Origin of the sequence: Ectobacillus funiculus (assembly GCF_004138295.1) — a bacterium.
Lineage (GTDB): Bacteria > Bacillota > Bacilli > Bacillales > Bacillaceae_G > Ectobacillus > Ectobacillus funiculus.
The window spans coordinates 115,344-346,029 of record NZ_SCFM01000006.1; the positions used below are offsets into that span (position 1 = coordinate 115,344).

Sequence of the window (230,686 nt, forward strand, 5' to 3'; positions counted from 1 at the left end):
TCCGCTTGATAATGCTCGTTCACTAGACGCAATACATGCTTTAAGTTCGGTTCCCGCTTGTATTTTATCATGCATTGATAGCGATATCTATCTTTTATCCTCGGGATCGATGACGCTGCAGGTCCTAAAATAATGGTCTCCGGAGCGCAATGCTGCCGTAAAAAGGAGACAATTTTTTCGGTTACCTGGACGGCTTTTAATAGTTCCGGATGAGAAACCGTCACAAGCGTCAAGTAGTAATACGGCGGATATTGGCCGTTTTTGCGCATATACATTTCCCGTTCAAAAAATACGTCATACTCCTGCTGCTTCGCAAGCTCCACACTATAATGCTCCGGCGTGTACGTTTGAATGACAACCTCGCCCGGCAAATGATGGCGTCCAGCGCGGCCGCTTACTTGCGTGAGCAGCTGGTACGTTTTTTCACTTGCCCGAAAATCCGGTAAGTGCAGCATCGTATCCGCCGTCAATACCCCTACAAGCGTTACGTGCGGAAAATCAAGCCCCTTGGCAATCATTTGCGTTCCAAGTAAAATATCTGCCTTTCCTTCTCCAAATGCGCCCAGCAGCTTTTCGTGCGCACCTTTTCGGCTCGTTGTATCTACATCCATCCGAATGACACGCGCCTCGGGAAAAAGCCGCGTCAGCTCCTCCTCGACCTTTTGCGTTCCCGTTCCGAAAAAACGGATATAGGTGCTGCTGCATGCTGGACATTCATTTGGCATCGGCTCTTCATAATTACAATAATGGCATTTCAGCCTTTGGTTCATCCGGTGGTAGGTTAAGGAAATATCACAATGCGGGCATTGCAGTACATATCCGCAATCGCGGCACATAACAAATGTAGAATGGCCGCGTCGGTTGAGAAATAGTACCGTCTGCTCCCCTCGCTCGAGACGCTGCAAAATTTTCTCATGAAGCAAACGGGAAAACATAGAACGGTTTCCCTCGCGCAATTCTTCGCGCATGTCAATAATATCAACAGCAGGCAACGCCCTCTCGTTCATTCGCTTTTTCATCGTGAGCAGCTGATACACGCCCTTTTTCGCACGCGCAAAGGATTCGAGCGTCGGCGTTGCACTGCCGAGCACAATTGGACAATTGTGGTATCGTCCGCGCCACACGGCAACCTCCCGCGCGTGATAACGCGGGTTATCCTCTTGCTTATAGCTTGATTCATGCTCCTCATCAATAATAATAATCCCAAGGTTTTCAAACGGTGCGAACACAGCGGAGCGCGCGCCCACAACAACACGCACTTCTTTTCGAAGAATCTTTCTCCATTCATCATACTTCTCCCCGACAGAGAGCGCACTGTGAAGCACAGCAACCTGAGAACCGAACCGTCCCTTAAAACGGTGTACCATTTGCGGTGTTAACGAGATTTCGGGTACGAGTACAATCGCTTCCTTTCCCTGCTTTAACACCTCTTCAATCGATTGTAAATACACCTCTGTTTTCCCGCTTCCCGTCACCCCATACATCAAAAAGACATCATGACGGTTTTGCTGCACGCTTGATAAAATAGGCGTAATCACCTGCTGCTGCTCCTCTGTAAGCGGTAGCGGCTTTGTCCGCGCAAAGCTTTCGTCGTCGTACGGGTTACGGTAGATTTCTACATATGTCTCATGCAGCAGTCCCTTTTTCACAAGCGCCTTCACAGGACCGTCTGTAATGCCTAGCTCATCCTTTAGTTCCTTCAACGGAACCGATCGATAGTTTTCAAGAAAATAATATAAAACATCCTGCTGCTTCCCATTTCGTAACGAAGCAGCTTCCTTTTCAAGCTCCTCCTCAGGAGGAATCGGGCGAATCACTTTTTGTTTTTTCTTTTGAACGCGGTCCTTGATTTTATATACAAGTTCAATGGTACCAGCGGCAATGCTTTCCCGCACATTTTTGTATAGATTCGGCTGTTTCTCTAGCTCCTCCCAATCTAACGTTTCCTTCCCTCGAAATAGCAGCTGCACCTCTTCTGGTACATTCCCTTTTAGGAGGAGCTGTTTCTTATAAGAGGCTTTAATCGCTGTAGGCAGCATCGCCTGAAAAGCGGAAATAGTAAAGCAAAGTGTTTCGTCCGTCAGCCAAAAACCTAGACTGAGCAGCTCTTCGTTTAGTACAGGTGTTACATCCAGCAGGTCTGCCAACTCTTTTATTTTTTGTACATCAACATCAACTGTATCCTTGACCGCGATCACAAAGCCTTGCAGCTTGCGCGGACCAAAGGGAACCGCCACACGCATACCTGGGACAACAAGATCCTCCCAGCGCTCCGGAATCAAATAATCGAACGGGCGATCCGTCTGGCGCGCCGGTACGTCTACGATAACACTTGCGATCCTCATAGAGTACCCTCAAATAACAACTGCACTTCCTCTAAAATACGATGTGCCACTTCTGCTTTTGATAGAAGCGGCAGGGGAATTACATCACCGCTCTGTTTATACATCGTGACAATATTTGTATCCGTGCCAAAGCCTGCTCCTTCTGCTTTGACATCGTTCGCAACAATCATATCCAAATTTTTCGTCTCTAGCTTTTGCTGAGCGTAATACGCTACATCCACTGTTTCAGCGGCAAAACCGATGAGCAATTGCTGCTCCTTTTTCTCACCGAGCGTTTTTAAAATATCTGTGGTCCGCTCCAGCTCAAGAACAAGCTCGCCGGCTCGCTTCTTCATTTTCTCGCTATGTACAGTTTTTGGACGATAATCCGCAACGGCGGCTGTTTTAATTACAACGTCCATATCCGGATATCGCGAGAGTACAGCTTCAAGCATGTCCTGTGCTGATTCAACCCGCACGACCTTCGCGCCGGATGGGACCTGTAAATCCGTCGGTCCTGTTACAAGCGTCACATCCGCCCCCATCTTAATGGCCTCCTGGACAATTGCATAGCCCATTTTTCCAGAAGAAAAGTTACTTAAATAACGCACTGGGTCAATCCTTTCCCGCGTAGGTCCAGCTGTAACAAGGATTTTCTTTCCTGCGAGCAGCTGCTTTTCCTGCCAAAATTCCTTCAGCAATGCTATAATCGTTTCCGGCTCCTCCAAACGTCCCTTTGCTACATAACCGCAAGCTAAAAAGCCTTCGCCCGGCTCAATGAAATGATACCCAAAGCGTTGCAGCGTCAGCATATTTTGCTGCACTGCCGCGTGCTCATACATATGCACATTCATCGCAGGCGCGATCCACACAGGTGCTGTCGCTGCTAAAAGGGTTGTTGTGATCATATCATCCGCAATACCATTCGCCAGCTTACCAATTGTATTGGCAGTTGCCGGTGCTACTAAAATCACATCTGCCCAATCCGCTAAATCAATATGAGAAATCACAGAAGGGTCCTTTTCTGCAAACGTGTCTGTATACACCTCATGGCGGGATAACGCCTGAAACGTGAGCGGTGTTACAAATTTACATGCGGATGCACTCATGATGACCTTGACAATCGCACCCTCCTGCACTAGCTTGCTTGTTAAAGCCGCAGCTTTAAAGACGGCAATGCCTCCCGTTACGCATAGCAAAACATGTTTTCCCTTCATTGTGCCCTTGTCCTCTCTATGTAAAGTACGTTATCTTTATCGTAAAAAAAGAACAACCTACTTGTAAATAGGTTGTCGGCGTTTCATCATGGAGCTTGTCCGTATTATTTTTGGAAATTATCTTCCGTCGGTTTATAGTCAAGCATTCTGCCGTGAATTTCCTCAAGCGCTTTTCCAACATACTTATGAGATACCGGACGGCTCACGCGGCACTCTCCTTGCTGCTCTTGCATTTCTCTTGCACGCTTCGCAGCTACTGTCACAAGTGTGTATTTCGAATCAATTTTCGTAAGTAAAGAGTCAATGGATGGGTATAACATATTATTCAACCTCCGTCATTTGTTTATAATATTTCGCAACTCGTTCGCGGCGGCAATGCTCGCTCACTACAATCGCTTTAATGCGGTCACATGCAAGCTGCACCTCATCGTTCTCCACGACATAATCATAGGCGTCCATCATTTCAATTTCTTCCTTCGCTACCGTTAAACGATTATGAATCACATCTTCTGTTTCTGTTCCGCGACCTACAATGCGGCTTTTTAGTTCCGATAAGCTCGGAGGTGCCAAAAAGATAAATACGCCTTCTGGAAAAGCCTTTTTTACTTGGAGCGCACCTTGTACTTCAATTTCCAAAAAGACGTCCTTTCCTTGTTGCAGCGTTTGTTCTACATATGCGATCGGAGTGCCGTAATAGTTGCCGACAAACTCCGCCCACTCTAGCAATTCATTGTTTGCAATCATTCGTTCAAACTCTTCACGCATTTTAAAGAAATAATCAACACCGTTCACTTCTCCTTCGCGCGGGTTACGCGTTGTTGCTGAAACGGAATATTGAAACTGAATGTCTTCTTGGTTGAATAATGCTTTTCGCACCGTGCCTTTTCCGACGCCTGATGGTCCGGAAAGCACAATAAGCAGTCCTCGTTCACTTCTCATCTATATGTAAACCTGCCCTTCATCACTTAAGTCTTCCTTATGGCTCAACCGCTGCGCAATCGTCTCCGGCTGGACCAAACTGAGCACGCTATGCCCTTCATCCATCATCACGTTCATGTTCCGATCGTATATTGCGTACAGTAATAGATTTTGCTCACTTGCTTTCTGCACGAGACGCTTAATAGGAGCAGATTCCAAGCTTTCAATGCACAGATACAGGATTCTCGTACTCGATATTCAAATCTTGGGTCTTAATAAGTCTAACCGAATTTCCTATGCAATATAACAGCGTGCAAGCTATGATAGCTATTCAATATTTTGTACTTGTTCGCGAATTTTTTCAACATGATTTTTCATATCAACAACATATTTTGAAATAGTCAAGTCGTTTGCCTTCGATCCAATTGTGTTCATTTCCCGATGCATCTCTTGCACAATAAACTCAAGCTTTCGGCCAATAGGCTCCTGATCCATGAGCGTTTCATGAAATTGCTCAAGATGACTTTTCAAGCGAACAAGCTCTTCGTGTATATCACATCGGTCTGCATACAGCACAATCTCCGTGAGCAAACGCTGTTCATCTAAATCATGATTATACACTTCTTTCAGCTTTGCTTCTAGACGTTCGCGGTACTTTTGAACTACAGTCGGGGCATGCGGAATAATCGCATTCACGCATCCTTCAATATCACTGAGCCGCTGCTGCACGTCGTTATGTAACCGTTCCCCTTCAGTATCTCTCATCCTCCCAAGCATAGTGACAGCAGCTTCAACTGCTTCCTGCAAGCTTTCTTCAAACTCATCATTTAAACTCTCCGTTTCTTCGATAGACGCGACCTCAGGCATCATGAAAAGCTGCTGCACCGTGATAGCCTCGGGCATCTGAAACCTATGCTTTGTTTCCTCCATCGCCTTCTTATATTGCTCAAGCAAATCCCAATCAACATGAAGCCTTCTTGCGGACAGCTCTTCCCCTTCAAACGTCACAGACACTTCAAGACGTCCGCGGCGAATACGCTCTCCGATCTTTTTACGAATCATATCCTCAAATCTCATCATTCCTTTTGGAAGACGAATGCTCATCTCTAAAAAACGGTGGTTGACAGACTTCATCTCTACTGTAACATGAGTAGCATGTCCTGCCTTCGCACGCCCAAATCCAGTCATACTTGAAACCATCTTATCACATCCAAGTCATGATAGTCTGACTTCTACCTCGCGGCAAGCTCACGCGGGTTCAATTGAGTATCTCATATGGTTGCTAATCGTACACGCAGGAGGCGTGGTTTGACACAAAACACTCGAACGCTTTGGAGTTAGGAACTCGCCACAGAGGAGATACTCGACGTACAAGCGGTCCTCTGACCACATTTACATACGTCTTTTCTCTTTGCAGAGAAGGAAGCAAAGTCACACTCCCTTAGTTTTGTTAAAACAATTTAAAATCTATGATTAAACTTACCTGTTTTCTCGTTAATTGTTGCTTCTTTCGCTTTCTTCTGAAGAGCTTTGATGTCCATTTGTTCAATGATGAATTCATCACCTGGCGAACGCAAACGATTTACCTCTTCATTATGAGCATATTTACGGCTTTCCGATGCAATTCCTGAAGTCGGTCTTGCACTTTTACATATCGTTTGGAAATCTTCTATAACAGAATAGAAAAAGGTGAAAAGGGTAATAGAGAATTTTCTCTATTACCCTTCGAGATTATATCATATTTTTTTCCCTTTGCCTATTTTAAATTCACTTGTCCTTCATACATTACTCGCTTTTTCTTCTTTTTCTTATTCCCTGTTAATAGGGAACCCACAAGCATAAAGGTTGGAATAGATGATAATCCGATGATAAGCAGCCAATCGCGCGACTTAATCGGCAGTGTATCAAAAATCGGCTGGAGCGGCGGATAGTAAATGACAACAAGCATCAGCAGCACGGAAATGATTACAGCTCCAACTAAATATACATTGCCAAATGGATTGCGATGAAACACGGAATGCTCACTTCGGCAATCGAACACGTGAATAAGCTGTGCAAGTACGAGTGTTGCAAACGCAACCGTTTGTGCATACTTCAGCTCGTTCGGATTCTGATTATATGTGATAATAAACGCGAGCAACGTCACAAAGCCGATTAAAAACCCTCGGCTGATAATCTTCCAGCCAAGTCCTCTTGCAAATACCCCCTCTTTCGGATGACGAGGCTTTCGTCTCATCACGTCATCCTCAGGAGAATCGAGTCCAAGCGCCATTGCCGGCAATCCATCCGTAACTAGGTTAACCCAAAGAATTTGAATCGGTACAAGCGGCAACGGCAAGGCCAGAACCATCGCAAACAGCATCACAAGAATTTCGCCGACATTGGATGCGAGCAAGTACCGAATAAACTTCCGGATATTTTCGTAAATATTCCGTCCCTCTTGAATAGCGGATTTAATTGTCGCGAAATTGTCATCAAGCAAAATAAGCGACGAGGCTTCCTTTGCTACATCCGTACCGGTGATTCCCATAGCTACCCCAATATCTGAAGCCTTAATGGCCGGTGCATCATTCACTCCGTCTCCTGTCATTGCGACAATGTGACCTCTATTTTGAAGTGCTCTGACAATTTTTAATTTATGTTCCGGTGATACGCGAGCAAATACGTATGTGCTTTCCACAATATTCTCTAAATCTTCGACCGTCATATTCGCTAGCTCAGAACCCTCTACAGCCCTGCCCCCATCCGGCAAAATATCAAGCTGCTTCGCGATTGCCATCGCAGTTACTTTATGATCGCCTGTAATCATAATTGTTCTAATACCGGCCTCACGGCATTCTTGCACCGCCTGCTTTACCTCAGGACGCGGCGGATCTATCATCCCCTGCAAGCCAATAAGCATCAAGTTGCTCTCAGCATCCTGCTCGTTTTGTACTGTCTCTCCATCTTTGAGCTGTCTATATGCAATGGCAATCGTCCGCAGCGCTTGACTTCCTAACGCATGAATGGCTTGCTGCGTTTCATTTTTATATAGCGCCACCATCGGCTGCTGCTTATTGCTCCAAAGAATCGTGTGACTCACCTGCAATAAGACATCAGGTGCCCCCTTTGTCACAACAAACTGTTTTCCGTTCCTATCCCTTACAACTACACTCATCATTTTACGGGCGGAATCAAATGGAAACTCCTTCACAATTTGAAACTGTTCTTGCAGCCCTTCCCTTGTAATTCCCGCCTTCATAGCTGCAGCAACAAGCGCTCCTTCTGTCGGATCACCGTCTAAAACATAATCTTTTTTCCTCTTCATAATAGACGCATTGTTACATAATGTTCCAAAGGTTAAGAGCTGGTATAAGGAACGCGTATCCGTTACATTCACCGGCTCATTATTTCTTGTAAACGTACCAGACGGGTGATAGCCTTGCCCGCTGACGTTCCACATTTGACCTCCTGACCAAAGGTGCGTAACCATCATTTTATTTTGCGTCATTGTACCTGTTTTGTCTGAACAAATCACCGAGGCGCAGCCAAGTGTTTCTACAGCAGGCAGCTTACGTACAATAGAACGCTTTTTAATCATCCGCTGCACACCAAGAGAAAGCGCGACTGTCACAATAGCAGGCAATCCCTCAGGAATCGCGGCAACCGCCAGCGAAACACCGGCTAAAAACATATGATAGACGTTATTCCCTTGATATACACCGACCAACACAACTAGCGCTGTCAGAGCCAGGGCAATCACAATTAAAATTTTCCCAAGCTGCTCCAGCCTTCTTTGTAACGGGGTCTCGGCTTCCTCAGCGTTTTGCAGCATATTCGCGATTTGTCCCATCGCCGTCTTCATACCAGTGCCAATCACAACCCCTACGCCTGAACCGCGCGTAACCATCGTTCCCATAAAGGCCATATTAGATTGATCGCCAATGCCGACATTCACACCTTGAATCGCTTCAATTCTCTTTTGTACTGGAACGGATTCTCCTGTCAGGGCCGATTCCTCTATGTACAAACTGCTGGTTTCTACAAGACGAACGTCCGCCCCAATTCGGTCGCCGCTTGCAAATTTAATCACATCACCAATAACGAGACCCTTGGAAGGAATCTTCATCCACTTTCCGTTACGCAATACCGTCACTTGCGGGGCAGCCAGCTCCTTTAATGCCTCAAGTGACTTCTCTGCTTTTCGTTCCTGAAAAAAGCCGAGTACGCCATTAATAATGACAATCGCAACAATCGCAACGGCGTCGACCATTTCCCCAAGCAAAGCAGAAACAACCGTCGCTCCTATTAAAACGAGTACCATAAAGTCTTTAAATTGTGCCAAAAAAACGGCAAGCGCGGACGGACGTTTTGCTTCTTGCAGTTCATTGGGACCGAATTGTTTTAAGCGAGAGTTTACCTCCGGCTCCGTTAATCCGGCTTTCACATTCGTACTTGCTTTTTTTTCTACATCATGGGCACGCAGCTCATACCAATTCATTCTCTCACCTCAACTCTCTGATTGCGAGACATGCTCTACTGAAATGGTATTCAGCCTCGTCCTAAAAAATGCTATAATTGAACGACGATTGCATCAAGAAAGGAGTGTTACCGATGTCCTTTGATGGATTATTTACACGCGCAATCACAAAAGAAGTGCAGGAAAGCCTATCATCCGGTCGGATTTCAAAAATATATCAGCCTTCGAAATATGAAATTTTGTTACATATTCGTGCAAGAGGGAAAAATCATAAATTGCTTCTATCTGCGCACCCAACGTATGCACGCATGCATATAACAGCGCAAAGCTATGATTCCCCCGCTCTCCCGCCGATGTTTTGCATGCTGCTGCGCAAGCATCTCGAAGGAGGTATTATCGAAAGTATTGAGCAGCAAGAACTTGAGCGTATCGTTCATATTACTGTGAGAAGCCGCAACGAAATTGGGGATGAATCGCAAAAAACATTAATCGTAGAAATTATGGGCCGGCACAGCAATATCATTTTGATCGATACAGCAACAAATCTCATTTTGGACAGCGTCAAACATCTGTCCCCTGCTGTGAACCGGCACCGCACCGTTTTTCCAGGCTATGAATATGTTGCGCCGCCCGCTCAGCATAAAGTTAACCCATTCACGATAGAGACGAAAGAACAGTTTTTGCTGCAGCTTGACTTTATGAGCGGCAAAATGGATAAACAGCTTGTGGACCGCTTCGCAGGTCTGTCGCCGTTATTTGCCAAAGAAATTATCACCCGTGCAGGTCTTGTGAATGAGCAAACGCTGCCGCCTGTCTTTTTTGATTTGCTGCACACACTGAAAGAGCATCGCTACGAGCCTGAGATGATTACAGGGGACAATAAAGAATATTTTTATATGCTGCCCCTATCCCATGTAACAGGCGAAAGCAAACGCTTCGCTACCTTAAGCGAGCTGCTTGACCGCTTCTTTTTTGGTAAAGCAGAGCGCGATCGCGTGAAACAGCAGGGACATGATTTAGAGAAGTTCATCAGCAATGAGCTGGAAAAAAACAAGAAAAAGCTGGGCAAGCTACAGCAGACGCTGCAGGATGCTGAAAAAGCAGGGGAATACCAGCTGCATGGCGAATTGCTAACAGCCAATATGTACGCGCTCCAAAAAGGAATGACGGAAATCGAAGTGATGAACTATTATGACGAAAATGGAACGATGGTTACCATTGCTCTCGATCCTCTTAAAACGCCGTCAGAAAACGCACAAAGCTACTTCTCCAAATATCAAAAGGCCCGAAATTCTGTTTCAATCATTGAAGAGCAAATCATGAAGACAGAAGAAGAGATCGTCTATTTCGATGCGCTGCTGCAGCAGATGGAATCGGCTTCGCAGCGAGATATTGAGGAAATTCGCGAGGAACTTGCGGAAGAGGGATACATCCGCAGCCGCACAAAGCAAAAAAAGCAAAAGCCGTCTAAACCTGTTCTTGATACATATGTATCAAGCGACGGGATCGAAATTTTTGTCGGCAAAAATAATAAGCAAAATGATTATTTAACGAATAAGCTGGCGCGCCGCGATGAAATCTGGCTGCATACCAAGGACATTCCGGGCTCCCACGTATTAATCCGCGACGTCGAGCCAAGCGAGCAAACCTTACACGAGGCTGCGATATTGGCCGCATACTTTAGCAAGGCGAAAAGCTCCAGCTCCGTTCCGGTTGATTTCACAAAAATCCGGCATGTCAAAAAACCAAGCGGTGCAAAGCTTGGCTTTGTAACATATGACAACCAACAGACACTCTATGTAACACCAGATGAAGATGTCGTGCTAAAACTTAAGAAATAGCAAAAAGGCGAACGAGCACCGTTCGCCTTTTTTATCATTTCTTATATCCATAAAACCATTGCTCCGGTTGTAAACAATAGGGCACACACATAAGCTAATGCTTGAAACCTCTTAGCCTCTTTATATTTCTTCTGTCCAAACAATCTTGTCCTTCGCATCGTACAGCCCATCCAAAGAACAAACTGACTGAGTACAACGGCATACATAAATTTCTCCATTGCTAATAAGACAATTACTGCAATCGAAAAAACCAAACCTACAATTTTCCACGGTTTTACATTTCTAGTCATTCTATCTTCACTCCCTTGTTATGTACATTCCCTCTCTCCCCAATAATAATTATACTACAAACACGCCTATTCCTATTGTAATTGTTGCATATACACGGCAACAATTGCATGACTATGACAATTGTTTCATTCTATTCATTAGTTTCTCTGTATAAGTTAGGTGTATCAGTCGTTTTTTACAGGAGGGAACGGATTGAATATTCATTTACCAGAGATCAAAATTCAATGCACGGATAAAAATATTGAACGTGTGATGAACTATATTCATCAATTTTGGAAACATCTCATTAAACAAAGTCCGCCTTATACAAAAGATGAACTGTTGTATTTGCCCTATCCTTACGCTGTCCCTGGAGGTATATTTCAGCAATTGTTTTATTGGGACAGCTATTTTATGATATTAGGATTAAAAATCTCCAAATTAGATCAATTAGCAAGATGGATTGTTGAAAATTTTTTATATGAACTGAGAAGCTTTGGCCTTATACCCAATAGTTCTGAACTGGCTCATTTAAGTCGCTCACAGCCGCCCTTTCTCACTTCTATGATTCACGAGGTTTGGAATGGGGATACACAATGGCTTAGGCAAGCCTATGATTGGGCAAAAATAGAATACTATAAAGTTTGGATGAATTCTAAAACCCGTTATAACGAGCAAATCGGACTTAATAAATACTACGATCATTTAGAATCCATGCTGAAAATAAAGGGAGAAGCTTACCTCCACTTTAACGAAGTTTATCTTCCTCCTCATTTCTGGCAAGAGCGAGTGGAAGCTGAATCTGGATGGGATTACACAGGCCGGTTTCATAGAGAATGCGGAAACTTCATCCCCGTAGACCTAAACTCTTTACTATATAAATATGAAATAGATTTATCACAGTTTGCCCAGATATTGAAACTTGATGATGAAACGAGCAATTGGAGAGATAGAGCCCACAGGCGAAAGAAATTAATGGATAAATATTTATGGAATAACGATTTAGGATTGTATCTAGATTACAATTTTACAACGAACCAACAATATCCATACTATTCTCTTGCAACTTTTTATCCATTGTGGGCTGGCGTCGCTTCTTCTCAACAAGCGGCGAGAATCAAACAACACATTCCCATATTTCTTTATCCTGGGGGAATGGTTACTTCGACAGTCAAATCTGGTTTTCAATGGGATTATCCAAATGGATGGGCACCTTTACAATGGATTGTGATTCAGGGATTGAAAAATTACGGGTTTGAAAGAGAAGCCATGGAGATTGCTAAACGTTGGATTTATTTATGCACGCAAGTATTTTTAACACACGGCAAACTGTATGAAAAATACAACGTTGTTCAGCTTAACATTGATACGGTAGGGAGATATCCATCTCAAGAAGGCTTTGGCTGGACGAATGCAATTTATGAAAAAATCGCAGTTGATATTTTAGGATGTACAATCCAATGAATCAGCTTTTGTATGGCATCAAGGTATACTAAGGAAAACTCGCTGATTGGCGAAGATAGAGACGTAGCTACACTTATACTTTACCCCTAGAATTTCCGGCTACGCCGAATTCGCCTCTAGCTGGAATTTTATACTTCCTAAGGTGTAAAAAGGAGCTCACCCCTAAAAAGGGCCAGCTCCTTAAATAATTCTTATATCGTCCAAACAATTGATGAAATCCTCTGTTATAAGAGAAAATCAACCGTTTCCTAATTGCTGAAATACTTCTTAACCAGCGCCTTAATCTCCTTCGAATCTACAACAAACTCATCATTGTTAGCTTGGAGCAGATCATCGTACCTCGTTGTGTACTCGCCAGGCAATTGATGATAGGCTAGTTGCCCAGGCTTGAAGCTCTTTAACGCAAGTCCAAGGCTTAGCACATCTGTTTGCGTCATATTTGTAGAAGTGATAACATCAGGTAATGCTTTAACAAATTTCGGCAATTTCACAATATTTTGCGGCTCCAACATGGCATCAGCCACACTTAGAAGAACCTTTTCCTGAAGCTGCTGCCGGCCAAATTCCCCCTCCGCAATCGCGTGGCGCTCCCTGGCAACCTCAACAGCCATCGTTCCATCTAAATGCTGTTTTCCAGCCGCAACGACTTTACCATGGTTCTGGGGAATCCATGAATGCGTAATTTCCACATCATAAGGAAGTTTAATGTCAATCCCGCCCAATGAGTCGATAATATCCCTCAATCCCCAGTAAGTTGTTTCCGCATAGTAATGTATAGGTACTCCTGTCAAGTCGCTAACAGCTTGAGCAGCTGCCTTCACCCCATCATCTAGGGAATTGTTTTCAGCTTGGACAATGTATTGAACACTTGTCAGCTTCGTGTAGCCATCGTAGTCCTTTACATACACACGCGTATCACGCGGAATACTGATTGCATTATATTGCTTTTTATCTAAATTCATGTGAAGAAGTATCATAGAATCAGAATGTCCGGCTGGATCCTCCGGTCGTTGGTCTGTTCCCATAATGAGCACATTAAATACACCGCTCTTTGGCTTTGTCTCACTTGCTTCGGCAGGCTGCGTTACCACCGAAACGTTTTTAAAATAGTTCTCTGGCGAAAACTTTTGGTACGCATATATCCCTCCCCCACCGCCTATGAGGAGCAGCGTAAGTAAAACATATAAAAAGGTCTTTCGCTTTTTTCTTTTGTTTTGCCTATTATCTTCCATGCATCTCTTCATTCCTATCCCTATTTATCGATTTGAAAAACATCGTGCAACAACGTTTCCATTTAGTGTGAAACCAAATGCGGAGAAAGTCATACTATTCTCCAAGCAACCTCTGCAAATGGTACAAATACGGAGACCCTTGTTCTTCTTTGTCTACTAGTCTCCTGAAACCTACCCCTTTTGTTACATATTTTATTCTATCATTTTGATTTGAAAGAGGGAATGAAAAAATGAAAAAATCTATATCTCTTTATATTCCGAAAGTATTTTTCTGGATATTTCATATCTGGAAGAAACATCAGGCTTGGATGCTTATGCATGGGCCATTTCACCTAAAGTCAAATATTCCGCATGCATAAGATCACTTGCTTCACTTGGTGTTCCTATAACATAGAGCCATCTTGTGTTTATTGTACTCCCTCTCGAGAAACCGATAGCTTTTCTCTTATATCAAACTGACTGCCTTCTGTAAAGACTGATAATCCTCTTGCTTTTATTAAATCTCCCTTCTCCAAACACTGCTGATGAACAGGAGACAATCATTGTATGAATTAGACAAGTAACAACTCCTATGTTAACATTAAGTTGTTGATTGTGGAATATAAACTATATCACTAAGGAGGTATATGATGATAAAATTCCAAAATATAGAAAAGAAATATCATAGCAAAACAGTGATTCGTAACTTTTCGTTAGAGATTGAAGAAGGGCAACTTGTTGTTTTTATTGGTCCGAGCGGCTGCGGCAAAACAACATTGCTAAAAATGATTAATAAGCTGAGTGAACCGACATCAGGAAAGATTTTTGTAAATGGAACAGACATTTCAGCTCTCAATACAATTGAACTTAGACGAAACATTGGTTATGTCATCCAAAACACAGGGCTTTTCCCGCATATGTCCATTAAAGAGAATTTAGAACTTATCCCTAAACTAAAGGGAGAGGCGCCAGAGGCAATTGAAAAAAAGACAGCGGAGTTGCTTCAAATGGTCGGACTGAATCCTCAGGAATATATGTACCGTTTTCCAAAAGAGCTAAGCGGAGGACAACAGCAGCGAATTGGGGTAGCACGGGCATTTTCTACGGACTCAGACATCATTTTAATGGATGAGCCATTCAGTGCTTTAGACCCAGTAACGAGAAGTTCCCTGCAAGAGGAACTCTTTCAAATGCAAAAAGAATTAAATAAGACTATTATTTTTGTCACACATGATATGGATGAAGCTATTAAAATAGCAGATAAAATTTGCTTATTGAAAGACGGAGACATCCTCCAGTTTGACACACCAGAGAATATTTTGAAGAATCCGTCTAATGAATTTGTCGAAAACTTTATTGGAAAACGGAGAGTATGGAATAACCCAGAACTGTTAAAGGCTGAGGATATTATGATTTCCAATCCAGTAAAGATTACACCGAACCGAAATGTGCTGCAGGCAATTGAAATTATGAAGGCTAACAAAGTAGATAGTTTGCTAGTAACAGACCGAACGAATTTGCTTTTAGGACTGGTAACGCTAAAAGGCATTCAACTGCAAAATCGAAATGCTCTAGTAGGAGAAATTATGGAGCGCAATGTACTGACAGTTTCCATGGATGCAAATTTGATTTCTGTATTAAAAACAATGAATGATCACAAAATTGGCTATGTTCCCGTTGTCAATCAAGCGAATCAATTGTCTGGCCTCATTACAAGAAGCAGCATTCTCTCCGAGCTAAGCAGCCAATTAATTGATTTGGAGGTGGCTTTTTAATGAATGGATTATGGAGCTTTTTTACTAATAAGCATGATCAGATTCTCAGTTTGCTTGGACAGCACCTCTATCTAAGCATTGTTTCGGTATTAGTTGCCATTGCAATTGGGGTTCCGCTTGGAATTTTAATTTCAAAACATAAAAATCTTTCAAAGCCGATTATTGGGGCTGCAAACATTATTCAAGCTGTCCCCAGCTTAGCATTGCTCGGCCTATTAATCCCTTTTATCGGAATTGGAAGTACACCAGCCATTGTCATGGTTGTTCTCTATTCTCTTTTGCCAATTGTGAAAAACACTTACACAGGACTCACAAATATTGATGCAGATATCCTTGAAGCAGCAAGGGGGATTGGCCTCACAAAGAGCCAAACAATGAAAAAAGTACAATTACCTCTAGCATTTCCAATGATTATGGCCGGTATTCGCATTTCCGCCGTAACAGCGGTTGGCCTGATGACAATTGCGGCGTTTATTGGAGCTGGCGGACTTGGCTACCTTGTCTTCTCGGGTGTACAAACCGTGGATAACAACATGATTTTAGCAGGTGCTCTTCCTGCCTGTATTCTTGCTTTGCTGATTGATTATATCGTAGGGAAACTCGAATCTTCCCTCTCCTATAAAAGCAAACAGCAAGCTGCGGCTTCCAAATCTTCGAAATCACCATTGAAGAAGGGGATTTTGCTCTCTGCGACAGCTATTTTAGTCGTTGGCGTCGGCGCAACTGCTATCTATTCAAAAGCAGATGCAAAAGACACCATCACCATTGGCTCAAAAAATTTCAGTGAGCAGATTATTTTAGGAAACATGGTCGCAGATTTAATTGAAGATAAAACGGATATTCATGTGGAAAGAAAAATGAACCTCGGTGGAACACAGGTTGCGTTTAATGCCTTAAATACCGGTGATATTGATTTATATGTGGAGTATACAGGAACAGGCTTGGTAAATATTTTGAAGAAACCGGCTATTAATAATCCTGATGAAGTATACAAAACCGTTCAGCAGGAATTTCAAAAAACATACGGTATTGAGCTTTTGAAACCAATCGGCTTCAACAACACGTATGCTTTAGCAGTACGTCAGGATACAGCACAGAAATATAAGCTAAACACAATCTCTGACCTTGCAAAAGTGAGTAATAAGTTAGTTCTTGGTCCCACAATTGAGTTTCCTAACAGAAATGATGGGCTGATCGGGCTTGCTAAAACGTATAACATGCAATTTAAAGATGTGAAGGCTATAGACGGCGGACTTCGTTATACTGCACTGCAAAATCAGGAAAGTGATGTGATTGATGCTTTCTCAACAGACGGTTTGCTAGAAGCTTTTCACCTCAAAGTATTAAAAGACGACAAAGGCTTCTTCCCTCCTTATTATGCTGTACCAATTGTGAAGCAGGATACCTTAAAGAAATATCCTGAACTGAAACGTACGATTAATATGCTGGCAGGCAAACTGACAGATGAAAAAATGCGAGAACTCAACTACAGAGTAGATAGCCTGAAAGAAGACCCAGCGAAGGTTGCAAAGGACTTCCTTCAAAAAGAGAAATTAATTGATTAACATCTCCCCCGCTTGAGGCATACTCCAAGCGGGGGTTTATTAACTATATTAACTTCTTTCTATTCCGCCAAAAAGTGTCTTACCCTCTCATACGTCTGCTCATTACCAATAATAAGCAATATATCTCCCTCTAGCATGAGCACATATGGGCCTGGAGAAATGATTAATTCATGATTGCGCTTAATTCCGATTACCGTTCCACCTGTATTTTGCCAAAACTTCACTTCAGATATAGTCTTCCCAATATGGCTGCATGTCGGCACAATTTCTACTTCAAATGGGGCAATTGGGTTTGTATGCCGCAGCTTTCCCGCGTAGTCCAAAATTTTGTGGACAGTTTCAAATAACTGTTCATCCAGCTTCTCACGTTCTTTTATTAGTGCTTTCGTTTGTTTTTCTAAATCTTTAATGCTTTCTAGCTGAGAAAAACGGCTAATGTACTTAAAAGCATTCTCTCTAGACGCTATAATAACGCCGCTGCCCTTAGCAGATTGAACAATTTCGACATCCTCTAATATCTTAATGGCTCTCCTTACAGTTTCCGGCGATACATTGTACTCACTTGCGAGCGTGGATCTTCCGTGTATTCTCTCCCCTACTTTAAATTTCCCACCGTATATCCGATTGGCAATGTCAATTGCGATTTTCTCATACGTCGGCATTTGTACGCGTTGCTGCATTCGATTCTCCACCACAATTCCAAAAAATTATCCATACTAACTATGGTCATTACTACTATAAACCTTTTCACTGCTTATATGCGAGAAGAAAAATGTTGAACTCTCATTATAGTTCAAAAATACTATCTTTAGCTCAGCATTCGCTAAAGAAAGCAGAGGCGCAGCCCTACCTATACTGTATTCCTAAAATTTCCTACAGCGTTAAAAAGCCAAGGCTTCTGTCAAAGCACTTGGCTAGTTTTAATCTTTATAAACCTGTTACACGTGGAGCATAATCAGTACATAACAAGCTCTTGAAAGAAATTTCCTTATATATCCGATCATTTCCCTATATAGCCTGAGCCTGTTGTAACTTTTCTGAAGCCTCTTGTAAGCCTTTTTTGTTTTTATTCCCCAATAAGGTAAAGATTGAAATGATGGTAAAGCATAAAACCAATCCCCCCATTAGCATGTAAGAATAACGGAATCCCAGGCTATCATACATAACACCTGCAATTGGTGAGAGAATCGATTCCCCAACCTGTTTCGCAAATTGGAAACCTACCAGATATAATACGGAAGATAAGCGTGTATCAAAATTTGCTGCCAAGTACTTAAAAATAGCAATGAGCATAAGCGGCAATTCTAACGCGTGGATTAATTTCATCGCTGAAATTCCGATTGGTTCCACAGCAAGTCCGGACCCAATAATCCGAAAAGCCATCAAAAATCCTGCTAAAAGTAAACTATTCTTTGCGCCAAGCTTATTTACAATGGTTGGTGCCAGGAACATAACACCAGCCTCTAGAAACACTTGAAATGAATTTAAATATCCAAATACTTGGTTACCCAAGGCTTCGGTTGGAAATAAGGATGAGTAATACAGTGGGAACTGCTGGTCATATACACCATAGACACATGCCACTCCAATTACATACATCATTAAGAACCAAAAATCTTTTAGTAAGAACAATTCTCCAACATCTTTAAATGTAACAGAATCAGCTTTCTCAAGTTCTTGATTTGTTAGTTCTACCTTCACAGACATAATAATTGCAACTAAGATAATGGCCGAAACAGATGCAATCCAAAAGTTAATATTAGGGTTGATATTGAACAGCTGACCTGCGAAAAATGTCGCTGCTGCCCATCCTAGCGAACCCCACATTCTTGATTTCCCATATTCAAAATTATATTTGCGACCAACCTTTTCAACATACGATTCAATCGCTCCAATACCAGCTAAGAAAGCAACCCCTAAATATAGCCCCCCAACAATTGCACCGAGAAAGACATTGTGTTGTAATAATGGACCATACACATAGATATAAAAAGGACCTACAAATACTAGTAAAATACTAATAAAAAATAAGATGTTTTTCTTTAAACCTATTTTGTCAGAAATATAACCATATAAAGGCTGCATACATAAAGCAAATATAGCGTTTGCAGAAAAGATGATACCTGTAGCAGATCCGCTTAAATGTATTTCTTGTCCTAACCAAATCGAAAATAAAGAATAACTAGATGACCAAGTAAAAAAGAAAAAGAAGAAATAAGCACTTAACTTCCAATATAAACTTTTTGAACTTTTCATTTTAATCGCTCCTTTAACTAAAGATGTAACATGCTTTACTGCAATTGTGTTGGTAACATACTTGCAAAAGACTACTCTTTCCAACTGGATCTCTACTTAGTAGAAATGCCCTGCGGATCTTTTTAAAATCCCCATCAAAGCGCTTACTTTTCTGGAAATTAAAAGCGTAATCCCCGTACCTGTAACCTTGCTACACCCTTATTGTAGCTAATATGAAACGTTTTCAAAATGAGGTGTTCTTTTTATTTATGTTTAAATTCTTTTGATAGCTCACTAAGAAAAGCGGACAGGGCCCGCCTTTTCTGGCAGCGTAGGGGTGGGCCGGAGTAAAAGGTGCTTTTTGCCTTTTGCGGAGGTTCAGCCCTACACTGCCATTTTGGGCCTTGGGAGCTGGACATCACTCCAAAAAGTTATCCTTTCTTAAAGTGAAATAAAAGCGACCAAAAAGGAGCTAGGAAATTCTCCTCTTTGGTCGCTCTATATGTTTTATCTGCCCTGCCTGTAGCTTGCAAACATCTTCTCTAGATTCTCAAGATACGCACTTATATTACGATCGATAAAAAACTGTTGTGAATACTTTCTAAACTCATCCTCAGCAGCAGTGCCACCCAACCAATAGTGATTCGGCCAATTGACGACCCTCTCTTGCTTTACAAGCTTGTCGAGCAATTTCACTTCTTGTTTTTTCATTTGAACACCTTTCACCGCACTAATGCTGCCTTCATAATCCGAAAATTTTTGGGCGTTCTCTGTTTGAACCAAAAACGCCAAAAACCGTTTCGCTTCTTCAGGATATGGAGTGTCAGCTGAGATAGCAAAGCCTGCATCTACCCCTCCTAGCACATAATTCTTTTCAGGATCATTGGTAGCGGGGAACGGAAAAATACCGTAGTTTAAATTTGGATTGAATGCTTCAATATCAGGAAGAGCCCATGTTCCCATCACATACATGGCACCCTCTCCGTTTGCAAATGCCTTTTTGATTTGATCAGAATCTGCACGAAAGGAATCGGGCTGAACGTAAGGAAGAACTTGCAGCATTTTTTCCGAAACTTCAATCCATCTTTTATCATTACTAATGTCTACGTTCCCTTTATTTACCTTGTCCCAATATTGACTGTCAAACTCGTTCGCAACAAGATTCAAATTAAAAACGCTAATCTGTATAGGATCTTTATTGGCCATTAAAAGCGGCTGCTTTCCTGCTTTCCGAATCGTTTCCATTATTTGAATGAATTCATCCCATGTTCTAGGAATTTTCAGCTTCAGTTCTGTAAAGATATCTTTATTATATAGAACGCCAACAGCATTTTGCGATAAAGCTACTCCGTACATTCTGCCATTTACTAAGTAACGGTTTTGAATCTCGGGTTGGATATTTTTAACGAATTTTTCATTGGTGAGATCTAATAAATATCCTTTGTTTACACGTAATATATAATCATATTCGATCGGATACGTCACAAAAATATCTGGAATATCGCCGCGGGCTATCCGTGTTTTTAGAACGGTTGAGCCATACGGGACATACACATTCTCAATATCAATATCCGGATTTTCCTTCTCAAACTCTTGGATTAATTCTTCAAAGATTTTCGCTGATTCTATTTTCCCATGAAAAAATTCAAGTTTCTTCTTTTCTTTTTTCTCTACAGCGGTATCATCTTTTCTTGCTAAGGCGCACGAGCTCAAGAACAGACTCATCACCAGGCAGAAACTTGCAAGGAGAACAGCATTTTTTTTCACTTTCACTCCTCCTTGGTTCAAATGTATTTCCCTATTTATGCTTTTAAAGTGTAAAGAAAACAATTCTCCCACTCCTTCGTGAGAGAACCTATTCTGCCTTTTTTCGATATTGACTTGGAGTAAGGTTTACATACTTCTTAAACACTTGACTAAAATAGCGCTGATCCGTATAACCAACCAGATTGGCAATCTCATATGTCTTTAGATCTGTCGTTTCTAGCAGCAGACATGCATGATCCATCCTTAATTTCGTTAGGTAGTCTAAAAATGTCACTCGTGTTTTTTGTTTAAACAATACACTGAAGTGGCTGACGCTGAGTCCTACCTGTTCTGCGACAGTCTCAATGCCGATATTCTCAGTAAAGTGGTTTTGCAAAAATTGTTCAGCTTTTTTGACTAAAGCATCGGGGGTATTTTTTGATTTGTACTCAGCCTTAATATCTTCCTCAGTCACAATACTCATTTTTAAAAACGCACTTTTTTCTATATATTGCTTGGCTTGTTGATAAGACGCTGGCAGTTCGCTTATCCTGCTTACGAATTTCCCGATTGCAATTGTGCAATTCTCCAGAAACATTTGGGCTGCCTGATGAGCAGATTCCATCACGTAACTAGATAGCTTTTCACAGTCACCTGCTGTATTCACACAAATAATAAGAAATCGGTTATTTTCTAACTTAAATAAAAAGTTTTGAAAAAACGCTCCTTCTTTTTCTCTGCCGCTCATCCATTGCTTCAAAATTGCTTCATTCTGCTCGGCTGAGTCCCGAAATTGTACGATCATGGTAGCATATGCTCCTTGCTCATCCATCAAGGTTTCAGCATCATTCTCAAGAATGAGCAGTTCATACATTTTGTGCTTCTTTAGCTCGTAATCGCTTTTTTCTTTTCCCTTCAATTGATTAATCATTCGCCGAATACATGCTGTAAGCTCCTCATGATCAATCGGCTTTAGTATATAATCAAACGCATTATATTGTAATCCTTCTCTGGCATACTCAAATTCATTATATCCGCTTACCAATAACACCTCTGGTCTAACAGAAAAGGCCTGCAATGCTTTTAATAATTCAATTCCGCCGAGCTCCGGCATACAAATATCTGTTATTACAATATGAGGACAATGTATCCTTATCAGCTCAAGAGCTTCGTTTCCATCCTCGGCTGTTCCTACTACTTCACACTGAAGAGCTCCCCAATCAACAGCCTTTAGTAGGCTCTTAACAATAAGTGACTCATCATCAGCAATTAGCACTCTATATTTCATCTTCTTCACCCTTACGCAGCGGAAATGTTAATTTGATGGTCGTTCCCTCATTCGCTGTCGAACAAATCATTAAGCCAAATAGCTCACTATAATAAAGCTTTAAACGATTCTGCACATTCATCACACCATGGCTCGTTTGTTTACTCGTTTGCACTCCTTGATTTCGTTCGTTCAATAGCTGAAGAACCCCAGGACTTATTCCTTTTCCATTGTCTTCAATATAAAAATATCCTTTTCCCTTCTCAATTCCTCCTGTAATTCGAATCATCGCATCTCGTTGCTTACGATCAAACGCGTGAATCAAAATATTTTCGACCAGGGGCTGTAAGACAAGCTTTAATACTTGATAATGGAATAAAGCTTCATCAACTTTTACGGAAAATGTAAATCCATCATTATAACGGACCCTCTGGATCTCCATATAGCTCATCACATGCCTTATTTCATTTTGAACAGATACCTCATCGGAAGCATTAATACTAATGCGCAGCAGCTTTCCAAGATGAATCGTCATTTTGCTGATATCTTGCTGGTCATTTAAAACTGCCAGAGAATTAATCGATTCCAGCGTGTTATATAAGAAATGGGGGTTAATTTGATTTTGCAAAACCTGGAATTCGGCTTTTCTCTTTAATTCTTGCTCACTTTTGATTCGCTGCAGTAAAACAACAGTTTTTTCTACCATTTCATTAAAGCTTTTCGCTAAATGATTTAACTCTGAAAAGGGGAACGATGACATCCTTGCGGTCAAATCGCCCTTTTCAACTCGTTTCATTTTGTTTAGGAACTCCGTAATGAAACTGACAATCCGGTTTAAAAAGAAGAGATTAAACAAAACAGCAAACACTAATACAGTCAAAACAAGTCCAAATGTCGTTTGCCGAATATATTGCGTTTCACTTGAAATCGTATGCCATGGCTTAATAGAAACGAGAAAATACTTGGTCGCGTCACGGTCCTTCAAGGTACCGGAAATATAGGTAACCAAGCTTTTTTCTCCGTCTAAATAATCGATACCGGTTCCATCTTTACCTGAAAGTATGTTTGAACGATTTTTAAGACTCATCGATTTGCCAATCAAATCCCGATTACGATGATAGATAATTCTTCCCGCTTCGTCGACAATCATTTCCTCGGAGTCATCCTTGTAAAGATTCGCGAAAATCTCGTCAAAACGATCAATTTTAATTTTCATAACCACATACCCGATATCCTCAAGTGTATTAGGATCTCTAATAGCACGACCGTGAATATAAAATGGAGTGTCTCCTGAAGTAAAGATTTCATTATGAACTGGAGATAACCAAACTGCCCGTCCTTTTTCACTGACGATTTTCTGATAAAACCCTGTTTGTTGAAACTCTTTTAATGAGGGAATGGCATTATTCCGAAAATGGTAAACCTGCCCCTTTGTACTATAAAGAATAAGATCATCTAATCTTGATTGGGTATACAGCAATCCCGCCAGTGATTGTCCGCTGCTGTAAAAATTAACAATTGACTGCTCTTGATTATATCTAAGAAAATTTTCAACTTCTTGAGAAGCTATTACATAATTCGAAAAAGAGTTTACCTCTGACATGACCATCTGTAAATTTGTATTGGTTGCCTTTAAAGTTTGTAATGTTTCTTTCCCTACCTTCTCCTTTAATGCAGAGGACGAAACTTGATACGAAACAACACCAAGAATGATGATAGGCACCAAGATTAACACTAGAAATGCAATCAATACCTTTTGCTGGAATCTCATTATATACACCTTACATCATTATTTTTCACACAGTAGTTTACCTTGAACTACCCGCCACCTACTCGCTAATGCTCCTTTCCCACAAGGGGATTTCCGCTGGTCGAAGGTGGGAGATTCTGATTCCTAAGAACTCCATTCTATTGAACAGATATGGATTAGGCGATCCCTGCCGTTCCAGCAGTTAAGAGACGAATGGCTTCGTTTCTCAGATTTTTTCCTGCGTTCACATCTCTTTGATGGAATGTTTGGCAAGATGGACATTCCCACTCACGCAAAGCGAGATGTTTTACGTCTTTATGTTTGTAACCACAACAAGAGCAAAGCTGACTACTTGCAAAGTTCTTGGCAACGACAACTATTTGCTTGCCGTACCACTTTGCTTTGTATTCGAGCATCTTTCTAAATTGCGACCAAGATACTTCGCTGATGGCCTTTGCAAGATTTCCGTTTTTCAGCATATTAGATACAGACAAATCTTCGATTCCGATAATGTCGTGGTTTTTGACAATTTCGGTTGAAATTTTGTCTAAGTAATCCTTCCTTGCATTGGCAATTCGTTCATGGATTCGTGCTACCTTGATTCGTTGTTTATTCCAGTTCGAACCGCCTTTTGTACGTCTGGACAGGATACGCTGTGCTTTCGCCAACTTTTCCTCCAAAGCACAAAAAAATCTAGGATTAGCGTAGACGGTTCCATCTGAAAGGGTAGCAAAATCCTTGATGCCTACATCTACTCCGCAAGTTGAACTTGTCTTAGGAAGTTCTTGTACGTCTGTTTCAGCTACGATGGATAAAAAATATTTCCCACTCGGATTTCGTCTGACTGTTGCACTGATTATACGCCCTTGTACTTCCCGACTTTTCGCAAAGCGGACAAGTCCTAATTTGGGAAGTTGTACTTGATTTCCTTTTACATTGATATTCCCGTTTGTGTATTTTGTTTTATAAGATTGTACGCGATTCCGTTTGCTTTTGAAACGTGGAACTGCATTTTGCTTCTTGAAAAAGCGATCAAACGCATCTGCCAAGTTTTCAAGAGAAGACTGCAAGGCAATACTATCTGGTTCTTTGAGCCAAATGTATTCTTTCTTTAGTTGTGGGAGTTGTTTGGAACACTTGTTATAGGAGAGTCCCTTTCCTGTCTCTTGATAGGAGTTGTTCCAAAGAGACAAAAAGTGATTGAACACGAAGCGAGAACAGCCAATTGTCTTATTAATAAGGGTTGCTTGTTCTTCGGTTGGATAGAGACGAAACTTGTATGCTTTGTGAATTAACATTGTATTCCACCTCCTTTTCAACATACCTATCATACCAAACATTAGTTCGAAAAGGAAGTAGAAGAAGGAAAAACATACCATTTTCCATCCCTTCCCTGCTCACTTTTTCCCTTTACTTTCCTTGAGGAAATGGTGTTCTCGCCTATTTTTTGATAAAAACCTGGAATTATTACTAGCTTATTATCCCAAAACAAAGAACAAGTGAAGAGGCACTTGTTCTTTTTAATTGCACTTCCATATCCCTTTTGAATTTCCAGAGGCAGATAACGTCTATTGCTAAACCTATCTCACCCTTCTGGCTTGAATGTTGCATACACAATTTCTTTAAGCCTAGTTTGGCTTAAGCCACGGATAGAAATGTCTGTTCCCTTCTCCTGATCGTACGCTGTAAAGCTGAGCACCTTTTCGCCGGAATTAATGAATACTTCAATGGAATGAAGATCCATAAATACTTCAAGTGCTACCTCTTCCTGTAAAGCATTACAGCATTCTGAAATGTCGATTTGACTAAACTCGCCGTAGTCAGATGTAAATGAAATCATCGCATTCTCTATATCTACATGTATTCGAGTCGCTTTGTCTTCACTTTTATTAAGCTCCAACTGAAACTTTTGCTTCTCTAAGATTGAAGCATTCACACGCAAGTAAGCTGCCTTTCCACCATGAAAATCAATTGTTTCATTCATTTTTAAGGTAGCATTTTTATGAATTGTTCTATGTCCAAAATAGCTGTCTATCTCCCGGATTGGTCGTTGGATGAGCTTATTATCCTTCAAGGTTAGCACCCTTGGTAATGACATCATACCATTAAACCCATAATCCCTTGGCGGTGCGGCTTGATTCCATCTTTGCATCCAGCCAATTATGATTCTTTCGCCATTTTTCCCCTCAGCGGATTGCGGAGCATAGAAATTGTGACCGTAATCAAGAAGACCCTGATGTTCCAGTTCGAAACTTCCCTTCTCATAATCCATCTTGCCAATTACATAAGCTGTCTTATGAATCACTTCTCCTTGGAATTTTGGGTCACATGGCATGATTGAAAAAATCAATACATCCTTTCCATCTACACGAAACAGGTCTGGGCATTCCAGCATCATATTCTCGTCAAACTTAGATTGATAAATGGAAGAGTAGAACGTCCAGTCAAACAAGTTGAGTGACTGGAACATAATGATTTCTCCGCGTCTTTCAGCATTTCTCACTGCTAAGACGCAAAAATAAACGCCGTCCACTTCCAAAACCTTTGGATCTCGAAAGTCACACATCATATAGCCCTCAGGTAATTCTTTTTCACCAATGATAGGATTTTTTTGATATTTTTCAAACTGAATCCCATCCTCGGAAAATGCAAGACATTGATGTTCAATAATTTGAGATTCATCTTTATCAAAGCCCATATTAGGATCAATATGACCTGTATACATTAAAAATAGTTTCCCATCCTTTTCAATGGCACTCCCTGAAAAGCAGCCATTGGCATCATACAGCTTATCGTTCGCCAGCGCTACCGGCTTATGATGCCAATTCACGAAATCATTTGTCGTCGCGTGTCCCCAATGCATATCATTCCAGACAATATCATAAGGGTTATATTGATAAAACAGATGATATTCTCCTTGGTAAAAAGAAAAGCCATTCGGGTCATTCATCCATCCAACTTCAGGGGTAAAGTGAAACAGCGGTCTATTTCTTACTGTTTCTTTATGTTTTTGTATATAAGTGTTCGCTGCCGTTAACTTATTCATCATAACCCTCCTTATTTGATACCGCTTCGCATTGAACCTTCCACAATATATCTTTGGAAAACAATATACAAAATCACAATTGGAATCGTAACAATTGTCAATGCAGCCATAATATGACTTGTGAATATATTGTACTTATCGCTGAACACTGCGTTCAGTGCAACCTGGATTGGCATTAAATCCGCATTGGAAAGTGCCATTACCGGCCATAAGAAATCGTTCCAAGACGCTAAGAATGTTAATATCCCTACTGTTACATACATATTTAAGCTCGAAGGCACAACAATTCGGAAAAAGCAGCCGATCTCACCTAGTCCATCAATTTTGGCAGATTCAATCAATTCACCTGGAAAAGAGAGAAAATGTTGTCTAAATAAGAAGATATTCATGACATTTACCAAAAACGGAATCAGGTATCCTGGCACTGTATTAATGAGTCCCATCTCGTTCACGACTAAGAATAACGGAAGAATCGTAGCTTCAATCGGAACAATCATTAACGCAATGATAATAATTAAAATCGTATCCTTAAAGGGAAATTCAAATCTTGCTAAAGCATATCCCGCTAACGAATTAATCGTTAAGCCGAAAACAACAGTGATGGCTGCGTAAATTAAACTGTTCAGCAAATTTCCAAAAATATTGTAAAAGCCAAGCAACTCCGTATAAGACTTCAGTGATAAATCCGAAAAGTTAGGAATGATTGCAAAAATCGTACTAGCATCCCTGTATATAACCTCATCAATTTTGAAGGAAGAAAGAATCATCCAAATGAGAGGAATAAGGAATTGCAGCGCTACAACTACAGCTAACAAGTAAAATAGGGTTTTCTTTAATATTTTCACGCCGCTTCCTCCTTAAATAGCTTTTTAATTCCTATTGATACAACAACTAAGAAAACTGTAAACACAAGCGTAATCGCACTTGCATAACCAATATTTCTATGACGGAAACCATACTCATAGATGTATTGTAAGAGAGTAATTGTCGAATAATCCGGTCCTCCGCCAGTCATAACCATTGGTTGTACAATCAGTTTAAACGCTTGAATAGTCGTTGTGATAACTAGAAACATTGTGATTGGCTTTAAAGAAGGTAGGGTAATATACAAAAACTTATGCCATGTATTTGCCCCATCAATATCTGCTGCTTCATATAAGCTAGGGTCAATATTCTTTAATCCTGCTAAAAAAATCATCATTTGATAGCCGCAGCCAGACCAAGCTGAGATAAAAACAATAGACAGCATCGCTTGGCTAGAACTTGTGAGAAAAGGCTGTTTTGGCAGGCCGATATTCGCAAGCATTTGATTCATTAAGCCTGACGTCGGATTTAGCATAACTGTCCAAAGAATTGAAATGACAACTAAAGATAATACCGCTGGTGAAAAATAGGCTGCTCTAAAGAAACTATTGCCTTTGATTTTCTTATTCGCAATTAGGGCGAGACCGAGGGCCATGGAAAGCTGAAGAGGCACTACAAGCACTACGAATTTCAATGTATTGAAGAAACTTGTCCGTAAAACCTCATCCGTTAGCATTCTAGTAAAGTTGTTCATACCAATAAATTGTTTGGCGTTAGGCTTCAATAAATAATAATCTGTGAACGCATACGTAAATGCTAAGATAATTGGCAGCACAATAAAGAGCGATGCTAACACCACTGCAGGAGTTAAAAATCCAAATGCTGTCGTGACTTCACTTCGTTTGTAACGCTGTGCATGGAGATTTCTCACCTTGACAAACCGTTTCAGACCTAGATTTCCCATCTTTAGATTACTCACTATTCCACATCCTTTGTATACAGAGGCGGGGTGTGACCCCGCCTCTTAATTTCATATCCTATTTTCTATATTTCTCAAACTCCGCATCGACTTTCTTAACAGCTTCGTCTAAATATTTTTTAATTGTTTCTGAATCTGTCGTTTTATTTTGAGCAATTTTCAAGATGACATCTTTTGAAAATGTTTCAGATAGGTATGGATAGCCTGGTGATACAGGGCGAGCCTTGTTTGTCTTTTCCGCTTGGTACTTCAACACCTTCCAAGCTTCATTAGCGTACGGATTATCAGTTGCTGTATTAATCGCATCAATGGAATTTACTCTCGTTGGAATAGAGCCGTTTTTCTCATAATATTCTTTAGCGGCTTCATCATTTGTGAGCCATTCCATCACTTCTACAACCTGCTTAACCCGTTTTTTATCTTCAATTTGACCGTTTCTAACAAATGCCCAGCTGCCTGATGGTGTGTATAAATCATTATGTCCTTCATCCATCTTCGGATATCTAACAGTTCTAAATTTAAGGTTTGGATAATTATTCTTAATTTCGTTTACATACCAGAAGCCAGCTACAGCTAATGCTGATTTCCCGCTATGGAAGGTTTTTTCAGATTCTGCCGCATTTGCTAATGGATGATCTTTAAATAGTTGCGCAAATTTTGTTAAAGATTCAACACTCTTTTTGCTGTTCAAAACACCATCTACAGTCACACCATCTTTATCTACAATATTGGTGTCATTTCCCCATAATAATGGTGTAAAGTAATAGGTTCCCAATTCATAAGCTCCAGCGGTAATATCCGTTAACAGCAAGCTAGTTGCAACTTCATAATTCTTATAAGCGGGATCGTTTGTTGTCTTCGCAAAATCATCAATCTTTCTAGAAAGATTGACGAACTCATCCCATGTCCAATCTTCATCAGGACCTGGTACCATTGCTTTCACATCTGCCGGTAAGGCATTAATCATATCTTCGTTGTACATAATAGCAACACCGGAATCTGAGTAACCCATCGCATAAAACTTACCGTCTACCGTTCCTTGATCAATAATGCCCTTGGTAAAACCCTCTTTAAATCCTTTTGTCATATGGCCATCTAACTCACCAATTACACCTGATTCCACGTATGCTGCTACATCTGGACCATCAAGTGTAAAAATATCAGGCATGTCATTAGCAGTAATAGCCGCATTCAACTTATCAATATATCCTGAACCAGCGCCAGCTCTTGTAATATTTTTAATCTCAACTTTTGGCTTGTCCGGATGTTCCGCATTATAGCTCTTAATACGATCTGCAAACATTTTTCCCTCTGGATGATCTGCCGCCGCTTGTGTCCAAACGACAATTTTGTCATCAGCTCCACCCGCAGACTGCTTGGAAGAACTGCAGCCCACTAACGAAGCTGCTAACACTACCCCTGAAACTAACGAGACTAACTTTTTCATAGTTTCATAGAACCCCCTTTGTTATCGCTTTCTTTTTTGTGCGAAGTTTAGATTGACAATACGCTGACGAATCTATTGTCTTTTCGTATTGCTGATCTCTTAGACTTCCTGGATTGATTGTATAATTTATAAAACGCTTTCAAAATGAGGCATTCTTTTTATTTATGTTTAAATTTCTATGATTTGTGCAGTCCTAGCAGTTTGATTATCATTTCGTTTCATAGCAAAAAAGCCGACATAGGATTGTCGACTCATTTTGAACATATGTAATGTATTAGCCTATTGAATTATCGAAAAATTGTATCACCATCTCCGCTCATCCCCATATCCTATATCACATTACCCAACAGGATGTGATTTTTATGGGCGTAGAGTTAGTCGCGATTCATTGGATGTACGTTATCTTTTTACTTCTCATTATCGGCTGCTTTTTGCTTCGAAAGGACACAACTCTTATTTCCATCGTTATGATTTTCCTTCTCGGCCTTATTGCAACTGGCTCCATCAGCAAGGCGGTTAGCACTATTTTTAACAGCTTTATTTTCTCCATCACGGAACTATTGCCAACTATTCTTATCATTTCGATTATCGTTTCAATGAGTAACCTGTTAATTCGAACTGGCATTAATGATGTTATGATTTCGCCATTCGCAAGCCTTATCCGTACGCCAACGCTTGCCTATTGGATTATCGGGATTGTGATGATGGTCATTTCCTTGTTCTTCTGGCCGTCTCCTGCGGTTGCTTTAATGGGTGCGGTCCTATTGCCCGTTGCACTGCGCGTCGGCTTGCCGGCGATTGGCGCTGCAATCGCAATGAACCTATTTGGCCACGGCATCGCTTTATCTGGGGACTTTGTGATTCAGGGTGCACCAAAGCTAACTGCAGACGCGGCCGGTATTCCTGTTTCTGATGTTGTATCGGCAAGCTTGCCGCTCGTAATCATTATGGGCATTGTCACAACAGTTACAGCCTTCTTCTTCCTCCGCCGTGATATGAAAAAGGGGATCGATTTCAATGCAACTACTGGGGCAAATGTAGAAGATAATCTAGAGAAAACAGAAGCTGTTTTTTTACCGAAAACAACAAAACGCTTCTGGGCGGTCCTTATTCCTGTTTTGTATGCAATGGATATCTATTTGATGGTTCGCTTCGATTTGCAGGGCGGCGATGCAACAGCATTAATCGGCGGTACGACAATCGTGATTATGCTATTTATTCTTTCACTGGCATATAAAGGAACAGCTTTGGAACAAACCACGAGCTATTTAATTGAAGGGTTACAGTTCGGCTTTAAAATCTTCGGTCCCGTCATTCCGATTGCCGCATTGTTCTATCTTGGTGATAGCGGCTTTACGAAAATTGTTGGAGACTTCCTGCCGAGGGGCTCCCATGGCATTATTAACGACCTTGGCGTCGCTTTATCCCATTCCATTCCTGTCAACGCCAATATTGCAGCTGTCGCGCTCACTGTGATCGGTGCCATTACAGGTCTTGATGGCTCTGGTTTCTCGGGTATTTCCCTAGCCGGGTCTATCGCCAATTTATTTGGTACAGCACTTGGTCATGGCACTGCTACGTTAACAGCGCTCGGGCAAGTTGCAGCAATCTGGATTGGCGGCGGTACGCTTATTCCTTGGGCGCTGATCCCAGCTGCAGCAATTTGTAAGGTAGATCCGTTCGAGCTGGCGCGTCGCAATTTCCTCCCTGTTGTCATCGGGCTTATTGTCACAACAATTGCAGCGATGTTTTTTATATAGGCTCTGTTACGTTGTTGAGTTTTACCTAAAGAAAACTTGTCGATTAGCAAGTCCTACTTATAATTTAAATTTCTCACTACGTCGAATGGTCTTCTAGCTAAAAATTTATCCTTTCTTAAAGTGTAAACGCATGAATCCCCTGCTCAACAGGGGATTCAGATCACGTATTAAATGCATGCCCTTTTCTGCCACCTTATTAATCTTTAGTGATCGGTCTTCTTTTTTCTGTACTCCTCATGTACTACTATCTCCGTCAGCTATTTTTATGCAAATTCTATCAAGAAGCGGAATCACTATAAAAATTTTCAGTATAATAAGGCTCCGACTCGTTATTAAAGGCCACTCCGATCCCTAAATATTTATAATTTTCCTGGAGGATGTTTTCTCTGTGCCCTAAAGAATTCATCAGCCCTTCGTGGGCAAAGATGCTGCTGAACTGACCGTATGCCAGATTTTCACCAGCTGTAATAAAACGAATATTGTCTTGCTCCATACGATCAAACGGAGATTGGCCTTGTAAATTTGTATGGCTAAAATAGTGATTTTCCGCCATGTCCAAGCTATGTTCCCGAGCCGTTTCTCTTACATGATCATCCCATGTTAAAATAGACAGTCCGTGATTTTTTCTTGAAGCGTTTGTTAAATCAAACAACTGATATTCAAAGCCTTCTTGTAGCTGCTGGCTTGATTTGGTATAAAGAGCATTTTTATTTTGTTCCAATTCTGCATCGATAATTTGAATGGCTGTAACCGTATTGTTTTCATGCTTATCATAAAAAATTGTGACGTAGCTATTGTCGAGTTGGAATACATCGTATTCTCCATTACCATTAATCTCATAGTTGATCAAACCCTTTCTCATAATTGATTCAGGAGTACCGAGATGCTCCTGAACCGATTGCTTAGGGCTTCCCAGTTTTATTCCCGTTGAAGAGGCAATCAAATCCTGATTGGTATAAAGGCCATTGGTATAAAGGCCGCGAACGATATTTTTTTCATCATAAGCAACCATGATAAAATTTTGATAGTTTTCATGATAGGCTGCCCAGCTGACACCATATTCATTTTCCGAAATTCGCTTCGGCTTACCAGTTTCCTGCTCAACATCAGCTCTTGATTCACCTAATTCAATATTATAAATCGAAAATATTTGATCTTTAGGAGCTGTTAACTCTGGTGTTTCAACGTTCGTATTTTTTGATTCTGACTGCGAATTATCAGACGGCGTAAATAATAGAGAATCCAACCGCTGATTTAGAGCATCCAGCGCAAAATTGATATCTGGATTTTCTTTTACCAAATCGACTGTAGAACGAATAGAATCCACTACAGAGGAAGGAATAAATTGTTGAACTGATTCTTCCCATAACGGCTTTGAACCATAGCCGATAAACACAATCATTACTAATAAAATAAACCGTTTCACAACTACACTCTCCAATTCCACAAAACTGGAGACAAAAAGATTGCAAAGCAATTCTTCAAAAATGCTTTGCAATCTTTCCATGTCTCTAAATCTTATATTGTTACAATCGATCAGAATCCTTCTTGTCCTGTAGCTATTGCAGATTTGAAAAAAATAGCCTGTTTTTCTGGTCAAGCGATTGTCTTTTTAATTAAATTTCTCCACAATTTTTGCCTTTATTAGCTGCTTTAGCCTAAGTACACTATTTCACAATTAGACTATCATCAATGAACTGTTTCGCTTGAGACACACCATCCTCGTAAAATTCACGGGTTTCCACAAAATATTCAAATAATCCACGATGAATTGTAGGCTGAATTGTTTGCACTTTAATCGGTTTATACTCCTTATACGGTTTATTTTCTGATTCTGGACGAACCAGCTTATTTCCGTATTCAATAAGTTTATTGATTCGAGAAATATCATTAAGCTCTGCATAGAGGGCATTTTTAAATAACATCTTCAATTTAAGGTCTTCGCTATCAAAGAAGTTATCGATTGGGTCCAGAGATTTTCCCAGTGGTGCTACTGTCACCAAAATAATCTCGTCGGCTACTACCAACGGAGACAAAACTGGATTATATTGATAAGCTCCATCATACTCCCCTTTAAAGTCTCCATATTGAAGCAGCTGCAAACACGCTCTCACACCATCCGGAGTTATTGGTTTGACCTCAAAATTTTCCCTATTAGTTAATTCCATTGTATTCAGAGCACGTTCGTTCACATACAAAACTGCCTGATCGTTATTAACATTATAGGCATTCATAATAATACCCACTTCCTCATTGGTCGAAAAACAATGGGCAATATCATCAAAAAATTGTTGAGGAAATTCAGATTTATAAATTTTGTTAGGGAAGCAGAAGTTAATCCATTCCTCCAATTTCAAAAAAGGCCAGTTATCAGACAATCTTTCAAAAGTGTTGAGGTAATTAGGAGAAAATTTTTGCGGAACACCCAAATATGCGTATTGCATGAATTTGAAAAACGTTGGGATTCCATTTTCTTCAGATTTAAAATACTCATCGTAATGCTTTTCAATAGCATTAGGGTCTTCTTGCAAAAAATAATATGCTGACAATATAGCACCGCTCGTAGCTGAAATCAAGTCTGGCTTAACCCCCTCTTTTCGCAGCGTTTGCAGTACCCCAGCCGCAAATGAGTTCATTCCCCCAATGCCTTGTAAAGCTAAAGCTAACATAGTAAACCACTCCCAATTGAAAAAATTTTGATCTTACCTAATCCAATTCTTTACAAGGGGAGCGGATACCTTCTAGGTATATAAGAGTTCAAAGCAAAAAACACCAATTTTCTACGCTAGGAGAACCTAAAAAGGTTCTTATCGGTTATAAAGATTCACTAGTATCTATCCTAGTGGAATTTTTTCCTTTAACCTGCTTTAACGTCGCTACTATAAGAAAACTAACAATCACTAATAGGAGCCATGAACTCACCTTTCCGAGATGAACGAGACTCCATGCATCGGTTTGGTTTGGATATTCCCAAGCTCCAAAGAACGTGGCAATATTTTCGGCTACCCATATAAAAAATCCGATGAGCACAAAGGAAAGTGCGAGCGGCATCCGGTAACGGGTTCCAGCAACCTCATATGTGACCCATGATTGCCAAAAGACGATAACTACAAGTCCAGATAACCACCAACGAACGTCAATCCAATAATGGTGGATGAAAAAATTCAAATAAATCGCAGCCGCAAGAGGTACAACTACCAAAAATGGCGGCCATTTAACCAGTTCTACCTTAAACCTCCTCCAAGCCTGGCAAAGATAACTCGCTACACTTGCGTACATGAATCCGCTATACAAAGGCACTCCAAAAATTTTGAAATATCCTTCCTCTGGATAAGACCAGGATCCCATATGTACCTTAAAGAGCTCAAGAGCAAGTCCAATAAGGTGGAACAACGTGATAACCTTTAGTTCATCCCGTGTTTCAAGTCCAAAACGCACCATCCACCACTGCATCAGCAGGCAGATGATGAGCAGCCAGTCATAACGTGGCAGGAAGGGAGGTGGCATGATCTGTGTAAAAGCCAAAGAGGCAAAAATAACGACAGGAAACAAACATGATAGGGCCTGCTCCCAACCAAAACGAACGAGCTGTTTTAGTGCTCTCATGATTTGTGCCTCCAAAGGTTTTTTCTGAGTATATATAAGTCCTGCTTCGTATCGTAGCTAAATAGAGAACCTTGTTTACTTTCCATCCAAAGCACCTCAACTTATTTATTGTCAATTTGACTTTAACATGCATTTTATCGTTTTACAATAAAAAAATATTGATTTTTATTATATTGTTATTGTTGCAGAATTATCCTTTTCATTGCAGACAAGATAAAAAGCACTCCCCCATTACAGGAAAGTGCTCTATAACTTTAAACTATTCAATTTATAATCTGTTCAACTAATCTGCTAATTAGTATTGCATCTTATACTATAAATTTGGCTCTATAAACAATCTAAAAACGCGAATTTCGTATAAAATCCGCGTTTTGTTGATGAGGATAGTTAACTATGTATTAAGTAACTATTATGAATTGAGTTATGTTACTTGCTAAAATCTCTTTGAGCTCCCATATAGCTTCCAATTAAATTTTGATAACCAGGAAGTTGTCTAGAGAGTAAAGCGCCAAAACCTTCAACATCGTTGCGCCAATCGCGTTGTAATTCGCACGCTACGCTAAACCAGTTCATAAGCTGCACTCCACCATGGGCCATGCGCATTAATGCCGCGTCTGCTACTTGTTTGCTAAACGTTCCAGAAGCATCGGTTACAACGAACACCTCATACCCCGCGTTTATAGCAGAAAGTGCTGGGAAAGCAACGCAAACATCAGTAACTACGCCCGCGATAATTAGTTGTTTTTTACCCGTTGCTTCAATGGCTCTAACAAATTCTTCATTGTCCCATGCATTAATTTGTCCAGGACGAGCTATTTTTGGTGCATCAGGAAAAAGCTCAACCAATTCTTGCATGAGTGGGCCATTAGGTCCGTTTTCAAAGCTTGTTGTTAAAATAACCGGTAAATCAAAAAACTTAGCGGTATTAGCAAGGGCCAAAACATTGTTCTTGAACTCATCAACACCATAGTCACGCACTAGGCCGGAAATAAGGCCGTTTTGATGATCCACTAGCAGAACGGCGGCATCATTTTTGGAAAGACGAGAATAGAGATCAGACATTTTATAGTCCCCCTTTAATTAATGTAATCGAAGAAAGTTCATATATTGGCAAATTCACCTTAAACTCCTTCGGTTGTTACAATCAGTTTATGGGTATTGATTGTTTTCATTGGCTTGTCTATAAACTTATAAAGTGTTAACAGCATTAAAGAAAATGAAAAATCAGCACAAAAAATTACTTGATGATGTTCGAGATTCTTTGGTTAATCTAGAACAGGAGTGTGATCAATCCAGTGAATAAATTGTTGTAAATAACGCTCAAGATATCGTTTTGTTTTTTCGTCAGTAAGCACTTTCTGATCGGAGTCAATCTTTTCATGCACTTGTGAAATCAGCACTTTTTGAAATGGAAGAATATGAGTTTGCATGGCTTCTAGTATTTGTCTAATTTGCATTTGAGCAAAGGCAGTCCCTAATCCCCCGGGAGTTGCGCCGATTAAGCCAACCGGTTTTCTACTAAGAACGGAGGACCTTGAAGGTCTTGATGCCCAGTCCAATGCATTTTTTAGCGCGCCTGGAATTCCAGAATTGTACTCTGGACTTACAATAAGGATACCGTCAACGTCCTGAATAGCGGATTTAAATGCTGCTACTGTTTCTGGATCACCGCCAATTTCTAAGTCTTCGTTAAACAAAGGAAGCTCGTTGATTTCGATCCAGCGAAATTGAGCGGCATCACTCATATCTGTCAATGATTGAGCAATAATTCGGTTATACGAATTTTTTCGTAAACTTCCACAAATCAGGCCAATAGTTTTAGGCATACAGATTCCCTCCTTGTTTGAAATCACCTTTCATGATACTATACTCTAGAGATTATGGAAAGGATTTCTAAAAATGGAAGATAAAAAAGTGACATGGTTAGAGCTGTTTTATGACTTGCTATTTGTGGCAGCAGTTGCTACTGCTACTCATGTCTTACTTCATGTTGAAAAAGGATATATTTATCCAGCGTACTTATTAAAGTTTGCCCTAATATTTATTCCAATATGGTGGGCTTGGACTGGCCAAACCATGTTTATTAATCGGTTTGGCCAAGATTTTTTGCATCAACGTATCTTTATGATTCTGCAAATGTTGTTTGTACTTATTATGATATCAAGCCTATCGGTAGATTTTGATCAATATTATTTCTCTTTTCTGATTGGCTATATTGGACTAAGAGCATTAACATCAATCCAATATCTTGTTGTGCAGAATCTTGAAAAAGGGGATAGAAAAAAGGTTGCTAGGTTTTTAGGAACACGTTTTGGGATTGGGGCCTTTCTCTCATTTCTTTCTATCTTTTTTGATTCATGGGTTCGATATGCCGTGTTATATGCAGGAATTATTGTTGATATGGTTTTACCTATTTTAGGACATAAGTATTTAGTAAGAGTCACAACTAATACCGCTCATTTGTTAGAACGTTTTGCTTTATTGACATTAATCCTGTTTGGAGAATCGGTCGTCAGCATCCTTGCTGTGCTGCAACCACAAAAAGGGGATTGGCATTCAATCTTATTTTCAATTATTTCATTTGTTCTTATTATTTCAATGTGGTGGCAGTATTTTGATAATGTAGAAAAGAAGGTAAACAAGTCCATTCAAGGAACAGGGCAAACGATTATTTACGGGCATTTATTTATTCTAATGTCTTTGAGCATGATTGCAGCATCTATCAAACTAATGTTTTTACATGAGGTTCATTATACATTTATCTTATATTTTGTCTTCGGTTCTGTATTGCTCTATTTCATTGCGACTTCCATTGTTTTTCATCAATACAGGTATGAACAGCATCGTTTGAAAATTTATCATTTAGGGCTGTTTTTAGGGACTTTAGCAGCATTTTTTATTATTAATTTGATCATGACAGTTCCATACATTGTCATAATGGGAGAATTAACGCTATTTTTTATTATCTATGCTAAACTTACAACCACTTAATAAAATACAGCTCGTTCAAGATCTACTAGATTTGTTTCTTATATTTTCCTATCCACTCCTCTAGTTCAGGTAAAGAAAACTCGTCGATTGGCAAGCCCTACTTATACTGTATTCCTAAAATTTCCTACAGTGAAATAAAAATGGGTTAACCAATTGAATTGATTAACTCATCCTTCAGCTGATGCCTGCACACAATAGCGGGCTTGCCACATCTAGATTCAGACCATCCGGAACACGAATAACAGAATCCTCCATTAAAACCATTTTTCGACTATACTCACCGTATGTTGGCGTACCATCGTGGTCTAATCAATTATAAGTTGAGATAACACCTTTCGTACAATATTGCTCCTCACCACTGAGGGAGTATTCACATTCTCCGCAGGAATCAACAAAGCAGCCAACGCCAACACAATCCTTTCCTGTTAACATTGAATAATTCGGATGCATATGAACCGACTTCTCCATGTTCAGTTGCTTATACATAGCAACATTGATGCATTAACGAACATCTATCTAAGGATTCCCCTTCTTCAAGCCTGTGAAGGGTGAAGCCCAAGGAGAAGGTGGGGACAAATTTCGGTTAGTCGCAGTCTAAAGTGTTGCATTACAGAAACATACGTTCTATAATAGTTAGATATGGAAGGGTGGTGACGACAGTGTTGTTGAATCAAAAATATGAGATATTCTCAACAGAAGAACAAAAGGAAATGTTAGGCCGTTGGCTGCAATACTGCCGTCAAACGTATAATTCTGCCCTCTTAGACAAAGAACGTAAATATAAATAAAAGTAGAAGGTGGAATTGAAGAAAATGAAGCAATACAATACGCGTGCCATTATGGCTTCTCTGCTTATCTGCGGTTTCGTTGGTATGTTCAGTGAGACGGCTCTCAACATTGCAATTAGTAATTTAATGGATGTGTTCCAAATTTCAGCTGCAACCGCACAATGGTTAACGACAGGTTTCCTGCTTACTCTCGGCATTCTGATGCCGATGACCGGGTTGCTGCTACAATGGTTTACAACAAGGCAATTATTTATCGGTTCTCTTGTAAGCTCGATTGTCGGCACTTTAATTGCGGCACTCGCGTTCAATTTTGAAATTCTGATAGTCGCTCGCATTCTACAAGCGATCGGCATGGGTCTGCTGATTCCGCTCATGTTCAATACAATCCTAGTCGTGTATCCACCTGAGAAGCGTGGAGCGGCGATGGGCTTCGTTGGACTTGTCATCATGTTCGCACCGGCGACTGGTCCGACCGTAGCTGGTATCTTAATTGAATATTTAACATGGCATTATATCTTTTGGCTATCACTGCCGTTTTTGATCATTGGGCTGTTGGTAGGGCTGAAGTATTTGGAGAACGTCACCGAGGTCACGAAGCCCCGCATCGATCTACTGTCCGTCGTATTATCAACGATTGGCTTTGGCGGTGTCGTCTTCGGTTTCAGCAAGGCTGGCGAAGGTACGGATGGCTGGAACAACCCGGTCGTAGTCACTTCCATCGTCGTCGGGCTAATCGCGCTCGTACTGTTCACGCTACGGCAGAAGGCTATGCGTGAACCAATGATGGACCTGCGTGTCTTTAAATACCCAATGTACAACGTGGGGCTGCTTTTGGTACTATCGTGTATGATGATCATCTTGTCTAGCATGATTATTTTGCCAATGTTTCTTCAGAACGGAATGAAGCTGTCCGCGTTCACCACCGGACTTATGCTGCTGCCGGGCAGTGCGCTAAACGGCATCCTGTCACCGCGCATGGGACGTTTGTTCGACAGATATGGGCCGAAGTGGCTGGTGATTCCGGGCCTCGTCATCGTTGCTATAACGTTATGGTTCTTCTCCAGCATATCGACAGCGTCTTCGATTGCTTTTATCGTTTCCTTGCATATCGGGCTCATGATCGGCATCTCAATGGTTTGGATGCCAGCGCAGACGAATGGCCTGAACCAACTGCCACCGGAGCTATACCCGCACGGTACGGCAGTCATAAATACGCTTCAGCAAGTCGCAGGTGCAATTGGCACAGCGGTTGCGATTATCATCCTTACGAGCGGTATGGAGAAGTATTTGCACAACTCCCCCGCGCCGACTGAAAACACTGAGGTGGCTAACGCCATGATGTTCGGTTCACAACATGTGTTCTTGTTTACGTTAGTTGTGACGCTAATCGGTCTGGCCATGGCGTTCTTCATCCGCCGTGTTATAGTTAACCGTGCGACGATGAATTCGATGCATTGATATTTCAAAGGGAGCCTGTGGGCTCCCTTTTCTCTTCGGTATCGTAAAATAACATGCTTCCTTTGGCTGTTAAGGTAATGCCGCGATTATGTCTACAAAACAAGATTGCTTGAAAATCGGCCTCCAGCTGCTGCATTTTCATAATGATATTAGACTGTGCATATTGAAGCTCTCTTGCTGCCTGTGAAATACTGCCCAACTTTGCAACAGTCTGGAAAATTTTTAGCGTATGCAAATCTCTCCAAATCTCTCCTCCTCGGTATATCTATATTCCTTTTGCTATCTAATTTACTGATAGCTGATATCAATTTTATGTATTATACCAGATAACCAAAAAAAGCTATGCTTAAATATAGAATACATTTTAATGGGAGGTGAAGCTTTGAAGAAGCAATCCTTTCTTTTTTTAATGGGGGGAATATTCTCTTTAATCATTGCTATGGGGATTGGCAGATTTGCTTATACTCCCCTTCTTCCGCTTATGCAAAAAGATCTCTCTTTTTCAAATGCTGTTGCTGGTTACCTAGCCTCAAGCAATTACGCAGGATATTTGCTTGGAGCAATTTTAGCAGGGGCCATTCCTTTGAACTGCAAAATTAGGAAACAAAAAAGCAGGAGAATTCATTCACGAATTTTCCTGCTTTAATTATCCCCGCTATTTATTAAGCTGTCCAGTTATAAAGAATCATCTATATCACATCCGAAAATATTGCAATAATGCAACGGAAGCGAACATAAATAGCTCTGACTAATTTAACATTAGCAGCCGTTAGTCGAACAAAAAAGCGATTCATTTACAAACATCATTTAGTTATTCCTAAGCCATTTTAGATTTTTTGTATGCTAGTGGTGTCATGTGCATCGACCTTCGGAACTTATCAATGAAATAGCTTGTACTATTGAATCCCACTTGGTAGGCAACTTCTGTAACATTGGATTCAGCTTGCTGCAGTAAGATTAAGCTTTTTTGAATTCGATAATCTGTAACATAACTTAACGGTGTTTTCTTTAACATTCGTTGGAAATAGCGGCAACATTCCGAGCGGCTCAATTGACCCGCTTTTGCAATATCGTCTAACCTAATTTTCTCAGCATAATGCAGATGTATCCAATTTAACATTTGCTTCATTCGCTGATTTTTCAACATTTCCGTCTGATCATATTCTAATTGAAAGCCATTAATAATTAAATTTTTCCAAATTAACGTTAGCTGTAAGGTGATGTCGATTTCATAATATGGTGTTTTTTGTTGAAGCCATTGATTGATTTTTATAACGGCATCTAAAATCGTTTTCCCCCATTGCTCATTTGCATCTAAATATAAGTAAGGTAAATTAGTCGCTTGGATATAGGGATATACATAGCTTGTATAGAGCTCTTGGGATAAAAGAAAATGCGGAGAAACATTTAAACAAATATAAACACAGCCCGATTGCTTCTTTTCTTTTGCCATGTGCAGGCAGCCGCTATTGATAAATAATCCATCTCCTTCTTGAACAGTTAACGTTTCTTCATTTATTTGAAAGATTGCTTCTCCTTTTAAGATGAAAATAAATTGAATCTCATCGTGCCAATGAAGTGGTATATGGCCATGAATATTTTGGTTAATCGTTGTTTCGTAACATGCAATCGGTAACACAACTGTACGATGCTCGGTTAACTCTTGTAGGCTTTGATCAACCTTAAAATTTTTTATTTGCAAAGGACCACCTCAATATACTTATATTTTTTTGTTCAATTCAAGTATTATTCAAGGAATTTTCCATTTATTATAACACTATTATTATATTTTAGGTGGAGGAATGGAGTATGAATACATCTACCCAAAGAATGGGATTATTTCTTGTTATCACAGGAGCAATCTTTTGGGGTGTTGGCGGCACTGTTGCCCAAAAACTTTTTCAAGAATACGCAATCGATGTAAATTGGCTCGTCACAACTCGATTGCTTATAGCAGGTTTTTTACTCTTAATCATTCAATTTTTTAGAAAAGGACATTCTCAAGTACTAGGAGTTTGGAAAAATAGAAGAGCAGCTTTTCAACTGACTATCTTCGGATTACTCGGCATGCTTGCGGTTCAATACACCTATATGGCATCCATTAAACATGGAAATGCTGCCGTTGCAACGCTATTACAGTATTTAGCACCTGTCATGATTATCATGTACTCCATTTTTCGCAAACAATCTGTTCTATCGCGACAAGATTTGTTAACGGTTTCCCTTGCTTTAGTAGGTTGCTTCTTCTTATTAACAAACGGTTCCATCTCTCAGCTATCTGTACCGGCATTGGCAATAGTTTGGGGTGTTTTATCTGGAATATCATTAGCATTTTATACTTTATATGCTGTTCCTTTACTGAAGCAATACGATTCTCTTGTCATTGTTGGCTGGGCTATGATCATCGGTGGCGCTGCATTAAGCTTTATCCATCCACCTTGGCAAATGGACTTTAAAAGCCTTACGCTAGAAGGCTATTTATACTTAATCTTCGTTATCATATTTGGTACAATGATTGCATTTTGCTTTTATATCGAAAGTTTACAAAGTCTGTCACCTAAAGAATCAAGCCTTCTAGGCAGTATAGAACCACTGGCTGCTGTTTTAACAACGATCCTTTGGCTACATGAACCTTTTGGATCTTTTCAGTGGGTTGGTACAATCTGCATCATAGCAATGCTTTTCTCATTAGTGCTGAATAAAAAATCTTCTGCGACGACTAACCAACCTGCTAAAGAAAACTCACCGACTGGCGAGCCCTGCTCTTGGGCGAAGACAGAGGTGTAGTTGCCCTTATACTTTATTCCTAAAATTTCTCGCTACGTCGAATTGGCTTCCTGCTAGAAATTTATACTTTCTTAAAGTGTAAAGAAAACTCACCGACTGGCGAGCCCTGCTCTTGGGCGAAAACAGAGGCGTAGTTGCACTGTATTCTTAAAATTTCCGACTACGTCGAATTCGCTTCTCGCTGGAAATGTATACTTTCCTACAGTGAAAGAAAACTCGCCGATTTGGCGAGCTTTCTTTAAATCTCTCGTTCAACTAAACCTAACCCGTTACCTTAATGTTCCGCAGCCAATGCATCTGCTTTCGTTACATGAACCGTACCAAATGGATGTTGCGGAGGAGCATAGATTGAGTAGAGTTTTAACGGGGTATTGCCTGTATTGGTTACATTATGCCATGTTCCAGCCGGGATCATAATAGCAGAATCATCATAAACATTTCGTACAAAGTTTAAATTCTCTTTTCTCTTACCCATGCGAACAATCCCTTGACCTTGTTCAACACGTAAAAATTGATCAAGGTTAGGGTGAATTTCCAAACCGATATCTTCACCAACCTTAATGCTCATCAAGGTAACTTGCAGGTGATTTCCTGTCCATAAAGCGGTTCGAAAGGTATTGTTTTGCTTGGCAGCCTCATTGATATTCACTACAAATGGTTCTGGTCCATAATCTTTTAGCTCAATTGCACGTCCTCCCTCTGATGATGGTAAAAAATCGAATCGATTGGCGTCATTAAACATAGCCCAATCATCAGGGTGTCTTACATAATGATACATTGGCACATTAATGTAATAAGGATTTACATAGTGGTATGGATACATATAAGGAGCATAGTACATTTCTTAACCCCTCCATAAATTTATCAAATTATCCTATGCGCTATATGAAGAGAGCGTACTTATATTGAGGGGACTCATTAAGGAAATCATGGTTAGCCTAAAACATTTGCTCCATGATCCTTCTAAAGGAAAAAGAGCAAAGGGCCGCCCCTTTGCTCTTTTCTTCTTACTTATTAAGCTTTTTCCGTCAGCCACTCTGCCGGATTTTGACGCCATTCCTGCAACTTCGCTAAATCACCTTCAGCGATGATGCCTTTTTCTAATGCAACCTCGATTAGTGCAGAGTAGTTGCTTAAAGAATAAGACGCTACGTTCGCTGCATCTAGCTTATCTTGTCCTGTCTGCAGCTCGTATGTAAAGATCGATACGATGCCCAGCACTTCACAGCCTGCTTCACGCAATGCTTCTACGCATGTAATTGCGCTGCCGCCTGTTGAGATTAAATCCTCAACAACAACAACCTTTTGGCCTGCTGTTGCTTTTCCTTCGATTTGATTGCCTTTGCCGTGGCTTTTCGCTTTGCTGCGCACATAACACATTGGCAGGTTCATCAAATCGCTTACCCATGCAGCATGCGGAATGCCAGCAGTTGCTGTTCCTGCAATTACATCTACCCCTGGGAAATGCTCTTCAATTAGTTTTTGTAAGCCTGTTGCAATATCTTTTCTTACGTTTGGAAAGGAAAGAGTTAAACGATTGTCGCAATAAATAGGAGATTTAATACCTGATGACCATGTAAATGGATCATTTGGTCGTAAAAATACTGCTCCGATATCTAATAAATGAGCTGCGATTTGTTTTTTCATACAGTAGTTCCCTCCCATTGTTGTGTTACCTTCTTATATGCCTCAAGCGGCTGCTCCGCTTTTGTAATGCTTCGTCCGACTACGATATATGTGGAGCCTAATTCACGTGCGCGCGCTGGTGTAGCAATGCGAACTTGATCGTCCACATTGTCGTCTGCCATCCGAATTCCAGGCGTAACTGTTACAAAGTCTTCGCCGCACGCTTCACGGATTTTCGGCACTTCAAGGGTTGAACAAACAACACCATCCAACCCGCTGTCTTGTGCGAGTTTCGCATAATGCAATACCGTTTCTTCCAAGGATTTTTCAATCCACAGCTCCCTTTGCATCACTTCTTCAGATGTGCTCGTAAGCTGCGTTACGGCGATACAGATCGGCCGTTCTTTTCCTTCCGGCGTTCCTTCCTGCAACCCTTCGAGCGCCGCCTTCATCATGTTCGTTCCGCCAGCAGCGTGAACATTGACCATATCCACACCAAGGATAGCAAGATTTCGCATCGCGCTTTTTACGGTATTTGGAATGTCATGCAGCTTTAAATCCAAGAAAATACGGTGGCCTTGTTCCTTCAAATAATTGATGATGCTTGTCCCTTCCCGGTAAAATAGCTCCATACCGACCTTTACGAATAAGGTTTCCTCACCGAAATGCGCAAGAAATTGCTCAACTTCCTTTTGACTCGGGAAATCAAGCGCGACTATAGGTGTTCGCATTCTTCCAGCTCCTTCCGTGACAGTCTGAAATGTGATCGTATCCAAGCTCTTCAAGAAGCTGTGGCAATTCTTCAATAATTTGCGGACATACGTATGGATCCACGAAATTTGCTGTTCCGACCGCTACAGCACTTGCGCCTGCATAGAAAAACTCAATAACATCCTCCGCTGTTTCTACGCCGCCCATGCCGATAATCGGAATATTTACCGCTTGGCTTACTTCATAAATCATGCGAAGCGCAACCGGTTTGATCGCAGGACCAGATAAACCGCCTGTCCGGTTCGAGAGAATTGGCTTTGCTGTTCTTAAATCAAGGCGCATGCCAAGAAGCGTGTTAATCATTGTTAACCCGTCAGCACCAGCTTGTTCAATTGCTTTTGCGATATCTACAATGTTTGCTACATTTGGAGATAGTTTTACATAAACAGGTACTTCTGATACCTCTTTTACCTTCTTTGTTAAGTCTGCCGCAACTTCAGGTATCGTTCCAAAAGCAATTCCGCCTGTTTTTACGTTCGGACAAGAAATATTGAGTTCCAGGGCATGTACGTTCGGCGCTTTGGAAATTTCTTTCGCTACTGTCACATAATCTTCAGTCTGTGATCCCGCCACATTGGCGATAATCGGTAGATCAAACTGCTCCAGCCATGGTAATTCTTCGTTTACTACCTTCTGCAGACCTGGGTTTTGGAGGCCGATCGCATTTAGCATACCAGCCGGTGTTTCTGCCACACGCGGCGTTGGATTTCCAAAGCGCGGGTGCTCAGTTGTTGCTTTAATCATAATCGAGCCAAGGACGCTTAAATCATACAGGTTGGCGTATTCACGTCCGAATCCGAAGCAGCCGGATGCCGGCATAATTGGGTTCTTTAGAGAAAGACCCGGTAATTCTACTTGTAATCGACTCATAATACAACCTCCCCTGCTTTAAATACTGGTCCATCGCTGCAAACCTTTTTATACGAATAACCTTCTGGATCGCTTTGCAAATGGCATACGCAGGCGAAGCAAGCGCCAATGCCGCAGCCCATGCGCTCTTCCAGCGAGATATATGCTTTTCGATCCTGGTACCGTCCGTCCAATGCTTTTAGCATCGGTGTCGGGCCGCATGAATACAAAATATCAAAGGTAATGCCGTTTTGGTCAATCACATCTGTAACAAAGCCTTTTGTTCCATGGGTGCCGTCCACTGTTGCTACGTATGTGTCGCCAAGCTCTGCAAATTTCTCTTCGTAAAACACATTCTCCTTCGATTGAAATCCAAGAATGTGGATCACACGAACACCTCGTGCTGTAAGCTGCTGTGATAATTCATAGAGGGGGGGAACACCGATTCCGCCTCCGACTAAGCAAGCCGTTTGTCCTGGCTCTGCTTCTTCCACCGGAAACCCGTTACCTAACGGACCGAGCACGTCTACTTCATCACCTGTACGCTTATTCGCTAAAAGGGATGTACCCTTTCCTTCCGCACGATATAGCATCGTAAATTCATTTTTATCCTTGTCTACGTTGCAAATGCTGATCGGGCGGCGAAGCAGAGGGGAATGCCCCTCTGCCACCTTAATATGCACAAACTGCCCGGGTTCGTTCATTTGCTGCACAAGACTGCCTGCTAACGTCAACTCATAAATATTTTTTGCGATTGCTTGCTGACGGACGACGGTCATGAGCTGCTTTTTCATCATGAAAACACCGCCTGTTGACGAGTTGGAACTGTAATTTCCTTCATTTGAACTGCTGAGAATGTCATCGATTCAATAACTTGTAAAATCGCTCTCGTTGTATCAAGAGATGTTAAGCAGGCAACACCGTTTTCAACAGATTCACGGCGAATACGGAATCCATCGCGCGCAGGCTGCTTGCCTTTCGTTAATGTGTTAATCACAAACTGTGCTTTTCCTTGGCGGATAACGTCAAGCAGGTTATAATCCTCAGAATCAATTTTGTTCACAAATTGAACTGGGATGCCGCCCTCTTGCAAGTATTTCGCTGTTCCAGCTGTCGCCATAATGTTGAAGCCGATATCGTGGAAACGTTTTGCGATTTCAAGCGCCTCTGCTTTATCTTTATCGGCAACCGTCACAATGACAGAGCCATGTGTTGGGATGTTAATACCCGCTGCGATTAAGCCTTTATATAATGCTTTCTCAAGCGTTGTATCTTTACCCATAACTTCGCCTGTTGATTTCATTTCAGGGCCGAGTGTTGTATCAACAGAACGCAGCTTCGCGAATGAGAATACTGGTGCTTTTACGTACACTTCTTCCGCTTCTGGGTGGTAGCCAGTGCCGTAGCCAAGTTCCTTAAGTGTGCTGCCAAGAATAACCTTTGTTGCAATGTTTGCCATCGGCACGCCAGTAATTTTGCTTAAGAATGGTACAGTACGGCTTGAACGAGGGTTTACCTCTATCACATATACCTCATCTTTGTATACAACGAACTGGATGTTAAGCAAGCCAATAATGTTTAAGCCTTTTGCAAGGGAAATTGTATGCTGTACAATCTTATCTTTAATTTCTTGCGTTAAGCTTTGGGATGGATATACTGCAATCGAGTCACCAGAGTGAACGCCCGCACGCTCGATATGCTCCATGATGCCTGGGATGTATACATCTGTGCCGTCAGAGATTCCGTCAACCTCGATTTCTTTTCCAATCATATAACGGTCAATCAGTACCGGATGCTCTGCGTGTATTTTTACCGCATTTTTCATATAGTGCAGAAGCTCTTCCCTGCGGTATACGATTTCCATCGCGCGTCCGCCAAGAACATAAGATGGTCTTACAAGCACCGGATAGCCGATTTCTTCTGCGATTGCGACTGCTTCTTCTACTGCTGTTGCTGTTTTACCTTTCGGCTGTGGAACGCCAAGCGCTGTTAAAGTTGCTTCAAACTTATCACGGTCTTCCGCACGGTCTAAGTCTTCAAGGGATGTTCCTAAAATTTTCACGCCGTGTGCCTCAAGCTTAGCAGCAAGATTGATTGCTGTTTGACCGCCGAACTGAACGATAACGCCTTCTGGCTTCTCTAAATCGATAATATGCATTACATCTTCGATTGTTAATGGCTCGAAGTATAATTTGTCAGAAATACTGAAGTCAGTAGATACTGTTTCCGGGTTGTTATTGATGATAATCGCTTCATAACCCGCTTCTTTGATCGCCCATACAGAGTGTACAGTCGCATAGTCGAACTCGACCCCTTGACCGATGCGGATTGGACCGGAACCTAGTACAACAACGCTCTTGCGCTCTGATACGATTGATTCGTTCTCCTCTTCGTATGTGCTGTAGAAATACGGTGTAGCAGATTCGAACTCAGCTGCACATGTATCTACCATTTTATAGACAGGGATAATACCATTTTGCTTTCTTGTGTCATAAATCGTTCTTTCATCTGTACTCCATACGGATGCGATGTAACGGTCACTAAAGCCCATTTCCTTCGCTTCTTGAAGCACTTCAAGGTTTCCTTCATTTTCCTTCAGTTGCTTCTCCATGTTTACGATGTTTTCGATTTTTTGCAGGAAGAAGAAGTCCATTGCGCTCCAGTCATGAATTTCTTCTTTTGTCACGCCTTGACGAAGTGCTTCCGCTACGATGAATAAACGCTCATCATCCGCTTTGGCAATACGCTTTTTCATTGTTTCCTTATCAAGCTCTTTTAAGTGATCCATTTCTAAATGGTACACGCCAAGCTCTAGAGAACGAACTGCTTTTAAAAGAGATTCCTCTAGCGTACGGCCCATCGCCATAACTTCGCCTGTTGCCTTCATTTGTGTGCCGAGAAGACGGTTTGCATCCTCGAACTTATCGAACGGCCAGCGCGGGATTTTAGACACAACATAGTCAAGTGCAGGCTCAAAGCATGCAAATGATGTTTTTGTAACCGGGTTGATGATTTCATCAAGCGTTAAGCCGATTGCGATTTTTGCTGCTAATTTTGCAATTGGGTAACCAGTTGCTTTTGATGCAAGCGCAGAAGAACGGCTTACACGCGGGTTTACTTCGATTACATAGTATTGAAAGCTGTCTGGATCTAATGCAAGCTGTACGTTACATCCGCCTTCAATACCTAACGCGCGAATAATTTTTAAAGATGTATTACGCAGCATTTGGTATTCACGGTCACTTAGCGTTTGGCTAGGCGCCACAACGATGGAGTCCCCTGTATGAACCCCTACTGGGTCGATATTTTCCATGTTACATACAACAATCGCGTTGTCGTTTGCATCACGCATTACTTCGTACTCGATTTCCTTGCAGCCAGCGATACTCTTCTCAAGCAAGCATTGTGTAACTGGGCTGTGCTTTAAACCACTTGTCACGATTTCAATCAGCTCTGCTTCATTTGAGCAAATACCGCCGCCTGTTCCGCCTAGCGTAAACGCGGGACGTACGATTACCGGGTAGCCGATTTCTTGTACAAACGTATAAGCTTCTTCCAACGTATGAATAATTGTACTTTGCGGGATTGGCTCGTTAAGCTCTTGCATTAAAGTACGGAACAAGTCACGGTCCTCCGCACGTTCAATTGCAGAAAGCTTCGTTCCTAAAATTTCTACGCCGCACTCATCTAATATGCCGGATTTCGCTAATTCTACCGCCATGTTTAAGCCTGTTTGGCCGCCTAATGTAGGAAGCAGCGCATCTGGACGCTCTTTGCGAATGATTCGGCTCACAAACTCTACTGTTAATGGCTCAATATATACTTTATCGGCAGTTGCCGTATCAGTCATGATTGTCGCAGGATTGGAGTTAACAAGAATAACCTTGTATCCTTCTTCTTTCAGCGCTTGACACGCTTGTGTACCGGAGTAGTCAAACTCCGCTGCTTGCCCGATGACGATTGGGCCGGATCCGATTACTAAGATTGTATTAATGTCTAAACGTTTTGGCATAACGCTTCCCCTTCCTTCTTGCAGTTTTCAATCATGCTTAAAAATTGGTCAAATAAGTGGTTTGCATCCTCTGGTCCTGGAGATGCTTCTGGGTGATATTGTACTGTAAATGCCGGTGCTTCTTTATGGCGCAGTCCTTCGATTGTGCCGTCATTTAGCGCGACATGCGTAACTTCAAGCTTTGTATTTGCAATAGATGATGGTTCTACTGTATAACCATGGTTTTGCGCTGTAATGTCTACTCTTCCTGTTACCAGATTTTTAACTGGATGGTTAGAGCCGCGGTGACCGAACTTAAGCTTCTCTGTATCTGCTCCGCTTGCCAGTGCAAACAGCTGATGACCAAGGCAAATGCCGAACAATGGTACCTTGCCGATTAATTCACGAACTGTTTCAATTGCTTCAGGTACGTCCTTTGGATCTCCAGGGCCGTTGCTTAACATAATGCCATCTGGATTTAAGCGCAGGATTTCAGCAGCACTTGTGTTATAAGGCACAACCACGACATCACAGTTGCGGAGATTTAGCTCTCTTAAAATGCCATGCTTCATACCGTAATCGATTAGCACAACGCGGTAGCCGCGTCCTGGGCTTGGATAAGCATGTCCTGTCGATACTTGTTTTACCTGACCTGTATATGCCGTGTCCTTCAGCTGATTTACCACTTCGTTCACATCTGCGTCCATGCCGCATAAACGACCGCGAAGTGTACCGTGCTGACGAAGGATTCTTGTCAATTTACGTGTATCAATACCAGAAAGACCAGGAATATCACGTTCTTTTAGGTATGCATCAAGCGACAAATCACTGCGGAAGTTTGATGGATGATCACATACTTCCTTTACGATTAATCCATGAATAGATGGGTTGATCGTTTCAAAATCGTCACGGTTAATGCCGTAGTTTCCAATTAACGGATACGTAAGTGTAACAATTTGTGAACAGTAGGAAGGATCAGATAAAATCTCTTGATAGCCTGTCATTCCTGTGTTAAATACAACTTCTCCAGCTTTCTCTGTCTCACCGCCAAATGCTTTCCCGATAAATACCGTTCCATCTTCTAAAATCAGCTGTCGCTTCTTCATGCGAATACACTCTCCTTTTGCCATGCAATTTTACCGCCGACAAGTGTCATAACTGGCCATCCTTTACATTTCCAGCCAGCAAACGGCGTGTTTTTCCCTTTTGATACGAATGTTGCCGGATCAATCTCTTGTTCCTCTTCTAAGTTTACGATTGTAATGTCTGCTTTTTTACCAACCTGAAGGCGGCCGCTATCTAAGCCGAATACTTCAGCTGGTTTCACTGTCATGAATTCCACAAGCTGCGCCAACGTTAAAATATTTGTTTCAACGAAGTTTGTGTACATCAGCGGGAATGCCGTTTCCAGTCCTGTAATCCCAAACGGAGCACGTTCGATGCCAAGCGCTTTTTCCTCTGCTGTATGCGGAGCGTGGTCTGTTGCGATCATATCAATTGTTCCATCGAGTAGTCCTTCGATAAGCGCCTTGCGGTCCTCTACCCCGCGAAGCGGTGGATTCATTTTAAAGTTCGGATCAAGTCCAACGATGTCCTCATCACACAGCAGCAAGTGATGCGGTGAAACCTCAGCCGTTACACGAATGCCGGCACGCTTTGCATCACGCACAACACGAACAGATCCCTCCGTACTAATATGACAAACATGGTAATGACAATCAGCTGCTTCTGCGAGCAACACATCGCGTGCGATATGAACAGATTCACAAACAGAAGGAATTCCGTTTAGGCCATTTTCCTTAGAAAACTTGCCTTCATGAACACAGCCCTTGTTAATCAATGTATTTTCTTCACAATGCGCCACGATCGGCATATGTATCGCCGCCGCTCGCTTCATTGCTTCTAGCATCTTGCTTGCATCTTGCACACCGACACCATCATCTGTAAAAGCGAAGGCTCCCAATTTCTTTAAAGCCTCAAAATCAGTCAATTCTTCTCCAAGCTGACGCACTGTAATTGCAGCATATGGAAGGACATTTACATGTGCGCTTTCAGAAATGCGTTTTTGCAAATCTTCCATATGTTCTACGCTGTCTGGAACCGGACGCGTATTTGGCATTGGGCAAATCGTTGTAAATCCGCCTTTTGCCGCAGCAAGCGTACCAGTTGCAATTGTTTCTTTATGCTCTCCGCCTGGCTCCCGTAAATGCACGTGAACATCAATGAATCCTGGAGCAATCAAATGCCCTTGTATGTTAATCACTTGTGCGTCTTTGCTCTCTAGGCTTTCTCCTATCTCTGCAACTACGCCATCCTGAATGAGTATATCAGTCTTAATGGTACTGCCTTCTTCATTTACATACAAACCGTTTTTAAACAAGTAATTCATGGTTCACCCCTCCTAATTCTGCTGACAACGCGCGCTTTAACACTGCCATTCTTACATATACACCGTTCTCCATTTGTTTGAAGATTCGGGAACGTCCGCATTCTACGAGTTCGTCTGCAATTTCGACGCCTCGGTTAACTGGCGCAGGATGCAAAATGATGCTTCCAGACTTCATACGCTTCTCTCTCTCGATTGTTAGACCATGCTGCTCATGATAATCCCTCATAATATTCTCTGCAAACTTGTCATGACGTTCATGCTGAACGCGCAATAACATGAGAACATCTATCTGCGGGATCAGTTCGTCAAGGGCTGCGTATGTTCCGAAAGAATTTTGTCCATCCTCCCACGCTTTTGGACTTGCGAAGAACACGCTGGCTCCTAGCCTTGTTAATGCCTCAGCATTGGAACGTGCTACGCGGCTATGACGGATATCTCCGACAATCGCAACCTTCAGCCCTTCAAAGCTGCCAAATTCCTGCTTGATCGTAAGCAGATCAAGTAAGGATTGCGTTGGATGATTACCGCATCCGTCGCCTGCGTTTAAAATCGGAATGTTTATTTTTCCCCTAAGCTCATCAAAATAACGATCTTCTTGGTGGCGGATGACCACAGCCTTTGCTCCGATGGATTGCAAGGTTTTTACAGTATCATACAGCGTTTCTCCTTTTTGAACGCTCGATGATTCTGCAGAGAAGTTGAGAACCTCAAGTCCGAGGCGCTTTTCTGCCACTTCAAAGCTAAAGCGTGTTCTTGTGCTTGCTTCAAAGAACAAATTTGCAACAAATGTTTTTCCTTTTGGCTGTACAACACTGCCGCAGGCAAATTCCTCAGCGTCCTTTAAAATCTCTTGTATCTCCTGCACTGATAACTCGCTCATCGTTAGCAAATGATTCACTGTCATCCTAATCCCTCATTCCTGTTTTTTATCATACTACATCAGCATATTTATAACAATATGTGAATAAAAATACCCTAGCCTTTTTGAGACTAGGGTGTAAAAAGTTCAACCATTTTTTACACCCTTTCAAGTCTCACGGGACTTCCTTAAAAGGTGATTATGCTATTTTTTTGTATTGGATTACTCTCCCTTTTTTGCCTCGGGGAGAACAAGGTTTAAAAGCACACCGATAATCGCGGAAAGTGCCATGCCCTCTACTTGGAACGATTGGCCGATATGAATCACTGCTCCACCAATTCCAAGAACAAGAATGACAGAAGCAATCACTAGGTTGCGTTTTTCGCCAAAATCTATTTTATCGTCAATCATTGTCCGCAAGCCGCTTGATGCGATAATTCCGAATAAGAGGATCGATACACCGCCCATAACCGGTGTCGGAATCGTGCTAATAAGCGCGGAAATTTTCCCCACAAACCCGAATACGATTGCCATTACTGCCGAACCCACGAATAAATATACGCTGTATGCACGTGTGATCGCGAGTACACCAATGTTTTCGCCGTATGTAACGCTCGGCGGTCCTCCAAGAAGAGAGGCCAGCATTGTCGCTACTCCATCACCTAGTAAGGAACGGTGCAGGCCTGGCTTTTGAAACAAATCACGGTTTATTACATTGCCAAGGACAATTTGGTGTCCGATATGCTCCGATATTGTTACAACCGCTACTGGAACCATCAGAAGAATAATAGTCCAGGAAATTCCCGGTGTATATGTTAAAAATGGAATTGTAAAATCTGGTACCGCAAACCATTTTGCATCAATTACTTTTTGAAAATCTACGAGACCTTGTGTATAGGCGAATGCGTATCCGCCGATAATGCCTAGCAGAACAGGGATGATGCTAAAAAAGCCTCTTCCGAAAATTGAGAAAACAATTGTAATGGCAAGTGTTACGAGAGCAACTGAAAAGTTCGTTAAGCTGTATTTTCCGTCTGCGTCATTCATCGCCATATTAACTGCTGTAGCTGCAAGCCCAAGCCCGATTACCATAATGACGGGGCCTACAACAACGGACGGCAATAGCTTCATTATCCAGCCGGAGCCCAACCTTTTAATGATAATAGCAACAATGGAGTAGACAAGTCCCGCTAGAAAGGCTCCCATCATCGCGGCTCCTGGCCCTCCGGATGCTTTTGCTGCAATAATCGGCGCGATAAACGCAAAGGATGAACCTAGATACGAAGGCATTTGTCCTTTTGTAATTAAGATGAAGGTAAGCGTTCCAATCCCGCTTGTAATCAGGGCAATTGCTGGATCTAGTCCTGTTAGGAAAGGGACGAGAACTGTTGAGCCAAACATGGCAAATAAGTGCTGAATGCTTAGTAAGAACCACTTTCCTGGACTCGGTATTTCATGGATGTCAAGTGCTGGTTTTTGCATAAAAACAGAAATCCTCCTCATAAAAAAACTCTTTGCGTCCGTTACACAAAGAGTCCCGTACATCCATATGCGCGTACAAGGCATACGGAAGCAAAGACCCTTTGACAGTCTCACAGGACTGCTTTTAAAAGGGCATTACTAGTAGTATATACTCACTTTATCTTCTATATCCACTTCGCTCAGAGCTACAACTATCCGCTCCTCGCTGGATGTTGGAATGTTTTTGCCGACATAATCGGCGCGAATCGGCAATTCGCGGTGACCGCGATCGACAAGCACTGCCAATTGAATTTGTGAAGGTCTTCCTATATCCATAAGTGCGTCCATTGCAGCGCGTACTGTTCTGCCCGTATATAGTACATCATCTACGAGCACGACTTTTTTATTGGTAATATCGATGGGAATGTCTGAACCCTTCACGAGTGGATCGTTATCTTGTTGAAGCGTCAAATCATCACGATACAACGTGATATCTAGTTCCCCAATCGCAACTGCTTTTCCCTCAAATTGCTCAATCCGCTGTGCCAAACGTTTTGCTAGAAAAATTCCTCTCGTTTTAATGCCAACGAGAACAAGCTCCTCTATTCCTTTATTGCGCTCTACAATTTCATGGCTAATGCGTATTAAAGCGCGACGAACCATTTGTTCATCCAATACAACCGCTTTTTCCGTCACTTTTGTTTCACCCCTAGGCTGTTATCGTCAGGAAACTATCGTTTTTCTACAAAAAAAAGGTCCTCTCGCCGCGTGCGCAAGAGGACCTTCGAAAAAGGGCATACATCACCCTATTTCTTTCAAACCGTCTCCTTCTCAACCTCACGGGGCTGCGTTAAAGGACTTATTAAGTTGCTAACATTATCTCAATATTTCTTTAACCTGTCAAGATAATCGATGCAAATATTCAAGCAGATGTGCGAAATCTTGTGGAAGAGGTGCTTCAAACTCTATGTACTCCTCTGTTCGAGGATGAGTAAAGCCTAAAATACCAGCATGAAGCGCTTGACCATCAATATCAAGTGTTTTCTTTGGACCATATTTCGGGTCTCCCGCAAGCGGATAACCGATATATTTCATATGAACGCGAATTTGATGTGTTCGTCCCGTTTCAAGTTGACATTCTACATACGTAAAATCCTTAAAGCGCTCGAGAACGCGAAAATGTGTAACAGCGTGCTTGCCATTTTCATCAATTGTCATGCTTTGACGGTCTACTTTATCACGACCAATCGGCGCGTCAATTGTTCCCGTATCATGCGCGATTACCCCGTGCACAATCGCTTTGTATCGTCTTGTGACCGTCTTTGCTACAAGCTGGTTCACAAGTGACTCGTGCGCCATATCGTTTTTTGCAACCATTAATAAGCCAGATGTATCCTTATCAATGCGATGCACAATTCCTGGGCGCATCACCCCATTAATGCCCGACAAGTCTTGACAATGATACATTAAGCCATTTACAAGCGTGCCCGTTACATGACCTGGCGCCGGATGCACGACCATACCGCGCGGCTTGTTCACAACAAGCACATCACGATCCTCATAATAAATCTCCAGATCCATTGGTTCTGGTAATACGTCAAGCACCTCTGGCTCCGGCACTGTAACAGTAATGTCATCTCCTGTTTTCGCTTTATAATTTCCTTTCACGGCTTGCCCATTAACAGTGACAACTCCGTCTTTAATCCATTGCTGCACTTGCGAACGTGACCATTCCGCGTTCATGCCCGCAACAATCTTATCAATTCTCTCTTTATTCTGCTCGTCTGTTACCTTTTGCTCTACAACCTCTTGCATACTTTTTTCTACTCCTTCGCTTTCTTGCCTTCAAGCAGCGTTTGAATCAGGATGAGCGCCACCCCAATGCAAAGCGCGGAATCAGCGACATTAAACACCGGAAAGTTGTAAGAAAAAATATACGTGTGGATAAAATCCACTACCTCTTTCCGCCATACACGATCGATGAAATTTCCGATTGCTCCGCCTAAAATGAGCGCCAGCGCCAATCCTAAAAACTTGTCCCGCTTCCCGTACTTTTGTATATAATAGATAACCCCAATTACAAAAACGACTGTGATGATATAGAAGAACCACATTTGATTTTGTAACATTCCCCATGCAGCTCCACGATTTCGGTGAGACGTTATGTACAGCACATTATCAATGATCGGAATGCTCTCACCCAGCTCCATATTTTTTACGATGAGCCATTTTGTGAACTGATCGATTGCTAGTACAACTAGCGCCATTAAATAATATATCATTCTTCTTTCCCCCGCCATGACAGTATACTTCAAAAGTGTAGCATACGTCTAAGCATTTCACAATGAATGGCTTCATCCGGGGAATAAAATGTAACACGACGTATATAATAACAATGTCATTTTTCCCTATACTGTTTTTAAGCGTTCATATAAAAGTTCATTAGCTGTTCGTGCTGTGGGCATAATCCGGAGCTGCTCTAGCGGCAGAAGCTTTCCTGTTTCCTCACAAACACCATACATTCCTATTTCCATTTTCAATAAAGCCCGCTCTACGTCCTTTAAATCCTCTTGAATATGGTGCAGCAGTGTTTTTCGTTTCGCTTCCTCTTCAGACATTACTAGGCCATATTCCTCGCTTGTTTCCATCCTGTATAAACGGTTTTGTTCCTGTTTTAGCCGTGCCTTTAACTCGCGTTTCATCAACTCAAGCTCATACTTAATTTCAAAGTATGTTGCAATATTCACGCTGTCATCCCTCCATCACCGTTTAACGTAGCTTTAGTTTGTCCGAAAAGTCCGCTCTTACAAGGTACAAGTTTTTCCTATAAGGTACAAAAAGGGATTAACCCATACGCAGATGAGTTAATCCCCTTTTTTTACTTCACATAGTTTTCTTTGACAACAGTCGCACAGCGCAGACATAGAGTCGGATGCTCGTTGTCTTGGCCTACTTCCGTAGAAACAGTCCAGCAGCGTTCACACGTTTCGCCTTCTGCCTGCTTTACAATAACAGCAGTGTGCTCGTATTTATGTGCTTCAGCTGGTGCTTCCTCAATTGTTCCCGCAACCTGGAATCCAGATACGATAAACAACTGCTTCACATCCTCTTGAATCGATGCGAGCAACGCATGCATTTCCTTTGTTGGATACAAGGTGATGCTTGCGTTTAGTGATTTACCAATAATTTTTGCGTTACGCGCCTCCTCAAGCGCCTTTAACACATCATCGCGTAAACTTAAAAACGCATCCCACTTGCTTTGCAGTCCTTCAGCATTTGCCACTTCCACCGCTTCCGGCATATCCGTGAGCTGGACGCTTTCCTCGCTTACCTCAGGCACATACTCCCATACTTCATCAGCAGTATGCGGTAAAACAGGGGAAACGAGCTTCGTTAATGCCACAAGCACCTCGTATAATACCGTTTGGATCGCACGACGATCGCTATTATCAGTGCCCTCGATATATAAAATATCTTTAGCAAAATCTAGATAAAACGCACTTAAATCAATCGTACAGAAATTATGAAGCGCGTGATACATTCCTGCGAAATCGTATGTTTCGTACGCACCTTTTACTTTATTGATTAGGTTGTTGAGCTTCACAAGCATATAGCGATCCACTTCACGAAGCTGCTCAACGCTTACTGCGTGCTGACTTGGCTTGAAATCAAATAGATTTCCAAGCAAGAAACGGAACGTATTACGGATTTTGCGGTATACTTCTGCAACCTGCTTTAAGATATCATTAGAAATACGTACGTCGGATTGATAATCAACGGACGCAACCCATAAACGAAGAATATCCCCGCCCAATTGATCCATAATCTTTTGCGGAACTACGACGTTTCCAATGGATTTACTCATTTTGCGGCCTTCTCCGTCTAAGACAAAACCATGACTCAATACACCTTTATACGGTGCTTTTCCTGTTACTGCCACTGCAGTTGACAAGGAGGAGTTAAACCAGCCGCGATATTGGTCAGAGCCCTCTAAATACAAGTCTGCTGGACGCTGCAGATCATCACGCTCTTCTAGTACAGCCTGATGAGAAGAACCGGAGTCAAACCAAACATCCATAATATCCGTTTCTTTACGGAAGCGGCCGTTCGGACTGCCTGGATGTGTAAAGCCTTCTGGAAGCAAATCTTTTGCTTCGCGCTGGAACCATACGTTTGAACCATGCTCACGGAAAAGAGCAGCTACATGTTGAATTGTCTCATCTGTAATGATAGCTTCGTCATTTTCTGCATAAAATACCGGAATTGGAACACCCCATGCACGTTGACGGGAAATACACCAATCACCGCGATCGCGCACCATATTATACAGGCGTGTTTCTCCCCATGCCGGTACCCATTTTGTTTCCTCTACAGCCTGCAGCAATTCACCGCGGAACGCAGCAATAGACGCAAACCACTGTGCCGTCGCCCGGAAAATGATTGGCTTTTTCGTTCTCCAATCATGCGGATAGGAGTGTGTAATAAAGCTTAGCTTCAGTAGCGCTCCCACCTCTTCCAGCTTTTGGCCGATTGGTTTATTTGCCTCTTCATAAAACAGCCCTTCAAAGCCTGGCGCATCCTTAGTCATGCAGCCTTTGTCATCAACCGGACATAGCACATCCAGACCGTATTTTTGACCAACAATAAAGTCATCTTCCCCGTGGCCCGGCGCCGTGTGTACGCAGCCCGTACCCGCATCTGTTGTAACATGCTCCCCAAGCATAATGAGGGAATCACGGCCATACAGCGGATGCTTCGCTACAATATACTCCATTTCGCTTCCCTTTAATGTTCTAACAACCTCAGGGTTTTCCCAACCGATTGTATTTGCCACAGACTCTAGTAGCGCCGAAGCAATAATATATTTCGCACCGCCAGCTTTCACTACGCTATAGTCTAACTCCGGATGGATGGAAATACCAAGGTTCGCCGGAATGGTCCATGGCGTTGTCGTCCAAATGACAAACTTCTCATCGCCCTCTAGCACGCCTTTTCCATCCTTCACATCAAATGCTACGTAAATGGAAGGAGATTTTTTATCCTTATACTCAATTTCAGCTTCAGCTAGTGCTGATTCGCTTGTCGGAGACCAGTATACTGGCTTTAAGCCCTTATAAATATAGCCCTTTTTCGCCATATCACCGAATACTTTAATCTGCTGCGCTTCATATTCCGGCTTTAATGTGATGTACGGATTCCACCAGTCACCGCGAACACCTAGGCGAAGGAACTGCTGGCGCTGACGATCGACTTGCTCATACGCATATTCTTCACAGAGCTTACGGAACTCGGCAATTGTCATTTCCTTGCGCTTTACGCCTTTATTCGTTAACGCCTGCTCAATCGGAAGTCCATGCGTATCCCAGCCTGGAACATACGGTGCGTTATAGCCGCTCATTGATTTATAGCGAACGATAAAATCCTTTAACACCTTGTTTAATGCGTGACCCATATGGATGTCACCATTTGCATACGGCGGTCCATCATGCAGTACAAATAGCGGACGATCCTTCGTACGCTCTTGCACCTTTTCGTAAATGTTCATATCAGCCCATTTCGCCTGGACATCCGGCTCGCGCTTCGGCAAATTGCCGCGCATCGGAAAATCTGTTTGCGGCATTAATAATGTGTCTTTATACTCCATAGTAATCCTCCTAATATTTTAGAAATAGGCACAAAAAAAAGACCTCCTCATCCCCAAAAAGGGACGAGAAGGTCTCCCGCGGTACCACCCTTATAAATACAGACGTATGCCTGTATCCACTTCATATTCGTAACGCGAATGCACGCCTGCGCTTACTGATTGGTTCAGCGCGGAACTCCAGGGTGATATTCCTTTTTTCTCCTTAACCGGGCTCTCACCTTCCCCAGTTCGCTATGTAAGGATGTAAAAAAGTACTTGTCCCTATCTCCGTATTTATCGATACTATTTGTTATTGAATTATATGTAATTCTCGTGAAAACGTCAAGCTTACAAGGATGCTTCTTCACGCTTTAACAATTGAGATTCCTCAAGCTCCATCAGCTGATCCCAATCATCATTGCTAAGCATATCGAGCTGCGCTTCTAACAGCATGCGAAAACGTGTGCGAAACACCTTCGATTGCTTTTTCAATTCCTCAATATCAAAAGAAACCTTTCTTGACTTGACAAGCGCTTCATTAATAATGCGATCCGCATTTTTTTCCGCCTCGCGAATGATAAGCTTTGCCTCTTTTTGTGCATTCCGCTTGACCTCTTCCGCCGCTTCCTGCGCAATTAAAATGGATTTATTTAGCGTGTCTTCAATGGAGGAGAAATGATGAATACGTTGTTCCAAATCTGCCGCCTTTTCCTCTAATATTTTTTTCTCGCGGAGAACCAGCTCGTAGTCCTTAATAACCTGGTCTAAAAATTCGTTTACTTCATCCTCATCATAACCGCGAAAGCCGCGGCCAAATTCTTTGTTATGAATATCTAACGGTGTTAAAGGCACCTATGCCACCTCCAAGTAGTCATCTAAAAATACAGTTTGATATATGTGTTCGACAAAACAAAAGTGTTTCCTTCCCGCAGCCCGCTTATTTTCGCAGTCCGTATAAGATTCTCCATTTATCGCGTTTTGATTTTCCGTCTACCGACAGCAGCTTCCCCCGTCCGTATCCCCGGACAGAAAAGGCATCTCCTGCATAGCACTCATATGCGGGCTGCTCTACAACCTTCCAATTCACCTTGACAAGGCCGTTTTTAATGAGCGGAGAAACTTTCTGTCTGGACAGATTAAATATTTCAGCAATTAAAACATCTAGACGCATGGAAGATACAGTACCCGATTTCTCCAGCCATTCCTCCTGCTGATGTAAAATATTCTCTGACGAAACGGGTGATAACGAAATATTCGCCTTCCCGACAGCTTGTAAATTCAGGCGAATATACTCTGTCACCTCTTGTGCCACGGCCAGTTGAATCCGTTCCTGCTGCAAAACAATATCGCCGTACTTCCCCCGCTTCATACCAAGGGACATAAGTGCCCCGAGTACTTGTCGATGCTCAATCGTATGGAATTTAGATGCATATGAAATTTCAAGCGTTTCCACTTGAAATTCCTGGGGTTCAGGCTGGATATAGGACGGATAAATAAGCGCTCTCTTTCGTTCGGCTTGTTCAAACGCACCAAAGAATTGCACAGAGGCATCTGATTGACTGCCAATGATAACAGACAGAATTTGCTGCTCACGCGGATCAAGAAAATCCGTCAATTTCATTTTATGATACTGCTCAGCCGCCTCTTTCCACTCCAATGCTTGATCAACAAGGACGGCCTCTTCAGCGCGAAAATGATCATAAATGCTCATAGTATTCTCCCAATTACAAAATCATCTCTACTAAACGAGCCAAACCAATTTTCGCAAAGCGTAAAACAAGAATGGCTACAATTGGTGAAATATCAATCATGCCAAGCGGCGGAATGAAGCGGCGAAACGGCTCTAAATACGGATCGCAAATGCGAGCCAAAAAGTGTCCAAAACTTGAGTCTCGTGCACCCGGCAGCCAAGAAAGTAAAATATATACGATTAAAGCGTAGTAATAGATATCAAATAGTAAAAATAAAGCATTCAACACAACGCTCATGATGCTTACCACCTTTTATTGTTGGATTCTTCTGACTCACCGAGCAATTCGGAAATCGATCCAAGAATATCTACATTGTCCGGTGTACATAAAAAGGTTCTCACACCCAATTTTTGAATATCACCGCCGATTGCGTACACTGTACCGCTCATAAAGTCCACCATCCGAAGCGCCTGATCCGTCGGCATACGCTGCAGATTCATCACAACGGCACGGCGTCCTTTTAAATGGTCGGCGATAGCCTGTGCCTCAGCATAAGTGCGCGGCTCAAGCAGTACTACCTTAGCACCCTGCTTCGCCTTCTCAATACTTACTACATTTTGTTTTTGCGGCGCTTTTGGCAGCTGGATATCTTCGTCCATAGATCGTTCTCTCTCTCCCTCATACAAAATCCGTGCTTCTTGTTCCTCCGGCGTGTCAAAGAAGAAATCTTTGACCTTTGTCCAACTCATAGCTTTTCCCCCTTTATCCTACTAAAATTGTTCCTAAGCGAATATATGTCGCTCCCTCTTCTACTGCGATGGCATAATCATTAGACATACCCATTGATAGTTCTCTGCAAGGGGCATGCGGTATATCTAACGCTTGTACATCTTGCTGCAGCTTCTTGAGCAGTTGGAAGCATGTTCGGATTTCTTCTTCATCACTAGTATGAGGAGCCATTGTCATCAGCCCTACAACATGTATGCGATCAAAAGAGGCAAGTTCCTGAATAAATGGCAGCAGCTCATTTGGCTCAAGCCCCTGCTTTGTTTCTTCATTCGATGTTTTCACCTGTACGAAGCAAGAGATGCGGTGCTCAGCCCGCTTTTGGATCTCCTGTGCAAGCGAGATACGATCAAGCGAATGCAAATAATGAATTTGATTGATTATATCCTTTACCTTTCGCGTTTGAAGAGATCCGATGAAGTGCCAAACGGCATCCGCTCCAATCACTTCATATTTCGGCAAAAATCCTTCATTTCGATTTTCGCCAAGATGCTCAATCCCGCTTGCAAGCACCTCCCTTGTTTTCTCAATTCCTACTGTTTTTGTTACCGCCACAACGGTTACATCCTCTATAGAGCGACCTGACCGTTTGCAGGCCTCTTCAATATTCTGTTTGACACGCATGTAATTCTCTTGTACTGTCAACTGCCTAAACCTCCTTAAACCCAATAAAACTAAGCATACGGCCTGTTTTCCCCTGATCGCGGCGATGCGAGAAAAAGAGCGCCTCCTCGCAGCTCGTACAAAACGAAGAAACAGCAATATTCTTCTCCTTGAGTCCTTCCTGCAAGAAAATCAGACGGTTGATTTCTTTTAAATCCAGCGCATATTGCCCCTTTGAAATCATCCGATGCGGAACAGCTCCTTGCAGCTGCAGCTTCATTTCTTCAAGCACACGGTCATCAACAACATAGCAGCATCCGCCAATCGACGGACCGATAGCCACAAGCACATCAGAAGGGGAAACCCCTTCATCCTGCTGCCATTTCCGAAGCATTTCACGTGCAATTCCCTTTGCAGTTCCCTTCCATCCCGCATGCGCCAGACCTATCAACTGATGCTTTGGTGCATAAAAGTAGAGAGGGACGCAATCCGCGTAACAGGATGTAAGAAAAACGCCGGATTCCTTTGTATATATGCCATCTGTACCCGGCACACCATCCGCGTAGGAATAGACGCCTTTTCCGCGCTCAGCATCGCCAACTCTTTCCACCTTGTTGTCATGCACTTGCTCGGAGCAAATCCACGTATGTAATGGGAAATGCAGGCGGGAAGCAAGGATGCGCCGATTCTCTTGCACCGCAGCTTCCTCATCTCCCACATGCAGCCCTAGATTCAGGGAGGAGAAGTATCCATTGCTTACACCGCCCTCACGCGTTGTAAACCCGGCTATTACATCTTCCCATCCAGCTAGATACAGCATTTCTTCTCTGTATTGAAACGGCTCTTGGTTCATCAATATTCGCACAGGAGACCCTTACCTCAAAATCTGTGAAGGGCGTAGCCCAATAAGCAAGCGGGGGAGGAATATTCGTTGGCCTTCGCCAACACTTCTCCTGCACTTCCTCCTTTTCTTATCATAATCGTCTTATCTAAGTAGCGTAAAGCTAACACATCTTACTGGCATAAAATTTATGGTACTTGTTGTCTATTTTACCATACTTTTATTTTTCCATAAGGATAACATAAAAAAAAAGAACAATTTGTAATAAATTTCATGAAAGTGTCGTTGTTTGTATTGGGCTTGGCGATGGCTCGCTGTTAGAAGCGCGCACCAAAATAACATCCTCCCCAATTTTCACAATATGCTTCCACGGTACAACAATTTCTTCACCTTTTCCAAACAAGCCAAGACCTCTTCCTGGCTTTGCAATAATTACCGCTTGAATCTTCCCTGTATGAAGGTCGATGTCAATATCCCCAATATTCCCCAGCTTCCTTCCATCTGATACATTCACAACATCTTTTAGCTGAAACTCCGATATACGAATCATGAACATCCTCTCCTTTTATATTTAATATATGATGAGAAAGAAGCAGGTAGAAGGTGAAGAAAGATAGAGAATGTGTTCTTTGTCAAAAAGTAAGAAGAGCCCGCCAAATTGGCGGGCTCTTATCCTTGAATCGTCTTATTCATTTGTTTAATAGCACTTTTCTCCAAACGAGAGACTTGCGCCTGCGATATTCCAATTTCCTCAGCGACCTCCATTTGTGTTTTCCCTTGGAAAAATCGCTTGCGAATAATCATTTTCTCTCGATCGTTCAGCCTCTTCATTCCCTCTTTTAAAGCAAGCTCCTCTACCCATTGCTCATCACGCTGCCTGTCATCGCTAAGCTGGTCCATCACAAAAATAGGATCGCCACCATCATTGTAGATAGGCTCAAATAATGAAACAGGATCTTGAATAGCATCTAGAGCAAACACAATTTCTTCATGCGTTACACCAAGCACCTCAGCAATATCCATCGCAGTCGGCTCTTTGGAGTTTTCTGCCATGAGCTTTTCTCTTACCTGCAGCGCCTTATAGGCGATGTCTCTCAGCGAACGCGACACGCGAATCGGGTTGTTATCGCGTAAATATCTTCGGATTTCTCCGATAATCATCGGTACAGCATACGTTGAAAATTTAACGTTTTGACTCAAGTCAAAGTTATCAATCGACTTCATGAGTCCAATGCATCCGACTTGGAACAGATCGTCAACAAACTCTCCTCTGTTGTTAAATCGCTGAATGACACTGAGGACAAGCCGCAAGTTGCCGTTGACCAATTTTTCTCTCGCGCTGTTATCTCCGCCTTGCATTTCTTGAAACAGCCTTCGCATTTCATCGTTTTTCAGTACTGGAAGTTTAGATGTGTCTACACCGCAAATTTCTACTTTGTTTCGTGTCACTGTCTTTCCCTCCTACTGGGAGTTGCTGTACAGTGTAAAGTATCTCCTTAGGAGGGAATTTTATGCACAAGCTATACTAGACCATTTTATTGAATTCCTTGCGAAGGCGTTTAATAATGCGCTTTTCCAAGCGAGAAATATACGATTGTGAGATGCCAAGCATGTCGGCAACATCCTTTTGTGTTTTTTCTTCACTGCCATCTAGGCCAAAGCGAAGCTCCATAATTTGCTTTTCTCTGTCATTGAGCTGATGCAATGCCTTTAGAAGCAAATGCCGATTCACATTGGCTTCTAAGTCCTTTGTAATAATATCATCCTCTGTACCAAGTACATCGGATAACAGCAGCTCATTACCGTCCCAATCAATATTTAACGGCTCATCAAACGACACCTCGGAACGATTTTTGTTATTTCGTCTTAAATGCATTAAAATTTCATTTTCAATACAGCGTGAAGCATACGTGGCGAGCTTAATCTTTTTCTCGGGATTAAAGGTATTGACCGCTTTGATCAGCCCAATCGTGCCGATACTAATTAAATCCTCAATGTTAATACCTGTATTTTCAAACTTTCTCGCTATGTACACAACGAGACGCAAATTTCTTTCAATCAGCAGCGCACGGGCAGTTTCATCACCTTTTGGCAGCTTCTCAAGAAGCATTTCTTCCTCTTCTTTTGTTAAAGGAGGTGGCAGCGCTTCACTTCCGCCGATATAGTAAATTTCATCGGTCTTAATTCCAAGTTTCCTTAATACTTTATACAAGAGATATGTCAGTTTCAGCCTAATACTCGCCATATTTCCCCCTCCTAATCATCGTATTACGCAGACACAATGTCAGCAGATACAAACATTTTCGGATGCAAAATACATGAATATTCGTGGTCGGATGAAAGCTTCGTATCAGATAAACCGATGAGAATACGCGTAACGCGAAGAAGTTCGTTCCCCTTATAAATGCGAACTTCATCCGGCTTCACAGCGAGCAAAAAGCCATGATTTTGCCCGACAACACGGTACGGTACAATGCGAAGACGCGTTGCCCACTCTGGTTCTTTCTCATTCCACTCAGGCAGCGCCTGTTTAAGCTGAGCCTGCTGAAGGAGCCAATCTGGAAACAGCTCTGTGGCACAAGCAGCTTCTAGAATCATAACTGGTGTTTTTGTGAGAGGATCGTATAGCTGGTTACCGCTGTCAATCAGCCCGCTAAGCTGTAGAGCTGCTCCATTTATGGCAATCTCTACTTTGACAATTTGGTCATAGCGAATTTCTGTTACTTCAATCTCGCTGATTCTCTTTTTGGAGAAGTAATACATAAGAGGAAACCCAAATACAACTAGTGTCCAACTAATAGGATCACCAAACGAAAGACTTCTTGCAGATATAACTCCTCCCATTAGCTGATTGCTTTGCATAAAAAAATGCACTCCGATAAGCCCACCGCCGACCATAAATGTAACAAAATAAAACATGAGCAGCGTTTGTACAAAGGTGCGAATCTTCGTGAATCCAAAAGTTGCATATACAATAAGTACAGAATACAACAACTTCATCAGCGGCTGCGTCATCGTAGCTGCATAAGGAGTAAAAGCAAAGATAACAATCGTAGAAGCAATACATGCTCCAAGCAGCAAACGCCGCTTTTTCACACGTTTCTTCAACACAACTGCGGTTAACATGAGCAGAAGACAATCAATGCAAAAATTTAAAAGCCATATTGCATCTGCATAGACAACCAAGTACTCACCTCTTTTTGGTCGGTTGAGACTAGTATAAAACAAATAGAATGGAAAAGTCTGTCAATTCATCGTGTGATTTTTTTTGTTATTTTGCAAGTTCTGCCCGTAATCTGTCAGTCATAAAAAAACTCGCCGACTGGCGAGCCCTACTTATACTTTTTCCCTAAAATTTCTCACTACGTCGAATTGTCTTCCAGCTAGAAATTTATACTTTCTTAAAGTATTAAAAAAGCTCTAGTCCTCTGCGGCCAAATACGTTTCACATCAAACGCATAGCTTTCGTGAAGTCCATATATGTTCTTCCTAACATTGCTCACTTAAAGCGTAAAGGCAAAAAGGCAAAGGGATTTGTTCCCTTTGCCTTTTTGCTGCTTCTATCATCCATATTCACTTTTCTTTATCGTCTGCGACGATTTCGTAAAAACGCTGGAATATCTAAATCCTCTACCTGTGGATTACGAGGAATGTCGTTATAAACAGGTTCCTCACGCTTCACTTCCCGCATCGGTTTGACTGGTTGCTGTGGCGGCTGTGGAGCTGCTGGCTGCTGCTGAGCCACTCCGCTAACAGCTGGACGAGCCGATGGTTTCGCTGGCGGTATTTGTAGTGAAATGGAGTCATCAAAGCCGGTCGCAATAACAGTAACAACAATTTCATCCTTTAAGTTCTCGTTAATAACAGAACCAAAAATCATATTTACTTCTAAATCAGACGCAGATGCAACGATATCGGCTGCCTCCTGCACTTCGTATAAGCTTAAGTTCGTTCCGCCTGTAATGTTCATTAACACACCTTGTGCGCCGTCAATAGACGTCTCAAGGAGCGGACTTGAAATCGCACGCTTTGCTGCCTCTGCTGCACGGCTTTCTCCTGTCCCAACACCAATCCCCATGAGAGCGGAGCCTTTGTTGGACATAATTGTTTTCACGTCTGCAAAATCCAGGTTAATAAGTCCAGGTACTGCAATTAAGTCAGAGATACCTTGTACCCCTTGACGAAGTACGTTATCCGCTTCGCGGAACGCTTCAAGCATCGGCGTGTTCTTATCAACGATTTCAAGCAAACGGTCATTCGGAATCACGATAAGTGTATCAACATTTTCCTTTAAAGCCGCGATTCCAGCAGCAGCTTGTGTTGCACGCTTGCGACCCTCAAAGGTAAATGGGCGCGTCACAACACCTACTGTTAGCGCACCAAGCTCCTTTGCCACTTGCGCAATGACGGGAGCAGCACCTGTACCAGTTCCGCCGCCCATTCCTGCTGTTACGAATACCATGTCCGCTCCGCGCAGCGCCTCTTGAATTTGTTCTTTGCTTTCCTCAGCAGCTTTCTTTCCTACCTCTGGATTCGCTCCAGCACCTAGTCCTCTTGTAAGCTTTCCGCCAATTTGCATTCTAATTTCTGCTTTTGATAAATTAAGGGCCTGGGCATCTGTATTAACAGCGATAAAATCAACGCCTTGTACACCGTGCTCAATCATACGGTTTACAGCGTTATTTCCGCCGCCTCCAACACCGATTACTTTTATATTGGCCATTGATTCTTGCGTAGTATCAAACTCTAACATGTAAAATCCCCCTAGAACCTCATTTTTCTTTCCATGTCTAATCCCATAAATAGCGGAATACTTTTTTCACCTTAGACATAACACGTTCTTCTTCCCGTGGCTGTTGCTTTAGAGCTTGCTGCTGCACGGGTGCAGGAGGACGACGATCATATTCCGTCTGCTCCTGCTGTGGCATTTTTCCTTTTAGCTTCGATTTTTGGTAGGCGTACTTGATTAACCCTACCCCGGTTGTATATTGAGGTTCACGAACTCCAATATAATCAGGTGTGGCAATTCGAACGTTATGCTGCAAGATATCCTGGGCAAGCTCTAACACGCCTGACATCGAAACAACACCGCCCGTTAGCACATATCCGCTAGGAAGTGACTTAAAGCCAAGCTTACGCAGCTCCTGCTGAACAAATAAAAGAATTTCCTCTAGTCTCGCTTCAATAACATCCGCTAAATCAGCCTGAGCGAACTGCTCTGTCTGATCGCTTCCCATCACGGATACTGCAAACATGTCGTCTTCCGATGCTGTATGATAATAGGCATGACCATGCTTATGCTTTATTCTTTCTGCATGCTCCGTAGATGTTTTTAAGCCAATTGCAATATCTTTGGTAATATGATCCCCACCGATTGGCAAAACGCTAGTCGCCTTTAGCTCACCATCTTGAAATACAGCCAAAGTCGTAGAACCGCCACCAATGTCAACCAATGCTACCCCCATATTTCTTTCGTCCTTAGAAAGAGCAAGACTCGCTGCTGCGAGCGGCTGTAAACCAATATCCACAACTTCCAGCCCCGCTCTTTCTACACAACGAAGCAAGTTATGTAGCAACGTCTTCGAACCAGTAATTAATAGTCCATCCATTTCCAGGCGCACACCAATCATCCCTCTAGGATCTTTGATCTCATCTAGCCCGTCCACAGTGAATTGCTGCGGCACAATATCCAGAATTTCTCTCTCGGGTGCAATTGCAACGACTTGTGCGGCATCTAGTACACGCAATACATCTTCGCTTCCAATTTCACGGTTTTCATTTGAAACAGCCACCACTCCGTGACAAGGAAGAAGCTGTACTTGATTTGCACTAATTCCGACAACAACACGGTCAATATGCATCCCTACCATTCGTTCTGCTTGTTCAACCGCTTTTTTAATCGACTGTACAGTTTCATCTATGTCCACAATGGAGCCTTTCTTTAAACCGTTCGATTTTCCATTTCCAACACCAATAATGTTTAAAGCATCATGGGACATTTCCCCGATAATGACTTTAACATTGGATGTACCGATGTCAAGACTTACGTATATTTCGTTGCTGTTCATACCCTGGCACCTCCTTTTTTATATTTATACCATAAACATGCATCTATCGAACAACAGACGGAGCACTTATATTTATAAGAAAAATATTCAACGCATACGTACGTTTCCCTTTTTTTACAAGGACATTTTTCTTATTTTTGTTTACTATCCGTTCTTTTAGTAAGGATCAGCCTTCGAATAACGGCGATATTTTGAAACAGTCTCACCCCAAAGGCAAAGATAGCCGCCAAGTATAAGTCTACACCAAGATGTACCCCGAGAAAAGCTAAACTTGCTGCTAAGATGATATTGAAAAAGAAACCGGTAAGAAAGACAGTTTCATCATACACCCCTTGTAAATTCGCCCGTATTCCTCCAAATAAAGTATCAAGTGCAGCAAGCACTGCAATCGATAAATAGTTAGAATATTGCTCTGGAATAGTAAGGTCTGAACTTAATCCAAGCGCAACGCCAATCAATAAACCTAAAACAGGGAGCCACATGCTACTTCCCCTCCTCTTCTGCTTTGATAGCCTCCATGTGCTCCGTGTCAATCTCTCCTTTATAACGCCCAATCGTAATCCCATCCTCAGGCTTTGACATGGTCAATTCAATATTATCAATTGCAAAATAATCAAACGCATTCGATACCTTCATTCGGTCATACAGCTCCCCTGCATCTTTGGCAATGACCTTCACTTCCAGTGGAAGAGGCGGCAGCGCAACCTGGTTAACGGTCACCTTTCCGTTCACATCCCTAATAGGCGTTGTAGCTACTATACGCTGGTCATCAATTTGCACTGCCGTTGCACCGTATGTATTTAACTCATTTACGAGACGCTGCAGCAGCTGAGGTGATAGGGTCGGTACTTCCTCACCCTCACCAATATTGTCAAATAAGGGAGCAAGCTGGAAGGTAACACCGCTTCCTGTCACATCTGCTAAGCCCGCCTTTTCCCGCAGCTCCTCTAGTGTGTTTTGCAGCGCATCTTCCTTGCTTCCAGCTCGCTTCGCCTCATAGCCCTCAAGCTGCCCCTCATACTTCCTAATTTCCTTTAATAGCTCGATTTGAACCTGTTGCTCTGCTTGTAAACTTTCCTTTAGCTGCCATTCATCCCGAGTGTCTGTAACCGTCGGATTTTGCAGCGATTTATACTGTACAGCAGCCATAACTCCAATAATTAACATGATGAGAGTAAAGCTCCATCTTTTTCGGCTCACTATTCTTCTCCTTCTTACCATTACTTTTTATAATATGGCTCTAGTACAAGATCCTGTTTTGTTTGAAGCTTCACAGAAACATTGTCGCTAAGAAGACGATCTACAACACCGCCGCGAATATCGAGCGCCTTTTGCAGCACGTCTGGATTGCCGATGGCTGTAATGACAAAAGGAGCAGGATGCTCCGTACCATCTACATTTATGACCGGTCCGACGCACGTCACATACGAATTGGTTGTCAGCCTTTGTCCATTAATGGCAATTGCCTCTGCGCCTGCAGCATATAATTCGTGAAGTACAGCCTGTATATGACCGTCGTGGACAAGGTAATTATTGACATTCTTATCAGTTAGTGCTTTTGAACTATCTGCAAGCGTCACTTCTAGGCCTTGTCCCTTCACCTTTACCTCTCCTATGTATGCGCGCAACTGCTCTACCTCGCTTACTGCATTCGACAGATTGTTTTTCTGCTCCCCGAGCTTCTCTTCCTCTTTGCGCACGTTTCTCTGCAACTCAGCTACCTGACGCTGCAGGCTGGCATTTGTTTTCTCTTGATCAATCAATCTTTCACGCAGCTTATATTCCCGGTCCCACTCCCTGTCCGCTCTCTCGTACTGCTCCTTCTTTGCCGTTACCGAATAAGAATAGGCAATCATAAAGCCAAGAACTAGACAAACAAGTGAAAGCCATACATAACGATTTTTCTTTTTCATTGCGATTGCTCCTCTGTATTCAAACGTTCTGTGTATGCTCCCAGCTCGAGATTAATTCGTACCTTTTCACCTGACTTCAGCGTTTTGATAATGAGTGGATATGGCGTCATTTTCTTAGAAAAACCATGAACAGTCGTGCTCACTTCATAGCCTTCATTCATATAAAGCGTAAGATGAAGCGGGTCAGCTGCCTTCGGGCTCAAATGTATTTCCGATATAGAACGAAATATGCTTGTTGGCAGCTTAGCAAGCTCAGAGGACATCTCTTGATAGGTTGTTTCCTCTTTAAACCCAAATAAAATGGGGGCTGCTACTGGAAGTGTTTGGTCTGGAAGTGCTGACAGCATCTTCCCGTTCTCTAAAAGCGGATACAGCTTGCCACTTTTATACACATAGCCAGTTGTCTTGTACTCCTTGATTGTAATCATAATCTTATTGGGCAGCACTTTTTCAATCTGCGCTGCTCGAATTTCTTTTCTTTCAGACAATCTCACTTCCGCTTCCTTTGGCTTTACGCGAAAATAACTTGTCTTATATGTAATCCCCGATAGCTTCATTACCTCTTCATCATTCATATAATGGCTTCCTTGCACATTGATATGAGCGATATTGCTAAGTGGAGATCGAAAGTACATCACAAACGACACTAACAGAAATAGAACTGCTACATATAAAATCAACCTGCGATTTGCCTTTGTCCGCTTTTGCCGTTGCTTCTTCAGCTTTGGTACGCGCTCCTCAAGTTGAATAATCTTTCCTTTTTTCATTTCGATCCCCCCTTTGTCCCTATGTAGCATAAAGAACGGCATGAAAGCGCATGCCGTTCTTTATCTTTCATTATATCATAAATGTTTCCATACAAAGTAGACAACTATTATCTACCAATAATCTCCACTTCTGTATGCATTTCAATGCCATACTGCTCCTGTATCACCTGTTTAATGTGTCGAACCAAACAAAGGACATCCTCTGCAGTAGCCGTGCCTGTGTTTACAATAAAATTCCCATGCATTTCTGAAATTTTGGCACCGCCAATTTGATAGCCTTTAAGTCCCGCTTTTTCTACGAGATTGCCGGCAAAGCTTGGCAGAGGATTACGGAAGATGCTTCCTGCACAAGGATGATTCCATGGCTGTGTATCACGGCGATAGTCTTTATTTTTTTGTATGACTGCAAATACTTCATCACGGTCGCCCTTTTGCAGTTCTAATTCCGCCTCAAGTACAATTCCTGGACGCTGCTTTTGCAAAACAGAGGTGCGATAGGAAAACGCAAGCTCTTCATTGGTAAGCCATTCTACTGTGCCATCCTCCAACATAACAAGCGCTCTTGTGATAATTTCGGACATATCAGACTTATGGGCGCCTGCGTTCATATAGACCGCACCCCCAACGCTTCCTGGAATTCCACCAGCAAATTCAAGCCCCGATAGGCCTTGACGGCTCAAAAGAGTCGCAAGCTTAACGAGTGAATAACCAGCCCCAACGCGTACCTTCGTTTCCTCGACATTCAAATGATCCAGTCCTTCACCAAGCTTAATGACAACACCTTCAATTCCTTTGTCAGACACGAGTAGATTAGAACCGCGACCGATTGCCGTCCACTTCACCTTTTGTTCCTTCACAATCTCCAGCGTCTTATGCACGCCTTCTATGCTGCTTGGAATCACCATAATATCAGCCGGTCCTCCAATTTTCATTGTTGTATGACGTGCCAGCAGCTCCTGCTCCAGCACCTTTCCAACATTTGCTTCCCTTAATTTCCTCGCCAATTGTTCCATGCTGCTCTCCCCCAATCCAATTCTCCGCTACTTATAGTAATATGCAGGACATTCACCTAACGTTATTTTCTTGTTATAGCCTATATTTATTTTTCGGGAAATATCGAGTTATTTTGATAAATTATCACATAACATCACGATATTGGGACATTAAGAAAAGCCCTGTTCATGAACAGGGCTTAGTATCGGGAGTGACGACTTATGTTTAATAATACTCCAACCGCTGCAAGCATCAGCGTCAAGCTTGAACCCCCGTAGCTTAAAAACGGAAGCGTAATACCGGTAACTGGAATCAGCCCAGTAACTACACCGATATTGATCATCACTTGAATTGCAATCATCGCTACAATGCCAACCGCTAAAAATGTCCCGTACAAATCCGGTGCCCCAAGTGCAACACGGATACCCCGCCACAATAAAAGACTAAACAATAATAACACAAACGAGCCACCGATAAAACCTAATTCTTCAGAAAGAATCGCAAAGATAAAATCTGTTTGCGGCTCCGGTAAGTAAAAAAACTTTTGCCTGCTTTGTCCGAGTCCAAGACCGAATAACCCTCCCGGACCAATGGCATACAATGATTGAATAATTTGAAAACCGCTTCCAAGCGGGTCAGACCAAGGATCTAAATAAGATGTAATACGTTTGATCCGATAAGGCGCTGATGCGATTAACGCAATAAAACCTGCTATTCCGACTCCACCAAGCATCATAAAATGCGCTACTCTTGCCCCCGCAGCGAAAATCATGACCACACATGTTCCAACCATCACCGTACCCGTACCGAGATCCGGCTGCAGCATAATCATTCCAAACGCTAAAAACACAATACCAAGCGACGGAGCAAGTCCTTTTTTAAAGGAGGTAATCGTTTTTTGCCGCTCTGATAAAAATTTGGATAAAAATACAATCATCGCAAATTTCATAAATTCAGACGGCTGAATCGAAAAAGCACCAACTCCAATCCAACTTCGGGCTCCTCCACGTACCAGTCCGATTCCAGGAATCAGCACGAGAATCAGGAACAAAAAACAAACAAGCAAAATGATTTTCGAATAATCACGCCAAATCCAATAATCAATCCTCATAATGATAAACATCGCTACAACACCAAGCCCGGCAAATAAAAGCTGCCGCTTCGCAAAAAAGAACGAGTCTTGAAACTTATACGACGCCCAGGCTGCGCTCGCGCTGTACACCATAATCATGCCGACGGTCAATAAGATGAGCGTAACCGCAACAATGATGAAATCGGGTGTTTTTTTCGCTGGCATTCGAACATCACCTCTTGGAAACAAGCTTAAGTCTTATTTAAAACGCCGGGGTCCTCCCGGCGTTTTAAACTGCTTTATACTAACTTATGCACAGCTTGTATAAACATGTCTCCTCGATCTTCAAAAGTCTTAAACTGATCCCAGCTTGCGCACGCTGGCGAAAGCAAGATCACGTTTCCTTCCTCAGACAGTTCATAAGCCTGCTGCACTGCTTGTTCGACATTATCGACATGTTTGATATCTTTCATTCCCGCTTTCTCCGCTGCCTTGATTAGCTTCGGTGCAGTTTGTCCAAATGTGACGAGCGCTTTAACATGAGAAAAATATGGAATCAATTCATCAAATTCATTACCGCGATCTAATCCTCCAGCAAGCAGAATAACAGGCTGCGTAAACGCAGACAATGCTTTTTGCGTTGCCAAAATATTTGTCGCCTTCGAATCATTATAAAACTTCCGCCCATTTACTTCTGTGATATACTGCAAGCGATGCGCCACACCGGTAAATCTCTTTAAGACAGCTTCAATCGCCTCATTGGATACACCCATCAGCTTCGCAACGCTCATCGCTGCAAGGATATTTTCAAGGTTATGCTTTCCCGGAAGCACAATATCAGCAGTCTCAATTACCTTTTCACCTCGGAAATAAAGTGCATCGTTTTGCAAGCAAGCTCCATCTGGAAGCGCCTGTGTGGTCGAGAAATACACCTTTTGCCCATTGCTTTCTTTGGCTAACTCCATTACATCCTCATTGTCAGCATTCACAACGCTATAATCAGATGATGTTTGGTTTTTGAAAAGGTTTGCCTTTGCCAAGCCGTACTCACGCTTTGTACCATGATAATCAAGGTGAGCGTCAAATAAATTTAAAAGCACAGCGATTTTCGGATGGAAGGTTTCAATCCCCATCAGCTGAAAAGATGATAATTCTGTTACAATCACTTCGTCCGCCTTTGCTGTTTGTGCTACTTCACAAGCAACTGTGCCGATGTTTCCTGCAATCAACGGACGCTTATTGCCTTCTTGAAGCATTTCAAACGTCAGCGTAGTTGTAGTCGTTTTCCCGTTTGAACCGGTAATGCCGATAAACGGCGCCTCCGAAATCCGGTAGGCTAATTCTACCTCTGTAATAACAGGAATCCCCTTTTGCTGCGCGGCAGCCACCAATGGATTCGTATATGGAATCCCAGGATTTTTGACGACTATTGCAATATTTCTCTCAAGCAGTTCAAGAGGATGAGACCCACAGACAACCTCAATGCCTTGCCCGCTTAGACGCTGCGCCATCTCATTTTCCTCAAATGGTGTTTTGTCATTTACGATTACATTCGCTCCAAGCTGATGGAGCAAGATGGCAGCAGCATATCCGCTCTTTGCCATCCCTAGGACGAGCATATTTTTTCCTTGATAATCCGCTACAGTTTTCAATTACATCCACACCTCAATATAAATTCCTAGCATTGCAAACAGCAAGCCGACTGACCAAAACGTCACAACGACGCGCCACTCCGACCAGCCGCTAAGCTCGTAATGATGATGAAGCGGGCTCATCTTAAATACGCGTTTTCCCGTTGTTTTAAATGAAATAACCTGAATAATAACAGAAAGTGTTTCAATCATGAAGATACCGCCGATAATTGCTAGCAGCAGCTCCAGCTTTGTTAAAATCGCAACCGCTGCTAATGCGCCGCCAAGCGCAAGCGAGCCGGTATCCCCCATAAATACCTTTGCTGGATGAGCATTAAACACCAAAAAGCCAAGAACAGCTCCGACAACAGCCACACAAAAAATTGCTGTTTCATACTGATGCTGGTTATAAGCTAAAATTGCATACGCCCCAAACGCAACCGCAGATGTTCCCGCTAACAGCCCATCTAAGCCATCCGTAAGATTGACCGCATTGGATGTACCGACAAGCAAAAAAACGATTAGAAGCAAATAGCCCCAACCCAAATCAAAGCTAAGATCCGTTCCTGGTATGCGAAGATCCGTTCCGAACGAATATTTTTGGTAAAACAGAAAAAATACAATAGCAATGATGAGCTGACCAACAAGCTTCTGTTTTGATGTTAATCCTAAATTTCGTTTCATGACCACTTTAATATAATCGTCTAAAAATCCGATTAAACCGTAGCCAAATGTAACAAATAGAAGCAAATAAGCTTCTGTATTTAATTCCCCAAATTTTGCAGCCATTAGAGCCGTCGTAATGATGACGGAAAGGAAAATGACAATTCCTCCCATCGTCGGCGTTCCTGATTTCTTCTGATGTGATTGTGGTCCTTCCTCACGAATGCTTTGTCCAAATTTTAACCGACGTAAAAACGGGATAAAAATAGGAGAAAGCGCGACTGCGATTAAAAATGCAACCGCAATTGTAATTAAAATTCCAAGTTCAAGCATAAATAGCCCCCCTTCTCTCTTGCTGTCAACTATCTTGTTGTGTGCTTGAACGGTGTTTCATTGCTTCCTTCGCAACAAGACGGTCATCAAAGTCAATGACTGTCGTACCAATAATTTGGTATGTTTCATGACCTTTTCCGGCAATTAAGACTACGTCCCCGCGCTTTGCAGCCGAAACAGCGCGCGTAATCGCCTCTTTTCTATCTGGTAGAATTTCGTATTGCTCACCAGTGACCCCTGCAGCCATCTCATCCAAAATCGCAAGCGGGTCCTCACTGCGCGGATTATCAGAAGTAAAGATTGGGCAATCCGCATACTGCGCCGCAATACGCGCCATTTCCGGACGCTTTGTTCTATCTCTATCCCCCCCGCAGCCAACAACACAATACACCTTGCCCGTTGCGAACTGGCGAATGGTTTGCAATGCATTTTCTAGGCTGTCCGGCGTATGCGAGTAATCCACAATAACAGCAAAATCCTGGTCCCCATCTACAAGCTCAAATCGCCCAGATACACCTTGCATACGCTCAATGACACGCACTATTGTTTCTAACGGTACATTTGAAACAAGACAAGCTGCTGCTGCCGCTAACACATTGTAGACATTGAATTTTCCTGCAAGCTTCATTGTCACTCTAACGCTATCAAACGGAGTGACAAGCGTAAATGATGTTCCTGCTCCAGTCATTTCAATGTCAGTTGCGGAAATATCACTTTTCGTATCAATTCCATATGTAATGACCGTGGCCTGCGTGCTCATTATGTAATCCTTAGAAGCTTCATCATCGCTATTTAGAATAGCATATTTAACGCGATTATGCTGATAGCTATTGCCGAGCTGCGCAAACAAAAGACCCTTTGCCCGCTTATATTCGTCCATTGTTTTATGATAATCGAGATGATCCTGCGTTAAATTGGTGAATACAGCAACATCATACTCACAGCCGTGCACGCGGCCAAGATGGAGCGCATGGGAAGATACCTCCATAACAGCAGCTGTTACGTTACTGTCTAGCATGCGGCGAAACGTTTTTTGCAATGTTAGGGCATCAGGCGTTGTGTTTTTCACATCAAACGTTTCATCTCCAATTTTGATATTAATCGTGCCAATTAAGCCGGTCGTATGACCATGCTCGCGCAATATCTCATTTACAATATGAGATGTTGTTGTTTTTCCATTTGTACCTGTAATACCGATTAAATGCAAATGCTGCGTTGGCTGCCCATAAAAGAAATCTGCGAGCGCCGCTAAGGCGCGCGCGCTGTCCTTCACAAGGACAACCGGAACGTCTACCTCCAGTGGACGCTCCGCTATAATAGCTGCCGCACCTGCTGCGGCAGCCTGTTTTGCAAAATCGTGCCCATCAACCGTAAATCCACTGATGCAAACAAATAAACTGCCGGCACTAACTTGCCGTGAGTCCATTTCAATGGATTCAATTTCTGGATTTTCCGCCGGCATGACAGAAAAATCATGCAAGCATGACATGAGTGTATGCAACTTCATTCTGCTGTACCTCTCTGCTTTCTATTTATTGTATCTGAAACGAAACGCGCTCATACGTAAACTAGCTTCCTAAATACAGGCGGATTTTCGTTCCCGCTTTTACCTTTACACCAGCACGCGGCTGCTGTTCAACTACCTTTTCTCCTTCACCCTGCACCTCAATTTCAAGATCCACCTGCTGCGTTTGCAAGTCCTTCTTCGTCATGCCGATTAGATTCGGCACTTCAACAGAAGGTGTCTCGAGCCATGTTAGCTCTTTATCTATGCCTCCCGTACGCGGCTGTACGCCTATAGCAGGCAATATATCACGCATCATGTTGCCAACAATTGGCGCCGCAACTACACCGCCAAATTGCACGGTTCCTTTTGGATTGTCGACAGCCACGTAAATGACAACCTGCGGATCATCAGCAGGCGCAAAGCCGATGAAGGAAACAATATAGTTATTTTCCATATAACGTCCATCTTTAACCTTTTGCGCCGTTCCTGTTTTACCGCCCACACGGTAACCCTCAACGTACGCCCCCTTACCAGAGCCCTTTGCAACTACATTCTCAAGCGCACGCCGTACCTCTGCTGATGTTTCCTTCGAAATGACTTGTCTTTTTGCAACTGGTGTTTTCCGGCTAACAACCTGCCCCGTTTCTGGATCAATAAATTCCTTGGCAATGTATGGCTGATACAACGTGCCGCCGTTTACAGCCGCGGCGACAGCTGTAACCTGCTGAATCGGTGTTACAGAAACTCCTTGCCCGAATGCTGTTGTCGCTTGCTCCACAGGGCCAATTTTTGCAGGATTAAAGAGAATCCCTTTTCCTTCTCCCTGCAAATCAATACCTGTTTTTTGGCCAAAACCAAAGTCATAGATGTATTGAAACAGTTTTTCCTTGCCAAGCCGTTCCCCCAGTTCGACAAACCCAGGGTTACATGAATTTTGGACAACCTCCAGAAACGTCTGATCACCATGACCCCCGCGTTTCCAGCAGCGGAGATTCGCCCCGTCAACCTCGGCTGCCCCGTCATCAAAAAAGTGGTCCTTATCTAAATCAACCTTTTTTTCGTTTAAAGCTGCGGCTAGCGTAATAATTTTAAAGGTGGAACCGGGCTCGTACGTACTCCAAACAGGCAAATTCCGGTTATATACCTCAGGAGCGACCTCTTTATAATTGGATGGATCAAAATTCGGGCGGCTTGCCATCGCCAAAATCTCGCCATTTTTCGGATTCATCGCAATTGCAACAATACCATCGGCACTGTATGTGGCTTGCGCGATATCCAACTCACGCTCTACAATCGTTTGAACGCGGGTATCAATCGTCAGCTTTAAGTCTAGTCCGCTTTCCGGCTGCTTATAATCATCTCCGATGTTTTCAAGCTTTTGCCCCTTTGCATCTGCATAAAAACGAACATACCCTTTCTCACCGCTCAATTCCGCATCATACGTAAGCTCTAAACCTAATAAACCTTGATTGTCAATGCCAGCAAATCCAAGTACATGTGATAAGTAGCTGCCAAACGGATAATACCGGATGGAGTCCTCAGCAATATACACCCCTTTTAAGCCAAGGGCACGCACTTCCTTTGCCTTCTCATGAGAAATCTTTTGTCCTTCCGGTCTTAGCTGTTCAATGCTTACCTTTTTTGTCAAATGCTTATAAATGTCTTCCCTTGATGCATCCAATACAGCTGCCAGCTTTTCAGCCGTTGCCGCTGGATTTTCAATTTGCCTTGGCACAACAAAAATCGAGGGAGCACTTTTATTCGTCGCAAGCTCTACACCATTCCTGTCCAAAATCCGGCCGCGCTCCGGTTCAAATTTAATATTCCGGCTCCAAGAATCCTTGGCACGCTCCGTTAGCATATTTCCAAGAGCAAACTGTACATAGCCAAGACGTACATCAACCACCAAAAAAATGAGCAGCCCACATACTAATACAAATATAAGTCGTTTCCGTACTGTTACATTTGATACGCGCATATTGAAAGAACCTCCCTGCACTTTGGCTCGTTTCAATATATGCTTGTACCTTTTTGATTAGAACACAGCACCTTACAACCGTCAAGAGCTGCTCCTTTCTCTACTGTGCTCCCTCATCTGGAGGCACCAACTTCACCTCTAGCAGGTCGCCTTTTTTCACAGCAATTCCTTCTCCAATGCTTTGCTCTGTTACATATCCTTTTCCAGATGTTTTTAGCTCAAGGCCAAGTACATTGGCGAGATTCATCACATCACGAAGCGACCAGCCAATTAGGTTCGGCATTTTATTGTTCGTGCCAGCAAGCAATATACGCTCGCCTTTTAACACCTTATCTCCCGCTTGCGGCGATTGCTTCACAATAGAGCCTTCTCCTAACACAATCGGACGCAGCCCCTTGCTTTCAATCTTCTCTTTTGCATCTGAAAGCGCCTCTCCAGTCAAAGCCGGAACAGCGATGCTTTCTTTTGCAGCCAACTTACTTGTATCTTTTACAACAGAAGGCTTTACCTTTAAATATTGCAAGCTGTTTTTAGTTACGGACTTAAATATATCAGCAAGCGGCGTAGCTCCTGTTTCCGCATCCTTTAGATGCGGCTGCTTCACAGCCACATATACAAGCAGCTGCGGATCGTCCGCTGGCGCCATCCCTAGAAAAGAGAAAATATAATTTTCTCGGCCCGACATATATCTGCCGTCAGGACCTGGAATTTGCGCCGTTCCCGTTTTCCCCGCAACGGAGTACCCATCAATTTTATAAGCACCACCTGTTCCTGTCGGAGCTGTAACGACCGTTTCAAGTAATTGCCGCACCTTTTTTGCTGTATCCTCCGTAATCGGCTCCCCAACCTCCTGAGGTCTATGCTGCTCCGCAACTTTACCAGTTTCGCTGTCAACAATACGGTCGATCACATACGGCTTCATCATTTTCCCATTATTCGCGATTGCAGTCGCCGCTTGGATTTGTTGAATTGGCGTTACTGTAGAGCCTTGCCCGAATGCTGTTGTAACCTTTTGGATTTGCTTATCAAATAAAATGGTATTTCCGCTTTCACCAGGCAAATCTATACCAGTTTTTTCGTCGAGACCAAATCTGTGAATATATTGACGAAGCCGGTCAAAGCCAAGCTGCTTTTCTGCTATAATGGCAAATGCGACGTTTGAGGAACGCTGCACACCCTCATTAAAAGTAATTGAGCCCCAGCCCACTCCGTTGTTATGGTCGCGGATTTGTGTTCCACCTACCGCATATGCCCCGGATTGATAATAAGCAGAACCTTGATATACCCCTTCATTCACAGCCGCCGCAAGCGTAAACACCTTCATCGTTGATCCGGGCTCATACGCGTATGCAATCGGATTGTTTAAAAAGTATGTAATGTCGCGTATATTCGGATCGTAGCTTGGGCGGCTTGACATCGCTAGAATTTTTCCTGTTTTCGGATCGGCAACAATGCCAAGCAGCATCGATGGATCATAATGCTCCGCTGCTTTTGTCATGGCATCCTCCAGAAAGCTTTGCACGCGCTGATCAATCGTAAGATACACATCATCGCCGTTCTTCGCAGGCTTTACCTTCTCTTCGCTATTCCCAAGCAGCAGGCCATGCGAGTCCCCCTCGTAAGAGATAGAACCGTTTTCATCATGTAAATATGAATCTAGCGTTTGTTCAAGGCCGAACTTTCCTTCTAGTACCCCTTCATCATTCGGTTTTGCATAACCGACAACATATGAAGCGAAATTACCGTTTGGATAACTGCGCATTTTCCCGTCAATAAAGGTAATTCCTTTTAGCTTCATAGCTGTAATTTTCTCTTTCTGTTTCTTCGTCAAATTGTTTCCGGCAACACCAAACTCAACCTGATACGCCTTTTCGTTATTGAGTTTCGCCAAAATCTTGTCAGCATCCATATCTAAAACTGTTGCAAGCTTCTCTGCTGTTTGTTCTTTGTCCTCTACATGATTGTCGCCCTTGAGCATCGCAATAAGCTTGTACGCTGTAATATCTTGGGCAAGCACAGAGCCAGTTTGATCATAAATTGTACCTCGCTTGCCTTCAAGCACACCTTTTTTATTATGCTTTGCCTCCGCCAGCTCCGTCAATGATTGTCCGTGTACAGTTCCCGTCCACTGAATATAAAGAAATCGCAACACTAACAGGAAAAAGAGCAGGAGAAATATAAGCATTAACAATCCTGCTCCTCTATTCATATGGAGTTTTTTTGCATCCATCCGTTTCTCACACCCGCTTACTGATTTAGCCCTTTTACATTGTCTTCATTCACTTCAAGACCCATTTCCTTCGCCTTCTTGGCAATGCGATCATATCGGCTTAGCTGCTCGACTTCCGCTTTTAGATCATCATTTATTTTCTTTTGCTCTTCAATGCTTCGCTGCAGCTTGGAGAAGTCCGCATTCACTTTATACAAGTCCGCTTTGTTACCGATTAAAGTAATACACGCATACAATAAAAAAGCAATAAACATCCCATACAGCAGCTTTTCAAATCTCGTCACCTTCGTTGTTTGTGCTCTTGGGGCTTGCTTTGGCACAGACGAGGTTTGCTCTGTCTGCTTTTTGCGTTCCATAGCAAGGTTACTCATCCCTTAGTTCCCCCCTACTTTCATGTTACCAAATCATTTGACTATCATAACTTTTCCGCAATCCGCAATTTAGCTGAACGAGCTCGGTTATTTTCCTCTAGCTCTTCTTCTGCCGGCAATAGTGGTTTTCTTGTAATCAGCTTCAGCTTCGGCTTATACTCATCCGGGATAATTGGAAGCCCTGGCGGCAGCTGCGGCAATGCGCTATGTGTTTTAAATACTGTTTTGCAAATTCGATCTTCTAAAGAGTGGAACGTAATTACGCTCACGCGTCCGCCCGGCTTAATTACTTCAATCGCCGCCTCTACCGCTTCCTCAAATGCCTGCAGCTCATCATTCACAGCAATGCGGATAGCTTGAAAGACACGCTTGGCAGGATGACCGCCCGTTCTTCTTGCAGGAGCCGGAATCCCTTCCTTAATGAGTTCCACAAGCTCTCCTGTCGTTTCAATCGGTTTTACTGCTCGTGCTGCCTCAATTTTGCGGACAATTTGCTTAGAAAATTTTTCCTCTCCATATTGGAAGAAAATTTTCACCAGCTTTTCGTACGGCCACTCATTAACAATCTCATACGCTGTTAACGGCGCATCCTGATCCATTCGCATATCAAGCGGCGCATCATGATGGTAGCTAAAGCCTCGCTCTGGCGTGTCCAGCTGCGGAGAAGATACGCCAAGGTCAAAGAGCACGCCATCCACCTGCTCGATTCCAAGGTCTGTCAATACCTCTTTTAAATAACGAAAATTGCTCCTCACTGCGATAAAGCGGTCTCCGTAGGAAGCGAACTTTTCCTGCGCATTTCGAATTGCCGTTTCATCCTGGTCAAAAGCAATCAGTTTGCCGTTTTCGGAAAGCTGCGACAGCAGATACGAGCTATGCCCGCCCCCTCCTAATGTACAATCCACATATGTACCGTCTGGCTGAATATCCAGTCCGTCCACCGTTTCTTTTAAAAGCACTGTAATATGTTTAAACATTGTTGCACCTACTTTTGTGAAATCATAACTTTTTTACCTACTTTATTATATACTAAATTTTATCATGTTTTGCGAAAATGTTTGCTAAAATTCGATTGAATTTTAGCGCCTCCTGTTATATTCTATCCTATTTTGTAAAATCAAAACAAACGAATGTTCTTATATTCTAATCCAGCGGACAGACTGTTATTTTACAATCAATTCCATATAAAGAAAAAAAATCCTGCTCGCTTGCAGGATTTTTTTGTGAAAAGGTGAATAGACAACTTCCCCCTCAAATGTGCAACATATCTCCATAAGAGCAGTTTGGGCTGCAAACTGTCATTCACAGGCGGATACACGAATGGGAACCGTTCCAAGAAAATGGCTGTTTCAGCAAATCAGGAATAAAATCAAAGCCGTATTCGTTCAAATAATACCAGATATTCCATGTGCGCTCCTGCAAATGCCCAAACGGCTGCAAAGACATTTGAATGCGGCGGAATTTATTTAGCTGCACATGATGCATAAGCTTGATTTCCCGCTCTAAGGTACGCTCTAGCACGTTGATTTGTTCCTCAATTTTCTGTTTATTTTTCTCAGCAAAACGGTTTAATCCCGGTTGGATATTTCGAACCAGTTCACGCAGCGTTCTATGCGTTTCCTCGAACTGTTGGCGCGCCTGAGCAAAGGTATCTTCAACCGGCTCAACAACTTGCTGCGCAAGCCATTGTTCCTTCATTTGCTCAATTGGTTTCCGGAATACATCCTCCACGCCTATATGCAGCTCCTGCAGGTCCGTCTCAATCCCTCTCTCTAGATAGCTCATCATAAGACGAGGCACAACAGGGGGCATCAAGAAACCAAGACGATGAAAGACCTGCTGCAGCTCTGCCCAGTAAGCAACCTCTCCCGGACCACCGATAAAAGCAAGCGTCGGAAACAAATACTCCTGCATCAGCGGGCGTGTAACTACATTATTACTAAATGCCTCAGGCCTCTCCATCATAAGGCTCTCCAGCTCTGCAAAGGAATAGCTTCCATTTTTATACACAAAACGGTCCCCCGCTTTTTCTAGCAGCCAGCGCTCTCCTTCTTCATGAATAAATAAGTGCAAACTATTTTCCTTAGCTGCAATCAAAGGTGTATATCCACGCTCGCGCAGCATTTCCTGCTGCTGCTGCAAACCAGCCCCAATCTCTTCATGCTGCTGAAGGATTGTTTGAAAAAATGTTGCTTCCAAACGGCGCAGCTCGCTATCCCCAGAATCAACAAGCACCAGACCTTCTTCTTTAAACAGCTCCATAATAAGCCGACCGAAAAAGTCAACATACGTACTTGAACTTTGTAGGCAATCTTTAACAAAGTTTAGCAAATCATTTGTATGCTCCGTTTCTCGATATGTCTGAAACACACTCTGCACCCATGACCAGCAAGCTTCAAGATCAAGTGGGAGGAAGGACGCACTCGTTCTTCCGGTACCAGTCTGGTATAAAACCGATTTTTTTAAGCTCCCATTTTTCGCCACGAATACATGATTAATTTCCTCTATATCGTGATCCTCTCCAGCAATCCAAAATACTGGTATGACAGGCGCACCAAGCTTTTTCTCCTGCTCCTTCGCCAGTTGTAAAATCGAGACGATTTTATGGATCGTATAGAGCGGTCCCGTCAAAAGGCCTGCCTGCTGTCCGCCGATCACAACATATGTATTCGGTTCTGATAGCAGCTGAATGTTTTGGAGCGTTTTTGCTCCTGCTCCAAGTCGCTCATTATAAGCAAATAAATGAGCAGACAGTTCCTGGCGAGGATACGACCGACTTTGTAAATCTTTAACCCGTTTTTGAAACGCCTCTTCTTCTAGCAAATAGTCAAAACAGGCTGAAATCTGCTGCTCCTGCTGTATGTAATCTCCCACGGCTCCACTTGGTAGTGAAGCTGAGATTTCCTTCAACTTCATAAAAAGCTCTTCCTTTCATCTCCAGACGTTGTGTATGACAAAATTGTAGTCAATGTCGTATACAAAAGCAAAGAATTTTACTCAAGGGGCCAGTCCTTTTATAGACTGTTGTAAAAACGCTAAAAGCGGCACCTGTTTGTTTTGCTTCTCGGCTTGCATAAGCAAATACCCGATAATCGCATCAATTTCTGTTTCTCTTCCAAGCTTCACATCCGTCAGCATAGAAGATTGATTCTCCGCTGTTTTCCGGCAGACATTACAGACATGCTCCCAGCGTTCTTCTTTTTCATCCAAAACAAATATAACCTCCGAAAACACTTGCTTCATAGCGTTGTGAAACGCCGGATTAGCCAATAACACGCCATTTTGAACCCGATACAATGCGGTAAGCGGATTGATGCATGCGTTCACAATTAACTTACTTCGTAAGACCTCTTCCCAATTCTTCTCAACTAGCATCGGAAAATAGGGAGCCTGAAAAAGCGGCAGCAGCGCCTGAAATTCTTCTTCTCCTGCTAAAATACCCAGTTTCGTCACACCCATACCAGTATGGACAAAGGACCCGGCAGTTTCTTTTCTAGCACCGTGCTCCACAATGCCCACAGCAATGCATTTCTGCTGCATATTCTGTAGTAGAGAAAGATGTCCCATCCCGTTTTGCAGAAAGACAAAGCGTGCTTGCGTCCGCTGCAAGTGCGGCAAAACCAGACCGATATCGTATTGCTTTACCGCCACAAACACATAGTCATCCTCTATTGCTATAGCCCCTAGGGGAACGGCATCCGGAAATTGTGTTTCTACTTGTCCATCCAGGTTGCATGAAATTCCAAAACGGCTTATATGCTCTGCTTGTTCCATGCTTCGTGTATAGATCGTGACCGAGGCACCAGCCTTTTGCAAATAAAAGGCGAACAGCATACCAATTGCCCCCGGGCCGATCACTCCTATTTTCATAGCACACTCTCCCGTCTCTGTATTCTCACTCGTTAGTGTAACAAATTTTTCAGTAAAATACCGAAAATTCCTCCGCCCCTTCATAAACCATTTCAATAGCATTATAATAGAAGTAGGAATATTTTTACTTTTCTTTATTGTAGAAATATCGGTCTTAGCTGCTTCATTCGTAGACTCGAACCTGCACAGATCTAATGTGCAGCATTCAAGACTTCTCCCGTCTTCCTCCTAAGAAACAGCTCCCATAGATAAAAGCTATTTACAATTTTTACTCTAAAAAAGGATGTGACGTTACTTGTCTTTTCCAAAGATTGAACGACTACTCGTAAATTATAAAACATTAGAAGAATTTAAAAAATTTAAAGGCTGCGGTGCCCAGGAGCTATCTATGCTCGAGGATCTGCAAGCAAACATGATTGAAAACGATAGCGAATCTCCTTTTTATGGGATTCGTTACGGAGAATCTCTTGTTGCAAGAATGAGTCTGTACATGAATAAACAGACAGAGGACACTGCTGTTTTGCAAGGGCCGTTTGTGGAGCTATTTAAGCTGGAAGTGCTGCCGCCGTTTCAACGGCAAGGCTTCGGCAAAGCCCTTGTGGACTATGCCAAAAGCTTAAAGCTTCCAATTAAAACAACTGCACGCGTCCACTCAGAAGGATTCTGGGAGCGGATTGGGTTCCAAAAAGTACAGGGCAGCGAAGGCAGTTTTTACATCTGGTATCCTTGTGAAAAATCACATGTAGCTGAGGAAAGTGAGTCTGCATAAACCGCATAAATAAAACAGCTGCCTCATAAGAGGCAGCTGTTTTATTTTTCAATTTTTTCCAAAACATTGTGTTCCCGCAGCAGTTGTATCCCCCGTTCTTCCCCAGATTCTACAACACTGCGTTTTCTGTCAATATAATCAAACAATGTACGATACTCCTCTTCATAGCGAGAGAGCTTTTGCTGTAAGCGATTGTTTTCCTGACGCAGCTGCTCTACTTCCTGCTGCAATTGTTCTAGCTTCTCCTGCCAGCTTATTGCTTCACTAGCGCCCTTTGCATTTTTATAATCCTGTAAAAAGAAGATTACATCATCCAGTGTTGCAAATGTTACTACTCCATGCTGCTCCTGTTTTTGTTCAATTTCGACGGAAGCAGGTGTTGCTTTTCGAATTTGCTTTGCTTCTTCAATCTGCTCCTTATATAGCTTTCTCACATACGAGTTCCACCGGAAGCCACAAGCTGCTGGCGTGCGTGATAGCTGACGCCCCACTTCCTTGAAGGCGGATAACTGCGTTCCTCCTTCACGAATATGACGCAACACCACTTCGGCCAGTAGCAAATCCTCTTCATCTGTCCAAGCATCTTGGCGTGTTGTTGCCATCTAAAGTCCTCCTTGAGCATTTTTTATTAAACATATGCTGTTGGTAGAAACGATAGAATAGCAAAATGCTAAAAATATGTAATTTTTGCTTGACTATATGAACTTTTCCAAATTGAACAACCTATCACATACCCTTAACGCTTTAAAGAAAACTCGCCGATTGGCGAGCCCTGCCCTTGGGCGAAGACAGAGGCGTAGTTGCACTTATACTGTATTCCTAAAATTTCCTACTACGTCGAGTTGGCTTCTAGTTGGAAATTTATACTTTCTTACAGTGTAAAAAGGAGGCTACAGCCGCATGATGTGCAGGAGACTCCCAAAGAGCTGCACATTCTTTTATCTCCTGATCCATACGTTCTTTCAAATATGCTGCATTCCATCCGCGAACAGCTGCCATCTTATAAGCGGATAGTACCTCAACTCGAGGTGAAAGCATGCTTTCTATCCACTTTTGGCATGATAGTTTCACATCTCCCTCAAATATTTCATGTACAAAGCCAAGCTGCTCCGCCTCTTTCGTGCCAAAGCGTTGCGCAGAGCATAGGAACGTCATTGCCTGATCATGACGAAGCTTTTCAAACAGCATCGCTGCCCCGCCCCATCCTGTTGTAATAGCCAGGTGCCCTTGTACAAAGCCTATCATTGCCGTACTAGCCGCGAAACGATAGTCGCATGCAATCGCAATTTCACAACCACCGCCGACTGCAGCCCCGTTCAATAAAGCAATCGTTGGTTTAGGGAGCGTCATAAGTTCATATAAAATGTCTCCCATTTTCTTTAGCATTGGATATGCTTCTTCTTTCGTATACAGTCCATGAAAAAGCTGTAAATCACCACCCGAACAAAACACATCTCCTGCTCCTGTCAGTACAAGCGCCTTGTCCTCCCTAGTTTGCCTCACTTCTGCAAGCAGTGCCGCAAGTTCATCCATCACATCAAAATCAATTGCATTACGGCGCTCCGGCCGGTTGAACGTTGCCCATACAATGCCCTGCTGTCGTTCCACGATTATCTTCTGCATCAGCTATCGTACAGGAGGATACCGTGTTGAATCAGCACCTCTCTGTACTCCTCCTTTCTATTCATCATGCAGCCGTTCTTTCTACTTGAGTATCTTTTTACATGTACTATGTTTCGGGAGAGGCTGCTAAATTCCTTCTAAACGGGTGAACAAACCTATTTACATCCCGCAATCAGAAAAGAGAAAGGCAGAGAGTTCCTATCAGTTGTTAGAATTAGTTTGGAGTAAATGTCCTTCTTCCAGCAAGACCAGAAACAGTAGAGTTGGTCAATATCGCTGGAGCGGGGAAGCATCAGGGAAAAGGAATGGGGAAGCAACTAGTTAACCATGCAGTACATTACGCTACTTCACAAGGCAATAAGACAAGCGAAGTTAGTACTGGAAATGCAAGCTCTGTATCAAATAGGCGGGTTTCGAATCATCGGGGCCGATAAACATTTTTTCATTCAGCACGATGAGGAGGAAGTTTTTGAAAACGGCATTCATTGCCGTGGTATGATCGTTTATCTCAAGATCTATGAAGGGGCGCGGAGAGTATTCTCACCATAAAACTAAAACAAGCGCAGAAGAATTTCTTCTGCGCTGACAGTCATTATTGACCGATAACTTCTTTGCCTTTGTAAGTCCCGCATGATTTGCATACGCGGTGAGCAAGCTTCAATTCACCACAGTTTGGGCATGCTGTCATACCAGGTACTGCTAGCTTGAAGTGCGTGCGGCGTTTTCTTTTTACAGTTTTGGATGTTCTTCTGAAAGGTACTGCCATTATTCCCACCTCCTTAAAAGAGTGCATTGTTTCATATGAAGTCCTAATGCTGGTCTTCTATATTTTGTTTGTCAAAAAACTTCGCAAGTCCCGCCAGACGAGGATCAACCTTCTCAGTCTGTTCCTTCTCTGTAATAACCTGCCAGTCTTGACCTTTCATCGGTGCCTCGGCTGAAGCCTCATCACTGAAAATTTGCATTGGAATTTCCAGAATTATATTTTCCTTAATTACAGGGAGCAAGTCAAGTACTTCTCCTTGTAAATAATGAACTTCTGCCTCATCTTCGTGCTCTTCCTTCGAAGCGAGGAACACCTCTGTTGTTTCAATATCAAACGGAAATGCTACATCTGCTAACGTTCGGGAGCAAGGTAACACCATCGTGCCTGTAATGCGAAAATGAAACGTGAACTTATTCGCACTAAGATCCGCTCGTCCCGCTACGCGAACAGGAGAAATGTCTCGAATATCAGCACTTCCCTTCAATTCGCTTACATCGACTGTTTCGTCGAACGTTAGCCCTTTGCTTCGGTATTTGTTTAATTGATGGATTGACCATTTCATTTAAAATCACCTCAAGGCAACAAAGAAAATTATATAGAGCGTTTCTATATTTGTCAATGTTTTTTCTTTACACTATAATGAAGTCAATATGACGCAATATATACACATTATCACGTTCTTATACATAACTCCATAAGAAAAGCTACGGAACGCAATATTTTTAAGGAGGTAAGACCTTTGAAGACAGCAGGTGTAATTGTAGAATATAATCCGTTTCATAACGGACATGCTTATCATTTGCAAGAAACAAAAAACTTAACAGCTGCAGATGTTACGATTGCCGTAATGAGCGGGTCTTTTTTACAGCGCGGTGAGCCGGCACTCGTTTCAAAGTGGGCGCGGACGAAGATGGCCCTTTTAGGCGGCGTGGATCTTGTTGTAGAGCTTCCTTATGCATTCGCTGTTCAACAGGCTTCCATCTTCGCAAATGGTGCGATATCCATCCTTGAGGCACTTGGCGTTCAAGAGCTTTGCTTTGGCAGCGAAAGTGGACAAATCGAGCAGTTTCTCTCCCTTGTGAAATTGCGCCAAACACATCAGGACGCATTTGATGCGGCAGTCCGCTCCTTCATGCAGCAAGGAATGAGCTATCCAAAAGCGCTATCGGAGGCTTTCGCTGCCATTCAGGGAGAACATGCGATACTAGACATGTCAAAACCTAACAACATTCTTGGCTTTCACTACGTACAAGCAATTGTAGAACAAGGCAGCAGCATCATTCCAAGAACAGTCCCGCGCCTTAGCGCACAGTACCATGACGAAACATTCGCATCGGCTTCCATCGCAAGTGCAACAAGCATACGAAAGCATCTTACAGCCAACAGCCTAAGCAGTGCCGCAGGAGTGATTCCTCCCTCCACACTGATAGAGCTTGAGAACTATTATGAAACATATGGCATATTTCACAATTGGGAACGATATTTCCCATTTCTGAAATATAAGCTATTAACAATGTCGCCCGCACAACTAAGCAATATCTATGAAGTACAGGAGGGATTGGAGCATCGCATCTTATCCGCTGTCAAAGAAGCCTCTTCGTTTATCTCATTCATGGAAGCATTAAAAACAAAGCGTTACACATGGACACGCCTGCAGCGCTTACTTGTTCATGTGCTAACACATACAACAAAAGAAGAGATGCGCGTAAACACACCAGCCTACATCAGGCTGCTCGGCATGTCAAAAAAGGGGCAAAGTTATTTATCCGCCTATAAGAAAGCAGCTTCCCTTCCCCTTGTTGCTAATATTAAATCAGCTTCACATCCGCTTCTTCAGCTTGATATAAAAGCGGGAAGCGTATATTACTCCGTCCTTCCAGAGCCGCTGCAGTCCATGATGCTGAAGCGGGATTTTACGCAGCATCCGATTCGCTATGACGAAGTTGCAAAACGATTTCAAATATAGCCAGCGAAGTCGCTTCTAGCTGGAAATTTATTCTTTCCTACAGTGTAAAAAGCCCCGACCAACGAGGAGCTGTTTCTTCATTGGTCGAGGCCTTTCTTCACGGCAAGCTAGCTCACTCCCAAAAGCGAGTTACTTGCTTATGCTGTTTAAAAAGAAAACGCAAGCGATCTCCCGTTCCTTACTTTTTTTCTTCTAGCTTTTGCAAAAATGCAAGTGCATTATCCAGTGTATCTACCGGAACAATCTTCATCTTTGCACCGATATCCTTTGCTGTCTTGACCGCCTCGTTATAATTGGAGTCTGCTGCACCTTGTTCATTTGGCGCAAAGAAAATTTCTGCACCCGCGTCGTTTGCAGCGATAACCTTTTGTGAAATCCCCCCAATTGGTCCGACTTGTCCCTTCGCATCCATCGTACCTGTTCCTGCAATTTCCCAACCCTTTGTTATATCTTCCTTTGTAAGCTGGTTATAGATCTCCAGCGTGAACATAAGGCCGGCTGATGGTCCGCCAATACGGTGCGAATCGATCTTTATCTCTGGCTCAACCTTAAGCTTTGTATTTGTTACAATCTGCACCCCAATTCCAACACGTCCGTCCGCTCCTTGGATTGGCTCTAACGGAAGAGTGATCGTTTTTTCTTCCTTTTCTCGTACATACCGAATTTTTACGGTATCCCCCTGTTTTTTTGTTTTCATATAGTCGATAAACTCTTCTGCTGTTTGCAGCGGTTGCCCATCCACAGCAATGAGTTGATCCCCTGCTTCCAGCTTCTTTTTAGCCGGCATCTTATCTGAAACTGCAAGCACAATGACACCCTTGTTTTCATATGAGACCTGTTTCTCTGCACGCTTATAGGCATTGTAGATAGCAGCATCCTGTGATTCCTGCATAAGATGCAGCTGCTTAAATTGATAATCCGCGTCACTTTCCCCAGTAGGCATAATCTCTTCCTTTTTGAAAATCTCATGATATTTGTTCATTTTTGCAACAAGATAGCTAATTACATTCGCCCGCGACATTGAAACGGTCACAAGCATAAAATCCCCTTTTTCGTGATAGCCATTCTTAATTTTTACATACTGGTCAAGTTCATCAGCTAACCCCGGCTTCGTAATATAATACGGCAGCGGTACATACGTAATGCCAGCCGCAAATAAAGCAGCCAACAAAAACACAAATAAGTACCGTAAACGCTTAAATACCATTTTTCTGCTCCTTCCAATTCTCAATCAATGCACGAATCGCATCGACATGCTTCCTGGCCTCATCCTCGCCAACAGCAATAATCTCCTCAAGATCTGTAAAGGCCCGAGAGTTAAAGCGTTCAACAGCAGGATGCATCATTAAATCCGATGCGGTTTGTCGGTGGTGAACAAGTTCATGCTGCATAATTTCAATGCTCTGCATAATTACATCATAAATCGTTGTTACCTCTCCTTGTACCTTAATAGGAGACACATCAACTGCAATGACCAGATCGGCTCCTAAACTTTTCACAACCGATACAGGAATGCGATCAATTACACCACCGTCAACAAGCAGACGATCTCCCATTTTTTCCGGCACAAAAATACCAGGAATCGAAATACTTCCCCTTACTGCTTCGGCAATTGGCCCTTCTGTCATAACAACTTTTTCCCCTGTTAAAATATCGGTTGCCACAACAGCTGTTGGAATATCAAGCTCTTCCAAGCTTCTATTGTATGTAAGGGCTCTAATCATATCTTTTACTCGTTTTCCGGAAATGAATCCCATTTTCGGCACCGTAAAATCCAAATAATATTTACGTTTAAACAACTTCGCGATTTGATACAGCCGCTCCACATCGCTTCCAGCGGCATAAAACACCGCAACGAGTGCTCCCATACTGCTGCCGGCAATCATATCAATGGGAATTCCCGCTTCCTTGAGTACCTTAATCACGCCAACATGTGCAAAACCCTTTGCCCCCCCTGAACCGAGGGCAAGACCAATTTTTGGTATACTCATATCCTCACCCTTTAGAAAATTTCTCTCTCTTTTCATCTTATGGTCTAAATGCTCCCCCTATCTTCGTATACTGAACTGAACGCTTGGACAAAAAGGGGGGAGTATATGCAAGCAAAACTGAAAACAGCGTTACTAGCCAGTAGCATTACCTTTTTAACAGCTTCTCTCATCGCAAATCCACAAGCCTCTCTGGAAGGTTCCATTCGCGGTCTTGACATGTGGTGGGAGGTTGTATTTCCTTCTCTTCTGCCTTTTTTCATCGTATCAGAGCTTTTAATTGGGCTAGGGGTTGTGAGCTTTATCGGTGTGGTACTAGAACCGCTTATGCGTCCTTTATTCCGCGTACCTGGCGTTGGCGCGTTCGTATGGACAATGGGGATGGCTTCAGGCTTCCCATCAGGCGCAAAGCTAAGCGCTCGCTTGCGTCAAACAAAACAAATCAGCCGAATTGAAGCAGAGCGTCTTGTATCCTTTACTAATTCCTCAAATCCGCTATTTATTTTCGGCGCGGTAGCTGTGGGATTTTTTCACAATCCAAACCTTGGTATGATTCTCGCAGCTTCTCACTACATAAGCAATTTTGCAGTCGGATTGTTTATGCGGTTTTATGGCGCAAACGAAGTTGCTCCACCAGCCCCGCATCGCCCGTTCTCACTTCGTTATGCCTTTGACATGCTGCATGAAAAGCGCCTTGAGGAAAAACGTCCAATCGGAAAGCTTATCGGGGATGCGATTGTCTCCTCTATCCAAACGCTGCTGATGGTCGGCGGTTTTATTATTTTATTCTCAGTAGTAAATAAAATGCTCGCTGTCATTCATTTCACAGATGCCGCTAGCTCTATTATCCAATATATACTAGCTGCCTTTCAACTTCCAGGATCCTTTGCAGCACCGCTATTGTCCGGTCTCTTTGAAATGACGCTCGGCAGCCAAATGACAAGTCAGACTGGGCATGCAACGCTGCTACAGCAAGCAATGATCACAAGCTTCATCTTAGCCTTTAGCGGTCTCTCTATTCATGCGCAAGTAGCCAGCATTATCGCCGACACAGACATTCGTTTTCAGCCCTATTTTATCGGCCGTATCATCCAAAGCATTGTCGCTCCTATTTGTACATATTTTCTCTGGCAGCCATTATACGAGAATGCACATTCCCTGCGTCCCCACGACCACGATATTCCGGTGCTAGGACCACAGACTGACACACTCGGAGCATGGACTGCCATGACCTCATACGGGCCAATCATTACACTAGCTTTTTTATACATTTATGTATTTTTGCTCTTTCGGCGCCGGCGTGCAAAATAAAGAAAACCCCGTATCTACGGGGTTTTAAATTTCTCTTTTAATGCTTTTTCTACAGCAGGGGGAACAAGGTCCGCAACATTCGCTCCATATTTGGCAACTTCTTTTACAATGCTCGAGCTCAAGAAAGAATATTGATTGTTTGTCATCATAAAGAACGTTTCAATATTTTCCTCAAGCTTTCGGTTCATTGAAGTAATCTGCATTTCATACTCAAAATCTGATACAGCCCGCAATCCTCGCAAAATAGCGCTTGCATCTCTCTTGCGTGCATACTCAACAAGCAGACCGCTATGTACATCTACCTTTACATTTGGTATATCTTTTGTTACCTCCTGGATGAGTGCAATTCGCTCTTCTACAGTAAAAAGCGGCTTCTTTGAAGAATTATTCATCACTACTACATAAACTTCATTAAATACATTTGCGCCTCGCTTAATAATATCCAAGTGTCCGAGCGTAATTGGATCAAAACTCCCTGGACAAATCGCTATGCTTGCCATTCCTGCTCCCCGCCTTCTCATTCGTAGTCATAAATGGATACAGCTGTGCTGCCGTACTCTTCGTGCTTTCTGCGCATGAGACGTCCTACTGTCTCCGGCAAAACTACATCTACCGCATGCTCTGCCATAATGATTCCATTCTCTTTCAGCAATTCATACTGATCCAAAACGCTCATTAAGGAAACAAGCTGTTGTTGTTTATATGGCGGATCAAGCAAAACAAGATCAAATGCCATTCCCCTCTTAATAAGCGCTTTTAAAGCGCGATCAGCATCATTTCGATATACCTCCGCTTGGCTTGTCAATCGGCAGCTCTCTATATTTTGCCGAATCACCTGAACAGCTTTTGCGTCACGGTCAACAAAAATTGCTTTTTCCATTCCGCGGCTTAATGCTTCTATTCCTAAACCCCCGCTGCCTCCAAACAAATCCAGCGCTACGCCTCCGTCAAAATACGGACCGATCATATTAAAAATCGCTTCCTTTATTTTATCGGTTGTAGGACGTGTTGTCTGACCGGGTACTGTCTTTAACGGATGTCCTTTGCATGTTCCTGAAACTACTCTCATGTTGATTCCTACCTTTTCTTACATTCATCCTTCATAATCCTACCATAAAACACCGGAAAGAAAAACCATTCATGCCCGTTTCTTCCTAACCCTCTTATACACTTATACTTACTGTTAGATTTTTTTCATTCCTCTTGTATAACTTTCCCTAAAAGTGACAAGAATAAAGGTAACAACATCACTTCAGGTGTTGTTGCCAACCGCGGAGAAGACTTACGTTTCCCCATAAGTTCTTCCTCCGGTTTCTCCTCTCCCTTTGCCTTCTTGCCGACGGTGACGCCGGTATAAGAAGGACCCTGCAAATGCAGGGTTTTTTTATTTGTCCATCTTTTCATTAGTTTTAGCAAATGGTACAGTAAGGAAAGACAAAAGGAGGAGAAACTATGATTCAACGTTTTATCGAACTAGGAGAAGGATATTCAGATTTGTATGAGCTGCTCGAGATTGCTAAAGCAAATCGCCACCGCCTTGCCCATATGCTTGCATTCCACACTACTAAAAATAATAAGGCTGTTTGCTCACTGGCTGTTGTGCTGCACCCAACAACAGAAGGAAAATTCCAGCCGATTTACATCTGCCGAGAGGGCATTCCCCTCTTAGAGGACAAAAAAAGCAAACGATATGAGCTGTTTGAAGAAACAGCTGCTTCGCTTGAGAAGGAAGTCGTCGCCTTCACAGTAAAGCCATCAACGACATTTCCTGAAACAGAGCTATACTATAGCCACCTCATCGGCATACTGCGCATGAACCGCTTTATCCCGCCAATGCAATAACAACGCCGAATCGACCTAAGGTGCCCGTGAAAAAGACAGTTCTTCCCGCGAAAAGATGCTTTTATCTTTATGTGGAAGTGTAAGTCAGAACCACCTAGCCAGTGGTTTTCTTGCTACAAAAATAAAAAGCCCTCAGTATCGAGGGCTTTTACTCAATTTTATAGTCGTACTCCTTTGCCCGATCTGGCTTGGATTCAAATTCCGTTTTCAAAAACGGACGATACGATGGCTCGACTCCTTTGACGAACGGAAAATTATTTAACTTCTCCATCATCGCATCCGTCTGATCCAGATCGCAGTACAGCACAACATACTTGAAACGCTTTGAAATATAATGAATATTGCCGTATTTACGAAGAAGCTTCGCATGCTTAAGCGAATGCAAATACACAATGATTCCTTGTCGTTGTCCAAACATATGGGGCTGCTCCTAAAAACATAGGCTGTTGTATGTATTTAGAGCAGAGCTCACCGCCTTTCTTTTCTATTTTCAAGCTTACGAAGCACTGTTGCTGACTTCACAGTTTCTCTCTAGCTCGGATAGCTGTCCTAATATGTTTCATTTGGAATGTTTACGTTCCATGCCGCATAAGTAAAAACAGCGCAGCTGCGAAATAGGGCATATAACAGAACAAGTATATGCCGCTGTATCCGCTTTCGTCCAGAAAGAGAAAAACGGGAATTCATCCCGTTTTACAACCACAGCTTCCCCCAGAACCGCAGCCTCCGCTGCAGCCGCCAGCATCAAAAAACGGATTGCCCGTTGGCACTTTAATGGCTGGAGAAACTTCCTGCCCTATTAAAACGCTCACTTCATCAAGCAGTTTTTGCATATCGTTCTCCGCTTTCTTAAAGGAAGCGATCGTTTCATGTAAATCTACTTGACGCTTTAGCTCGCGCATTTGCTTTGTAACAGATGAAAAATCGGGATGGTATTTCCCAAACCGCTGCACCTCTTCATAGCGTTCCTTGATAGCAGTGAACTGTCGAATAAGCTCCTGTGCAACATGGTCTTGCTTTAATGTATCGTAGCATTGTCGATAATGCTCAGCTAATTCTGATTGCACAATCATGCGAGCAAGCTGCTCTGCTTCGTCCAAAATCATCACGCTCTCAAGCGTTGCAATTATCATATAAAGGACACCTCCCGATTACCTATCATACCATATTTTCAGTGTAAGTCCTAATCCTGCTTTTGGTACAATGGCGTACAGCAAGGGCAGCTGCGCTTAGGCAAGAATATGCTCTGCCACATTATATCTTATGATACTCCACGTCTCTTCTTGCAAAGCAATATAGTTAATACAAGCATTATTCAGAAATGTTTGAAACGTAACCTCACTAGGGTTAATAGCATGAAGCATAGCCTTAATCGCATGTGCGTGCGCAACAATAATGATTCGCTTACCAGCATGCTGAGCTGCAACATCCTGCAACGCAGAAAAGCAACGCTCTACAAGCTCCTGCTCGCTCTCCATCCCTTTCACATCGCCACTAGCAATATGATGGCGAACATCGCGCACAGGCTTGCCAGATGCTTCCCCGAAATGCCGCTCTATAAAACGTTCATCTAGATGAATCGCATCAAGTCCAACAGCATCAGCAATTTCCTTTGCCGTTTCGTAGGCTCGTACTAACGGACTGCTAATAACTACATCCCAGTTCTCTCCGAGCAGGGCAGCCGCGCTTTGCTTTGCCTGTTGTCTGCCGGTTTCGTTGAGCGGGATATCTTCTCTCCCTTGGATAATCTCCTGGAAGTTCCAGTCTGTTTGTCCATGTCGCACTAAACAAATTTCCGTCATGCCGTAAGCTCCTTTTTATATGATTGCTTTCTATTGTAACAGAACTTATGCATGACGGATACCCCTTTACTCAGCACCCGGATTTTGCTGCTTCATATATTGAAACATTTCAAGCATAATCGAAGCCATTGCAAGCTGATTTTGAAACTTAGCAACCTGATCAGGAATCGTTCTTTTGTAGAATTGAAGCGCCGCTGTCTCAAAAGCTTCCCTCTCTCCCGGATTACGTGAAAGTCGTCTATACCAATGCGGCTGCTGTCTGATATAGGTTTTTAAATCCTCCCGAGATTGCAAAAGTTCAATGAGCTCCTGTCTCATACACGCGCCCCCTAATCTTTTTGAAAGAAAAACGGATTATTTTGTACTGGCTGCTGTGGCTGCTCCTGCTGCGGGACGTTAGTACCGCCCTTGAAAGATTGAACAACCTGCTGTACGCTTCCGATCACACTTGTTACATTAGCTAAATGCTGCTGCATTTGATCAACATTCATATTTTTAATAAATGTCAGCATTTGTCCCATCCAGTCCTTTTTCGATTCCTCTTCACCTATCACATTTGTTTGTGCTGCTGCCTGCTTTGTTTCTATTGGATTTTCCTTATACGTGTTCCACACTGCATCCTGTTCGCCAAGCAAATACCACTCTTCATAGAACTGCTGCCACGTCTTTTCTCCATTCCGTACAACTTGAGTCATTTTCGGGTGATGGCGTACAAACTGTTTGAACTTTTGCACAGAAGGATGCAGTTGTCCTCGTGCTGTCGTCATGTTCCTCACCTCATGTATTGAAATCATATACTACATTGTAAGAAAAAAACGGCGCATGGTTCGCCTATTTTTAGGCACTGCCCCGTTATTTTTGCGTAAAATTTTGTGTATAGTACGTATCATATACTCCAACGCCTAAGCTGTTGAATTTTGAGTTTAGCACGTTTTCGCGATGTCCTTCACTATTTAGCCAGCCCTGCACCGCAGCAATACCGTCTGTATAGTTCGAAGCGATATTTTCTCCAGCGGTCCGAAACGTCACCTTCCCACGCGTAAGCCGATCCCCGAGTGACCCAAATTTCGGTGATTCGTGCGCGAAATAGCTGCTATCCTTCATGTCCTTGCTATGCAAATAAGCAACCTCTGCCACCTCATCATCCCACGCAAGCGGCTTGAGATGCTCTCGAATCCGAATGATATTTGTTAAATCTAAAATTTGCTTTGCATTTGCTGTTTCTATTTCGTTCTCCTGCTCTGCCGTCAAGGCCTGTGGACTCAGCAACGCACCTGAATACATAATCTGATAGGGTCGTTGTTTGAGAAGCGTTTCATTATCCATATACCGAACTCCTGTTAACTTCTGCGTGAACTTGTCAAAATACAACTGCGCCCAGCCATTTTGGATTGCAATTAACGGCTGTTCATTCACATCTGACTCAGATAGCTCAAATTCATAACTGCTGTTATTGTAATCTAAAGCAATTTCATACGAAAATGGTGTTAATTCATAAATATCCCCATACTTTTGTCCCATGTGGTATGGGGATACATCTATTTTCTGACCCCCAGCGTAGATAGTGACGACTTTATTTTGCCAAATACCAAACTGCACATAGTGTGACAAATCAGTATTGTACACCCACCACTCATAATCATAGGCAGACGGTTCCATTCGCGATGGTTCTCCAAACAACGCTAACACACTCTCCGAATCTCTTCCTAACATTTTTGAGACGGCTTCGGCAGGCATTCCCTCTCCTTGCTTCTTCGAGTTTGATGTAATAACCTTTTTAGGGAGCGAATCAGACGGCTTTATATACTGTGAAAAGATGAGCTTACCGTACAAATCTACAAATAATACAATAACGGTTAAAAGAAGAATAACCAATACCTTCTTCACTACAATATACCCCCTGTGGCCTTGTATCCCGAGGTATGCACGGAATGCATAACAAGAATTCATATTCTCAATTCTGATCAAGAAAACTCGTCGAATGGCTTCTAGCTAGAAATTTATACTTTCCTACAGTGCAAGAAAACAATCACAAATAACATTGTATATATGCTAGTATATTCAATATATCATATTTTTTCTCGTCAAGCAGACATTCTGCCGTCCTTTTCATATCTTGTTTTTGTTTGTTATTCATTGCACTTTCACATTATTCGTACTATTATAAATTTATGGAAAATTTTCATGTATATTAAGGGGGCTTATACGATGAAATTTGAAAATACAGGACTTGATGAACAGGTCGTAGATTTCACACTGCTGACAGAAGTCATGAAGGAAAACGGATTTATTTTAGCAGGACAATGGGATTACGAACGTGTTACATATGACTATAAATTCGAAATGCTGCAAGATGTGTACTACCTACGCCTTCAGGGATATGCAGTAGAAGGAGAAGTTGGTCATAGCTCCGCAAAAATTAAATTGTTAACCCCGCTTCTTGGCAAGCACTACTATCCACATGGCGTGGAGTATGGTGAAGGTGAAAACTTTCCGAAAAACATAATAAACAGAAGCGAACAGCTTTTAAAGAACGTGAAGAAAGCGTTATCAAATCTTCCGGATATAGACTAAAACCATAAAGGCGTATCAAGATGGATACGCCTTTATCAATTGTTCGACCCGGATGCAAACGGATTGAACTGGTAAACCTATCACTGATTCGACACATTCTTTAATTCTCTCTTGTACGGTAATACATGTGGGTAAAATAGCCGTTGTATTACAAATTATGACATTCACATGAATCACAAGCCCTTTTTCCTTCTCCTCAATCCAAATCCCCTTTCTTCTCTTCCTTCTAAAAGGCTCCAGAATCTTTGAAACAACCTTACTCACACCGGGCACTTCATCGATAGCCATATCCACTAATTCCGTTACCGTTCTCTCAGCAATGCACAGCATCCCGAGCGGCAGGATTTGCTGCGAATCCATCGTTATCCTCGCCCTTCCTTTTTCCCTATCTTATGCCCCGCTCCCCATTTTGGACACTAAATGATTGGCAAGCCGTTAGGCGAAGGCAGAAGCGCAGTTGCAATTGTACTGTATTCCTACAATTTCCGACTGCGTCGAATTCGCTTCCAGCTGGAAATTTATATGTTCTTACAGTAAAAAAAGCCCGGAAAGCTCCCGAGCATGAACCAAATTTCATTTTTTTCATGGCTTAGTTTGCAAGTATGGCGGCAATGCAGGCGCCTCATTCTTCTCCTTCTCCCGTTCGCGGCGCGCCCATCGGAAAAAGACATAGCCGATAACCGTTCCATATACAATCTCTTGGATAATCTTCATAATCACGCCGCCCGTTTGCTGATCTTCCACAACCGGTATCCACCCTAAAAAATCTGGTCCTGTCAACTGCAGGGAAGAGAGTGTATCAGTTGGTACACAAAGCTCCATTGCCTTCATCCAAGCCTGCGGATCTGTATAGGTTGCAAATAGCGGGGTGCTGGCAAAAATAATAAGAGCACAAGCCGGCGTAAGCAGCATACCGTTGGCAAACATATAACCAATTTTTTTTATCTCACTAAGTGTTTGGTGATCCGGCAATGGATTTAAGACAGGCCACCACATCAGCAGCGCAGAAACGAATAAAATCGCTAAAAAGATTGGATGCCCAATATAACTTTGCTTGACTGCATCAAATACAACAGGCAAATGGTAAATGGAAAACAGAGCGTTAAACAAAAGCAAAGCAACAAGCGGTTTTCCCACTGTACTGAGCAGCAGACGAACCACTCTCACTTGAATCACTCTCTCTAGCAGCCAGTTTGGCAAACCAAGCAACAAAAGCGGCGGTACTACCGTATATAAAATCGCCATCTCTGTCATATGCGCACTAAAGATAATATGGCCAAGCAAGTCAATCGGACCGCCCTTGACAAGATATAATAGGACAATACCAGTAACAAAATAAAACTGCTGCTTTTTGCTTACTTTCTCAGCATGAGGAATATACGAACGATATTTTCCAATGATTAGAAAATATGCCACTAACACTAGAATCATCATCGATAAAAAGATAGGGCTCCATAACGCTTCAAAACCGAAAATCCATAAGTTGTTCATTGGATACACCCCCTTCATAATAAAGAAAACGGATACTCTCCTCAGCTTGCATAAAAGGAGATTGATCATAATCAATCTCCTTTTATAGTTACCACCAAATAAGCACTGTAAATGTTAAAATTGTCAATAAGCCGACAGTAATACCACCGTACAGGAACAAAGAAGGCGCCTCATGTCCTTTGTGGCTCATATGCATAAAGTAGTACAGCTGAAAAATCACTTGCACAACAGCAAGTAAAATAATGAATGGTACAGTGAAAATCGGATCAAACGTTTTCGGATACATGACTGCTAAAAATGCAATGAGGGTCAAGAAAATCATCAATGCAAATGAAACGACATGATGCTTCATTTCCTCCGCATTTTTCTTTCTTCTGTATTCAATATTCACTTTTGAATTTGCAATTTCAGGTTGTTTTAACGCCATTGTTTATCCCACCATTCCCATTAAATAAACTACAGTGAAAATAAACACCCAAACGACATCAATAAAGTGCCAGTATAGAGACGCTACATAATACTTCGGTGCGTTATACAAATTTAAACCGCGTCTGGCATTGCGGAGGATAAGAGTCAAAATCCACAGTAAGCCAAAGGTAACGTGCGCACCATGTGTACCAACAAGTGTGTAAAAAGCGGAGCCAAACGCGCTGCTTCTTATCGTATGCTTAAAATGTGTAACATAATGGTGAAACTCATAAATTTCAAGACCTAAGAAGCCTGCACCTAACAAAACTGTAACGATAAGCCACAGCTGCATTTGTTTGAAATTTAGGTTTTTCATATGATAAATGGCGTATACACTTGTTAAGCTGCTTGTTAACAAAAGCATGGTCGCCATAAAAACAATCGGGAGCTCGAACAGTTCTTGTGTTGTCGGTCCGCCGTTTGTTGAGTTTCTCAAAGCAAGATACGTTCCGAAGAGAGAGGCAAACAACACCGTCTCTCCTCCAAGGAACAACCAAAAGCCTAAGAATTTATTTTTTCCTTCTAGAGTTGCTTTCTCCGGATCAGCAGGAAGCGTCTCAAGGGTTAATCTTTCATCTGCTCGCATTATGCCGTAACCCCCTTATCATCACCATCTAAATCTTCCTTATGAATGTGATAGCCGTGGTCATCGATAACAGAACGCAGGAGCATCGATCCGAATGTAATGGCTAAGCCAATGAACGCGACAATCAGCCACTGGGTTTCTTTTCCACCCTCCATGTACATCGCTCCAAAAGCAGCAATGAACAATCCTAAAGAGGTTGTAAATGGCAGGAAAGAAGAGTTAGGCATATGAATATCGCCAACTGGCTCTGCAGGTGTTAGCCCCTTGCGCCCTTCCATTTTTTCAATCCACAATGCATCTAAGCCGCGAACGAACGGCAATTGTTTGAAGTTGTACTCCGGAGTCGGTGCCTCTACCGACCACTCAAGCGTACGTGCATCCCATGGATCGCGTCCAGCAGCTTTTCCAGATACAGCTGTTTTCACAACATTCACCAATAGAACAATCGTCGCTACAGCCATAAAAGCTGCACCAACAGAGCTGATTAAATTGCCTGTTTCCAGCCCCTGCCCTGGTAAATACGTGAAATAACGACGCGGCATCCCCATCAGACCGAGGAAATGCTGGATAAAAAATGTTAAATGGAAACCGATAAAGAACAGCCAGAATGTGATCTTTCCTAGCGTCTCATTTAACATCCGGTTAAACATAAGCGGCCAGTAGTAATGCACCCCTGCAAATAAACCGAAGACAACCCCGCCGACAATTACGTAATGGAAATGCGCCACAACGAAGTAGCTGTCATGGAACTGATAGTCCGCCGGCGCCGAAGCAAGCTGAATCCCTGTTACCCCGCCCATTACGAAGGATGGGATAAAAGCAACTGCATACATCATAGGTGTCGTGAAACGGATGCTTCCTCCCCACATTGTAAATAGCCAGTTGAAAATTTTAATCCCTGTTGGAACAGCAATCGCCATTGTCGCTACAGCGAAAATCGCATTAGCAATAGGCCCCAGACCAACTGTGAACATGTGATGTGCCCATACCATGAAGCCTAAAAAACCAATTAACACTGTCGCAAAGACCATAGAAGAATATCCGAATAAGCGCTTCTTCGAGAAGGTTGCAAACACTTCAGAAAAAATACCGAATGCTGGAAGAATAAGAATATACACTTCAGGATGCCCAAAAATCCAAAATAAGTGTTCCCAAATAATTGTATTCCCGCCAAGAGCCGGATCAAAGAATGCTGTACCAAATAAACGATCGAGCAGTAATAACGCCAGGCCGACCGTTAACGGCGGGAATGCAAACAAAATAAGTGCAGAAACAACAAACGCTGTCCATGTAAACATTGGCATACGCATATACGTCATACCCGGTGCACGCATATTGATGATGGTAACAAGAAAGTTAATTCCCCCAATTAACGTACCTATACCAGCTATCTGCAAACCGAGAATGTAGAAATCGACGCCATGCGTTTGTGCAGCAAGCGTTAAAGATGCATAAGATGTCCACCCAGCATCTGGGGCGCCACCTAAAAACCAGCTGCAGTTTAAGAATACCCCCCCGAAGAAAAACAACCAAAAGCCCAAGGCGTTAACATATGGAAATGCTACGTCACGTGCCCCGATTTGCAGCGGTACTGCCGCATTTAAGAAAGCAAAGATGAGCGGCATGGCTGCCAAGAAAATCATCGTTGTACCATGCATCGTTAATACTTGGTTATATGCATCTCCCACTAGAAAGTCATTGTTCGGCACAGCGAGCTGAAAGCGGATAAACAAAGCTTCGATTCCGCCGGCAACAAAGAATAATCCACCCGCAACTAAATACAAAATGGCGATTTTCTTATGGTCCACCGTCGTTAAGTAATCCCAAAGAACGCTTTTTTTCTTCGCTACAGAACTCACGTTTTTACCTCCCCTTCGTGATTTTTCCCCTTATTTACTGCGTAACCTTGAGGCTCTGTAAATACACTGTCAAGGCATCAACTTCTTGATCTGTCAAGTTGCCGTATTTTCCGGTCATTTTGTTGCCCGGCTTCATGCTTTCTGGATCCTTTAACCAGTTTTTGATATTTTCATCAGTGTGATCTGCGATACCTGCTACCATATCACGGTCACCAAAGTTAGCCAGGTTCGGTGCAATACGCGCAGCAGCCGGACGAGAGTCATTGCCTGCTACAGCATGACAGCCCACACAACTCTTTTGGAAAATTTCCTCTCCTTGCTGTGCCTGCGCCGTAGCTGCAGTCTCTTTGCCATCCTGCTTTTTCATAGCAGCTATCCAAGCTTTGTACTCGTCTTCTTCAAGCGCTTTCACTTTAAATTGCATCAGTGCATGTGAAGGGCCGCAAAACTCTGTACAAAATCCGTTGTACGTTCCTGCCTTATCAGCTTGAATCCACATCTTATTTGTGTTTTCCGGATTTGTATCCATTTTCCCTGCCAATGATGGAACCCAGAAAGCGTGCTTAATATCCGCTCCCTTTAAGTTTAAGTATACCTTTTTCCCCGTAGGGATGACCAATTCCTGAGACGTGACTACCTTATCCGTCTTATAAGCAAATTCCCACCAATAAAGACGCGCTGTAACATCAACTACAACCGTATCCTTATCAAGCTTTTTCTTTTCTGCCGCGCTTACATCCGCAAGCTTAAATGTGTATGTAACAGTAGGAACAGCTAAAATTAACAGCAAGAGAATTGGAATAACAGTCCAAATAATCTCCAGCTTATGACTCCCCTCCACTTGCTTCGGAATAACGTGCTCTTGCCCCTTTTTCTGACGAAATTTCACAATTACGTAGAAAAAAATAACCGAGACAACCGCCACTACGAAAACCATAATCACGCTGGATAATATCAATAAATCATACTGCATCTTGGCTGCTTCGCCTTGCGGAATCAAAGTAGATTGAAATTCTTTACCGCATCCCCCTAACAGTAAAGACAGCAAGGAAACAAGCGAAACCAATCGCCACTGTTTCTTCATGCACACAAACCCCGCTTTCTTTATTGATTAGATTTTACTTTATAGGAAATTAAAGTAAATCTCAACGTAAAAAATCCCCTTGTCACTTCGCTAAAAAAACGCAATTTTCGGAAAAATCTATGTTTTTTATAAGGCAACCGGAATAACCGATTGCCTTATCTGAAAAACCTAATTTAGAACATCACAACTACAATCATTAAACCAAATAAAATCAATAAGTAATTCAATGAATATACAAACATTTGAACGGACCATTTGATGTCGTCTTTTGTGCGGAAGCCATACAGTCCAAGTGCAAACCAACCAACATTTAAAAGCGTCGCAACTACCATAAATGTAATACCGAGCGAGTGCATATAAAATGGCAGCGGCAGCAAGCACGCGACCCAAATAATGATTTGGCGTTTTGTCATCTCAAAACCATGTACAACAGGCAGCATTGGAATGCCGGCTTTTCGGTATTCCTCTACACGTTTCATCGCCAATGCGAGGAAATGCGGAATTTGCCAAATAAACATAATTAAGAACATCATCCAAGCGATGAAGTCTAAATTCGGATCAAGCGCAGCCCATCCAATAAGCGGTGGCACCGCTCCTGAAACACTTCCAATTACTGTATTAAGCGTGTATGTTCGTTTTGTCCATAATGAATAGAGCACCACATAAGTAAACGTGCCGATGAATCCAATAAATGCAGCCATTGGAGTTGTCAGCAATAAACAGGCAAAGCCAAGTAACAATAATATAATACCGAGAGTTAAAACAAAATTCCCTTTAAACTTCCCAGTAACTGTCGGTCGATGCTTCGTGCGCTCCATTAAATGATCGATATCGCGATCAATATAATTATTTAAACTGCAGGAACCTGCAATAATAAGCGACGAGCCAAGTAATGTAAACACCATTTTGTCGAGCTCATGCAAAAAGCTGAGTCCATTATAATGGAGAGCGAGCCAAAAGCCCGTGAATGTTGTCAAGGCGTTTGAATTGACAATCCCCATTTTCAAAAGCGCAACCATGTCCTGCTTCCACGTTGTTTGCGGTATATCATTCACAGTTGACTGCTCGTGTACCTGTGTTGCTTGACTCACTTTCTTCAACCCCTTTCCGTCCATTTACAAACTGTTTTTCTATCTATACGGCAATATTATTACAGTAGAGATATTGTTTTTATCAGTCTATCTTAAAATGCACAAAACTTGCTCGATTATATTAAAACATATTTCGTGGGAAATTTGTGAAGAAAACATGAACATTATGTGTCTTTTTCAAACAGGCTTTTTTTATCTGTTATAATCATAACATGAATTTGTTTCCATGATAAATATTTTTGTCCAAAATTGCACTGAATTGTTTATAACTGGATATCATTGTTATTTTTTTACAAAACAGGGCACTTTTATACCTCTATGCATATACACCGCGAAACATCATTTCCAACCCTTTACATCTCTTTGCTATTTTCTAGGGTTTTATATATCATAGGACTGGGACAAAGTTGTTATTTATAATGGAAGAATCATTTCATCAAGATATTGTAGCATAATTTCATTTCAGAAAGTAGGTGAACGGGTTGCGACGTTTCCTGAAACTACTAGGAGTTGTAACCAGCTTAAATCTTTTATTTGTTTTGCTCGGAGGAGCTTTAGTGACAAAAACAGGTTCCGGGCTTGGCTGCGGAAGACAATGGCCACTTTGTCACGGACAAATTATCCCACACCCGCTCACGCTTGAAACTGTAATTGAACTAAGCCATCGTCTCGTATCTGGCGCAGCAGGGATTTTAGTGACTTTATTATGCATTCTATCGTGGCTGTATTTAGGTCATATACGCGAAACAAAGCCGCTTGCAATTGTCTCCTTTTCATTCTTACTCGCTCAGGCGCTAATCGGCGCAGCTGCAGTTGTGTGGGGACAATCGGGCGCTGTACTGGCGATCCATTTTGGAATTTCTCTTATTTCATTTGCAGCTGTTATTTTGCAGACACTTCTTATTTTTGAAGTAGACAAAAAATTTGATGCACAGTCAGTTGCACTTGATAGCAAAATGAAATTTCATATTTATGGCATAACCATTTACAGCTATATTGTCGTGTACACGGGGGCGCTCGTTCGCCATGAGCATGCAAGCTTAGCTTGTCCCACTTTCCCTTTTTGCAGTAAAAATAGTCCATTCCCTACACAATTTCATGAGTGGGTACAGATGGGACATCGCTTTGCCGCAGTCTTGATTTTCATTTGGATCGGCTATGCATTTCTGTTCGCTGCAAGGGAATATCGGGGACAGCGCGTCATCTATTACGGCTGGCGGACTGCATTCATTCTTGTCTGCCTGCAAGCTATATCGGGCGCACTCATTGTATATACAGAGTTAAACCTATACGTTGCCCTACTGCATGCGCTTTGTATTTCTTGCTTGTTCGCTGTGCTTTGCTACCTTGTTTTGCTCGCGACGCGAAGCAAGACAAACAAACAAGCGAAAAGCGCTGTACCAAACAATGAGCAATCCTTCGGTACAGAACCTCTATCTAAATAAGGTAGAGGTTTTTCTGTAGGCACAGCTGACTAAACCATAACTAGCTCCGACAAGCTAATAATCAGCGCACAAAATACGAGGCTTTAGCAAATTTGATTCATGGAAAGTCTGTTTCCCTTCTTACAGTATAAGAAAAGCGGACAAAGCCCGCCTTTTGCGGAGGTTCAGCCCGGAATCTGCCATTTTGGCCTTGGGAGTTAGACATCACCCCGAAAAGTTATATTTTCTTATCTCGCAAAAAAGGACGCTCCTGACATATGTAGGAGACGTCCTTTTTTATCATTTATCCAACTCGATGAGCAGGTCGCCCGTTTGAATGGCATCGCCATCCTTCACGTACACTTCCTTAACAGATGCTGAAAACGGAGCTTGTACTGTTGTTTCCATTTTCATCGCTTCTGTAATGGCGATCGTATCGCCTTTTTTAACATGATCGCCCGCCTTTACAAGCACCTTGATTACCGTTCCCGGCATCGTTGCACTAATATGGCTTAGATTATCACGATTTCCTTTTACACGCTGCGCTACTGTAGATTGGATACTTTCATCCTTCACGATTACTTCACGTGGTTGTCCATTTAATTCAAAGTATACAACACGTGTTCCATCCAGCTGTGGTTCACCAATTGACACAAGTTTTACAATCAGCGTTTTTCCGCGCTCAATTTCTACTTCTATCTCTTCTCCTAAGCGCATGCCATAGAAGAATGTTGGGGTATCTAAAACAGAAAGCGTTCCGTATCTCTCATGAATGTTTTGATAATCCATAAACACCTTCGGATATAAAGCATACGAAAGCGCATCAAATATCGTTACTTGACGATTCAGCTTATGGAACAGCTCTTCCTTCAGCTTGCTAAAGTCTACGGGCTTAAGCAGCTCACCAGGACGAACGGCAAGAGGCTGTTTCCCCTTTAGAATAATGCGCTGCAGCTCTAATGGGAATCCTCCGTGCGGCTGTCCAAGATAACCTTCAAACATTTCTACAACAGAATCCGGGAAGTCAAGCGTCGCACCGCGCTCGAAAATATCCTCCTCTGTCAGATTGTTTTGCACCATAAACAATGCCATGTCTCCTACTACCTTCGAGGACGGCGTCACCTTGACGATATCGCCAAACAAATCGTTTACACGGCGGTACATTACTGTTACCTCATCAAAATGCTCACCAAGACCAACAGCTTTTGCTTGCTGCTGCAAGTTGCTATATTGTCCGCCTGGCATTTCATGCATATATACATCCGTATGCGGCGCGTTCATCCCGCTTTCAAAACGGCCATAGTATTTGCGTGTATCCTCCCAATAACGAGAAAGTTGTTCCAGCGCCCCGATGCTTACATCCGGCTGACGCTTATGTCCTTCTAACGCATAGTATAGTCCGTTCACACTCGGCTGAGATGTTAAGCCAGCCATAGAGCTTACTGCTACGTCTACAATATCAACACCCGCTTCAATTGCTTTTGCGTACGTGTAAATACCATTTCCGCTCGTATCATGCGTATGAAGATGGATTGGAAGCGATACAGTATCCTTTAATGCAGATACCAAATCATAAGCAGCCTGCGGCTTTAACAGACCAGCCATGTCTTTGATTCCTAAAATATGAGCACCTGCTGCCTCAAGCTCCTTGGCCATATTTGTATAGTATTTCAGATCATATTTGCTGCGGGATGGGTCATGAATATCTCCTGTGTAGCAAATGGCTGCTTCAGCCAGCTTACCGCTTTGACGAACCGCATCAATCGCAACGCGCATTCCCTCAACCCAGTTTAAGCTGTCAAATACGCGGAATACATCAATCCCCGCTTGCGCAGAACTTTCAACAAACTTTTGGATTACATTGTCTGGGTAGTTCGTATACCCAACTGCATTAGATGCACGCAGCAGCATTTGGAACAAAACGTTCGGAACGCGCTTGCGAAGCTGCAATAATCTTTCCCATGGATCTTCTTTTAAGAAACGGTACGCCACATCAAACGTTGCGCCGCCCCACATTTCCATTGAGAACAAATTCGGCAGCAAATGAGCAGTAGGCTCGGCAATGTTTTTCAAATCCTGCGTACGAACTCTCGTCGCCAATAACGATTGATGCGCATCACGGAATGTTGTATCAGTAAGCAATACTTTCTCTTGCTCCTGCACCCATTTTACTAAACCGTCAGCACCGCGCTCATCCAGGATGTTTTTCGTTCCTGTCAATGATTCTGCATAATCAAATTTCGGCACGCGCGGCTCAACGAAAATTGGCTTTTCGTTTTTACCGATACCCGGGAAGCCGTTAACGGTAATCGATCCGATATATGTTAGCATTTTCGTCCCGCGGTCTTTTCTTTTCGGGAATACGAACAATTCCGGTGTTGTATCAATAAAAGAGGTATTATATTCTCCAGATAAGAAATTTGGATGCTTGACTACATTTTCCAGGAACGGAATATTCGTTTTAATACCACGAATACGGAATTCCTTCAGGTTTCGTCCCATTTTTGCAGCCGCTTGCTCAAATGTAAGTGCCCATGTTGTTACCTTTACAAGTAAAGAATCATAGTACGGCGTAATGAGCGCACCTTGAAAGCTGTTTCCTGTATCTAAACGTACCCCAAAGCCGCCGCCAGAACGATATGCCATAATTCTTCCTGTATCTGGCATAAAATTATTAAGCGGATCCTCGGTAGTTACGCGTGATTGAATTGCGTAGCCGTGCGTTTGAATTTTATCCTGATGCGGAATAGCAATTCTGTCACTATGTAATGCATAGCCATCTGCAATTAAAATTTGCGTCTGAACAATGTCGACTCCCGTAATCATCTCTGTAATTGTATGCTCTACTTGAATACGCGGATTTACTTCGATGAAATAAAATTTATCATCTTTTACAAGAAACTCTACTGTTCCTGCATTGATATAACTCACATTTGCTGATAATTTGACAGCCGCTTCACAGATTTCATTGCGCAAGCCTTCTGAAAGAGAAACGCTCGGTGCTACTTCAACAACCTTCTGATGACGACGCTGTACGGAGCAATCCCTCTCAAACAGATGCACAACATTGCCGCTCTTATCAGCAAGAATTTGTACCTCAATATGCTTTGGATTTTCTACAAACTTCTCTACATATACTTCATCGCTTCCAAAAGCAGCCTTTGCTTCGGATTTTGCACGATCATATGCTTCCTGTAATTCAGAAGCCTCGCGAACAATACGCATTCCGCGGCCACCGCCGCCAAGAGCTGCCTTAATGATAATCGGATAATCATATGTTTTGGCAAAGCTTTCTACTTCTTCTAAGCTTTCTATAGGACCATCACTTCCCGGAATAACAGGTATACCGGCAGCTAGTGCTTGTCCCCTTGCTTTCACCTTATCCCCGAACATATCTAGATGTTCGCTCTTTGGTCCGATAAAAACAATTCCCTCTTCCTCACAGCGTCTTGCAAATTGAATATTTTCAGATAAAAAGCCGTAACCTGGATGAATTGCATCCACACTGTTACGTTTGGCAATTGCAATAATTCCTTCGATATCAAGATATGCATCAATCGGTTTTTTGCCTTCCCCTACTAAATACGCCTCATCCGCTTTGTAACGGTGATAGGAACCGGCATCTTCTTTCGAGTAGATCGCAACAGTCCGCAATCCGAGTTCTGTACACGCGCGGAACACACGAATCGCGATTTCACCGCGGTTTGCAACTAATACTTTTTGAATGTTCTGCAGCTTTCTCATACATTCTCCCCTTTTCTTGCTGTTTGTTGGAACACATTTCAATTATCATACACCATTTTTCAGAATTTGATAAGTTTTCTGTATCATTCATTTCACACATGAAGTATAACACACATATCAAAAGGTAACCACAAAAAAACATATAATTTTCAGAAAATTATGACATACCATTCTTCTAAAAACAACATAAAAAGACAATTAATAACAAGTTTCACAGTATATTTATCATGATAATGCATCGTTTCTTTACATAGGGTTATGTTTTTTAGACAAAGGCATTCATAAAAATAACAATAATTTTTTACATTTTTTTCTTGTTTGCGCTATTATCTGTTATAGCATTTTTTATAACCAAAGATGGAACAAGCACAATGACACAGATGAAGTAAGGTTTTCATATATTTTGATCAAAGAAGGCGATTTAACTGCAAAGAGCTGGTAACAGAAGTAAATCGATATCCGACCAAGCTCGCCAATTGGCGAAGACAGAGGCGTAATTGCATTTACACTGTATTTCTACAATTGCCGGCTCCGTCGAATTGGCTTCTAGCTGGGAATGCACAGTAAAAAAGGCTTTGTATCTTTGTACAAAGCCTTGAGCTATCAAATATGCCTTACTTCACTACCACCAGATGCGGTTTTTGCGGTACCGGTTGTTTCGTACGCTTTTCCTGTGCCTTCACCTGACTAGCAACATTCGCTAAAATTCCCATCGCCATTAAATTTGCTACCAAGGAACTGCCGCCGCTGCTGACAAATGGAACAGGCACACCCGTGAGTGGCAGCAGCCCTGTCACGCCGCCGACGTTAACAATCGTTTGAATGCCGATCATACTCCCTACACCAATCGCAAGCATACTGCCAAATGGATCTTTACATCGCTGGGCAATCTTGAAAGCTTTAAGTACGATGAGCGCCAAAGACGCAAGGATAACGGTTACACCTAAAAATCCCAGCTCTTCCGATACAATAGCCATAATAAAATCTGTATGCGGCTCTGGCAAATAACCGTATTTTTGTACGCTGTTACCCAGTCCCAAACCTTTGATGCCTCCTGATGCAATTGCAATAAAAGAGTTGATTATATGAAAGCCTTCTCCTTGTGGATCTTGGAATGGATTGAAGAAGGTTTGAATCCGGCTATATTGCTCCTTAGTCAAACCAAACATGACAATGAGACAGATAAGAGGCACCCAAACAATAGATGTAAGAAGCAGCCTCTTTATCCATACATCCACGCGAATACCCGAACAAAAAATCATCATTCCCACGATTGCAGTAATAAGCATGTCTGTTCCTAAATCAGGCTGCATTTTAATAAGAACAAGCACAGTAAACAAAAACCCCCATGTTCCAATCTTGCTTCGTCCTGCTATTCTACCTTGTTCATGCCATTTTGCAAAAAAACGGGCCAACACAATAATGATGCACAGCTTAATCAACTCAGACGGCTGTGTGCCCCATAGCCATGACTTCGCATTGTTCACAACTCTACCAAACACCAACACAAGAAGCAGGACAAATGTCCCTCCTGCATATATTGCAACAGCCACAATTTTCTTTTTCCAAACATGATACGGAACAGACGCAAGCACGACAAACAAAAGAAACCCCATAATTAGCGATCTCAACTGCGAGAGGAAAAACTGGTCGCTCGCATAGCCATACTTCGCAATAGCGACAATTGAACTGGCACTATATACCATAATAATCCCAAGCGTGCAAACTATCAGCAGCGGAAGCAATAAAGTATAATCGAATGACTTCCATGCTCGTTTCATCGAATTCCCCCTTTCTCCAGTCATTTTACATGTTGTATTCCATAAAAAAATCGTGTATTCCTTCCCCCTCCAGAGGACATCCATTCTTCAGCTATGTATAATTTTTTTTTTTTTTAAACTCGTCGATTGGCGAGCCCTGCCCCCGGGCGAAGACAGAGACGTAGCCCTACTTACACTGTATTCCTACAATCTCCGACTACGTCGAGTTGGCTCCTAGCTGGAAATGTATTCCTTCCTACAGTGACACAAAAGAGCTCGAGCCTTGTTCGGCCGAGCTCCTCATATACATTATGGTTGATTTTTCGTAAATGCCTCATGCAGGGCAGATAACTCACGCTCAAGCTCCCCTAAAATCTCCTTACCTTGTGCTTCTTCAATTAAGCCAAGTCTAACGGCAAAGTCGACTTCGCGGGACAACCCGAACATTTGCGTATCCAGCACCTCCTCGTACAATGGACATTGAGGCATTGTCAGATGATCCATTTGCACATGAATGAGCTTTAAAATTTTTTCTGCATCAGCTTTTAGAAGGGCAAGAGCCTTATCCTGATGATTCGTTACCGTCTCAGACGCCAAATTGGTTCCCTCCGTTTCCGTCCAACTCTCCTATCTCTTAATATTATAGATAGTTTTGGCAAATTGCAATAGAAATCTTTCCTGCGACCTTAGCAGATGACAACTGTTTCTATCCCTATTATACTGAAACATGGGAGTAAAAAACAAATGGGGGCGTTATTATGACGAATGAAATTTTATTAATAAACGGAAACGTTAAGTTTTCGATTACATTGGACCCTAGTGTTTGGATTTTTGATGATCGGAAAGTAGATTTGTGCACATACTTTAACGAGCCAAGATTGGAGCAAAACCAACTTGAGCAATATACAAAAAGCGCTGCAGAACATTGGGATCGTGAAATTCGTGAAGGAGCTGCGTTCCCTCCGATTCAACGCAGCGTCACAAAGTTTGAAAAGGAAAAAATGATTACCGGGACATTTGCAATGCCGCTGCATCCATTTTTACAAAACGCAGAGATCAACGAGGGAGCACACGCAGTCGAGATTCATACAGAAACAAAGGTTTATACCCTCACCTTACAAGATGCAATGCAAGCTATTCTCGGCTTTTCGAAGGACGGTAAACCGCTCCGCGAAGATGGTCCAGTTCACCTATATTTCGGAGACGGCTCTAACGTGAATAACCCCATCGTTCAAGTCCGCCGATTTACTGTGTTGTAAAGAAAAGCGGACAAGGACCGGACCGCCTTTTATGGCAGCGTAGGGGTGAGCCGGAGTAAAAGGCGCTTTTTGCCTTTTGCGGAGGTTCAGCTTGGATTCTGCCATTTTGGACCTTGGGAGCTGGACATCATCCCGAAAAGTTAGACTTTCTTATCTTAAATAAAGAAAACTCGCCGATTGGCGAGCCCTGCCCCCCGGGCGAAGACGATTCAAAGAAGCTTTCCTTGTGTTCTTCCCCACAAAAGTCGCTTTTTGTGGGGAAGGTGATTGGACTGCGAAGGGCTGGGGCTTGATAACACCCAAAAAGTGCGGCTTCTTACAGTAAATCAGCGGCTAACTGCGCAAGGCTAGAGCGTTCACCTTTGACGAACTTCACATGTCCGCTTATTTTTTGCTCCTTAAACTTCTCTACCACGTAGGTAAGACCGTTATTGTATTCATCAAGATACGGATGGTCAATTTGCTGCGGGTCGCCCATCAGCACAATTTTACTTCTTTCTCCAACGCGTGTTAAAATCGTTTTCACTTCATGCTTCGTTAAATTTTGCGCCTCATCAATAATGATAAATTGCTCAGGTATGCTGCGACCGCGAATATACGTTAACGCCTCTACTTCAATGGACCCCATGCCTGCTAGGATAGCATCCAGCTCTCCTGGCTTTTTCGTGTTAAACAAATATTCGAGATTATCGTAAATGGGCTGCATCCACGGACGCAGTTTTTCTTCCTTCTCTCCTGGCAAATAGCCAATGTCTTTTCCTACCGGTACAATCGGGCGGGCTACAAGAAGCTTTTTATATAGGCCTAAATCCTCCGTTTGCATCAAGCCTGCCGCCAATGCAAGCAATGTTTTTCCAGTTCCCGCTTTTCCAATCAGCGTAACAAGCGGGATATCCTCTCGCAGGAGAAGTTCCATCCCCATAATTTGTTGGACGTTGCGCGGGCGAATCCCCCAAATTTGTTCATTAGGAAACACTAGCTTTTTTACCTTTTTGCCCGTATGATCAACAATTCCAATCGCAGATCCTGATCCGCCAAGCGAATCCTTCATAAGCACAAATTGATTTGAATAAAATGGATGATTTGCAATTTCAGAAACAGGAAGCTCCCCTTTTTCATAAAAACGATTGAGCAGCTCTTTTTGTATGTAAAATTCTAAGAAGCCCGTGTATATATTATCGACTTCAATCACGCGGTCGCTTAAATAATCTTCCGCCTGTAATCCGAGGGCATCAGCTTTTACGCGTACGAGCACGTCCTTGCTCACAAGAATGACCGGTCTTCCGTTTTCCTTCGCTTGCTCTTCAAGCGATAAATTCTTTGCCACTGCTAAAATACGGTTGTCGTTCGTTTTTTCCACAAAAATATCTTGCAACTGAACGAACGAGCGGTGGTTCAACTCGATGCGGAATGTTCCTCCATTTTCGAGTGGGATACTGTCATGCAGCTTACCGATCTCTCGGAATTTGTCAATCAACTTTGAGACGTAGCGTGCATTTCGACCGACCTCATCCATGTAACGTTTCTTAGAATCTACTTCTTCTAGTACGACTGCCGGTATAACAACCTCGTTATTATCGAACGAAAATAGTGACAACGGATCTTGCAAAAGCACATTCGTATCGAGAACATAGATTTTACTCAATCTGTTACCCCCTGACTCCACCATAGTTTGTAGAACAAGGGTTTCATCCATACAGGCTATGGACGAACCGTTGTTATTAATATATGAACCGTACCTACAAGATAGAATGACAAAAACGGAAACTTTCCTCATTTCAGTGACAAAAAAGGACGAACACATCTGCTGTCCGCCCTTATATACACTACAGTGCTTGTATGGCTGATAACACTTGGCTGTCGAGTTTCGCCGCCGCACGCGCATCATATGTTTTTTCATACTTCGGTTCTACAGAAATTTTGGAACCATAAAACATTACGTCCCTTACTTCCTCAATCGCAATCTCAACTAACGCCAGCTTTAGCGGTACACCTTCCATGCGATCCGCTTGAATGCTTGCTTTGCCGCTGATAGAATAGACGGATTCATTCGCAATCACATTTAACGTAACAGCACCATTGCTGCGCACGTTTTCGACGATACGGGAACGTTGATCAACCGCAAAACGAACAGAAGCTTCATTCATCGCATACACCCAAGAAATCGCGCTCACGTTCGGAGTCCCTTTTTCAAAATCAATGGTCGCAATCGTTACAATGCGTTCTTCCTGAAGAGCTTGAATTAACTCTGCTGTTAGTACAGGTTCTACTATGTTTGCCATGTTTCCACCCCCCATGTTTATTAAGTTCGCTTTCCCCCGTTCATTCCCTCCTGCCTGAGAAGGAATGAATCGGCTGAAATGAGATTATCTATGCCGTTATTGAGAAGTTAACGCTTGCTGTATATTTATCATACCCTGCTTTGTGAATATTGAAAATATTTATTTTATACATCTCGGTATAAACCGCTATCGCTTTCGTGATATACTGAATACAACATCATTTGGTTTTCGAGGTGACAATAATGAGAGTAAAGTGTATTTTATGCGATACAATTGAAGCGCTTCGTGACGAAGACCCGCAGGCAAAACGGCTGCGCAATCGTCCAATTCATACATATATGTGCAAAGGCTGCCATGACCGAATTTCTGAGCGTACAGCCCAACGTATAGAGACAGGAGCTTTCCGTTTATATAGCGGCAAGAAAATGGAAGAGGATTGGTAGAGTAAAGGTGGGGATGTGGACCGGACTTTGGAGCGGAACCATTCCCCACGAACCAAAACAAAGGAACTTCTACAGCACTCGAAGTTCCTCAAATATATGTTAGTAATTTTGAAACTTCTCCGGTTCCCGCTCCATTTGCTCTAAAAAACAATCAATCAGTTCTGTTGGAAAGCGCGTTGACTTGGTCTGCCCTTCCTTCGTATACGTAACAAGGTACATCTCCTCGTCCTTCTCAATTGTAACCTGTTCCACACCATGGTCCTTCTTGAGCACACCATCAAACAGTTCATAGGTTTCCTGTGCAGCCCCGTCGTTTGGTCTTGCCTCTGCAATCATTTTAATCGTAAGCCAGTTATATAATGCATCTTGTAATGATTTCATTCCCTACGCTCCCTTCGCCTGCTCTTTTTTCGCCTGATGTAAGCGGATTTTATAAATACCGAGAATGATCGCAGCAATGACCAACCCTTCTGCAATCGGTAAAAAAACTGCAAAAAAGGTTAATACAGAGCAACCGAGAACGAGTGATATGTAAACAACAACATTTTTAAGCAACGGCAGCTTACGGGCAAAACCGAGATTAAATACGATAATACTTAACACAATTACAGTGGCATATAAAAGCCACATGCCTGTCTCTGGGTTATCCCCCACGTCATACAGCCTTGCGAAAAAAGTCATTCTCTCCAGCATGCTTCGCTTCCTCCCCTTATGTATTCATTCTATTCTTAGAGTACATGGAGGAACCGTCCCTGTCTAGCGAAAACGCATTCTCTTCCAGCCTGACCATGGAAAAAAAAGGATTGGAAAACTCACCATAAATCTTTTCTTGTTAGATAAGAAAAAAGGAATACACTGTATCTATAGTTGAAACCTACACTGCATATACATCCAAACGTGTTGGTCATAAAGGAGGAGAAGCAAAGATGATTTTTCGCTTTATGCTAACTGGATTTTTTTCACTGACTGCTGTATCGTTAATGGGATATCAACTGATTCAAATTGGGCATGCTTTGGCAGACCTTTTTCATAAAGGATTATAATATAACATAAACAAAGCCTCCAGAAAAATCTGGAGGCTTTGTTTATGTTTTTTCTGCAGTTTCCTGCAAAATCTCCCTTTAGAAATGCCCATAGGGAGGAGCAGGGGCTTCAACGAATACGCTCCGCTGAGCCCCGTCCGCTTTTCAGATTAAGCTTGTTCTGCGTATTTCTTCTTCTTCGCTGCTCTTTCACGTTCATTTTTATCAAGAAGTTTTTTGCGCAGACGGATGGATTGCGGTGTAATTTCGCAATATTCATCATCATTCAAATATTCAAGCGATTCTTCCAGCGTCATGATGCGAGGCTTTTTCATTGTTGTTGTTTGATCTTTGTTCGCTGAACGAATGTTTGTCGCTTGTTTTACTTTTACAACGTTTACTGTTAAATCATTCTCACGAGTATGTTCACCAACAATCATACCTTCATACACTTCCGTACCCGGCTCCACAAAAATAGTACCGCGGTCTTCTACTCCCATAATGCCATAAGAGGATGCTTTTCCAGCTTCCATTGACACAAGCACCCCTTGACGGCGGCCGCCCACTTGACCTGGCTGCATTGGCTGATAGCTGTCGAACGTATGATTTAAAATACCATAGCCACGCGTTAGTGTCATAAAGTCTGTAGAATAACCAATTAAACCGCGTGCAGGCACCATGAAGACTAGACGCACTTGGCCGCTGCCATTATTGATCATATCGAGCATCTCACCTTTACGCTCTCCCATAGACTCAATAATAGATCCAACATTTTCTTCTGGCACATCGATTTGTACACGCTCTATCGGCTCACAGCGTACGCCATCAATCTCACGGATAATAACTTCAGGTTTAGACACCTGTAGCTCGTATCCTTCACGGCGCATATTTTCAATAAGGATGGATAAATGCAGCTCTCCACGCCCAGAAACAACCCAAGCATCTGGAGAATCCGTATTTTCTACGCGCAAGCTCACATCTGTTTGCAGCTGAGCACGAAGACGCTCTTCAATTTTTCGCGCTGTTACAAACTTTCCTTCCTTACCTGCAAACGGACTGTTGTTGACAAGGAATGTCATTTGCAATGTTGGCTCATCAATGCGCAGTACTGGAAGAGCTTCTTGGTGTTCGAATGGACATACTGTTTCTCCAACGTTAATATCCTCCATACCAGAAACTGCTATTAAATCTCCAGCTTTTGCTTCCTGTACCTCTTCACGCTTTAAGCCGAAGAAACCGAAGATTTTCGTTACGCGGAATTGCTTCACGCTGCCGTCAAGCTTCATTAACGCTACCTGCTGTCCAACCTGCATTGTACCGCGGAATACGCGGCCAATTCCAATACGACCAACATAGTCATTGTAGTCAAGAAGCGCAACTTGGAATTGCAACGGTTCTTCGCTATTGTCGACAGGTGCTGGGATATTCTCAACAATTGTATCAAATAACGACTTCATGTTTTCTTCTTGGTCAGCCGGGTCTGAACTTAGGCTCGCTGTACCGTTAATACCAGAAGCAAAGACAACCGGGAACTCCAATTGCTCCTCATTCGCGCCAAGCTCGATAAATAAGTCTAACACTTCATCAACCACTTCTTCTGGTCGTGCAAAGTCACGGTCAATTTTGTTTACAACAACGATTGGTGTTAAATTTTGCTCAAGCGCCTTTTTTAGAACAAAGCGCGTTTGCGGCATGCAGCCTTCATACGCGTCCACAACTAGCAATACGCCGTCAACCATGCGCATAATACGCTCTACCTCGCCGCCGAAGTCCGCATGTCCTGGTGTATCCAAAATATTAATGCGTGTACCATTATAATTAATCGCGGTATTTTTTGCTAAGATTGTAATCCCGCGTTCTCTCTCTAAATCATTGGAGTCCATTGCGCGCTCATCCACATGTTCGTTTGAACGAAACGTCCCCGCTTGGCGTAGCAATTGATCGACAAGCGTCGTTTTTCCGTGGTCAACGTGGGCGATGATCGCGATATTTCGTAAATCTTCTCGTTTTTTCAATCTGTCCAGCTCCTACTATTCATCTTTTTAACCCTTTCTATTATAAGAGCGAACCCGACTAACTTGCAACCAAGATCATATAAAGAAAACAGATCGAACATGAATCCCTAGCTTTTTTCAAACAAAAAAGATCGTTACTCACTTGCAGCCGGTCCCTCTCATGGCATCTTTAGCCAAAATATACAAGGAAATTTTATATTTGCAGCCTAAAATCCATTGTTTTCTCATAATTGTGTAAAGTACAATATACAAGGAGGGTGAAAATATGGAACAACTTCAATATCGCTTTTTAATTCTGGCTGTGATTGCTGTTATCTTTATGACTGGCATCGGCATTATGATTGCCGAACAAAGCACCATTGGTACAATTGCTTGTGTAATCGGCCTACTCGTAACAATGGGATATGGCTTTGCAACAAAACGAAAGCTTCGCAAGGGATAATTTCTGTGAACTCACAGAAATTATCCCTTATGTGAATTGTTTCCGTTTCAATGGGATTGTATAAATAGAATGTGTACCTTTTCAATAAGGTTCTCATACTGTTTAGCTTGTATGAATAAGAATTTCCTTCCAACACCTACCTAAACAGGAAAAGGGAGCATACGATACATTCGCATGCTCCCTTTCCTATCTCACACTTTTAAGAAAATATCAGGACAACTACGCCTCTGGCTTCGCCCAAGAGCGGGGCTCGCCAATCGGCGAGTTTTCTTTACACTGTAGGAAAGTATAAATTTCCAGCTGAAAGTCGATTCGACGTAGGCGGAAATTTTAGGAATACAGTATAAGTGCAACTACGCCTCTGGCTTCGCCCAAGAGCAGGGCTCGCCAATCGGCGAGTTTTCTTTACACTGTAGGAAAGTATAAATTTCCAGCTGAAAGTCGATTCGACGTAGGCGGAAATTTTAGGAATACAGTATAAGTGCAACTACGCCTCTGGCTTCGCCCAAGAGCAGGGCTCGCCAATCGGCGAGTTTTCTTTACACTGTAGGAAAGTATAAATTTCCAGCTGAAAGTCGATTCGACGTAGGCGGAAATTTTAGGAATACAGTATAAGTGCAACTACGCCTCTGGCTTCGCCCAAGAGCAGGGCTCGCCAATCGGCGAGTTTTCTTTACACTGTAGGAAAGTATAAATTTCCAGCTGAAAGTCGATTCGACGTAGGCGGAAATTTTAGGAATACAGTATAAGTGCAACTACGCCTACGCCTCTGGCTTCGCCCAAGAGCAGGGCTCGCCAATCAGCGAGTTTTCTTTATCCTTTTACGTATTCAATTACTTGCTCGTAAACTCCTGGCTTCGCCACTAATACGCTGCTTTGACCCACTAGGCCTAGTGGCTCTCCAGCAAACGTGGTAATGATTCCACCTGCCTCTTGTACAATGACCGCACCGCCGCCAAAATCCCAAGGCGACAAACGAGGGGTTATATAAGCGTCTAGTCTGCCTGTTGCCACATACACAATCTCAAGCGCTGCGCAGCCATAGGAGCGCGTGCCTCTTGCACGGCGCACAAGCTCTGCCATTTTCCTATGATCCAGCCTTCGATTTTCGGTAAGCCACGTCGCGTTCACAGCAACAACACCTTCTGATACCGAGCCTGGCTCAAGCTTTGGAATTTCTATTCCATTGCAATATGCACCTTCTCCTTCTAATGCATGATACAGCTCATCATGAACGGGATCATACACAAGACCGATTTTCCCAACACCGTCATGGTATACACCGATTGAAATGGCGAAATTCCGCTTCTGGTGCACAAAATTCATCGTCCCATCAATTGGATCAATGAGCCATACCGTTCCATCTGAAGAGGTGATATCATCTCCATAGCCTTCCTCTCCCAACACACGATGGTTCGGATACGTGCTTTGGATTTTCTCAATAAAAAACTGTTCAATTTGCCGATCCATATTTGTCACAAGGTCAGAGGCATTCGATTTTGTTTCAATCAAAAGGGAGTCTTTTAAGGAAGAAACGAGCAGGCCTCCTGCTTCCTTCGTCCATTGCTTCGCATGAGCGTCTATCTTTTTCCATATCTCTTGCATGAGTCCACACTCCAGTCTATACTGTTCACAGAAAAAACGAACCTTGTTAAGAGGTTCGCACCAAATGCTGGTTTATACATACGATATTATTATGCTTCTAGGCGGATCATTTCAAGTCGTAATACTTCTAACTTTTTTTTGCATTCTTCCTTTTTTGTTTCGTCATTTTCCATCATTGCATCGTATAACGTTGCTAGCTCGTAATCCAGCTCCAAACGCAATACTGGAATTCTTTTTTCTGCATCAGTTCGTTTTAGTGCATTAATCACCTGTCTCATTTCTATTTGCCTCCTCCCAGTTTTTAGTTTGCCCATGACCTAGAATCTGCTCAATTTTCTGATATTTTGTTTTATATCATATTATGTGGGATAAATCCTCTATGCAACAAATTTGTATTTTTACCTATATTTTTTTTGAGCGTTCCTTTTTATGAATGGTACAAGCTATGCTAGAATAAAAAAGCAACTTTTATTTTGTGGGGGAAAACATATGAAACAAACAAACTTGCAACTACAAGATTTTGCCGCGTTCTCGGTGGATGGACTCGAGGAGCGTATGACAGAAATCATCACACATATACGTCCGAAGCTTGAGGCAATTGGCGAGCATTTTGTCCCGTTCCTTACAAAAGAAACAGGCGAGACGTTCTTCTATCATGTCGCAAAACATGCGCGCCGTACTGTCAATCCTCCGAAGGATACTTGGGTCGCATTTGCTGCAAACAAACGCGGCTATAAGATGATGCCTCATTTTCAAGTAGGCCTTTGGGGAACACATGTTTTTATTTATTTTGGTTTAATCTATGAATGTCCAGAAAAGGCTGATTATGCCGCAGCCTATTTAGAACACCTAGAAGATATTTACACATCTGTACCGGGACAATTTGTCTGGTCTATCGATCATACAAAGCCTGACGTGTCTTTGCACAGTGCTTTAACAAAGGAAGCTTTGCAAATTATGTTAGAACGCCTTGCCAAGGTGAAAAAGGCCGAATTGCTTGTTGGCGTTCATCTTTCAAAAGAAGAAGCTTTGCAGTTAGATAATGAATCCTTTTTACAGCGTATACAAGATACGTTTGCAACACTCCTCCCCCTTTACAAAGTAAGCCGAAGATAGCATAAAACGGACAATGAGTGCATTGTCCGTTTCTTCGATGTTGTATCATTATAGCACTTACTTTATTATATTTCAAAATATTTTTTAAATTCTAACAATTTACGTATCTATTGTTACATTTTCACTACAGCGGCATCTTCTATATCCTTCGCCCGTTGCATCACACGATAACAGGAATATGTACTGATCTCTTCAAACTCTCCGCACAGTTTTTTCTCCTCAGCCTTACTTGGTACAATCTCCTTGAAACGACGATATGCATCCATTAATGCTGCACGCTTAATTCCTTTTTCATACGCCTGTTCTACCGCTTCATAAAAGCGGATTGCATCAACGATTTCATCAGTCGACCAATCGTAGGCGAGGGGGTATTGATACTCCATCTTATCACCTCATTTGTTGTTCCATCTTCCTGCTGTTTGTGGCGCCTAAATTTTCTCTGCATTCATTTTGTGCAACTTTAGCTTCCATTATTATTCCCATCATATGAATGCCTACACAAATTCCTCATTTGAACCGCCTCTACAAACGCCTCGGATAATCTGCTTGTACCCTCTATCTTACTTGCATTATGCATATAGAGTCAAACAAACAGCTGCGACATACAGCCTTCTACATAGCGCCTATTGCTTTAAAGAAAACTCGCTGATTGGCGAGATCTGCCTTTGAGCGAAGACAGAGGCGTAGCCCTCCTAATACTTTATCCCTAAAACTTCCCACTACGTCGAATTGGCTTCTAACTAGAAATTTATACTTTCTTAAAGTGTAAGAAAAACGGGCCTTGGGAACTAGACATCACCCCGAAAATTTATGCCTTCCTAAAGTGCGAAAAACGTACAGCTTCCGGGAAGATTTTTTAAAATTTGTTTCACCGTTTTCTTCCTAATATAAAAAAACAAATCGGTTACAGCAATTTGTATATACATCCACTGATATAGGTGATATAATTCATTTGTTTTGTATCGAATGACAAGTATTTGTTCAGATAAAAAGTTGTATAAACCGACTCCCGTTCTCTAATGGACATGAAACAGATCGGGAATAAAACTATGAAAAAGGGGTGTATAAGTTGTCCCAATATGAAACACCGTTGTTCACTTCTCTAGTTGAACATAGCAAAAAAAATCCTGTTCAATTTCACATTCCAGGGCATAAAAAAGGGCAAGGAATGGATCCGGAATTCCGGGAATTTATTGGGCAAAACGCATTATCGATCGACTTGATCAATATCGCGCCACTTGACGATCTTCATCATCCGAAAGGAATGATTAAGAAAGCGCAGCAGCTTGCTGCCGAAGCATTTGGCGCAGACCATACATTTTTCTCAGTACAAGGAACAAGCGGCGCCATTATGACGATGGTTATGAGTGTTTGCGGACCGGGGGATAAAATCCTCGTACCTCGCAACGTGCATAAATCCGTTATGGCGGCCATTATTTTTTCTGGAGCACGGCCTATTTTCATTCATCCTGAGATTGATCCTACTTTAGGCATTTCTCACGGCATGACGATTGCGTCTGTAAAAAGAGCATTAGAAGAGCACCCGGACGCAAAAGGATTACTTGTTATCAATCCCACATATTTTGGATTCGCAGCGGATTTAAAGCATCTTGTTGAAATTGCTCATTCTCACGGTGTTCCTGTTCTCGTCGATGAAGCGCACGGTGTTCATATTCACTTTCACGAGGATTTGCCGATGTCAGCGATGCAAGCAGGGGCTGACATGGCAGCGACAAGCGTTCATAAGCTTGGGGGCTCATTAACACAAAGCTCGATCCTGAATGTAAAAGAAGGACTCGTAAACGTGAAGCATGTACAAGCTATCATTAGTATGCTTACGACAACATCCACATCATATATTTTACTTGCTTCTTTAGATGCGGCGAGAAAACAGCTTGCAACAGAGGGAAAAAGACTCCTTGCTGAAACAATTCATCTGGCGCAACGCGTGCGAAAACAAGTGAACGAGATCCCTTATTTATATTGTCCGGGCGAAGAGCGCCTTGGGACAGACGCAGCTTTCGATATGGATCCGACAAAGCTCATCGTTTCAGTCAAGGACTTAGGGATTACCGGACATGACGCAGAGCTTTGGCTGCGTGAGAAATATAATATTGAAGTGGAAATGTCAGACTTATATAACATCCTCTGTTTGATTACCATAGGAGACACAGACGAAGAGGCAAATCTTCTTATACACGCACTCCAAGATTTATCAGATACATGTAAGCATCAAGCAGAAGAAGGAACCGAAATCAATGTAGAAATACCTGACATTCCCGTCTTAGCACTTTCTCCTCGCGATGCATTTTATTCAGAAGCGGAAACTGTTCCATTTGAGGAGGCAGCAGGACGTATTATTGCTGAATTCGTTATGGTCTATCCGCCTGGTATTCCAATTCTTACACCTGGAGAAATTATTACAGCCGAAAACCTGGAATATATTCAAAAGAACCTCAAAGCCGGTCTTCCTGTACAAGGACCGGAAGATATGGAATTAAAAACGCTCCGAGTAATTAAGGAATATAAACCGATTGTATAAAGAAAATTCGCCGAAATGATATTTGAGAGCGCTAGAAACCTCCATATCGGCCGTTTGCAAACTTTTACTATACATTCCCGTTAAAGCGGGAAAAGCCCTCTGTCAAAGCAGAGGGCTTTCTATTTTGTATTGTAGGAAAGTATAAATTTCCAGCTGGAAGCAGATTCGACGGAATCAGAAATTTTAGGAATACAGTATAAGTAGGACTACATCTCTGTCTTCTCCCAAAGGCGGGGCTCGCCAATCGGCGAGTTTTCTTTACAATATCTAGATCTTGGCTGGCAAGCTATTGCGCGTACTCGAACATATTCCTCACCGTTCTTTCTCCTTTGTCATATTCTATTAAGAAATTTAACAATATGGGGTGGGATTATGTCATGATTGTAATTGGTCGTTCTATTGTACACCCTTATATAGCAGACGATACGGAGCCTTTTTTTAAAACTAAGCAGGAAGTATTAACATTGCTGACGAGCAATCAAGAAGTGTATACGTATCAATCGTTACAAGAGCTTTCATTTGACTTGAACTTCCGCGTTAACCTCATTCTTTCGTGCATCGAGCTATTTAACAGCGGTATACAATTTCGCATCTTTGAAGAATCCTACTGCAACGAGGCATTTTGGCAGCGTACCAGACTGGGAGGCTTTCAGCTTCGATCGGGAGCACTTCCGTCCCTCGCTATTCGTGATATCTTTACAAACGGCAAGAAATATGGAACAGAATGTGCAACCGCCATGATCATCCTTATCTATAAAGCTCTCTTGAGCGTATACAACGAAGAAACATTTAATACGCTGTTTGCAAATCTTCTATTATACACATGGGACTATGACCGCGATTTGCGTCTTATTACGAAAACAAGTGGCAACGTTCTTCCAGGAGACTTAGTTTACTTTAAAAACCCTCAAGTAAATCCAGCTGAAATGCATTGGCAAGGAGAGAATACGATTTACTTAGGCGATACATTGTATTACGGTCACGGCGTAGGAATTCGTACAAAAAAACAAGTGATAGACCACCTAAATGCACACCGCATTCCAAACGCTTTTCTCTCCGCCTATTTAACGGATTTAGTGACAAGACTCGACCATCGGGTTATGAGCCAATATGCTTCGCCAGAGAAGCTTCAGACGAACATTGCGCTTACCCCAATCCGCGACGATGCGGTAATTGCTACAATCGGACACACTACCGCAGTGTATTAAAAGGCTAGCTAAGCTACAACCACAGCCCATGAGACGCGATTTGGGCATGATTTACTTACAGTTGGATTTTCTGTGCTCTTCAGTACGAAAGGTCAGAACTTCTTTGAAAATCACTAACAAAACTATTCAAAAATAAAAAGAAGCTAAGTGGTTAGCTTCTTTTTATTTTTCCGTATCCTAACAATATTTTTGATTACCTTTTACTCACATTAGGAATTTTTTAATCTTTTTATGATGACTTGGTAGATAATTGCTTTATCATCAAAATATGCGGAATTCCATCTTCCATAAATATACTTGAGGAAGTTTCATAACCAAGTTTTTTATAGAAACCTTCTGCCTGTGTTTGCCCGTGTAATTTAACTTTAGCTGTTCCTTTTTCTTCTGCAATTTCTTCTAACGTGTTAATAATTACTTTTCCAAGACCAAATTTACGGTAAGGCTCTAAGATACAAATTCTCTCTAACTTCCCGAAACCATCAACCCATCTGACCCGCCCAGTTCCAACAGGCCGTTCGTTATAATACACCAAAATATGTTCAGAATGTTCATTCAGTATATCAAATCCATCAAACTCATCCTCTAATGGTACGCCTTGTTCTTCAACAAATACTGCTTGTCGGATTTGACAAGCTTTTTTTAAATCGTCATTCAACGTTATTCTTTTTGCATACAACACTCTTCAGCTCTTTTCTAGATTTATTTAATGAGACCAGTCATAATTCCTGTACAGTCTTTTGATAGTATAAGCCCTATCATTTTTATTGTAAATGCAACAAAATAACTTTGTTAAGGAGTGTTGTAAATACAAGAAAGTCTTCGTGAAATTGGGATGATCGCCAGGACCTTAGATTCTATAAGCAATATTGAATTCAAGGAACTGGATCTTGAAAAAGAGGATACATAGCTTCTTGCTTTAAAGATGAATGGAATTTTTTTCATTAGTATAACCTAATTCTCTGTTTGTTTTTTCGAATGGTTAGGAAAGAGTGAACAATCTAAAATCCTCCAGTAGCCTTTTTCTTTTTTTACGAACGATTGCATTCGTTCAAGAAGGAACAAAAACATACTGCGGAAAAATTTTCTGCGCAGCATGAAAAAAAGCCTGCGCTCGCAGGCTTTTAGGCTTCTTTCCGCTCTTCTCTTCCACGGCAATGACCGCAAGAACAACAATTTCCGTACAACACCGTTACCTTTTCATCCTCAAAATGTGCAATTGTTTTATCGCAAACTTGACATACAATTGTTCCCATCCTATATTCCTCCTGTACCATTCAGTTTCAATTTTTTGTAATCGCTTTATTTTATATCTATAGTATATTATGCAACATTACCCCCGTCAATGACTATTTAGTATAACATAATTATTTTTTTAATCGAAATTATGATGAACATTAATTCTTTCTTGCATTATATCTCAATCTATCTACATCCCTATTTGGTTCTTTTGAAAAGGGGATTTATTACTTGTGATGAGCGGACATGACGAAGCAGCTGCTTTGCCTTTGTATACCTCATTGGGATCGGAGGGAAAATGAATCATCAATGAGTAAACAAGGTAAATTTATTCATACTCAGTTTCCAAAGATGGATTTGGCAGGTAAAAGTGTAAAATATCCGCTACGTCCTTCGCTTCTTCCTCTGAAGGCAGACGGAACACCTCTCTTAGATGCTGCACATTCTCTAAATCATACGGTCCAAGCAGACTGGATCGACCCGTTTGCATACAAATGACAAGCGGCTTACCGAAGAACATACTTGTATATACAATGCCGAAGTCATAGCGGATATCATTCGTTGTAAAACCGAGGAATCTTACCCTTCCTTGCTCTGATTCTTCATATAGCCTGTCGAACATTGTAATCCTCTCCTTCCTAAATTCGAGCGTTCTTCCTGTATATATGAACAAAGATAAGAAAATATGAACCCAGAATTGTCAAAAAATTTCAAGCAATGGTACAATAAAGAAAACTCGCCGACTGGCGAGCCGTTAGGCGAAGACAGAGGCGTAGCCCTACTTATACTGTATTCCTAAAAATTTCCGACTACGTCGAGTGAACTTTCAGCTGGAAATTTATACTTTCCTACAGTGTAGAGAAAAATCTCTTATATTTTCATATTTTTAAAAACAGGGGGAAATGCCATGCAGCATGCATTTATTAAGCTTGTACCAAAATCAGCAAAACAAGCAATCACATTAGAAGATGTGCAACAATTATTTATATATTATAAAAACATTACAGCTCAAACAGGAAAGCAGCTGAACTGGAACTATGAGGAGTCAGCATTCCCTTATGAAATCATCCAAACATCTGAGACAACACTGCATCTGAAATCGATTCATGATCGATACCGTTCTATCTATGTTGGTATCGGTGAAGAAAATGAACATCCTTTCGTACAAATTACGCTTCCTGAAAGCGCTACATTTGGCGATAAGGGGAAAGCCAATGAATTCTGCCGTTACGTCGCAAAAAAGCTCGAAGCTGAGCTGCAGTTATTTAATGGACGAACCATGTATTTTTATAAACGATAAAACAAAGAAATCACCTGCTGAACGAGAAGAAACAGTGCGCTGTTTCGAAGTGTGAAAATGATTGCCATCTTTCTTCTTTGCAATATATAATGAGCCACCACATAGCAAAAATAAAGAAACATCAAAAATAATGCAATCTTTGCATAGAGCCTGTCCCGCTGTGACAGAGAGAGTACAATAACAAAGCTCATCCAAATGACGGTATGGAAAGCGGTAACGAGTACACCTTTCATTGTTTTAACCCCTTTACATGACTGGTTCTTTTTATGTATATGAGACTGTACTCATTTTAGAAGGAAAAAAGGAACAGACAGATTTGGAGTGCGTGTAAGCTCCAATGCCCTGCTGATCTCTGATCGGCAAACAACCCGCTAACAAAATGCACAGTCCTGGCAGAAGTCTATTCACAATGTTTCCCCTGCATAGGAGGCACCTTTTGCAAAATAATGAGAGCGGCTATTTTGCGGAAAGAGTGCACCGTAAAGGTAAACAAGCCTCCCCAAAGGTTCTACTTTCTTACTTCCAAAATCAAAACCACCCATGAGTGCGAATGGGTGGTTTTGATTTTGAAAAACTAACTCATTAACAAAAATCATCAAAAAGCTTTAGTGAATTCAATATAATTTAGTCCAGATAGTCTGGTTTTTTACAGCAGAAGAGGAAATAAAGCACAATATATTAAGAAAAAAACAAATATATTATACTATTTTTCCAATTGACTAATATAGTATAACACATTAAAATGTAGCTATATCAAGAAAGCGATTACTTGATAAAGATGATTTATAAAACTGGGAGGGGAATAGAAATGGGTACAATCATATGCCAAGTTTGTGAGGGAACAATCGAAAAATTCGAGGATGAAAAGGTGACAGTATTGTACGGAAACTGCTGTTCTCACTGCAATCCCAAAAATAGAAAGAATGCTGAAAAATAAGAGTTTGCATAGCAGACTCACATTTTCGAAAAAATCATTTATCGACCGCGAAGTGATTTTCTGCATAAATTTCATTAGCTGATTCAGATTTCCTAGTACATGGAATCATAGTTATTGAGAATTCGATCATATAAACTGAAACCATGTGAAAACTTTTTAAAATGCTGGTTTTTTCCATAAAAAAAGAACAGGCAGCGCCTGTTCTTTTTTTATTATTTTACAATGTGAATTGGCATGCCAAGAGCTACTTCTGCCGCTTCCATTGTGATTTCACCTAATGTTGGGTGAGCATGGATTGTTTGAGCGATGTCCTCTGCAGTCATACCTGCTTCGATCGCTAAACCAAGCTCGGAAATGATGTCAGATGCACCTGCACCAACAACTTGAGCTCCAATTAACAAACCATCTTCGCTATCAAGCGTTACAAGCTGTACGAAGCCTTCTGTACTGTTCAGAGACAACGCACGACCGTTTGCGGCGAATGGGAATTTGGAAACTGTTACTTTTAATCCTTCGTCTTCTGCTTGCTTTTTCGTGTAGCCAACAGAAGCTAATTCTGGATCTGTGAAGCATACAGCTGGGATTGCAATATAATCAATTTCAGCTGCATGTCCGCTAATCGCTTCAGCCGCAACCTTACCTTCGTAAGATGCTTTATGCGCAAGCGGCGGTCCTGCTACGATATCACCGATTGCATAGATGTTATCTACAGTTGTGCGGCATTGTCTATTGATTTCAACCAAACCGCGCTCTGTCAGCTGCACACCAATTTGCTCTAAGCCGATTTCTTGTGTGTTCGGACGACGTCCTACTGTTACAAGAACATAGTCAGCGTCAACGGATTTCATTTCACCGTTCACTTCAAAGTTTACTGTTACACCGTCTTCACGTTCTTCTACAGATTTACCGAACGCTTTTGTATGAATTTCTACATTGCCTTTTTTCTTCAAGCCGCGTTTTACAACCGCGCTCATAGACTTTTCAAAGCCAGCTAGAATTTCTTCGCCTGCTTCTAAAATTGTAACTTCTGTACCGAAGTTCGCATACGCCGTACCAAGCTCCATTCCAATGTAGCCGCCGCCGATTACAACAAGCTTTTTCGGGATTTCAGTTAATGCCAACGCACCTGTTGAGTTGATTACGCGCTTTGAGAATTTGAAGCCAGGAACTTCGATTGGTGTAGATCCTGTTGCAAGAATTGCGTTTTTAAATGTATATGTTTGTGCTGAATCTTCTGTCATAACACGTAATGTGTTAGCATCTACGAAATACGCTTCACCACGAATGATTTCAACTTTGTTTCCTTTTAATAAGCCTTCTACGCCGCCAGTCAATTTCTTTACAACGCCTGCTTTCCAAGCTTGTACCTTAGAAAAATCAACTGTTACGTTTTCAGCAATGATTCCCATATCATCAGAATGCTTCGCATGCTCATAACGATGACCAGCAGAAATCAATGCTTTTGAAGGAATACATCCAACGTTTAAGCATACACCGCCAAGAGTTGCTTTCTCAATAATTGCTACCTTTTGTCCAAGCTGAGCAGCACGAATTGCCGCAACATAGCCTCCTGGACCTGCACCAACTACGACCGTATCTAATTCAATTGCAAAATCCCCTACTACCATTTCGATTACGCCTCCATTACAAGTAATTGTGGATCGTTCAACAAACGTTTAATATGGTTCAATGCGTTTTGAGCTGTAGCGCCGTCAATCAAACGGTGGTCGAAGCTTAAAGATAGCGCCAATACTGGTGCAGCTACGATTTCGCCATTTTTTACAACTGGTTTTTCCGCAATGCGGCCGATTCCAAGGATTGCTACCTCTGGGTGGTTAATAACCGGTGTGAACCATTGTCCGCCCGCAGATCCGATATTTGTAATTGTGCAAGAAGCGCCCTTCATTTCGTTTGGAGACAATTTGCCGTCGCGTGCTTTTCCTGCAAGATCGCTAATATCTCTTGAAAGTGCAAAGATAGATTTGCGGTCTGTATCTTTAATAACCGGTACAAGAAGACCTTTGTCTGTGTCAGCTGCGATACCGATATTGTAGTAATGCTTATGAACCACTTCTTGAGATGCATCATCTAAAGATGTGTTTAACATCGGGTACTCACGTAAAGCAGATGTTAATGCTTTTACAACGTAAGGCAAGAATGTTAGCTTGATTCCTTTTGCTGCTGCAACATCTTTGAATTTTTTGCGGTTTGCAACAAGTTCTGTTACATCCACTTCATCCATTAATGTTACATGTGGAGCTGTATGCTTGGAGTTTACCATCGCTTTTGCGATTGCTTTACGGATACCGCTCATTTTTTCGCGTGTTTCTGGGTATTCACCAGCTGGAATTGGCTGTGGCGCAGGCGCTGCTGCTTTTTCCTCTGCTGCTGGTGCCGCTGCTGGAGCCGCTGGTGCTGCAGTAGCTGCCGCTGCTGGAACTGCACCGCCAGCTAAGAATGCTTCGATATCAGATTTTAACACACGGCCATTTTTGCCTGTGCCTTGAACAAGACGAATATTTACGCCTTTTTCACGTGCATATTTGCGTACAGATGGCATTGCGATAACGCGCGCGTTCTCTTCTGCTAACGGTGCAGCTGGAGTAACTGCTGCCTCTGCCGCTGGTGCTGCTTCTTCTGCAGGAGCTGGAGCCGCTTCGTCGTCATGACCTTTAAATTTCAAATGCTCGTAGCCAGGCGCATCAAATTTAACAAGAACATCGCCAACAACAGCTACTGTTCCTTCTCCTACAAGGATTTCTACTACCTTTCCTTTTACTGGAGATGGGATTTCTACAACAGCTTTATCGTTTTGTACTTCAAGAAGCACATCATCTTCTTTTACTTCATCGCCAGGCTTTACGAACCATTTTACGATTTCGCCTTCGTGAATACCTTCACCGATATCCGGTAATCTGAATTCAAATGACACAGAGCTCAACCCCTTATGTTTATGTGTAAGTTTATATGGATAGAAGAAAACAGAGCGGACTGTTTTCTTCCTTATTTATTTTTATGTTTAGAAATTGATTACTTGTTGGATTGCTTCTACAACGTCCTTATGGTTTGGAAGCCATACGCCCTCAGCTTGAGAGAACGGGAAGATTGTGTCAGCTGCTGTAACACGAACAATTGGAGCTTCTAAGCTTAACAATGCACGATCGTTAATCTCTGCTACAACAGTTGCTGCTACACCGGCCATTTTTTGTGCCTCTTGTACCACAACAACACGGCCTGTTTTCTCAACAGATGCGATGATTGCTTCAATATCAAGCGGGCTTACAGAAATAAGGTCGATTACTTCTACAGATACGTTTTCTTTTTCCAACTCTTCAGCTGCTTTTAGTGCAGCATGTACCATAGCGCCGTATGCGATGACTGTTACGTCCTTGCCTTCGCGTTTTACGTCTGCTTTATCTAATGGAATTGTGTAGTCACCTTCTGGTACTTCTTGACGGAAAGAGCGGTATAATTTCATATGCTCTAAGTATACAACTGGGTCGTTGTTGCGGATTGCAGAAATTAACAATCCTTTCGCATCGTATGGAGTAGATGGAATTACTACACGTAATCCTGGATGCTGTGCAACCATACCTTCTAAGCTGTCAGCATGAAGCTCAGGTGTATGTACACCGCCGCCGAACGGAGAACGAATTGTCACAGGCGCGCTGAAGCGGCCGCCAGAGCGGTAACGCATACGAGCTAGTTGCGCACAGATAGAGTCCATAACTTCAAACACGAAGCCGAAGAATTGGATTTCTGGAACAGGGCGGAAGCCTTCAAGAGAAAGACCAACCGCAAGACCGCCGATACCGGACTCAGCAAGAGGTGTGTCGAATACGCGTTGTTCGCCAAATTCTGCTTGAAGACCTTCAGTTGCACGGAATACACCGCCGTTTACACCTACGTCTTCCCCAAATACGAGAACGTTCGGGTCGTTTTTCATTTCGACGCGTAACGCATCAGTGATAGCTTGAATCAGTGTCATTTGCGCCATGGCTTACTTCGACTCCTTCTCTTTGTAAATTTTCAGCTGCTCCTTCAAGTTGTAAGGAAGCTCTTCGAACATGTTCACAATTAAGTCTGTTACTTTTTGCTTCGGAGCTTGGTCAGCTTTTGCAATTGCTTCTTTAATATCTTCTTTTGCTTGCTCGATTACTTGTTCTTCGATTTCTTGAGACCATAGGCCTTTTGCTTCTAAGAACGTACGGAAGCGAACGATCGGATCTTTCTTTTCCCATTCGTTTTCAACGTCTTTTGTACGGTAACGAGTTGGGTCATCGCCAGCCATTGTATGCGGGCCATAACGGAATGTTAAAGTTTCGATTAATGTAGGGCCTTCGCCGTTTACTGCGCGCTCACGAGCAAAACGAGTAGCCGCGTATACCGCTAACGGATCCATACCGTCTACTTGAATACCTAAAATACCAGCAGCAGCAGCTTTTTGTGCAATCGTACGTGCAGCAGATTGCTTTTCTACTGGAGTAGAAATTGCGAAACGGTTATTTTGTACGAAGAAAATCGCTGGTGCTTTGAAAGCTCCTGCAAAGTTTAAGCCTTCATAGAAGTCACCTTGAGATGCACCGCCGTCACCTGTGTACGTTACTGCAACGGATTGTTTACCGCGCAATTTCATACCAAGTGCAACACCAGCAGCTTGAATGATTTGTGCACCGATGATGATTTGCGGTGAAAGTGTGTTCACATCTTCAGGCGATTGGTTGCCGTGGAAATGGCCGCGAGAGAATAAAAATGCTTGGTAAAGCGGTAAGCCATGCCAAATCATTTGTGGAACATCACGGTAACCTGGAAGTAAGAAATCTTCTTTCTCAAGTGCAAAATGGCTCGCTAATTGAGATGCTTCTTGTCCAGCAGTTGGCGCGTAGAAGCCCAAGCGTCCTTGACGGTTTAAAGAAATTGAGCGTTGATCTAAAACGCGTGTATACACCATGCGGCGCATTAACTCTTTTAGTTGCTCATCAGTTAGGTCTGGCATTGCATCTTCGTTAACAACTTGACCTTCTTCATTTAAAATTTGGAATGTTTGAAATTGCTCTTCAATTGCTTGAAATTGTGCTTCAGCATCAAACAGGGCTTTTTTTGCTTTTGCTTGCGTACCCATTCCGTTCACCTCTTCTTCTTTTATGAACTTTCTTTCGAAACGCTTTCAGCAGCACAACAAATATGCTTGCTGTTTGTAAGTATAAGAACCGATCAAACAATCGGTTTTTTCAGTTTTTGTGGGTTTTGTACAATCTGTACTAATTTTTTTTTACAAATCATTAATACAACGTTAACCACATTTTTTAGTTTACAACTATTCTAATCTTTATGTCAATCACTTTCATTTCAAATTTTTTTCAAAAAATAATGGAGCTGTACTAGGATAATTGCTTTGTTTCCCTCTGCTGTATCATTAATTGTAGCACTCCTGTTATATTATCTCCTTTTTTCTCTATTCTCTCTCTTAGAATAATATGTAAGCACTGTCATATTTCCGTTTCTTTATCGAAGCCATTCACCTCCTCTTCTCCTGCTGAATCATCTCCTGATAATATAACAGAGAGTATGGTCTAGAGCCGTTCACGCTTGATATGCAGTCCGGCGCTTTTGTAAAACTTCTCTTTTTTCACGTTATATTGCTCTGTATAGTTGTTGAATAATCGATTCAACTGTAAAACCTGTTCATATTCTCGATTAATCTCCTCGATTTGCTTTTGAATCTGCCGAAACGAAATCGCATCACTTTGCAGCAAATCGTATAGCTCCCGGTCTTTTTGCAGTGCGCGTTCATATTGTGCGTATAACTGTTCATATACCCCATACCTGGCTTGCATCGTCCTTGTTAATGGGACAACGCAACCTTTTAAGCTATCCTCCTCTATCTCCTCAAACAAAGGAAGCACCTTCGCAAACGTCTTCTTTGCCTCATACAAGCCGCTGCGCTCACGCATTAAATGCTGCTCACGTTCCTCAAGCGACTCCTCAGCCTTTATAGCGAGCTCCTGACGCTTAGCTGTATCGTGCAGACCGAGGGATAAGATGGTTTCATACAATGCTTTTTCTTTCTTTTCCAGCAAAACAAGCGGCTCTTGCTCTGTCTCAAATGCCCGCTCAGCAGACGCAACCCGCTCTAATCCCTCGTATATACTCGTAACAGCTTCCCTTTGCGAGCAGCAGGCAAGCAATAAACAAGCGACTACTAACGTAAGCCCTTTTTGTATTGACAAGCAACGCACCTCCCTCATCCACCGACCAAAGCAAGCTGTAGGCAAACATATCCCCTATGTTAGCTTTTCTCTTGTGCTGCGGAAAATATACAGCTCTTTCCATCTCTATAGGCAGATAACCACACACTTTTTCTCAAAATTCATACAGTATAGTAACCGCACTACTTGCGGAAACAATACAAGGAGGGCAACTCTAATGTACGGATATACAAATTGCTACTACCCAACCTATACGGCACCAGCTTACGGCTATGGCTATGGCTACGGCGGATATGGCGGCGGATATGGCTGCGGCGGAGGATATGGACGCGGCTTCGCGTTAATTGTAGTATTATTTATTCTTTTAATTATTGTAGGGGCTGCTTGCATCCACTAATGTAAACAGAATAACTATGAAAAAGGAAGGTGCGCCTTCCTTTTTCTTTGTGTCTAGAACATTTCACCTCAGCAACAAACTGGATCATGTCTGCTTTTCTTTACACTGCAAGAACGGATAAATTTCTAGCTGGAAGACCATTCGACGTAGTCGGAAATTTTAAGAATACAGTATAAGGGCAACTACGCCTCTGTCTTCGCCCAAGAGCGGGGCGAGTTTTCTTTACAAGATAAGAAAGGATAACTTTTCGGGGTGATGTCTAGCTCCCAAGTCCCAAAATGGCAGACTCCGGACTGAACCTCCACAAAAGGCAAAAAGCGCCTTTTACTCCGGCCCACCCCTACGCTGCCATAAAAGGCGGGCCTTGTCCGCTTTTCTTTATCATGACATTTCGGGCAGACTTTGATAGACTGAAAAGAAAAAAGGAGAGACGTTTATGCTTACAATGGAACACATCGTCCGGGAAGGGCATCCCGTCCTACGGCAAGTTGCACAGGAGGTTGCATTGCCGCCAAATGAGGAAGATATTCAAACATTGCACGCCATGTTGCAATTTGTAATTAATAGCCAAAATCCAGAAATAGCAGCGCAATATAATCTTCGACCAGGAATCGGGCTTGCGGCTCCACAAATTGGCGTCTCAAAGCGAATGATTGCTGTTCATGTTACAGATCGAGACGGAACGCTACATAGCTACGCGTTATTCAATCCAAAAATTATAAGCCATTCAGTTGAGCGCACCTATCTAACAACTGGTGAGGGCTGCTTATCAGTCGACCGGGACGTACCAGGCTATGTGCCTCGTTATTCGCGTATTACAGTCAAAGCATGGAGCGTGGATGGCCAAGAGCTGAAGCTTCGCCTCAAAGGACTTCCAGCTATCGTGTTCCAACACGAAATCGACCATTTAAATGGTGTTATGTTTTATGATCGTATTAGTGAAAGCAATCCATTTGCCCCGCCAGAAAATGCACTGCCGCTAGAAAGATAACAGGGCAATGGAATAATGCTGTTGCCTCTCATAAAGAAAACTCGCTGATTGGCGAGCCCTGCTCCCCGGGCGAAGACTGAGGCGTAGCCCTACTTACTACTGTATTCTTAAAATTTCTCGCTACGTCGAATTGGCTTCCAGCTAGAAATTTATATTTTCTTACAGTGTGAGAAATCCCCTCAACTGAAAGGTTGGGGGGATTTCTTGTGTCGTTCTCAATAACCTCACGGCTATTTACAGGCTGAACAAGGCGATGGTTATCTGGAAAAATACTTTGAAACGTCTGAATTTGCTCCTTGGATGCTATTTCTCAATCTTAACTGGTTATAGTTTCTGCCATTACAAGCCATACTACTTCATGACCATCCGACCAATTTTTCTGATATAATTTCCGGTGAAATAAAAAACAGCAAGCATTACACCTGCTGTTTTTCCTCTATCACACTACAACTGCTCGCACACGATTTATTGATCGCACAAGCAGCACATTTACCTTGTTTACTTTTTTTCACAAATTTTGTAATACTGTATGCCGCATAGCCAAAAATAAGTGCACCAAGGACGACATTAACCATAGTTTAAGCCCTTCTTCCTTATTGAAATCCAAGCAGTTTTCCGCCTGTATATACAAGGAAACTTAGTCCATACGCCAACACAAGAGCGTAACCAATCGAAAATAACGTCCACTTGTGAGAAGCTGTTTCCTTTTGAATCACAGCTACTGTCGCTAAGCATGGAATGTATAATAACACAAACACTAAGAAGCTATAGGCTCCAAGCGGCGTAAAGAATTGCCCCATCGAAGCTTGCAGTGCATCAATATTCGGTGTTTTGTAAATAATCGTCATTGTCGAGACAACAACCTCTTTTGCCAAAAACCCTGTAATTAAAGCCGCTCCCGCCTGCCACGTTGCAAAACCAATGGGCGCAAACAACGGAGCGATCAGCCCTCCTATTAGAGCAAGAAAGCTGTTGTCCATATCTACATTTAAGCCGCTTGGTCCTGCATATGCCAAAAACCAAATCACAACAGAGCCTCCGAAAATAAAGGTACCAGCCTTTCGAATAAACCCTTTTCCTTTATCCCACGTACTGCGCATCAGTGTCTTCCACTGCGGAAAACGATACGGCGGCAGCTCAATAAGAAAATACGACACTTCATTACGGAAAAGCGTAGAAGAAAACAATTTTGCCAGCAACAATGCAGAGACAATGCCAAGTATATATAATGATAACACAATCAAAGCTTGGTGCTTTGGAAAAAAGGCTGCTACAAATAAGCTGTATACGCTAAGGCGTGCTGAGCAGGACATTAGTGGCGTAAGCAAAATCGTTAACAAACGCTCCTTCGGCTGCTCAATGGTCCGTGCCGCCATAATCCCCGGAACGTTACAGCCCAATCCAATAATCATGGGGATAAACGCTTTTCCGTTTAGTCCCACCTTCTCCAATAAGCGATCCATTACTGTCGCGACACGCGCCATATAACCTGAGTCTTCAAGCAACGAAATAAAAAAGAATAAAATAAAAATTTGCGGGACAAATACAAGAACGCCTCCGACACCTGCAATAATTCCATCAAGTACAACAGCTCGTATAAAATCACTTGCCCCCACTCGCCCAAGCAGTGCCCCGGCCATATCGGAAAGCGGCCCGGCCATAAAGCCGTCAAGCTGATCCGAAACAGGGGTGCCAATCCAATCGAAGGTTACCTTAAACAACAAAAACATTGTAAGCAAAAAGATCGGAATCCCAAATATGCGATGCGTAACGATGCTATCAATCCGTACTGTCAATGACGAACGATGCGAATGCTCTTGCGTGACACACTGCGAGAGAATACCGCGAATATATCCAAGCCTTGTTTGGTGTATATACTGCTTCAATGTCTTCGCCTGTCTATCACTCTGAATTGCTGCCTCTGCTTCGTGAATAACACGAGCGAGCACTTGTCCTCCAAGAAGTCTCTCTACCTCTTCCAAGACAACTTCATTTCCCTCTAGACACTGCAAGGCATACCAACGTTTGGCTCCCGGCAAGGAATCTGGTAATTGTACAGTAAGCTGGTGAACAGCTTTCTCTATCGCTTCTCCGTATTCTAGAAGGAGAGGCTCTTGCTTATGAATATGTGTTACTTTCTCGAGCAAAGCATCACAGCCTGTACCCTTCCGAGCGACAATTGGGTATACCGGAATACCAAGCGCGCTGCTAAGCAGTGAATGATTGATATTCATCCCTCGCATCAAAGCAACGTCAACCATATTCAATCCAATGATAACTGGTTTCCCAAATTCGAGCAGCTGCACAGTCAAATGAAGATTGCGCTCAAGCTGTGACGCATCAAGAATATTTAAAATCCCAGAAAAGGACTCTTGTAATAAAAAGTTTGTCGCAACGCGCTCATCTTTAGAAATAGGATGAAGGGAATAAATTCCCGGCAAATCTATTAACAACCCTTTATTATGACGCAATGTTCCTACTTTTTTTTCAACCGTTACACCGCTCCAGTTTCCAACGTATTCATACGAACCGGTTAAGGCGTTAAAAAGCGATGTTTTTCCTGTATTCGGATTCCCAAACAAGCCGATGTGTTTCATGACACTTCCTCCAAGGAAACCTGAATACAATCAGCTTCCTTGCGCCGAAGGCTGATGTGCTGTCCAGACACCTCAATTATGCAAGGACCACGAAATGGGAGCAATCCCTTTAAAGAAACAACTGTCCCTTCATCTACCCCTAAATCAAGAAGTCGGCGTTGAATAGCAAAACTAACATGAGATAGATCGCTAATTCTTGCTTGCTTTCCCCGCTCTAACTGTGTTAGTATCATCGATCTTCCTCATTTCCCTCTAAAAATGATTATTATTATCAGTTTATATTATATGTCGTAATTAATAGAGTTAAAAGAACTAAGTTTGTCAATTTTAAAAATTTTCAGTACAAATGGAGCTTACTGCTTTGCATATGCAAATACATCCCAAAAAAGTAAAGAGTAAACGCAGGCGTAACAGACATTCTTTCTCGTGGCATCGAATTGGCATCCAGCTAGAAATTTATGCTTTCTTAAAAAGTGCGAAAAAAACTCCTCTGTACCAGATATATGCTGGTGCAAAAATACATAAATCCCTTTCTCATACATGAATTTCGCTGTTTCATCTCATACTACTAAAAAACGGGCGCATGTTTGAAATACGGAAAGGAAGGCTAAGATAATGTTTAAAAAATTAAAAGAAAAATTAAAAGTTTACTTAAATGACCTGCTTCATAAAAAGAAAATCGCGTAGGATGAGCTTTTTTCCCACCCCTGCTGAAAAAAACATGAAAAACAAATGTGTTTCCTTTATAATAGTTAGAAGGCAGACTCACAATCGAAACAAGGAGAGGTTTTATTATGATTTTTAAAGTGTTTTATCAAGAGAAAATTACGGAGGTACCTGTGCGAGAGAAAACGCAGGTTCTATACGTAGAAGCGGACTCACAACGGGACGTACGCAAAAAGCTAGCGCCGTTCCATTATAATATTGAATTTGTTCAACAGCTTGCCGGCGCGCATCTCGCGTATGAACAACAAAGCGAAAACTTCAAGCTTGCGGAGAACGTATAATGAAATTTTTAAAACATGACCAAACCGCAGTCTTCGCTCTCGGAGGACTTGGAGAAATCGGAAAAAATACATATGCGGTGCAATATCAAGACGAGATTATCGTTATTGACGCAGGCATTAAATTCCCGGAAGACGAGTTGCTCGGCATCGACTACGTAATTCCGGATTACACGTATTTAGTACGAAACGAAGAAAAAATCAAAGGTTTATTTATTACGCACGGTCACGAAGATCACATCGGTGGTATCCCATATTTATTACGCCAAGTAAATATCCCTATTTACGGTGGAAAGCTAGCGCTCGGTTTAATTAAAAATAAATTGGAAGAGCACGGATTGCTTCGAAAAGCGCGTTTGTATGAAATCAAGGAAGACGACGTGATTCAATTCAAAAATACATCGGTTTCCTTTTACCGCACAACGCACAGCATTCCAGACGCTTACGGAATTGTTGTTAAAACACCGCAAGGACAAATTGTTCATACAGGCGATTTTAAATTTGACTTTACGCCGGTTGGCGAGCCTGCGAACCTAACAAAGATGGCAGAAATCGGAAAAGAAGGCGTGCTTTGCTTATTGTCTGACAGCACAAATGCAGAGGTGCCTAACTTCACATTGTCTGAGCGCAGAGTTGGCGACAGCATCCATGAAATTTTCCGCAAAGTAGAAGGGCGCATTATTTTTGCAACCTTTGCATCTAACATTCACCGTTTGCAGCAGGTTGTAGAAGCAGCAGTCGCGAACGGCAGAAAAGTGGCGGTATTTGGCCGGAGCATGGAAGCAGCAATTGAAATTGGACAAGACCTCGGCTATATCCATTGTCCAAAGGATACATTTATTGAGCCTTCTCAAGTCAATCGGATGCCTGCTGACCGTACTGTTATTCTTTGTACAGGAAGCCAAGGCGAGCCTATGGCCGCATTATCACGCATTGCGAATGGGACGCACCGTCAAATTCAAATTATCCCTGGCGATACAGTTATTTTCTCCTCTTCACCAATTCCAGGCAACACAGTGAGTGTAAGCCGTACAATTAACATGCTGTACCGCGCTGGGGCAGAGGTTATATACGGACCTTTAACTGATATTCATACGAGCGGGCATGGTGGACAGCAGGAGCAGAAGCTTATGCTTCGTCTTATGAAACCAAAGTTCTTCATGCCGATTCACGGCGAATATCGGATGCAGCGCATGCACGCGAAGCTTGCGATTGATTGCGGCGTTGCGGAGGAAAACTGCTTTATCCTCGACAATGGTGATGTATTAGCCTTAACAGAGGATGAAGGAACAGTAGGGGGAAAAGTGCCATCCGGGTCAGTCTATATTGACGGAAATGGCATTGGTGATATCGGGAACATTGTCTTGCGCGACCGCCGTATTTTATCGGAGGAAGGTCTGGTTATCGTAGTCGTTAGCATTGACATGAAGGAATTCAAAATTGCAGCTGGACCAGATATCATCTCCCGCGGCTTTGTCTATATGCGTGAAAGCAGTGATCTAATCAGCGATGCGCAAGCCTTAATTGCTACTCATCTGAGTAAAGTAATGGAACGTAAAACAACACAATGGTCTGAAATCAAAAATGAAATTACCGACACACTAGCGCCGTTCCTATATGAAAAAACAAAACGAAAACCGATGATACTTCCAATTATTATGGAAGTATAAGCAAGAAGGACAACGATCACGTTGTCCTTTTTCTATTGCACGCTTTCACTCACCAATCGATACCCTACCTAACAAATGAATATTATTTTTCTAAATATGCTTCAAAACGATCAATCTCATCGTCAGCACCAATCATAATTAAAATATCACCCTCATAAATTGCCTCCGTCGCACGCGGCGAAACAAATATCTCCTTTCCTCGCTTAATAGCTACAATATTTAAGCCGAACCGCGCTCGAATATTTAAATCCTGCAGCGTTTGTCCATGAATGCGCTTATTCGCCATGAGCTCGACAACACTATGCTCATCTGACAGCTCCAAATAATCAAGCACGCTTGTTGATGCAATCGTATTTGCAATTCGCTTGCCCATATCACGCTCTGGATGAACAACCTGATCTGCACCGATTTTACGCAGTACCTTTTCATGATAATCATTCGTAGCTTTTACTGTAATATTCTCTACACCTAATTCTTTTAGCATTAACGTTGTTAAAATACTCGCTTGAATGTTATCGCCAATGGCTACAACAACATGATCAAAGTTACGAATACCTAAGCTTTTTAATACCATTTCATCTGTTGAATCTGCAATTACCGCATGGGAGGCGATATTAGAAAACTCATTTACACGATCTTCATCCACATCAATCGCCATTACCTCCATGCCAAGCTGGGACAATTCACGGCAAATACTGCCCCCGAATCGGCCAAGCCCGATCACTGCAAATTCCTTTTTGCTTCCGCTCACATACATTCCCCCAATAATGAATTCCATCCTAAAGTTCTTATATCGAACTACCCCCACCTACTCGCTAACGCTCCTTGCTCACAAGGGAACTTCCGTTGGTCGAAGGTGGGAGATTCCGTATCCTCTTCCCAGGAAGCGAAATACAGAGCCATTCAACAGGCTGCTCATAAAGCAAATAGGGAGAGCTCACACTTCCTTGTAAGGGACAAACGTCACCGCGTTGACTTTGTCCCTTACAAGGAGTGATAGCTGCTTCTCTTTTTTCAACCTACTAGTTAAGTTAAAAATGTTCGCTAATCTTAATTATACTACGAAAAAAGACCTAACATCTCTGTTAGATCTTTCTCTGAAACATATTATATATGTAATGTTGCTTGACCTGGCCTCCAGTTCGCAGGGCAAAGTCCGCCAGTTTGCAACGCTTGAAGAACGCGCAATACTTCGTTCACTTCGCGTCCAATATTGTTGTGATGTACTACTTGGTACATTAATTCGCCTTCAGGGCTGATGATGAACAAACCGCGAAGCGCGATTCCTTCTTCTTCGATTAAGACACCGTAGTCGCGAGACACAACATGGTTTGTGTCAGCTGCCAACGGATAGCGAAGCTCGCCTAAGCCGTTTTTCGTACGCTCTGTGTTAATCCAAGCTAAGTGAGTGTGGATTGTATCAGTAGAAACACCGATTACTTCTGCATCTAAATCTTCAAACTCATCGTAACGATCAGAAAGCGCAATGATTTCTGTCGGGCATACAAATGTGAAGTCCATTGGATAGAAATAAAGTACTGTCCATTTTCCGGCGTTCATGTTGTCTTCTAAGCTTATTTTTCCAAATTCTTTGTTTGCTAAAACAGCTTCCATTTCAAATCTGGGAGCTTGTTTACCTACTAAACGCTCTGCCATATGTATTAGCCTCCATTTTTTTATTTACACGTGTAATTATGTAAGAGGAAGTCAATTAGGACCAATGTTACACAAGAAAAATTATCAGTAATTAACATTTCCTTCAAAAAATTTCCTTTTAACTACATTATAAAGTATTGTGTAGAAATTACAAAAAATATACAAAAAGCAGATAGGCGTTTCGCCTATCTGCTTCCCTTCCATTTCATATAGCTTGTAAGAAATGATATTGCACGTTCAATGGCATCTTCACTTGGTCGCAGCTTTGCATGATGCAGGCCGAATTCCGACTGAACCCCCAACCAAAACATGAGGCCGGGAATCTCCGCAAGCATATAACCAAAGTCTTCGCCGGTCATTGCTTCGCGGCACTCGATCACTTCCATATGACCGCTCTCTCTTGCAAAGTTCATAAACTCTCGTGTCACTTCTTCATGGTTATACACCTGATGATACATTGCTCCGTAGTCAATCACTGCTTCACATTGAAAGGAAGCTTCGATTCCTGCAACAATTGCTTCAATCCGCTCTTTTACCTTGTTCATAGACTCAACAGATAACGTACGAATCGTCCCCTCTAGACGTGCTGTTTCTGCAATGATGTTCTGAACAGTGCCGCCTGTAATTTTTCCGATGGTAATGACGGCAGAATCAAGCGGGTCCACGTTACGGCTAATAACAGACTGCAGCTGCGTAACAAGATGGCTCGCTGCTACAACCATATCGTTTGCATGATGCGGATAAGCTGCGTGACCGCCCTTGCCCTTTAAATCAATAAACAGCTCTGATGTATTGGCAAACAAAAGCCCTTCCCTTGTGGCAATCGTACCGACTGGATATTCTGGCGCAATATGAAGCGCAACGATGATATCAGGCTTCCATGCTTGGAATTCCTCGCTTTCCATCATCGGTTGTGCACCGCCTGGTCCTTCTTCAGCAGGCTGGAAGAAAAAGACCGCATCATCGTCAATCGGCTGCTCTACAAGCACTGTTACCACTCCAAGGGCAATGCTTGTATGCATATCATGACCGCATGCGTGCATCAATCCTTCATGCGTAGAAGAAAATTCATAGCCCGTTTGTTCTGAAATAGGCAATCCGTCAATATCAGCACGATACCCGATTGTTTGTCTTGGATTCCTTCCTTTCACCTTTACAAGGACACCTGTTCTCCATGTACGAATCTCCAACCGCTCTGGAGGCAGCGTTTCTAAATAGCTTAAAATATATGCTTGCGTTTTAAATTCTTGAAAACCGAGCTCGGGGATTTGATGCAGGTCCCGACGAATTTGCACGAATCGATTCATAATCTCACCCTATTCTTTGATAAAAAGCGTAAGAACTCTAGGCCCTTACGCTTTCGTTTGCTGTATTCGGATTATTCTTCTGGATTCAACTGACGAAGTTCTTGTTTAATCTCAATTTTAGACTTTGTTTTTTCGTCAATCTCTTTAATCACACGAGCTGGTACACCTGCTACAACTGTGTAAGGAGGAACATCTTCTGTAACGATTGCGCCAGCAGCAACTACCGCGCCTTTTCCAATACGTACACCTTCTAATACTACAGCGTTAGCTCCTACTAATACATCATCTTCTACGATAACAGGAAGAGCAGAAGGCGGTTCGATTACGCCTGCTAATACAGCGCCCGCACCAATATGACAATTTTTTCCTACTGTTGCACGTCCGCCTAATACAGCGCCCATGTCAATCATTGTGCCTTCGCCGATAGAAGCGCCGATATTAATCAGCGCGCCCATCATAATAACAGCGTTATCGCCGATTTCTACTTGATCACGAATGATTGCGCCTGGCTCAATACGAGCTTTAATTCCTTTTAGGTCAAGAAGCGGGATCGCAGAGTTACGGCGATCGTTTTCCACTACATAGTCTGCAATACGAGCGCTGTTTTCATCAAGTACAGCTTTTACTTGCGTCCACTCACCAAATAATACACCTGTTTTTTTATTTACAAATGCTTGTACTGTTTCTGGAAAATCGATTTCCTTAAGATCTCCCTTTATGTATACCTTTACTGGTGTTTTCTTTTCGCTTTTTTGAATAAAAGCAATAATTTCATTTGCATCCATCATGTTCATAATATGAGGTTCCTCCTAATTCGATATGCTACTTGTTACTGTACCAAAGAGAACGTCCGGTAGCAAGGATGAAAGGTTATTTTTTTACAATAAAATTCTTTACGAGATCAGCAAACGCTCCCACCTGCTTTAATTCAAGAGCAGCTTCATTCATTAAAAGCCATGTTTCGCGCGTTAGGCCCTTGCCGTCTACTGCCATTGGCAACTTATAAACCCCTTCTGCAGTGTGTAGTACACTTGACGGCAAAACCGCGTAGCCAATACCGTGCATAACCATTTGCTTGCATGTTTCGATTTGGTCTACAACAATGGTGCGCTTCGGTGGATGCGAAAACATCGCATACCACCAGCTTTGAATTTGCGAATAGTAGGTCGAATCGCTCTTAAACTGGATAAACGGTTTATTCGTATCCCGAAGCATCGCCATGTCGGAGATTTCTGTATCCACTAGGTACAGTTCATCTGTCAGTAAATGATATTTCTTCCCTGGATAATCCTGTGAGCCGCGCACAATCGCCAGATGTACATCTCCTTCGTAAAAATGCTTTTGTACTTCGCTGCTCCAACCGGTAAACAGCGAGATTTGTACGAGTGGATACTGCTCTACAAAGGTTTTTAAAATGCCCGGCAGCCAATATTGACCAATAATGGAAGCAACTGCAATCTTCAGTGTACCATGCGTTTTCGCCTGCAGAGCAGCAAGCTCATTTTTCACATTTTCCTCCTGCCGCAGCATCTCAATTGCGTATAACGTCACTTTTTCTCCCTCAGGCGTAATCGTCAGGCCCTTTTGTGAGCGAAGAAAAAATTTCATCCCCCATTGCTTTTCCATCGACTGAAGCCGTTGACTCAGCGCAGGCTGCGACACAAACAATCGTTCCGCCGCTTTTCTCATATTTAACTCCTGCGCCAATACGACCATCATGCGGAAATCATCTAGCTGCATATGGTAAGCTCCTTTCCTAATATAAAGAAAACTCGCCGATTGGCGAGCCCTGCCCTTGGGCGAAGACAGAGGCGTAGCCCTACTTATACTGTATTCCTAAAATTTCTTACTACGTCGAATGGTCTTCCTGCTAAAAATTTATACTTTCTTACAGTGTAAAAAAGTGCAACCTTTGGCAGAAAGTTGCACTTTCACTGCTATTTATTGTAGCGGCGCACCTTTTTACCTAATAGCTTCAAGATGGCACGGCGCGTTAAAATACCCTCGAAACAGCCGTCTTCATTTTCTACGCACACAAACGGATGATTAATGACCATATCAAGCCCTTGCGCAAATGTATCATGTAAGCCCAATCTTGGGATATTCACATTCATTACATCTGCCACCTTCATTTTCTCAAGACGTTCAAACTCAATGCGCTCCATCCCTAAAGTACGATCTAAAATCATAGCGGTACTAATCAATCCTTGCAGCTTGTAAGACGTATCGAGAACAGGAATGGCGGAATACCCGGACTTCACCAAAACAAGCATGGCATGTTCCAAACTGTTGGCAGCTTGCACATGTGCCACTTTTTCTGACGAGATTAATAAATCCTTCACGAAAATTTGCTTAAAGTCCTCTGTTGGAAGACTAATCATTGCACTTCCCCCTTTCTTGTATAGCACTATGTCTTTTTTTACCATTGATAGCGTTTCCACTTTATTAGCGTACTCAGCTCCTTTTAGCTGGTTCATATTGACATTCTCTATTTTACCATACACGCGAAAAAAATGACTACCAATTCTGGTAGTCACATATCAGCATTCCGTAAGCGGTCAAATAATCTTGCCACCTGCAAGTAGTGTACATGATCCGAATCCTTCAAGTCACTCTCTATATCTGCTAATTCACAGGAAAGAAGCTCGCTTGCGTATCTTTGTTTAAATAGTATCTTAAGCAAAAGGCTTTGATCTTCCTCCGTTAACCGCATCTTTTCCTTTTCCATCTCCCGACTCCCCCTTAAACAAAGTTCATCTTCTGTTATTATATAAAAATTTCACTTTGTTTAATAGAGGAGGAAAACCCTAAATGTTCGCCATCTTTCGACCGTTCCTAACATATAAGGGAAGATAAGGAAGGGGATATTTCAGTATTTCCTGATTCCCCCGATTTGCAAGCACAGAAATTGTAGGAATAGCACTTATTTTGTATAACGATTTGCGTAACTAGACGCAGCGTATGCATCCGGCTTAATTTTTGCTGTCAGCCCCATAGCCCTTATACGCTCTGTCATGTCTAAAATAAATTCCTTCGTCAGCCCATGGTTTCCGATATCAAGATGAATCTCCATTATCAAATGAGCGCCTTCATTCCGGTACGGATATATGAGTTCGAGCAAATCACTCATATGCCCTGGTGTAAACAAACAAGCAATCTCTTGACTTAAGTGTGTTTCTAAAGATATCTTTTCACGCAGGCTGTCTAACCTTCTATGTATAACCTCATTGCGCAAGCAGCCCCATGCTCCCTTCCCCACTCGGTGCAAATGGACAGCTGTAATAAAACGCGTATCGTCTCCGTGCGCCTGAGAATCCGTACCTATTGAAAGGCGATAGACGTTTCGCGGGTCTGCTTTCATAAAATTGCAGATGCGCGCAAATACATCATCAAACCTCATATGGCGCTCCGACAAGTTGTAAAAGAAATAGTCTCTCATATAACATTGTCCCCTCTCATGACAACTCCGGCATTCTCACTATATGATGCATAGGAGGTAAATATGCTGCCTTTTTTGTCAGAGAGAGCACTTCGTTAGCCTTTACTTGTTTTGATATTGCGTATGATATAACCGCAAGATGGGCATGTGTAAATTACATCTTGGTTAGATTGTGCGGTTAACACATCCTCCATTCGCGCAGCCCGTTTGCACGCGGGACAAATCACATTAGGCATATACACTAGGAAACACCCCTTTCCTTCTCAGTTTGAACAAGGGCAGAAGGAATCATACAAAAAAACAGCAACTCATGATGAGATGCTGTTTTTTTATGTATGAATTAGGAAATCATATCGTAAATCTCGATTGCTACCATATCGATATTGTCAAATTGATATGTTTGCGGTTTTTCTCCCGGCTGATACACTTCCAACTCGTACGTATCACTTTTATCAAAGTATTTCACACTGCATTTACGCTCGCCATTTACTTCAAAATAGCGCTGTGCCACTTCTCCGTTTGCAGCTTGCTCTTTCAAGCTAACAAGACGAGTAATAATTCCTTGGAGCAGAGACATAAAATCTCCCCTTTCTCTAATTTTCCTGCGCATAGTGTTTGCAACCGCACTTTTTCTATCCGCAACAACAGAAAATTTGTCTCATTCAATAGGATAACGGTTGAGAGCCAGAAACTCAATAAATTTGTCGAAAAAAGTTATACAGAAAAGCGAACATGGTTCATTTCTCTCCCAAAGTAAAACAGCACTCGTATAAAAGGCATGGTGCAGTTCCACTTATTGTCAGCGTGTAAAAAGCTAGTTTGCGGAAAGAAACTGCCAGCAGGAACTAGACCTTATACAAGCAAGCCGCACCCGAACGCAACACCAACAACAAGCCACGATGGAAGCCTCCAAACGCTAAGCAATGCAAAATATAGAAGCACAAGCACCGCATCGATCATTGTCATAACTGATGATTTGAAAATAGGATCATATAAAGCAGCAAGCAAAATCCCGACTACACCAGCATTAATACCGAGAAGCGCTGATCGCATGCTTGAATGCCCCCGCAGTGCATTCCAAAACGGCAACCCTCCTAGGATAAGCAAAAAGGCGGGCAGAAATATGCCGATTGTCGCAACAATCGCTCCCATTACTCCGTACAAACTTGCACCAATATAACTTGAAAAGGTAAATAACGGTCCGGGAACAGCTTGCGTTACACCATATCCAGCTAAAAACAACTCCTTCTTCATCATACCGCTATCCACAATTTCTGTTTCTAAAAGCGGGAGCACAACATGACCGCCGCCAAATACAAATGCCCCTGAGCGATACATCGTATCAAACAGCACAAGCAGCGGCGAGGATACAAATGTACACAAAAAAGGCAACCCAAAAAGCAAGGTGAAAAACAGGATAAGGGAGAATATACCCGTTTTTCTTGAAACAAAAAATGCTGTTATGTTCGTTATACCCGCTTCTTCTTCTCTATATACGAGATACCCAACAATACCGCTTACACCAATTACTATCAGCTGCATATACGATGATGGGAATAAAAAAAGACTCGCAGCGGCCGCAAGAACTATCGTTTGCCGCACAGCGTCAGGAGCAAGCTTTTTCCCCATCTCAAATACCGCTTGTGCCACAACAGCTACGGCAAGGAGCTTCAAGCTATGAATCCAGCCGGCTTGCGCCGTTTGCTCGTGCACAAAAAGCGCAAAGCTTGTCAATATCAAAACCGATGGTAGTGTAAACCCAAGCCATGCCAGCAAACCGCCTAAAAAACCGCCTCGCACCATACCAATAGCAATCCCAACTTGGCTGCTTGCAGGCCCCGGCAAAAAGTTTGCCAGCGCAACGATATCAGCATAGCTTTTTTCATCTAACCATTTCTGTCTCTCAACGTACTCTCTGCGAAAGTAACCAATATGCGCAGCAGGACCGCCAAATGATGTGCAGCCTAGACGAAGCGCCGTCCAAAATATATTTGTATATTGCTTCATTTTACCAACCCCAAACTATAAAAATGCGAAACACCCTTCATCCATTGTCCGCACCCATCTTTCATTATAGTTTGTAACGGGATGCCTGTCCCTACCTTTTTTGACTCTTTTCCCCCTTCTTGCCGCTTTGCTACGCCCTAATACGCTTAAGGAGGAAGTCTTCTCTCGGAATATGCTACAATATGTAACAACGACATAAGAAACGAGGTAACGAAATGAAAAAAGTAGAGCTATACACACAGCCAGACTGCCCGCCATGTCAAATTATCAAAGAATTTTTCAAGCATTATGAAATTTCCTACGTAGAGTACAATATTAAGCAGGACGGTGCCGCCCGCAAGCGTCTTCTGCATGATTATAACTCATATTCTACACCGACTGTTGTCGTAGACGGAGAAGCAGTGACGGGATTCAATATTGAAAGACTGCAAAATCTTCTTGGGATTGAAGCGTAAAGAAAACTCGCCGATTAGCGAAGACAGAGGCGTAGTTGCACTGATACTGTATTCCTAAAGTTCCCCACTACGTCATAAAAGCGGACACAGCAGTGTCCGCTTTTATGAATAAAATCTAGTTATACTCAGCCATTCTCTTTCTGTTCCTTCTCAAGTGCCTGAATTTCTGCTAACAATATCTTGTTACTATGATAGCCTGCCAGCTTCCACGTTCCCTCCATTTGTTGAAGCGATACAACTTCATAGATTGCTTTATCCTTAAGATGCTCGTACACATACAAGAGACCGTGCTCCTGATCATAAATCGTTTTCGTTTCAGATGTAAAGGAAAACGGTGCTGTGTTAGTAAGTAAATATGTGCCAGGTCCTTTTGCATCATCGCTGTTTTCGTCAATGAAGACCTGCAGGAAATTATCTGTAAAATACGGAGACAGTTTCTGATACATCGTCTCCGATGACAGCTTCTTGCCCCGAATCGCAAATTGTGCTTCGTATCCTTTTCGAATTGTGTCAAACACAGCAGTTCTATGTATTTTCACATTTCCCTTGTCGGTGGCAATCGCCACGCTTTGCCCGACAATAATCGCAAGCAGCAGCAAAAATGCAATCCACGCTCCGTATCGTTTCAACATGTTTCCCCCTCCATTTTATCCTGTCTCCATTGTAGCAAGTCACAACACGGCATAGACAATCTTTCGTTCGCAAAATCGCTACAGCAATAGACAGCGTTTTTTGCTGATATGTAGCAGGATTTCCATAAAGGGAAAGAACAAAACAAAAAATACACGAAAAAATAAAGAAAAGCGGACAAGACCCGCCTTTTATGGCAGCGTAGGGATGGGCCAGAGTAAAAGGCACTTTTTGCCCTTTGCAGAGGTTCAGCCTGGAGTCTGCCATTTTGGGCCTCGGGAGCTAGACATCACCCCGAAAGGTTATCCTTTCTTGTAAAGAAAACTCGCCGATTGGCGAGCCGTTGGGCGAAGACAGAGGCGTAGCCCTACTTATACTGTAGTTCTAAAATTTCTCACTACGTCGAATTGGCATCTAGCTAGAAATTTATACTTTCTTAAAGTGTAAAGAAAAACCGTGAGCGCGAAATAAATAGAACGCGCTCACGGCCTGTATTCTTCTCAAAATAACGCATCCTGCTCATATAAAAACTCATGCGACAAGTCAATAAACAAGTAATGCTGATCATCATCAATCGGGAACGAAAATGTACGAACCATCTCACCTGTGTCAATATCCGTATACAAGTCGGATAAACGCCCTTTCTTTTCAAAACGCATTTGCATGATATTTGCCAAAAAATACGGACGCCAGCTCCAGTTCTTTTGCTCATATTCCGGCACAAGCTCCCATTGGCCATTTTCCTTTACTAGGTTGCCAGACTTCTGAAAGCCGTCCTCATCACAGACGTACAGCCTAAAGCTGCAATCAGTAACTTCCTCACTAAGCGTCATGAGCCATTTATTAAAGCTCTCAATTTTCTTTTGCTTGGCCATCGCCGTGCTAATACGACTGCGCAGCCTTTCCGTTAGCGCATATATGTTTTCCAGCTTTCGTTTTTCATGAACGATAAATTCATGACATTCTTGTCTCAGCCGATCCTTTAAAATATCAGCATGCAAAAAGGATGGCATAAATCGCTGTAAATAGTCCCCTTGATAATACCGTCCCCCATTACGCCAGGCATATTGAAGCTGATAAAACGCATCAATATCTTCATAAAGAAGAGTTGCTCCAATTCTCCTTGCTAACAGAGAGATCGAATACAGCACATCCTGATAAGACTGCAGCATTGCAGTTTGCCGTAGGCTGCTCAAGTCCACCTTTAAAATGTCTGGTGACAACAGACTGATACGCTCAAGATTGCTCATACCTGCTCCAACCTTGTTAATGGCCAGCTGTACACCGTACGTCCGATAATAGGTGAGCAAATGTAACAATTGATTAAGATCACCTGTAAAATCCTGCTCTCGAATTTCCAACACAATATTTTTCAAGTCCAGCCCTTGCTTTTCATAAGCAAGCAGCTGATTCAAAAAGCTATCTTCCTCATCCTGCATGAGCAAATTGGCATTGCGATTAATGAATAACAGTGCTGACGGATCCGTTTCCAGATGCATTTGCAGCGCTTTTGTTAAAATCAAATTGTCGACCTCGATCCGATACTCTTCCGGAACAGATTCATCACGAAAAAACGACGCAAGACCTTGGATGCCTTGCTCTGTCTGAATGCGCCCGACCGCTTCATATCCAATTACCGTGTGCTCATCCGCACTGAAAATTGCTTGATAATAAGGAAGGACTTGATCTAAATTAGACATAACATCTAATGCGTCCACTAGTAATACTCCTCCCTTCTTCCTTCTCTCCATCGCTCGTACGACACCCCTTGCCGTAATCTTCTTTTACTGCTGCATGATCCGCAGGGTCTTTCCTTTCGGCACTAACGGACTGCTTTCAGACAAAATATCCTCAAACATAGATAGTAATAGTGTAACATTCATTTGCTTTATAGACCATAAGGCCAATCCATCAAAAATTCATAATTTATTTGGAATATGTACTGCAGCAAATTCTTCATATTTGTGGGCGTAAAACCACGCTACCTCTAGGTTCGTGGTAGCTCACCTTACTCACCATATGTAAACACGTAGAGCCCAAGGTCCTAAGCCCTCGATCGCCAGCATGCACAGATGCACAGATGTACATACTCATACCCGTCTCCCACCTTCTATTATAGGACTAATAGAAGATAGGAGACCACAAAATTTCCGACTACGTCGAGGTAGCTTCCGGCTAGAAATTTATGCTTTCTTAAAGAAAACTCGCCGATTGGCGAGCCCTGCCCTTAGGCGAAGACAGAGGCGTAGTTGCACTTATACTTTATCTCTAAAATTTCTCACTACGTCGAATTGTCTTCTAGCTAGAAATTTATACTTTCTTAAAGTGTAAATTAAAATGGATGCTGATGCAGATGCTGACCACCATCCATCGTCATTACCGCACCGTTTATATAAGAGGCCTCATCTGAAAGTAAATAACAGGCAAGACCAGCGATTTCCTCTGGTGTTCCAAGACGACCAAGAGGTACGCTTTCTAGCGTACGCTTCGCAGCCTCTTCTGACACCCAAAGACGTTCTGCTCCTCCTGTACGTTCAATCGGCCCCGGCGCAATGGCGTTTACGCGGATCCCATATTTCCTCCCCCATTCCACCGCAAGCGTACGAGTCATAGCCAATACGCCCGCTTTTGCCGATGCAGAATGAATAACACCAGGACCAGCATCCCAAGCATACGTAGCAATCATATTCACAATCCGTCCAGCAATCCCCCTTTCAATCCAATACTTTCCAACTGCGCTGCTGCAATAAAAGGTTCCGTTCAACACAATGTTGATAACAGCATTCCAACCGTTTACAGACAGCTCCTCCGCTGGACAAACAAAATTTCCTGCAGCGTTATTCACTAGATAATCAATACGCCCAAAAGCAGCATCCACCGATTGCACCATTTGCTGTGCTTGCTTTGGTTCACGCACATCCATTTGCACAACGAGTACCTGGTTCTCAAATTGCTCAATCTCTCGCTTCGCTTGCTCTAATGCTTCTAACGTACGACCTGTGATTACAACATACGCACCCTCGCAAGCAAAGCGAAAAGCCATCGCTTTCCCCATCCCGCTCGATCCGCCTGTTACAACAACAACTTTTCCCTTCATACGTCCCACCATCCCCTAAAATGGATACTTATTCATTTTATCATTGCTATTCTATGAATTATGCTTCATTCTTCAAAATAGCCTTCGATACGGAAAATTATTACAGCTTGAAAGAATATCTTTTCTTTGCTTACTGTCATACATACGAATAGAAAGCGATATAATAAAACAGATTTCTATAGATAGGTGAGAGACTATGACAAAGATTACTAGAAGGGCCTTTTTGAAAAAAAGTTTTTGTTTCTCGCTATATACACTACTAACATCAGGGATAGGGTATTATTACGCCAGACACATTGAACCTTCCTTACTTGTAGTTACCCGTCATTCCATCCGGTCTCCACTCATACCCAAAAGCTTTCACGGCATGAAAATCGTACAGTTCAGCGATTTGCATCTGGGCTACTATTATTCGTTGCCTCGGCTTGCTAAAGTTGTGAATCGAATTAATCAAGAAAAAGCAGATATTGTCTTTTTCACTGGAGATTTAATTGACGATCAACGATCCTGTCCGTTCACCTCTCGGATTGCACCCATTCTGCAACGTATTCATGCTCCTTTTGGCAAGTATTGCATTTATGGCAACCATGATCACGGTGGGTATGGTACCGAATTGTACAAAGTGATTATGAATGAATCAGGCTTTATTCTGCTGCAAAACAGCGAACAGCGTATCCATCTTGTTGATGGGAGTGAAATTGCTATTTTAGGTATCGATGATATGATGTTAGGGAATCCAAAGCTAGAACAGACACTGCGGCTCGCACGTCAGGAATTATATACAATTGTTCTCGTGCATGAGCCTGATGCCGCTCCAGTCATTGCACAGTACCCAGTAAACCTGCAGCTCTCCGGTCACAGCCACGGCGGACAAGTACAACTGCCTATCATTGGTCCTGTTATTACGCCTCCTCTTGCAAAGAAGTATATAGAAGGCTTTTATACCGTTTCTAATTTGACTGTATATGTAAATAGGGGACTCGGAATGACACGCGTACCGTTCCGCTTTTTCGCCCAACCAGAAATTACAGTTTTCACCCTCCAGCACGGCGAATAGTCGTGCTTTGCCTATTTTCTACAAGTTTCTCCACGCGTACTGGCTCCTTTATTCTCTCAATTCCATAGTATATCGTAAGTTTAATAAAGGAGGTGAAAACTGGTTTCATAGAATTTTCAAAAGCAGGTAAATAGTTCAATTCTGAATTGTAGCTTTTGGTAATTTTTATAAACCAGGTTAAAGATGTATCCTCACTTGCAGCCTATTCCGTTTCGTTCTGCTCCTATCAACCCGGGAGACACACGCATTCTACCGTTTTTTGGCTTTCCGTTTTTAGCAGGTATCGCCGGCGGCCTGCTTGGCGGCGCCGCGATATCACTTTGGCGACCTTGGTTTGGCGGCTTTGGTGGCCCCGGCTTTGGCGGCGGCTTTGGTTACGGTTATGGTTTTGGCGGCCCTGGCTTTGGCGGCGGTGGTGGCGGCTTTGGTGGCTATGGCTTTGGCGGCGGCTTTGGCGCTCCTGGCTTTGGCGGCGGCTTTGGCGCTCCTGGCTTTGGCGGCGGCTTTGGTGCTCCTGGCTTTGGCGGTGGCTTTGGCGCTCCTGGCTTTGGCGGCGGCTTTGGTGCTCCTGGCTTTGGCGGCGGCTTTGGCGGCGGCGCCTTTGGTGCTCCTGGCTTTATCTAGTAAGTGTATAATAAAACAAACTATAAAGCAGACTGCTTTTTATAAGCAAAACCGTCTGCTTTTTACATAAAACATCGATATAGACTCTTCTGCAACTGATAGATTCTTCTAAGGATCGTTAGGCATAAACAGAGGCACAGCCCTACTTATACTGTATTCTTAAAATTTCTCGCTACGTCGAATTGGCACCCGGCTAGAAATTTATACTTTCTTACAGTAAAAAAGCTGCTTAGCAGAAAGCAGCTCACTCCTCATCTCTATACTCACCGTATGCCATGCGAAACAACTCAGATTGGCTATCCATCTCCTCTTCCGTTCGCTGCACGTATACATATTCGCCAAATTCGTTTTGCTCACGTGCCTTTGTATTATCAAGCAAAGCTAAATTCAAAATATGAATGATCCGTATTTTAAGTGATTGATCTAAAATAGGAAAGGAAATCTCTATCCGTTTTTCCATATTGCGCGTCATCCAATCTGCCGATGACAAGTAAATCTTTTCCTCCCCGTTGTGATGGAAATAATATACACGGCTATGCTCCAAATAACGCCCTACGATACTAATCACGCGAATATGCTCACTAACACCCGGAATTCCAGGACGAAGACAGCAAATACCGCGTACAATTAAATCCACCTTCACCCCTGCCTGCGATGCCTCATACAGCTTTTGGATCAATGGTTTATCCGTTAAAGAATTCATCTTCGCAATAATATAACCATTTCCATATTGTTTCTGGTAATTGATCTCATCCTCAATTAAAGCAATGAATTGATCACGAATGTCGAACGGTGCTACTGACAGCTCATAAAAATGCGGCTTTGTCGTATACCCGCTTAAATAGTTGAAAAAATTTGTGGCATCAATACCAAATTCCTTGCGTGCAGAAATAAGACCAAAATCAGTATATAGCTTCGCTGTCGCATCATTGTAATTACCCGTTCCTAAGTGGACAAACCGTTCGATTTTTCCATTTTTACGACGAACGACGAGCGTAATCTTACTATGCGTTTTTAAATGGCTAACTCCATAAATAACATGACAGCCAGCCTGTTCAAGTTCTTTCGCCCAGTGGACATTGTTTTCCTCATCAAACCTTGCCTTTAGCTCAACGAGAACTGTTACTTGCTTCCCGTTTTCCGCAGCCGTTTTGAGCGCTTGAATAACAGGGGAGTCGCCGCTCACACGGTATAATGTTTGCTTAATTGCCAGGACATCCGGATCCTCCGCCGCATCTGCTACAAAATCAATTACCGGCTGAAACGATTCAAAAGGGTGGTAAAGCAAAATATCCTTCTCAAGCGCCTTTTCAAAGATATCATCTTGATCGGATAAATCCTGCGGGGGCTGCGGAATAAACGCTGGATAAATCAAATGCTCGTGTGTTTGTGCAAGCTGCTTGTAAAATGCAAACAAACATGTTAAGTCCAATGGACCCTCGGTAAAATATACATCATTTTCATGAATTTCTAGTACGCTATGTAAAAAGGATAATACACGCTCATCCATCCCATTCCTTCCAATTTCAAGGCGGACAGCGGCACCCCATTTACGGCGCTTTAATTCTTTTTCAATCACCTTCAATAAATCGCGCGCACCTTCTTCATGGATCGTCATATCGGCATTACGCGTAATTCGAAAGTGCGTTACAGATAACACGCGATGCCCTGTAAAAAGCTTATACATATAGTTGCTTATAACATCCTCGAGAAAAATAAAACGGGTTTTTCCATCATCGCATGGAAGTAAAATAAAACGTTCCAACACGGACGGAACCTGTACAATACCGAGCTTTAGTCGTTTTTCCTTCACTTCTTGCTCCTTGTCATACAGCATAACAGCCAAGTTCAGGCTTTTATTAAGAAGCATTGGAAATGGACGGTATGCATCAATCGCGACAGGCGTTAGCACTGGGAAAATTTGCTCATCAAAATATTCTTCAATAAACGTCCGCTGCTCCGGCGTTAAATCTGAAAAAGCTAGGAACGCAACTCCAGCCTCTTCTAAAGCGGGCTGCAGCACATGTAAATAGGTATCATATTGCAAATCTACTAATTCATGGGCCCTCATTGAAATTTTCTTAAGCTGTTGCTTCGGTGTAAGACCAGCCTTGTTTTCCGGTTGATTAAAGCCCGCCTTTACTTGATCCTGAAGACCAGCTACACGTACCATAAAAAACTCATCAAGATTTGAACTAAAAATGCTAATATACTTTAAACGTTCAAGCAGTGGATTTCTTTCGTCCAAAGCCTCTTGCAGTACACGCTCATTGAACGCAAGCCAACTGAGCTCGCGATTGTTATAGTAGGCTGTATCATGTAAATTCACAGAGTCTGTTTTCATCATGTCCATACGTACTACCCTTCCCTTTACACATTCTCACTGTACTCGAATTATCCACTGCCATAACATATTTCTATATACAACAATATAAAATCTCTGTAAACAGATAGGAAGATGTTACTAATTTATGAGAAAATTCAACTCAATATTACGTTTTAACGCCTTTTCTAATGGCTTTTTTTGCTTTTCAGCCTGCATTCTTTCAGCCAGGCCGCTGGAACGGCAAGAAATGAAAAATTGCAGGTCTTCTTTACGTTCCTCTATTAATATGTTTTTTACAAAATTACGATTTGTTATATTTAAAGCAGCTGCCAGCTGTAGGATTGAACCAAGCAATGATAGTTGCCGCTGTTCTTCCTTTGAAAACCAAGCATCGAACAGCTGCATGTACCGCTTAAAAGCGGAACGTGATTTATAAGAGGCCAACAATGCCAGCTGAATCCGCTCTTTATGCATCATACCGTCAATTGTTTTGTTGGCAAGCAGATAAAATGTATGTTGGCTGCTCGATTCCTCGTCAATATATTTTCCAATATTGAATACCTTAGCTGCCTTGCGCAGCAATTGTAATTCTTCCTCAGAAAACGAAGCCACCCCAAGCCTTTCGAGTTCATTACAAATGGCAGACACATTTATCATAAGCTGCATGACATAATCCATGTCCATCCCATATTCCTGAGCAAGCATATGCAGACTTTCCTCTACGACATTCGGGTAGTATGAGAGATGAAAGGGCTTTGTAAGCGCCTCATAAAACACACCTTCACGCAGACCCTTTCTGCTTAACACAAAGGATGGAGCATTTGACAAATGCATAATTGCTCCAAATACCTCGATTGCCGGAAGAATCGTATCAGCGCGATCCCGAGCCAAACCATCTTGTTTTTGCAGTTCAGAAAAGCTAAGAGAGGACAGATGCTGTTTAACACTGCCAATATGCGCAGCGTTCATTTCATATAAGTGCAGGCTGGAAATAGAATAGGAAATAAGCTGCTGATGAATTTTTGCCATATTGCGGGCACTGCCGCCAATTGCGATAATCGGCACCTCTTTCCCGAGCAGCCACGGCAATGTTTCCAACGAGCTCTTAACATAAGAATACAACTTCTCCTTTTCTTCAGCAGTCGGTACGTCTTCTTCTACAAATTGCTGCTTCAGCGAAAGTGCGCCAAAGGGAAAGCTGTAATACTCTACTAACTGTCTATTTTTGAAGTATGTAAGTTCCGTGCTGCCGCCCCCAATATCAATTGTAATCCCTTCTTCGAACGAAGTAGAATTTATGATAGCCAAATAACCATAATATGCTTCCTCGTATTCGGATAAAATCCGAAGCTTAAAATCAGTATGTTCCTCTACGAGCTGCTGGATATAGGACTGATTTTTAGCTTGTCGAACAGTAGCTGTCGCCATGCATATAACATGCTTAAGCCCATAGAATCGGGTGCTTTCCTGAAACTGCTGCAATGTAAGAATCAAAAGCTGAATGCCTGCTTCGTTAAGGATACCGTCTTCTAAATAGCTTCGTAATCTTGCTGTTACTTTTGTGTTTTCAAGCTCATGATATAATTTGCTAGTCCCTGTCTCATAAATGACAAGCCTTATCGTGTTAGAACCGATGTCAATAATCCCGTATCGCTGTTTCAATTCTATCTTCAGCCTCTTTTCGTCCAAAGTTTGTGTATTCCCCTGTCATCCGTATTACCTTATTTCTCTAACCTTATTTTACTAAATATTTCTGAGAAAGAAAAATGCAGTATGTTTCCTCAAGGCGTCTAGACCTGTCCACATTGTTCACAAAATGTTTTTCTAACAAAAGGATTGAATATTGCAAGAGAATGGTAATACATGATAATGTTAACATAAAAGGAGTGAAGAGTATGAAAACTTCTAAGTCGGGAACGGATGAACAGCCCGTTCCGTCAGCTGAACAATTAGCCCAAGCCGTCTTTGTCGTAAATCGCCATGCCAAAGCCGCTACGAATCCAAAATATTTATACTGGCTAAAGAAACGTGCACTTGAAAAGCTCATTCAAGAAGGAAAAGCGTTGAAGGAAGGATTGCATTTTTCTCGAAATCCAAAGCTCAGCCAACAGCAATCTGATGTGCTCGTTCACGTCGGCAACTACTTTTTCCATATCCCGCCTACAAAAGATGACTTCCAAAAGCTCCCTCATCTCGGCGAACTCAATCAATCGTACCGTAACCCAAAAACAGTGATGTCCTTATCAACTGCAAAAAAACTGCTGCAGCAATACATTGGTGCGGAGGCGTTTGAACAGGAAACGAAACTCTCCCGGCCTGAACCTTGGTACAAACGAGCTTATACACAAAAGTAAAAACCTCTTTGAGCATGAAACAAACCGTCCTTTGCAGGACGGTTTGTTTCATTTTATCTTCTCTTCGATACGAAAATTTGCCTGTTTATAGAATCGAACCTTTTCTTGATTATATTGCTGCGTTAGTTGATTAAAGGCTTCATTATTCGTTCGCATATCAGCATACAGTCCATTGACCTCTTGTACCTGGTCGGTAATTGTCTTTAATTTCTCTGTCTTTGTCTGTAGCATTCCATATAGCTTTTCTTCCGACGCAAGTGCTTTTCCATAAGCTTCATGCATATGTACAAAAGCAGTGAATCGTTCCTCGTATAAGGATACAACCTTTTCTGCCTGCTTTCTCAGCTTTTTATCCTCTATTTTGCGTATATGCTGATCTGCTTCCTTCATTTTACTACGTGCCTTCTCAAGGGCTGTTTGCTCTTTTGCCAAAATATTCGTCCGCTCCTTGAGACCTTGCAAAGCTTGCTCCACAGTACCCTTCACCTGGTCGCTATCTTCCTGTCCCCCCTGCAAAATACTGTCATATAACTGTGCATTTTTCTGTTCAAGCGCTGTTAATGCTTTTGCCTCTTCAAAGAGGTTTTTTTCCTGCTTTACAGCATCTTCAAACACAGCATACACTTCCTCTTCCGGCTTTGGTCCAAAGCAGCCGGACAATAGGCAGAGCAATAAAGCTGTGCTTAATGCTATCTTCTTATACAAACTGAATCCTCCTCTATAATCGGTTGTCATGCCAGAAATTCACCGAAAAATGTGCAGCTGGATCATATACCTCAAATTCATACCCTTCACTTCGGAGTCCGGCAATTACCTCAGGCAATACTTGCACGGTTTGCTTTTTTTCATGAAGAAGAATAACCTCCAAATTTCTGCTTGATTGTGTAAGAACATTTTGCACAATACCATTTGGGTTATTTGCTAGCTTCCAATCCAACGAATCAATTGTCCAATCCCATTCCTTTAAGCCAGCTGCAGCCATTTGATCACGCAGTGCACTTGTAAGCCCTGGCATGCTTCCGTATGGACAACGAGTCAAGTCTGAGTGTATTCCTGTAGCCTCCTGTAAAATAGCCTGCGCCTGCTTCATCTCATTGACAATTTGTCCTTCATTATACAGCTTTTGATAATTGTGAGTCATGCTATGCAAAGCAGGATAATTCCCTTCCGCTACCAGACGATTTATGCTGTCCTTATGACTCGAGATTTGAGCTCCAATCATAAAAAAGGTTGCCTGCACTCCGTTCGACTTCAGAATATTCAAAAGGGATTCTGTATATTCATTTGGCCCATCATCAAATGTGAGATATGCAATTTTCCGTACTTGACCGTTATATTTTTCAGGTACTTGTTTTGCCGCAGCCAGCATCGGCAGCTCACTGACAGGCTGAACAGTGCGAATTTGCTCGGATACAGCCTTTGCTGAAGATGAAAAGGATCGAGCGAAGAAAAAACCAGTAAAAGCGATGCCTACACCAGCTGTTACTACAAGAGCGCGCTTCACCCTTCTTCGTAAGCGCGGTATTCGAAAATCTGCCATTCTATCAATCCCTTCCTAAACTAGGCCCATTTGTTGTTTAAAGTGCAGAGCACCTTCTACCTCTTACACTGGCCAATAGCTACGCAAATACACACTCGCTTTTCCATTATTTATTATATTCCCATTTTATCTTATTTTGAAGAGTCTTCTATTAAAAACATACAGCAATGGAAGTTTTTATGTATACAAGTCTTATTTTTTGCGAGGAAGGAAGAAAGATGGCATCCGCAACATTATGCTTTCCTACTAAAAGGAACCGAATCGGTTCCTTTTACTCCTTTGAAAGCAATACCCTCTCTGTCTCATAAGGTCCATACATCATACTGCGGGCTTGGAACGTATATGTTGCACCAATGGTAATATGATCATGCGGATTTCCTTCTTGCGCTCTTGTTTGAAATGCTAATACAGCCTCTTCTCCAGGCTGCAGCAAGGGAATCCGCCAGCGCACAAGTCGAAAGACTACAGCACCCTCCCCTTTATCAGTCTGTAGCGTATCAGGTATATACGACAAATAATCACGAATCATGTGACTTCCAAACAACTGTACTACATCTACCGTCCCACAATTTCGAAGACGAATTTCTATCTCCAGCACATCGCCTGGTTGATAGCTGGAGACTTTTCTAGACTGATTGCAAACAATAAGCTGCGCCAAGACAAATTTCTCCCCACCCTGCACGACACGCTCCACTAAAACCCTCTCATTGCCAATCCTCCCTGTTGCTGTAAATCTGATTGTTTCTGATGAAGGTGTTACAGCTACCTCCCATCGCGAAACATTCGGGTTCGTCCAGGTCACAGTCTCCTCCTCTACCTTAGCAGGAGGAATCGACGAAGAGCGCAAAATGACTCCCTCTGGAAGATGCATGGCACATTCAATGTCCGTTAGGCTAGATGCGGCTGATAAAGTAACTCGCATCTGCGTTTCCTCTGGTTCATATACCGTATAGACTGACATATCCAGTCTATCCTGACATTTTGACATGTCCTTCACCTCAACCTCTTCCTCATTATTATATATATGATTACTCTCTCATTTTACTCCATATGGAAAACGAACTACAATGAAACGAGGTACAAGTTCATCATTGACTCTACCATATTCAACAAGGAATGCTAAAAATCATGCTCTATTTTTACATTTTAGACATGTTTTGACTAAAGAAACCATCTGTTAAAGAACATCATCAGCACTATTATTCGTTTTTTACACTTGAAGTATAAATTTCTGACTGGAAGGCAATTCGACGTAGCGAGGAATGTTAGGAATACAGTATAAGGGCAACTACGCCTCTGTCCGCTATCTTGTTTTTATTAAGAAAAGCGGATCTACCACCTATCCCTCCCTTTTTCTTCCAAAATATAACATTTACTCCTATCATCTTCTGCAGCTTTTTTACTAATTCCAACGGAACTTGTAGAAAACTTCCAACCATCCGACATTCTTTTTCAAAGGAGGAACCATGGGGCGTATGGAATTTGTAAGTACGAACCATTTGAAAGGAGATTTGGCTATGACAGGAACTTATAAGACAAAAGATATCGCTAATAAAACGGGTATCCCCGGCAATATAGTGCGAAAATACAGCAATTTGCTTGAACAGCATGGTTACATAATTGAGAAAACTGGTAATTCACGCACGTTTACAATGGCGGATATCCGCTTATTAAAGGATATTCATAAACGAGTGTCTGAGCTGGATGAAAATGCTGCTGAAGCAGTTACCACAGTATTACAAGGCAAGCCGGAAGATACGATACCCGTAGCGTTACAGACTGTCGAGCCTGAACAGGCTATGTCGCCAGCCAAAACACACATTGCTATATATGATGATGTGAATACGACCATTCGTGAGCAAAACAAAAAGTTCGAAGAATTTATGAATAAACTTGATACACTTGCACAGTTAAATGAAGCAATTATTCATCAAAACTCAACACTTATCTCACAAAATCGCCAAAAGGATGAGAAGCTGGATGGGCTCATGCAGGAGGTATACGTTAAAGAATCAAAACAAGAAAACATGCTATGCAACCTAATCGATCATGTCAAGCAAACTGAATCCAAGCAGGACGAAAAAATAGATAACGTGCTTAGTCAAATGTACAAAAAGGAATCCAAGCAGGATGAAAAAATGAATAAGCTTATCAATCATGTGTATAGGCAGGAGTCGAGCCGAGATGAACAATTGATGAGCCTTATTCGAGAAATGCAGGAAACAAAACGAATGATTGCCGCATCCAAAGAAAACACATGGGTAAAAACGATTAAAAACATCTTCCGCACGAAGCCGGAGCGTGCATAATAATAGAAATGAAAAAGTTACCGATACCCTCGGTAACTTTTTCATTCGGAAATGTCCAGCGGAAGAATCGGCAAGGTGATATTTGCTTCTGTTCCCTTCCCTTTTTCACTTTTGTAGGCAATTTTTCCTTGGTGCGCCTGAATAATGCTAAATGTTACCATAAGCCCTAAACCTGTCCCCTTCTCCTTCAAAGAATAGTATGGCTGCCCCAGCCTTGCCAGCTGTTCCTTGTCCATGCCAACACCACTATCCTTAACAGTTACAACCGCTTCATCCCCCTTTTGATAGGCCCTTACCTTCAAATAGCCTTTCTGATCGCCCACTGCTTCAACTCCATTTTTTACAATATTCATAATCGCTTGCTTTAGTTTTGCATGATTGCCAACCATATAAATATCCTTCTGAATCTCTGTTTGTAAATACACGCCTTGCATAGCCGCAAAGGAGGACATGATCGTTGACATTTCGTCAAGCAAATTTGATAAACAAAATTGCTCCTTTTTCTCCATTTGCGGACGTGCCAAATTTAAATAGTCTGAAATAATATGCTCTGCCCGATCAAGCTCAGTCAACACAAGCTCAAGATATTCCTTATTCTTTATATCCTCTGCTCTTTGAAATAATTGAATAAAGCCCCTAACAACTGTAAGTGGGTTTCTTACCTCATGAGCAACACTCGCTGCCAGCTCACTTATAATCATTAGCTTTTCCGATTTTTGCATCTCGACCCGCAGCATTGCATTATCATATAAATACTCTGCTAAATAGACTTGAAATGCCATCGCTACAGCCAATGCGATTGCGGCGATCGTAAAATACACATATGCTTGAGAAATAACCTGTGTAAAAGAATCATATAGAGAAACTAGGACAATGCTTCCGACTAGATAAAGAAGTGCATACAACGATGCAAGCAAAAAGGAGATAATCGTTTTCTTATGGTTTGCGAAAGTGTTCCATTTACGCGACAGCCAAAATGAAACACCTGTCAGGAAGGCGATATCGAGCAATTGTATCCAAATAGTATCTCCCCCGTATAAAAGCAAATAAGCGATTACAGAACATATCGCTGGAAACAGACCATATGCTCCTCCATATAAATATGTACCCATAATAGGAATAGCATGAAAATCGAAGTAATAATGTCCTCCAAGATGAATTGGATACATCATAGACAAAGCAACAATGCCTCCTGATAGAAGAGATGTTGTTTTCCAATTTCTCTTTGGAACAGATACATGATAACGACTCAAGCGAAGTGTTTCATACAAAAACACAGGCAAAATCACAATTGCAAGTTGAATAAGAAGATCCCCAATCTGCTCCAAACTCCCCGTCCCCCAGTCACCCTTTTTCCCTAATTATAACATTTATAGCTATTTAATTTGTAAAAATTTACATTTTTTACCCATTTTATGTAGGTACCCAAATCAACATGAATCGACATGTGGGTGTAAGAAAAGCGGACAAGGCCCGCCTTTTATGGCAGCGTAGGGGTGGGCCGGAGTAAAAGGCTCTTTTTTGCCTTTTGCGGAGGTTCAGCCCGGAGTCTGCCATTTTTAGCCTTGGGAGCTAGACATCACCTCGAAAAGTTATACTTTCTGGTGTAAAAAAGAAAAGGGCCGTGAAACATCACAACCCTTTGAATACATAACGGACCATGTCCGCTTTTCTTCATTGATAGGAAACATAATACGTTTTTTGTAAGCTCTTCACTTTTCTTAGCTTCTCCTGCGCTTCCTCACTTAAAGTACTAATCGGCCTTCCACCTACAAGAACCTCCTTGTCATATACTTTTTTCACCTCTACCTGCATCCTTTCCTTTGCTGGCGTTTCATGTATACAGATACGATGAGGCTCCCACAGCACTACATTCATCAATTCCTTTACTTCCGGGCTTTCACACGTTTGCAGATGGTAAATCAGCTCATAATTCGTAAGCGGTTCGATGAATGACAATTTGACCTCCTGATGCTTCGCGTACGCCGCCACCGCCTTTGCTAATAAGCCATCAATAGCAATTGCAAGCGGACTGAGAAAGGCATTATGATCGACAACCATCGCTTCCATAATATGAAGCCCTGTCTCTATATCGGTCTCCACAAAATCCCCCAGAAATCTAATATTTTGAATAAGTTCCCACGGCTCCTTAGCAATCCCCCCAACGAGGTATGCATCGCGTAAAAAGCTGTCAAAATGGTCTGCCCCAAGCAGGCTTGTTTTGCTTGTCAATGGTGTATTTTCATTTAATAAAGCTACAATATGCTCACCGTCATATCCATGCTTTTTCAGGATACGTGCTGCTTCGCCCTCACGGATGAGCTTTTCCGTATTCGCGTGATGATTAAAACCAAGTGTTTTTTCAACAGCATGAGAAAACGGTAAATGTCCGATATCATGAAGCAAGGCGGCCAGACGAAGCTCTTTATCATTTGGAAAGAAACGAGCAATAACGGACCAAACACCAATCGTATGGTCGAGCCTTGAATGCATGATCGGCGAGTAAAGCGAAGCAGTACCATAATGGCTTAAGAATTTTAACCTTCGGAGCGTTTTGGATTGAAATAGCTCCAGTTCGTGAGGAAGGGCTTTAATTTCATGTCTATAAAGCGGATCGTATACCGTTTCTTGGCAAAAGGTTTGCTGCACCTCTGATCACCATCCCACATTCTTTTCACTAGAGATTATCATCATACTATGATAGGTTTGGTATTATATTCATTGTTTTACAGAAACGTTAGAGAAATTTACATCTTTTTTCACATACTACATAATTGAAGGTTATCTTGAAGCGTTTTTATTTTTCAGCTTGTTTACTCCCAATAAAAACTTCGCAATGGAACTGGCAGATATGATAAAATAAACAAGAAAACTCGCTGATTGGCGAGCCCTTAGGTGAAGACAGAAGCGTAGTTGCACTTACACTGTATTCCTAAAATTTCCAACTACGTCAAATTAGCTTCCAGCTGGAAATTTATACTTTCTTACAGTGTAAATAAAAATTTTGCAGCGGAAGAAAGGAAGACTTTATGGAACATCTATTAAATCCTCGTGTAAAAAATATTCAAATCTCGGGCATTCGCCAATTTTTTAATATGATTCAAGAATACGACAATGTAGTTTCCCTTACGATTGGCCAGCCTGATTTCCCGACACCTTCTTTAGTAAAGGAGGCTGGCAAACGTGCTATTACGGAGAATATTACAAGCTATACGCATAATGCCGGCATTCTTGAGCTGAGACAAGCTGCCTCTGCTTTTGTCAAAGAGCGATACGCGCTCAATTATGATGCAGCAAACGAAGTGATTGTGACAACAGGTGCGAGTGAAGCGATTGATATTGCGTTTCGGACAATTTTAGATGAGGGAGCCGAGGTTATTTTGCCTGCCCCTATCTATCCTGGCTACGAACCGATTATTCGTTTAATGGGCGCAAAGCCTGTATTTGTTGATGTCCGGGAAAGCGGCTTTCGCTTAACAGCCAAAGCACTCGAGCAAGCTATCACAGCCAACACACGCTGTGTTGTTTTGCCTTATCCATCTAATCCAACAGGCGTCACACTTAGCAAGGAGGAGCTTCAAGAAATTGTTAATGTTTTAGAGGCTAAAGACATTTTCGTAATCTCCGATGAAATTTACAGTGAGCTTGTTTATGAAGGAGCTCATAGCTCGATTGCTCAATTCCCGTCTATGCGTGATAAAACAATTGTGATTAACGGCCTTTCCAAATCACATTCTATGACGGGCTGGCGTATTGGATTTTTGTTCGCTCCCGCTTATATTTCCAAAGAAATCCTAAAGGTGCATCAGTATAATGTAACATGCGCTTCCTCTGTCTCTCAGTATGCGGCAATAGAAGCACTGACGGCGGCCAAGGACGCGCCTCGCATGATGCGTCATCAATACAAAAGAAGAAGAGACTATGTATACCATCGCTTAACAAGCATGGGTTTATCAGTTGAACAGCCAACTGGCGCCTTTTATATTTTCCCTTCAATTAAGCAGTTTGAGACTAGCTCCTTTGATTTCGCCATGCGCCTTGTCAAAGAAGCTGGAGTTGCGGTTGTTCCGGGTACAGCATTCTCTGAGTACGGAGAAGGCTATCTTCGTTTATCTTACGCATACAGTCTAGAAACCCTAAAGGATGGCTGTGACCGAATCGAACAATTTTTGCAAGAAAAGATTTAAACATAAAAACGCTTGGATCACTCCAAGCGTTTTTATGCGAATTTAAAGATGAAACACACAAGAACTAGTATGATAACTTAGATTTGTATTTTTCTTCTCCAAAGCTGAATTACTGAGAATGGTAACTGTCCTTAGCTTCCATTTGTAATCGCTTACATTTATGAGTACTGGCTTATTTTGACTTCCACGCATTTCTTATTGTAAGCCAGCCAAAGAAGACAACTGCTAGCCAACCGATAAATGTCATCACATATGTTAAAAAGCTGATAAATCCATCAATTGCAGTAAAGGAAAAGAAATGAAAGAAGGATGTTAAAGAAGAACCCATCACTCCGGCTGCAGACATCCATAGCCAGCCGACAAATGCGGCGAAGAAAAACTTTAATGTGTTATCCATACAAGTCACCTCCCTTAGTAAGAAGTGATTATATTTCTATACTATTATTCAAAGAAAAATTCGGTGCTTACTATTGCTAAAATAGGCGCTGTGAAACAAGAGTGTATATTTTCTTATGTAATGCTGCCAGAAAGAAAACTCGCCGATTGGCGAGCCCTGCCTTGTTGGGCGAAGACAGAGGCGTAGCCCTACTTATACTGTATTCCTAAAACTTTTCACTACGTCGAATTGGCTTCTAGCTAGAAATTTATACTTTCTTAAAGTGATAAAAAGCCGCCTTAGGCGACTTTTTATCAAGCTTCATTAGAAAATTCGCGTTAGATTGATACAGCAGGTTCAGCCGTTTCGAAAAATTGCTGCTGTTCTCTCATTAAGCCTGCAAGCGGCAAATCATTCACCGTGCTCTCCTCCCGCTTGTCAGTTGAAGATGTAAGATGTTTAACTTCTAGGAACAGTCCTTTTAAATAAATCGCCATTGCATCTTCCCATTGGTCCTTCGCAACGTCAGTGACAAAACGGATTCGGTATAAGCCTGCATTGTTAAATAGCATATCAATCGTTCCATATGCCTTCATTGCCTCTTCTACTACACGTTTCCAATCCTGCGTTTTATTCACATTATGGGAAACGAAAATTGCTTGACCGTTTTGAGCCAAAATCTCTTCTACCGTCGCCTTACCATTCTCTACATCAATATCGGTAATTACGACATTTGCACCTTGCTGCGCCAATAAAAGCGCTGTTTTACGCCCGATGCCAATACCTCCGCCTGTCACAATGATAACCTTCCCTGCTAGCTTCATCATCCTCTACCCCTTCTAAATAAACTTCCCGTTCTACAGTATCCTCTGCTTTCTACAACAAACAGCCTCAACAATGAGGAATCGATTCCTAAAAGCACCCTACTGCATCCCTAAATGGGATCGTATTATCCTTGTTGCTTCAGACACACTTGCTACTCTAACAGCACTGTTACCAATGCAGCCTTCCCTGTGCCAATCACATGTCCCACATGTATGTTGTTCGCATTCTTTCTACGGCAGCTTGATTTTCTACCTCTTTCTGCTTACCGGTTTTCTGCTCCCATACCAAGACAATCCCCTGCTTACTGTTAACACATACCGAGCTTCTATAACAATGCTGAGAGAAGTTATGTAGCAGACAGCAAAAAATGAGACACGCTGCATATTTGCGTGCCTGTTCCTGAAGGGTACTTCTATAGGAAATGCCAGTCCTATACAAAATGATTATAACAAAAAACAATGTCGTTTTTTGCAGAAAAAAAGTTAGAACTTAAAAAATTTTCCGAAAAATAAAATTCACCCTAATAAAACACCTAAAAAATCCCATAATCGTGACAGATTTGTGAATAAAGAAAACTCGCCGATTGACGAGTCCTGCCTTTGGACGAAGACAGAGGCGTAGTTGCACTTATACTTTATTCCTAAAATTTCTCACTACGTCGAATTGTCTTCTAGCTAGAAATTTATACTTTCTTAAAGTGCAAAAAAACTCGCCGATTGGCGAGCCCTGCCCCCTGGGCGAAAACAGAGGCGTAGTTGCACTTATACCAAATCCCTAAAATTTCCAGATGAATCAAATTAGATTCCAGCTGGAAATTTATCCTTTCTTACAGTGAAAAACACCTTTGATACTATCCCCATGTCTCAATTATAGATTACTAATGACCTTCGTGCGGGCAGCTAGGTCATGATAGCCCCGGTTATCCCTTCGAAGAAGCATAATATATATATTAACAATAGCCGGAATACCAAGCAGCACTACATTCGATAACACCAAGATACAAAAGCGCCAAAGCAGCGTTCCTGCTCCAACCGCTTCCCCGCTCTCCTTTAACAGCTGTATACGCAAAAGACGGCTCCCAATTGTACGGCCATTCCAAACTAAAGGAAGCAAAACAAAGTAAGCTGCCATAATCACGAGGGCAAGCAGCATATCATAACGGGCATCACCAAGGCTGACTTGAAAACGATCAAAAACAGCTTTATACTCCCCACTGATTACCGCAGCCGCAGCACCGTATACAAGAGAGATGATAAACATATCTATCAGAAGCGCTCCGACTCGATTCATAACAAAGACAGGTTGATGAACATGCAGTTTCATGATGAATTCTCCCTTTCCTTCCATACTTTCGCTCTCATCTTACCATGCTCCACTTTTTGTGACAACTTCCGACAAAGTATGGTACGTGACTGCCATCCCTGTTTTTGGTTACAATAGATGTAAACCTAATCTTAAGGAGGTCAGTATGTGATGACGAAAAACACATTTCTCCTTTTCGTAGCTTGCTTACTTTTGTCAGGTTGTGCCTTTCCATCACCTTACACGCAATATGATATCGGCGTTGATTACGAAGTTCTGCAGTCCTCTACAAACGGAACCCAAATCCTTCCGAAAATGGATGCTTTCAACGCTTCACAGCTCATCCCTCCTGTTGTTACGGAAGTAGCATGGAACGACAGCTACATACTGGCAAAGCAGCTTGAATTACAGCCTGACCCCCTTAACCCTGACGCACAAACTCCCAATCAGCAGAATGCACGCTATTGGATTATTGACCTAAAATACAACAAAAGATTCGGTCCCTATACGAAAAAGCAATTCGAAGCACAAAAAAAGGAATTTCGCATTTCAAGCTCGCTTCAATTGCAAAAAGTTGAAAAGCTTGCACAAAAATAAATAAGGCTTTCTACATGTAACCATGCTTATTCATCTAAAGAAAACCCATCGATTGGCGAGCCTTGCCTTTGGGCGAAGACAGAGGCGTACGTAGCCCTACTTATACTGTATTCCTAAAATTTCCGACTCCGTCGAATTGTCTTCCAGCTGGAAACTTATACTTTCCTACAGTGTAAGAAATCCCTTACTAGTAACCAGTCGGGTACCTTACCCCATCTGTATTTGCAATGCAGCCCGCGTATAATACGCGGGCTGCTTTACTGCTAAGCACATCGCAGTGTGTTCGCTTTTATGTTGAAGAATATTTCGACTGAAGCCATGCACATACACCAAAGCTTGCCAATGCCGCAACAAACATAACGATTGCCCAAGCCCTCAGCTGTAATTGGATCTCACCGTGCACTGCTCCCCCAAGCATCAAAAAATACACGCCACCGAGTGTGTAGATTATACAAGGAATATAAGGGATAACATAGTTCGGAAACACCTTATATAAAAGACAGCTTAGTAAGCAAGCTGTACACACGATCACAATAGCTGTAATTCCAATCAGCAATATATTCCCCCCTTTCTTCTATTATGCAACCCGCTCCTCCTCACCTATCAATCCAAAAAAAGCCAGACATCCCGCCTGGCTTCAAAAAGCATTTCGCCCATAAAACCGTATGGGCTTGCCTTCCTATCAAACACATTTCTCTCGAAACAGCATTTTATATACAACGCTTCCAAATAAAACGCAACACGTGCGTAACAAACTGTCCGCGAGCACACCTGCGTATAACAGGCTCTGTGCCCAAATACATAAGATAAGCAAAATACCCATGTGCATATACCATACTTTTGTACGGAATCGGTATGCACCAAGTATTCCAAATACAAAAAGTTGAGCGATATACAACCACGAAACAAACGGAGCAAATGAGGATGTACTTATTTCTGATACAAGCAACCAGAATACATGAATGCTCATCATCCCGCTCATCCCAAAGACCGCTGCGGCAAATCTCATGCAGCGCCACTCCTTTCCAACTGCCTGTACCATTATATTCAGCAAGCTGTATAAGGTTGCAAACGCTGCTACAATTTTGAACAAGTTCCGGCTTTGAGTGCGTAATAGAATTTTTCATCAAGATACAGAAAACAAAAAGAAGCTAATTATCTACAATATAATAGGTAGTTAGCTTCTTTTCTTCTTTAAAATGGACTTTTTCAGCAGCTTCCTTACCATGGGGCTACTCCCATCACGTGCTTAAGGCGGAGGTCTTCTATCGGAAAATGATAACCTTCTGTTTATTACTTTTATATAACAATAAACTTAAGCAATCTCCTCTGAACCTCGTTCGCGAGACGAGTTGGTAGATAGCTTCTTTCTAAGGAAGAGGTATACAAAACCAATGGAGAGCCAAACCAATCCCAACATAAGCGTTTGCTTACTTAAAAGCGTGAGCAGCCATCCAATAAAGCCAGCTCCTATCAAAGGAAAGATCAAATATCGGAACGTTTGCCCGAAGGAACGTTGACGATTTCTTACATAATAGTGAGCAATGACGGAAATATTTACAAACGTAAAGGCTGTCAGGGCACCAAAACTAACAAAGGTAACAGCTGTATCAAGACTGATAAACAGTGAGATCAATGAAATTACAGAGACAATGACAATGTTTAAAACTGGTGTCTGAAAGCGCGGGTGAATACTTGCAAACACCTTCCTTGGTAAGATAGCCTCCTTACCAAGTGCATATAGGAAACGTGATACACTCGTAACGGACGAAACACCTTGCGTAAAAATAGCTACCACAAGCACAGCAATAAAGATAGCATTTAACAGATTTCCGCCAATTAGCTTAATCAACTCCATTGATGCTGTATCAGGATGATGGAAGGAGAAATTCGGATATGCTATTTTGGTAAAATAAGAGACTGATAAATACAATGCTGCAGCAATGCAAACAATAATGAAGATAGCCTTTGGAATTGTCTTTGTCGGATTGATGGTCTCCTCCGCTGTCGTCGTAATAGCATCAAAGCCAAGGAAGCAAAAACAGATAATGGCAGCGCCGGCAAAGATTGTAGAAAGGGACATATCAGGATGAAGGAACGTACTTGCGGATACAAGCGTACCCCCTCCCCCTACAATATCCTTAATGACAAGTGCGCAAAGCAGTACAATAAAGGCAATTTGCAATAAAACAGAAAACCCGCTAATACGTGCAACCGACTTAATCCCTACGATATTCACAATCGCAAGAATAATATTAATGCCAATAATCCAAACCGGAACTGGAATAGCTGGAAACTGTGCATTGAGAAAAATTCCAAACGTTAAACAAGCGATAATAGGAGAAAAGATATAATCCAACAAAAGAGCCCAACCTACAAGAAAGCCCATTTGCGGATTTACAGCTTTTTTCGTATAGGTGTACGCAGAGCCAGCAATCGGATATGCCTTTGCCATCATTCCGTAACTATAGGCGGTAAAGAAAATCGCCAAAAATGCCACGAGATAGGCTGGAACAAGCAGCCCCCCTGATGCCTCGAATGCTACGCCGTATACCGTAAAGAAAATCATTGGAGTCATCCAGGCGAGACCTACAAATACAACTTGACGCAATGTGAGCGACTTTGCGAGTACAGCTCCTTTTTCCATTTCCCATCCCTCTTTCTTCGACTTCTATATTTTTGAGTATGTGCTTTCTCATGTTCAGCGGCTGTTATTCGTCATTGTAAAGAAAACTTGCCGATTGGTGAGCCCTGCTTTTGGACGAAGACAGAGGCGTAGTTGCACTTATACTGTATTCCTAAAATTTCTCACTACGTCGAATCGGCTTCCAGCTGGAAATTCATATCGTACTTTCCTACAGTTTAAATTCAGAAAATTGAAATTTTCAACTCCAACGTTAGATAATCTAACATTTTTTTTAAAAATTCAATTTTATTTCAATTCCATGTTGCATTACATTTCTTTTCATGTTACATTTTATAACACAAACCAATATTCAGTTTTCTAGGGTTCCGCGGCTTAGCCGGTCAGGTCCAAGAGAAAACGCACAGCATCCATAGCTGTGTACACGGAAGGATAAAAGCCTGGGAGATATCACTAAGACATCCGTCTTAGCGATATCTCCCTTTTGTTTTTTCTAAATCATTTAGGAGGTTAATAAAATGAATCTCATTTGGAGCAAAACAATCGGTTCTGGAGGAAAATGGTCAGGAGTAATTAGCCGCGGAAGGCTGCTTCGTTTTACAGCGCTTGGTGACGAAGCAAACCTTTCTCTATTGATGTACAACGCAAAGGATGTATCAGAGCGCTACAATATGCCCGATACCTTAAAAGCGCAGCATACCTCCCGCTTAACAGCAGGAAATGTTCTCATGAGCGATAATGGACGTGTGCTGGCAAGCATCGTTGATGATGAGCTCGGCTGGCACGATACGATCTGCGGCTACACAACACGAGAAACAACAGATAACAAATACGGAACTACCACCTATCAAGAATTACGAAATGACTGGCTGCGCAGTGGGCAAGAAAACTTCGCAGTAGAACTCACAAGAAACGGTTTAGGCATGCGAGATCTTGTCCCTGTCGTAAATTTATTTTCAAAAGTATCCTGCGACCATAATGGTGATATGCATTTTAACTTAGAGCATTGCCAGCGAGGCGCGAGCGTAACATTGCGTACTGAAATGGACGTGCTTCTTCTCCTTTCGAACACACCAAACCCACTCGACCCGAGAACAGTGTACCCATCCGTACCGGTTAAAGTTGAAGTTCTTCCATCAGCTCCTGTTGATACGGATGACTACTGTGTCAACTATCGTCCGGAAAATAAACGCGCATTTGAAAACACATGGGAATACCATACACTGCTAGGCCTATAACACAAGATAACCATTCAAAGGAGGAACATTTACATGGCTGTTTTTAATAGAGTAGAGAGCGAGCGCAGCATAGAGAATGCAATCTATAACGAGACGATTTTAGCGGGGGATGGCTGGATGCACGAGCTGCTTCCAGGTCAAGTGCTCCGAATTGTTGACCTTGAGGGCAATCAGGCTGCTGATACATTAATTTATAATGCAGATCACCCTGAAGACCACTACAGCGCTGTTGCCACAGTTGCAGCGCAGCAAAATATTTATTTAACGACTGGCTCTGTATTGCGGTCCGAATCAGGAAACAAGCTGATGACAATCGTTGCTGATACATGCGGACGTCATGATACATTAGGAGGCTCCTGCTCCGCACAAAGCAACACAGTACGTTACGCACACGAAAAGCTGCATATGCATAACTGCCGGGATACATTTATGCTGCAGCTTGCAAAATATGATGAATCCTATACGAAACGCGATTTAGCGCCAAATATTAACTTTTTTATGAACGTGCCGGTCACTCCCGAGGGCGGGTTGGAGTTTGCAGATGGTGTTTCTGCTCCCGGCTGCTATGTAGAACTGCGATCCGAATGCCGTACAATGGTGCTTATTAGCAACTGCCCGCAGCTAAACAACCCTTGTAACGCTTATAACCCAACACCGGTTCAAGTACTCATTTGGGATAAATAACAGAAATTTGCACGCAATTATTTCAGAATATTCAAAAAGGAGAGGTTATCATGTTTAAAAAAGTACTCATCGCAAATCGCGGAGCGATCGCAACTCGGATTATCCGGACACTGCATAAGCTGAACATCGCATCCGTAGCTGTTTATACAAAAGCAGATCAAGATAGCCTTCATGTCGATTTAGCAGACGAATCGGTTCTCATCGGAGAGGGACTGGCAAAGGACAGCTATTTAAATGCAGAGCTTATTTTACAAACAGCGCTTAAAACAGGTGCAGAGGCGATTCATCCCGGTTACGGCTTTTTGAGTGAAAATGCAGACTTTGCCCGCGCTTGCCGGGAACACGGCATCGCATTCATCGGTCCAACCCCGGAGCAAATGGAGCTTTTTGGCCTAAAACACTCCGCGAGAGAAATTGCAGAAAAAACGGGAGTCCCTATGCTGCCCGGAACTCCGCTTATTACAGAGCTGACAGAAGCCTTGGAACACGGGGCGCGTATCGGTTATCCGGTTATTTTAAAAAGTACAGCCGGTGGCGGCGGAATTGGTATGCGCGTGTGTGAGGATGAAGAAGCGCTCCGCTCCGCATATGACGCCGTTTGCCACCTTGCTGAAGCAAACTTTAAGAACAGCGGTGTCTTTTTAGAAAAATACATTCGAAAAGCGCGTCACGTTGAGGTGCAAATTTTCGGAAACCGTTTCGGTGAAGTTGTGGCATTAGGAGAGCGCGACTGCTCCATTCAACGCCGCAATCAAAAAGTAATTGAAGAAAGCCCAGCACCAAATTTCCCGCAGCATGTTCGGGAAAGCATGCTGGATTCTGCAAAGCGGCTAGCATCCGAAACCGGCTACCGCAGCGCTGGAACAGTTGAATTCCTCTATGATCCTGAGCAATATTCCTTCTATTTCCTTGAAGTGAATACAAGATTGCAGGTAGAGCACGGCGTAACAGAGGAAGTGCTCGGAGTTGACCTTGTGGAGTGGATGGTGCGCGAAGCAGCAGATGAGCTGCATGATCTACATACACTCGTGAAAAAACCAAACGGGCACAGCATTCAAGCACGTATATATGCTGAGGATTGCCTAAATGACTTCCGCCCAAGCGCAGGACAGCTTGATCAAGCTATCTTTTCAGAAAATGCAAGAATTGAAACATGGGTAAGGGATGGCATTACTATTACATCGTTATATGACCCGATGTTAGCTAAAATCATCGTACACGGCGAAAATAGACTAGACGCCATTAATAAGCTTATTAGCGTATTATCTGAAACTCGCCTGTACGGCATTACAACAAACCTACAATACTTAGAGGCTCTACTTAAACAAGAGGATTGCCGAGAAGGAAATGTATATACGCAATTATTAAATGGCTTCACACCTAATGAGCACGCGATTGAGGTATTGGACGGCGGTGTGCAAACGACCGTACAAGATTGGCCTGGCAGAACCGGACACTGGGATGTTGGTGTTCCGCCTTGCGGACCGATGGACCCCCTTTCCTTCTGCATCGGCAATCAGCTGCTCGGAAACAACGAGAATGCTTCAGGTTTAGAACTCACACTGCGCGGAGGCTCCTATCGCTTCCGAAATGAGATGTGGTTTTGTGTAACCGGAGCTGACATGAGAGCAACTCTCGATAATAAAGAAATCCCAATGTATCAGCCAGTGTTCGCAGCGAGCGGGCAGATACTGGCATTTCATGAGGCAAAAGAAGGAATGCGGACATATTTACTTGTGGCCGGCGGCTTGGATATGCCAAGCATCCTCGGGAGCTCTTCCACATTTACACTCGGTGGATTTGGCGGTCATGGCGGACGTGCTCTGCGTACTGGCGATGTACTTTCCGTAAATAAAGGAAGCCAGCCAAAGCTAACAAAAGCGTTGCCTGCTACCTTTAGACCATCTATGTCTCGGATATGGACCATTGGTGTTATTCCAGGTCCGCATTGCACAGAGGAATTTCTTCATGCTGACTACCTGCCGCAGCTTACCGAAACAGAGTGGGAGGTTCATTTTAACAGCTCGCGGACAGGAGTTCGCCTCATCGGACCTGCACCGCATTGGGCACGTGAGGATGGCGGTGAAGCAGGGCTGCATCCTTCCAATATTCATGATAACGCCTATGCGATCGGCACGCTTGATTTGACAGGTGACATGCCAATTCTTCTTGGTCCAGATGGCCCGAGTCTTGGTGGATTTGTTTGTCCTGTTACAACAGCATCAGCGGAATTTTGGAAAATCGGCCAGCTTCATCCAGGGGATACCGTTCGTTTCCGTCTGCTTACATTAGAAGAGGCAGAGAATTTACGCAGCTTGCAGGAGAAGAATTTACAAGCAATCGGCAGCGCCGCTTGGGATGAGCTGGCTGTATGTCAGCTTCCATATCCGAACGAAACATTATCGAGTCACTATCCGATATTAGCCAGTGATGCAGAAAACAGAAGATTTGCGATTACTATTCGCTGCTGCGGCGATCAAAACCTCTTGGTTGAATACGGCGAGATGGAACTGGACCTATTACTTCGCTTCCAAATTCACGCGCTTATGGAGGCTATTCAAACAAGCAATGTTCTCCCTGTACTTGATTTAACACCTGGAATTCGCTCTTTGCAGGTTCATATTAATCCTGCAAAAATGACAGTACAAGAAGCATGTCAGCATATTTTACAAATTGACAGCGCACTTCCTCCGCTCGAGGATATCCGAGTGCCATCTCGAATTGTCCGTCTCCCTCTTTCCTGGGATGATCCGGCAACAAAGCTTGCGATTGAGCGTTATCAGCAAAACGTTCGCCCTGATGCGCCTTGGTGCCCCAGCAACCTGGAGTTTATCCAACGCATCAACGGTCTTAGCAGTATAGAAGATGTACGACGCATCGTATTTGAGGCTAATTATCTCGTTCTTGGACTTGGCGATGTGTATTTAGGGGCACCTGTTGCAACGCCAATCGATCCGCGCCATCGCCTTGTAACAACGAAGTATAATCCTGCGCGAACATGGACTCCTGAAAATGCTGTAGGAATCGGCGGTGCTTACATGTGCGTATACGGAATGGAAGGTCCGGGCGGCTATCAATTTGTCGGTCGCACTATTCAAATGTGGAATCGTCTTCGCTCTACGGAAAGTTTCCAAACCGGCAAACCATGGCTGCTGCGCTTCTTTGACCAAATTCAATTTTATCCAGTTGAAGCTGATGAGTTGCTTCAATTACGTGAAGATTTCTTGCGCGGCAGATTTGAAGCTGATATTACAGAAACAACCTTTGACCTCGGAGAATATCTAAGATTCTTAGATGAGATTAAGGATAGCGCAGAAGAATTCCGTACCCAGCAGCAGCACGCATTTAAAGCAGAACGAGAAAGCTGGAAAGCTCTCGGTCTGGCAGAATATATCTCAGAGCAAGAATCTGCTGGCGCTGCCGAGGAGGAAGAAATTCCCGAAGGCGCAATTGCAGTGCGGTGCGCATTGCCCGGAAGTGTTTGGAAGGTTCTTGTTTCACCTGGTCAACACGTGCAAAAGGGTGACACACTTATAATAGAAGAAAGTATGAAAATGGAGTTTCCCCAATACGCTCCTTGTGACGGATATGTGGCATCTATTTATGTAAAACCAGGGGATGAAGTGCATGCAGGACAACTGACAGTAAGCATTGTGGAGGAAACAAAAGAGGAGGTATTACTAAAATGAGCATCGTACAATACCCGGAGACATTATCCATCGAATGGCTTCACGACATGTATGCAAAAAAGGCAATTACACCAAAGGATGTCATTGACGAAATTATTAAACGCGCCAACAGAGACAGTGAAATGAATATTTGGATCACACCGCCTTCGGCAGAAGTTCTTCAGCCCTATATAGAGCGACTGGAATCACTTAGTACAGACCTGCCGCTATGGGGCATCCCTTTCGCTGTCAAGGACAACATCGATGTAGCAGGCATGCCTACAACAGCAGCTTGCCCAGAGTATACGTATATACCATTACAGCACGCAACAGTCGTAGAACGCTTTGTCGCAGCCGGTGCCATCCCTGTCGGCAAAACAAATTTAGACCAATTCGCTACCGGTCTTGTCGGAACAAGAAGTCCATATGGCGAAACACATAACGCACTATGGCCAGAACTTATTAGCGGCGGCTCCAGTGGCGGTTCTGCCGTTGCTGTGGCGCGCGGCCAGGCAGCCTTCTCACTCGGTACGGATACAGCTGGCTCAGGACGTGTGCCTGCCGCTTTAAACCGACTCGTCGGATACAAACCAAGCCTTGGCGCTTGGTCAACAAAAGGGGTTGTTCCCGCTTGCGCAAGTCTTGATTGCATAACCGTATTTGCTCATAGTACAACTGATGCGATGATCGTAGACAGCATCGCACGCGGCATAGATGATGAAAATCCTTGGTCCCGAAATATTCCGATGCCTTCTACGGCACTTCCAGAAAAAATATATTTGCCAAAACAGCCGCTTTCCTTTTTCGGACCGTTCGCTGCAGAGTACGAACGTGCTTGGGAAAGAACTGTCGAGCAGCTCAAGCAATTGAATATCCCCATCGAGTATCTGGATTACGAATTCTTTGCTGAAGCAGCTGCGATTTTATATGATGGTCCACTTGTGGCAGAGCGTTGGGCAGACTTAAGTGAATTTATAGAGTCCCATCCAGGAGTTACATTCCCTGTAACAGAACAGGTGCTTCGCTCTGGCGCTGCGGATAAGCACACAGCCGCATCCTTGTTTCACGCAATGCACAAGCTACAGACCTTTAAGCTTGCGGCAAGAAAGCAGCTCGGCAACGCTGTGCTTGTTACACCTACCGCTGGTGGGACATGGACGCGTGATGAGGTACGATCAAACCCGATTAGCGCAAACAGCGACATGGGGAGATTTACAAACCACTGTAATCTTCTTGATTTATGCGCTATCGCAGTACCTGCCGATGATGCGGCACCACAGCTGCCATTCGGCATTACCTTCTTCTCTCTTTGGGATCAAGAAGGACTCATTTACGGCGCTGCTAACATGTTTACAAACAACGCCAAGCTACTGAAACAAGAAACAACCTTAGTAGCGGTGTGCGGTCTGCACATGCGGGGCTTTCCTCTTGAAAAGCAGATGAAGGAATGCGGCGCGACCTTTATTCGAGAAGCAGCTACAGCAGCAAAATATAAGTTTGTAAAACTGTCGACATCCCCTGCAAAGCCAGGGCTCATCAAGACAGAAAATGGAGGTGCTTCCATCGAACTGGAGCTGTGGGAAATGCCTCTTTCCTCCTTCGGCGTGTTCGCAGCATCTATCCCTGCACCGCTCGGGATTGGTAAGGTCGAACTGCAAGACGGCTCAGAGGTTCCGGGATTTATTTGTGAAGCGTATGCAGCGGCAGATGCAGAAAATATTACAGCGCTCGGCAGCTGGCGCAATGCAATAGCTGAGCCTGTCGAGGCAAGACGTTAAGTACCCTATAAAACTATAATTCCTACCCCTATTTGTGAAGAAACATTTTTACTCTGATACCAAAAGGCTTTCCTTTTCATCAACGGGAAAGCCTTTTTTCAAATGGGAATCGGCTATTTCTAGCAAAGTTTTTCGCTTTTTTTAAGCTAATACTAGTATTTTATGGAATTTTCAATTAAAACAAGATATATTAGATACGTAAGCTGATAATGCACGCGAAAAACAGTACCAGAAGCAGGAGATATATGACTGAAAATACCGCTAAACGATATGTGATCCTTATTCCCCACTGTAAATGGAGGTGTAATACCGTTGGACTTGTCCGCTATACAAGCAAATAAAAACCTAGATTTTCAGCAGCTGTTTATCATTTTCGACCAGTTAGAGGATATGATGTTTCTTATCAGCGTTGACGATTTACCTACCTTCAGATTCACTCACATAAACCCCGCTTACGTAAGAAATACCGGTATACAACTCGCGCAGATAAAGAATAAGCAAACAGAAGATATCTTCCACCCAGATGACGCACATGCGATGAACGCAAACTATCAAAAAGCCATTATGAACAAACAAAAACTTAGCTACGAAGAACAACTAACCATCGGAAGAAGAAAAAGAACATACGAAACAACGCTCATCCCTATTTTTCAAGAGCACACAGGCAAATGCCTTTATATTGTTGGCATCTCACGAGATATTAGCCAAAGAAGAAAACATGAGGAAGCACTTCGGCTCATGCATAAGGAATTGACCGATATTATGCGAAATCAGCAAGGGCTCGTATTTAAAGTCCAAAAACATGGGCAAGATTTTTATTTCGCACTTTGTGACGGACAGCTTATCTACGAACTCGGTTACACACCTAACGACATGACCGGAACATACATTAAGGAGTTGTTCACTCCTGACCATACTGCATTCTTATATGAACAGTACAACCGCTGCTGGGAATCCCAAGAAAAAATTGTCTTTGAGGTACATTATTTAAACAAACTATTTTGGCTCACATCATTAAGCCCAATTGTCGAAAATGGAGAAACAGTGGCGTTAATTGGTTCATCTATTGACATTAAAGCGAAGAAGCAAGCGGAAGAGGCTTTGATGCAAACCGAAAAATTGGCATTACTCGGCGAACTAGCAGCAGGAATTGGTCATGAAATACGTAATCCTCTCACCGTAATCAAAGGATTCATTTCCCTGATGCTCCAGGACACATCCTTTCTTACACCAAAGTTCATCAAGCTCATTGAATCGGAAATTGATCATATTAACCAAACAGCCGGCGAACTGATGATGCTTGCCAAACCGCAGCAGCAGCAGATTACCAGTGTGGATCTTCACGGTTTATTTGATGAGATCATACAGCTTCTCGATTCAGCAGCTTTCAAGAGGCGGGTAAACGTCCAAACGAATTACACAGGTAACTCGATACTTTCCTGCGGTGACAAACACCAGCTGAAAAAAGCCTTCTTCAATCTCTTGAAGAACGCCATAGAATCCATGGAGGAAAAGCGAGGCGGCTATGTATTTGTATCCTGCACGGAGTCAAACAATAACATCATTGTCACTGTTCGTGATCAAGGACAAGGCATTCCTGCTGAGCAGATTGATCACCTCGGGGAACCATTTTACACAACCAAAAAGAAAGGAAATGGCCTTGGACTGATGGTAACATATCGCGTCATTAAAAACCACGGAGGAAGCATTTCCTGCGAGAGTGTACCAGGCGAAGGCACGACCTTTACAATTACATTTTCCAACCCATAACACTGCTGCATTCCGCAGTAACATATATATTAAACACAATCCTTAATCTTTTCCCCTCACAAATTTTTATTTACTGTTTTGAAAGCGCATCCCATTTGTTCCTATACACCGAGAAACGGTGTATAGGATCTGAAACAACATTGACTGCGATTGAATCAGGAAGTCAACCTATTCTTTTTTCCCATACAAACAACATCCCATTGATGTTCTGCATTAGAGCACCAATGGGATATTTTATCGTATAAGCTTATTTTACTCCACGCCATGCGAATGCTCTTCCTGCACCCGCTTTAATTCAACTGTTACCTCCAGCTGCTGACAAGGCGTTCCGCGGTACATCCCCTTTACGGGTACAACATCGCTGTAATTGCGACCATGCCCAATTTTAATATAACGCCAGTTTGTTTTCTCATTGTTCGTAGGGTCCAAGCCAATCCAGCCAATCAATGGAACATAGGCTTCTACCCAGGCGTGCGAAAAATGCTGTACCTTCGTTTCTTCGCCTCCGACTTCCCCTAGATAATGGTAGCCGCTCACATACCTGCATGGAACGTTAAACAACCTGCATGTCGCAATCATCAAATGAGCGTAATCTTGGCACACACCTCTTTTTAGCTGTAATGTCTCTTCGACGGTCGTATGCACGTTCGTTACATTCGTTTCATAAGTAAACGTTGTATAAATGGCATGTGAAATGCGCTCTAAAAGCTCATATACACTCTCTAGCTTCTCACCATGAACAATGCCGCTTGCGAAGTCCTCCAGTTCCTTCGTGGTCTTCGTATACGCGGTCTCCATCAAATACTCGGCATACTGATTTTGAAAGGCTTCACTCTCTAAAATCTCACATTCGGCACTGTACGGCACACGGTTCGTTTGCTCTAGGCTCCCTTCACTCGTCTGCACAATAGAGCGTGATTCAATGACAAGCTCTTCATGCGGAAACGGAACAGAAAAATAGTGAACTGTATTTCCATAATAATCTGTATATGGAAACAATGAAACCGACGGCCGGATGGAAATAGAATGGTCACAGCACGTTTGACAGTCCTCCGTTTTTGGTGTTAGGCGCACCTCATTTACACTATCTATTACTGGTTCTTGATACACATACTTAGTAAAATGGGACACTTGTAGTCTCACGCTTCAACAAACTCCTCCTGAAAAAAAGTTTTTGAGATTGCATACCCTAGCTGGTCGCATAACAGCAGCATACTGCCAATCTCTTCTAAAATATCACGTTGAGAGAGTCCGTTATTGCAGCGAGCCAATGTTTCTCTTAGCTCTTCTGTCATAGCTTTTGATTCATTCAACAATGATTCAAAACGACAATCCTGCGATTGAATGGCACTTAGCGATGCTCCAAGAAACGTTACGGCAAACATAACAGAGCGCGGAAATCCTGCGTTCAGCATCATAAACTGTGTAACCTTGGAACACACTACTTCATCTGCATAAAACTTTCGAAATGCCTCGTACCCGCTCACAGATTTCAATAAAATAATCATGCGGTTATAAATGTCGCTGGATGTAAGAGAAGAACCTTCACGATTTAGAGTGGTATATACAGACTGCAGCACTCGCAGTGTATTTTCTGCTCTTTCTAAATGCTTTCCGGCCTGAATGAAATGCCACTCACGCTCCCGGGCCATTGTAGAATCTGCGACTCCATTAAACAAAGCCACCCATTCCCTTACCCGCTGATAAAATGAATGCGGCGAGCGCAGCATAACCTTCTCCATATCTTGCTCACCCATCCAAAGGTAAAACGCATTAGCAATTTCCCATAGTTCCCCGGGAAGCAACTGACGGAGTGAGCGAATGTTCTGGCGCGCTTGACGGATACAAGAAAAAATAGAATTATTATGCGATCTATCAAACATTAAAAAATGAAGGACAGACGTCTCTTTAACCGTATGGTACTGCTGCTTAAATAACGAAACATCCCCTATCGCCGCCACTAATCTTTCCCACATATACTCCGGCTCGTCTCGATCATTTCCCTTTAACTCGTGACGCATATGATAATTCACGTCCATTAATCTCGTATGATTTTCAATCCGCTCCAGATAGCGGCCGATCCAAAATAAAGACTCCGCAGTACGGTTCATCATTATCATCCACCTCATTTTCTCCCTATTTTTAAACTTACGATAATACCCATGTATCCTTCGTGCCTCCGCCTTGTGACGAATTCACAACTAGAGAGCCTTCCCTTAACGCTACCCTTGTAAGCCCGCCGGGAACGACATGCGTTTCACTTCCCATAAATACAAATGCGCGTAAATCTACATGCCGCTGGGCAGCTTGTCCGCCAACAATCGATGGCACGCACGACAATTGAATAGTCGGCTGTGCAATATACTGATGCGGTGCTTGCACAATCTTCTCAGCGAATAATTGCAGCTCCTGCTCCGTAGCCGAAGGTCCTATGAGCATTCCATACCCTCCTGAAAGTGCTCGTTCCTTGACCACCATCTCGGATAAATGAGCGAGAACATACTCCCTTTCCTCCGTTTTCGCCAAATCGTACGTTGGGACATTTTTTAAGATAGGTTCTTCCCTCAAATAATAGCGAATCATATCAGGCACATACATATAAATGGCCTTATCATCCGCCACCCCAGTCCCTGGCGCATTCGCAATTGCAACATTCCCTGCCCGGTACGCGTTGAGGAGTCCCGCTACGCCGAGTACGGAATCTGGACGAAACGCGAGCGGATCCAGAAATTCATCATCAATTCTCCGATAAATGACGTCCACTTGACGAAGTCCTTCAATGCTTTTCATGTACACCTTCTGATCGACAACAACTAAATCCCGGCCTTCAACGAGTTCAATCCCCATTTCCTGGGCAAGAAATGTATGGTCATAGTAGGCAGAATTATGTACACCCGGTGTTAGCAGCACAACTAAAGGATTTGACTTGTTACCCGGGGCAAGGCTTCGTAAACTTGTTAATAGATTATTCAATTCTTCATCAAGATCACGCGCTTGATATTCAAAAAACAGCTCTGGAAGCAAGTGCATCATCAAAGAACGATTTTTATATACATAGGACAATCCTGAAGGGCTTCTTAAATTATCTTCTAATACGTAAAATGCTCCATTTTCATCACGAATCAAATCGATTCCAGATATCGGAATATAAACATTGTTCGGTACATCAATCCCAACCATTTCCGGACGAAAATATGTATTTGTTACAACCATCTTTCTTGGCACAATTCCGTCCTTTAATATATTTTGCTCATGATAGATATCATGGATAAACATATTTAAAGCGCGAACACGCTGCTTCATTCCCCTCTCTACCACTTCCCATTCCTCGGCGGAAAGAATTCTTGGAATCATATCAAAAGGAATGGTCCTTTCTAAGGAGGCTTCTTCCTCATTACTGCTGTACAGCGTGAACGTAATCCCCTGCTTCACCATCTCAGTATGCATACGGGCGTTGCGCTTTTTGATCTCGTCTGTTCCCATCTTCAGAAACTTCTGATGCAACATATGATAAGGAGTCCTTACACCTCCCTGCCGGTCAAACATTTCATCATAAAATAAAGATGTCCCATACTTATAAAATAATGGTTTATCTTGTTTTTTCATTAACATCGGCATAAGAATCTTCCTCCGCAACTTCTTCATATTTCCCCCTAGATACATGTAAGCATTCATAACAGGAATTTATTAACACAAACAACTATACACCAAAGCGAATTTAGCATACTGTCGAATTCAGGATGAAATTTGTGACAAAATTGTGACGAAAATTCTACATTTATTTTTGATTGCCTAGAGCAAATGTCACTTTAAGTAACAATATAATGTAAAAAAATATGACAAAAGACCAAAAAATATCTTATAATCTTATATAATGTACATATACATACATGCTAACTGCAGCATAACGGGTAAATTAGCGAAAGGCAGGTGTTAAATCGAGTGAAATTGACAATTGGAAAAAAGATTTTGATAGGTTATCTCTCTATAGCCTTGTTACTTGGGGGAACGAGTGGCATTTCCTATTATTATATCAAACAGGTAAATAACTCTTATTCGGATTTAATTGATAGAAGAGTGACCATTTTAGCAAATACGAAGCAAATACAAACGTTAGCACTTAAGCAAACAAACTCACTCCGCGGATATTTGCTGACGCAGGATACAAATTTTCTGGTTGAATTGCAAACAGCAAACGAAAGCCTGCAGGAGCTCATCAGCAGTACGAAAGGGCTTTTGACAGAGCAAACAAATAGGGAAGCGCTGCAAGAATTAACCGTCTTAAATAAAGAGTTTGAAAGAATGTATGAGGAATTATTGAAGCGGTACGAGAGCAATCATAATCAGGAGGAAGCGCTGCAGTACTTTAAGGAAGAAGTATTTCCGATCGGCAAGCAGCTTGATCCATTGGCGAACACCATCACTGAACGGCAGCAGGAGTTGTTAAGTGAAGGCAAGAAAGCAAACACAGAGCTGGTAGAGCAAGTCATTCTAACGAACACACTTCTAAATGTGCTAATTTTTATCTTAACGATTGGAATTGGATTATTTATTTCGAGAAATATTACCGGAAACCTTCGCAGAATTACAAAAGTAATCTCCAGCTTTGCCTCCTACTCGGCGTCTAATGTGAATCTCCCTCGCATCCATGTTCGTTCCAAGGACGAAACAAGTGAGATTGCTGAAGCATTTAACGAATTAACCCATGCGCTTGAGGAGAATCGCAAACAGGAAATGGCGTTTAAACAAGCCTTGCAAGAGCAGAATTGGCTGGAAACAAGCGCAGCGGAAATCGCTACGATGTACCAAGGTGTTCATGACCTAAGAACATTAACAGGCATGTTCCTGACAAAAATTGTACCGATGATTGATGCAAGCTACGGCGCTTTTTATATTAAACAAGGAACAGGCTCGCAGCAGCGTTTTTATAAATTTGCTGCCTATGCCTATGACAGCAACGAAATTGGCCGGGAGAGCTTTGCGTTCGGGGAAGGCCTAGTTGGGCAGGCAGCTCTTGAGAACCGAAGCATCACGCTTACAAATCCGCCTGACTCTTATATACAAATCCAATCTGCTATCGGCGCAGCTGCACCTTCTTATATTATGATTATCCCAGTCGAATTTGAAGGACAAGTAACAGCCGTGATTGAACTTGCTTCCTTCCAACCGCTCACCCCAATTCAACAAGCGCTTTTGAAGCAGGTGGTAAATCATGCGGGCATCACGATTCATAGTGTTATGGGACGCATGAAGGTGGAAGAGCTGTTAAAGGAATCACAGGCCTTAACAGCGGAGCTGCAAAGTCAATCTGAAGAGCTGCAAATGCAGCAGGAGGAACTCAGAAGCATAAACGAGGAGCTCAGCGAACAATATCGGGAGTCGGAAGAAAAGACCAGAATTTTAACGAATACACAGCTGGAGCTAGAGGAAAAGGCTCATCAGCTTGCGCTTAGCTCTACCTATAAGTCAGAATTTTTAGCTAATATGTCTCATGAGCTGCGCACACCGCTTAATAGCTTGCTGATTCTGGCGCACCTTCTTGCGGAGAATACAGACGGCAATCTAACAGAAGCACAGTTGGAATTTATCCAGACGATTTACTCATCAGGAAATGAACTACTTCACTTAATTAACGATGTTCTCGATTTGGCAAAGGTAGAGTCCGGAAAGCTGGACATGACAAGGGACGAAGTAAGCTTGCAGCGTATATCCGCCTTTATCGAAAGGCAATTTGCTCCACTTGCAGCAGAAAAGGGACTTTCCTTCACTGTCCGCTTAGAAGCTGATCTTACAGATACAATCTATACAGATGAACACAGACTAAGGCAGGTTCTAAAAAACCTATTGTCAAACGCCTTTAAATTTACGGAAAAGGGCGGAGTAGCGCTTCATATCCACCGAGTACAAACAGCGATACTGCCTGACCAGCAGACTGCACTTGCCTTCTCCGTCAGCGATACAGGCATCGGCATTCAAAAAGAAGAGCAAGAGCTGATCTTCCAAGCATTTAAACAAGCCGATGGGACAACGAACAGAAAATACGGCGGAACAGGCCTTGGATTATCCATCAGTCGGGATATCGCGCACTTGTTAGGTGGAGCCATTGAGCTGCAAAGCGAGAAAGGTATAGGAAGCACCTTTACGCTGTACTTGCCCATCTCCGAAGCCTCAGGCACAAAGAATGCTGAACTGGAAGCTGCTAGTGCAGTAGAAGTTGAGACATCACATCCGGGCACAGAAGATCCTCTCTTGCAGGAGAAAAAGGTGCTGATTATTGATGACGATATGCGTAACATTTTTGCACTGACGACAGCTCTTGAGCAACAAAAGATGCAGGTGCTGTTTGCTGAAAACGGAAAAGATGGGATTGAGCTGCTGCAAAAGCATCCTGATACCGATATTGTTTTAATGGATATTATGCTCCCGGAAATGAACGGCTACGAAGCGATGCAGGCAATACGAAAAATGCCTAAATTTCAAAATATCCCTATTGTCGCACTAACCGCAAAGGCAATGAAGCAGGACAGAGAAAGATGTATTGCCGCCGGTGCGTCTGATTACATCAGCAAGCCTATACAATTAGAACAGCTTTTTTCTGTGATGAAAGTTTGGTTTTATTAATTAGGAGGGACAGACCATTCTAGACAGTAAACTATTTAACTCTTATATTCCAAGTGCTACAGGTGGGACAGATGACCTAGAAAGACTTGAAATTGAACTGCTTCTTGAGGCAATATATCGGCACTATGACTTTGACTTTCGTGATTATACATTCGCTTCTATGCAAAGAAGGATCAAGTATCGGATGCAAATAGAGCATTTGCCCAACGTATCAGCGTTACAAGCGCAAGTGCTCCACAATCCGAAAATGATGAAGAAGCTGCTTGATGATTTCTCTATTCATGTGACGGAAATGTTTCGTGATCCAGAATTCTTCCTCGCCTTTCGTCAAAAGGTCGTTCCCATATTAAGAAAGCTGCCTCATATCCGGATTTGGCATGCCGGTTGCTCTACTGGCGAAGAGGTATATTCGATGGCTATTTTGCTGTATGAGGAAGGGCTATATGAAAGGACAAAATTATATGCAACAGATATGAATGAATCGCTCATTAACATAGCTGAGCAAGCTATGTTTCCGTTACAAAAAATGCGGTTATATACGAGAAATTACTTACATGCCGGAGGGAGCAGAGCATTCTCCGAATATTACACCATTAAAGATGATTATGCTGCGTTTCATTCCTTTTTCACAAAAAATGTTACCTTTGCGCAGCATAATCTAACTGTCGATCAATCCTTTAATGAGTTTCATGTCATTATCTGCAGAAATGTTCTGATTTACTTTAATAGAACATTGGCCAATCGCGTTCACGACTTATTTTATGAAAGCTTAGCACCGTCCGGTTTTTTAGGCCTTGGCAGTAAAGAACAGCTGATGTCTACTAATAAACATATTTATTATGAGGAGATTGATACCTGTGGGAGAATCTATCAAAAAATTAAATGAAGTCCAGCAAAAGGTCAATATTTTAATGGTTGATGACCGCCCAGAGAATTTGTTTGCACTCCAATCCGTGCTTGCCTATTCCAACTATAATCTCGTTACCGCTACTTCTGGCGAAGAGGCATTGAAGCACGTACTACAGGAGGATTTCTCCGTTATTTTACTTGATGTACAAATGCCTGGAATGAACGGCTTTGAAACAGCTAAACTCATTAAGGCAAGAGAAAGATCGAAACAAATCCCAATTGTTTTCATCACTGCCATTAGCCAAGCCTTAGAACATGTAAAAAACGGGTATAGTGTCGGTGCCATTGATTATATTTTTAAACCATTTCATCCTGAAACATTAAGGATGAAGGTGAAGGCACTTGTAGAAATGCAGCAGCAGCAGGAACAAATTAAATTGCAAAATGAGCTGCTTCGCATCATTGGGGAAACTACAACAGATACCATTGTCACATTCGACCATTTAGGCCACATTTTAACCGTAAATGAGGCCGTTACAAATATGTTTGGGTACACATCTGCCGAGTGTATCGGCCTGCATATCAATCGACTCGTTCCTACCCTTCACTTTCGTTCGTCGGGAGAAAACGAACGAATTGTCGAAACTGTCGCACTGCGAAAGGATAAGACAAAGTTCCCAAGCGACATTCAAATTGGGATGGCAGCTGTCAAGAAGCAGCAAATTTTCGTCTGCTCTATCCGGGACGTAACCGAGCGGAAGCTGTCGGATGAAGAACGTTTCCGCCGCATTTTTAACGCTACTCCTTGCTTAATTGAACTTCGGTCCCTTGAAGATAAACGCTATATGAACGTGAATGAAAGCTGGCTCAGCTACACAGGGCATACGTACGAGGACATTATGAAGCAAACACACGAGGAAATCCAATATATCATGGATTTAGATGGACTTGGAGAAACCTCTGTCGGAATTTTCGAATTAACAGCACCTGTCCGAAATGCACGGATTAGCTATTGGACAAAATCACAAGATATGCGCGAAGGGCTGCTCTCAACAGAGATTATGGAAATACGAGGAGAAGCATGCATCCTGAGCATTATTACCGATATTACCGATAGAGTTGCTGTCGAAAAGGAAATCGCAAAATTTGCTAGATTAAACCTAATGGGCGAAATGGCTGCCGGGATTATCCATGAAATCCGAAACCCGATGACAACGGTTCGCGGCTTCTTGCAAATGTCAAAAAACCACCCTTCAACCGAGTACATCGACATTATGATTGAAGAACTGGATCGAACTCACAATATTATTACAGAGTTTCTTTCCGTAACAAAAACAGCTGCAACATTGCGTGTACCAAAGCAGTTAAATGATATCGTCCAAACGTTGTTTCCTCTTATTCAGGCAAAGGCGATGGTATCCGATAAATACGCCTGCATGGAGCTTGGAGACTGTCCGCCTTTATCCTTGGATGAAAAGGAGATTCGCCAGCTGATTTTGAATCTAGCCTTAAACGGACTAGAAGCAATGTCAAGCAAGGGTGTTTTAACCATTAAAACATATACAAATGGGCCTGAAGTTATTTTGGAGGTACAAGATGAAGGCTACGGTATTAAGGAAGAGCTGCTTGAGAAAATCGGGACTCCTTTTTTCAGCACAAAGGTAAATGGAACCGGTCTTGGTTTATCGGTCTGTCACGGAGTTGTCGCTCGCCACAATGCTGTTATGAAGGTTAAAACAAGTGAACAGGGAACGAAATTTCTGATACATTTCAATACAGAAAACTCGCCGATTGACGAGCCCTGCTCTCGGGCAAAGACAGAGGCGTAGCCTTACTTACACTGTATTCCTAAAATTTCTCACTACGTCGAATGGTCTTCGGGCTAGAAATGTATGCTTCCTTAAAATGCGAAGAGAAGTAACAGGATTCGGGATTGCCTTCCTCCTGTCGCTTCTCTTCCTTTTGTTATCCTTCTTCTATGTCGCCCGCTTTTTTGCTGGCTCTTGGTAGAAAGCGGGCGACGCAATCCATCTGCTAGCAAGAACAGTGCCTACTAAGCTTAACACTCCGGTAAACAAAAAGCCCCCTGTTAGCCCAAATACATCTCCAATTCCTCCTGCTAGTAACGGACCTCCAAACATACCGAGCGAAAAGATTGCCTGAAAAAAACCCATCGCTGTCGCACGCTGCTCAGGTGAAACATTTCGAATCGCAAGAGCAAGCAGAACAGGAAAAATAAGCCCTTGTCCAAATCCGTTGCATGCCTGTGAGAAAAGAAGCATCCCAAAGGAAGTTGTGAATGGAATGGATATTGTACAAACAGCCGATAATACAAACCCAAGCATTACGGTTTGCTTCTCGCCTATTTTTCTCACGACAATGGATCCGCTTATATAACCGGCAATTGCATTAGGGAGGGTTGTTAGGAGTGCTAACATTCCTAGTTCGCCTTTAGATGCCCCTAAGCTCGCCGCATGCAGCGGTGTAAATCCAAACATCGTTGTAAATACGATCGACTGCGCAAGTACAGCGATTAATGAGATCGACAGAAGGGACCATTGTTTTCCCACTCGAAACAAATCACCAACGGCAACCGGATGACGCTGCTCGCTCATCTTCTCCTCTTGAATGAAAAAGGCTGCAAACAAACCAATGCCGCCAACAGCTGCACCGAGAAAAAATGGTGCATGCCATCCGTAATGCTCTGCAAAATACCCCCCAGAAGCTGTTGCCAGCATTTGCCCGATGCTGTTAAAAAAACTAATTAACCCCATCGCTTTTGCGGCTTCCTCTCTTGGAAAATAGCTAGAAAACAACACGGTAAATAACACCCAGCTCGAAGCCGCGACTCCTGCTAATGCCCGAAAAATCAGGGCAGACAATGCCGTACTATCAAACGTAAAGCCTAAGCTGCTGAATGCCGCGCATGCCATACCAAGCAAAATAAACACCTTTCGTTTTCCAATCCGATCCGACCAAATTCCAAGCGGGACACGAAGAAGCATTTGTGTAAGTCCGTAGCTTCCCAGCACAAGACCGACAAAAAATAAAGAACCGCCTGTATGCTCAACATACGGTGCAAGAACCGGAACATACGTATACATTGAAAACCAAAACGCTACTGTTGACACATAAAAAATAACTCTGTTTCTTTTCAATTCCATTCCGTTTTCCCCTTTAACTAAACCGCTTTCAATTCATTGTTCTATTCTATCTTTCTATCTATTATTTTGCAATTGGCGCGTCCTATCGTTTCCCCCAAAAAATATCGTCATACGGCAGCTTTTATATAAAACGCCTATCACCTCACTGACAAAGGTAATAGGCGTTACACTACACGTTCATATCTATCTAATTATCCAATACTCACTCGCTCCTGCGGATAATGGATATTCTCCTTAACCACTTTTCCGCGAATTAAAAACAGGAGCGAGAAAATACCAATACGTCCGATAAACATCAGCGCAATCAAAAGCAATTTCCCTAGCGTACTTAACTCTGATGTGATACCAAGAGACAGGCCGGTTGTCCCAAAGGCAGAGCACACTTCAAACACAATAGCCGTCAAACTCAGTGAGGGCTCCGTGCTAGCTAAGATGATAAACGATACAGCACACAAAAACACCGCTACTGTCAAAACAATGAACGAACGATGCACATCAACAGGATGAATTTCCTTCCGAAAGACCTTCACTGTAGAGCGTCCTTTTGCGTAAGCCAAAATACTCAGCGCCACAATCGCAAATGTTGTCGTACGAATACCGCTTCCCACACTGCTGGGAGATGCTCCGATAAACATAAGTGCAGCCAGTACAAGCTGAGTTGGTGTAGAAAAATCGTTTAAATCCATCGTAACAAGACCTCCACTTCGCGTGGACACTCCTTGAAACAATGCATAAAATAATGCTTCATGCCATGTCTTATCAGCAAAAAAATGATGACGGTCAAAAAAGTAAATAAAAAATGTGCCAATGACAAGCAGCAAAAAGAAGGTGCTTGTCGTCAGCTTCGTAAATAACGAAAAGCGATACGGGCTCTTTCCCTTGCCCTTATATGTAATATATTCTTTAAGCTCAACCAGCACAGGAAAACCAATCGCACCTAGAATCACCAAGATCATATGAACCGCTTGTACGAAATAATCATGAGCATACGGAATCATTGATTGACCGGTAATATCAAATCCTGCATTGGTCGCGGCATTTACAGCAGCAAACAATCCATGCAAATAAGCCTCTTGCCACGTTCGGTAATACTGCAAAAAATATGTGCCTAACACAACCGACCCAATAAGCTCTATCGTAATAATAATACTTAAAATTTCTCGCATAAGCTGGACTAAACCGGAAAAGGTGGAACGATTTTGGTCAATCATAATAAGCTGCCGTTCCTTAAATCCAATTTTCTTCCCCATAATAAGCCAAACGAACGTCCCGAGCGTCATAATGCCAATGCCGCCAAACTGGACAATAAAAATTAAAATAAAATAACCGGTTGTACTAAATGTTTCGGCGGTAGAAACAACTGTAAGACCTGTTACACTCACAGCACTTGCCGCCGTAAATAACGCATCTACAATAGAAAGCTCAGCGCCTGGATTCCGTGCCGCCGGAAGCAGTAAAAGAACGGTAGAAACCATTACAGCTAAGAAATAAAACAGCACAATCAATTGTACCGAGGATAGCTTTTCACTCATAGTTCTTACTTTAAACGCCATCTGCAAAATCCCTCATTATTCACAAAATCAATACGTTTCATTATAACAAAGGATGGGATAAAAAAAAAAGAATGGAATTTGCTTCGCTCTTTTCACTGTCGCCGCTGTGGAAACTGTCCACTCCTTTTCAACGGCAAAAACAAATGCAACATACCAAACTGTGTTCGCTTCGGTTACCTCTGGAATTGGCAGTATTATCGGAAACTCAACAGAAGGACTCATTATTGACTATTTCAATACGGCGTTTCTCTACTTTATTTTATTTCTATTTTGCAGTGTCTCTGCCGTTTGTTATGGGGCATTTCATATCTCATCTCGAAAATACAGCCATCCTGTTGAGCAAAGCGTATAGGTAACATAACACACTCAGCATAAAATGAAAAAGAACCGCCATTTTCTTTCTAAGAAAGGATGGCGGTTCTTCTTCATTGTCTTCTAATCAAAAAGCCTTCTTTTGATTTTGCTCTTCCTTCAATATCTCCACTGCTTCCCGGAATCGCTGAGAATGTACAATTTCTCTTTCCCTTAAAAAGCGTAAGGAATCATTTAAATCAGGGTCATCCGACATATTAATAATCCACTGATATGTCGCACGGGCCTTCTCTTCTGCGGCAATGTCTTCATATAAATCAGCAATCGGATCTCCTTTCGCCTGTATAAAGGTCGCGGTAAACGGAACGCCTGCCGCATTATGATAGAAGAGAGCACTATCATGGTTCGCATAATGCTCATCTAAGCCCGCATCACGCATTTGCTGCGGCGTTGCATCCTTAGTAAGCTTATAAATCATCGTCGCAATCATTTCTAAATGAGCGAACTCCTCTGTCCCAATATCTGTTAATAATCCAATTACTTTATCAGGAATCGTATATCGTTGATTCAAATAACGCAATGCCGCCGCGAGCTCACCGTCCGCTCCCCCATACTGTTCCACCAAAAATTTGGCAAGCCTTGGATTACACGTACTAACCTTTACAGGATACTGCAGCTTTTTTTCGTAAATCCACATATAATCCCTTCCTTTCTATACCTGCCAAGGCCAAGGTGAGTTGTTCCAGCTCCATTTCTCATCCGCATAGCTGTTTCCATATTGCTGCAAAGGACCAAATTTTGACTCGAAGGTCACCTTTGCTTGCTGCCTGTACTGTGCATACTGATTAAATTGATTAATAACAGCCAGATCCCAAGGATGGGTGTCTAAGTATAAGGTAAGCTCAACCAATACAAAGTCAGCTGCCTGCAAATCCTCAAGAAGCTCATAATATTCCTGCGGTAAAGGTTGCTGCATGCACATTACCCCCTACTTTTTATATGGATTTTCATAATAGTCATATAAAATAGGCCATAATGTCCCCTTTTTCAAAGCTTCCTTCGGGGGAAATTGCTCTAAATTAGGGGGCTGAAATCCTAAATATAAATGGGGAGGTGTAGAATAATATTTTTGTCCAATGGGCGGACATGGGTCAAATGCACTATGAAACGGAGTATAGGATTTCATCCGAGTAAAGGTTTGATCTGGTTGGTTCATCATAAACCCCTCCTTATTCACCAACAGGGAATTTCACCTTTCTTTTCATCTCTTTGTAAATGTATTCTCCAAAGCTTCATATCATGAATATAAAAATTCTGAAAGGTATATATGCAAAAAATGGACATGATCCTCTTGTTGCGAGAAAAATCCTCCGCAAGCAAAATAGGCCCTGTCCGCTTTTTTGTTTAGTTATTTTGAGAATATCCTTACTATCTTCTTCTAATACGACCCGTGCCCCTACTTGTCCGTGGCGGAGAATAACTCTTTGGAGGCAAAATGGTAGAAGATCTTGGTCTCACAGTCGAGCCATTACTACCGCCTGATGTGTTCGGCGGCTTTGTAATTGTTCCTTTGTTGGGGTCTGCAGGAGGTGTAACATTTTTATTTTTTGCTGAAGTGTCTGCAGAGCTGCTGCGCTTTGTAATCGTTCCGACCCCTTCCTTCGTTAAAGGAGGAACGCTTTTTTGCTCAGCTGCGGTCGGCGGACGGTAATCTATAACCGGCTTATACGTGTCACGGCTCGTATAACCACGATAATTTCCGCCATATGACTTCCCAAAATCAAATAAATCATTCAATATGCTTGCCAAAAAATATCCCTGCAAAAAGGATAAGCTATAGTTTTGCTGCACAAACTCCTTGTTGCTGACCTCAATTAACGTGTCAGATGGTTTATCCTTATCCTGCTGAATACTATACAATTCATCAGAATACACAAGAAACATTTGCTGATTATCTTCTTTTGAGCTCTGAGTTGGCTTGTGCTGCTCCGTAAATTTCCTTGCTACCTGTGGAACGGTTTCATTTGCAGCCCGATATACGTAGGAGCGTTGATTTCCGTTTTGTGAAACGGATTCTAATGGGTAGCCTGCAAGTGAACTTGTTCCACCACTTGTACTCCTCTGGCTAATGCAGCCTGTCAGAGCAGATACGGAAAATACAACGGCTAAAATGAGCGCAAACAGCCGCTGAATCATATAGTGGTGCCCCCTTATGTTGCCCGTATAACTTGCACGTCTGCCGGTAAAATGGCTTCACCTTCATACATCATCATGCGTCCGTCCTGCCATTCAATGCGAAGCAGTTTTCGGTTATCCGATTGAAATTCCCATATGTGCTGTTCTCCAGCTGCAGAAAAAGGTGTATGTCCTATAACAGAAACATAACAAGCATATTGATCCTCCAAATGATACATCACATCATCCATTTCAATCGTTGACGGTATTTCATGGATGGAATCTAAACGTCCGTCAATGGGGCTATATAGTTTATAATATAGCTTTTCACGCTGTTCAATCTTTAAGTATCGGATAATATTTCCATCCTGTAATGTTAGAAACGTTTCACTCTGCTTCACAGATGTTGTACGTCCTATCACTTCATAGGTGACTAACGAAACCTCGGCAATATCGCCAGGACCAAGCGTTAAAATGCTTTTTTCCGTCTTAGGCGGCTCCGGGTTTTTCATTATGTTTTTAATACGCTTAAATACGCTCACGAGTTCACCCCTCCCCTGTCTTCAATATACGTCAGATAGAAAAGAGCCGACACCATTAGGTTGTGTGCCGGCAGCTCTTTTCTTACTTCTCATACTGCTTCATAATACGTGCCAATTCGTCTTCAACTTCTTTGTCCCGTCCTAAATGCATAAATTCCTCATCCAGCGACTTTTCTTTCTTATACACTTCCCCGCTCGCCTCCGCTTCCGCTTCAAGCTGAAGCGCCTTCTCCTCCATCCGCTTTAATCCCGATAAGGCAGTGTTAGAATCAAATCCGGACATAGCCTTATGAATGTTCTTTTGTGCCTTTGCTGCATTCACGCGCGCTACCAATGTTTCACGCTTGTTTTTCAGCTCGGTTACCTGCTTGCGCATCTCCTCGAGCTTCGCTCGTAAGTTATCGGCAGCAGCTTTGTTTTGCTCGTAACTTGCTTTGTATTCCTTCCCCTTTTGCTCGGCATTTTTCTTTTCTTCTAGAGCGCGGCGTGCCAAATCCAGATTACCGGCCTGCACAGCCGTATGTGCCTGTTCCTCACGCCTTTTTACTAAAGCCTCCTGCTCTTCATATAACACTTTAAACTTTTTCTCAAGCGCGATTTGCGCTGCTACACTCTTCTCTGCATCCTCTAAATCCTGCTGCATATCGCGTAAATATTGATCTGTCATCTTGATAGGGTCTTCTGCCTTTTCAATCAAAGCATATACATTAGACATGGTTAAATCACGCAAACGCTTAAAAACCGACATTTTGAAATTCCTCCTGTAGACTTTTGCATACAAACCTATTGTTAGCTTGCGTTACTTTACAAAGATTAAAACAAGACATGATTCCTGCAACATCGAAAAAGTGTCATGCAGCAGCTTACATAGGACACATAATATATAAAATCCCTCCTAGGCTGTATTCCATGAACATTTTCTCTAGGCTATTCTTTATATTCACAATCCAAAGGGCTTCAACTATTCAATATAACCCCCCTAAGATCAAGGAGGTATTTTTCATATTCATTTCTCCATACCTATTGTCCCCAAGTTAAAGAAAACTCGTCGATTGGTGAGCCCTGCCCTTGGGCGAAGACAGAAGCGTAGCCCTACTTATACTTTATTCCTAAAGTTTCTCGCTACGTCGAATTGTCTCCTAGCTAGAAATTTATACTTTCTTAAAGTGTAAACAATCCCCTTTTGTTTTTTCCCCACAACAGGAGCATATCATTTATAATAGACCTAAGAAATATATGGGAATTTTGTGTTATCCAGAAAACTCATCGATTGGCGAGACGCTAGGCGAAGACAGAGACGCAGCCGCACTTACACTCTGTTCCTAAAATTTCTGGCTACGTCAAATTCGCTTCTAGCTGGGAATTGATCCTTAAAGTACGGCGCGTTGCAGCAGCTGTGCGAAATATGGAATGCATGACGGCCAGTTTGCATAAGGAATAGAAATGCTTCTGAAGGGGGATACATCATTGTTTTTCTTGCTTACCACACTGAATTTGATTTTATATATTTGCTCGGGGCTTCTCTTTTTCTCGGAAAATCGGGATTCTTGGCAGCTTACGTTAGCAATCGTATGTCTCGTGCTTGCTATTATGCTTTCTTTGTTCATTGGTATCTACTATTACAAAAGAATAGAGCGGAATTGCACAAATTGTACGCCTGATTGTGCGTCTCTTGATTTTGTGGACTGTGATAGTGACGGTTTAGAGTGCTGCGGGGTGGATTGCAATTGATATCCTTGCTTAAAATTGTTCCGTGTCATCGGAAGCGAGAGCGCTGTCTGCACATAAACGGCAAGGCGCTGCCGCTTTGCGCAAGATGCACTGGCATCTTAGCCGGGTACTTGTTCATACCGCTTTTACTGCTCTCTAGCTGGCATATTCCGTTTTGGATCGGCTTGCTAAGCCAACTCCCGCTTCTAATAGACGGCTATACACAGCTATGGAAATGGCGAACAAGCAACAATATACTGCGGCTCACAACGGGGTTATTAAGCGGCTTTGGCTTGTCCGTTCTGATTGTAGCTTCTTCATTTGCTATCACCGCTCTTTTATCGAGAATATAGCAACTCTATTCAGGGGCAGCCAGCAAAGATGGGGCTGCCTCTTCGTTTACTTGGAATCAGCGTGCTGTTGCTTACCCCTAGATACACAAAATATTTGATGGCAGGCAGGGCTATCGAAATGGAGGATAAACATTACTGCCGAAAAATAAATACTAAAAAATAATCAATATACCGAATGAAAATGATAGTTATTATCAATACTATATATTGTAAAGGGTAACCAGCTAGTGGTTACCCGCAAAGCATTACAATTCCGGTACAAATGTTTGACAATCAGTTTCCTTGCTATCAGACGCTTGTTTGCCTTTATGGCTCACTACATAGATAGCCTCCGCATTGCATTTGTTTCCAGTAGCCCAATATTTACAGTTGTTCACTTCACAAAGAACATCTCTAGCCATCGTATTACACCTCCCTTATTACTATCATTCACAAATTAGGGAGGTGTAATACTTTCTTATGTCAAAAAAGTACTCGCTATATAACAGAGAACAACTTCCCTCTTCTTTCATCATGTGGTTTCTGATGTGCAGCTTTTGAGAATATTTCCCTTATCACGCGCTACGCTCTACCTGTTCTCGCTCGATGAAAATGGCCCGTTAATTCGCGTGTTGTCAACGATTTGACCAGCTCCACACAGGAAAGAAGAGATGGCAGATCAATCCCTGTTTCAATTCCCATCTCATGCAGCATGAAGACTACGTCCTCTGTCGCAACATTCCCTGCCGCTCCCGGCGCAAACGGACAACCTCCTAATCCTCCGATAGAAGCATCAAAACGAACAACACCAGCCTGCAGGGCAGCTAGTATATTTGCTTGTGCTAAGCCGTACGTATCATGAAAATGTGCGGTAATCATCGCATTTGGCCGCAAGGAAAAGACCCGCTGAAACAGATCGAATACTTGCTGTGGATTCGCCCGGCCGATCGTATCACAAATCACGATCTCATCTACCCCGAGGGCATCAATTCTTTTAAGCATCTCCAGCACAAGAGCAGCATCCACCTTTCCTTCATATGGACACCAGAACGAAGTGGAGATGTTATGACGAATAAACATTCCATTTTTCTTTGCTTTCTTAATTACCGCTTCAAGTCGCTTAATCGATTCTTCTCTCGTCATTTTTATATTTTTCAGATTAAAGCTATCACTCACCCCTATTACGAAAGAAAGATCTCGCACCCCGCTTGCCACTGCCCGTTCATAGCCAGTTTCATTCGGGATAAGTACCATATACTGAATTTGCGGAAAACGTTCAATTCCCTCAAGCAATTCCTTTGCATCTTTCATTTGCGGAACATATACCGGATGGACAAAGGAGGTCGCCTCCATTCTCCGTATTCCTGTGCCATTTAAGGAGTGAATGAAAGCAATTTTCTGTTCTGTAGGAATAAAGCCCGCCTCATTTTGCAGCCCATCCCTCGGACCCACCTCAATAATTTCTACCTGCTTTGGAAGATTCATATCACTCACCTCATCTCCCTTAAGAAATCATCCATCTCCAATAAGAATGTATGCTCCTATTTATGGATGAATCAATATACAGATAGATATGCTGATAAGGCGGCTATATTCATGCATGGCAAAATAAAGAAAACTCGCCGATTGGCGAGTTTTCTTGACAATTCATACTGCGCATTGCCGTTTCTAGATAACACTTACTAACAGCAGTGCCCTAAAAAATAGTCTCTTACTCTTTATGTTCCTATACCTGTTCATTAATTAAAGAGACGATTTGCTTCATACGGGAATCCAACACCTCATAATAAATTTCCAATCCTTTTCGGTTCCCTAATACGATACGTGCCGACTTCATTTTTGCAAGGTGCTGTGACAATGTAGATTGCGGGAGTCCTAAGCCCTCATATAGAGATGTAACATTTTGTGGCCCGCGCTCCATCAAGATCTGAAGTATTTGCAAACGCACCGGGTGCGCAATTACCTTAAGCTGCTCGGCTACAATATTTAAATTTGGTTGATTAATTGTAAAATCTAACATTATACATCTCCACCCTTTATAGATTTTATTTCCTAAAACAAAATATTTCAATATTCCATATCCGTTTTGATTATAGCATGCGATGTCGAAGTTTGTCGTCTTGCAATAGAATAATAAACTGAGAAAATATAAAAAAATCTAATCCATTTAGAAGATACAACCAAATCCCCAGCAAACAAGTGAAATTCTTTCTATACCTCCGTTAACCTGTCAGAAATACACCATGACAAGCTACAAAGAGTCACTCTTAGAGGGCAGCTTATACTGTAGGGAGCCATATACAGCCTGTAAAATCTGTATCTTATTCATATAATAAGAATTAAGAACTTCTTTAATATGTACTGTTCGAGACAGGCACTCTATCTTCCTCCTATTTTTACACTTAATTGTAAATTAATGGTTTTGAATTTATACTTTCTTAAAGTGGAGCAATAAACAATTTTTATAAACAAACGTGTATAAAAAGAAGAACAGAGCAGACTCTAATCATTGTTGTTTATAACAACAATACAAGGAGGAATCGATATGCCACATCGAATTTATCAGGCAGCTCAACAAGCTCAACAGGCACTTCAACAAATCCAACAAGCAGCTCAGCAATTAGCCATGCAGGGACAGCACAATGTTAACTTTGCAGGTCCTCATTCCGCTATGCAGCCGGGATTTGCCGGAACAGACGCACAGCAGGTAAGACAGGATATCTCTAATAACACTATGAACATGAACAGCGGAAACATGGGAGGATATACGCAGCAGGCGGGTGGCTTCTTACCTCAAGGCGCTAGCTTTGCAGGCTCTCATTCTGCTATGCATTCAGGATTTTCCGGAACAGATGCACAGCAGGTAAGACAGGATATCGCCAATAGCACTATGAATATGAACCGTGGAAACATGGGAGGATATACGCAGCAAGCGAGTAGCTTCTTACCTCAAGGTGCTAGCTTTGCAGGCTCTCATTCCGCCATGCATTCAGGATTTTCCGGAACAGATGCACAGCAGGTAAGACAGGATATCGCCAATAGCAACATGAACATGAACCGTGGAAACATGGGAGGGTACACGCAGCAACCTGGTAGCTTCTCGCCTCAAAACGCTAGCTTTGCAGGCTCTCATTCCGCTATGCAGCCAGGATTTTCTAGAACAGATGCACAGCAGGTAAGACAGGATATCGCCAATAGCAGTATGAACAGTGGAAATATGGGAGGCCTTATCCAGTAACGCTCCGTTTGCATTCTCGTTCTATACAATAAAAATAATTCCCTTCAGCAAGAGAGGAATTATTCAGGCTGTGAAAAAAATGTTTTCCACAGCCTGTTTTTTATCAGAACTGTATTTCATGCCAATGATATAGAAAGTACATTGCCCATCTTATCCCCTATCTATTAAAATTGGCGTTTTTTCCAAATAGGAAGTCAGCTCTTCTAACTGTACATCATCAGAGACATAAAAGACTCTTCCTCCGCTAAAATCTCCCTTTTCTTTCAAATGGGGAATGCGTACATACCCTTCCTTAAGGGAGGAAATATAGCCGGTAACATATTCAGGGTCATCAGACCAACAGAGCTCGGCAAGGACAAACGGAGCGTGTGCCACCTTTGTGGCAAGAGCGAGTGCCTCCGTTATTCGCGGAGATGCAATGGTATGCCGGCTCGCCCATTGCTTATACCCATCCTCCGTCCATCCCATTCGAGTTGCACGCACCCCCTGCAGCCCTGCATCAAGACGCTCTCCGCTTGAAGCGCTCATAATTGCAGCACCTCGTAAATTCGTCTGACTCGCAAGCAACTCGATCCCTTTTCGAGCTGCTTGCTCTGAGATACAAAGGGTTTGTAAATACCGCATGGCATACAGTCTGCCTTCATGCATATGTTCTGCTGTTGCTGTTATCACAGGCAGCGGCGGAACGCGTAAAATCTCGTGCGGTACAATCCTTTCCATCACAAGCTGAATAAAGTCAGCATCCCCGCGGCTATGCAGCAGTGCCTTTTGCAGCAATTCCTGCACCGCAGCCTCTAAGGAGCGTTTCGCAACAAGCGTTTCCCCACCGGATATATGAAAGCCGCCATCCTCATGAGAGCCGCCTTCAGCCGCCCTCATTCGGACACTAAACATTTCTTCTTGCAAACATACCACCTCATGTTTTCTTTACACCGTATATCCATTATGTTTGGAGGCAAAATATCTCGCTATCATTACAGAGCGCACTCTTCAATTTCAAAACCAAGGTCCTCAATGATTTTCCAATCAGCCCGAACTTCTTGACCTTCTGTCGTTAAATAATCTCCGACAAAAATCGAATTTGCTGCATATAACCCAAGCGGCTGTAGAGAAGCTAGATTCACCTCGCGCCCTCCGGCAATACGAATTTCCTTTGCAGGATTCACAAAGCGCATCATCGCAAGCAATTTTAAGCATTTGCGCGGATTCAACTCGGCACGTCCTTCAAGCGGCGTTCCGTCAATGGAATTGAGGAAGTTACAAGGAATGGAATCTGCATCAAGCTGCTGAAGTGAAAATGCGATTTCGACAGCCTCTTTATCTGATTCCCCCATACCAAAAATAGCACCCGAGCACGGAGACATACCAGACCCTTTGACCTTCTCAACCGTATCTACACGATCCTCATACGTATGGGTAGATGCAATGTTTTTATAGTTTTCCTGCGATGTGTTCAAGTTATGGTTATAACGATGAACACCCACCGCAGCCAGCTTGCTTGCATGCTCTTCATTTAAAAAGCCAAGGCAACAGCAAATCTTCAAATCTGTTGTTTCACGGATTTCCTTTACCGCTTCAATCACATGATCAATTTCCTTATTAGTCGGACGGCGTCCTGATGCAACAATACAATATGTACCTGCCTTTCGGCGAATGGACTCCTGCGCTCCCTCCACAATTTTCTCCTTTGTCAGCCACGCATATTTATCAATTGGCGCTTCAGAGACAATTGACTGAGAGCAATATCCACAGTCCTCAGGACATAATCCAGACTTCGTATTAATGATCATATTTAACTTCACCTTTTTGCCATAGTAATGATGGCGAATGATAAAAGCTGCGTTTAAAATAGCCAGCAACTCTTCGTCTGGTGCCTGCACGATTGCAAGAGCTTCCTCCTTTGTGACTTTATATCCTTGGACGACGCCTTGCGCCAATGCTTTCCAATCTGTTTGAACTGCTTTCATCCTTCATCCCTCTTTCCTTTATTTGAAATTTCCCAAGCTTACTCCATTCAATAGACTGTTCCACTATGGAAATCACATGTTCCCGCGACCGAGGGTTTTCAATATGCGGGATAACACCTAACACGGGAACTCCGCTATACTGTTCAATCATCGATGGATTGGTTTGCTCTGCAATTCCTGCTATGTCTTTCTGATAGTCTGATAGAATTACGCCCGCAACCTGTAACCCATGCCCCTTTGCATATGAAATAGTTAATAATGTATGATTCACCGTCCCTAAATTTGGCCGTGCCACAATAATAATAGGCAAACCAAACATAACAGCCGCATCAACAACAAGTCCGTCCTCTACATACGGAACCGCAAGTCCTCCAGCTCCTTCAACCAACATCACATCATGCTTTTTCGCCAATCGCTCATAATGATGCCGCAAATCCTGCAAGGTAACCTGTTGCCCAGAACGATTTAGTGCCAATACAGGGGCAAGTGGTTCTACCGCAGCGTACGGACAAATCTCCTCGACTGGATCATCTACGTTTGATAGTGCCTTTAAGCGCGTGGCATCTCCATCCCGATGCTTTACAAGATGACCGCTTTGAACTGGTTTATACACACCAACATCATAGCCCCTCGCGCGCAACACACCAGCTATTCCTCCTGCTACAATCGTCTTGCCAACGTCCGTATCGGTAGCAGTAATGAAAAATCCGTTCATCTATTACGAACCTCCTTTAACAATGGATAGTACGAAATACTTCAATCACTCGTTCTATATCCTGCTTTCGATGGCTGGCCATCACCGTAAGCCGCACTCGTGATGTTCCCATCGGAACTGTAGGAGGCCGAATCGCAGGTGCAAAGATACCATGTTCATATAACATCTGAGATAAGGAGATTGCTTTATTTGTCTCCTTACAAATCACCGCAAGAATCGGTGTTTCTCCACCCCATATGTCATACCCTAAAGCTGTTAACCCACCATAAAGCTTCCGGCTCATTTGCAGCAGATGCTGTCTTCGTTCCTGCTCCTGCTGAATAATCCCGATTGCCTCAAGTGCACTCGCAATCACACCTGGCGGTAAGGAGGTCGAAAAAATAAACGGCCGTGCCCGATTTAACAAATAATCAATTAACAGCCGGCTTCCCGCAATATATCCTCCTTCCGCACCAATCGCTTTTGAGAGCGTCCCCATTTGAATATCTATGCTTCCCGTTAGTCCAAAATGCTCTGCTGTTCCTCGTCCGCAGCATCCGAGCACACCGGTTGCATGAGCATCATCAACCATAACAAGTGCATCGTATCGTTGTGCTAGTGCTACAATTCCAGGGAGCGGGGCAATATTCCCGTCCATTGAAAATACACCATCTGTGACAATCAAACGTCTTCGATAAGCGGACGCAGCTTTTAGCTTTTCTTCTAGATCATGTAAATCACAATGACTGTATACGATTGTTTGCGCACGTGATAAACGGCAGCCATCAATAATGCTCGCATGGTTCATTTCGTCTGATAAAATAACATCCTCCTTGCCTACTACTGTTGTTAAAGCCGCTATATTTGCCATATATCCTGTATTGCATACGATAGCTGCCTCGGTTTGCTTAAACTGTGCAAGCCGCTCCTCCAGTTGTTCGTGCAAGGTCGTATTTCCAGTGGTTAGCCTTGACCCTGTTGATCCTGCGCCAAGCCCCTTCGTTGCCCGAATGGATGCCTCAATGAGCCGTTCATCATGCGCGAGTCCTAGATAATTATTAGAAGCAAGCATGAGCATTTTTTTTCCATTCACAAGCGCATATCCACCGTCATCCACTACATCTACTGTCTGCAGCTGACGGTACAACCCTGCTTCCTTTATTTCTGCAAGCTCCTTTGACCACATCACCCTTCCGTTACCTCTTGAATAGCTTGGTGCAAAATCTGAAGCATTGCATCTAATTCTTCGGTAGTTGCTGCAAGCGGCGGCATAAAGACAATCACATTTCCAAGGGGACGAATGAGCATGCCAAGCTCACGCGCGCGGCGGCATACACGAACGCCAATCCGTTCAGACCAATCATATGCCTCTTTCGCATCACGATTCACAACAAGCTCAAGCCCCATCATCAAGCCCTTTTGGCGAATATCACCAACATGGCGCAACTGACGGAACCTCTCTAATTTTTTAACAAGATAAAGAGACTTTTGCTGCACTTCCAGGATTAAATTCTTTTTTTCCATCAATTCAAGATTCGCAATCGCTACCGCACAGCCAAGCTGATTTCCGGTATAGCTATGGCCGTGGAAAAAGGTCTTTTTCTCTTCATACTCACCAAGAAACGCCTCATAGATTTCATTTGTCGCCACTGTAATCGCAACTGGCAAATATCCTCCCGTCAGTCCCTTCCCTGCCGTTAAAATGTCAGGGGTCACATTCTCGTGGTCACAGGCGAACCAGCGACCCGTACGGCCAAATCCAGTAGCTACTTCATCTGCGATCATCAGGACATTGTATTTCGTGCACAGCTCACGAACCCCGCGCAAATAGCCATCCGGCATGACAATAATCCCGCTCGCCCCTTGCACGATCGGCTCAATAATGAGCGCAGCCGTTTCCTCATGATGAGCCTGCAGCACCTCTTCTAGCTTAGCTAGGAAAAAGTCAGTTTGCTCCTTCTCTCTTCCATTAATAGGAGAACGGTATACATATGGGTACGGAGCTTTAATGGATGAAAAAAGCAAGCTGGAGTATGCTTCATGATACAAATCGATGGCCCCGACAGAAACAGCCCCGATTGTATCTCCATGATAGGCTTCCTTCATCGTAATAAACCGCTGCTTCTTTCGTTCTCCTTTATGCTGCCAATATTGAAATGCCATTTTAATCGCGATTTCAACAGCAGTGGCGCCGGAATCGGAATAAAACACCTTCGCAAGCCCTGGCGGCATCAAGCCAATCAGCTTTTCTGCAAGCAAAATAGCCGGAATATTCGCCATGCCAAGCAAGGTAGAGTGAGCAATGTGATCTAATTGATCTCGAATCGCCTGATCAAGCTCTTGAACGCGGTGGCCATGCACATTCAGCCAAATGGAGGACACGCCGTCCCAATATTCGTTTCCTTGCACATCACGAAGCTTTCTCCCGTTTCCTTCTGCAATGATAATCGGATCATCCTCTATGTACTCCTTCATCTGTGTAAAAGGATGCCATACATACTGCTTATTCTTTTGAGCAAGTTCTGCATAATCCCATTCTTTTACAAGCATTTATTATCACCTAATCCCTATCTTTTGTTAACCAAAAATAAAAACAAGTTAACATTAAGAAGATATTATCATATGAACAAATATTATACAATTCTTAACATTCATAATTTCTTGCGGCATGTAAGTACAGATCAAACGAACAAAAAGCCAGCCCGATTAAGCCTATAACTGACAGAACCCTAACTACACATTGATAGTTAGGGTTTCGTCAGTTATTTAGGCAAGCCTCCTAGCAAGCTTTAGTGAAAAGGCCTCGATACATTTTCTTCACCTATTTTTTATTCCTGCGAATCCTTCTTACAGCAAAAAAGACTACAGCTCCCCCTGCTCCAAGCAGAAGCAGCACCGGTGAGTTCCCAATCACAAATACAAGCAAACCTTGTGCACCGTTGGAAATACTCGTCACACTCTTTTTAAAGGCCACTCCAATTCTCTCTCCAAGCGTTGAGGCATTTTGTGTAAGCGATTGTACCTCTGTCAGCTCAATTCGAATGGTACTGTAATCAACGAGAGAATCATATCTTTTCAATGTTGTTGTCAGACCTTCAATTTCATAGCGGACAGCTGCAAGCTCCTTTTCAATTTCTATCACATCTTTAAGCGATCCTGTTTGTTTTAGCAATTCCAGCAGGCGCTCCTCTTGCATTTTTAACGACTTTAGTCTAGCTTCCGTGTCAAAATATTGGCTGGTCACATCCTCCGTCATAATTTGCTTAGAGGTGATATTCCCAATCGTGCCGGCTTCCTTCAAGTAATCGTCCAGCTTATTTGCCGGAATGCGGATTGTATAGGAAGCAGACCTTGTGGAGCTGCTATTTTCTTGTACGGACACGCCAGAAACGCTGCTCCCTTCCACGTAACCGCCAAACTTCCCTACAGATGCTTCAACCTTGCCGATGGAGGCATCAAATTCAGTTGTTTCCATGCGCACCTCGACATTTTTTATGAGCTTTCGATTTTCCACAACAGATGGTGTCTCTTTTGCTGGTGCGGTCATATCTGCTGGCTGATCTGTCTTTTCCTGCGCTGCTGGTGCGGCCCCCTCCATCTTTGCAGAGTCTGACGACATTGACATTTCTGCACTATTTTTCTGTTCAGCGCTGGAACACCCTGTAAACAATATGGCTACAAAACATAACATTGCCAGGATCCTTTGAACACTATGTCTCTTCACCTGAATCCTCCCCTTCTTATCTCTGCCTTTCAAGTGGAAATGCGAAGTGCCATTCCCCTTTTTTCTCAAAGAGCTGCGTAATTTCAATTTCCAGCTGAATGGATGAAGGCAACTGCTTAGCATCAGAAACAGAAATAATCCCGTGAATCAATTCCCCTGCCTGATTCTCATGAATGCTATAGTTCAGCTCAGTACCATTCGATACAGCCTTGTCTGCTCTGCTTCAATCAACTGCAGGAATGCTTGCTTATTCCCTTTTTTCGCTTTCCTTACGAGCTTTTCCGCATCCATCTTCTTACCCATCCTATGCGCGGACTATGTAGACATTCCTTCATTTCGCTCCAAATTGTTTTATAATTAATAATCTGCTTAGAAATAGTAATCAATAGAAATAGGCCTTTTTGAGAGGATGGTAATTATGACCGAAAAAGAAAAAATGATACGTGGAGAACTCTACTTGGCAAATGATCCAGTACTTGTCCAAGAACGTATTAATGCAAGGCGATTGACGCGATTATATAATGAAACAATCGAAACTGAACAAGCACAACGTACAGAAATCCTTCGAGAGTTATTTGGTGCCGCTGGAAATAACATCTATATCGAACCGACCTTCCGTTGTGATTATGGGTACAACATCCATGTGGGGGAGAATTTCTACGCAAACTTTGATTGCGTCATGCTGGATGTTTGTGAAATCCGCATTGGCGAGCACTGCTTTCTCGCTCCGGGCGTACATATTTATACAGCTACACATCCGCTTAACCCATATGAGCGCATTTCCGGCGCCGAGTTTGGAAAAGCAGTTACCATTGGAGATAATGTATGGATTGGCGGCAGGGCTGTCATTAATCCAGGAGTCACGATCGGCAATAACGTTGTAATCGCTTCTGGATCTGTTGTGACAAAGGACATACCTAATAATGTTGTAGCCGGGGGGAATCCCGCTAAAATTCTAAAGGCAATTAAGCTATAAGAAGACGTAGTCATCAGCCAAAATCCATACATATTTTTTACGCAAACAACCTAATATAAAAAAGGAGAAAAAGCAAAAACTCTCTTTTTCTCCTTGACCATTAAGCTGGTTGCTGCAGCTTTTCTTTTTTACGGCTCTTTTGATTCTTAAGATAACCAATTCCTAATATAAGAGCTGTTATCACAGCTAGAATCAAGTATAAAACCACCCCATGCGGGATTTCTACTAACTCGTTTAAGCTTTTGTCTTTTAGAATCATCTCGCCAGCTGTCCATGTTAAAATCCCTGCGCCGGCATAAGCAATCCATGAATAGCGTTCCATTGCTTTGACAATTGCTTTCGAACCAAAAATCATGATTGGGATACTAATAATAACGCCAAGAGCAATCATACCAAGATGGCCGTGAGCGGCACCGGCAACAGCAACGACATTATCTAGGCTCATGACTGCATCGGCAATAATAATCGTTTGGATCGACTTCATCAGTCCATTATGAGACTTAATATTTGCTTCTTCTTCCCCTTCAACCAATACTTTGTAAGCAATCCAAAGAAGCAATAACCCTCCTACAAGATTCACATAAGGGACTTTGAGCAAGTATACAATGATTGCTGCAAAACCAATTCGCAACAAAACTGCTCCCGCAGTTCCCCAAAAAATAGCTTTGCCTTGCTGCTCCTTCGGCAGATTTCTTGTTGCCATTGCAATCACGACCGCATTGTCCCCAGATAAAATAATATCAATAGCAATAATTTTGAGTAAAGCAATTAACGCACCTGAAGACACAATCGCTCCTAAAATAGGAAATACATACTCCATACAATACGGCCTAGCTACTAAAATCACATGACAGCTAACATAATAGATTGCAAGGTATTCTCCGAACCAGGAAGGGAGACATACTGCAGTGACTCTCATATCATTTTACTCCATGAGAGATGTCATGAGCAGCAAACGATGTTTGGAACAAATCCGTTTACCGCCAAGATTTTATCACCAGGAGCCACACCTCCTATAATCAAAAACTCTGGTTCCCGTATTACCTATGCCTGCTAGATTAACAGCCTTATACCAGAGAGCTTGTCCGGTATAAGGACAAATCTAAAAGAAGTTCTTTTGACCTTGTTTATTATAGCATATCTTCTCATAATTTGGTGTATAAGATTTTAGAAGCCGCGAAAAAGCACAATTTGTTCTCTTTGCACGTGATCAAAGAAACCTCTAAGACAATGAGTCACTGTATTCTCAGTGGTCGGAAAACCTCCTCGCTGCGTGAAGCTAGAAAGCTCTAAAAGCACGATGCGTTCTTTCCAAACAGGCAACGGCACCACGTTCGGGTAGGTTCTTATCCTACCCTGAACTATGTATGTGAGTGCCTGCGCCCTTTCCAGCCTTCACTTCCATTTTTGGCTTTCGATCAATTGAAGCAATCTCTCTGGGTCCTTACTTCCAATTAGCAGTTCCTCTCCATCCGCAAACTGCAGCTTTATACCGCGCATGCTGCCCATAATATAGGCCCAGCCCTTATATGGCGTCCATCTTAATCCCAGCCCGCCATACGACAGCAGATGATAACTAACCACTTCCATTCCTGAGATCCCTGTATACGGAATATATCGTGACCGAAGGGGCGTGAACCGAACTATAATCCCTTCCTCCTTCACCTCTGTAACAAGCCTTAGCATTATGAAAAAGATCGATAATACTAAACCTAGCAAGCTGCCTAGCAAAAGCTCCGCATTGCTCATAGGCTTATCCCCAAATGAAATTTTAAAGAATGTCTGTTCAATCCATCCATACCATATAAACCCGCTTATTAAAAAAATAGGAATATACGTATACCACGGCATAGATTGAACCTCTTGATACGTTTGTTTCATTCCCCTCTCCCCCTATCTACCCGAAGCCTAAAAAAACAGAATACCCAACAGCAGAGACAGCAGCTTCCCTTTTCTTGATTTTACCACGCATTCTGTGAGGACAAAGATAGCCTAATTTCCAATTCAGGAAACAATTTTAGATAAAACCCTTTCTGAAAAACTCCAGTAAACAAAATGAAAAATCTGTGTTATACTGAAGAAAATAAAGTGCGTATTTTGGAGGAGCCTGTCACTATGGGATAACTGTGTCCTATAGTGATGGGCTCTTTTTGTATTTTTTTAAACTGCTTGCGCACGCTGTAATTATAGAGAAAGGCGGGAACACATATGTTAGTATTTCAACTTGCGATTATTTTGCTGGCATCAAAAATTGCTGGAGACGTAAGCGTAAGACTGGGTCAGCCTTCCGTTCTCGGAAAGCTTCTCATCGGTATTGTCCTTGGTCCATCTGTATTAGGTCTTGTTCATGATACAGAGATATTAAAGGAACTTAGCCAAATTGGTGTCATTCTATTAATGTTTATTGCCGGATTGGAAACAGATATAGATGAATTCAAACGTACAGGAAAAGCATCCTCTTTTGTAGGAATTGGCGGAATTATCGTTCCTCTTCTTGTAGGATATGGATCAGGAATCATTTTAAATCTGTCTTCCATTGAATCCTGGTTTTTAGGTTTACTGCTGTCAGCAACAAGCGTCAGCATTTCTGTGCAAGCTCTGAAGGAGATGAACCAATTAAAATCCCGTGAAGGGGCAACGATTTTAGGGGCTGCCGTGATTGATGATGTTGTTGTTATTATTGCGTTAGCATTTTTGATGAGCATGGCTGGAGGAGATGTTCATCTAGGAGCCATGATCTTGAAGAAGGTTATCTTCTTTACAGGAGCCATTCTCATAGGGTGGAAAATTGTTCCTTTTATTCTTAAACGCTTCGCGCCGCTGCGTGTAACAGAAGCTACTATTTCTGCCGCTTTAATTATTTGCTTTATGTATGCCTACTTAGCAGAGTATGCAGGGGTAGCGGCCATTATTGGTGCATATATCGCCGGGGTTGCTATTAGCGTAACAAACTATAAGCATGAAGTGTTTGAAAAGGTAGAAACGATTAGCTATTCTATTTTTGTTCCAGTGTTTTTCACATCCATTGGTGTAAGTGCACAATTTTCTGGAATCGCAGAAAATATCGGCTTAATTGTTTCATTAAGTATAGTAGCTATTCTCACAAAGTTAGTGGGTGCGTCATTGGGTGCCAAAGTCTCTGGGTTCGGTTGGAGAAGCTCGCTCGGCATCGGAGCGGCTATGGTGTCGCGTGGGGAAGTAGCATTAATTATCTCAGCCATCGGGCTCGAAAGCAATTTGCTTAGCCAGGATTTGTTTGCCGTGATTGTTGTAGTTGTTCTTATTACAACAATTGTAACACCGCCGATGATGAAGTGGTTGTTTACTGAGCAGGGACAGGTAAAGGGTAACGCATAGCTAATAAAAGTATGAAATGCCACTTAGATTCTTCTGTTCACAATTTATATCATCATATAGCTGCAGGACCATCAAGTTAATAGCCTGATGGTCCGGGGCATCCATGTATTTGACAAGCTCCAGCGCGCATCTCTCCTTCTTACTCAGGGTGCTTTATGCTTTCTTTTGTTCCTTTGCGAGCAATTCCTCCATAAAGGCAAGCAATTCTAAGCGAAGCTCTGGCCGGCCTAACGCTAAATCGATAGTAGCCTGTATAAACCCAAGCTTATCGCCGGCAGCATTTCCTTCGGCTGCGCCTTTGTAGCAGGCAAAAATCTTGTTCCTAGTCCTGCCGCAGGGATAATGGCCTTTTTCACTTTCATTCCAGCTCACTCCTTATTTGTTCTTTTTGTGTAAATACCCAAAGCCGGCTGCCGATATAATTCACAACTACACCAAACCCGGTTGCAGCTAGCTTGCTTATCCAAAGATTATATTGATACATATCGTACAGAAAAAACAGCAGACCAAATGAACAAAGCAGAGAAGCCCCGTTTACAGCGAGAAATTTGACAACCTCAGGCATATTGACACCGTGCGTCAGACCAAATGTCCATTTTCTATTGAAAAAAAAGCTATTTGCCGTTCCGCATGAATACGATAGCACTTGGGCTGCTGTATATGGCACTCCTAGAAAATGAAGCAGAAAAAAGGCAGCAAAATCAACAGCTGTATTCATTCCTCCCACTAGGCAAAAGCGTAAAAATTGCGCAGCGCCTTGCTTATTGTCTAGCATTTGCGCTCACCTCTTTGCGCACAGAGACTTCAGCATAGGGATTGTTCCGCAGCAAGTAAAGCGGGCGTCCCTTCGTTTCATCGTAAATTCTGCCAACATACTCCCCAAGAATCCCGAGCAGAATGAGAATCACTCCATTTAACAGCAGTACACAGGCAATGAGTGATGTCCATCCAGAGACCGTGTTCGTTGTAAATAGTCGTTGACATACTGATACTAACAAATAGATAAAGCTCGAAAAGGAGATCAAAAAGCCGAGATACGTTGCCAGCCTCAATGGCTTATGAGAAAATGATGTAATTCCATCCATCGAGAAGCGCAGCATTTTCTTAAGCGGATATTTCGTTTCCCCCGCAAAGCGCTCATCGCGTTCGTATTCGATTGCTGTTTGGCGAAAGCCTACCCAGCTCACAAGCCCGCGAACAAAACGATTTTTTTCTCGGACGCTGCGCATCGCTTCGCAGACGCGGCGGTCCATTAGCCGAAAGTCCCCTGTATCAATTGGAATGTCAACCTCCGTTAATGAACGGAGCGTACGATAAAAGATAGCAGCGGTCCATTTCTTAAATAAGGTCTCTCCCTTTCGCTTCGCACGCTTGGCGTACACAACCTCATAGCCATCCTTCCACTTTTCAATCATGTCAGGAATTAATTCAGGCGGGTCCTGTAAATCAGCGTCAATAATAATAATCGCCTCGCCTCGCGCATAGTCCATACCAGCTGTAATTGCGATTTGATGCCCAAAATTACGAGAGAAATCCAGCAGCTTTACGCTATGATCCCGCTTCGAAATCCCCTCTACAATTTCCGCTGTGCGATCCTTGCTTCCATCGTTGATGAACAACAGCTCATATGACTCCTGCAATGACTTCATTACACCTGTTAAACGACGGTATGTTTCCTCCACAACAGCTTCCTCATTATAGACAGGAATAATAATGGAATACCGCATATTTTGATCCATCTCATACCACTCCTTATCTTTTTATGGTCAGCAGGCGGCTCGTCGGTACGAGCCGCGCCATGCTTTATTTATTAATTTGATACAATGTGCCTGATCCGCCCATACCCATTCCGCTTGTCTGAGACGAGCTGGACGAACTTCCTTGCCACTCTGTTGCCGGTATTTCTGTACTATGTTCCTTAATCCAAGTCAGCACATCCGAACTTCCTCTGCCTAAACCATTATCAGAAATATAGAAGAATTTAATTTCATTATTTTCTACCATTTTTTGAAGCTTTTCGACCGTAAGTGCAGGATCTTCTCCTGAAAATCCGCCCATTGCCATAACTGCTTTTCCTGTTTCAATAATATACGAGGAAGCAGAGTTAGCATTTGTCGTGCCAAATAAGAATGTTTCACCTGTATTGTTCTTCGTCACGTAGTTAAGCAATGCTTCATTCACTCCGCTGCCTGGATCACCGCCCATTCCAGCTCCTCGGCTATCCTGTGTCATTCTTGTTTCAGCAGCTGTGCCGCTTGGTTGTTGCTCTCCATTTTGCGGCATTGCGCCAGGTGCCGCTCCAAATGATGGCTGTCCATCTTGCGGCATATTGCCATCCATTGGTCTATTGCCGCCCATCATAGTGCCTCCGTTTGGTCCTGCTTGCGGTATCATTGTGTTATCACCATAAATAAGCGGTGTTGCTGACCAATATAACGGTCCAATCAATAAAGCAAGCATTCCAGCTAAAGCCATCCGTGAAGATAATGTTTTGTTGGAACGGGCAAAGAATAAAGCTATCGCTGTCCCAATTCCCGCTATACCGACAGCAATTAACCAACCGATGCCAATCGTACTGCTATATGCCTGTAAAATGTATAATTGGAATGCTGTTGTTACAGCAATCGAAGAAGGTAACAACCATGCTTTCCATCCCTCTTTATCACGATACTTGCTCCAAAGCTCTACCCAGCCCGCCCCAGAAAGTCCTGCAATCGCTGGTGCTAACATAATTAGGTAATAGTGATGGAAGAAACCCGCTATACTAAAGAATGCTGCAATTGGCAATAGCCATGCTAGCCAAAATAATGTTTCAATTTGTTTATCTGTAAATTTCTGACGAAGGCGAATACCCGCAAGCAATGCCACACTTGCAAATGCTACGAAAGGAAGCAGCCAGCTTGCCTGTCCTGACAACTCCTTTTGGAAAAGACGAAGCGGACCTGCTTGGCCTGTACCGAATAAACCACTCGTACCGTTGTTACGCCCCATTCCTCCTTGCGGTCCTCCGCTTGGTGGAGTGCCTCCGTCCTGCTGCATATTTGTTGTGCTATTTTGTGTCTGCTGTGTATTTGTATTTGCTGCACTGCTATTGCTTTGCTGACTCGCAGCTGTTGCAGCTGACTGCTGCGTTCCACTTTGTTCACCTACAGTATTATCACCTGTCAAACGAGAAACACCGTTATACCCAAAAGCAAGCTCCAAAACCGAGTTCGTTGAACTGCTGCCGATATAAGGACGATCCTCTGCAGGAATCGAATCTACTACAACAGCCCATGATACCGATACACCAAGCATCAGCACTGTTGCTGCTATAAGACCGATGAGTTTCTTTTTCCACTGTGCCTTAAAAGCAAGAACATATAACAAGAAAAATGCCGGTACAACCATATATGCCTGCATCATTTTCATATTAAAGCCAAGCCCAATCATGGCAAATGCGCCAAGCACCCAGCCAAGCTTCCCGCTGCGAACACCGCGAAACAGCATCCATGCTCCAAGAAGCAGTGTAAATACTAATAAACTGTCAATATTATTTGTACGGCTTACTGCCACCGCAACTGGCATAAATGCCATAACTAAGCTCGAAAGCCGTGCCGCCGTCCTGCCAAACGTCGGTTTCACGAGTGTATACATAAGCAGTACTGAGCCCACGCCTGCCAAAGCCTGCGGCAAAATAACGCTCCAGCCGTGTACACCAAATACTGCGGCAAATGCTGTTTGCACCCAAAACACAACCGGCGGCTTATCTACTGTAATAAATCCAGCTGGATCAAATGAAGCGTAAAAGAAACTATGAAAGCTTTGCAGCATGCTTGTAACCGCTGCTGTGTAATAGGCGTTTGCATTGCCGCTATTCCAAATATTGAAGATATTTAAAAAAGCGGCGAGTATGGCGATTCCGACAAGAACAATGTCAAACCGCCTCTCTTGTTTCATATTCATGTTCTATTTCCCCTCTCATTCCTTAGTTTCATCTCTAGGTTTGTTCTTATTTCTTACTTGTCTCTAGCATACACACCGAAACTGAATTGACCCTTAAGAGAAACTGAGCACTTCTTGAGGATTAACTGAACATTTGCTGAAAGCGCAAGAAAAGCGGACAAGGCTTGCCCTTTGCGGAGGTTCAACCCGGATTCTGCCATTTTGGGTCTTGGGAGCTAACATTACCTCGAAAAGTTATACTAAAAAAGGCCCTCTCATAAATCAATTTTACTGATTTATGAGAGGGCCCTTCCCCCATTAAAACTCCAACACAACAACCCCATGCGCTGCCAGGACTACATCCACCCGTTCTGCTTCGTACGCAAATTCTTCGCCCGTCAGCAAGCTTGTAACCTTTTTTCCTCTTAAGTTAAACGGCATATCCACTGTAATTTCCTGATCTGAGTTGTTGAATGCGAATAACACTGTCTGCTCTTCAAATGTTTTTGTATACATAACATGGTTTGTTGCATTGCTTGCCGTAACGAACTGCAAGGTGCCGCGATTGCCAAATGCCAGGTTTTTCTTGCGTAAGCTAATAAGCTGGGCAACAAAATGAAACATCTCCTTGTCCTGTGCTTCTTCATCCCAAATCATACACCTGCGGCAGCCTGGATCCGTATCCCCCGCCATGCTAATTTCATCTCCGTAGTAAATACACGGTGTCCCCGGAGACGAGAGCAGGAAGGTAAACAATTGCTTTACCTTTTGCTTGTTATCCTGGCACACTGTTAAAATACGCGGTGTGTCATGGCTTCCTAATAAATTGAAGGCTACTTCTGTTGCATTTTGCGGATACATCAGAAGAGCTTCTGCTGTTTTGTACACAAACTCTTCTGCTGGCAGCGTACCTTGAGTAAAAAATTGAATAGCTGCGCTTGAATATGGATAATTCATCACTGCATCAAATTGATCGCCCTGCAGCCACGGCATAGAATCATGCCAAATTTCACCGAGAATGTATACATCCGGTTTAATGCGCTTTACCTCTTTCCGGAATGCGCGCCAAAAATCATGCCCTACTTCGTTTGCTACATCTAAGCGCCAGCCATCAATATCAAACTCGCGCACCCAGTAGCGGCCAACCTCCAATAAATATTCTCGCACCTCGGGGTGAGAGGTGTTCAGCTTCGGCATCATATGAGTAAATGAAAATGTAGCGTAGTTTGGTGCAGGTTCTGTTTGTACGGGGAAATCCCAAATGTAAAACCAGTCTTTATACTTAGAGGATTCGCCCTTTTCTAATACATCCTGAAACGGCGCGAAGTAGAAGCCGCTATGGTTAAAGACGGCATCAAGCATCACCTTTATGCCGTGCTCATGGCAAAGCCGCACAAGACGTTTAAACGTTTCCTTATCTCCAAACTGCGGGTCAATCTCCATATAATCCACTGTATCGTACTTATGATTTGTTGTTGCTTTGAAAATCGGCGTGAAGTAGATGCCGGTGATCCCCAATTGTACAAGATAATCCAGATGCTGAATGATGCCTTCAAAGTCACCGCCAAAGAAGTTAGCCGGTGTCGGCTCTTCGCTGCTCCATGGCAACGTGTCCTTAGGATTCAGAGAAGGATTGCCATTGCCAAACCGCTCTGGAAAAATTTGATACCATACTGCATCGCGCACCCAGGCGGGAGGAGCAAATACATCTTCTTCATTTAAATACGGAAAACAAAAATAAGGGGCAATATCCCTATCCACAATTTCATGAAAAAACCCTCTTTCCGTATATACAACCGTTTCCTCATCATTTTTCAATTCAAAGCCGTAACGTAAACGGCGAAAATCAGGTCGAATCTCAACAAACCAATAGTCAAATAATTCTGTAGCCGCTATTTTACGCATCGTGCTTGTTTTGTATTGCCACGCGCCTTCTTCCCATACATACGGATCCCCATGAATAAGGGTTACGGCCGTTATCTCATTCTTCTTGGAGCGTAAACGAATATGTAATGTTTGCGTATCATAGGCATATGCAAAGTTATTTTTCGGACGATGATAGATTGCTTCTCGAGTAATCAAAATGATTCCTCCATTCTCATCAAAGAGTTCGTTATTACAGAAACATTCATGTTATGGCTGTTTTGCTTGAGTGAGAGTAATGCATCCATTATTCTCACTCAATATTGCTAAATCATTCTTCATATATTATAGACAGACCGTGTCACCTTTAACGATATGATGAGAATCATCCCAGTTACTCTAGCAGAATAAACAATTGAAGCATTTCCCGATTCCATATAATGGCGAAGCTAGTATCTTTAGATTAACAGATATGATGTTTCTTGATTAAGGGGATTCAGGACCGCTTGACTCCTTCGGCAACCGTACATAAAAGCGGCTGCCCTTGCCCTCCTCGCTCGTGACATGAATCGTTCCGCCATGCGCATCCACAATCGCTTTCGTAATAGATAAGCCTAGACCCGCTCCGCCATACTTGCGTGTACGAGAGGAGTCACTTCGATAAAATCGTTCAAACACATGCGGCAGATGCTCCGAGCCGATCCCTGGCCCATTATCGGAAACAACTAGCTGTATCCAGTTCTTTTCCTCCGTCAGTACAACACGAATATGCCCCTCCTTAGAATCTGTATGCTGGACTGCATTATGAAATAAATTTAACACAATCTGCTTCAATTGATCGCTGTCATACTTGCAGGTTATCTGTTCTTTTATCTCCATGTCTACTTGCCGCTCACCTGCCAAAATACGCAGCTGCGGCTCCATCTCTCCGAGCAGCTCCCCTAAATTCCCTGGCAGGAGCTCCAGATGCGGCGTACGATCAAGCCTCGCCAGCAATAGAAGATTTTGCACGAGCTTATTCAGACGCTCTGACTCGCTGTGCATGCTTTGCAGTGCACGATTCAGCTGCTCTGGTTTATTGGCTGCTCCTCTTAGAAGAACCTCTAAAAATCCATGTATGGATGTTAACGGTGTCCTCAATTCATGGGAAGCATCCGCTACAAAGCGGCGCATCTGTTCCTTCGTCTCCTGCTCCGCTTTAAATGATGCTTCCAAACGCTCCAGCATTCCGTTAAAGGAAGCTGCGAGCCGATCAATTTCCTCCTGACGCTGTGCAGTTGAAAATCGTCTTGCCAAATTCCCCGCATCAATTTGTTCTGCCGTTTCTACCATATTAAACAGCGGAACTAGCGTTTTCCTAAGCACGGGTAAATAACCAAACAAGCCAAGCAGCATGGCAAGCAGCGACAAAACGATAAAGGTTGCAAGCTGTCTAAGAAGCAGCTCTTTCAGCGGAGCTGTTGGTGTACTAATTTGAATAACTCCGATAATGTTTCCAGACTTTGAAGCAGTAGGCTGTAACACAACAAGCTGCTCCGTTCCCGCATCGTTTTTCACAATGCTATAATTCAGCTCCGGTTTTCGCTTTAACGCTTTTTCATATTGCTCTGCTGCAAGCCGCGGAGGCGCCACATTTTGATACTCATCTGACAATACTGTATAGTTGCCATCCCAATCTATAAAAGCTAAATTTGCCTTAGGAATAAAAAAGAATGGCAGCTGCTCCTCCTTATCCTGCTTGTCCCCCTCCATTCTCTCCCATGCAATAGGAGGAATGGACCTAGCCTGGCTTTGCAAGCTGCTCGCCTCGCTCTTATACACAACATCCTTCATAAGTACGTACTGCAGCAAACCAACTAAAATTAACAACGCGGCCAAAATAAGCAAGGTTCGGGACAGAAGCTGAACACGAAGCGATTCTAAAGGAAACCATCCCCTCAATCGACGAAATGTATCTTTCATCATAAATCAACCCGATAGCCGGCACCGCGCACCGTTTTAATAAACTGCCGATCTTTGTCCTGCAATTTATCGCGCAGCGAACGAATATACACTTCCACAATATTTTCATCTCCACCAAAATCATATCCCCATACCTTATCTAAAATAACTGCCTTACTAAGAACGAGCCCATGATTCAAAACTAAAAAATGCAGCAATCCATACTCAGTTGGAGACAATTCAAGCACACGACCGTCAAACTTAATTTCTTTTCGTCTATCATCAATTTGAAACGGACCAACAACAACCTCACCGAACAAATTTGGGAACTGATTGCGGATGCGTGCATAAATGCGTGCCAGCAATTCCTCAAAGCTAAACGGTTTAATAACATAATCATCAGCGCCGATCGTCAAACCCTTTACCCGATCGTCCACCTCATCCTTCGCCGTTAACATAATAACTGCAACATTTTCCGTTTTTTTTAGCATTTTACACACTTCAAAGCCATCCATTCCCGGCATCATTACATCCAAAATAACAACATGCGGCTGAAATTCCTTTGCTGCGGCAATGGCTGACATACCATCAAATGCCGTCCGCACCTCAAAGCCCTCATTCTCCAATCCAAACTCCAAAAATTGGACAATATGCGGTTCATCATCTACTACTAATATTTTAAAGCCCTGTAGCTGCTTCATACATGTTCCTCCAATTGTTTCATTCATCTTTTATTATCTGCTTTTTATCTTAAAGCGCACTGAAGAAAAACTGAAGATTTGTTGAAAATTCGGAAAAGTGCTCTCTGGGCAAATTACTGAGGAAAAACCAGGGAATACCTCTTGAAATTATGCATTCCATAAAGAAAACTCGCCGATTGGCGAGCCCTGCTCTTGGGCGAAGACAGGGGCGTAGTTGCACTTATACTTTATTCCTAAAATTTCTCACTACGTCGAATTGTCTTCTAGCTAGAAATTTATACTTCCTTAAAGTATAAAGAAAACTCGCCGCGATCGGCGAGTTTTCTTTAATGACCTGCCATTCTTCCTTCCGGCACAGTCTCTTGTCCTTCTTTTCTCACTTCTATCCGTGCATTGCCCATAAGCAAGACAACCAAGAAAGCAACCCCAATCGGAATAAGTGCCCAGGTAAAGGCATTGGTAATCGAATCAGACATCGACTGCACAATTTTATCAAGAATGGGAGCCGGAATCTTAGCTCGTTGCCCCGCTTCAAAAATAGAGCGCGGATCACCAAGACTAGACATATCGCCGCCCTGCATTCCTTTGAACGCTTCCTTCAGCTGATTCGTAAAGGCATTTGTTTGGATTGTTCCAAAAACGGTAATCCCCAGCGTCATACCGAGAGAACGGAAAAACGAGTTCGTCGAGTTGGCTGATCCTCTAAAGCGCGGATCGAGATTGTGTATAGAAGCAGATGGCAATAACGAGAACGAAAAACCCATGCCAAAGCCCGTAACAATCATATAAACTGTTAGTAGCCAGCGCGCTGTTTCTGGTGTGAGTGTTGTTAGTAAATAAAAACCAAATGTATACGCAATGATAGAAATCACCATAAGCGTCCGGAATTTGAATTTCGTTTGAAACGAACCGCCGAAGCCGCTTCCTACAACTGATCCTAGCATAAGAGGCATTAAGATAAAGCCTGCATTTGTTGCCGAACCACCGTATACAGCCTGAATGAAAAGCGGAATATAAATTGTTAAAATAACAAATGTAGCACCATATAGAAACGCAAGCGCCTGCGATGTTGCAAAAATTCTTCGCTTAAACATCCAAAATGAAATAATGGGTTCGGACGCCTTTGTTTCTACATAGAAAAAGACAAGGAAAAACACGCCGAATAACGAAAACAACCCAATAATTTGTGCAGAATCCCATGCGTATTCTTTGCCGCCGAGCTCAAGGGCAAACATAAGGCTTACAACAGCAACAACGAGCGTGATTGCGCCCCACCAATCAATTTTTTGCTTACGGTGCTCAGTAGATTCTTTATAAAATTTCGAAATCAAAAATAATGATACAGCACCGATCGGTACATTTACATAAAATACCCAGTGCCAGCTTATGTATTCTGTAATATATGCGCCAAGCAGCGGACCAATTACGCTTGAAAGTCCAAATACCGCTCCGAATAAGCCAGTCATCTTGCCGCGTTTCTCCGGCGGGAACACATCAAAAATAATCGTGAAGGCAATCGGCATAAGCGCCCCGCCCCCGATTCCTTGAATCGCCCGGTATATGCTAAGCTGTTCAATAGTTTGTGCCAGACCACAAAGTGCGGAACCAATTAAAAATACTAAAAGTCCAAAAATAAAAAAACGTTTTCGCCCGTACATATCGGATAATTTCCCAAAAATAGGCATCCCAGCCATCACTGTAACCATATAAGCCGATGTAACCCAGACAAATTTATCTAGTCCGCCTAAATCATACACAATAGATGCCATCGCTGTAGCAACAATTGTATTGTCAATCGCAGCCATAAAAATACCGAGCAGCAAACCAGCTAAAACAAAACGGATATTCGCATCTTGTTTGACCATATGTCAGCTCCTTTCTACACTATCCCTTATTATATATTTAAACGTAATTTCCCATCAACTTTTCTGATTTCTGGTAAAAAGATAATATGCAGCTTCAGTCTCTATCAAGTTTCTTCCTTCTTGTGATAAAATACGCATAGCCTATAGCCTATGTGAATGCCCCCTCCTTATCCTTGGACTTCACCCTCCACAGGCCTAAAGAAGGGGATCTCTTCCGAAAATCTGTTAAAATCAAGAAAAGAAATGAGGATCCGATCATGTCTATTATTCCCCCTAAACGCAGCGTTGAGC

218 protein-coding genes, 6 pseudogenes, 1 riboswitch and 1 other annotated feature (2 of these 226 only partly in view) are annotated in these 230,686 nt (G+C 42.7%); of the genes and pseudogenes, 52 read left to right on the top strand and 172 right to left on the bottom strand.

The genetic code is table 11. From position 1 onward, the window contains the following. The 7 genes from priA to EP737_RS04960 all read right to left on the bottom strand — a co-directional run. Positions 1-2,345 carry the 5' portion of a primosomal protein N' gene (gene priA, locus EP737_RS04930; protein ID WP_129726818.1) on the bottom strand. 55 nt of this gene lie to the left of the window's left edge, so the window shows 2,345 of its 2,400 coding nt (coding positions 1-2,345); the start codon lies at positions 2,343-2,345; its stop codon lies off the left edge, out of view. After that, positions 2,342-3,541, bottom strand: coding sequence for a bifunctional phosphopantothenoylcysteine decarboxylase/phosphopantothenate--cysteine ligase CoaBC (gene coaBC / locus EP737_RS04935; RefSeq protein WP_129726819.1), 1,200 nt, complete (start codon positions 3,539-3,541; stop codon positions 2,342-2,344). The genes priA and coaBC overlap by 4 nt, the downstream gene beginning before the upstream one ends. A 104-nt stretch (positions 3,542-3,645) precedes the next feature. Beyond that, positions 3,646-3,861 (bottom strand): DNA-directed RNA polymerase subunit omega, encoded by a 216-nt coding sequence (gene rpoZ / locus EP737_RS04940; protein ID WP_129726820.1) that lies wholly within the window; start codon positions 3,859-3,861, stop codon positions 3,646-3,648. 1 nt (position 3,862) lies between these two features. Then, positions 3,863-4,480: a guanylate kinase gene (gene gmk / locus EP737_RS04945; protein ID WP_129726821.1), complete on the bottom strand. Its 618-nt coding sequence runs from the start codon at positions 4,478-4,480 to the stop codon at positions 3,863-3,865. Next, positions 4,481-4,717 carry an extracellular matrix/biofilm biosynthesis regulator RemA family protein gene (locus tag EP737_RS04950; RefSeq protein ID WP_129726822.1) on the bottom strand — a complete coding sequence of 79 codons (237 nt, stop codon included), beginning with the start codon at positions 4,715-4,717 and terminating at the stop codon, positions 4,481-4,483. It abuts the gene before it with no gap. A gap of 69 nt (positions 4,718-4,786) precedes the next feature. Continuing rightward, entirely contained in the window at positions 4,787-5,659 is an 873-nt protein-coding gene (locus tag EP737_RS04955; RefSeq protein ID WP_129726823.1) for a YicC/YloC family endoribonuclease, read from the bottom strand. 556 nt (positions 5,660-6,215) lie between these two features. Continuing rightward, positions 6,216-8,939: a calcium-translocating P-type ATPase, SERCA-type gene (locus tag EP737_RS04960; protein WP_129726824.1), complete on the bottom strand. Its 2,724-nt coding sequence runs from the start codon at positions 8,937-8,939 to the stop codon at positions 6,216-6,218. Positions 8,940-9,052: 113 nt separating this feature from the next. Here EP737_RS04960 and EP737_RS04965 point away from each other — a divergent pair, with 113 nt between their 5' ends. Then, entirely contained in the window at positions 9,053-10,759 is a 1,707-nt protein-coding gene (locus EP737_RS04965; protein ID WP_129726825.1) for an Rqc2 family fibronectin-binding protein, read from the top strand. Positions 10,760-10,800: 41 nt separating this feature from the next. Here EP737_RS04965 and EP737_RS04970 read toward each other — a convergent pair whose 3' ends face one another. Next, the gene (locus EP737_RS04970) at positions 10,801-11,049 is read right to left on the bottom strand and encodes a hypothetical protein (RefSeq protein ID WP_129726826.1); all 249 of its coding nucleotides are present in this window, start codon (positions 11,047-11,049) and stop codon (positions 10,801-10,803) included. Between the two features lie 193 nt (positions 11,050-11,242). On the opposite strand from EP737_RS04970, the gene EP737_RS04975 reads away from it, so the two are divergent. Next, positions 11,243-12,493 carry a trehalase family glycosidase gene (locus EP737_RS04975; RefSeq protein ID WP_129726827.1) on the top strand — a complete coding sequence of 417 codons (1,251 nt, stop codon included), beginning with the start codon at positions 11,243-11,245 and terminating at the stop codon, positions 12,491-12,493. Positions 12,494-12,741: 248 nt separating this feature from the next. Here the strand turns inward: EP737_RS04975 and EP737_RS04980 are convergent, their stop codons facing one another. Then, positions 12,742-13,737 (bottom strand): LCP family protein, encoded by a 996-nt coding sequence (locus tag EP737_RS04980; protein WP_246040178.1) that lies wholly within the window; start codon positions 13,735-13,737, stop codon positions 12,742-12,744. Positions 13,738-14,354: 617 nt separating this feature from the next. On the opposite strand from EP737_RS04980, the gene EP737_RS04985 reads away from it, so the two are divergent. After that, positions 14,355-15,479, top strand: coding sequence for an ABC transporter ATP-binding protein (locus EP737_RS04985; protein ID WP_129726829.1), 1,125 nt, complete (start codon positions 14,355-14,357; stop codon positions 15,477-15,479). Then, the gene (locus EP737_RS04990; RefSeq protein WP_129726830.1) at positions 15,479-17,044 is read left to right on the top strand and encodes an ABC transporter permease/substrate-binding protein; all 1,566 of its coding nucleotides are present in this window, start codon (positions 15,479-15,481) and stop codon (positions 17,042-17,044) included. The genes EP737_RS04985 and EP737_RS04990 overlap by 1 nt, the downstream gene beginning before the upstream one ends. 59 nt (positions 17,045-17,103) lie before the next feature. Here the strand turns inward: EP737_RS04990 and EP737_RS04995 are convergent, their stop codons facing one another. From EP737_RS04995 to EP737_RS05040, 10 genes are all read right to left on the bottom strand, one after another. Further along, entirely contained in the window at positions 17,104-17,724 is a 621-nt protein-coding gene (locus EP737_RS04995; RefSeq protein WP_129726831.1) for a GntR family transcriptional regulator, read from the bottom strand. Positions 17,725-18,052: 328 nt separating this feature from the next. Then, on the bottom strand, positions 18,053-19,300 hold the full coding sequence (locus tag EP737_RS05000) for an MFS transporter (protein ID WP_129726832.1): 1,248 nt from the start codon (positions 19,298-19,300) through the stop codon (positions 18,053-18,055). Between the two features lie 486 nt (positions 19,301-19,786). After that, on the bottom strand, positions 19,787-21,046 hold the full coding sequence (locus EP737_RS05005; protein ID WP_129726833.1) for an ABC transporter substrate-binding protein: 1,260 nt from the start codon (positions 21,044-21,046) through the stop codon (positions 19,787-19,789). Between the two features lie 88 nt (positions 21,047-21,134). Next, positions 21,135-22,313, bottom strand: coding sequence for a response regulator (locus EP737_RS05010; RefSeq protein ID WP_129726834.1), 1,179 nt, complete (start codon positions 22,311-22,313; stop codon positions 21,135-21,137). Then, on the bottom strand, positions 22,303-24,063 hold the full coding sequence (locus tag EP737_RS05015; protein ID WP_129726835.1) for a cache domain-containing sensor histidine kinase: 1,761 nt from the start codon (positions 24,061-24,063) through the stop codon (positions 22,303-22,305). Before EP737_RS05015 ends, EP737_RS05010 begins: the two co-directional genes overlap by 11 nt. Before the next feature lie 155 nt (positions 24,064-24,218). Beyond that, positions 24,219-25,340, bottom strand: a complete 1,122-nt coding sequence (tnpB, locus tag EP737_RS05020; RefSeq protein ID WP_129726836.1) for an IS200/IS605 family element RNA-guided endonuclease TnpB — start codon at positions 25,338-25,340, stop codon at positions 24,219-24,221. A 287-nt stretch (positions 25,341-25,627) separates the two neighbouring features. Beyond that, complete coding sequence (locus EP737_RS05025; protein WP_165350698.1) at positions 25,628-27,088, bottom strand: glycoside hydrolase family 32 protein; 1,461 nt, start codon at positions 27,086-27,088, stop codon at positions 25,628-25,630. Positions 27,089-27,099: 11 nt separating this feature from the next. Then, positions 27,100-27,933, bottom strand: a complete 834-nt coding sequence (locus EP737_RS05030) for a carbohydrate ABC transporter permease (protein ID WP_129726838.1) — start codon at positions 27,931-27,933, stop codon at positions 27,100-27,102. Continuing rightward, positions 27,930-28,871 (bottom strand): carbohydrate ABC transporter permease, encoded by a 942-nt coding sequence (locus tag EP737_RS05035; protein ID WP_246040179.1) that lies wholly within the window; start codon positions 28,869-28,871, stop codon positions 27,930-27,932. The genes EP737_RS05030 and EP737_RS05035 overlap by 4 nt, the downstream gene beginning before the upstream one ends. Before the next feature lie 58 nt (positions 28,872-28,929). Continuing rightward, positions 28,930-30,318, bottom strand: a complete 1,389-nt coding sequence (locus tag EP737_RS05040; protein ID WP_129726839.1) for an ABC transporter substrate-binding protein — start codon at positions 30,316-30,318, stop codon at positions 28,930-28,932. 362 nt (positions 30,319-30,680) lie between these two features. Here EP737_RS05040 and EP737_RS05045 point away from each other — a divergent pair, with 362 nt between their 5' ends. Continuing rightward, on the top strand, positions 30,681-32,078 hold the full coding sequence (locus EP737_RS05045; protein WP_129726840.1) for a hypothetical protein: 1,398 nt from the start codon (positions 30,681-30,683) through the stop codon (positions 32,076-32,078). Positions 32,079-32,355: 277 nt separating this feature from the next. On the opposite strand, the gene EP737_RS05050 is transcribed toward EP737_RS05045, so the two are convergent. The 5 genes from EP737_RS05050 to EP737_RS05070 form a co-directional block, all read right to left on the bottom strand. After that, positions 32,356-33,585: a CAP domain-containing protein gene (locus tag EP737_RS05050; protein ID WP_425455847.1), complete on the bottom strand. Its 1,230-nt coding sequence runs from the start codon at positions 33,583-33,585 to the stop codon at positions 32,356-32,358. A gap of 160 nt (positions 33,586-33,745) precedes the next feature. Beyond that, positions 33,746-34,747, bottom strand: a complete 1,002-nt coding sequence (locus tag EP737_RS05055) for a patatin-like phospholipase family protein (protein ID WP_129726841.1) — start codon at positions 34,745-34,747, stop codon at positions 33,746-33,748. Positions 34,748-34,892: 145 nt separating this feature from the next. Beyond that, positions 34,893-35,684, bottom strand: coding sequence for a DUF817 domain-containing protein (locus EP737_RS05060; RefSeq protein ID WP_129726842.1), 792 nt, complete (start codon positions 35,682-35,684; stop codon positions 34,893-34,895). 426 nt (positions 35,685-36,110) lie between these two features. Then, positions 36,111-36,746 carry an isochorismate family cysteine hydrolase YcaC gene (ycaC, locus tag EP737_RS05065; RefSeq protein ID WP_129726843.1) on the bottom strand — a complete coding sequence of 212 codons (636 nt, stop codon included), beginning with the start codon at positions 36,744-36,746 and terminating at the stop codon, positions 36,111-36,113. 203 nt (positions 36,747-36,949) lie between these two features. Beyond that, positions 36,950-37,510: an NADPH-dependent FMN reductase gene (locus EP737_RS05070; protein ID WP_129726844.1), complete on the bottom strand. Its 561-nt coding sequence runs from the start codon at positions 37,508-37,510 to the stop codon at positions 36,950-36,952. A 73-nt stretch (positions 37,511-37,583) separates the two neighbouring features. Here EP737_RS05070 and EP737_RS05075 point away from each other — a divergent pair, with 73 nt between their 5' ends. Next, entirely contained in the window at positions 37,584-38,675 is a 1,092-nt protein-coding gene (locus EP737_RS05075) for a low temperature requirement protein A (protein WP_129726845.1), read from the top strand. 177 nt (positions 38,676-38,852) lie between these two features. Here EP737_RS05075 and EP737_RS05080 read toward each other — a convergent pair. Next, a pseudogene (locus EP737_RS05080) lies at positions 38,853-39,092 on the bottom strand (alcohol dehydrogenase); the annotation flags it as partial. A 242-nt stretch (positions 39,093-39,334) separates the two neighbouring features. On the opposite strand from EP737_RS05080, the pseudogene EP737_RS05085 reads away from it, so the two are divergent. Both EP737_RS05085 and EP737_RS05090 read left to right on the top strand, forming a co-directional pair. After that, positions 39,335-39,460 (top strand): annotated as a pseudogene (locus EP737_RS05085) (helix-turn-helix domain-containing protein); the annotation flags it as partial. Between the two features lie 27 nt (positions 39,461-39,487). Continuing rightward, the gene (locus EP737_RS05090) at positions 39,488-40,921 is read left to right on the top strand and encodes a DHA2 family efflux MFS transporter permease subunit (RefSeq protein WP_129727057.1); all 1,434 of its coding nucleotides are present in this window, start codon (positions 39,488-39,490) and stop codon (positions 40,919-40,921) included. Between the two features lie 4 nt (positions 40,922-40,925). Here the strand turns inward: EP737_RS05090 and EP737_RS05095 are convergent, their stop codons facing one another. After that, entirely contained in the window at positions 40,926-41,156 is a 231-nt protein-coding gene (locus tag EP737_RS05095) for a helix-turn-helix domain-containing protein (protein WP_246040180.1), read from the bottom strand. A gap of 147 nt (positions 41,157-41,303) precedes the next feature. Here EP737_RS05095 and EP737_RS05100 point away from each other — a divergent pair, with 147 nt between their 5' ends. Continuing rightward, positions 41,304-41,567 (top strand): YbfB/YjiJ family MFS transporter, encoded by a 264-nt coding sequence (locus EP737_RS05100; protein WP_129726848.1) that lies wholly within the window; start codon positions 41,304-41,306, stop codon positions 41,565-41,567. Positions 41,568-41,738: 171 nt separating this feature from the next. Here EP737_RS05100 and EP737_RS05105 read toward each other — a convergent pair whose 3' ends face one another. Then, positions 41,739-42,617, bottom strand: a complete 879-nt coding sequence (locus tag EP737_RS05105) for an AraC family transcriptional regulator (protein ID WP_129727058.1) — start codon at positions 42,615-42,617, stop codon at positions 41,739-41,741. A gap of 113 nt (positions 42,618-42,730) precedes the next feature. On the opposite strand from EP737_RS05105, the gene EP737_RS05110 reads away from it, so the two are divergent. Further along, positions 42,731-43,708, top strand: coding sequence for an EamA family transporter (locus tag EP737_RS05110; RefSeq protein WP_129726849.1), 978 nt, complete (start codon positions 42,731-42,733; stop codon positions 43,706-43,708). Positions 43,709-43,982: 274 nt separating this feature from the next. Here EP737_RS05110 and EP737_RS05115 read toward each other — a convergent pair whose 3' ends face one another. The 42 genes and pseudogenes from EP737_RS05115 to EP737_RS05325 all read right to left on the bottom strand — a co-directional run bounded on the left by EP737_RS05115 (position 43,983) and on the right by EP737_RS05325 (position 88,594). Then, complete coding sequence (locus EP737_RS05115; protein ID WP_129726850.1) at positions 43,983-44,549, bottom strand: cupin domain-containing protein; 567 nt, start codon at positions 44,547-44,549, stop codon at positions 43,983-43,985. A gap of 173 nt (positions 44,550-44,722) precedes the next feature. Beyond that, the gene (pyrE, locus tag EP737_RS05120; protein WP_129726851.1) at positions 44,723-45,355 is read right to left on the bottom strand and encodes an orotate phosphoribosyltransferase; all 633 of its coding nucleotides are present in this window, start codon (positions 45,353-45,355) and stop codon (positions 44,723-44,725) included. Further along, on the bottom strand, positions 45,352-46,065 hold the full coding sequence (gene pyrF, locus EP737_RS05125) for an orotidine-5'-phosphate decarboxylase (protein WP_129726852.1): 714 nt from the start codon (positions 46,063-46,065) through the stop codon (positions 45,352-45,354). Before pyrF ends, pyrE begins: the two co-directional genes overlap by 4 nt. Continuing rightward, positions 46,040-46,975 carry a dihydroorotate dehydrogenase gene (locus EP737_RS05130; RefSeq protein ID WP_129726853.1) on the bottom strand — a complete coding sequence of 312 codons (936 nt, stop codon included), beginning with the start codon at positions 46,973-46,975 and terminating at the stop codon, positions 46,040-46,042. Before EP737_RS05130 ends, pyrF begins: the two co-directional genes overlap by 26 nt. Continuing rightward, positions 46,972-47,751: a dihydroorotate dehydrogenase electron transfer subunit gene (locus EP737_RS05135; RefSeq protein ID WP_129726854.1), complete on the bottom strand. Its 780-nt coding sequence runs from the start codon at positions 47,749-47,751 to the stop codon at positions 46,972-46,974. Before EP737_RS05135 ends, EP737_RS05130 begins: the two co-directional genes overlap by 4 nt. Continuing rightward, on the bottom strand, positions 47,748-50,966 hold the full coding sequence (gene carB / locus EP737_RS05140) for a carbamoyl-phosphate synthase large subunit (RefSeq protein WP_129726855.1): 3,219 nt from the start codon (positions 50,964-50,966) through the stop codon (positions 47,748-47,750). The genes EP737_RS05135 and carB overlap by 4 nt, the downstream gene beginning before the upstream one ends. After that, positions 50,951-52,051 (bottom strand): carbamoyl phosphate synthase small subunit, encoded by a 1,101-nt coding sequence (locus EP737_RS05145; RefSeq protein WP_281278874.1) that lies wholly within the window; start codon positions 52,049-52,051, stop codon positions 50,951-50,953. Before EP737_RS05145 ends, carB begins: the two co-directional genes overlap by 16 nt. Next, the gene (locus EP737_RS05150) at positions 52,048-53,334 is read right to left on the bottom strand and encodes a dihydroorotase (protein ID WP_129726857.1); all 1,287 of its coding nucleotides are present in this window, start codon (positions 53,332-53,334) and stop codon (positions 52,048-52,050) included. Before EP737_RS05150 ends, EP737_RS05145 begins: the two co-directional genes overlap by 4 nt. Further along, positions 53,318-54,232: an aspartate carbamoyltransferase catalytic subunit gene (locus EP737_RS05155; RefSeq protein ID WP_129727059.1), complete on the bottom strand. Its 915-nt coding sequence runs from the start codon at positions 54,230-54,232 to the stop codon at positions 53,318-53,320. Before EP737_RS05155 ends, EP737_RS05150 begins: the two co-directional genes overlap by 17 nt. Before the next feature lie 183 nt (positions 54,233-54,415). Then, a complete protein-coding gene (locus tag EP737_RS05160; protein WP_129726858.1) occupies positions 54,416-55,675 on the bottom strand; it encodes a solute carrier family 23 protein in 1,260 nt (419 codons plus the stop codon). Positions 55,676-55,813: 138 nt separating this feature from the next. After that, complete coding sequence (gene pyrR / locus EP737_RS05165) at positions 55,814-56,350, bottom strand: bifunctional pyr operon transcriptional regulator/uracil phosphoribosyltransferase PyrR (RefSeq protein ID WP_129726859.1); 537 nt, start codon at positions 56,348-56,350, stop codon at positions 55,814-55,816. 204 nt (positions 56,351-56,554) lie between these two features. Further along, positions 56,555-57,469 carry an RluA family pseudouridine synthase gene (locus tag EP737_RS05175; RefSeq protein WP_129726861.1) on the bottom strand — a complete coding sequence of 305 codons (915 nt, stop codon included), beginning with the start codon at positions 57,467-57,469 and terminating at the stop codon, positions 56,555-56,557. 8 nt (positions 57,470-57,477) lie between these two features. Then, a complete protein-coding gene (gene lspA, locus EP737_RS05180) occupies positions 57,478-57,936 on the bottom strand; it encodes a signal peptidase II (protein WP_129726862.1) in 459 nt (152 codons plus the stop codon). A 126-nt stretch (positions 57,937-58,062) separates the two neighbouring features. Continuing rightward, on the bottom strand, positions 58,063-58,356 hold the full coding sequence (locus EP737_RS05185) for a TraR/DksA family transcriptional regulator (RefSeq protein WP_129727060.1): 294 nt from the start codon (positions 58,354-58,356) through the stop codon (positions 58,063-58,065). A 176-nt stretch (positions 58,357-58,532) separates the two neighbouring features. Further along, complete coding sequence (ileS, locus tag EP737_RS05190) at positions 58,533-61,298, bottom strand: isoleucine--tRNA ligase (RefSeq protein WP_129726863.1); 2,766 nt, start codon at positions 61,296-61,298, stop codon at positions 58,533-58,535. 56 nt (positions 61,299-61,354) lie between these two features. After that, positions 61,355-61,575: a binding site (T-box leader), on the bottom strand. A 50-nt stretch (positions 61,576-61,625) separates the two neighbouring features. Then, positions 61,626-62,129 (bottom strand): DivIVA domain-containing protein, encoded by a 504-nt coding sequence (locus tag EP737_RS05195; RefSeq protein ID WP_129726864.1) that lies wholly within the window; start codon positions 62,127-62,129, stop codon positions 61,626-61,628. Positions 62,130-62,214: 85 nt separating this feature from the next. After that, complete coding sequence (locus EP737_RS05200; protein WP_129726865.1) at positions 62,215-62,988, bottom strand: YlmH family RNA-binding protein; 774 nt, start codon at positions 62,986-62,988, stop codon at positions 62,215-62,217. 13 nt (positions 62,989-63,001) lie between these two features. Continuing rightward, positions 63,002-63,265, bottom strand: coding sequence for a YggT family protein (locus EP737_RS05205; RefSeq protein ID WP_129726866.1), 264 nt, complete (start codon positions 63,263-63,265; stop codon positions 63,002-63,004). Positions 63,266-63,270: 5 nt separating this feature from the next. Continuing rightward, the gene (locus EP737_RS05210; RefSeq protein WP_129726867.1) at positions 63,271-63,717 is read right to left on the bottom strand and encodes a cell division protein SepF; all 447 of its coding nucleotides are present in this window, start codon (positions 63,715-63,717) and stop codon (positions 63,271-63,273) included. 13 nt (positions 63,718-63,730) lie between these two features. Next, complete coding sequence (locus tag EP737_RS05215) at positions 63,731-64,399, bottom strand: YggS family pyridoxal phosphate-dependent enzyme (protein ID WP_129726868.1); 669 nt, start codon at positions 64,397-64,399, stop codon at positions 63,731-63,733. Between the two features lie 4 nt (positions 64,400-64,403). Next, positions 64,404-65,210 carry a peptidoglycan editing factor PgeF gene (pgeF, locus tag EP737_RS05220; RefSeq protein ID WP_129727061.1) on the bottom strand — a complete coding sequence of 269 codons (807 nt, stop codon included), beginning with the start codon at positions 65,208-65,210 and terminating at the stop codon, positions 64,404-64,406. A gap of 259 nt (positions 65,211-65,469) precedes the next feature. Next, positions 65,470-65,748, bottom strand: a complete 279-nt coding sequence (locus tag EP737_RS05225; protein WP_129726869.1) for a YlmC/YmxH family sporulation protein — start codon at positions 65,746-65,748, stop codon at positions 65,470-65,472. Between the two features lie 119 nt (positions 65,749-65,867). Beyond that, a complete protein-coding gene (gene sigG / locus EP737_RS05230; protein WP_129726870.1) occupies positions 65,868-66,647 on the bottom strand; it encodes an RNA polymerase sporulation sigma factor SigG in 780 nt (259 codons plus the stop codon). A 76-nt stretch (positions 66,648-66,723) separates the two neighbouring features. Beyond that, entirely contained in the window at positions 66,724-67,443 is a 720-nt protein-coding gene (sigE, locus tag EP737_RS05235) for an RNA polymerase sporulation sigma factor SigE (protein ID WP_129726871.1), read from the bottom strand. A gap of 23 nt (positions 67,444-67,466) precedes the next feature. Continuing rightward, entirely contained in the window at positions 67,467-68,384 is a 918-nt protein-coding gene (gene spoIIGA, locus EP737_RS05240; protein WP_129726872.1) for a sigma-E processing peptidase SpoIIGA, read from the bottom strand. A 397-nt stretch (positions 68,385-68,781) separates the two neighbouring features. Next, positions 68,782-69,951: a cell division protein FtsZ gene (gene ftsZ / locus EP737_RS05245; protein ID WP_129726873.1), complete on the bottom strand. Its 1,170-nt coding sequence runs from the start codon at positions 69,949-69,951 to the stop codon at positions 68,782-68,784. Positions 69,952-69,988: 37 nt separating this feature from the next. Further along, a complete protein-coding gene (ftsA, locus tag EP737_RS05250) occupies positions 69,989-71,266 on the bottom strand; it encodes a cell division protein FtsA (RefSeq protein WP_129726874.1) in 1,278 nt (425 codons plus the stop codon). Between the two features lie 43 nt (positions 71,267-71,309). Further along, positions 71,310-71,748: pseudogene (locus EP737_RS05255) on the bottom strand (small basic family protein). Between the two features lies 1 nt (position 71,749). Continuing rightward, the gene (locus tag EP737_RS05260) at positions 71,750-72,466 is read right to left on the bottom strand and encodes a DUF881 domain-containing protein (protein ID WP_165350699.1); all 717 of its coding nucleotides are present in this window, start codon (positions 72,464-72,466) and stop codon (positions 71,750-71,752) included. A 20-nt stretch (positions 72,467-72,486) separates the two neighbouring features. Beyond that, complete coding sequence (locus tag EP737_RS05265) at positions 72,487-73,179, bottom strand: DUF881 domain-containing protein (RefSeq protein ID WP_129726877.1); 693 nt, start codon at positions 73,177-73,179, stop codon at positions 72,487-72,489. After that, a complete protein-coding gene (locus tag EP737_RS05270; RefSeq protein ID WP_129726878.1) occupies positions 73,176-73,946 on the bottom strand; it encodes a cell division protein FtsQ/DivIB in 771 nt (256 codons plus the stop codon). Before EP737_RS05270 ends, EP737_RS05265 begins: the two co-directional genes overlap by 4 nt. A gap of 107 nt (positions 73,947-74,053) precedes the next feature. Then, positions 74,054-74,959 (bottom strand): UDP-N-acetylmuramate dehydrogenase, encoded by a 906-nt coding sequence (gene murB, locus EP737_RS05275; RefSeq protein ID WP_129726879.1) that lies wholly within the window; start codon positions 74,957-74,959, stop codon positions 74,054-74,056. 179 nt (positions 74,960-75,138) lie between these two features. After that, positions 75,139-76,236, bottom strand: a complete 1,098-nt coding sequence (gene spoVE / locus EP737_RS05280; RefSeq protein ID WP_129726880.1) for a stage V sporulation protein E — start codon at positions 76,234-76,236, stop codon at positions 75,139-75,141. Between the two features lie 74 nt (positions 76,237-76,310). Then, positions 76,311-77,663, bottom strand: coding sequence for a UDP-N-acetylmuramoyl-L-alanine--D-glutamate ligase (gene murD, locus EP737_RS05285; protein ID WP_129726881.1), 1,353 nt, complete (start codon positions 77,661-77,663; stop codon positions 76,311-76,313). Next, positions 77,664-78,638, bottom strand: a complete 975-nt coding sequence (mraY, locus tag EP737_RS05290) for a phospho-N-acetylmuramoyl-pentapeptide-transferase (protein ID WP_129726882.1) — start codon at positions 78,636-78,638, stop codon at positions 77,664-77,666. A gap of 25 nt (positions 78,639-78,663) precedes the next feature. After that, positions 78,664-80,145, bottom strand: a complete 1,482-nt coding sequence (locus EP737_RS05295; RefSeq protein WP_129726883.1) for a UDP-N-acetylmuramoyl-L-alanyl-D-glutamate--2,6-diaminopimelate ligase — start codon at positions 80,143-80,145, stop codon at positions 78,664-78,666. Positions 80,146-80,206: 61 nt separating this feature from the next. Further along, complete coding sequence (locus EP737_RS05300; RefSeq protein ID WP_129726884.1) at positions 80,207-82,123, bottom strand: stage V sporulation protein D; 1,917 nt, start codon at positions 82,121-82,123, stop codon at positions 80,207-80,209. A 100-nt stretch (positions 82,124-82,223) separates the two neighbouring features. After that, positions 82,224-84,353: a penicillin-binding protein gene (locus EP737_RS05305; protein WP_246040181.1), complete on the bottom strand. Its 2,130-nt coding sequence runs from the start codon at positions 84,351-84,353 to the stop codon at positions 82,224-82,226. Between the two features lie 17 nt (positions 84,354-84,370). Further along, positions 84,371-84,724: a cell division protein FtsL gene (ftsL, locus tag EP737_RS05310; RefSeq protein WP_129726885.1), complete on the bottom strand. Its 354-nt coding sequence runs from the start codon at positions 84,722-84,724 to the stop codon at positions 84,371-84,373. Positions 84,725-84,768: 44 nt separating this feature from the next. Then, complete coding sequence (gene rsmH, locus EP737_RS05315) at positions 84,769-85,701, bottom strand: 16S rRNA (cytosine(1402)-N(4))-methyltransferase RsmH (RefSeq protein ID WP_129726886.1); 933 nt, start codon at positions 85,699-85,701, stop codon at positions 84,769-84,771. A 325-nt stretch (positions 85,702-86,026) separates the two neighbouring features. Continuing rightward, on the bottom strand, positions 86,027-87,640 hold the full coding sequence (bshC, locus tag EP737_RS05320) for a bacillithiol biosynthesis cysteine-adding enzyme BshC (protein WP_129726887.1): 1,614 nt from the start codon (positions 87,638-87,640) through the stop codon (positions 86,027-86,029). An 81-nt stretch (positions 87,641-87,721) separates the two neighbouring features. Beyond that, a complete protein-coding gene (locus EP737_RS05325) occupies positions 87,722-88,594 on the bottom strand; it encodes a 2-dehydropantoate 2-reductase (protein ID WP_129726888.1) in 873 nt (290 codons plus the stop codon). Positions 88,595-88,889: 295 nt separating this feature from the next. Between EP737_RS05325 and EP737_RS05330 the strand changes: the two genes are divergently transcribed. Beyond that, positions 88,890-89,363: an N-acetyltransferase gene (locus tag EP737_RS05330; protein ID WP_129726889.1), complete on the top strand. Its 474-nt coding sequence runs from the start codon at positions 88,890-88,892 to the stop codon at positions 89,361-89,363. Positions 89,364-89,404: 41 nt separating this feature from the next. Here EP737_RS05330 and EP737_RS05335 read toward each other — a convergent pair whose 3' ends face one another. Further along, complete coding sequence (locus EP737_RS05335) at positions 89,405-89,965, bottom strand: RsfA family transcriptional regulator (RefSeq protein ID WP_129726890.1); 561 nt, start codon at positions 89,963-89,965, stop codon at positions 89,405-89,407. Between the two features lie 259 nt (positions 89,966-90,224). Next, entirely contained in the window at positions 90,225-90,986 is a 762-nt protein-coding gene (locus tag EP737_RS05340; RefSeq protein WP_129726891.1) for an enoyl-CoA hydratase/isomerase family protein, read from the bottom strand. A gap of 305 nt (positions 90,987-91,291) precedes the next feature. Between EP737_RS05340 and EP737_RS26190 the strand changes: the two genes are divergently transcribed. Then, positions 91,292-91,420, top strand: coding sequence for a hypothetical protein (locus EP737_RS26190; protein ID WP_246040182.1), 129 nt, complete (start codon positions 91,292-91,294; stop codon positions 91,418-91,420). A 158-nt stretch (positions 91,421-91,578) separates the two neighbouring features. On the opposite strand, the gene rpmF is transcribed toward EP737_RS26190, so the two are convergent. Beyond that, entirely contained in the window at positions 91,579-91,752 is a 174-nt protein-coding gene (rpmF, locus tag EP737_RS05350) for a 50S ribosomal protein L32 (protein ID WP_129726892.1), read from the bottom strand. 43 nt (positions 91,753-91,795) lie between these two features. After that, positions 91,796-92,314 carry a YceD family protein gene (locus EP737_RS05355; RefSeq protein ID WP_129726893.1) on the bottom strand — a complete coding sequence of 173 codons (519 nt, stop codon included), beginning with the start codon at positions 92,312-92,314 and terminating at the stop codon, positions 91,796-91,798. A 177-nt stretch (positions 92,315-92,491) separates the two neighbouring features. Between EP737_RS05355 and EP737_RS05360 the strand changes: the two genes are divergently transcribed. Next, on the top strand, positions 92,492-93,718 hold the full coding sequence (locus EP737_RS05360) for a nucleotidyltransferase (RefSeq protein WP_129726894.1): 1,227 nt from the start codon (positions 92,492-92,494) through the stop codon (positions 93,716-93,718). 178 nt (positions 93,719-93,896) lie between these two features. On the opposite strand, the gene EP737_RS05365 is transcribed toward EP737_RS05360, so the two are convergent. Both EP737_RS05365 and EP737_RS05370 read right to left on the bottom strand, forming a co-directional pair. Beyond that, positions 93,897-94,925 carry a SepM family pheromone-processing serine protease gene (locus EP737_RS05365; RefSeq protein WP_129726895.1) on the bottom strand — a complete coding sequence of 343 codons (1,029 nt, stop codon included), beginning with the start codon at positions 94,923-94,925 and terminating at the stop codon, positions 93,897-93,899. Further along, complete coding sequence (locus EP737_RS05370) at positions 94,915-95,709, bottom strand: patatin-like phospholipase family protein (RefSeq protein WP_129726896.1); 795 nt, start codon at positions 95,707-95,709, stop codon at positions 94,915-94,917. Before EP737_RS05370 ends, EP737_RS05365 begins: the two co-directional genes overlap by 11 nt. A gap of 105 nt (positions 95,710-95,814) precedes the next feature. On the opposite strand from EP737_RS05370, the gene ylbJ reads away from it, so the two are divergent. Next, on the top strand, positions 95,815-97,017 hold the full coding sequence (ylbJ, locus tag EP737_RS05375; RefSeq protein ID WP_129726897.1) for a sporulation integral membrane protein YlbJ: 1,203 nt from the start codon (positions 95,815-95,817) through the stop codon (positions 97,015-97,017). A gap of 14 nt (positions 97,018-97,031) precedes the next feature. Here the strand turns inward: ylbJ and coaD are convergent, their stop codons facing one another. The 3 genes from coaD to EP737_RS25955 all read right to left on the bottom strand — a co-directional run bounded on the left by coaD (position 97,032) and on the right by EP737_RS25955 (position 98,421). Beyond that, entirely contained in the window at positions 97,032-97,517 is a 486-nt protein-coding gene (gene coaD / locus EP737_RS05380; RefSeq protein WP_129726898.1) for a pantetheine-phosphate adenylyltransferase, read from the bottom strand. Positions 97,518-97,534: 17 nt separating this feature from the next. Next, a complete protein-coding gene (gene rsmD, locus EP737_RS05385; RefSeq protein ID WP_129726899.1) occupies positions 97,535-98,086 on the bottom strand; it encodes a 16S rRNA (guanine(966)-N(2))-methyltransferase RsmD in 552 nt (183 codons plus the stop codon). A gap of 125 nt (positions 98,087-98,211) precedes the next feature. After that, a complete protein-coding gene (locus tag EP737_RS25955) occupies positions 98,212-98,421 on the bottom strand; it encodes a hypothetical protein (protein WP_205650885.1) in 210 nt (69 codons plus the stop codon). Between the two features lie 48 nt (positions 98,422-98,469). Between EP737_RS25955 and EP737_RS05390 the strand changes: the two genes are divergently transcribed. After that, positions 98,470-98,859 (top strand): DUF7147 family protein, encoded by a 390-nt coding sequence (locus tag EP737_RS05390; RefSeq protein WP_129726900.1) that lies wholly within the window; start codon positions 98,470-98,472, stop codon positions 98,857-98,859. A 148-nt stretch (positions 98,860-99,007) separates the two neighbouring features. Here the strand turns inward: EP737_RS05390 and EP737_RS05395 are convergent, their stop codons facing one another. The 6 genes from EP737_RS05395 to EP737_RS05420 all read right to left on the bottom strand — a co-directional run bounded on the left by EP737_RS05395 (position 99,008) and on the right by EP737_RS05420 (position 102,548). Then, positions 99,008-99,277 (bottom strand): YlbG family protein, encoded by a 270-nt coding sequence (locus tag EP737_RS05395; protein WP_129726901.1) that lies wholly within the window; start codon positions 99,275-99,277, stop codon positions 99,008-99,010. 265 nt (positions 99,278-99,542) lie between these two features. Then, complete coding sequence (locus EP737_RS05400) at positions 99,543-99,992, bottom strand: YlbF/YmcA family competence regulator (RefSeq protein WP_129726902.1); 450 nt, start codon at positions 99,990-99,992, stop codon at positions 99,543-99,545. A 96-nt stretch (positions 99,993-100,088) separates the two neighbouring features. After that, positions 100,089-100,661 (bottom strand): histidine phosphatase family protein, encoded by a 573-nt coding sequence (locus EP737_RS05405; RefSeq protein ID WP_129726903.1) that lies wholly within the window; start codon positions 100,659-100,661, stop codon positions 100,089-100,091. A gap of 66 nt (positions 100,662-100,727) precedes the next feature. Continuing rightward, positions 100,728-100,979 carry a YlbE-like family protein gene (locus EP737_RS05410; protein WP_129726904.1) on the bottom strand — a complete coding sequence of 84 codons (252 nt, stop codon included), beginning with the start codon at positions 100,977-100,979 and terminating at the stop codon, positions 100,728-100,730. An 11-nt stretch (positions 100,980-100,990) separates the two neighbouring features. After that, on the bottom strand, positions 100,991-101,428 hold the full coding sequence (locus EP737_RS05415; RefSeq protein ID WP_129726905.1) for a YlbD family protein: 438 nt from the start codon (positions 101,426-101,428) through the stop codon (positions 100,991-100,993). 85 nt (positions 101,429-101,513) lie between these two features. Beyond that, a complete protein-coding gene (locus EP737_RS05420) occupies positions 101,514-102,548 on the bottom strand; it encodes a CAP domain-containing protein (RefSeq protein WP_129726906.1) in 1,035 nt (344 codons plus the stop codon). Between the two features lie 321 nt (positions 102,549-102,869). On the opposite strand from EP737_RS05420, the gene EP737_RS05425 reads away from it, so the two are divergent. After that, on the top strand, positions 102,870-103,235 hold the full coding sequence (locus tag EP737_RS05425) for a YugN family protein (RefSeq protein ID WP_129726907.1): 366 nt from the start codon (positions 102,870-102,872) through the stop codon (positions 103,233-103,235). A gap of 15 nt (positions 103,236-103,250) precedes the next feature. On the opposite strand, the gene EP737_RS05430 is transcribed toward EP737_RS05425, so the two are convergent. From EP737_RS05430 to cyoE, 7 genes are all read right to left on the bottom strand, one after another. Further along, positions 103,251-103,595 carry an Asp23/Gls24 family envelope stress response protein gene (locus EP737_RS05430; protein ID WP_129726908.1) on the bottom strand — a complete coding sequence of 115 codons (345 nt, stop codon included), beginning with the start codon at positions 103,593-103,595 and terminating at the stop codon, positions 103,251-103,253. Between the two features lie 222 nt (positions 103,596-103,817). Continuing rightward, positions 103,818-104,726: a cytochrome c oxidase assembly factor CtaG gene (gene ctaG, locus EP737_RS05435; RefSeq protein ID WP_129726909.1), complete on the bottom strand. Its 909-nt coding sequence runs from the start codon at positions 104,724-104,726 to the stop codon at positions 103,818-103,820. An 88-nt stretch (positions 104,727-104,814) separates the two neighbouring features. Next, positions 104,815-105,153 (bottom strand): cytochrome c oxidase subunit IVB, encoded by a 339-nt coding sequence (gene ctaF / locus EP737_RS05440; protein WP_129726910.1) that lies wholly within the window; start codon positions 105,151-105,153, stop codon positions 104,815-104,817. A gap of 3 nt (positions 105,154-105,156) precedes the next feature. After that, the gene (locus EP737_RS05445) at positions 105,157-105,780 is read right to left on the bottom strand and encodes a cytochrome (ubi)quinol oxidase subunit III (RefSeq protein WP_129726911.1); all 624 of its coding nucleotides are present in this window, start codon (positions 105,778-105,780) and stop codon (positions 105,157-105,159) included. Then, the gene (gene ctaD / locus EP737_RS05450) at positions 105,780-107,639 is read right to left on the bottom strand and encodes a cytochrome c oxidase subunit I (RefSeq protein WP_129726912.1); all 1,860 of its coding nucleotides are present in this window, start codon (positions 107,637-107,639) and stop codon (positions 105,780-105,782) included. The genes EP737_RS05445 and ctaD overlap by 1 nt, the downstream gene beginning before the upstream one ends. A gap of 34 nt (positions 107,640-107,673) precedes the next feature. Continuing rightward, positions 107,674-108,723, bottom strand: a complete 1,050-nt coding sequence (gene coxB / locus EP737_RS05455; protein WP_129726913.1) for a cytochrome c oxidase subunit II — start codon at positions 108,721-108,723, stop codon at positions 107,674-107,676. 173 nt (positions 108,724-108,896) lie between these two features. After that, positions 108,897-109,742, bottom strand: coding sequence for a heme o synthase (gene cyoE, locus EP737_RS05460; protein WP_379952329.1), 846 nt, complete (start codon positions 109,740-109,742; stop codon positions 108,897-108,899). Between the two features lie 554 nt (positions 109,743-110,296). Between cyoE and EP737_RS05465 the strand changes: the two genes are divergently transcribed. After that, entirely contained in the window at positions 110,297-111,259 is a 963-nt protein-coding gene (locus tag EP737_RS05465) for a COX15/CtaA family protein (RefSeq protein WP_129726915.1), read from the top strand. 279 nt (positions 111,260-111,538) lie between these two features. Here the strand turns inward: EP737_RS05465 and pyc are convergent, their stop codons facing one another. From pyc to EP737_RS05480, 3 genes are all read right to left on the bottom strand, one after another. Then, positions 111,539-114,982, bottom strand: coding sequence for a pyruvate carboxylase (pyc, locus tag EP737_RS05470; protein WP_129726916.1), 3,444 nt, complete (start codon positions 114,980-114,982; stop codon positions 111,539-111,541). Between the two features lie 614 nt (positions 114,983-115,596). Then, positions 115,597-116,763: an FtsW/RodA/SpoVE family cell cycle protein gene (locus EP737_RS05475; RefSeq protein WP_129726917.1), complete on the bottom strand. Its 1,167-nt coding sequence runs from the start codon at positions 116,761-116,763 to the stop codon at positions 115,597-115,599. A gap of 288 nt (positions 116,764-117,051) precedes the next feature. Beyond that, positions 117,052-117,339, bottom strand: coding sequence for an Fpa/YlaN family protein (locus tag EP737_RS05480; RefSeq protein WP_129726918.1), 288 nt, complete (start codon positions 117,337-117,339; stop codon positions 117,052-117,054). Between the two features lie 161 nt (positions 117,340-117,500). On the opposite strand from EP737_RS05480, the gene EP737_RS05485 reads away from it, so the two are divergent. Beyond that, the gene (locus EP737_RS05485; RefSeq protein WP_129726919.1) at positions 117,501-118,001 is read left to right on the top strand and encodes a peptidyl-prolyl cis-trans isomerase; all 501 of its coding nucleotides are present in this window, start codon (positions 117,501-117,503) and stop codon (positions 117,999-118,001) included. Between the two features lie 316 nt (positions 118,002-118,317). Here EP737_RS05485 and EP737_RS05490 read toward each other — a convergent pair whose 3' ends face one another. Both EP737_RS05490 and EP737_RS05495 read right to left on the bottom strand, forming a co-directional pair. Further along, positions 118,318-119,646, bottom strand: coding sequence for a PhoH family protein (locus EP737_RS05490; protein WP_129726920.1), 1,329 nt, complete (start codon positions 119,644-119,646; stop codon positions 118,318-118,320). A 181-nt stretch (positions 119,647-119,827) separates the two neighbouring features. Continuing rightward, positions 119,828-120,283 carry a pyridoxamine 5'-phosphate oxidase family protein gene (locus EP737_RS05495; protein WP_129726921.1) on the bottom strand — a complete coding sequence of 152 codons (456 nt, stop codon included), beginning with the start codon at positions 120,281-120,283 and terminating at the stop codon, positions 119,828-119,830. A 242-nt stretch (positions 120,284-120,525) separates the two neighbouring features. Here EP737_RS05495 and EP737_RS05500 point away from each other — a divergent pair, with 242 nt between their 5' ends. Further along, a complete protein-coding gene (locus tag EP737_RS05500) occupies positions 120,526-120,726 on the top strand; it encodes a YlaI family protein (RefSeq protein WP_129726922.1) in 201 nt (66 codons plus the stop codon). A 99-nt stretch (positions 120,727-120,825) separates the two neighbouring features. Here the strand turns inward: EP737_RS05500 and EP737_RS05505 are convergent, their stop codons facing one another. From EP737_RS05505 to typA, 3 genes are all read right to left on the bottom strand, one after another. Further along, on the bottom strand, positions 120,826-121,107 hold the full coding sequence (locus tag EP737_RS05505) for a hypothetical protein (RefSeq protein WP_129726923.1): 282 nt from the start codon (positions 121,105-121,107) through the stop codon (positions 120,826-120,828). 3 nt (positions 121,108-121,110) lie between these two features. Then, a complete protein-coding gene (locus tag EP737_RS05510; RefSeq protein ID WP_129726924.1) occupies positions 121,111-121,419 on the bottom strand; it encodes a YlaH-like family protein in 309 nt (102 codons plus the stop codon). Between the two features lie 499 nt (positions 121,420-121,918). Next, on the bottom strand, positions 121,919-123,763 hold the full coding sequence (gene typA, locus EP737_RS05515) for a translational GTPase TypA (RefSeq protein WP_129726925.1): 1,845 nt from the start codon (positions 123,761-123,763) through the stop codon (positions 121,919-121,921). Positions 123,764-124,028: 265 nt separating this feature from the next. Between typA and EP737_RS25440 the strand changes: the two genes are divergently transcribed. Continuing rightward, on the top strand, positions 124,029-124,205 hold the full coding sequence (locus EP737_RS25440; RefSeq protein WP_165350700.1) for a DUF5325 family protein: 177 nt from the start codon (positions 124,029-124,031) through the stop codon (positions 124,203-124,205). Between the two features lie 813 nt (positions 124,206-125,018). On the opposite strand, the gene EP737_RS05520 is transcribed toward EP737_RS25440, so the two are convergent. Beyond that, positions 125,019-125,810 carry an inositol monophosphatase family protein gene (locus EP737_RS05520; protein WP_129726926.1) on the bottom strand — a complete coding sequence of 264 codons (792 nt, stop codon included), beginning with the start codon at positions 125,808-125,810 and terminating at the stop codon, positions 125,019-125,021. Positions 125,811-125,899: 89 nt separating this feature from the next. Continuing rightward, entirely contained in the window at positions 125,900-126,088 is a 189-nt protein-coding gene (locus tag EP737_RS05525; RefSeq protein ID WP_129726927.1) for a hypothetical protein, read from the bottom strand. A 211-nt stretch (positions 126,089-126,299) separates the two neighbouring features. Here EP737_RS05525 and EP737_RS05530 point away from each other — a divergent pair, with 211 nt between their 5' ends. After that, complete coding sequence (locus EP737_RS05530; RefSeq protein ID WP_246040183.1) at positions 126,300-126,926, top strand: YktB family protein; 627 nt, start codon at positions 126,300-126,302, stop codon at positions 126,924-126,926. A 113-nt stretch (positions 126,927-127,039) separates the two neighbouring features. On the opposite strand, the gene EP737_RS05535 is transcribed toward EP737_RS05530, so the two are convergent. Continuing rightward, complete coding sequence (locus EP737_RS05535) at positions 127,040-127,309, bottom strand: UPF0223 family protein (protein ID WP_129726929.1); 270 nt, start codon at positions 127,307-127,309, stop codon at positions 127,040-127,042. Positions 127,310-127,995: 686 nt separating this feature from the next. Between EP737_RS05535 and EP737_RS05540 the strand changes: the two genes are divergently transcribed. Continuing rightward, the gene (locus EP737_RS05540) at positions 127,996-129,468 is read left to right on the top strand and encodes an aminotransferase class I/II-fold pyridoxal phosphate-dependent enzyme (RefSeq protein WP_281278875.1); all 1,473 of its coding nucleotides are present in this window, start codon (positions 127,996-127,998) and stop codon (positions 129,466-129,468) included. A 377-nt stretch (positions 129,469-129,845) separates the two neighbouring features. After that, positions 129,846-130,676, top strand: a complete 831-nt coding sequence (locus EP737_RS05545; RefSeq protein WP_129726931.1) for a protein-glutamine gamma-glutamyltransferase — start codon at positions 129,846-129,848, stop codon at positions 130,674-130,676. A gap of 229 nt (positions 130,677-130,905) precedes the next feature. Here the strand turns inward: EP737_RS05545 and EP737_RS05550 are convergent, their stop codons facing one another. Further along, complete coding sequence (locus EP737_RS05550; RefSeq protein ID WP_129727063.1) at positions 130,906-131,352, bottom strand: GNAT family N-acetyltransferase; 447 nt, start codon at positions 131,350-131,352, stop codon at positions 130,906-130,908. A 129-nt stretch (positions 131,353-131,481) separates the two neighbouring features. On the opposite strand from EP737_RS05550, the pseudogene EP737_RS05555 reads away from it, so the two are divergent. Further along, a pseudogene (locus EP737_RS05555) lies at positions 131,482-131,571 on the top strand (MarR family transcriptional regulator); the annotation flags it as partial. 226 nt (positions 131,572-131,797) lie between these two features. Here the strand turns inward: EP737_RS05555 and EP737_RS05560 are convergent. Then, the gene (locus tag EP737_RS05560) at positions 131,798-131,929 is read right to left on the bottom strand and encodes a GapA-binding peptide SR1P (protein ID WP_129726932.1); all 132 of its coding nucleotides are present in this window, start codon (positions 131,927-131,929) and stop codon (positions 131,798-131,800) included. 311 nt (positions 131,930-132,240) lie between these two features. After that, positions 132,241-132,534, bottom strand: a complete 294-nt coding sequence (locus EP737_RS05565) for a DUF3055 domain-containing protein (RefSeq protein ID WP_129726933.1) — start codon at positions 132,532-132,534, stop codon at positions 132,241-132,243. Between the two features lie 285 nt (positions 132,535-132,819). On the opposite strand from EP737_RS05565, the gene EP737_RS05570 reads away from it, so the two are divergent. Beyond that, the gene (locus EP737_RS05570) at positions 132,820-133,212 is read left to right on the top strand and encodes a DUF1885 family protein (protein WP_129726934.1); all 393 of its coding nucleotides are present in this window, start codon (positions 132,820-132,822) and stop codon (positions 133,210-133,212) included. Here EP737_RS05570 and EP737_RS05575 read toward each other — a convergent pair. Both EP737_RS05575 and EP737_RS25960 read right to left on the bottom strand, forming a co-directional pair. Next, the gene (locus EP737_RS05575; RefSeq protein WP_129726935.1) at positions 133,200-133,445 is read right to left on the bottom strand and encodes a hypothetical protein; all 246 of its coding nucleotides are present in this window, start codon (positions 133,443-133,445) and stop codon (positions 133,200-133,202) included. The two genes, EP737_RS05570 and EP737_RS05575, sit on opposite strands and share 13 nt — an antisense overlap. Before the next feature lie 171 nt (positions 133,446-133,616). Then, positions 133,617-133,808 carry a hypothetical protein gene (locus EP737_RS25960; RefSeq protein WP_205650882.1) on the bottom strand — a complete coding sequence of 64 codons (192 nt, stop codon included), beginning with the start codon at positions 133,806-133,808 and terminating at the stop codon, positions 133,617-133,619. 212 nt (positions 133,809-134,020) lie between these two features. Here EP737_RS25960 and EP737_RS05580 point away from each other — a divergent pair, with 212 nt between their 5' ends. After that, positions 134,021-134,149, top strand: a complete 129-nt coding sequence (locus EP737_RS05580; protein ID WP_129726936.1) for a GapA-binding peptide SR1P — start codon at positions 134,021-134,023, stop codon at positions 134,147-134,149. 212 nt (positions 134,150-134,361) lie between these two features. On the opposite strand, the gene lpdA is transcribed toward EP737_RS05580, so the two are convergent. From lpdA to EP737_RS05605, 5 genes are all read right to left on the bottom strand, one after another. Next, positions 134,362-135,777, bottom strand: coding sequence for a dihydrolipoyl dehydrogenase (gene lpdA, locus EP737_RS05585; protein ID WP_129726937.1), 1,416 nt, complete (start codon positions 135,775-135,777; stop codon positions 134,362-134,364). Positions 135,778-135,782: 5 nt separating this feature from the next. Next, the gene (locus tag EP737_RS05590) at positions 135,783-137,081 is read right to left on the bottom strand and encodes a dihydrolipoamide acetyltransferase family protein (protein WP_129726938.1); all 1,299 of its coding nucleotides are present in this window, start codon (positions 137,079-137,081) and stop codon (positions 135,783-135,785) included. An 87-nt stretch (positions 137,082-137,168) separates the two neighbouring features. Then, positions 137,169-138,146, bottom strand: a complete 978-nt coding sequence (locus EP737_RS05595; RefSeq protein ID WP_129726939.1) for an alpha-ketoacid dehydrogenase subunit beta — start codon at positions 138,144-138,146, stop codon at positions 137,169-137,171. 3 nt (positions 138,147-138,149) lie between these two features. After that, positions 138,150-139,271 carry a pyruvate dehydrogenase (acetyl-transferring) E1 component subunit alpha gene (gene pdhA / locus EP737_RS05600; RefSeq protein WP_129726940.1) on the bottom strand — a complete coding sequence of 374 codons (1,122 nt, stop codon included), beginning with the start codon at positions 139,269-139,271 and terminating at the stop codon, positions 138,150-138,152. Between the two features lie 451 nt (positions 139,272-139,722). After that, entirely contained in the window at positions 139,723-140,379 is a 657-nt protein-coding gene (locus tag EP737_RS05605; RefSeq protein ID WP_165350701.1) for a YkyA family protein, read from the bottom strand. A 295-nt stretch (positions 140,380-140,674) separates the two neighbouring features. On the opposite strand from EP737_RS05605, the pseudogene EP737_RS26195 reads away from it, so the two are divergent. Continuing rightward, a pseudogene (locus tag EP737_RS26195) lies at positions 140,675-140,755 on the top strand (YjcZ family sporulation protein); the annotation flags it as partial. A gap of 436 nt (positions 140,756-141,191) precedes the next feature. Next, positions 141,192-141,746 carry a peptide deformylase gene (gene def / locus EP737_RS05615; protein WP_129726943.1) on the top strand — a complete coding sequence of 185 codons (555 nt, stop codon included), beginning with the start codon at positions 141,192-141,194 and terminating at the stop codon, positions 141,744-141,746. Between the two features lie 416 nt (positions 141,747-142,162). Here def and EP737_RS05625 read toward each other — a convergent pair whose 3' ends face one another. From EP737_RS05625 to EP737_RS05635, 3 genes are read right to left on the bottom strand one after another with little or no spacing between them, the layout of a single operon-like run. Beyond that, a complete protein-coding gene (locus EP737_RS05625) occupies positions 142,163-142,321 on the bottom strand; it encodes a FeoB-associated Cys-rich membrane protein (RefSeq protein ID WP_129726944.1) in 159 nt (52 codons plus the stop codon). A gap of 18 nt (positions 142,322-142,339) precedes the next feature. Beyond that, positions 142,340-144,343 carry a ferrous iron transport protein B gene (gene feoB, locus EP737_RS05630; RefSeq protein WP_129726945.1) on the bottom strand — a complete coding sequence of 668 codons (2,004 nt, stop codon included), beginning with the start codon at positions 144,341-144,343 and terminating at the stop codon, positions 142,340-142,342. Continuing rightward, positions 144,340-144,576, bottom strand: a complete 237-nt coding sequence (locus EP737_RS05635; protein ID WP_129726946.1) for a FeoA family protein — start codon at positions 144,574-144,576, stop codon at positions 144,340-144,342. The genes feoB and EP737_RS05635 overlap by 4 nt, the downstream gene beginning before the upstream one ends. Before the next feature lie 561 nt (positions 144,577-145,137). On the opposite strand from EP737_RS05635, the gene EP737_RS05640 reads away from it, so the two are divergent. Beyond that, positions 145,138-145,350, top strand: a complete 213-nt coding sequence (locus EP737_RS05640; RefSeq protein ID WP_129726947.1) for a DNA-dependent RNA polymerase subunit epsilon — start codon at positions 145,138-145,140, stop codon at positions 145,348-145,350. Then, positions 145,350-147,017, top strand: a complete 1,668-nt coding sequence (rnjA, locus tag EP737_RS05645) for a ribonuclease J1 (protein ID WP_129726948.1) — start codon at positions 145,350-145,352, stop codon at positions 147,015-147,017. The genes EP737_RS05640 and rnjA overlap by 1 nt, the downstream gene beginning before the upstream one ends. 82 nt (positions 147,018-147,099) lie before the next feature. On the opposite strand, the gene EP737_RS05650 is transcribed toward rnjA, so the two are convergent. From EP737_RS05650 to chrA, 11 genes are all read right to left on the bottom strand, one after another. After that, positions 147,100-147,768 carry a potassium channel family protein gene (locus EP737_RS05650; protein WP_129726949.1) on the bottom strand — a complete coding sequence of 223 codons (669 nt, stop codon included), beginning with the start codon at positions 147,766-147,768 and terminating at the stop codon, positions 147,100-147,102. 356 nt (positions 147,769-148,124) lie between these two features. After that, positions 148,125-148,673: a peroxiredoxin gene (locus tag EP737_RS05655; protein WP_129726950.1), complete on the bottom strand. Its 549-nt coding sequence runs from the start codon at positions 148,671-148,673 to the stop codon at positions 148,125-148,127. Between the two features lie 185 nt (positions 148,674-148,858). Beyond that, positions 148,859-149,980 (bottom strand): N-acetyldiaminopimelate deacetylase, encoded by a 1,122-nt coding sequence (locus EP737_RS05660; protein WP_129726951.1) that lies wholly within the window; start codon positions 149,978-149,980, stop codon positions 148,859-148,861. Positions 149,981-150,051: 71 nt separating this feature from the next. Continuing rightward, positions 150,052-150,774, bottom strand: coding sequence for a 2,3,4,5-tetrahydropyridine-2,6-dicarboxylate N-acetyltransferase (gene dapD / locus EP737_RS05665; protein ID WP_129726952.1), 723 nt, complete (start codon positions 150,772-150,774; stop codon positions 150,052-150,054). A gap of 76 nt (positions 150,775-150,850) precedes the next feature. Continuing rightward, the gene (locus tag EP737_RS05670) at positions 150,851-151,720 is read right to left on the bottom strand and encodes a transcriptional regulator CcpC (RefSeq protein ID WP_129726953.1); all 870 of its coding nucleotides are present in this window, start codon (positions 151,718-151,720) and stop codon (positions 150,851-150,853) included. A 197-nt stretch (positions 151,721-151,917) separates the two neighbouring features. Then, positions 151,918-152,361: a cyclic-di-AMP-binding protein CbpB gene (gene cbpB, locus EP737_RS05675; protein ID WP_129726954.1), complete on the bottom strand. Its 444-nt coding sequence runs from the start codon at positions 152,359-152,361 to the stop codon at positions 151,918-151,920. A gap of 152 nt (positions 152,362-152,513) precedes the next feature. Continuing rightward, positions 152,514-152,708: an antirepressor AbbA gene (gene abbA / locus EP737_RS05680; protein WP_129726955.1), complete on the bottom strand. Its 195-nt coding sequence runs from the start codon at positions 152,706-152,708 to the stop codon at positions 152,514-152,516. Positions 152,709-152,903: 195 nt separating this feature from the next. Beyond that, entirely contained in the window at positions 152,904-153,419 is a 516-nt protein-coding gene (locus EP737_RS05685; RefSeq protein ID WP_129726956.1) for a ribonuclease H-like YkuK family protein, read from the bottom strand. Positions 153,420-153,514: 95 nt separating this feature from the next. Then, positions 153,515-153,655, bottom strand: coding sequence for a DUF8106 domain-containing protein (locus EP737_RS27020; protein ID WP_484068188.1), 141 nt, complete (start codon positions 153,653-153,655; stop codon positions 153,515-153,517). A gap of 104 nt (positions 153,656-153,759) precedes the next feature. Next, positions 153,760-153,996 carry a YkuJ family protein gene (locus tag EP737_RS05690; RefSeq protein WP_129726957.1) on the bottom strand — a complete coding sequence of 79 codons (237 nt, stop codon included), beginning with the start codon at positions 153,994-153,996 and terminating at the stop codon, positions 153,760-153,762. 275 nt (positions 153,997-154,271) lie between these two features. Continuing rightward, on the bottom strand, positions 154,272-155,426 hold the full coding sequence (gene chrA / locus EP737_RS05695) for a chromate efflux transporter (RefSeq protein ID WP_129726958.1): 1,155 nt from the start codon (positions 155,424-155,426) through the stop codon (positions 154,272-154,274). A 215-nt stretch (positions 155,427-155,641) separates the two neighbouring features. Between chrA and EP737_RS05700 the strand changes: the two genes are divergently transcribed. Beyond that, positions 155,642-155,881 carry a glutaredoxin domain-containing protein gene (locus EP737_RS05700; RefSeq protein WP_129726959.1) on the top strand — a complete coding sequence of 80 codons (240 nt, stop codon included), beginning with the start codon at positions 155,642-155,644 and terminating at the stop codon, positions 155,879-155,881. Between the two features lie 125 nt (positions 155,882-156,006). On the opposite strand, the gene EP737_RS05705 is transcribed toward EP737_RS05700, so the two are convergent. The 3 genes from EP737_RS05705 to fadH form a co-directional block, all read right to left on the bottom strand. After that, positions 156,007-156,510: a DUF3993 domain-containing protein gene (locus EP737_RS05705; protein ID WP_129727064.1), complete on the bottom strand. Its 504-nt coding sequence runs from the start codon at positions 156,508-156,510 to the stop codon at positions 156,007-156,009. Between the two features lie 501 nt (positions 156,511-157,011). Continuing rightward, positions 157,012-158,262 carry an EAL domain-containing protein gene (locus EP737_RS05710; RefSeq protein WP_246040184.1) on the bottom strand — a complete coding sequence of 417 codons (1,251 nt, stop codon included), beginning with the start codon at positions 158,260-158,262 and terminating at the stop codon, positions 157,012-157,014. A 581-nt stretch (positions 158,263-158,843) separates the two neighbouring features. Further along, positions 158,844-159,608, bottom strand: coding sequence for a 2,4-dienoyl-CoA reductase (gene fadH / locus EP737_RS05715; protein ID WP_129726960.1), 765 nt, complete (start codon positions 159,606-159,608; stop codon positions 158,844-158,846). A gap of 196 nt (positions 159,609-159,804) precedes the next feature. Between fadH and EP737_RS05720 the strand changes: the two genes are divergently transcribed. Further along, positions 159,805-160,665, top strand: a complete 861-nt coding sequence (locus tag EP737_RS05720; RefSeq protein ID WP_129726961.1) for a metallophosphoesterase — start codon at positions 159,805-159,807, stop codon at positions 160,663-160,665. A 183-nt stretch (positions 160,666-160,848) separates the two neighbouring features. Further along, the gene (locus EP737_RS05725; RefSeq protein ID WP_205650886.1) at positions 160,849-161,289 is read left to right on the top strand and encodes a hypothetical protein; all 441 of its coding nucleotides are present in this window, start codon (positions 160,849-160,851) and stop codon (positions 161,287-161,289) included. A gap of 244 nt (positions 161,290-161,533) precedes the next feature. Here EP737_RS05725 and EP737_RS05730 read toward each other — a convergent pair whose 3' ends face one another. Next, positions 161,534-163,642: an RNA degradosome polyphosphate kinase gene (locus EP737_RS05730; RefSeq protein WP_129726962.1), complete on the bottom strand. Its 2,109-nt coding sequence runs from the start codon at positions 163,640-163,642 to the stop codon at positions 161,534-161,536. Positions 163,643-163,753: 111 nt separating this feature from the next. Continuing rightward, the gene (locus tag EP737_RS05735) at positions 163,754-165,289 is read right to left on the bottom strand and encodes a Ppx/GppA family phosphatase (RefSeq protein ID WP_129727067.1); all 1,536 of its coding nucleotides are present in this window, start codon (positions 165,287-165,289) and stop codon (positions 163,754-163,756) included. Between the two features lie 221 nt (positions 165,290-165,510). Between EP737_RS05735 and EP737_RS05740 the strand changes: the two genes are divergently transcribed. Continuing rightward, complete coding sequence (locus tag EP737_RS05740) at positions 165,511-165,969, top strand: YkyB family protein (RefSeq protein WP_129726963.1); 459 nt, start codon at positions 165,511-165,513, stop codon at positions 165,967-165,969. A 48-nt stretch (positions 165,970-166,017) separates the two neighbouring features. Here the strand turns inward: EP737_RS05740 and EP737_RS05745 are convergent, their stop codons facing one another. The 3 genes from EP737_RS05745 to EP737_RS05755 all read right to left on the bottom strand — a co-directional run bounded on the left by EP737_RS05745 (position 166,018) and on the right by EP737_RS05755 (position 168,506). Beyond that, the gene (locus EP737_RS05745; RefSeq protein WP_165350702.1) at positions 166,018-166,674 is read right to left on the bottom strand and encodes a YkyA family protein; all 657 of its coding nucleotides are present in this window, start codon (positions 166,672-166,674) and stop codon (positions 166,018-166,020) included. A gap of 13 nt (positions 166,675-166,687) precedes the next feature. Continuing rightward, positions 166,688-167,509, bottom strand: coding sequence for a polysaccharide deacetylase family protein (locus EP737_RS05750; protein WP_129726965.1), 822 nt, complete (start codon positions 167,507-167,509; stop codon positions 166,688-166,690). A 271-nt stretch (positions 167,510-167,780) separates the two neighbouring features. Next, complete coding sequence (locus tag EP737_RS05755) at positions 167,781-168,506, bottom strand: hypothetical protein (RefSeq protein ID WP_129726966.1); 726 nt, start codon at positions 168,504-168,506, stop codon at positions 167,781-167,783. A 520-nt stretch (positions 168,507-169,026) separates the two neighbouring features. Here EP737_RS05755 and EP737_RS05760 point away from each other — a divergent pair. Continuing rightward, entirely contained in the window at positions 169,027-169,818 is a 792-nt protein-coding gene (locus EP737_RS05760) for a DUF3967 domain-containing protein (protein ID WP_129726967.1), read from the top strand. Between the two features lie 41 nt (positions 169,819-169,859). Here the strand turns inward: EP737_RS05760 and EP737_RS05765 are convergent, their stop codons facing one another. Further along, entirely contained in the window at positions 169,860-171,146 is a 1,287-nt protein-coding gene (locus EP737_RS05765) for an ATP-binding protein (RefSeq protein WP_129726968.1), read from the bottom strand. A gap of 346 nt (positions 171,147-171,492) precedes the next feature. Then, positions 171,493-172,467, bottom strand: coding sequence for an HD domain-containing protein (locus EP737_RS05770; RefSeq protein WP_129726969.1), 975 nt, complete (start codon positions 172,465-172,467; stop codon positions 171,493-171,495). Positions 172,468-172,847: 380 nt separating this feature from the next. Between EP737_RS05770 and EP737_RS05775 the strand changes: the two genes are divergently transcribed. Further along, positions 172,848-174,005: an aminotransferase A gene (locus tag EP737_RS05775; protein ID WP_129726970.1), complete on the top strand. Its 1,158-nt coding sequence runs from the start codon at positions 172,848-172,850 to the stop codon at positions 174,003-174,005. A 172-nt stretch (positions 174,006-174,177) separates the two neighbouring features. Here the strand turns inward: EP737_RS05775 and EP737_RS05780 are convergent, their stop codons facing one another. The 3 genes from EP737_RS05780 to EP737_RS05790 all read right to left on the bottom strand — a co-directional run bounded on the left by EP737_RS05780 (position 174,178) and on the right by EP737_RS05790 (position 176,529). After that, positions 174,178-174,402, bottom strand: coding sequence for a hypothetical protein (locus tag EP737_RS05780; protein ID WP_129726971.1), 225 nt, complete (start codon positions 174,400-174,402; stop codon positions 174,178-174,180). A 317-nt stretch (positions 174,403-174,719) separates the two neighbouring features. Then, entirely contained in the window at positions 174,720-175,205 is a 486-nt protein-coding gene (locus EP737_RS05785) for an SDR family NAD(P)-dependent oxidoreductase (protein WP_129727068.1), read from the bottom strand. A gap of 868 nt (positions 175,206-176,073) precedes the next feature. Further along, positions 176,074-176,529 (bottom strand): RDD family protein, encoded by a 456-nt coding sequence (locus tag EP737_RS05790; protein WP_129726972.1) that lies wholly within the window; start codon positions 176,527-176,529, stop codon positions 176,074-176,076. A gap of 150 nt (positions 176,530-176,679) precedes the next feature. Here EP737_RS05790 and EP737_RS05795 point away from each other — a divergent pair, with 150 nt between their 5' ends. Continuing rightward, complete coding sequence (locus tag EP737_RS05795) at positions 176,680-177,105, top strand: DUF3997 domain-containing protein (protein WP_129727069.1); 426 nt, start codon at positions 176,680-176,682, stop codon at positions 177,103-177,105. 289 nt (positions 177,106-177,394) lie between these two features. On the opposite strand, the gene EP737_RS05800 is transcribed toward EP737_RS05795, so the two are convergent. From EP737_RS05800 to EP737_RS05810, 3 genes are all read right to left on the bottom strand, one after another. Further along, positions 177,395-177,661 carry a hypothetical protein gene (locus EP737_RS05800; protein ID WP_129726973.1) on the bottom strand — a complete coding sequence of 89 codons (267 nt, stop codon included), beginning with the start codon at positions 177,659-177,661 and terminating at the stop codon, positions 177,395-177,397. A gap of 126 nt (positions 177,662-177,787) precedes the next feature. Beyond that, on the bottom strand, positions 177,788-178,198 hold the full coding sequence (locus EP737_RS05805; RefSeq protein ID WP_205650883.1) for a hypothetical protein: 411 nt from the start codon (positions 178,196-178,198) through the stop codon (positions 177,788-177,790). Between the two features lie 222 nt (positions 178,199-178,420). After that, complete coding sequence (locus tag EP737_RS05810) at positions 178,421-179,752, bottom strand: APC family permease (RefSeq protein WP_129726975.1); 1,332 nt, start codon at positions 179,750-179,752, stop codon at positions 178,421-178,423. A 346-nt stretch (positions 179,753-180,098) separates the two neighbouring features. Continuing rightward, positions 180,099-180,198, top strand: a riboswitch (guanidine-I (ykkC/yxkD leader). 69 nt (positions 180,199-180,267) lie between these two features. Between EP737_RS05810 and EP737_RS05815 the strand changes: the two genes are divergently transcribed. The 5 genes from EP737_RS05815 (at position 180,268) to EP737_RS05835 (ending at position 188,887) form a co-directional block, all read left to right on the top strand. Continuing rightward, positions 180,268-180,987: an urea amidolyase associated protein UAAP1 gene (locus tag EP737_RS05815; protein WP_129726976.1), complete on the top strand. Its 720-nt coding sequence runs from the start codon at positions 180,268-180,270 to the stop codon at positions 180,985-180,987. Between the two features lie 33 nt (positions 180,988-181,020). Further along, entirely contained in the window at positions 181,021-181,671 is a 651-nt protein-coding gene (locus EP737_RS05820) for an urea amidolyase associated protein UAAP2 (RefSeq protein ID WP_129726977.1), read from the top strand. 50 nt (positions 181,672-181,721) lie between these two features. After that, complete coding sequence (gene uca, locus EP737_RS05825; protein ID WP_129726978.1) at positions 181,722-185,360, top strand: urea carboxylase; 3,639 nt, start codon at positions 181,722-181,724, stop codon at positions 185,358-185,360. Further along, positions 185,357-187,117 carry an allophanate hydrolase gene (gene atzF / locus EP737_RS05830; protein ID WP_129726979.1) on the top strand — a complete coding sequence of 587 codons (1,761 nt, stop codon included), beginning with the start codon at positions 185,357-185,359 and terminating at the stop codon, positions 187,115-187,117. Before uca ends, atzF begins: the two co-directional genes overlap by 4 nt. Before the next feature lie 312 nt (positions 187,118-187,429). Continuing rightward, a complete protein-coding gene (locus EP737_RS05835; RefSeq protein WP_129726980.1) occupies positions 187,430-188,887 on the top strand; it encodes an ATP-binding protein in 1,458 nt (485 codons plus the stop codon). Positions 188,888-189,139: 252 nt separating this feature from the next. On the opposite strand, the gene EP737_RS05840 is transcribed toward EP737_RS05835, so the two are convergent. Genes EP737_RS05840 through EP737_RS05850 form a run of 3 tightly spaced genes read right to left on the bottom strand, consistent with a single transcriptional unit; the run spans position 189,140 to position 192,493 of the window. After that, the gene (locus tag EP737_RS05840) at positions 189,140-190,030 is read right to left on the bottom strand and encodes a transglutaminase family protein (protein ID WP_129726981.1); all 891 of its coding nucleotides are present in this window, start codon (positions 190,028-190,030) and stop codon (positions 189,140-189,142) included. Continuing rightward, positions 190,027-191,001 carry an alpha-E domain-containing protein gene (locus tag EP737_RS05845; RefSeq protein WP_165350703.1) on the bottom strand — a complete coding sequence of 325 codons (975 nt, stop codon included), beginning with the start codon at positions 190,999-191,001 and terminating at the stop codon, positions 190,027-190,029. Before EP737_RS05845 ends, EP737_RS05840 begins: the two co-directional genes overlap by 4 nt. A 34-nt stretch (positions 191,002-191,035) precedes the next feature. Then, positions 191,036-192,493: a circularly permuted type 2 ATP-grasp protein gene (locus tag EP737_RS05850; protein ID WP_425455853.1), complete on the bottom strand. Its 1,458-nt coding sequence runs from the start codon at positions 192,491-192,493 to the stop codon at positions 191,036-191,038. Positions 192,494-192,829: 336 nt separating this feature from the next. On the opposite strand from EP737_RS05850, the gene EP737_RS05855 reads away from it, so the two are divergent. From EP737_RS05855 to EP737_RS05865, 3 genes are read left to right on the top strand one after another with little or no spacing between them, the layout of a single operon-like run. Continuing rightward, on the top strand, positions 192,830-195,508 hold the full coding sequence (locus EP737_RS05855) for an ATP-binding protein (RefSeq protein ID WP_129726983.1): 2,679 nt from the start codon (positions 192,830-192,832) through the stop codon (positions 195,506-195,508). Between the two features lie 46 nt (positions 195,509-195,554). After that, the gene (locus tag EP737_RS05860; protein ID WP_246040191.1) at positions 195,555-196,394 is read left to right on the top strand and encodes a CheR family methyltransferase; all 840 of its coding nucleotides are present in this window, start codon (positions 195,555-195,557) and stop codon (positions 196,392-196,394) included. Then, a complete protein-coding gene (locus EP737_RS05865) occupies positions 196,366-198,186 on the top strand; it encodes a response regulator (protein ID WP_246040185.1) in 1,821 nt (606 codons plus the stop codon). Before EP737_RS05860 ends, EP737_RS05865 begins: the two co-directional genes overlap by 29 nt. 147 nt (positions 198,187-198,333) lie before the next feature. Here the strand turns inward: EP737_RS05865 and EP737_RS05870 are convergent, their stop codons facing one another. Together EP737_RS05870 and EP737_RS05875 are read right to left on the bottom strand one after the other, a co-directional pair. Further along, a complete protein-coding gene (locus EP737_RS05870; protein ID WP_129726986.1) occupies positions 198,334-199,521 on the bottom strand; it encodes an MFS transporter in 1,188 nt (395 codons plus the stop codon). Positions 199,522-199,712: 191 nt separating this feature from the next. Next, positions 199,713-201,074, bottom strand: a complete 1,362-nt coding sequence (locus tag EP737_RS05875; RefSeq protein WP_129726987.1) for a TrkH family potassium uptake protein — start codon at positions 201,072-201,074, stop codon at positions 199,713-199,715. A gap of 76 nt (positions 201,075-201,150) precedes the next feature. Here EP737_RS05875 and EP737_RS05880 point away from each other — a divergent pair, with 76 nt between their 5' ends. Then, complete coding sequence (locus tag EP737_RS05880) at positions 201,151-201,426, top strand: MFS transporter (protein ID WP_129727071.1); 276 nt, start codon at positions 201,151-201,153, stop codon at positions 201,424-201,426. Between the two features lie 87 nt (positions 201,427-201,513). Here the strand turns inward: EP737_RS05880 and EP737_RS05885 are convergent, their stop codons facing one another. The 6 genes from EP737_RS05885 to EP737_RS05910 all read right to left on the bottom strand — a co-directional run bounded on the left by EP737_RS05885 (position 201,514) and on the right by EP737_RS05910 (position 204,851). Further along, positions 201,514-202,083, bottom strand: a complete 570-nt coding sequence (locus tag EP737_RS05885) for a manganese catalase family protein (RefSeq protein ID WP_129726988.1) — start codon at positions 202,081-202,083, stop codon at positions 201,514-201,516. A 15-nt stretch (positions 202,084-202,098) separates the two neighbouring features. After that, positions 202,099-202,362, bottom strand: a complete 264-nt coding sequence (locus tag EP737_RS05890) for a spore coat protein CotJB (RefSeq protein WP_129726989.1) — start codon at positions 202,360-202,362, stop codon at positions 202,099-202,101. Positions 202,363-202,374: 12 nt separating this feature from the next. Next, the gene (locus tag EP737_RS05895) at positions 202,375-202,605 is read right to left on the bottom strand and encodes a spore coat associated protein CotJA (protein WP_129726990.1); all 231 of its coding nucleotides are present in this window, start codon (positions 202,603-202,605) and stop codon (positions 202,375-202,377) included. A 209-nt stretch (positions 202,606-202,814) separates the two neighbouring features. Continuing rightward, positions 202,815-203,582 (bottom strand): DUF4247 domain-containing protein, encoded by a 768-nt coding sequence (locus EP737_RS05900; RefSeq protein WP_129726991.1) that lies wholly within the window; start codon positions 203,580-203,582, stop codon positions 202,815-202,817. Between the two features lie 14 nt (positions 203,583-203,596). After that, positions 203,597-204,103, bottom strand: a complete 507-nt coding sequence (locus tag EP737_RS05905) for a DUF4178 domain-containing protein (RefSeq protein WP_129726992.1) — start codon at positions 204,101-204,103, stop codon at positions 203,597-203,599. Between the two features lie 82 nt (positions 204,104-204,185). Beyond that, positions 204,186-204,851, bottom strand: a complete 666-nt coding sequence (locus tag EP737_RS05910) for a PspA/IM30 family protein (protein WP_129726993.1) — start codon at positions 204,849-204,851, stop codon at positions 204,186-204,188. Positions 204,852-205,570: 719 nt separating this feature from the next. Here EP737_RS05910 and EP737_RS05915 point away from each other — a divergent pair. After that, positions 205,571-205,834: a hypothetical protein gene (locus tag EP737_RS05915; protein ID WP_129726994.1), complete on the top strand. Its 264-nt coding sequence runs from the start codon at positions 205,571-205,573 to the stop codon at positions 205,832-205,834. Next, positions 205,831-206,166 carry a DUF2085 domain-containing protein gene (locus EP737_RS05920; RefSeq protein WP_425455850.1) on the top strand — a complete coding sequence of 112 codons (336 nt, stop codon included), beginning with the start codon at positions 205,831-205,833 and terminating at the stop codon, positions 206,164-206,166. The genes EP737_RS05915 and EP737_RS05920 overlap by 4 nt, the downstream gene beginning before the upstream one ends. A 245-nt stretch (positions 206,167-206,411) precedes the next feature. On the opposite strand, the gene EP737_RS05925 is transcribed toward EP737_RS05920, so the two are convergent. The 3 genes from EP737_RS05925 to EP737_RS05935 form a co-directional block, all read right to left on the bottom strand. After that, positions 206,412-206,567, bottom strand: a complete 156-nt coding sequence (locus EP737_RS05925) for a DUF1540 domain-containing protein (protein WP_129726995.1) — start codon at positions 206,565-206,567, stop codon at positions 206,412-206,414. 160 nt (positions 206,568-206,727) lie between these two features. Next, on the bottom strand, positions 206,728-207,630 hold the full coding sequence (locus tag EP737_RS05930) for a hydroxymethylglutaryl-CoA lyase (RefSeq protein WP_129726996.1): 903 nt from the start codon (positions 207,628-207,630) through the stop codon (positions 206,728-206,730). A gap of 241 nt (positions 207,631-207,871) precedes the next feature. Continuing rightward, positions 207,872-208,165: an ArsR/SmtB family transcription factor gene (locus EP737_RS05935; RefSeq protein ID WP_129726997.1), complete on the bottom strand. Its 294-nt coding sequence runs from the start codon at positions 208,163-208,165 to the stop codon at positions 207,872-207,874. 525 nt (positions 208,166-208,690) lie between these two features. Between EP737_RS05935 and EP737_RS05940 the strand changes: the two genes are divergently transcribed. Continuing rightward, the gene (locus EP737_RS05940; protein WP_129726998.1) at positions 208,691-209,383 is read left to right on the top strand and encodes a hypothetical protein; all 693 of its coding nucleotides are present in this window, start codon (positions 208,691-208,693) and stop codon (positions 209,381-209,383) included. Between the two features lie 150 nt (positions 209,384-209,533). Here the strand turns inward: EP737_RS05940 and EP737_RS05945 are convergent, their stop codons facing one another. From EP737_RS05945 to EP737_RS05970, 6 genes are all read right to left on the bottom strand, one after another. Then, a complete protein-coding gene (locus EP737_RS05945; protein WP_129726999.1) occupies positions 209,534-210,289 on the bottom strand; it encodes a 6-carboxyhexanoate--CoA ligase in 756 nt (251 codons plus the stop codon). Positions 210,290-210,357: 68 nt separating this feature from the next. Beyond that, positions 210,358-211,350 carry a biotin synthase BioB gene (gene bioB / locus EP737_RS05950; protein ID WP_129727000.1) on the bottom strand — a complete coding sequence of 331 codons (993 nt, stop codon included), beginning with the start codon at positions 211,348-211,350 and terminating at the stop codon, positions 210,358-210,360. Then, on the bottom strand, positions 211,292-212,065 hold the full coding sequence (gene bioD, locus EP737_RS05955) for a dethiobiotin synthase (protein ID WP_129727001.1): 774 nt from the start codon (positions 212,063-212,065) through the stop codon (positions 211,292-211,294). The genes bioB and bioD overlap by 59 nt, the downstream gene beginning before the upstream one ends. Before the next feature lie 16 nt (positions 212,066-212,081). Continuing rightward, positions 212,082-213,230, bottom strand: coding sequence for an 8-amino-7-oxononanoate synthase (gene bioF / locus EP737_RS05960; RefSeq protein WP_129727073.1), 1,149 nt, complete (start codon positions 213,228-213,230; stop codon positions 212,082-212,084). Next, positions 213,230-214,594: an adenosylmethionine--8-amino-7-oxononanoate transaminase gene (gene bioA, locus EP737_RS05965; RefSeq protein ID WP_129727002.1), complete on the bottom strand. Its 1,365-nt coding sequence runs from the start codon at positions 214,592-214,594 to the stop codon at positions 213,230-213,232. The genes bioF and bioA overlap by 1 nt, the downstream gene beginning before the upstream one ends. A 271-nt stretch (positions 214,595-214,865) precedes the next feature. Next, positions 214,866-215,768, bottom strand: a complete 903-nt coding sequence (locus tag EP737_RS05970) for a DUF4349 domain-containing protein (RefSeq protein WP_165350705.1) — start codon at positions 215,766-215,768, stop codon at positions 214,866-214,868. Between the two features lie 415 nt (positions 215,769-216,183). Between EP737_RS05970 and EP737_RS05975 the strand changes: the two genes are divergently transcribed. Continuing rightward, on the top strand, positions 216,184-216,744 hold the full coding sequence (locus tag EP737_RS05975; RefSeq protein ID WP_129727074.1) for a maltose acetyltransferase domain-containing protein: 561 nt from the start codon (positions 216,184-216,186) through the stop codon (positions 216,742-216,744). Positions 216,745-216,844: 100 nt separating this feature from the next. On the opposite strand, the gene EP737_RS05980 is transcribed toward EP737_RS05975, so the two are convergent. Together EP737_RS05980 and EP737_RS05985 are read right to left on the bottom strand one after the other, a co-directional pair. Then, positions 216,845-217,564, bottom strand: coding sequence for a TerC family protein (locus EP737_RS05980; protein ID WP_129727075.1), 720 nt, complete (start codon positions 217,562-217,564; stop codon positions 216,845-216,847). 575 nt (positions 217,565-218,139) lie between these two features. Continuing rightward, positions 218,140-218,625 (bottom strand): hypothetical protein, encoded by a 486-nt coding sequence (locus EP737_RS05985; protein ID WP_129727004.1) that lies wholly within the window; start codon positions 218,623-218,625, stop codon positions 218,140-218,142. Positions 218,626-218,952: 327 nt separating this feature from the next. On the opposite strand from EP737_RS05985, the gene EP737_RS05990 reads away from it, so the two are divergent. Beyond that, positions 218,953-220,101 carry a cation:proton antiporter gene (locus EP737_RS05990; protein WP_129727005.1) on the top strand — a complete coding sequence of 383 codons (1,149 nt, stop codon included), beginning with the start codon at positions 218,953-218,955 and terminating at the stop codon, positions 220,099-220,101. A gap of 266 nt (positions 220,102-220,367) precedes the next feature. Here the strand turns inward: EP737_RS05990 and EP737_RS05995 are convergent. The 8 genes and pseudogenes from EP737_RS05995 to EP737_RS06030 form a co-directional block, all read right to left on the bottom strand. After that, positions 220,368-220,463, bottom strand: a pseudogene (locus tag EP737_RS05995) (UTP--glucose-1-phosphate uridylyltransferase); the annotation flags it as partial. Continuing rightward, positions 220,460-220,876 carry a GtrA family protein gene (locus EP737_RS06000; RefSeq protein ID WP_129727006.1) on the bottom strand — a complete coding sequence of 139 codons (417 nt, stop codon included), beginning with the start codon at positions 220,874-220,876 and terminating at the stop codon, positions 220,460-220,462. The gene EP737_RS06000 and the pseudogene EP737_RS05995, both read right to left, overlap by 4 nt. Next, positions 220,863-221,840: a glycosyltransferase family 2 protein gene (locus EP737_RS06005; protein ID WP_129727007.1), complete on the bottom strand. Its 978-nt coding sequence runs from the start codon at positions 221,838-221,840 to the stop codon at positions 220,863-220,865. The genes EP737_RS06000 and EP737_RS06005 overlap by 14 nt, the downstream gene beginning before the upstream one ends. Before the next feature lie 64 nt (positions 221,841-221,904). Beyond that, positions 221,905-224,040 carry an ArnT family glycosyltransferase gene (locus EP737_RS06010; RefSeq protein WP_129727076.1) on the bottom strand — a complete coding sequence of 712 codons (2,136 nt, stop codon included), beginning with the start codon at positions 224,038-224,040 and terminating at the stop codon, positions 221,905-221,907. A 303-nt stretch (positions 224,041-224,343) separates the two neighbouring features. Beyond that, positions 224,344-226,104 (bottom strand): alpha-glycosidase, encoded by a 1,761-nt coding sequence (locus EP737_RS06015; RefSeq protein ID WP_129727077.1) that lies wholly within the window; start codon positions 226,102-226,104, stop codon positions 224,344-224,346. 270 nt (positions 226,105-226,374) lie between these two features. After that, the gene (locus EP737_RS06020) at positions 226,375-227,850 is read right to left on the bottom strand and encodes a sensor histidine kinase (protein WP_129727008.1); all 1,476 of its coding nucleotides are present in this window, start codon (positions 227,848-227,850) and stop codon (positions 226,375-226,377) included. After that, the gene (locus tag EP737_RS06025) at positions 227,850-228,530 is read right to left on the bottom strand and encodes a response regulator transcription factor (RefSeq protein ID WP_129727009.1); all 681 of its coding nucleotides are present in this window, start codon (positions 228,528-228,530) and stop codon (positions 227,850-227,852) included. Before EP737_RS06025 ends, EP737_RS06020 begins: the two co-directional genes overlap by 1 nt. 326 nt (positions 228,531-228,856) lie before the next feature. After that, positions 228,857-230,395 carry an MDR family MFS transporter gene (locus EP737_RS06030; protein ID WP_129727010.1) on the bottom strand — a complete coding sequence of 513 codons (1,539 nt, stop codon included), beginning with the start codon at positions 230,393-230,395 and terminating at the stop codon, positions 228,857-228,859. 257 nt (positions 230,396-230,652) lie between these two features. Here EP737_RS06030 and EP737_RS06035 point away from each other — a divergent pair, with 257 nt between their 5' ends. Beyond that, positions 230,653-230,686 carry the beginning of a hypothetical protein gene (locus tag EP737_RS06035; protein ID WP_129727011.1) on the top strand. The gene runs 728 nt beyond the window's last position, so only the first 34 of its 762 coding nucleotides appear in the window; it begins with the start codon at positions 230,653-230,655; its stop codon lies off the right edge, out of view.

Bases quoted from the DNA above. Each gene is read 5' to 3' on its own strand.
- coaBC (WP_129726819.1), bottom strand. From the start codon at position 3,541: ATGAAGGGAAAACATGTTTTGCTATGCGTAACGGGAGGCATTGCCGTC.
- rpoZ (WP_129726820.1), bottom strand. From the start codon at position 3,861: ATGTTATACCCATCCATTGACTCTTTACTTACGAAAATTGATTCGAAA.
- gmk (WP_129726821.1), bottom strand. From the start codon at position 4,480: ATGAGAAGTGAACGAGGACTGCTTATTGTGCTTTCCGGACCATCAGGC.
- EP737_RS04955 (WP_129726823.1), bottom strand. From the start codon at position 5,659: ATGGTTTCAAGTATGACTGGATTTGGGCGTGCGAAGGCAGGACATGCT.
- EP737_RS04960 (WP_129726824.1), bottom strand. From the start codon at position 8,939: ATGAATTGGTATGAGCTGCGTGCCCATGATGTAGAAAAAAAAGCAAGT.
- EP737_RS04965 (WP_129726825.1), top strand. From the start codon at position 9,053: ATGTCCTTTGATGGATTATTTACACGCGCAATCACAAAAGAAGTGCAG.
- EP737_RS04970 (WP_129726826.1), bottom strand. From the start codon at position 11,049: ATGACTAGAAATGTAAAACCGTGGAAAATTGTAGGTTTGGTTTTTTCG.
- EP737_RS04980 (WP_246040178.1), bottom strand. From the start codon at position 13,737: ATGAAGAGATGCATGGAAGATAATAGGCAAAACAAAAGAAAAAAGCGA.
- EP737_RS04985 (WP_129726829.1), top strand. From the start codon at position 14,355: ATGATAAAATTCCAAAATATAGAAAAGAAATATCATAGCAAAACAGTG.
- EP737_RS04990 (WP_129726830.1), top strand. From the start codon at position 15,479: ATGAATGGATTATGGAGCTTTTTTACTAATAAGCATGATCAGATTCTC.
- EP737_RS04995 (WP_129726831.1), bottom strand. From the start codon at position 17,724: ATGCAGCAACGCGTACAAATGCCGACGTATGAGAAAATCGCAATTGAC.
- EP737_RS05000 (WP_129726832.1), bottom strand. From the start codon at position 19,300: ATGAAAAGTTCAAAAAGTTTATATTGGAAGTTAAGTGCTTATTTCTTC.
- EP737_RS05010 (WP_129726834.1), bottom strand. From the start codon at position 22,313: ATGAAATATAGAGTGCTAATTGCTGATGATGAGTCACTTATTGTTAAG.
- EP737_RS05015 (WP_129726835.1), bottom strand. From the start codon at position 24,063: ATGAGATTCCAGCAAAAGGTATTGATTGCATTTCTAGTGTTAATCTTG.
- tnpB (WP_129726836.1), bottom strand. From the start codon at position 25,340: ATGTTAATTCACAAAGCATACAAGTTTCGTCTCTATCCAACCGAAGAA.
- EP737_RS05025 (WP_165350698.1), bottom strand. From the start codon at position 27,088: ATGAATAAGTTAACGGCAGCGAACACTTATATACAAAAACATAAAGAA.
- EP737_RS05040 (WP_129726839.1), bottom strand. From the start codon at position 30,318: ATGAAAAAGTTAGTCTCGTTAGTTTCAGGGGTAGTGTTAGCAGCTTCG.
- EP737_RS05045 (WP_129726840.1), top strand. From the start codon at position 30,681: ATGGGCGTAGAGTTAGTCGCGATTCATTGGATGTACGTTATCTTTTTA.
- EP737_RS05050 (WP_425455847.1), bottom strand. From the start codon at position 33,585: ATGGAAAGATTGCAAAGCATTTTTGAAGAATTGCTTTGCAATCTTTTT.
- EP737_RS05055 (WP_129726841.1), bottom strand. From the start codon at position 34,747: ATGTTAGCTTTAGCTTTACAAGGCATTGGGGGAATGAACTCATTTGCG.
- EP737_RS05060 (WP_129726842.1), bottom strand. From the start codon at position 35,684: ATGAGAGCACTAAAACAGCTCGTTCGTTTTGGTTGGGAGCAGGCCCTA.
- ycaC (WP_129726843.1), bottom strand. From the start codon at position 36,746: ATGTCTGATCTCTATTCTCGTCTTTCCAAAAATGATGCCGCCGTTCTG.
- EP737_RS05070 (WP_129726844.1), bottom strand. From the start codon at position 37,510: ATGCCTAAAACTATTGGCCTGATTTGTGGAAGTTTACGAAAAAATTCG.
- EP737_RS05075 (WP_129726845.1), top strand. From the start codon at position 37,584: ATGGAAGATAAAAAAGTGACATGGTTAGAGCTGTTTTATGACTTGCTA.
- EP737_RS05090 (WP_129727057.1), top strand. From the start codon at position 39,488: ATGAAGCAATACAATACGCGTGCCATTATGGCTTCTCTGCTTATCTGC.
- EP737_RS05110 (WP_129726849.1), top strand. From the start codon at position 42,731: ATGAATACATCTACCCAAAGAATGGGATTATTTCTTGTTATCACAGGA.
- EP737_RS05115 (WP_129726850.1), bottom strand. From the start codon at position 44,549: ATGTACTATGCTCCTTATATGTATCCATACCACTATGTAAATCCTTAT.
- pyrE (WP_129726851.1), bottom strand. From the start codon at position 45,355: ATGAAAAAACAAATCGCAGCTCATTTATTAGATATCGGAGCAGTATTT.
- pyrF (WP_129726852.1), bottom strand. From the start codon at position 46,065: ATGCGAACACCTATAGTCGCGCTTGATTTCCCGAGTCAAAAGGAAGTT.
- EP737_RS05130 (WP_129726853.1), bottom strand. From the start codon at position 46,975: ATGAGTCGATTACAAGTAGAATTACCGGGTCTTTCTCTAAAGAACCCA.
- EP737_RS05135 (WP_129726854.1), bottom strand. From the start codon at position 47,751: ATGATGAAAAAGCAGCTCATGACCGTCGTCCGTCAGCAAGCAATCGCA.
- carB (WP_129726855.1), bottom strand. From the start codon at position 50,966: ATGCCAAAACGTTTAGACATTAATACAATCTTAGTAATCGGATCCGGC.
- EP737_RS05145 (WP_281278874.1), bottom strand. From the start codon at position 52,051: ATGAAGAAGCGACAGCTGATTTTAGAAGATGGAACGGTATTTATCGGG.
- EP737_RS05150 (WP_129726857.1), bottom strand. From the start codon at position 53,334: ATGAATTACTTGTTTAAAAACGGTTTGTATGTAAATGAAGAAGGCAGT.
- EP737_RS05160 (WP_129726858.1), bottom strand. From the start codon at position 55,675: ATGCAAAAACCAGCACTTGACATCCATGAAATACCGAGTCCAGGAAAG.
- EP737_RS05175 (WP_129726861.1), bottom strand. From the start codon at position 57,469: ATGCAAGAGGTTGTAGAGCAAAAGGTAACAGACGAGCAGAATAAAGAG.
- lspA (WP_129726862.1), bottom strand. From the start codon at position 57,936: ATGATATATTATTTAATGGCGCTAGTTGTACTAGCAATCGATCAGTTC.
- EP737_RS05185 (WP_129727060.1), bottom strand. From the start codon at position 58,356: ATGAAACGCGAGTTAAAGGCACGGCTAAAACAGGAACAAAACCGTTTA.
- ileS (WP_129726863.1), bottom strand. From the start codon at position 61,298: ATGGAGTATAAAGACACATTATTAATGCCGCAAACAGATTTTCCGATG.
- EP737_RS05200 (WP_129726865.1), bottom strand. From the start codon at position 62,988: ATGAGCATTTATGATCATTTTCGCGCTGAAGAGGCCGTCCTTGTTGAT.
- EP737_RS05205 (WP_129726866.1), bottom strand. From the start codon at position 63,265: ATGAGCGTTGTGTTGAATGCTTTATTTTTACTATTTGATATCTATTAC.
- EP737_RS05210 (WP_129726867.1), bottom strand. From the start codon at position 63,717: ATGAGTTGGACAAAGGTCAAAGATTTCTTCTTTGACACGCCGGAGGAA.
- pgeF (WP_129727061.1), bottom strand. From the start codon at position 65,210: ATGAACCAAGAGCCGTTTCAATACAGAGAAGAAATGCTGTATCTAGCT.
- EP737_RS05225 (WP_129726869.1), bottom strand. From the start codon at position 65,748: ATGATTCGTATATCGGAGTTTCAGCTAAAAGATGTTGTGAATGTATCA.
- sigE (WP_129726871.1), bottom strand. From the start codon at position 67,443: ATGGCGAGTATTAGGCTGAAACTGACATATCTCTTGTATAAAGTATTA.
- ftsZ (WP_129726873.1), bottom strand. From the start codon at position 69,951: ATGTTAGAGTTTGATACTACGCAAGAATCAATGGCCAATATAAAAGTA.
- ftsA (WP_129726874.1), bottom strand. From the start codon at position 71,266: ATGAACAGCAACGAAATATACGTAAGTCTTGACATCGGTACATCCAAT.
- EP737_RS05265 (WP_129726877.1), bottom strand. From the start codon at position 73,179: ATGAAAAAGAAAAATCGTTATGTATGGCTTTCACTTGTTTGTCTAGTT.
- EP737_RS05270 (WP_129726878.1), bottom strand. From the start codon at position 73,946: ATGAAAAAAGGAAAGATTATTCAACTTGAGGAGCGCGTACCAAAGCTG.
- murB (WP_129726879.1), bottom strand. From the start codon at position 74,959: ATGGAACAATTGGCGAGGAAATTAAGGGAAGCAAATGTTGGAAAGGTG.
- spoVE (WP_129726880.1), bottom strand. From the start codon at position 76,236: ATGCCAGCGAAAAAAACACCCGATTTCATCATTGTTGCGGTTACGCTC.
- mraY (WP_129726882.1), bottom strand. From the start codon at position 78,638: ATGCTTGAACTTGGAATTTTAATTACAATTGCGGTTGCATTTTTAATC.
- EP737_RS05295 (WP_129726883.1), bottom strand. From the start codon at position 80,145: ATGAAGTTGCATACACTCATGTCATGCTTGCATGATTTTTCTGTCATG.
- EP737_RS05300 (WP_129726884.1), bottom strand. From the start codon at position 82,123: ATGCGCGTATCAAATGTAACAGTACGGAAACGACTTATATTTGTATTA.
- EP737_RS05305 (WP_246040181.1), bottom strand. From the start codon at position 84,353: ATGGATGCAAAAAAACTCCATATGAATAGAGGAGCAGGATTGTTAATG.
- ftsL (WP_129726885.1), bottom strand. From the start codon at position 84,724: ATGAGTAACCTTGCTATGGAACGCAAAAAGCAGACAGAGCAAACCTCG.
- rsmH (WP_129726886.1), bottom strand. From the start codon at position 85,701: ATGTTTAAACATATTACAGTGCTTTTAAAAGAAACGGTGGACGGACTG.
- bshC (WP_129726887.1), bottom strand. From the start codon at position 87,640: ATGAAGTTGAAGGAAATCTCAGCTTCACTACCAAGTGGAGCCGTGGGA.
- EP737_RS05325 (WP_129726888.1), bottom strand. From the start codon at position 88,594: ATGAAAATAGGAGTGATCGGCCCGGGGGCAATTGGTATGCTGTTCGCC.
- EP737_RS05335 (WP_129726890.1), bottom strand. From the start codon at position 89,965: ATGGCAACAACACGCCAAGATGCTTGGACAGATGAAGAGGATTTGCTA.
- EP737_RS05340 (WP_129726891.1), bottom strand. From the start codon at position 90,986: ATGCAGAAGATAATCGTGGAACGACAGCAGGGCATTGTATGGGCAACG.
- EP737_RS26190 (WP_246040182.1), top strand. From the start codon at position 91,292: ATGGGGAAGCAACTAGTTAACCATGCAGTACATTACGCTACTTCACAA.
- rpmF (WP_129726892.1), bottom strand. From the start codon at position 91,752: ATGGCAGTACCTTTCAGAAGAACATCCAAAACTGTAAAAAGAAAACGC.
- EP737_RS05355 (WP_129726893.1), bottom strand. From the start codon at position 92,314: ATGAAATGGTCAATCCATCAATTAAACAAATACCGAAGCAAAGGGCTA.
- EP737_RS05365 (WP_129726895.1), bottom strand. From the start codon at position 94,925: ATGGTATTTAAGCGTTTACGGTACTTATTTGTGTTTTTGTTGGCTGCT.
- EP737_RS05370 (WP_129726896.1), bottom strand. From the start codon at position 95,709: ATGAGTATACCAAAAATTGGTCTTGCCCTCGGTTCAGGGGGGGCAAAG.
- ylbJ (WP_129726897.1), top strand. From the start codon at position 95,815: ATGCAAGCAAAACTGAAAACAGCGTTACTAGCCAGTAGCATTACCTTT.
- coaD (WP_129726898.1), bottom strand. From the start codon at position 97,517: ATGGCAAGCATAGCGATTTGTCCAGGGAGTTTTGATCCAATTACGCTC.
- rsmD (WP_129726899.1), bottom strand. From the start codon at position 98,086: ATGAGAGTAGTTTCAGGAACATGCAAAGGACATCCGTTAAAGACAGTA.
- EP737_RS25955 (WP_205650885.1), bottom strand. From the start codon at position 98,421: ATGAAAAGATGGACAAATAAAAAAACCCTGCATTTGCAGGGTCCTTCT.
- EP737_RS05390 (WP_129726900.1), top strand. From the start codon at position 98,470: ATGATTCAACGTTTTATCGAACTAGGAGAAGGATATTCAGATTTGTAT.
- EP737_RS05395 (WP_129726901.1), bottom strand. From the start codon at position 99,277: ATGTTTGGACAACGACAAGGAATCATTGTGTATTTGCATTCGCTTAAG.
- EP737_RS05400 (WP_129726902.1), bottom strand. From the start codon at position 99,992: ATGATAATTGCAACGCTTGAGAGCGTGATGATTTTGGACGAAGCAGAG.
- EP737_RS05405 (WP_129726903.1), bottom strand. From the start codon at position 100,661: ATGACGGAAATTTGTTTAGTGCGACATGGACAAACAGACTGGAACTTC.
- EP737_RS05410 (WP_129726904.1), bottom strand. From the start codon at position 100,979: ATGAGACAGGAGCTCATTGAACTTTTGCAATCTCGGGAGGATTTAAAA.
- EP737_RS05415 (WP_129726905.1), bottom strand. From the start codon at position 101,428: ATGACGACAGCACGAGGACAACTGCATCCTTCTGTGCAAAAGTTCAAA.
- EP737_RS05425 (WP_129726907.1), top strand. From the start codon at position 102,870: ATGAAATTTGAAAATACAGGACTTGATGAACAGGTCGTAGATTTCACA.
- EP737_RS05430 (WP_129726908.1), bottom strand. From the start codon at position 103,595: ATGGATTCGCAGCAAATCCTGCCGCTCGGGATGCTGTGCATTGCTGAG.
- ctaG (WP_129726909.1), bottom strand. From the start codon at position 104,726: ATGAACAACTTATGGATTTTCGGTTTTGAAGCGTTATGGAGCCCTATC.
- ctaF (WP_129726910.1), bottom strand. From the start codon at position 105,153: ATGGCGTTAAAACAACCTGAAATTGCAAATTCAAAAGTGAATATTGAA.
- EP737_RS05445 (WP_129726911.1), bottom strand. From the start codon at position 105,780: ATGCGAGCAGATGAAAGATTAACCCTTGAGACGCTTCCTGCTGATCCG.
- coxB (WP_129726913.1), bottom strand. From the start codon at position 108,723: ATGAAGAAACAGTGGCGATTGGTTTCGCTTGTTTCCTTGCTGTCTTTA.
- cyoE (WP_379952329.1), bottom strand. From the start codon at position 109,742: ATGGTTGCGCTTTTGAAAATGGGGATTGTCAATTCAAACGCCTTGACA.
- pyc (WP_129726916.1), bottom strand. From the start codon at position 114,982: ATGAGAAAGCTGCAGAACATTCAAAAAGTATTAGTTGCAAACCGCGGT.
- EP737_RS05475 (WP_129726917.1), bottom strand. From the start codon at position 116,763: ATGAAACGAGCATGGAAGTCATTCGATTATACTTTATTGCTTCCGCTG.
- EP737_RS05485 (WP_129726919.1), top strand. From the start codon at position 117,501: ATGACGAATGAAATTTTATTAATAAACGGAAACGTTAAGTTTTCGATT.
- EP737_RS05495 (WP_129726921.1), bottom strand. From the start codon at position 120,283: ATGGCAAACATAGTAGAACCTGTACTAACAGCAGAGTTAATTCAAGCT.
- EP737_RS05500 (WP_129726922.1), top strand. From the start codon at position 120,526: ATGAGAGTAAAGTGTATTTTATGCGATACAATTGAAGCGCTTCGTGAC.
- EP737_RS05505 (WP_129726923.1), bottom strand. From the start codon at position 121,107: ATGAAATCATTACAAGATGCATTATATAACTGGCTTACGATTAAAATG.
- EP737_RS05510 (WP_129726924.1), bottom strand. From the start codon at position 121,419: ATGCTGGAGAGAATGACTTTTTTCGCAAGGCTGTATGACGTGGGGGAT.
- EP737_RS25440 (WP_165350700.1), top strand. From the start codon at position 124,029: ATGGAACAACTTCAATATCGCTTTTTAATTCTGGCTGTGATTGCTGTT.
- EP737_RS05520 (WP_129726926.1), bottom strand. From the start codon at position 125,810: ATGCAAGAGATATGGAAAAAGATAGACGCTCATGCGAAGCAATGGACG.
- EP737_RS05525 (WP_129726927.1), bottom strand. From the start codon at position 126,088: ATGAGACAGGTGATTAATGCACTAAAACGAACTGATGCAGAAAAAAGA.
- EP737_RS05530 (WP_246040183.1), top strand. From the start codon at position 126,300: ATGAAACAAACAAACTTGCAACTACAAGATTTTGCCGCGTTCTCGGTG.
- EP737_RS05535 (WP_129726929.1), bottom strand. From the start codon at position 127,309: ATGGAGTATCAATACCCCCTCGCCTACGATTGGTCGACTGATGAAATC.
- EP737_RS05545 (WP_129726931.1), top strand. From the start codon at position 129,846: ATGATTGTAATTGGTCGTTCTATTGTACACCCTTATATAGCAGACGAT.
- EP737_RS05560 (WP_129726932.1), bottom strand. From the start codon at position 131,929: ATGGGAACAATTGTATGTCAAGTTTGCGATAAAACAATTGCACATTTT.
- EP737_RS05565 (WP_129726933.1), bottom strand. From the start codon at position 132,534: ATGTTCGACAGGCTATATGAAGAATCAGAGCAAGGAAGGGTAAGATTC.
- EP737_RS05570 (WP_129726934.1), top strand. From the start codon at position 132,820: ATGCAGCATGCATTTATTAAGCTTGTACCAAAATCAGCAAAACAAGCA.
- EP737_RS05575 (WP_129726935.1), bottom strand. From the start codon at position 133,445: ATGAAAGGTGTACTCGTTACCGCTTTCCATACCGTCATTTGGATGAGC.
- EP737_RS25960 (WP_205650882.1), bottom strand. From the start codon at position 133,808: ATGATTTTTGTTAATGAGTTAGTTTTTCAAAATCAAAACCACCCATTC.
- EP737_RS05580 (WP_129726936.1), top strand. From the start codon at position 134,021: ATGGGTACAATCATATGCCAAGTTTGTGAGGGAACAATCGAAAAATTC.
- lpdA (WP_129726937.1), bottom strand. From the start codon at position 135,777: ATGGTAGTAGGGGATTTTGCAATTGAATTAGATACGGTCGTAGTTGGT.
- EP737_RS05595 (WP_129726939.1), bottom strand. From the start codon at position 138,146: ATGGCGCAAATGACACTGATTCAAGCTATCACTGATGCGTTACGCGTC.
- pdhA (WP_129726940.1), bottom strand. From the start codon at position 139,271: ATGGGTACGCAAGCAAAAGCAAAAAAAGCCCTGTTTGATGCTGAAGCA.
- def (WP_129726943.1), top strand. From the start codon at position 141,192: ATGCTTACAATGGAACACATCGTCCGGGAAGGGCATCCCGTCCTACGG.
- EP737_RS05625 (WP_129726944.1), bottom strand. From the start codon at position 142,321: ATGGTTAATGTCGTCCTTGGTGCACTTATTTTTGGCTATGCGGCATAC.
- feoB (WP_129726945.1), bottom strand. From the start codon at position 144,343: ATGAAACACATCGGCTTGTTTGGGAATCCGAATACAGGAAAAACATCG.
- EP737_RS05635 (WP_129726946.1), bottom strand. From the start codon at position 144,576: ATGATACTAACACAGTTAGAGCGGGGAAAGCAAGCAAGAATTAGCGAT.
- EP737_RS05640 (WP_129726947.1), top strand. From the start codon at position 145,138: ATGATTTTTAAAGTGTTTTATCAAGAGAAAATTACGGAGGTACCTGTG.
- rnjA (WP_129726948.1), top strand. From the start codon at position 145,350: ATGAAATTTTTAAAACATGACCAAACCGCAGTCTTCGCTCTCGGAGGA.
- EP737_RS05655 (WP_129726950.1), bottom strand. From the start codon at position 148,673: ATGGCAGAGCGTTTAGTAGGTAAACAAGCTCCCAGATTTGAAATGGAA.
- EP737_RS05660 (WP_129726951.1), bottom strand. From the start codon at position 149,980: ATGAATCGATTCGTGCAAATTCGTCGGGACCTGCATCAAATCCCCGAG.
- dapD (WP_129726952.1), bottom strand. From the start codon at position 150,774: ATGAACATGATGGATGCAAATGAAATTATTGCTTTTATTCAAAAAAGC.
- EP737_RS05670 (WP_129726953.1), bottom strand. From the start codon at position 151,720: ATGCAGCTAGATGATTTCCGCATGATGGTCGTATTGGCGCAGGAGTTA.
- cbpB (WP_129726954.1), bottom strand. From the start codon at position 152,361: ATGATTAGTCTTCCAACAGAGGACTTTAAGCAAATTTTCGTGAAGGAT.
- abbA (WP_129726955.1), bottom strand. From the start codon at position 152,708: ATGGAAAAGGAAAAGATGCGGTTAACGGAGGAAGATCAAAGCCTTTTG.
- EP737_RS05685 (WP_129726956.1), bottom strand. From the start codon at position 153,419: ATGAGAGACTATTTCTTTTACAACTTGTCGGAGCGCCATATGAGGTTT.
- EP737_RS27020 (WP_484068188.1), bottom strand. From the start codon at position 153,655: ATGCCTAATGTGATTTGTCCCGCGTGCAAACGGGCTGCGCGAATGGAG.
- EP737_RS05690 (WP_129726957.1), bottom strand. From the start codon at position 153,996: ATGTCTCTGCTCCAAGGAATTATTACTCGTCTTGTTAGCTTGAAAGAG.
- chrA (WP_129726958.1), bottom strand. From the start codon at position 155,426: ATGAAGCAATATACAAATATATTTTGGACGGCGCTTCGTCTAGGCTGC.
- EP737_RS05700 (WP_129726959.1), top strand. From the start codon at position 155,642: ATGAAAAAAGTAGAGCTATACACACAGCCAGACTGCCCGCCATGTCAA.
- EP737_RS05710 (WP_246040184.1), bottom strand. From the start codon at position 158,262: ATGGAGAGAAGGAAGAAGGGAGGAGTATTACTAGTGGACGCATTAGAT.
- fadH (WP_129726960.1), bottom strand. From the start codon at position 159,608: ATGAAGGGAAAAGTTGTTGTTGTAACAGGCGGATCGAGCGGGATGGGG.
- EP737_RS05720 (WP_129726961.1), top strand. From the start codon at position 159,805: ATGACAAAGATTACTAGAAGGGCCTTTTTGAAAAAAAGTTTTTGTTTC.
- EP737_RS05725 (WP_205650886.1), top strand. From the start codon at position 160,849: ATGTATCCTCACTTGCAGCCTATTCCGTTTCGTTCTGCTCCTATCAAC.
- EP737_RS05730 (WP_129726962.1), bottom strand. From the start codon at position 163,642: ATGGACATGATGAAAACAGACTCTGTGAATTTACATGATACAGCCTAC.
- EP737_RS05740 (WP_129726963.1), top strand. From the start codon at position 165,511: ATGAAAACTTCTAAGTCGGGAACGGATGAACAGCCCGTTCCGTCAGCT.
- EP737_RS05750 (WP_129726965.1), bottom strand. From the start codon at position 167,509: ATGGCAGATTTTCGAATACCGCGCTTACGAAGAAGGGTGAAGCGCGCT.
- EP737_RS05760 (WP_129726967.1), top strand. From the start codon at position 169,027: ATGACAGGAACTTATAAGACAAAAGATATCGCTAATAAAACGGGTATC.
- EP737_RS05775 (WP_129726970.1), top strand. From the start codon at position 172,848: ATGGAACATCTATTAAATCCTCGTGTAAAAAATATTCAAATCTCGGGC.
- EP737_RS05780 (WP_129726971.1), bottom strand. From the start codon at position 174,402: ATGGATAACACATTAAAGTTTTTCTTCGCCGCATTTGTCGGCTGGCTA.
- EP737_RS05785 (WP_129727068.1), bottom strand. From the start codon at position 175,205: ATGAAGCTAGCAGGGAAGGTTATCATTGTGACAGGCGGAGGTATTGGC.
- EP737_RS05790 (WP_129726972.1), bottom strand. From the start codon at position 176,529: ATGAAACTGCATGTTCATCAACCTGTCTTTGTTATGAATCGAGTCGGA.
- EP737_RS05795 (WP_129727069.1), top strand. From the start codon at position 176,680: ATGACGAAAAACACATTTCTCCTTTTCGTAGCTTGCTTACTTTTGTCA.
- EP737_RS05810 (WP_129726975.1), bottom strand. From the start codon at position 179,752: ATGGAAAAAGGAGCTGTACTCGCAAAGTCGCTCACATTGCGTCAAGTT.
- EP737_RS05815 (WP_129726976.1), top strand. From the start codon at position 180,268: ATGAATCTCATTTGGAGCAAAACAATCGGTTCTGGAGGAAAATGGTCA.
- EP737_RS05820 (WP_129726977.1), top strand. From the start codon at position 181,021: ATGGCTGTTTTTAATAGAGTAGAGAGCGAGCGCAGCATAGAGAATGCA.
- uca (WP_129726978.1), top strand. From the start codon at position 181,722: ATGTTTAAAAAAGTACTCATCGCAAATCGCGGAGCGATCGCAACTCGG.
- atzF (WP_129726979.1), top strand. From the start codon at position 185,357: ATGAGCATCGTACAATACCCGGAGACATTATCCATCGAATGGCTTCAC.
- EP737_RS05845 (WP_165350703.1), bottom strand. From the start codon at position 191,001: ATGATGAACCGTACTGCGGAGTCTTTATTTTGGATCGGCCGCTATCTG.
- EP737_RS05850 (WP_425455853.1), bottom strand. From the start codon at position 192,493: ATGAAAAAACAAGATAAACCATTATTTTATAAGTATGGGACATCTTTA.
- EP737_RS05870 (WP_129726986.1), bottom strand. From the start codon at position 199,521: ATGGAATTGAAAAGAAACAGAGTTATTTTTTATGTGTCAACAGTAGCG.
- EP737_RS05875 (WP_129726987.1), bottom strand. From the start codon at position 201,074: ATGGCGTTTAAAGTAAGAACTATGAGTGAAAAGCTATCCTCGGTACAA.
- EP737_RS05885 (WP_129726988.1), bottom strand. From the start codon at position 202,083: ATGTGGATTTACGAAAAAAAGCTGCAGTATCCTGTAAAGGTTAGTACG.
- EP737_RS05890 (WP_129726989.1), bottom strand. From the start codon at position 202,362: ATGCAGCAACCTTTACCGCAGGAATATTATGAGCTTCTTGAGGATTTG.
- EP737_RS05895 (WP_129726990.1), bottom strand. From the start codon at position 202,605: ATGATGAACCAACCAGATCAAACCTTTACTCGGATGAAATCCTATACT.
- EP737_RS05900 (WP_129726991.1), bottom strand. From the start codon at position 203,582: ATGATTCAGCGGCTGTTTGCGCTCATTTTAGCCGTTGTATTTTCCGTA.
- EP737_RS05910 (WP_129726993.1), bottom strand. From the start codon at position 204,851: ATGTCGGTTTTTAAGCGTTTGCGTGATTTAACCATGTCTAATGTATAT.
- EP737_RS05925 (WP_129726995.1), bottom strand. From the start codon at position 206,567: ATGGCTAGAGATGTTCTTTGTGAAGTGAACAACTGTAAATATTGGGCT.
- EP737_RS05930 (WP_129726996.1), bottom strand. From the start codon at position 207,630: ATGAATCTTCCAAAGCAGGTAGAAATTATTGAGGTGGGTCCGAGGGAT.
- EP737_RS05935 (WP_129726997.1), bottom strand. From the start codon at position 208,165: ATGTTAGATTTTACAATTAATCAACCAAATTTAAATATTGTAGCCGAG.
- EP737_RS05940 (WP_129726998.1), top strand. From the start codon at position 208,691: ATGCCACATCGAATTTATCAGGCAGCTCAACAAGCTCAACAGGCACTT.
- bioB (WP_129727000.1), bottom strand. From the start codon at position 211,350: ATGAAAGCAGTTCAAACAGATTGGAAAGCATTGGCGCAAGGCGTCGTC.
- bioD (WP_129727001.1), bottom strand. From the start codon at position 212,065: ATGAACGGATTTTTCATTACTGCTACCGATACGGACGTTGGCAAGACG.
- bioF (WP_129727073.1), bottom strand. From the start codon at position 213,230: ATGTGGTCAAAGGAGCTTGCAGAAATAAAGGAAGCAGGGTTGTACCGT.
- bioA (WP_129727002.1), bottom strand. From the start codon at position 214,594: ATGCTTGTAAAAGAATGGGATTATGCAGAACTTGCTCAAAAGAATAAG.
- EP737_RS05980 (WP_129727075.1), bottom strand. From the start codon at position 217,564: ATGGAGTATGTATTTCCTATTTTAGGAGCGATTGTGTCTTCAGGTGCG.
- EP737_RS05985 (WP_129727004.1), bottom strand. From the start codon at position 218,625: ATGAAACAAACGTATCAAGAGGTTCAATCTATGCCGTGGTATACGTAT.
- EP737_RS05990 (WP_129727005.1), top strand. From the start codon at position 218,953: ATGTTAGTATTTCAACTTGCGATTATTTTGCTGGCATCAAAAATTGCT.
- EP737_RS06000 (WP_129727006.1), bottom strand. From the start codon at position 220,876: ATGCTAGACAATAAGCAAGGCGCTGCGCAATTTTTACGCTTTTGCCTA.
- EP737_RS06005 (WP_129727007.1), bottom strand. From the start codon at position 221,840: ATGGATCAAAATATGCGGTATTCCATTATTATTCCTGTCTATAATGAG.
- EP737_RS06010 (WP_129727076.1), bottom strand. From the start codon at position 224,040: ATGAAACAAGAGAGGCGGTTTGACATTGTTCTTGTCGGAATCGCCATA.
- EP737_RS06020 (WP_129727008.1), bottom strand. From the start codon at position 227,850: ATGAAAGATACATTTCGTCGATTGAGGGGATGGTTTCCTTTAGAATCG.
- EP737_RS06025 (WP_129727009.1), bottom strand. From the start codon at position 228,530: ATGAAGCAGCTACAGGGCTTTAAAATATTAGTAGTAGATGATGAACCG.
- EP737_RS06030 (WP_129727010.1), bottom strand. From the start codon at position 230,395: ATGGTCAAACAAGATGCGAATATCCGTTTTGTTTTAGCTGGTTTGCTG.